Origin of the sequence: Pseudomonas lini, assembly GCF_001042905.1 — a bacterium.
In the GTDB taxonomy this organism is placed as follows: Bacteria; Pseudomonadota; Gammaproteobacteria; order Pseudomonadales; family Pseudomonadaceae; genus Aquipseudomonas; species Aquipseudomonas lini.
Genome location: NZ_JYLB01000009.1, coordinates 115,343 through 294,614 on the forward strand (window position 1 = coordinate 115,343; position 179,272 = coordinate 294,614).

The following is a 179,272-nucleotide window of genomic DNA, read 5'->3' on the forward strand; positions in this document are numbered from 1 at the left end:
CCGACGTCACCGGTTTTGGCCTGCTCGGGCACTTGGTGGAGATGGCTGACGGCAGCAACGTGACCGCCCGCATCGAATATGACCGGGTGCCGCGCCTGCCGGGTGTCGAGTATTACCTCGATCAGGGCTGTGTGCCGGGCGGCACGCTGCGCAATTTCGACAGCTACGCCAGCAAGGTCGGCCGGCTCCAGGAGTTGCACAAACGTGTGCTCTGCGATCCGCAGACCAGCGGCGGCCTGCTGATTGCGGTCACGCCTGAGGGCAATGAACAGTTTCTGGTGGTGGCGGCCGAACTCGGCCTGACCCTTGAACCGATCGGCGAACTGGTTGAGCGACAGACTAACGCGGTAGAGGTGTTTTGATGTCCATCGACTTCACCGATTACCGCGACATTTTTCTCAACGACCGGCCGATGATGGATACCCGCGCGCCGGTCGAATTCCTCAAGGGCTCATTCCCCGGCGTGGTCAATTTGCCGTTGATGAATGACAACGAGCGGCAACGGATCGGCACTTGCTACAAGCAGCAAGGTCAGCAAGCGGCCATCACGCTGGGACATCAATTGGTGTCCGGCGAGATCAAGGCCGAGCGCATCCAGGCCTGGGCCGATTTTGCCCGGGCTCATCCGGATGGTTATTTGTATTGTTTTCGCGGCGGCTTGCGTTCCCAGATCGTTCAGCAATGGCTCAAGGACGAAGCGGGTATCGACTATCCGCGGGTCGGTGGCGGCTACAAGGCCATGCGCACCTTTTTGCTCGATACGCTCGATCAGGCCATTACCCAGTGCGATTTCGTTTTGCTGGGCGGCATGACCGGCACTGGCAAGACCGAGGTGCTCACGCAATTGAGCAACGGGCTGGACCTCGAAGGCCACGCCCATCATCGCGGCTCCAGTTTCGGCAAGCGCGCAACCGGCCAACCCTCCAACATCGACTTTGAAAACCGCGTGGCGGTGGACGTGCTGAAGAAGCGCGCCCGCGGCATCGAACAGTTCGTGCTGGAAGACGAGAGCCGCGCGATTGGCAGTTGTGCCTTGCCGCTGCCGCTGTATCAGGGCATGCAGCAGTTTCCGATGGTTTGGCTGGAAGACAGCCTGGAAGGTCGGGTCGAGCGGATCCTGCGCGATTACGTGGTGGATTTGTGCGCCGAATTCATCGAGGTGCATGGTGATGAAGGGTTCGTGCTGTTTTCCGAGCGTTTGCTGGCGAGCCTGAACAATGTCCAGAAACGTTTGGGCGGCGAACGTCATCAGCGGATGTTGACCTTGATGGAAGACGCGCTGGCAGAACAGGCGAGCAGCGGTGCGGTGGATTTGCACCGGGGCTGGATCGAAGGGTTATTGCGCGAGTATTACGACCCGATGTATGCGTTTCAGCGGGAGAAAAAGGGCGCGCGGATCGAGTTTGTCGGGGAGCGGGGGGCTGTCATTGAGTATCTGCGGGAGCGTGGCAAACAGCTGCTTTGATGCTGTTTTTGCCGGCCTCATCGCGGGCAAGCCCGCTCCCACAGTGATCTGTGGTGAAACACAGATTTGTGATCGACACTACCCCTTGTGGGAGCGGGCTTGCCCGCGATGGGGCCGTGACAGGCACTATAAAACTCGAAGCCACCACGATCACCGCTTACGTCGGACAGCTCTCCTGACCGTTATCCAGCCCCTGCTTGTAGCTGTGGCTCTGCAGGCTGGCCTTGCCGTTGTGCCAGGTCAGCGTGAGCACGTACAGCGAGTCGTAGTCGTTCGATTCCCAGTCATCGGTAATGTTCTGTTTTTTGCCGACGGCTTCCCCGGCGACTTTGTTGATCAGCTCGGGCAGGTAGCCGTGGGACCAGGCCGTATAAATGACCGAGTTGTGATACTTGTCGTGCAGCAGTTCATCCGCCAGGTCGCTGGTGTCGTTGGCCGAGAAGTTGATGTTCACCGGCAAGCCGAGCTTGATCGCGCTGGGGCTGATGGTCATCAGGGGCCGGATGTAACTGTAGGAATTATCCAGTTCGCCTTCCTCGACATTGCGTGTCGGGTTGGCGGCAAACACGTAATTGGCCTTGCCGAATTTTTCCGGCAACAAGGTGGCCAGGTCGATGGCGCGGTTCAGCCCCTGACAATTGAGCTGACCCAAGCCGCCGGCGGGTTTCTCCGCGTGGCGCAGAAACACCAGCGTCTGAGTGCCATCCGCCGGTTGGGCACGGCTTTCACTGGACTCAAGCGACAAGAACAGCGCGCTGACCGCCAGCAGGGAGGGCAGGAAGATATAGGCGCGATGCTTGAAGCGTTTGGCGAATTTCAATGGATTCATCATCGAATTGGTCATCTTCAGCGCATTCGTTTAAGGCTGACAAACCTTGACACCGCGAGCTCCCAGCATCGGGTGTATTCCATGTCGTTGACCCGGTCTGTTTCCTACAGGGCAATCCTCAGAGTCCTCTGAAGCCCTTTGGTTCGATCCGAGCGAGGTGCCTGGCACTTTAGCGGCAACCTTTTATGGATTGGGGGAAAGGTTATCGACAGGATGTTGCGGATTTAAGTAAACCCGGAGTGGCCGTGAAAAGATTGCAACCGTCGGTCGGCGATCCTGGATTATGCTCAACCCTTTCTTTGTACCGGATGCTCCTTATGACCGATTTGTCTGCATTCCCCATCACTCAAAAATGGCCGGCCCAGTACCCGGAGTGGATCCAGCTCTATTCCTTGCCAACGCCCAATGGTGTCAAGGTTTCGATCATGCTCGAGGAAATCGGGCTGCCCTACGAGCCGCATCGTGTGGGCTTCGACACCAACGATCAGTTGTCCCCGGAATTTCTGTCGCTGAATCCCAACAACAAGATCCCGGCAATCCTCGACCCCCACGGTCCAGGGGATCAACCGCTGGCGTTGTTCGAGTCCGGGGCGATTCTGATTTACCTCGCCGACAAGAGCGGGCAGCTGCTGGCGCAGGAATCGGCGGCGCGTTACGAGACCATTCAGTGGCTGATGTTTCAGATGGGCGGTATAGGGCCGATGTTCGGCCAACTCGGTTTTTTCAACAAATTCGCCGGCAAGGACTACGAAGACAAGCGTCCCCGTGATCGCTACGTCGAGGAAAGCAAGCGCTTGCTCCAAGTCCTTGAAGGCCGTCTGCAAGGGCGCGACTGGATCATGGGCGAACGCTATACCATTGCCGACATCGCGACCTTTCCGTGGGTGCGCAACCTGATCGGCTTCTATGAGGCCGGCGACCTGGTTGGTATCCAGAATTTCCCCAACGTCACCCGCGTGCTGGAACGTTTCCTGACAAGGCCGGCGGTGATTCGCGGGCTGGAAATCCCTAGGCAACCCCTTTGATTTATCGGCTGAACCTGTGGGAGCGGGCTTGCTCGCGAAAGCGGTGGTGAGTCAGTCGATATCAATGTTGAATGATAGGCCGCCTTCGCGAGCAAGCCCGCTCCCACAAGGTTCTGTGCTGGATGCGGCGATTGTTATCGAACCGGTAATGCTTTGTTCCGTGTCTGAGGTTTGTGCCTCGCGCCTTGCAGGGCATAAGCTTCGCTCCCTACGATTTTTGTCTCATCCGCCGTTTTTCAGGAAGCCCCATGCCCAGTCAGTTCCCCGAAGCACGTCCACGCCGTCTGCGCCGCAATGCGAGCCTGCGCAGCCTGTTCCAGGAAACCGAGTTCAGCTTGAGCGACCTGGTGCTGCCGATTTTTGTCGAGGAAGAAATCGACGATTTCGTGCCGATCAAGAGCATGCCTGGGGTGATGCGTATTCCCGAGTCGAAGCTGGCCGGCGAGATTGAGCGTTACGCTCGGGCCGGGATCAAGTCGGTGATGACGTTTGGCGTGTCCCATCATCTGGACAGCAGCGGCAGCGACACCTGGAGCGACAACGGCCTGGTGTCGCGCATGTCGCGCATCGCCAAGGACGCCGTGCCGGAAATGATCGTGATGTCCGACACCTGTTTCTGCGAGTACACCGACCACGGCCATTGCGGCGTGCTGCACCACCACGAAGTCGACAACGATCAGACCCTGATCAACCTCGGCAAACAAGCCGTGGCGGCCGCTCGCGCCGGCGCTGATGTGATCGCACCGTCGGCGGCCATGGACGGGCAGGTCCAGGCCATTCGCCGGGCGCTCGATGAGGCGGGTTTCAGCCAGACCGCGATCATGGCCTATTCGACCAAATTCGCTTCGGCGCTTTATGGCCCGTTCCGCGAGGCCGGTGGCAGTGCACTGAAGGGCGACCGCAAAAGCTATCAGATGAACCCGATGAACCGCCGCGAAGCCGTGCGGGAATCACTGATGGACGAGCAGGAAGGTGCCGACGCGCTGATGGTCAAACCGGCCGGCGCGTACCTGGATGTCATCCGCGACATCCGCGAAGCCTCGCGTTTGCCGCTGTCGGCGTATCAGGTGAGCGGTGAGTACGCGATGATCAAATTCGCCGCCCAGGCCGGGGCCATCGATGAAGACCGAGTGGTGCGTGAGAGCCTGGGGGCGATCAAACGGGCCGGGGCGGATTTGATCTTCACCTACTTCGCGATGGATCTGGCCCTGGCCGGGATCTAAAAAATCAAAAGATCGCAGCCTGCGGCAGCTCCTACAGGTGCACTCAATTTCATGTAGGAGCTGCCGAAGGCTGCGATCTTTTGATCTTCAGCCGAAGAAAGACCGAATTTCACGGTCCCGGAAATACCGCTCGATCACCTTCGGATCGGCGCTGTAGTCGGCAATCGCCACATACGTATCCGGTCGCAGCAGGTAAAACCCGTTGCGCGCCAGCCCCGCCGTTTCAAACGCCGGCCGCCAGTCGAACACCTGCAACGGTAAGTGATGCTCGGCGCACCAGGCGATCATCTCGTCGCTGGTGTCGCCATACACATGCACCTGCCAGCTCGGATTTTTTAGTGACTCGAAATTGTCCCCTTCACCGTCGTGGGCCCAGGGCAGGCGATCACCGCCGTGAACATGGCCAGCAACGCCTTCGCTCAACGACATGCCGCGATAGTTGAGGGTGGTCTGCGACACCGTGCGAAACAGGAATTCCCGAGCAGCTTCCAGCGATGTCATTTTCGGGATCAAGAAGGGGGCCACGCGGGTGCGCAGCAAGTCGGCAATTCGCCCTTCGGCCGTGACGAAACTGAAAACCCGGTCAGTAGTTGCCACCAATCGCCGGGCAAAGGCGATGCGTTCGGTTTCATAACTGTCGAGCAGTTTGGTCGTGGCGCCACCGCTCAACACCGCCGCGAGTTTCCAGGCCAGATTGATCGCGTCGCCAATCCCGGTATTCATGCCCTGGCCACCCGCCGGGCTGTGGACATGGGCGGCATCACCCAACAGAAACGCGCGCCCGGTGCGAAAGTGATCCGCAACCCGGTGATGCACACGGTAGGTCGAGAACCAGTTCACCTGATCGATCTGCACCTTTAGATGCTCGATGGCCCGGCTGCTGACGTCTTCAAACTGGAGGGTTTCGGCGCGGTCAGCACGCTCGTCGCGAACCGTGCCGATCAGGCGGGCGCGACCTTCGCCAGCCAAGGGAAATACGGCGAGGAAGTCGGCTTCATCAAGGTCCACATGCAGTTCACCGTTGAACGTGGGGCCGCGAGCTTGCACATCAGCCACGTAGAAAATCTGCTGGTAAGTGCCGCCCGGAAAACCAGTGTCCAGCGTCTTGCGCACAATCGACCGGGCGCCGTCGCAGCCGGCGAGATAACAGGCCTGGCAGGTTTCTTGCTGACCATCGGGCAAGCGCAGCCGGGCGGTGATGCCGTCGCCGGTTTCCTCGAAGCTTTGCAGTTCAGTGTTGCGCTCCACCGTAATACCGAAGGCCTCCAGGCGTTCGATCAGCAGGCGTTCGTGCTCGTCTTGCGGATACATTTCCAGAAACGCGTAGGGCGTCAGACCTTCGCCGATGGTGCTCAGCGGCAGGCGCGCAACCGGTTCGCCCTTGACCCAGAAATTCGCCGCGGCCACTTTATGGCCGTTTTGCACAACGGTGTCGCTGAGGTCGAGCTGGCGATACAGTTCAAGCGTTCGCGCCTGTACTGCCAGCGCACGTGAAGTGGTGCCGGGTTCCGACGTCTTGTCGATAATGCGCACCCGAATTCCCAGTTTGCTCAGCCACAGCGCCAGTACCAGCCCGGTCGGGCCGGCGCCGATGATCAGCACGTCGCTACGGTTCATGAGCTGTCCTCCTCGGTATGTGGATCAAGTATGGTTCAGCCCGGATGCACTGGCCTCCCGGCTGCCCAACGGAAAACCACCGCTACGGAGCGGGGGGCAGGGGAACAGTCCGCGACTGTCACAGTCATAGCCTGCGCCATGCCATTGATCGTATGGTTAACCCGGCTCAACGGATTTTGATGGAGCATCATGCAAGCCAATCGATTGATCATGAGCGTCGCGGCACTGTTGGTCCTGGCCGGTTGCGGTAGCCAACGCACGCAGGAACCGCCGGCCCGCAAGCCTGCCGAGGTCAAGGCCGAGATCATGCGCCTGCTGCCGGCCAAGACGGTCGACCGCCAAGGCTGGGCCACGGACATCTATGCAGCATTTGCCGCGCAAAAGATTCCACCGACCACGCAAAACCTGTGTTCGGTACTCGCGGTCACTGAGCAGGAATCAACGTTTCAGGCTGATCCGCGGGTACCGGGCCTGGGCAAGATCGCCCGGGACGAGATCGACCGTCGCGCCGCGAAGGCCCACATTCCCGGCCTGCTGGTGAGCGGTGCCTTGCAGGTAAGCTCACCCAATGGCAAAAGTTACAGTGACCGGCTGAATGCCGCGCGCAGCGAAAAAGAACTCAGCGCGATTTTCGATGACTTCATCGGCATGGTGCCCATGGGGCGGACGCTGTTCGATGGTTTCAACCCGGTGCACACCGGTGGGCCGATGCAGGTCAGCATCGATTTTGCGGAGCAGCAGGCGCGGGATTATCCCTACCCGGTGGACGGCTCGATTCGCCGCGAAGTGTTCACACGTCGCGGCGGTATGTATTTCGGTATCGCCCATTTGCTCGGTTATCCAGTGAGCTACAAGCAGCCGCTGTATCGCTTCGCCGATTTCAACGCCGGTTGGTACGCCAGCCGCAATGCGGCGTTTCAGAACGCGGTAAGTCGTGCGACCGGTATCCCGCTGGCGCTGGATGGCGATCTGGTGCGCTACGGTTCGATCATGCCGGGTACCACGGAATTGGCGGTGCGCACCCTCGGCAAGCAATTGGACATGCGCAACCTGACCATTCGGGATCAATTGGAGGAGGGGAAAGGTCTCGAATTCGAGGACACCAAGCTTTATCGGCGGGTTTTCGCCCTGGCCGAACAGGCTGAAGGCCGACCATTACCCCGGGCGGTGTTGCCGGGGATCCTCCTGCAAAGCCCGAAAATCACCCGCAAACTCACCACAGCGTGGTTTGCCAAGCGAGTCGATGAGCGTTATCAGCGCTGCATGAAGCGCGCAGGGATGTGACTGAACCAAAAATGGTCAAAAAAACCAACGCTTAACTGACAATTCGAACGCAATCTTCGGCAACTGCTACAAAGAGAGAGTCGCAGAGGAGATTTAGTCATGTACCAGCTCTACGGGCACCAGAACTCGGGTGCGGCCGCCATCGAAGCCGCGTTGGAACTGTGCGAGGTTCCTTATCGCTTCATCGATGTTTCATCGTCCCCGGAGGCGGTTCAGGCATTGGAGAAGCTCAACCCGCTCAAGCAGATTCCCACCCTGCAATTGCCCGATGGCGGTGTTCTGACCGAGAGTGCGGCCATCCTGATCCATCTGGGCCTGACGTTCCCGGAGTCGAACCTGCTGCCGGAAAACCCGCTCAAGCGTGATCAGGTTATTCGGGGGCTGGTGTACATCGTCAGCAATTGCTATGCCGCCATCGGCATCATCGATTATCCCGAACGCTGGCTGGCCGAGGCGGACGAATCATCCAGGGAAAACCTTATAGCCGGTGCCCGCCAGCGCCTGCACTGGAGTTGGGAGGTGTTTGCCGATCAGTTCGCCGGCAAGTTGTACCTGGGCGAGGGCGCGCCGGGCGCGCTGGATATTCTGGCGGCGGTGGTGACACGGTGGGCGGGTACCCGAGAGCACTTGCGCACCGCGCGGCCGGGGTTCTCTGCCTGGCTTGAACGCTTCGACCGGCACCCTGCATTGGCACCGGTTTTCGCGCGGCATTGGCCATAGGAACACCGCCAAACAAATGTGGGGGGCTTTTGTGGCGAGGGGGCTTGCCCCCGTTCGGCTGCGAAGCAGTCGCAAAGCTTTTGGGGCCGCTTCGCGACCCAACGGGGGCAAGCCCCCTCGCCACAGGATCACTCGCCGCGAATGTACTGCTCCAACTGCCGAATCAGTTCAGCCTGTTCGGCAATGGCTTCCTTGACCAGGTCGCCGATGGACAGCAAGCCTATCAACTCGCCGTTTTCCACCACCGGCAAGTGCCGCAGGCGTTTTTCGGACATGATGCCCATGCAGGTTTCGACGGTTTGATGGGTGTCCACGGTGATCACCGGCGCCACCATGATGTCACTGACCGGTGTGCCGACGGAGGAGCGCCCCTTGAGCACCAGTTTGCGCGCATAGTCACGCTCGCTGATGATGCCGACGACCGCGCCATCTTTCAGCACCGGTAACGCGCCGACGTTTTTTGCGGCCATCACCATCAGCGCTTCCAGCACCATTTGATGAGGCGCAATGGTGTGGACTTCCTGATTCTGTTGGGCCTTTAACTTGAGCAGTTGGGCGACGGTTTTCATGGCGGTTTCTCGGGTGTTGTCGTTGTTCTTGAAGAATCGTAGAGACGCGCTCACAGAGCAAGGCAGAAAGCGGCAGATACCGCGCAAAAAGCGTCATTCAGCGATTTTTCTTTGTAAAAGTCCGCCCCTGAGCGACGAAAATCCCGTGGGAGCGTGGCTTGCCCGCGAAGAATGCACCGCGGTTTTTCAGGTACTACGCGTTATCGTTCTTCGCGGGCAAGCCACGCTCCCACAGGTTCTGCGTCTTAACTTACCGGCATTAGGGCAAGCCCCCTCACCACACCGTCGATCACGCGTAGAATTACCCCTTGAATCAGATCGTTGAGGTTGCAGTGGTGGATTTACAGCAGGGCTTCGTCCTGACCCGGCATTGGCGCGATACCCCGGCCGGCACGGAAGTCGAGTTCTGGCTGGCGACCGATGCCGGTCCCCGACGCATCCGCCTTCCGCATCAACCGTCGGTAGCGTTCATTCCGGCAGTCCAACGCGAGCAAGCCGAAACACTGCTGCGCGGCGAGAAAAATGTCGAGCTGAAGCCCTTGGCACTTCTGGACTTCGAACACCGCCCGGTGCTTGGCCTGTATTGCCAGCAGCACGGTCAATTGATGCGCCTGGAAACCACGCTGCGCAGATCAGGTATCGATGTATTCGAAGCCGACATCCGCCCGCCGGAACGCTACATGATGGAGCGTTTCATCACCGCGCCCGTTTTGTTCGGTGGCACACCCAGTGCCGAAGGCCTGCTGCTCGACGCGCAAATGAAACCCGACCCCGGCTACCGACCGAACCTCAGGCTGGTCTCGCTGGACATCGAAACCACCGCCCAAGGCGAGTTGTATTCCATCGCCCTGGAAGGCTGCGGCGAGCGTCAGGTGTACATGCTCGGGCCGCCCAATGGCGATGACAGCGCGGTGGATTTCCAGCTCGAATACTGCGACTCGCGAACCCTGCTGCTGAAAAAACTCAATGAATGGTTCGCCCGGCATGACCCCGACGCCATCATCGGCTGGAACGTCGTGCAGTTCGATCTGCGCGTACTGCACGAACATGCTCGCCGCTTGGCGGTACCGCTGAAACTGGGGCGTGGCGGTGAAGAAATGCAGTGGCGCGAGCACGGCAGCCGCAATCATTACTTCGCTTCGGCCGCCGGCCGGTTGATCATCGACGGCATCGAGTCGCTGCGTTCGGCGACCTGGAGCTTCCCCTCGTTCAGCCTGGAAAACGTCGCGCAAACCCTGTTGGGCGAGGGCAAGTCGATCGACAACCCGTACCAGCGCATGGACGAAATCAATCGCATGTTCGCCGAGGACAAACCGGCCCTGGCGAAATACAACCTCAAGGACTGCGAACTGGTGACGCGGATCTTCGCCAAGACCGAGTTGCTGACCTTCCTGCTCGAGCGCGCCAGCGTTACCGGTTTGCCGGCGGACCGCAGCGGTGGCTCGGTGGCGGCGTTCACTCACCTGTATATGCCGTTGATGCACCGTCAGGGCTTCGTTGCACCGAACCTGGGCAACAAACCACCGGAGGCCAGCCCCGGCGGTTTTGTCATGGATTCGCAACCGGGGCTGTACGAATCGGTGCTGGTGCTCGACTACAAAAGTCTCTATCCGTCGATCATCCGCACCTTCCTGATCGACCCGGTGGGCTTGATCGAAGGGCTCAAGCATCCCGACGACAGCGAGTCGGTGCCGGGCTTTCGCGGTGCACGTTTTTCAAGAACCCGGCATTGCCTGCCGGCGATCATCACCCGGGTCGCCGAAGGCCGTGAAACCGCCAAGCGCGAACACAACGCGCCGCTGTCGCAGGCGCTGAAGATCATCATGAATGCCTTCTACGGCGTCCTCGGTTCCAGCGGTTGCCGCTTCTTCGATACACGGCTGGCCTCCTCCATCACCTTGCGTGGGCACGAGATCATGCTGCGCACCCGCCAGTTGATCGAAGCCCAAGGCCACGCGGTGATCTATGGCGATACCGACTCGACGTTCGTCTGGCTGCGCCGCGCTCACGGGCAGACCGAAGCTGCGCAGATCGGCCACGCGCTGGTGGACCACGTCAACCAGTGGTGGCGCGAGCATGTGAAACAGGAATACGGGCTGGAAAGTGCCTTGGAATTGCAGTTCGAAACTCACTACAAACGCTTTCTGATGCCGACCATTCGCGGCGCCGAGGAGGGCAGCAAGAAGCGCTATGCCGGGTTGGTTACCCGCGCCGATGGCACCGATGAAATGGTCTACAAGGGCCTGGAAACCGTGCGCACCGACTGGTCGCCGCTGGCCCGGCAATTCCAGCAGGAGTTGTACCTGCGCATCTTCAATCGCAAGCCCTATCAGGATTACGTACGTGACTATGTGCGCAAGACATTGGCCCGTGAGTTCGACGAGCGCCTGATCTATCGCAAACGCCTGCGCCGTACCCTCGATGATTATCAGCGCAACGTGCCACCGCATGTGCGGGCTGCGCGAATCGCCGATGACTACAACGACCAGCAGGGACGTCCACGGCAATACCAGAATGGCGGCTGGATCAGTTATGTAATCACCGTCGCCGGCCCCGAGCCGCTGGAAATCCGCAGCGCGCCTATCGACTACGACCATTACGTCACCCGGCAGCTGCAACCGGTGGCGGATGCGATCCTGCCGTTCGTGGATGATGATTTCTCAACGCTGATTGGGGGGCAACTGGGCCTGTTTTGAGTCCAGCAGCGACAACGTCCAGCCATCCGGTATGCCATGAAAATACTGATCCAGCGCCTGATGGAACAGGCTGCCTTTTGGCGAAACCTGGGCGAACAGCGTCATCGATGAGTGAAACTTGAGGTTGTCGGGATGACCGAAAATCTTGGCGATCGACTGATGAGGAACGTCCAGGACCAATTGCGTGCAGGCACGCAAGCGTGGACCCAGTAACGGATGCTCCAGGTACGCCGTGGCTTCTTCGCTGGAGCGAATGGCAAAGTAGCGGGACATCTCGCTGTCGCCCAACCCGGAAAACTGCGGAAAGATAAACCACATCCAGTGCCGGCGCTTCTGGCCGGCGCGCAGTTCCTCCTGCACCCACTCGAACACAGGGTCCTGCGCCTGGACGAAGCGTGGCAAATTGAACGAGTCGAGCTGATCGGTACTTCTCATGCCGATGCCCTCTGACAGAACCGCGATGGCTCAGACCATGGCCAACCGCTGCTTGCGTTGTGGCGCGCGAAAAGCTTGGTCCAGCGCCTCCAGATCCCCGATCTCAAGCCGCAATTGCGCCGCTTGCGCATTGAGCTGCACGTGCTCGGGACGGACCGCCTTGGGGATGGCGATCACGCCGTTCTGACGCAGAATCCATGCCAGCGCTACCTGCGCAGGTGTCGCTTCGTGACGGGCGGCAATCTGCTTGAGCGTCGAATTGGCCAGCATGCTCCCGCCCTGGCCGATCGGACAATAGGCCATCACCGGCATCCTTTGGTGTTGGCTCCAGGGGAGCAGATCGAATTCGATGCCGCGCTCTTCCAGGTTATACAGCACCTGATTGGTGGTGCAGGTCGGCGAGGCCAGTTCTTCCATGTCGTCCAGATCGAAGTTGGACACGCCCCAACGGTCGATCTTGCCGCTTTCACGCAGGCGTTCGAAGGCTTCGACGGTTTCCTCAAGGGGATACTCGCCGCGCCAGTGCAACAGGTAAAGATCGATGTAATCGGTATTCAAACGCCGCAGGCTACGTTCGCAGGCCTGGGGGATGCCCAGGCAGCTGGCGTTGTGAGGGTAGACCTTGCTGACCAGAAAAACCTGGTCGCGCCTGCCTGCGATGGCTTCACCCACCACCTCTTCAGCGCCTCCTTCGGCGTACATTTCAGCGGTGTCGATCAGGGTCATGCCCAACTCGATGCCCAAACGCAACGCTGCAACTTCCTTTGTGTGTCGGGAGCGTTCCTCTCCCATGCGCCAGGTTCCTTGGCCGATGACCGGCACATGGATGCCGGCCAGCTCAAGAGTACGCATGAATTCTCCTCACCGAAGCCCGATCGATACTTCAGTTGGCAGCAAAATAGTCCAGTGGTTCCGTCCGGTCAAAAGATCGCAGCCTTCGGCAGCTCCTACGCCAAGTCGGTCCATCCGCAACATCACGGGTATACCCACCCCCCCGTAGGAGCTGCCGAAGGCTGCGATCTTTTGATCTATAGGGTAGAAAACTTATACACCGTAGTCTGGCTATAGCGCTTGCCCGGATCCAGCCTTGTGGACGGGAAGTTCGGCTGGTTCGGCGAATCAGGATAATGCTGAGTCTCCAGAGTAAACGCCCCCCAATGCGGATAGATCTTGCCCGCCTTGCCCTTGACCGTGCCATCGAGGAAGTTGCTGGTATAGAACTGCACGCCGGGCTCGGTAGTGTAGAGCTGCAAGCGGCGCCCGGATTGCGGATCGCTGACATCGGCGGCGAGTTTGCCCAGATCCCCCTTGGCATCCAGCACCCAGTTGAAATCGAAACCACCTTGTTTGGGTTCGGCGAATTTCAATTGAGGATGATCAGCCTTGATATGTTGACCGATGGCGGTCGGTTGAGTGAAGTCCATGGGCGTGCCGGCGACCGGGGCCAGTTCACCGGTGGGGATCAGTTTGCCGGTGACCGGCGTGTAGCGGGCGGCATGCAAGGTCGCAAGCTGCTTCAGTACGTCGCCATTGCCCGCGCCGGCCAGGTTGAAATAGCTGTGGTTGGTCAGGTTCAGCACTGTGGGTTTGTCAGTGCTGGCCTTGTACTCGATGCGCAGCTCATTGTTCTCGGTGAGGCTGTAGGTGACTTCGGTTTTAAGGTTGCCCGGGAACCCCATTTCACCGCTCGCCGACAGATACGTCAGGGTCACGCCCACCGAATCCTTGCCTTTGCTCGGTTCGGCTTTCCACACGCGCTTGTCGAAACCCTGGGCCCCGCCGTGCAGTGAATTGCTGCCGTCGTTGAGTGGCACTTGATAGTGCTTGCCGTCCAGCTCGAAGGCACCGTTGGCCAGGCGATTGCCGAAGCGGCCGATGGTCGCGCCGAAGTACGCGGTGCCGCTTTGATAACCCTGCACGTCGTCGAAGCCCAGCACCACATCGTCGAGCTTGCCGTTTTTGTCCGGCACTTTCAGCGACTGCAGAATCCCGCCGTAGGTAATGACCGTGGCTTGCAGGCCATGGCTGTTGCGCAAGATGTATTGCTCGACGGGCGTGCCGTCATTGGTTTTGCCGAAGGTTTTGTGTTCGCTGGACAAGCCGGCGGCATGAGCGGGGAGGGTGGCGATCATCAGGGACAGTCCGAGGCCGGAGAGCAGGTATCGAGATTGAAGCATGGTTGACCTTCCTTTTTGTTGTTTTGTGAGAAGTAGTCATACTAATAGTCGAGTTTTAACGCGATCAAAGAAGGATTTATAGCTTATTTATGCGGTGTTGCAATTATAAAGTATGACTAATTTAGGGGCGCTTTCACGGTGATCCGCGTTTACGGACCACCGGCACTGCACTTTTTCGGCTTTCGCGGTTCTATCCTTGGCCAGCCCGCGGCGATCCCCACCGCCGGCCCATGCCCAAGTTCAAGAACCCATGGCTCGAGTTTTACCCCGCTTTACCCCGCACATTCGCCGTCATAGCTGGCTGCTGATTGGCCTGTCGATGCTCTTCGCCAGTGGCTGCAGCCATCAGCCGGGCAACGATATCGTCAGCCAGTTTCGCAACGGCACACCCCAGGAGTTTCTTCAGACCAGCGTCGACCGCATGGCGACTCTGGCGATGCGCGACAACCTCGAAAGCCTCTACCTGCTGATGAACAAGCTCTACCTGCGCAACCCGGAAGAGCTGAAGAAATCCGGCTTCCTTGATGTCGGCACCGCGGAAAAACAAGTGCGCAAGGCCATCGAACAGCAACAGCCGCTACCCACTCTCGGTGGCAAAAAAGACCTCGCCGCGCTGAGCTACGCCATGAGCCCGGAATTCCTCGGCGACCGGGTCGGTGCTTTCATCTATGCCATCGGCAGCATGCTGGTCACCGCCCACGGCAATCGGCTGGAGTTCTACATGACGGATGCGATCAACCCGACCTTCGTCAGCAATGCCGCGCGCAACATTGAGAAAGCCACCTGGATCTTGAGTCAGCGGCAAAACAAGCAAGGCGAGCCGTTGCTGTTTTCCAACGAAATCTCGGAGGAGGGCAGCAACCTGAGTTTTGCCGTGGAGTTCGGCAAAATCGTCGCGCGGCTGGACCTGCTGACCCAGATGCTCGACGAACGCTACCGACGGATCGGCCTCAACTACGCCCAGAGTTTGCTGTTTCTGAATTTTTTGCCAGTGCAGTGATTTGAGTAGTGAACCCAAATCCCCTGTGGGAGCGAGATTTTGTGGGAGCTGGCTTGCCTGCGATGGCATCAACTCGGTTCGACGTTAAACCGAGCCGTCTGCATCGCAGGCAAGCCAGCTCCCACAAAAAGCCGGCCTCACAGGGGGCTTGAAAGAAAGAAGATTGTGTTCCGCCTCAATGAGTTGGCATAACGATAGACCGCATCGATATAACTGGTTATAAGAAAAATCGCTATGCTGCGAGCCGGTTATTTCCCTGCGATTTTCTGGGCGTATTAATGGAATTCGGTAGTTTCGGGTTGGTCGTTGCAGGTCTGGTGGTCGGCTTTATTGTCGGCATGACCGGCGTCGGGGGCGGTTCGTTGATGACCCCCATTCTGTTGTGGTTCGGCGTCAACCCGGCTACGGCGGTGGGCACGGACTTGCTGTACGCGGCCATTACCAAATCCAGTGGTGTGCTGGTTCATCGCAAGAACAAGAACATCGACTGGGCAATCACCGGTTGGCTGACGCTCGGCAGTGTGCCGGCGGTGGCGCTGACGCTGTGGTTCCTGAGCAGTTTGCAGACCTCGCCCGACGCGATGAACGCCGTTATCAAACAAGCCTTGGGCTTCGTATTGTTCGCCACGGCACTGGCGATTTTCTTCAAGAAACGCTTGCTCGATTTCGCCCACAAACGGGCGGGCGGCCACTACAACCCTAGCGGTCCCCGCTTGAATGCACTGACCGTCATCACCGGTCTGATCCTGGGCACCATGGTGGCCCTGACCTCCATCGGCGCCGGCGCCCTGGGCACCGTCGCACTGTTCATTCTGTATCCCATGCTGCCTACTCGCCGCCTGGTCGGCACCGAAATCGCTCACGCGGTGCCCCTGACCCTGGTCGCCGGCCTGGGCCATGCGAGCATGGGCAACATGGATTGGCACATTTTGGGCTACTTGCTGGTCGGTTCGCTGCCGGGGATTTACCTGGGCAGCCATTTGACCGGGCGTATCTCCGACGAACTGCTGCGTCCGTGCCTGGCGACGATGCTGGTGCTGATCGGCTACAAACTGGCGTTCTGATCCGGCACCGTATGGATCACTGAATTTGGCGGAATCATGCTCTCGCTGACGTAGTCAAAACTATGACCACGTTCAGATGAGGTCATGACGTCCATGAACAGCCCCGTAAACGATCTTCTGCGACGGTTCCGCCGCCCCCGTGGCGAGCCTCCCGGCAATGCAGCCGAAGTGCTACGCCGACATGCCGAGCCGTTGCCTGCACTCGACTCACCTGAATTCGGCGAACTGTTCGACCGCTTTGGCGATGCCAGCGTGGTGCTGATCGGTGAATCCAGCCACGGCACCCAGGACTTCTACCAGACCCGAGCGGCGATCACCCGCCGCCTGATCGAGCAGCATGGCTTCGGCATCGTCGCGGTCGAAGCCGACTGGCCCGATGCTGGGCAGATCGATCGATGTGTCCGCGACCTGGGGCGCTCCGCCTGGAAAAAACAGGCCTTCGCCCGATTCCCCACCTGGATGTGGCGCAACACCGCCGTGCAGACTTTTACCCGCTGGCTGCACCACCATAATCGCGGGCTGACGCTGGAGCAGCGAGTGGAGTTTCGCGGGCTGGATGTTTACAGCATGCGTCACTCCATCGACGAAGTGCTGGGCTATCTCGATAAGACCGACCCGCAGCTGGCAAAAGAAGCTCGACATCGCTACAGCTGCCTGACGCCGTGGCATGACGACCCGGCGCTGTACGGTCATTTCGCCGAGCGTGGCAACATGGCCACATGCGAGGACGCCGTGGTCGAGCAATTGAATGTGCTGCTGGGCGAACGGCTTGATCCGATGGCTGCCGATGACGAGGCGTTTTTCAGCGCCACCCAGAACGCCCGGGTGGTGCGGGCCGCCGAGCAGTATTACCGCGCCATGTACCGCGGCTCGACTTCCTCGTGGAACCTGCGTGACCTGCACATGTTCGACACCTTGCAAACCCTGATGGAGCATCGCGGGGCAGGCGCCAAAGCGGTGGTGTGGGCGCATAACTCACACATCGGCAACGCTGCCGCTACGCAAATGGGTTGGGAGGGGCAGTTCAACATCGGTCAGTTGTGCCGCACGGCCTACGGCTCACAAGCGGTGCTGATCGGCATGGGCACCGACCACGGCACCGTCGCCGCCGCCGATGACTGGGACGAACCGATGCAGGTCAAACAAGTGAACCCGGCATTGGCCGACAGCTGGGAGCAACTGTTTCTCCAGGCCGGCGTCCCCGCAGCATTGCTTGACTGGCGGACGTCACCGAGCGAGGAGTTGCTGGACGTACTGGCCGAGCCATTACTTGAACGCGCCATCGGCGTCATCTATCGACCCAGGACCGAGCGCCAGAGCCATTACTTTCAAGCAGTGCTGGCGGAGCAGTTCGACGCTTTCGTCTGGATCGAAAAAACCCATGCGGTCTCGCCATTGCCGGCGCCTGAGTTCATGGAGCACGAGGAAGACACCTTTCCGTTCGGTATATGACCCGCAAATGACGGGTATCTATGCCAGTCAGTTAATAGAAATCCCTGTGGGAGCTGGCTTCTGTGGCGAGGGGGCTTGCCCCCGTTCGGCTGCGAAGCAGTCGCAAAGCTTTTAGGGCCGCTTCGCGCCCCAACGGGGGCAAGCCCCCTCGCCACAGAAGCCCGCAGGTTCTGCCTATTCCCGGGTAAAAATCTCCAGCAGATGCCCGTCCGGGTCATCGAAATACACCCGTCGGCCACCGCCGTAATCATTGATCTCGTTCGGCCGTTGCTTGCCAGGATCGGCCCACCAGGGCTGCTTGCGTGCTTGCAGGCGAGCAAAGGCCGCGTCGAAGTCTTCGTCGCCAATCAGGAACGCATAGTGTTGTGACGCGATGGGCGGGTCGTTGTTGTAGAAATCCAGCGACACTCCGTTATCGAATTTGACCACCAGCATCGGCCCGAACGGCTCGGCATCGGGCAGGCCGAGGAGGTCGGTCAGGTAGCAGGCCGACACCTGTTTGTCACGGCACCAGACGATGGTGTGGTTCAACTGAGCGCTCATGGAAAATCCTCACGGCGAATCAGGTCGTTCATGTCGTGCCATGAGATTAGCTCAGGCTGTTGCGCAATGACTGCCCTGACCTAAGCTTGGGGCAAGGCGAACACAAATACGTTGCCTCACCCGGAACGTTCGCCGCGATGCGCAATCATTAGAGCGTGGATATCAAAAGGAGATGCGCATGCTCATCAGGTCTTTGACCCTGGCTACTCTGCTGGCTTTCGTCGGCCCCTTGTTCGCCGCCGATGACGATTCCCCTCTGGTTAAAGACGTGGGCAGGGCCCGTCCCCTGATTGTCATCGCGCCCAGTTCGGTCGACCCCACCTGGGTCAGCCTGAAAAAATCCCTGGATGAACCCGCCAGCCGCAAGGGCTTCACCGAGCGAAACATGGTGCTGTACACCGTGATCAATACGATGGGTCAGCGCGACGGCAAAGACCTTGACCCGCAAACGACGATGGCGTTGATCCGCTCGCTGAAACTGGGCGCCGGGGCGAAGAGCAAAATCATCCTGGTTGGCAAGGACGGCGAAAAGAAGCTTGAAAAAGATGTGGTCGAGCTGAAAGAGATTTTCAGCACCATCGACGCGCTGCCAGCCGCTGAAAAGGAAGCGACAGTACCGGTGCCAGCGCCGGTGGCTGACGTTGCACCGGCCAAAGGTGCAAAGGGCAAACCGGCGAAACCCGCCAAACCGCCTGAGCAGCCGGATGACTGAATTTTCGCTGGTAAGTTAAGAAAATTGAGCGACGAAAATCCTGTGGGAGCGTGGCTTGCCCGCGAAGAATGCACCGCAGTTTTTCAGGTGTTGCGCATCATCGTTCTTCGCGGGCAAGCCACGCTCCCACAGGTTCTGCGTCTTGACCCTTTTTCGTTTATCCCCCGAACATCCGTAGCAGCTGCGAGCCTGCGAGGCTGCGTTCGGCTGCGAAGCAGTCGCAAAACCTGCCACCGCATTCTTTCAGGCAAACCGCATTCGCTGGATGGCGACCGCTTCGCGGCCGAACGCAGCCTCGCAGGCTCGGCAGTTGCTACGGGACCGAGTCATTCGGCTATTCAGTCAGCGCACTCAAAATTTTGTGAGCGATTTTGATTCGTTCCGGGTTCGGGTAGTTTTTATTGGCCAGGATCACGATGCCGATGTCCTTCGTCGGAATACAGGCAACGTAGGCGCCGAAGCCGCCGGTTGAGCCGGTTTTGTTGATCAGCACATTATCGTGTGGCGGTTGCGGCGGGTTCAGCGGTTGGACGGCATGAGCCTCCATCGCCATCTGCGACGAGTTGCCGACGAGCAATGTGTCGAGCGTCACCGGATAGTTGTAGAACTCCCATCCCAACCCTTGAGTCATCTCGCCGACGGTGTAATAACCGGTGTGAGTGATGGCGATGGCTTGCTGCAAGGGCTTTTCCAGCGAAGTCGGATTCATGTTCGCTTCAACATAGCGAAGCAGGTCCGAGGCACTGGTTTTCACGCCATACGCTTCAGAATCCAGTGCGCCCGGTTCGACCCGCACAGGTTTGTTGTCCTTGTTGTAACCCCAAGCGTAAAGCCCCATCTGATCCTGCGGCACCTTGAGGTAGCTGTGTTTCAGACCCAGTTTCGGCAGCAAGGTTTTTTCCATCAGCTCATCGAACGGCGCCCCCATGCTTTGCGCTGCCAGATAGCCGAATAACCCAATGCTGGGGTTTGAATACTGGCGATGAGTGCCGGCGGTGTAGGTCGGTTTCCACTGCTTGAAATAACCGAGCATTTTGTCCTGATGGTCTGCATCGCTGGGGAATTGCAGGGGCAAACCACCGGCGGTGTAGGTGCCGAGTTGCAGCAGGCTGATCCTGTCAAACGCGCTGCCACGCAATGTCGGTAGAACCTGACTGGCGTTGTCCGACAGGGTCAGTTTGCCTGTCGCCTGCGCGTAGGCGGCGAGGGTGGCGGTGAAGGTTTTACTCACCGAACCGATCTCGAACAGGGTGTTTTCGGTGACGGCTTTGCCGTTTTCTTTCGAGGCCACGCCGTAGTTAAAGTAATGCGCTTTACCATTGACGGTAATCGCGACCGCGACACCGGGGATCTGCTGTTGCTGCATCACCGGTTCAATGGTTGCCTTGACGATGGCTTCGATGCGCTCGTCAGCAAAGCTGTGGCTAACGCCGAGCAGAAGTGCGAAAGCGCTGTAAGACGCGAGTTTTCTCTGATTCTTTTTAGGCATGATTGAATGACTTTCCATGAGTTTCTGTGGTGTTAACCGCTACACTCCGAGCGGTTTTTAAGCCGGTCCGTTGCTGGGCGAGCCAAATCTATGCAGTTTGGCGAAGACCGACAAACGACGATATTTCGGATGAGCCATTAGAAAATTTTGGGGGTGGGCATGATTCGACCACATCTGCCGTTGAATGCGCTGCGCGCTTTCGAGGCTTCGGCACGTCATCTGAGTTTCACACGGGCGGCGGTGGAGTTGTGTGTCACGCAGGCGGCGGTGAGTCATCAGGTCAAAAGCCTTGAAGCCCAGCTTAACGTGACTTTGTTCAAACGCCTGCCCCGAGGCCTGATGCTGACCAGCGAAGGTGAAACCCTGCTGCCGGTGTTGCGCGAATCCTTCGACCGGATCGCCGAGACCCTGGAGCGTTTCGAGGGCGGGCATTTTCGCGAGGTGTTGACGGTGGGGGCGGTGGGGACGTTTGCGGTCGGCTGGCTGTTGCCGCGGCTGGCGGATTTTCAGACGAAACATCCGTTTATCGATTTGCGCCTGTCGACCAACAACAACCGGGTGGACGTGGCCGCTGAAGGCCTGGATTACGCCATTCGCTTTGGCGCGGGGGCGTGGCATGGGATCGAAGCGGTACGGTTGATCGAGGCGCCGCTGTCGGTGCTTTGCGTCCCCGAGATTGCGCGGCAATTGCACACACCGGCCGATCTGTTGCAGCAAACGCTGTTGCGCTCCTATCGCACGGATGAGTGGCCGGAGTGGTTTCAGGCAACCGGGCTCTCAATCCATGCGGCACCGCCGAGAAGCATCGTCTTCGATTCCTCGCTGGCGATGATGGAAGCGGCGTTACAAGGGGCGGGCGTAGCATTGGCGCCGCCCTTGATGTTCTCCCGGCAACTGGCCGCAGGCGTAATCGAGCAACCGTTCGCCATCGGGATCACCACGGGCAGCTACTGGTTGACCCGCTTGCAGTCGCGCCCTGAAACGTCGGCGATGGCAGCGTTCAAGGACTGGTTGCTGCAAGCTTCGCTTTAATACAAAACCCTGTGGGAGCGGGCTTGCTCGCGAAGGGGCCATCACATTCAACATTGATGTTGACTGACACACCGCCTTCGCGAGCAAGCCCGCTCCCACAGGGATTGCATGTGTTTCAGGGTTACCGCACGAGACACGGCCGCTTGTTATCGAACGTCCACCCCGGAATCAGAAACTGCATCGCCACGCTGTCATCCCGCGCGCCCAGCCCCATGCCTTTGTACAACTCATGGGCCTTGGCCAGTTGATCGATGTCCAGCTCAACCCCCAGGCCAGGTTTTTTCGGCACCTGCACGCAGCCGTCGACAATTTGCAGCGGCGCTTTGGTCAGGCGTTGGCCGTCCTGCCAGATCCAGTGGGTGTCGATGGCGGTGATCTCACCCGGCGCAGCCGCCGCGACGTGGGTGAACATCGCCAGGGAAATATCGAAGTGGTTGTTGGAATGCGAGCCCCAGGTCAGGCCCCATTCGTGGCACATCTGCGCGACTCGAACCGAGCCCTGCAGGGTCCAGAAGTGCGGGTCGGCCAAGGGAATATCCACCGATTGCAACTGGATCGCATGGCCCATTTCCCGCCAGTCGGTGGCGATCATGTTGGTCGCGGTTTTCAGGCCCGTGGCACGACGGAACTCGGCCATGACTTCGCGGCCGGAGTAACCGTTTTCCGCACCGCAAGGGTCTTCGGCGTAAGCGAGAACGTGATGTTGATCCCGGCACAGGCGGACCGCTTCTTTCAGCGACCAGGCGCCATTCGGATCTAGGGTGATGCGCGCATCGGGAAAACGCTCGGCGAGGGCGGTGACCGCTTCGATTTCCTCGTCGCCGCTCAACACGCCACCCTTGAGTTTGAAGTCCTTGAAACCATAACGAGCGTGGGCGGCCTCGGCCAGGCGCACCACGGCGTCGGCGCTCATGGCTTTTTCGTGACGCACACGGAACCAGTCGTTGTCGGCGTCCGGTTCGCTGCGGTAGGCCAGATCGGTTTCGTTGCGATCACCGACATAAAACAGGTAACCGAGCATCTTCACTTCATCGCGTTGCTGACCTTCGCCGAGCAGGGCCGCGACCGGTACGTCCAGGTGCTGACCGAGCAAGTCGAGCAGGGCGGCTTCCAGGCCGGTGACCGCGTGAATGGTGATGCGCAGGTCGAAGGTCTGCAGGCCGCGACCACCGGCATCGCGATCGGCAAAGGTCTGGCGCACTTGATTGAGGATCTTCTGGTATGTGCCGATGGTGCTGCCGACCACCAGTGCGCGCGCATCTTCCAGCGTCTGACGAATACGCTCGCCACCCGGCACTTCGCCGACGCCAGTGTGGCCGGCGTTGTCCTTGAGGATCACGATGTTGCGGGTGAAAAACGGGCCATGGGCGCCGCTCAGGTTGAGCAGCATGCCATCGTGACCAGCCACGGGAACAACCTGCATGCTGGTGATGATTGGGGCTTTTGCGGTTTCTTGTGTGTTCATTTTTATGTCCTTGAAAAGCAGGTATTCAGGCGTGACGGGGCGAAGGTTTGCCCAAGGCAACGGCCGGTGCGGGTTTCGGTTTATTGCGCGCGGCGAAGACGATGATCGCGGCGATGATCGACGTGGCGGCCAGGCCGTACAGCCCGCCCTGAATCGACCCGGTGTGTTCTTCCAGCAGACCGAAGGTGGTCGGCGCAACGAAGCCACCGAGGTTGCCCACCGAGTTGATCAGCGCGATCACACCAGCAGCAATCCGTGCATCCAGGTACGCCTGGGGAATCGGCCAGAACAGCGAGGATGCCGATTTGAAACCCAGCGCGGCGAAGCAGATGGCGACGAAGGCGAAGATCGGCCCGCCGGTGGTGGACATGAACATCCCGGCGGCAGCGATCAGCAGCGCAGCGGCGACCCAGGCTTGCTGATGTTTCCATTTGGCCGACAACGTGGCGAAGGCATACATGCCGACGATCGACAGCAACCACGGAATCGAGTTGAACAGCCCGACCTGAATGTCGCTCAGGTCGCCCATCTTCTTGATGATGCTCGGCAGCCAGAAGGTCGCGGCGTAGATGGTCAACTGAATGAAGAAGTAGATCACGCAGAACAGGATGATCTGGCGATCCTTGAGCAGCGTGCCCAGCGACGGTTTGATCGGCGTCGCGGCTTCGCGGGCCAGTTGTTCGTCATCGATAGCTTTGACCAGTGCGTCCTGCTCAGGAAGGGTCAGCCATTTGGCGTCGTGGGGTTTGGAGTCCAGCCAGAACCAGACAAACACGCACAGTCCGACCGAGAACATGCCTTCAATGAAGTACATCCACTGCCAGCCGTGCATGCCCAAACCGCTGATTTGCAGCAGCAACCCGGACAGCGGGCCGGAGATCAGCGACGCAATGGCCGAGCCGCTGAGGAAGATCGCAATCGCCTTGCCGCGTTCGACGCCGGGCAACCAGCGGGTGAAGTAATAAATCACCCCGGGGAAGAAACCGGCTTCGGCCACGCCGAGCAGAAACCGCAGGATGTAGAAGTGGGTTTCGTTCTGGATGAATGCCATGCAGGAGGCCACCAGGCCCCAGGTCAGCATGATGCGGGTCAGCCAGATTCGTGCGCCGACTTTTTGCAGGAGGATGTTGGAGGGGACTTCGAACAGCGCGTAACCGATGAAGAACAGACCGGCACCGAGGCCGTAGGCGGCAGCGCCAATTCCTAAGTCATGTTCCATATGGGCGCGGACGAAGCCGATGTTCACGCGGTCGATGTAGTTAACGATGAACATGATCACGAACAGCGGCAGGACGTGGCGTTTCACTTTTGAGATGGCGGACTTCAGGACCGAATCGGCGCCCTCGTTCATCCCGGATATGGATGTATTCACTGCTTTTCTCCCACTCGTTATTTTTATGCGGGGTGTGGCTGGGTGCTGCGTTGTTGATAGACATCATACAACTAGATTTTTTTAGTCGGCAAGTGTCGTCTCTCAACGAAATGGTGCTAGGTGGCAGGGTTTTTATTCGTTTTGCGGGTTTGTGTGGAGTATTTGTTGGGCTATGCCGTGGTCTGTTCAGTCGCCAATTTTTTATTTATCGGGACGGAGCGCCTGGATTCGATAGTTAAAATCGTCTGTTTTAGTGTGTTTGTTGAGTGTTGTCATACAAGTTTGGCGGCATTTTGTTGAAATTCCGATCACCGGGAGGCGAGCGCAGTGCTACGATCCGGATACCTGCTTTACGGATAAATCACCATGCAAGAAGACATCGACGCACCCGCGCGCAAGCGTGCCCATAACCTTGCCCATGATCTGGTGAGCAAACTGACCCAGAGCATCCTGCTCGGCCAGATGGTTCCGGGGGACAAGCTGCCATCGGAGAACTCGATTGTTCAGGAACACGGCGTCAGTCGCACGGTGGTGCGCGAGGCAATCTCGAAGTTGCAGGCTTCGGGGCTGGTGGAAACCCGTCACGGCATCGGTACTTTTGTCCTCGAGCGTGCACCGGATCAGGGGCTGCGACTGAACGTCGATACCGCGCTGGGCGTGCGCAGTATTCTGGAGTTGCGCATGGGCCTGGAAACCCAGGCCGCCGCGCTGGCAGCGGTGCGTCGCACAGACCAGCAATTGGCGCAGATGCGTGAAGCGCTGGATGACTATCAAAGCCTGTTGGCCAACAACGACAGCTGCGTCGAGGCGGACAAACGCTTCCATCTGCTGATCGCCGAAGCCACCGGCAACGTGTGCTTCACCGAGATCATGCAGCACCTGGGCAGCGCCATGATCCCCCGGACCCGCGTCAATGCCGCCGAGCGTGGGTCGGCGGATTTGAGCAAGCTCGGGCAACTCGCCAACCTCGAACACGAGGCGATTCTCAACGCCATCAAGCGCCAGGACCCGGACGCGGCGCGGGCGGCGATGTGGTTGCACCTGACTAACAGTCGCGACCGCTTTTCGGCTGATCGGTAGCCGCCGTTTGTCTCCTCGATAGCACCCCTTTTACAGGCTCGTTTCCAACCTGTACGGCCCAGATTCGCTGGACCTCATCAGTGAGGTGCGTCATGGCTTACGAGCAAATTCTTCAGGGTGGAACTTCCGATAACGACCCTGACAGACCCATTCCCGATAGGGACGATCCGTCGATGGATCACGATGCACCACCCGGCATGGATCCTTCGCGAGACCCGACCGATACGGACGTTGATCGTCCAGAAGACTGGAGGGACCCTGCTCTGGACCCGGATCTGGATGACGACATTCCGGCGCCGGATGAAGAAACGCCATTGTCCGACGACAGGCGATAAACGAAACCCGGCCGATGTGCCTAATGCCGGTAAGTTAAGCGCAATCCATGTGGGAGCGGGCTTGCTCGCGAAGACGGCGGCACAATCAACATTGATGTCGCCTGATACATCGCCTTCGCGAGCAAGCCCGCTCCCACAGTGACCTCATGAACATCGGAGATCACCTGTAGGAGCGAGGCTTGCCCGCGAAGGCGCCAGACGCATCAACACCAATCAGCGATCAAACACTGGCCACTTGAATCCCAAAAAACCGCCGCTCCAGATTCAACGCCAACACACTGACCAGCACCACCACCGCACCCACCACCACCATCAACGTCGGCTGCTCGCCCAAGCCAACAGACGCAATGGCCATCGCAGTAGGTGGAATCAGATACATCGTCATCGTCGCCCGGCTCAAGTCCACATGAGTCAACACAAACGCCCAGCCCAGGTAGGCGAGGGCGCTGGGAAACACGCCCAATGCAACCACTGCCCATTGCACATGAAGCGGCGCGCTGACGATTTCGCTCGCCAGTCCCGGCAGATAAATCAGCAACAATGCCGTCCCCGACCAGACGGTGTAGCAGACCAGCGTCAACCCGTCATAGCGCCCGGACTGATGCTTCTGCAACGCAAAGTAGAAACTCCAAGACACTGCCGCCAGCAAAATAAGCAAGCCGCGAGCGTCGATGCTCCCCACTCCATGATCACCGGCCACCACAATTACCACGCCGGTCAAACCCAGCAACACGCAGCCCCAGCGCCACACGCTCACTCGGTCCTTGAATACGAAACGCGCCAGCAGCGTGCTGAACAACGGCGTGGTTTGCGCCAGCACACTGGACGCCCCGGCGCTGACCCCTTGCTGGCCGAAATTCAGTGCGACGTGATGCAGGCTCACGGCAAAGAAACCGAGCACGATCAGCAGCGGCCAGTCGCGCAGGTTAGGCAGGCGGATGCCTCGGAACACGGCGAGCACCGCCATGAACACCGATGCCACCAAAAACCGCAGCAGCGCCAGATGCCCCGGGTCATAGGCCTGCAAACCGATATGAATACCGGTCGGGGAATACCCCCAGCAGGCGACGACAAACGCCATCGCCAGAATGATTTTGACGGAGAGATGAGAGGAGGGTGTGAGTGGCTTCATGGTCGGGCACCTGTGGGCGTATGCACCGAGTATCGGAAGCCTGACCGTTCGCCACAACTGACTTATACTGCGCCAACTATTCACTTTGGGTGATGTATGGAGCTGGCGCAGATTCGCATGTTCAAGACCGTCGCCGACGTCGGCAGCATCGCCCGGGCGGCTGAGTTGCTGCACTGTGTGCCGTCGAACATCACAGCGCGCATCAAGTCGCTGGAAACCGAGCTGGGTGTCGCGTTGTTTCTGCGCGAAGGCCGAGGGTTACGAATCAGCCCGGCGGGGCAGACCTTTCTGGCTTACGCCTCGAAAATTCTCGCGCTGACGGCTGAAGCCAAACGCGCACTGGATCCCTCAGCCGAGCCATCCGGGCCGCTGCGCATCGGCGCTATCGAATCGTCGGCGACCGGTCGATTGCCGCGTTTACTGGCCAAGTTTCACAAGCGCTATCCCGGCGTTGCGCTGGAACTGACCACCGGCAGTTGGGGGCAATTGCTCGATGACACGCTCAATCACCGGCTCGACGGCGCGATCGTCGCGGTGGATGTCGAGCGTTCACATCTCAAGCGCACGCCGATGTACCGCGAAGAGCTGCTGCTGATTGCGTCGACGTCGTTGGGGCCGGTGCGCGATATCGCCGATTTGCAGGACAAGACCGTCTTCATGTGGCCTCAGGGTTGTCCTTATCGGGCGGCGCTGGAACATTGGTTGTTGCGTCAAGGGCAGGCGTTGCCGATTGTCAGTCTGGCCAGTTATGGCGCGATTGTCGGCTGCGTCAGCGCCGGGGCCGGCGTCGCGCTGGTGCCTAAAGGGATCTTCGATCAGTACGCCAAAGGGGCGGGGTGCGCGGGGTATGAGTTCCCCGAGCTGACGGCTATCGACAACCTGTTTTACTGGCATGAAAACGCCGGGGTTCACCCGGCGCGAGAGGCGTTTGTGGCGATGTTGCGCGAGGAGTTTGCCTGACCATTTGTGGTGAAGCAGCTTGCTGTGGTGAGGGGGCTTGCCCTAATAGCGGTAAGTTAAGACGCAGAATCTGTGGGAGCGTGGCTTGCCCGCGAAGAACGATGACACGTAATACCTGAAAAACCGCGGTGCATTCTTCGCGGGCAAGCCACGCTCCCACAAGGTTCTCGGCGCTCAAATTATCTAACTCACGCTGACATCCCGCATCAACAACCCAAAACGCAAATCCACCGCATCCGGAATCGGCAAATACACCGTGTGCCCATCCCCCGGCGCCACTTCAATCGCCTCGCCTTTGACGTTCTGCAGCTGATGCAAATCGAAGTGGAAGTTGCCTTGGGGCGTCATCAGTTCCAGGTGATCACCCAGACCAAAGCGATTCTTCACCCGCACCTCGGCCAGTCGATCCCGGCGTTCACCGGTCAACTCGCCCACGAACTGTTGGCGCTCTGAAACCGAGCTGCCGTTCTGATAATTTTGATATTCGTCATGCACATGCCTGCGCAGAAAGCCTTCTGTGTAGCCGCGCTGCGCCAGGGATTCCAGATCGGTCATCAAGCTGCGATCAAACGCCCGGCCAGCCACCGCATCATCGATCGCGCGGCGATACACCTGGGTGGTGCGCGCGCAATAGAAGTGCGATTTGGTCCGGCCTTCGATCTTCAATGAATGCACGCCCATCTGCGTCAGGCGCTCGACGTGCTGGACGGCACGCAGGTCTTTGGCGTTCATGATGTAGGTGCCGTGTTCATCCTCGAATGCCGGCATCAATTCGTCAGGGCGATTGGCTTCTTGCAACAGGAATACTTGATCGGTCGGCGCGCCGATGCCCAGGGTCGGTTCGGGTCGGAACTGCTGAACGATTTCGCCGAGCTGATTTTCGCTGGCCGGGGTCGCCGAGTATTTCCAGCGACAGGCGTTGGTGCAACTGCCCTGATTGGCGTCGCGCTTGTTCATGTAGCCCGACAACAGACAGCGCCCGGAATAGGCCATGCACAACGCGCCGTGCACAAACACTTCCAGCTCCATCGCCGGGACGTGCTTGCGGATTTCGGCGATTTCTTCCAGCGACAGTTCGCGGGACAGGATGATCCGGCTCAAGCCCTGTTGCTGCCAGAACTCGACGCTGGCCCAGTTCACCGTGTTGGCCTGCACTGAGAGGTGGATCGGCATCTGCGGGAAGTGCCGGCGCACCAGCATGATCAGGCCCGGGTCGGACATGATCAGCGCGTCCGGCGCCATGGCGATCACCGGTTCCAGATCCTTCAAGAACGTTTTGAGCTTGGCGTTGTGCGGGGCGATGTTCACCACCACATAGAAGCGCTTGCCCTGAGCCTGGGCCTCGGCGATGCCAAGCGCGAGGTTGGCGTGATCGAATTCATTGTTGCGCACCCGCAGGCTGTAGCGCGGCTGGCCGGCGTACACCGCGTCGGCGCCGTAGGCGAAGGCATAACGCATGTTTTTCAGGGTGCCGGCAGGGGCGAGCAGTTCCGGGGGCGTGAGCGTCATGGCGCTGGTCATGGCAGTGTCGATCGCAAAAGCCGGCAAGGGTAAGCGGCTTGCCCGCGGGGTTTATTGATCTGGATCTATGCTTGATGAATAAACGGATGGCACTCGCGCGAGCCGTGGCGGACTAAATATCAGGACGCGCAAACGGCGCCCCTGCGCACTGACATGGATCGGACATGAACGAAACGAAACTGCAAAACACATCGTTGATGGTCTTGCTGACGCTGGTGAGCATCGCCTTTATCTGGATTCTGCTGCCGTTCTATGGCGCGGTGTTCTGGGCGGTCATCCTTGGCATTCTGTTTGCGCCCTTGCAGCATCAGTTGCAGTTGAGGTTCGGCTGGCCACGCGACCTGACGGCCTTGTGCACCTTGATTCTCTGTGTGCTGATCGCCATCTTGCCGGTGATCACCATCAGTACCTTGCTGGTTCAGGAAGGCGCGTCGCTGTACAGCAGAATCGAAAGCGGCGAACTGGACATTGCCGGGTATGTGTCACAGTTCAAGCAAAGCCTGCCGCCGTACGTTCAAAACTTGCTCGATCGTTTCGGCATGGGCGAGCTGGCCGGGCTACGGGAAAAAATCATCAAGAGCACTATGCAAGGCAGCCAGTTTGTCGCGACCAAGGCGTTCAGTTTTGGTCAGGGAACGTTCGAATTCGTGGTGGGCTTCTTCGTCATGCTGTATCTGTTGTTTTTCTTCCTGCGGGACGGCTCCGAACTGGCGCGCAAAGTACGTGCGGCCATACCGCTGGAAGATAACCAGAAGCGCCGCTTGCAGCTCAAGTTCAATCGTGTGGTGCGGGCCACGGTGAAGGGCAATGTGGTGGTGGCGATCACACAAGGTGCGTTGGGCGGTTTTATCTTCTGGTATCTGGGTATCCCGAGCGTTTTGCTCTGGGCGGTGTTGATGGCGTTTCTGTCGCTGTTACCGTTGGTGGGAGCGGGGATTGTCTGGATACCAGTGGCGGCATACTTCCTGCTCAGCGGGGCGATCTGGCAGGGCACGGTGCTGGTGTTGTTCGGGATATTTGTGATCGGCCTGGTGGACAATGTCTTGCGGCCGATGCTGGTGGGCAAGGACACCAAAATGCCCGACTACTTGATCCTCATCTCGACCCTGGGTGGCCTGGCGATTTTCGGCCTGAACGGTTTTGTCATCGGGCCGTTGATTGCTGCGTTGTTCGTGTCGAGCTGGGCAATTTTCGTCGATGCCAAGCCGCGGGTTCAGTTGCCTTAAGCACTGAGCTGGCCTGAACCGATACGTTGCGACAGGGCTTGGGCGGCGGGAAGCGAAGTGAGCGGACCGCTGATCGGTTCGCCGTCCTGCACCAGATACCAACAGGCAAGCAATCCTCGCGCTCTGAGCTGTGCGGGAACGGCGCTGCCGATGACGGACATGATCTGAACCTGAGCCATAAGTACCTCCATTAATCTATGGAGCTACCTTACGGATTGGACGCTTGAACGGACAATCAACGCTTTCGATAGTCGTCATTGATGCCAATGAGTTCTGCGGTCAATCCACCACTTGATCGAGCATATGCACCACTTCCTGCTCATTGAGCAGGCCTTTGCGCACCAGGTTTTCTGCCAGCAGCGAGAGGAATTTTGCGCTGCGATGGCCTTCCAGGTGTTTGAGTTCGGTCAGTGCGTTGTACACCTTGCCGGAAGTGCACAAGCCGACAATGCGATGCGGGTTTTGTGTGGGCATGAAGGTCGTCCTTGTTTTTATCAACCTGTTGTTTACGGACAGATCCAAGCTTGCGGACCTGACATGACATAAATATGACCAACTTTACCGGTCGGTACTGTCTCGACAGCGACCTTGGCGAGATTTATTCAGACCTCCTCCTGCCAATGGTCACAAAAAAGGCCCCGCTTTTAAGCGGGGCCTGATGAGCGTGTTACCAGCGGTCGCCACGATAATAACCATGGGGAGGGCCGTAATAGCCGCGTGGTGGGCCGTAACCGCGTGGCGGCCCGTAGTAAACCGGTGCAGGGCGGTAATAGATGGGTTGTTGCACGTACACCGGGGCTGGTTGGTAGTAGACCGGTGGCGGTTGCTGTATGTACACCGGCTGTGGCTGCACGTAAACCGGCTGCTCCACATACACTGGACGGTCGCGGCCGATTATTGCTGAGCCAATGATTGCCGAGCCGACGATCGCACCAAACACAGCCGGACCTTCCCAGCCGCCATGACCACGACCACCTGCTTCTGCCTGCCCTGCGATAGCGAGAGCACCGATCAGCAAGGCTACTGTGGGGATTTTACGGATCATGATAAGTCCTCGGTTCTTCGACCCGGCGCTCGCGTCTGCAATAGACACAAGTTGTCGCGGGGATACTTCTAAGACAGCATTTTTTTGAAAATCAGCACAGCCGTTGGGTAAATTTTGTGTAAGGTCTGTACCGGCTTCTTTACGGCTGTGTGCCAGGTGCAGACTGGCTTTTATGATCAATCAGAACCGGTGGAGTGGCTAATCCCGTCCATCCGAAAGTGCTATTGAAGGAGATTCCAATGCAGATGAACCCCAACAGAGACACTCAGCTGTGCATGTCACTCTCGGGGCGCCCCGGCAATTTTGGCCTGCGGTTTCATAACCATCTGTACGAACAACTGGGCTTGAATTTCTACTACAAAGCCTTCAGCAGCCAGGACTTGCCGGGCGCCGTTGGCGGCATCCGCGCCTTGGGAATCCGGGGTTGCGGGGTGTCAATGCCGTTCAAGGAAGCTTGTATCGCATTGGTCGATGAGCTGGATGCATCGGCTGAGGCTATTCAATCGATCAACACTATCGTCAACACCAACGGTCACCTCAAGGCTTACAACACCGATTACATCGCCATTGCCCAGTTGCTTGAAACCCATCAGGTTCCCAAGGATTCGACTTTTGCCCTGCGCGGCAGTGGCGGCATGGCCAAGGCTGTGGCCAGTGCCTTGCGTGATGGTGGCTACAAAAACGGCGTGATCGTGGCCCGTAACGAGCGTGCCGGGCGTGCTTTGGCTGAATCGTTGGGTTATCACTGGCAGGCGGAGTTGGGCACTCAACGCCCGCAAATGCTGATCAACGTCACGCCCATCGGCATGACCGGCGGGCCCGAAGCGGATCAACTGGCGTTCGAGCCTGACGCTATTGCTGCCGCTGAAACTGTCTTCGATGTGGTGGCGATCCCCTCGGAAACACCGTTGATCGTGCGCGGTCGTGCCGAAGGCAAACGGGTGATCACCGGGCTGGAAGTGATTGCGATCCAGGCGCTGGAACAGTTCGTGCTGTACACCGGCGTGCGGCCGACCGATGAACAGTTCCAGAAAGCTGTGGCGTTTGCCCGGAGCTGATCGTCCCGATTTTTATTGAATGTACTGGCCCCTTCGCGGGCCAGCCACCGTGACCGAGGTTTTCATGCATCCCGCCATTCTCAACCTGGATCAGGCCGAACTTTTACCGCTGCCCGAAGAATTTGCTCCCACCGGAGACGCTGCCGGCCGCTACCAACAACGCTTTGCCCGCATCGGCCAGCAATTGGGCGCGCAAAAGCTGGGTTATCGGTTGTACGCCCTGGAGCCAGGCATGCGCGGCAGTCCTTTTCATAGCCATCGGGTTAATGAAGAGATGTTCTACATCGTGGCCGGGGAAGGGGAGGTTCGCCTTGGCGCCGAACGCTTTCCGATCCGCGCCGGCGACGTGATCGCCTGCCCGGCGGGCGGTCCTGAAGCTGCGCACCAGATCATCAACACCAGCAACGGCGAATTGCGCTATCTGGCGGTCAGTAGCCAGCAATCACCGGACATTTGCGAATACCCGGATTCCGGCAAATACGTGGTGATGGACGACTTCAAGGTCGATGCCGAGGGCAATGCTTCGGGCTTCGTCGCCGTCGCCAGGCAGGCTGATGGCGTGGATTATTGGGATGGCGAGTAGCAACTTGGAGTGAACACGGACCTGTGGCGAGGGGGCTTGCCCCCGTTGGAGCGCGAAGCGCTCCCAAAACCACTCAGTGTATTACTTCAGAAAAAAACACAGTCATCGATTGACGACTGCTTCGCAGCCGAACGGGGGCAAGCCCCCTCGCCACAGAGGTCCGCCCTCTGGCTATTTATTCGAGACGTGCCAGTCGCTCTTCCAGTGCCGCAATCCGCGCTTCAAGCTCTTCGATTCGCTCAACCGACACACCGCCACTGGTGCCACGCTCCACCGGATTCTGCCGGGCAGCCAGGATCGCTTCGATATCCGCCGGATCGCCCAGCGCATGCATGTAACGGTCTTCGCGTTGACCAGCCTGGCGCGGGATCAACAGCGCCAGACCTCTGGCGATCAGGCGTTCCAGCTGATGCACCACCTGCTCGGCATCTTCGAAGTCATGCATGCGGCCGCTGCGGGTCAGCAGTTCGTTGACCGTCTGCGGGCCGCGCAGGAACAACAGCCCCGTCAAAATCACCTGCGCCGGCACCAGTTCCAGCGCTTTGTCGACCCGATGCTCCCAGCGGTCGGCACGGCTGCCCATCACCAGTCTGGTAAAACCACGACCTTCCAGAACGCGCAAGCTCTGGCCGACCTGGCCCTGGCTCAGGTTCATCACCGGTTCGCGGCTGGTTTTCTGGTTGCAGGCAATCACCAGCGCATTGAGCGTCAGCGGATAGGTTTCCGGGCTGGTGGCCTGTTTCTCGATCAACGAGCCCAGAATGCGAATTTCCGTACTGTTGAGCCGCGGTTCGTCGCAGGTCGTTTCTTGTTCAGTGCTCATCGCGCTTTTCCCTATGCAGTCGAAGCATGCAGTCGAAGCCGCCTAGCCTAATCCTTGCAGGATAAAAGACAAGCCGCAGGGCGGTCGGGCATGGCTATAATCGCTCCACGTTTTTACTCCTGTCACCACACGAGACCACCATGACTATTTCCCTGTACGCCGCTTCCGTTCCGGTTTTCCAGCAAATGCTCAATGCCCTGAGCAATAACCTGAGCAAGGCCGAAGCCCACGCTACCGCGAAAAACATTGATCCGAACGCGTTCCTGCAAGCCCGTCTGTACCCGGACATGTTCCCGCTGGTACGTCAGGTGCAGATCGCCGTTGATTTCGCCAAAGGCGTTTCGGCGCGTCTGGCTGAAGTCGAACTGCCGAAATATGACGACACCGAAACCACCTTCGCCGAACTGCAAGCGTTGATCGCCAAGGTCCTGGCCTTCATCGGCGAGATCAAGCCCGAGCAGATCGACGGCAAGGAAGGCATCGAGATCGTTACCCGTCCAGGCACGCCTAAAGAGAAACGCTTCACTGGCCAGGCTTACCTGCTGAGCTATGGTTTGCCGCAGTTCTTCTTCCACGTCACCACCGCTTACGCACTGCTGCGTCACAACGGTGTGGAAGTGGGCAAGCGCGATTACATGGGCGCGTTCTAAACCGCCCAGGCGCAAAAAAGCCCGCCAAGGTGTAAGCCTTGGCGGGCTTTTTCGTTTTGTCTTCTGTAGGAGCCAGGCTTGCCGACGAAATGTGGGAGCGGGCTTGCTCGCGAAGGCGGTGTATCAGGCAACGATGATGTCGACTGACACTCCGTCTTCGCGAGCAAGCCCGCTCCCACAGGTTCCGCGCCAGCTTGGCTCCTACAGGGGCGTTGTTACGCCAAGCGCTGAGCTTCCCGGGCTTTCTGGGTCTTCAGTTCTTCACCCTGACACGCGGCCGCGGTGAACAGCACGTCGGTGGAGGAGTTCAGCGCGGTTTCCGCCGAGTCCTGCAACACACCGATGATGAAACCGACCGCCACCACCTGCATGGCGATTTCACTCGGGATGCCGAACAGGCTGCACGCCAGCGGAATCAGCAACAGCGAACCGCCGGCCACGCCCGAGGCGCCACAGGCACAGATCGCCGCGACGATGCTGAGCAGGATGGCTGTCGGAATATCCACGGCGATGCCCAACGTGTGCACGGCAGCCAGGGTCAGCACGGTGATGGTGATCGCGGCACCGGCCATGTTGATGGTGGCGCCGAGCGGGATCGACACAGAATAGGTATCTTCGTGCAGGCCCAGGCGCTTGCTCAACTCCAGATTGACTGGAATGTTCGCCGCCGAACTGCGGGTGAAGAAGGCAGTAATACCGCTCTCGCGCAGGCAGGTGAGTACCAGCGGATACGGGTTGCGACGCAGCTTCCAGAACACGATGGCCGGGTTCATCACCAGTGCCACGAACAGCATGCAGCCCAGCAACACGGCCAGCAGATGCATGTAGCCGATCAAGGCGCCGAAACCGGAGGTGGCGAGGGTCGAGGCCACCAGGCCGAAGATCCCCAGCGGCGCAAAGCGAATCACCAGACGCACGATCAAGGTCACGCCATTGGATAGATCGCCCAGTACTTCGCGCGTCGTCTCGCCGGCATGGCGAATCGCAACACCCATGCCGATCGCCCAAGCGAGAATGCCGATGAAGTTGGCGTTCATCAGTGCGCTGACCGGGTTGTCGACCACGCTGAGCAACAGACTTTGCAGTACTTCGCTGATGCCGCCCGGTGCGGTTATCGCAACATCCTGAGTAGATAGCACCAGACTCGACGGGAACAGTGTACTGGCGATCACCGCCACCACGGCCGCCCCGAAAGTGCCCAGCAAATACAGAAACAGAATCGGCCGGATATGAGTTTCCTGGCCGTGCTTGTGGTTGGCAATCGAGGCCATGACCAGCACGAACACCAGAATCGGCGCGACAGCCTTGAGCGCCGACACGAACACTTTGCCAATGAAGGCGGTGGACTTGGCCAGCTCAGGCGCGAACAGCGCCAAGGCAATCCCGGCGATCAGGCCGATGATGATTTGCGTGACCAGGCTGCTGCGTTTCAGGCGTTGCAAGAGAGAAGGGGATGAAGCGGTCATAACGGCATCTCTGATTTTATTAGGGTGCAGGGTTCTGCTCATGCAGCAAAAAGCCGGGCAGGCCACATGGAGGGAACCGAAGGGTCGCTACATCAATGCCAATCAATGGCCGATGAGCAAAGTATAAGTACCGCGGGCCGCGGACTTTATCACAGCGTAGCCGTGATCCTTCAGACCTGTGACGATCTGCCACCCGATTGCTCAACGCGATTTGCAGGTTCGTGCAACCTCGTCCGGAAACACTCTGTTAAGCTTCGCCATCCTCATTTTCAAGTTCTGCCAGTGAGCCTTCGGGCTGTCGCTGGTGTCGTCGTTTTCCTGGAGTTTCTGCATGCTGTTGCCCATTCTTCTGTTGTCCGCCGCCGGTTTTACGGTGTTGACCACGGAATTCATCATCGTCGGCCTGTTGCCGGCAATCGCGCGTGATCTGGACGTCAGCATCCCTCAAGCGGGTTTGCTGGTGACCCTGTTCGCTTTTACCGTGGCCGCTTTCGGACCGTTCCTGACCGCCTACTTCGCCAGATTTGAACGCCGCAAACTGTTTATCAGTGTGCTGATCATGTTCGGCCTGGCCAACACGCTGGCGGCGCTGGCGCCGAACATCGGGGTGATGGCCATCGCCCGGTTGATTCCGGCGCTGGGGTTGCCGGTGTTCTGGGCGTTGGCCAGTGAAACCGCAGTGGACATCGTCGGGCCGGACTACGCCGGGCGGGCCATCTCCAAGATCGGTTTCGGCATTGTCTGCGCCACGGTGTTCGGCATTCCGGTGGGTACGCTGATTTCCGATGCGTTCGGCTGGCGCAGTGCTTTCGGCATTCTGGCGGTCATCGCGTTTGCCAAGGCGTTGCTGCTGTTTATCTACCTGCCGAAAACCAACCTGCACCAGCATCAAGTGAGCTTCCGTTCGCAGTTCAGAATCCTGCGTAGCCCGTTGATGCTGGGGCATGTGCTGTTATCGATCCTGGTGTTCAGCGGCATGTTCACCGCTTACACCTACCTGGCGGACATTCTTGAGCGGCTGGCCGGTTTCAACGGCACGGTGGTCGGTTGGTGCCTGATGGGCTTCGGTGCGGTCGGCTTGATCGGCAATTCATTGGGCGGTCGCGCGGTGGATCGGCATCCGCTAATCGCTTCAGTGACGTTCTGTGCCTTCATGATCGCCGGCATGGTGGCGTTGGTGCCGAACATTCATTCGCCCCTCGGTCTGGCGGCAGCGATGGGGATTTGGGGCGTGACTCAGGCCGCGCTGTTCCTGGTCAGCCACGTGCGCCTGATGAAGGCTGCGCCTGAGGCTCCGGCCTTTGCTGCATCGCTGAACATCGCCGGGGCCAACCTCGGAATCGGTCTGGGCGCGATGGTCGGTGGGCGGGTGATCGACAGTGTGGGCCTGGGCGGACTGGGTTTCGCGGCGGCTGGTTTTATCCTGGTCTCGATCCTGTTGGCGATGGCGCTGATGACCTTCAAACCTCGCGAAATCTACGCCTGACGCCTCACATCTCGACGAACAACTCGCGTCGGGCACCTTCGGTAATGGCGACAATGCCGGGGTGCTTGACCTTGCGTTCCACCGAGATGGCGTAGAACGACTCGCGCACCGCGTCGGTCTGACCGATCAGCTCCACGTCGCATTGGCGTTTCACTTCGTCGGCAATCACGCTCGGGCCGATGAATATCCCGCTGCCGGATTGGCCGAAGGCCTGCATCAAGGCGCTGTCGTCGAACTCGCCGACGATCCGCGGCTGGATCTGCTGTTCGGCAAACCAGCGTTGCAAGCGACTACGCACCACGGTTTCCGGTCCGGGAATCAGCAACGGGGCGCCGTGCAAGCTGCGGGGGAAGTCCTGGCCATATCGCGCGGCCAGATCAAAGGTGGCGAAGAAGCTGATGCCGCATTCACCGAGTTTCTGGCTGTAGCCCTTGATGTCCAGATTAGAGGGCATCGGGCTGTCGGAGATCACCAGATCAAGGCGTTGAATCGCCAGGTCGGCAAGCAAGCGTTCCAGTTTGTCTTCGCGACAGGTGATACGCAGGGGCTCGCTCAACTCCATGGTCGGAGCGATCAGGCGATAGACGATGGATTTGGGCACTACGTCGGCGACTCCTACCCGAAACAGGATTTGTTGTTCATTGGGCTGCGCCCGCAGCATCAACTCCAGTTCGCCCCCGAGCTGAAACATCTGCTCGGCGTAGGGCAGGGTCTGACGCCCGGCTTCGGTGAGTTCCAGCTGCCGGCCGACCCGACGAAACAACTCGATGCCATAGGTTTGCTCGAGCAGGGAAATCTGCCCGCTGATGGTCTGTGGCGTCAGGTTCAGTTGCTCGCAGGCGCGCACGATGCTGCCCGTCTTGGCCACCACCCAGAAGTAATGCAGCTGTCGATAATTAAGCATCTATTTATATTCCGGGGCAGGAGCTGCAGATGAAGATATGGATTCGTTAAAACCGAAGTATAGCCGCTAAAAATACGAATTTTCCTGAAGTGTTTGCTTCCTTAGAATGCCTCGCTATCGACGGATCGCCTTTCCGGTTCTGTCTGTTCTATTTGAGGGAAGCATCATGAAGCTTAAAACCACGGCACTGCTGATCACGTCTTTACTGGTGTTGGCCGGTTGCGACCAGGCCGAGAAAAGCGCTCAGCAATTGATGGGCAAGGCCGCCGAAACCGCCAAACAGGCGATTGACGATACCCATAAAGCGGCCGAGCAAGCGCTTAGCGATGCCACGAGCGGTTTGATCAGCAAGAAAGAACAACCGGCCAAAGAGACGGACAAACCCGAATCTTCGTCCCAGGAAATCTAAACCGTCTACAACGAGTCAGGACTGACCCATGGAATACCTTTTAGAACTTGCTGCAAGCCCCACTGCGTGGGTCGCCCTGGCCACGCTGGTGGTGATGGAAATCGTGCTCGGCATCGATAACCTGATCTTCATCTCGATCCTCACCAACAAGCTGCCCGAACAGCATCGCCAGAAGGCGCGGCGCATCGGTATCGGCATGGCGTTGATCCTGCGCCTGGCACTGTTGAGCACCATCGCGTTCATCGTCCAGTTGACGGAGCCTGTGATCGAGATTCTCGGCCACGCGTTCTCCTGGAAGGACATGATCCTGATTGCCGGTGGCCTGTTCCTGTTGTGGAAGGCGACCACCGAGATCCATCACAGCATGGACCCGGCGCCAGATGATCCGAAGTCGGCTACCTCGACCGTGACCCTGGGCTTTGCCGCTGCGATTGGTCAGATCCTGCTGCTGGACATGGTGTTCTCCATCGACAGCATCATTACCGCTGTCGGCATGACCGAGCATTTGCCGATCATGATCATCGCGGTGGTGGTGTCGGTACTGGTGATGTTGCTGGCGGCCGACCCTCTGGCCAAGTTCATCAACGACAACCCGACGGTAGTGATGCTGGCGCTGGGCTTCCTGATCATGATCGGCATGACGCTGATCGCCGAAGGTTTTGGCGCCCACGTACCGAAAGGCTACGTCTACGCGGCCATGGCGTTCTCGGCCACGATCGAAGGCTTGAACATGCTGTCGCGTCGGGCCAGGCAGAAGCGCATCGCCGCTGAAGCTTAACCATCGTTAAACGAAACGGCCGCCTGAACTCGAAAGAGTCCAGGCGGCCAATGAACCGCTTTTCGTAGGAGCCAGGCTTGCCGGCGAAGGCGTTCTTGAGGACGCCTTCGCCGGCAAGCCTGGCTCCTACATGTCCAATCAGTGCGCAGTGGCGGGGTGGGCAGCCGGCTGACCGGTTTTCGCCACAGGCGCCGATTGAACCGGGTGGCGATGGTGTCGGCGGGTAATACGCAAAACGCCCCACAGCATGGCGGTGGCCACGGCCAGCCAGCCGGAAATCAACATTACAATGGTCATTGTCAGGCTCATCAGTGCCTCCTCTTTGCCCTGCATCGGGCACACACTCATCCTTGGTAAAGGACAGTTTAGCCGCTGCTGTATTTCAGACAATTGACCAAAGGTCGCCTGTCACCAACCAGTTCGCTCTATCGAATGCAATCAACTGCCGGTTAAGGCTATACCGCTGCAGCGCGGCATCCTATGATCGACGGCAAAGCCAGGCGTGCGATTGCCTGGCGTCTGAACAAGAGAGTGATGATGGTGCGGGTATTTTCTCGAATTCGATCTTTGATGCTGATCGTTGGCTGCATCGCCGGCCTGGCTGGTTGTGCGGGGAGCGTGGCGCCTGAGATCAAGCGTCTGCCAGAGCGGGTCGAACTCAGCGGTACGTTTTACCGAGGGCAAAGTTATCAAAGCGGGCCCCAAGTGCTGGCCAGCCTGCTGTCCCGGCAGGGCATCGTGATAACCCCGGGGTTGCTCGACAAACCTCTGCATTTGCCGGGTGCCGAAGATCGCTTGCAGCAGAACATGCAGAACCTCGCGCGCGAGTACGGGATGGTGGTCTATCCCCTCGACAGCCATTTGCCGGCGCTGCTGACCCAGGTTGCGGCCGGTTATCCGGTAATGGTGCGCTTCACCGAAGGCTCGGCATTCTGGGCGGAGCCCCGGTACGCCATTCTCGCCGGTTACAACCGTCAGAAGCAGACCGTGCTGCTGCGCGCCGGGATGGATCGTCGGTTGCTGATGGGGTTCAGTTCCTTTGAATCAGCATTCGAGAATGCCGGCGGTTGGGCCATATTGATCCAGAAGCCGGACCAGATTCCGGCCAATGTCGATCAGCAGCGCTGGCTGAAAGCGGCGAGCGATCTTGCCCAGTCAGGTCAGGAGCAGGCGGCAGCCCGGGCGAAGAAGGCGCTGACCACGAAGTAAGTTTCCGCTCGTCATCGGCATGGCACCGCCACGCTATGCTGAAGTCTCAAGTAGAGGGCCCGGATTTTTCCGGGACCCTGAACAGGAGGCGCCATGGCACATTCCAATACCCCCACCGGCCCGCACTCGTCTGAGCATTCGTCCGATACTGAGTTGGGGTTCGACCCCGATTCTCCGGACGTTGCCGATCCTCAGGTCGATCCCATCGGGCCCGCCAAGGCGCCCAGGGATATAAAGCCGGGTGAGGAGGGCAAGAAGGCCCCGGCGAAGCCTTACGATCCACTTGGCGATCTGAAACCCAAGTCCTAATGTGAGGTGCATATGTCTACCGATTCGAGCTTCGACGACAAGCGTCCAGATCCTCCAGACAGTGTTCCAACAACCCCCGAAGCAGATGTGGATCCGGTGATGGATCCGGACAGCCCGTTAAGGGACCCGTTGGCCAGGCCGACAGTGGTGCCGACGAAGCATCCGCAGGGTTGGAAAGACCCGAGTGCCGGGGATGGCATTCCGGATGACGATCAGATGCCGTTGCCCAATGATTAATCCGGACAAAAAAGCCCCGAATATTCGGGGCTTTTGTTTGTGGACCGTTTGGAGGCGTTTCGACCTTATTTCGATGCTTCAACCACGCCGCTCTGGCGATGCTTGAGATTCTTGTCGGACTTGTACTGCAAGGCGACGGACGGCACGTTGGCGCTCTTGCCGGTTTCCATCCAGCTGCGAATCCGGTTCGCATCGGCAAAGTGCGTGTACTTGCCGAAGGCATCGAGGATCACCAGTGCAACCGGACGGTCGCCCATGTGGGTGACCAGTACCAGGCAATGCCCCGCTGCGTTGGTGAAACCGGTCTTGGTCAGCCTGATGTCCCAGTTGGGCTTGTTGACCAAATGATCGGTATTGCGGAAGCCCAGGCTGTAGTTGGGTTTACGGAATCTGACGGTTTTTTCCTTGGTGGTGCTCAGCTGAGTCAATAGCGGGTACTTGTGTGCGGCGATCAGCAATTTGCTCAGGTCGCGGGCGGTGGACACATTGCGCGGAGAGAGGCCCGTCGGTTCGACAAAGTGGGTGCTGGTCATGCCCAGCGCTTTGGCTTTGGCGTTCATGGCGGCAATGAACGCGACATAACCGCCCGGATAGTGATGGGCCAGCGTCGCGGCAGCCCGGTTTTCCGATGACATCAGCGCAATCAGTAGCATCTCTCGGCGCGGCAATTCGCTTTTGAGTTTGACTCGGGAAAACACGCCTTTCATTTCCGGGGTGTCGCTGATGTTGACGGAAAGGTATTCGTCCATGTTTTGCCGGGCTTCTACCACCACCAGGCCGGTCATCAGTTTGCTGACGGACGCGATTGGCACTACGACGTCAGGGTTGCTGGCATAGATGACTTTGTTGGTTTGCATGTCCATCAGCAAAGCGCTGCCGGAAGCGATCTTCAGTTGTGAAATGTCTCGGGGTGCTGCGGTGGTTTCTGCTGCGTTAACCGTTGGCGTGGTGAAAGTCCCTGTAAATGCAAAAAATAGGCTCAGGATAGAAAGACGGATTTTCACGCTGGCGGACTCATAAAGGGTGGATATACCGTTTTGTAACGGGCTGTTCCTTGAAAAACGACGCATTTTAGGAGTATGGCTGAAGAACTGTCGATGGTTGTTCGATGTTCAGGTGAAAGTGCCTCGGAACCTGAGAAAAACAGGCTTTTCCGGCGGATGGTCGAGCTTTTTATGCGTGCAAAAAGAACCCCGCGATGGGCGGGGTTCTTTTATGCGGCGTTGCAAGCCAGCGTGAACTCAGCCGTGCAGTGTTTCCGCGGCGTACAGCGTGTTTTCCAGCAGGCAGGCGCGGGTCATCGGGCCAACGCCACCCGGTACCGGAGTGATCCAGCCAGCGCGGGGCAGGGCGGCTTCGTAGGTCACGTCGCCGACCAGCTTGCCGTCTTCCTGACGATTGATGCCGACGTCGATCACGATCGCGCCTTCCTTGATCCATTCACCTTTGACCAGGCCCGGCTTGCCGGCGGCAACCACCACCAGGTCGGCGCGACCGACATGGCCCGCCAGATCCTTGGTGAAACGGTGGGTAACGGTCACGGTGCAACCGGCCAACAGCAGTTCCATCGCCATCGGACGGCCAACAATGTTGGAAGCCCCGACAATGACCGCGTCCATTCCGTACAGATCGGTGCCGGTGCTTTCCAGCAACGTCATGATGCCTTTAGGAGTGCACGGACGCAGCAGCGGAATACGCTGGGCCAGACGGCCGACGTTATAAGGGTGGAAACCGTCGACATCCTTGTCAGGACGAATGCGCTCCAGCAATTTGGAGGCGTCCAGGTGTTCAGGTAAAGGCAGCTGAAGCAGAACGCCGTCAATCGCCGGGTCGTCGTTAAGACGATCGATCAGATCGGTCAGTGCTTCTTGAGTGGTTTCGGCAGGCAGGTCATAGGCTTGGGAAAGGAAGCCGACCTCTTCACAGTCTTTACGCTTGTGCGAGACATAAACCTGAGAGGCAGGATCGCTGCCGACCAGGATCACCGCGAGGCCGGGTGTGCGCAAGCCTTGCTGGCGACGCTCGGCGACTCGTTTGGCGATCTGCTGGCGCAGGCTGGCGGCGATCGATTTGCCGTCGATTAGTTGTGCAGTCATTGCGCGTGATTAACCATCGAGAGGGGAAAAAAAGAGAACGCATTCTCGCATGTCATGAGGTGAGGGCAAAGGCGCTTGGTCTGCAAATTCCTCTAAGCCCTTTAATTAAATGAATTTTTTTTAAAAAGGATTTGACGACCTTCGGGGCGCTCTATACTATTCGTCGCACTTGTCGGGCACAGCCTAGCACTGGTTGAGAAGGTCTAGCAGAATCGAAGTTCTGCAAGGCTGAAAAGCACTTAGTTTGTAGTCCTTCAAGGTTACAGCTAACAAGGCGCCCGTAGCTCAGCTGGATAGAGCATCCGCCTTCTAAGCGGATGGTCGCAGGTTCGAGTCCTGCCGGGTGCGCCATTAGGCAGCTTTGGCACAAGTAACGCGATATGGTGGGCGTAGCTCAGTTGGTAGAGCACGGGATTGTGACTCCCGTTGTCGTGGGTTCGATCCCCATCGTCCACCCCATATTTCGAAAGGCGCCAGATTTAACGGTCTGGCGCCTTTGCTTTAACAGCTTCAATCCGCGGATGTGGTGGAATTGGTAGACACACTGGATTTAGGTTCCAGCGCCGCGAGGCGTAAGAGTTCGAGTCTCTTCATCCGCACCAAATAAAGCTTCTCTCATGCCGATGGCATAGTTGGGGCTCAGCAAAGAAGTTGTTCATTCTTTGTAACGCAATATGGTGGGCGTAGCTCAGTTGGTAGAGCACGGGATTGTGACTCCCGTTGTCGTGGGTTCGATCCCCATCGTCCACCCCATATTTCGAAAGGCGCCAGATTTAACAGTCTGGCGCCTTTTTTGTTTCAGTGGCCGCAGGTTCCGGGTCGCAGCGGCGGGGCGTTTCGTCGTATTTATGTTTCTCGATGATGCCGCGCTGTCCGCCGGCCTTGCTCGCAAGATCGGCTGTCAGGGAGAATGTTGGCAGTCTCTTCTATATATAGAAGGGTTGGCGCAGAGCCCTGGCGTGACTGGCTGTAATTGCCATCGGGGCGAAGTGCATTCGTGCCTTCGCACCTATAAATTGCCTGCTGCTTTTTTACCCGTTTTCAGTAGGGTGACTTCTTGAGTTTGACCCACTAGAATGCATGCCCTTGATTCTGGGGTCGGAAACGGCCGGCTAACGTCTGTGCAACGAGGAATATCCATGCAAGTTTCTGTTGAAAATACTACTGCTCTTGAGCGCCGCATGAGCGTCACCGTGCCGGCTGAGCGCATCGAGACTCAGGTCAACAAGCGTCTGCAGCAGACTGCCCAAAAGGCCAAGATTGCTGGCTTCCGTCCAGGCAAAGTGCCAATGAGCGAAATCAAGCGCCGTTTCGGTGCTGACGCTCGCCAGGAAGCGGTAGGCGACGTGATCCAGTCTTCCTTCTACGAAGCTGTGGTTGAGCAGAAGCTGAACCCGGCCGGTTCGCCGTCGATCGAACCAAAATCCCTGGAAGCTGGCAAGGACCTGGAATACGTTGCCGTGTTCGAAGTGTTCCCTGAATTCACCGTTGCCGGTTTCGAAGGTATCACCGTTGAGCGCCTGAGCGCTGACGTGGCTGATGCCGATCTGGACAAGATGCTGGAAGTCCTGCGCAAGCAGAACACCCGTTTCGAAGTGGCCGATCGCGCTGCTCAGAACGAAGACCAACTGAACATCGATTTCGTCGGCAAAGTCGACGGTGAAGTGTTCGCTGGCGGTTCCGCCAAGGGCACCCAGCTGGTGCTGGGTTCCGGCCGCATGATCCCTGGCTTCGAAGACGGTCTGGTCGGCGCTAAAGCCGGCGAAGAGCGCGTTCTGAACCTGACCTTCCCTGAGGACTATCAGAACCTCGACCTGGCAGGCAAAACCGCTGAGTTCACCGTGACCGTGAACACCGTTTCCGAGCCTAAACTGCCAGAACTGACCGAAGAATTCTTCGCTCAATTCGGCATCAAGGAAACTGGTCTGGAAGGCTTCCGCACCGAAGTTCGCAAGAACATGGAGCGCGAACTGCGTCAGGCGATCAAATCCAAGGTCAAGAATCAGGTTATGGACGGTCTGCTGGCCACCAACCCGATCGAAGTGCCAAAGGCTCTGCTGTCCAACGAAGTCGACCGTCTGCGCGTGCAGGCTGTTCAGCAGTTCGGCGGCAACATCAAGCCTGACCAACTGCCGGCCGAGCTGTTCGAAGAGCAAGCCAAGCGCCGCGTTGTGCTGGGTCTGATCGTGGCCGAAGTGGTCAAGCAATTCGACCTCAAGCCTGACGAAGCCCGCGTTCGCGAGATGATTCAGGAAATGGCTTCGGCTTACCAGGAGCCTGAGCAGGTTGTGTCTTGGTACTACAAGAACGACCAGCAACTGAACGAAGTCCGTTCGGTTGTGCTGGAAGAACAAGTTGTGGATACTGTTCTGCAGAAAGCTAGCGTGACCGACAAATCGGTCTCTTACGAAGAAGCGGTCAAGCCGGTAGAAGCTCCACAAGCCGACTGATTGTTCTTGCGGTAAGAAGTACACACCATAAGCCAGCCTTCGTGCTGGCTTATGCGTATTCAAGACATAACTATTTGGGAGTGACTGCAGAGCATGTTCCGTAATTCGTATATTCAGCAGAACTCTGATATCCAGGCCGCAGGCGGCCTGGTCCCGATGGTTGTCGAGCAGTCTGCTCGTGGCGAACGCGCTTATGACATCTACTCGCGCCTTCTCAAGGAGCGAGTGATCTTTCTGGTTGGTCCGGTAGAGGACTACATGGCCAACCTGATCTGTGCGCAACTGCTGTTCCTTGAAGCGGAAAATCCGGACAAGGACATCCATCTCTATATCAACTCGCCGGGCGGTTCGGTGACGGCAGGCATGTCGATCTATGACACCATGCAGTTCATCAAGCCAAACGTGTCGACCACCTGTATCGGTCAAGCGTGCAGCATGGGCGCGTTTCTACTGACGGCCGGTGCCCAAGGCAAGCGTTACTGCCTGCCGAACTCGCGTGTGATGATTCACCAGCCACTGGGCGGTTTCCAGGGCCAGGCCTCGGATATCGAAATCCATGCCAAGGAAATCCTCTTCATTCGTGAGCGTCTCAACACGCTGATGGCCAAGCATAGCGGGCGCACTCTTGAAGAAATCGAGCGCGATACCAACCGCGATAATTTCATGAGTGCAGATGCGGCGCGTGAGTACGGGTTGATCGATGAAGTGATCAACCAGCGGCCCGCTTAAAATAAGCAACTCAAAATAAGGTTGGTCGGCAGGTCCGATCACCAGCGGGCTTGAAAAAGCCCGCAATAGCCTTCATCTTGTGTTGCAAGCCTATCGGATTTGGATCGAACGAATGACTGACACCCGCAACGGCGAGGACAACGGCAAGCTGCTCTATTGCTCCTTCTGTGGCAAAAGCCAGCATGAAGTACGCAAATTGATTGCCGGCCCCTCGGTCTTTATCTGCGACGAGTGCGTCGACCTGTGCAATGACATCATCCGTGAGGAGGTGCAGGAAGCCCAGGCCGAAAGCAGCGCGCATAAATTGCCTTCGCCTAAAGAAATCAGCGGCATCCTTGATCAGTACGTGATTGGTCAGGAACGTGCGAAAAAGGTTCTGGCCGTAGCGGTGTACAACCACTACAAGCGTTTGAACCAGCGTGACAAAAAGAATGACGACGTCGAACTCGGCAAAAGCAACATCTTGCTGATCGGCCCGACAGGCTCGGGTAAAACCCTGCTTGCCGAAACACTGGCCCGCTTGCTGAACGTTCCGTTCACCATCGCCGACGCAACCACCCTCACCGAGGCGGGTTATGTAGGGGAAGATGTCGAGAACATCATTCAGAAGCTGCTGCAGAAGTGCGATTACGACGTAGAAAAAGCCCAGATGGGCATCGTCTACATCGATGAGATCGACAAGATCTCGCGCAAGTCTGACAACCCGTCGATCACCCGGGACGTTTCCGGTGAAGGCGTGCAGCAGGCCCTGCTCAAGTTGATCGAAGGCACGGTCGCTTCCGTTCCACCTCAAGGTGGTCGCAAGCATCCGCAGCAGGAATTCCTTCAGGTCGACACCCGTAACATCCTGTTCATCTGCGGTGGTGCGTTCTCCGGTCTGGAAAAGGTTATTCAAAACCGTTCCACCAAGGGCGGCATTGGTTTCAACGCGGAAGTTCGCAGCAAGGAAGAAGGCAAGAAAGTCGGTGAATCCCTGCGTGAAGTCGAACCTGACGATTTGGTCAAGTTCGGTCTGATCCCGGAATTCGTCGGTCGTCTGCCGGTACTTGCCACGCTGGACGAGCTTGATGAGGCTGCGTTGATGCAGATTCTCACCGAGCCGAAAAATGCTCTGACCAAGCAGTATGCCAAGCTGTTCGAGATGGAAGGCGTGGACCTGGAATTCCGGGCCGACGCGCTGAAATCGGTCGCCAAACGTGCTCTGGAACGCAAAACCGGTGCCCGTGGACTGCGCTCGATCCTCGAAGGTGTATTGCTCGACACTATGTATGAAATCCCCTCGCAGTCCGAGGTGAGTAAAGTAGTGATCGATGAAAGCGTTATAGAAGGTAAGTCCAAGCCACTGTATATCTACGAAAACAGTGAGCCGGCTGCCAAGGCAGCGCCAGACGCCTAAGCGTCACACTGCTGGAATAAAGAAGGGGCCTTCGGGCCCCTTTGCTTTTAACGCGTTTTAACATTTTATTTGCGCTTGTTTTTTTTGAAAACAGCCCCCATCTTGGTTTCAAGCTTACATCCATCTGTTTACGGCCTTATGGCCGCCGTAGAGGCGAAATCATGAAGACAACCATCGAATTGCCTCTCCTGCCATTGCGTGATGTCGTGGTTTATCCGCACATGGTTATCCCGCTGTTCGTGGGGCGCGAGAAATCCATCGAAGCCCTCGAGGCAGCGATGACGGGCGACAAGCAGATCCTTCTGCTGGCTCAGCGAAATCCTGCTGACGACGATCCCGGTGAAGAAGCACTTTATCGCGTAGGCACCATCGCTACCGTTCTGCAGCTGCTCAAGCTGCCTGACGGCACAGTCAAGGTTCTTGTCGAGGGCGAGCAGCGGGGCGCCGTGGAGCGCTTCAGCGAAGTCGACGGCCACTGCCGTGCCGAAGTTTCGCTGATCGACGAAGTCGACGCGCCTGAGCGCGAGTCGGAAGTGTTTGTCCGTAGCCTGCTGGCTCAGTTCGAACAATATGTGCAGTTGGGCAAGAAAGTCCCCGCTGAAGTCCTGTCGTCGCTTAACAGCATCGATGAGCCAGGCCGCCTGGTCGACACCATGGCCGCGCACATGGCCCTGAAAATCGAGCAGAAGCAGGAAATCCTCGAAATTATCGATTTGTCGGCCCGGGTCGAGCACGTTCTGGCGTTGCTGGATGCCGAGATCGATCTGCTGCAAGTCGAAAAACGCATTCGCGGCCGCGTTAAAAAGCAAATGGAACGCAGCCAGCGCGAGTACTACCTGAATGAGCAGATGAAGGCCATTCAGAAAGAACTGGGCGACAGCGACGAAGGCCACAACGAAATCGAAGAGCTGAAAAAGCGTATCGATGCCGCCGGTCTGCCGAAAGACGCGTTGGCCAAGGCTCAGGCCGAACTGAACAAGCTCAAGCAAATGTCGCCAATGTCCGCGGAAGCGACGGTGGTGCGTTCGTACATCGACTGGCTGGTTCAAGTGCCGTGGAAGGCCCAGAGCAAGGTGCGTCTGGACCTCGCTCGTGCCGAAGACATTCTCGACGCCGACCACTATGGTCTGGAAGAAGTCAAAGAGCGGATCCTCGAATATCTCGCCGTGCAGAAGCGCGTGAAGAAGATTCGTGGTCCGGTGCTGTGCCTGGTTGGGCCTCCAGGGGTGGGTAAAACTTCTCTGGCGGAGTCGATCGCTCACGCCACCAACCGCAAATTCGTCCGCATGGCCCTCGGTGGTGTGCGCGATGAGGCGGAAATTCGTGGCCATCGCCGGACTTATATCGGTTCGATGCCAGGAAGATTGATTCAAAAGATGACAAAGGTGGGCGTCCGCAACCCGCTGTTCCTGCTCGATGAAATCGACAAAATGGGCAGCGATATGCGTGGCGATCCGGCGTCGGCGTTGCTGGAAGTGCTCGATCCCGAGCAGAACCACAACTTCAACGATCACTATCTGGAAGTCGATTACGACCTGTCCGATGTGATGTTCCTTTGCACCTCCAACTCCATGAACATTCCGCCGGCGCTGCTGGACCGGATGGAAGTGATTCGTCTGCCGGGTTACACCGAAGACGAGAAGATCAACATCGCCGTCAAATACCTTTCGCCGAAGCAGATTACGGCCAACGGTCTGAAGAAGGGCGAGCTGGAATTCGATGCCGAAGCGATCCGCGACATCATCCGCTACTACACCCGCGAAGCCGGTGTACGTGGGCTGGAGCGCCAGATTGCCAAGGTTTGCCGCAAGGCAGTCAAAGAGCATGCGATGGAAAAACGCTTCTCGGTGAAGGTCACTGCCGATATGCTCGAGCACTTCCTGGGCGTGCGTAAGTTCCGTTACGGTCTGGCTGAATCGCAGGATCAGATTGGCCAGGTAACGGGCCTGGCGTGGACTCAGGTGGGCGGCGAATTGCTGACCATCGAAGCCGCGGTCGTACCGGGTAAAGGCCAGTTGATCAAGACGGGTTCCCTGGGTGACGTGATGGTCGAATCGATCACCGCAGCCCTGACCGTTGTCCGCAGTCGTGCGAAGAGCCTGGGGATTCCCCTGGACTTCCACGAGAAGCGCGACACCCATATCCATATGCCTGAAGGGGCAACGCCGAAAGATGGCCCTAGCGCCGGTGTAGGCATGTGCACGGCACTGGTGTCAGCATTGACTGGCATTCCTGTACGCGCTGATGTTGCCATGACCGGCGAAATCACCTTGCGTGGTCAGGTGTTGGCGATTGGTGGTTTGAAGGAAAAACTGCTGGCTGCTCACCGCGGTGGAATCAAGACGGTGATCATTCCTGAAGAGAACGTACGCGATCTGAAGGAAATTCCTGACAATATCAAGCAAGATCTACAGATTAAACCAGTTAAATGGATTGACGAGGTCCTGCAAATTGCGCTGCAATACGCGCCGGAGCCCTTGCCGGATGTGGTTCCGGAGATTGTTGCAAAGGATGAAAAACGCGAGTCTGACTCTAAGGAAAGAATTAGCACGCATTAGTACGCATTTGCCTGGGGGGCTTGTTGACAGTTTTTTAGAGCCCTTGTTATAAAGCGGCTCTTAAGTGTCTGTAGGCCATTCAGCACTCGTTTTTTTGCTTTCACCAAAAAACTTAGAATCAAACTCAAATAGATATAAGGGGACTTAGAGTGAACAAGTCGGAACTGATTGATGCTATCGCTGCATCCGCTGATATCCCGAAAGCTGCTGCTGGCCGTGCGCTGGACGCTGTAATCGAATCCGTCACTGGCGCTCTCAAGGCTGGCGACTCTGTTGTTCTGGTTGGTTTCGGTACCTTCTCCGTGACCGATCGTCCAGCTCGCATCGGTCGTAACCCACAGACCGGTAAGACGCTGGAAATCGCCGCCGCCAAAAAACCAGGTTTCAAAGCCGGTAAAGCCCTGAAAGAAGCTGTCAACTAAGTTCGATTCAGGTTTTTGCCTATCCGGGTCGGGGTCATTCCTGACTTGGCAGCGGAGCGGTAGTTCAGTCGGTTAGAATACCGGCCTGTCACGCCGGGGGTCGCGGGTTCGAGTCCCGTCCGCTCCGCCAGTTACGAGAAGGCGCATCCTCGGATGCGCCTTTCTTCTATCCGGATTCTACCCACGCTCCACGGTTGCCTAATTTTGAAGTTCAACCGTTTCTGGGGGACGCATGCTGCAGAATATCAGGGACAATTCACAAGGCTGGATTGCCAAGACCATTATCGGGATCATCGTTGTACTGATGGCTTTCACCGGTATCGAGGCCATTTTCCAGGCGACGACCAACAGCCAGGATGCGGCCAAGGTCAACGGTGAAGAAATCAGTCAAAACGAGCTGAACCAGGCGGTTGATATGCAACGCCGTCAGCTCATGCAACAGCTTGGCAAGGATTTCGATGCTTCCTTGCTCGACGAAAAAATGCTTCGCGAATCGGCCCTCAAAGGCCTGATCGATCGCAAACTGCTGCTGCAAGGCGCAGAAAAATCGAAATTCGCTTTCTCCGAAGCAGCTTTGGATCAGGTGATCCTGCAAACGCCTGAATTCCAGGTGGATGGCAAGTTCAACGCCGAGCGCTTCGACCAGGTGATCCGTCAACTCGGCTATAGCCGTCTGCAATTCCGCCAGATGCTGGCTCAGGAAATGCTGATCGGTCAGTTGCGCGCTGGCTTGGCCGGTAGCGGCTTTGTCACCGATGCACAGGTTCTGGCCTTCGCCCGTCTGGAAAAACAGACCCGCGATTTCGCCACCCTGAACGTCAAGGCAGATCCTGCGGCGGTGAAACTGACTGACGACGAAGTCAAAGCCTACTACGACGAACACGCCAAGGAATTCATGACGCCGGATCAGGTGGTCATCGACTACCTCGAATTGAAGAAGGCGTCCTTCTTTGATCAGGTCAGCGTCAAGGACGAAGACCTGCAAGCGGCGTATCAGAAAGAAACCGCGAACCTGTCCGAGCAACGCCGGGCGGCGCATATTCTGATCGAAGTGAACGATAAGATGACCGAGGCGCAAGCCAAGGCCAAAATCGAAGAAGTGCAGGCGCGTCTGGCCAAAGGCGAGACATTCGAGGCCCTGGCCAAGGAATTCTCCCAGGACCCAGGCTCGGCGAACAATGGCGGTGACCTCGGTTATGCAGGTCCAGGCGTCTACGATCCAGCGTTTGAAAAAGCCCTGTATTCGTTGGCCAAGGATCAGGTTTCGGAGCCGGTTCGCACTGACTTCGGTTTCCACCTGATCAAGCTGCTGGGCGTTGAAGCCCCTGAAGTGCCGACGTTTGCCAGTCTGAAAGACAAGCTGACCCGCGAGCTGAAAACCCAGCAGGTCGAGCAGCGTTTCGTCGAGGCGACCAAGCAATTGGAAGACTCGTCGTTCGAAGCCTCCGATCTGGCCCAGCCGGCACAAGACCTGAAGCTGACCGTTCATACCTCCGCGCCATTCGGCCGTGAAGGTGGCGAAGGTGTGGCGGCCAACCGTGCTGTAGTGACCGCTGCGTTCAGTCCTGAAGTGCTGGATGAGGGTGCCAACAGCACCGCCATCGAGCTGGACCCGGAAACCGTGATCGTGCTGCGCGCCAAGGAACACCGCAAGCCTGAGCAACTGCCGCTGGAAAGCGTGGCTGCCAGCATCCGTGCGCAACTGACCAAGGAGCATGCCAGTGCTGCCGCCAAGACCAAGGCTGATCAACTGATCGTCAGCCTGCGCGATGGCAAGACTACTCTGGACAAGGCGATCGATGGCCAGAACTGGAAAGTGACTCAAGCGGCGAATCGCGCTCAGGAAGGGGTCGACCCAACTGTGCTGCAAGCGCTGTTCCGCATGCCGAAACCGGTTGCCAAAGACAAGCCGACCTTCAGCAGCGTGACCCTGGCCGATGGTAGCCTGGTGATCGTGCGTCTGAACGGCGTGAACGAAGCCGCGGCGCCGACCGAAGAAGAGAAGGTTCAATACCGTCGCTTCCTCGCCTCGCGCATTGGCCAGCAAGACTTTGCGGCTTACCGCAAGCTGTTGGAAAGCGAGGCTGAGATCAAGCGTTTCTGATGCTTGGTTGAGCTATGCGCGACACAAAGACCCCGGCCGAAAGGCTGGGGTTTTTTGTGGGTGAAACGAAAAGATCGCAGCCTTCGGCAGCTCCTACAGAGGCACGCGATGCCATGTAGGAGCTGCCGAAGGCTGCGATCTTTTGATCTTCGCTCCAGATGGGACTTTCTCCTTAGAACCCGGCTCAACAAACCTGTAACCGTTTTAAGACACAATCGATGCTCCGCTAAGCATCGATCTGTTGCACAATACGCCCCGAACCGTTTTCCTCAGGATGTTCAATGTTTAGATCAATTCCCATGCGTGTTGTCGGGCTGGCCTTGGTGCTGGCCGCCGCTGCCGGTTGTTCATCGAAGAAAGCCGCCATCTACGAGCATGAGAACTTCGACGATTCCGGAACGTTTTCGCGCAATTACCCGGTGACCGATAAGCAGTCCTGCGAGGCTGCCCGTCGGGCTTTGCTCAGCCAGGGTTACATCATCACCAGCGCCGATCCGAAGCTGGTCAGTGGTCACAAGAGCTTCCAGCAGACTGGCGAGACCCACATGGAGATCAGCTTCAGCGTGGTTTGTGCCGATGATGGCAGCGAAGGGCACCACGCGACCGTGTTCGCCAATGCTCTGCAGGACCGTTATGCGCTGAAGAAGACCAACAACTCCGCCAGTCTCGGTGTTGGTGTGTTGGGCTCGGTGTCGATGCCGATCGGCTCGTCCGACGACTCGATGGTCAAGGTCGCCAGTGAAACCGTGTCCTCGGCCAAGTTCTACGAGCGTTTCTTTGCCTTGGTCGAGTTATTCCTGCCGCCGGAAGCGAAGAAGGCCGCGCACATTACCGAGAAGCCGAAGACTGATCTGGGTGTGCCTGAAGTCAAGGCTGCGCCGGCTCAGTTGGCGCCAACCCCGACCCCGACGGCAGAACCAGCGCCTGCTCCAGCGCCGGCAGCCGAACCTGCACCTGCCGAAACCGCTCCAGCCAGTTCGGAGCCTGTTGCACCGCCTGCTGAAACGGCGCCGATCAGTCCAGAGCAGGGCAGCGAGCCGGCTTCGTCCACAGAATCAGGGTCGCCGCCGGCAGACTCAAGCACCATGCCCCCTCCGAGCGAGCCGATTTCGGCCATGCCTGTCTCCGGGCAGTAATCGGTTAATGTTACGGATCGGGTCAGACGACTCCGATCCCGTAACACCTTCCAAGATTGATCCACATCAAATCGAGCCGAATTCCCACAGCTCGTATCGAAAAAATCCTGTGATAAATTCCTGACCACCTGCTACGTTTTATTTAGTAGCGAAGTAGTGTCGTGCCAGTGTCATTTTTCTTTCATGCAGGCACTTTATGCTCAGGGCGCTAGTCATTTATTCAGACGTTTTTTTCTACAAGCGATGGGGGTTTAATAATGGACGATTATCAAGAAGAACTGCTCGAGTATCAGGCGTTTGAACTGGACCCGCTGGAACCGGCCGAAGACGCTACCGAGTTGTAAGTCTTACGCGGATTGGCGATGACTGCGGCGAAACTCGCCGGGGGTCTGGCCGTTCCAGCGTTTGAAGGCCCGTTGAAAGGCTTCGGCTGAGGCAAAACCCAGCAGGTAGGCGATTTCCCCGAACGCCAGTTCGGTGTCGCGGATGTAGGTCATGGCCAGGTCGCGACGTGTGTCATTGAGGATCGCGCGAAATTGCGTGCCTTCCTCGGCGAGTTTGCGGCGCAAGGTCCAGGTTGGCAGCTTCAGGCGTGCCGCCACTTCTTCCAGGTCGGGTTCCCGACCACCATTGAGCAACGGCCCCAGTAACTGAGTGATACGTTCACGCAGGCTGCGGGTGCGTGTCAGTTGCTCCAGTTCCCGTTCACACAGTTGCAGCAGGTGCCGCCAGGTGCTCGGGCAGTGCTGCGGGTTGCGCTGGGCGAGGCTGTCCAGGCTCAGCCGCAGTTGATTCTGTTCGGCGCCAAACTGAATCGGACAATCCCCCAGCACGGCGTACGCCTCGCGGTAATCCGGCGCTTCAAATTCGATCTCGATCCGTTCGGCGCGTAGCGGGGCAGGGCTTACGCTGGATAATTGCTGTAACCAGCCGGCGATGATCGAATCCACCACGAAGCGGTTGTAGGCGTTATAGGGGCTGATGGAATAGAACCGCAGCCAAGCGCCTTGGGCGTCTTCGTGAAAGCTCGACTGGCCGCGATAGTTGGAGCCGTACAGCGCTTCGAAGCGAATCAGGCAACGCGCCGCTTCCCGCACGGTGGGGGCCTGGGCGGCGGTGACTCCGGCCAGGCCGGCCTGGCTCAGGCGACTGAGCCGGCCCATGCGCAAGCCCAGTGCCGGGTCGTCGGTCAGTTGAATGGCGCCGTGACCCAGGCGCATGTAGCGCGGGATCGAGAGACGGGCGCCGGCCTCGGCCAGTCGCGCGGCGTCGAGACCGTACTGTTCAAGCAGCGGTTGTGGGTCCAGGCCATGGCTGCGCACGGCATCGGCCAGGCTATGGACGAAGCCCACCGATAGATCCCCGAGACGCATCGGTTGCGGTTTCATCGTTTACAGCCAGAGGTTCAGCAAACGCGCGCCCCGGGCATCGCCGTCGGCAAAATGCTGCCCGTTGCTGCTGAGGAAGCTTTGACCGGCGCTGCCCTTGTCCCAGAACTGACCGCGCAGGAACACGCTCATGCCGGCGATGGCCCGGCTGCCGGGCGGTTGGGCGATCAGCGTCAGCCGATGCCAGGCCTGACCTTCACTGAGTTCGCCAGCCTTGAGGCTGACAGAATTCGGCGTGGACTGGCCTTTGTAGCCGGGCCACGGTTGATCCCAGGACCCGCGCCCGACGACGAACGCCGGGACCGCCACCAGCTGCGCGCCTTGATCGTCGAGTTTGCGATAGTTGTCGGGATACCAACTGTCGCTGCCGATCAGCACGCCCAGGCGTCCGGCCGGTGTATCGACGACATTGATTGTGTGTTCGGAATTGGCTTGGACAGTGTCGTGCCCAGCGAAAGTCGAGTGCATTTGGCGCTGAGGCTGGCCGATCGGCAAACCGTCGCGACCGAACACGACGCTGCTGTTGTACAGGGCACCGCGGCCAATCTTCAGGGTGCCATCGCTGACACTCGGCTCGGGCAACACGATGGAACCGGCCACCAGAGTGATGCGGAACTCTTTTGCCAAGCCGCCAAACAGCGCCTGGTAATTCGTGGCCATTTTCTTGGCTTTCATGCGCAAGTGCGCGTCGTCGAGGCGGCTGCTGCCTTCGGCACTGATCAGGGCGCGGATGAACTGCAACGGGTTGCTCACCGCCAGCCAGTTCATGGCTTCCTTGAGAGAAGTGGCCTGGTACAACTCGTCCTTTTCGCCGCTGATCATCAGCCAGGTGCCGACATGTTCGGGCAGTACGACGATGGTTTTTTCATTCAGCAGGCCCTGATCCTGAGCCTTCTGCAAGTAGGCCGCGAGCTTGCGGTGCAGGCGTTCGGGGCTTTGGTAGTCGGTGGGGAACAGCTCGGGTTGGATACCCAGCAGATTGCCGCGATCGGCGGGGGTGCCCTGATCGACCGCGAGACTGATGCGCAGGTCCGACAGGTAATGACCCACCGGACGGTCCGCGGCCCACATCGCGTAGGTCGTGAGGGCGGCGATCAACGCCATGGAGAAGGTCAGGTACAAAAGTTTGCGCATGGGGAAACAGTCAGCGGCCGTGTGCAGGGTTCGCGACTAGGGTAGGGCCCATGCCCGCGCTTGCCAAGGGGCGCTGCACATTTGGATCAATAAGTTGTCAGTTACGGTCATTGAGTGACAGCAGTGCGACTCTTAGTCTGTCGAACATGACTGACGGGGGCCGAAGAGCTCCTGCACTTTTTCCGTGATCGCTCGTTGTGGAGTTACCGATGGCCGCCGCTCATTACCCGCACCTGTTGGCCCCGCTGGACCTGGGTTTTACCACGTTGCGCAACCGCACCCTGATGGGCTCGATGCACACGGGCCTCGAGGAAAAGCCTGGCGGTTTCGAGCGCATGGCTGCGTATTTCGCCGAGCGTGCCCGTGGCGGTGTAGGCCTGATGGTTACCGGCGGTATCGGCCCGAACGATGAGGGCGGGGTTTACTCCGGCGCGGCCAAGCTGACCACCGAGGAAGAGGCGCTCAAGCACCTGATCGTCACCCGAGCGGTGCATGAGGCGGGTGGCAAGATCTGTATGCAGATTCTTCATGCCGGGCGTTATGCCTACAGCCCGAAACAGGTGGCACCGAGCGCTATCCAGGCGCCGATCAACCCGTTCAAGCCTAAAGAGCTGGACGAGGAAGGCATCGAGAAACAAATCAGCGATTTCGTCACTTGCTCGACCCTGGCGCAAAAAGCCGAGTACGACGGCGTCGAGATCATGGGCTCCGAAGGTTATTTCATTAACCAGTTCCTTGCGGCCCACACCAACCATCGCACTGACCGCTGGGGCGGCGCCTACGAAAACCGCATGCGCCTGCCGGTAGAGATCGTCCGCCGGGTGCGCGAAGCGGTCGGCCCGAACTTCATCATTATCTTCCGCCTGTCGATGCTCGATCTGGTGGAAGGCGGCAGCAGCTGGGAAGAGATCGTGCAATTGGCCAAGGCCATCGAGCAGGCCGGTGCGACGATCATCAACACCGGCATCGGCTGGCACGAAGCGCGGATTCCGACCATCGCCACCAAGGTGCCGCGTGCGGCGTTCAGCAAGGTCACGGCCAAGCTGCGTGGGGAGGTAGGAATTCCGCTGATCACCACTAACCGCATCAATACCCCGGAAGTCGCCGAGCAGATTCTGGCCGAAGGCGATGCCGACATGGTGTCCATGGCGCGCCCGTTCCTCGCCGACCCGGATTTCGTCAATAAAGCTGCTGCTGGTCGTGGCGATGAAATCAACACCTGCATCGGCTGCAACCAGGCATGCCTGGATCACACCTTTGGCGGCAAGTTGACCAGTTGCCTGGTGAACCCACGGGCCTGCCATGAAACCGAACTCAACTACCTGCCGGTGCAGCAGATCAAGAAAATCGCTGTGGTCGGTGCCGGTCCTGCGGGCTTGTCCGCTGCAACCGTGGCCGCCGAACGTGGTCATCAGGTGACCTTGTTCGATTCGGCCAGCGAAATCGGCGGCCAGTTCAACATCGCCAAGCGTGTGCCGGGCAAGGAGGAGTTCTTCGAAACCCTGCGCTACTTCAACCGCAAATTGCAGACCACCAACGTCGAGCTGTGCCTGAACACCCGTGTGGATGTGGTGAAGCTGGTCGAGGGCGGTTACGACGAAATCATTCTCGCCACTGGCATCGCCCCAAGAACCCCGGCGATTCCGGGCGTCGAGCACGCCAAGGTGCTGAGCTACCTGGACGTGATCCTCGAACGCAAACCGGTGGGCAAGCGCGTCGCGGTGATCGGTGCCGGTGGTATCGGTTTCGACGTGTCGGAATTCCTCGTCCATCAGGGCGTGGCCACCAGTCAGGACCGCGAAGCATTCTGGAAGGAGTGGGGCATCGATACACACCTCGAAGCGCGCGGCGGTGTTGCGGGGATCAAGGCTGAACCGCATGCGCCGGCCCGTGAAGTGTTCCTGCTGCAGCGCAAGAAATCCAAGGTCGGCGACGGTCTGGGCAAGACCACCGGCTGGATTCACCGCACGGGACTTAAGAACAAGCAGGTGCAGATGCTCAGCAGCGTCGAGTACCTGAAAATCGACGACGAAGGCCTGCACATCCGCATCGGCGAAAGCGGCGAACCGCAGGTGCTGCCGGTGGACAACATCGTGATCTGCGCCGGGCAGGATCCGTTGCGTGAGTTGCAGGACGGTCTGATCGCGGCGGGGCAGAACGTGCATTTGATCGGTGGCGCGGACGTGGCGGCGGAGCTGGATGCCAAACGCGCGATCAACCAGGGTTCGCGGTTGGCGGCTGAGTTGTAGTGGCGTAAGCAGGCTTATCTTGGCAATGGCCTTCGCGGGCAAGCCTCGCTCCTACAGGTTTCAGGTTGTTCACCCAATGGTGCTTTAACTCGAAACCCTGTAGGAGCGAGGCTTGCCCGCGAAGGCGTCCTGTCTGCTGCTAAGATACCGGCTCTTTACCCCGAGCCGGCATCAATGCTTTCCCCATCAACAGACTGGCTACCCCAAGCCCCCCTCGACCCCCTTCACCTCGACTGGCTCACCACCGCCGGAATCGAAGTAGCAATCCTGCGTCTGGACCAGATTGACCCGCTGATCAGTGGCAACAAGTGGTTCAAACTCATCGAACACCTGAAAGCCGCCGACCAGAGCGGCGCCCAAGGCATCATCAGCCTGGGTGGTGCTCATTCCAACCATCTCCATGCATTGGCCGCAGCGGGCAAACGCTTCGGTTTCACCACGGTCGGCCTGCTGCGCGGGCATCCGCAAGAAACGCCGACGGTGAAGGACTTGCAGGCGTTCGGCATGCACTTGCATTGGTTGGGTTATGGTGGTTATCGAGCGCGGCACGAACCAGGCTTCTGGGCACCATGGCGGGAGCAATATCCCGAGCTACATCCAGTACCGGAAGGTGGTGGCGGCTTGCTTGGGGCGAAGGGTTGCGGGCAATTGGTGACTCTGGCCCGCGAGCAATTGAGCGGTCTGGGCTGGAGCAATTACGACGGCTGGTGGCTGGCCTGCGGAACGGGTACGACCCTGGCCGGTCTGGTTCTGGCCGAGGCGGGTGAGCATCCGGTGTATGGCGCGTTGGCGGTGCCTGACGACCATGGCGTGGCGCAACAGGTCGAGATGATTGTGCAGGAAGCCGGCCTGATCGATCCCGGCTATGAACTGCTGGCCGCCAGCCGTGGCGGTTTTGCCAAAGTCGACCCGCCGTTGCTGGCGTTCATCGAGCAGACCGAACAGGCCAGTGGCATTCCCCTCGAACCGCTGTACACCGGCAAAGCGTTGCTGGCGCTCAAGCAGCAAGTCGAGGCGGGTAAATTTGCCCGGGGAACGCGGCTGGTCTTCATCCACACCGGCGGCTTGCAGGGCCGCCGGGGGTTCAGTTCACGGTGAGGGGACTAAGAAATTCGAGCGACGAATATCCTGTAGGAGCGAGGCTTGCCCGCGAAGAATGCACCGCGGTTTTTCAGGTATTACGCGTCATCGTTCTTCGCGGGCAAGTCGGATCGCCGCACCGCTCGCTCCTACAGGTTTTGTGTCTTGATTGAGTAGCCGCTCAACCACGCTTGGGCATCATCCGCAGCAAGGTGTTATCGCGCACCACATAGTGGTGATAAAGCCCGGCCACGGCGTGCAGTCCGATCAGCCAATAGCCGATCGTCCCGCCAAGCACATGCCAGCCCTCAAGCTGCTTGGCCAGCGGTTTGTTTTCTTCGATCAGCAACGGCAGATCGATGCCATAGAACATCACCTGATGCCCCTCGGCGCTGGTAATCAGCCAGCCCAGAATCGGCATGGTGATCATGAAAATATACAACGCCCAATGCATCAGTTTGGCGAGCAGGGTTTGCCAGCGTGGCGAGGCGGGGAAGATCTGCGGTGCCGGCCCCAGGCTGCGGGCGAACAGCCGCAGCCAGACCAGCACGAACACCGTCAAGCCGAGCATGAAGTGGGCTTCCTTGATCAGCGTCCGGCCGCCACTGCCTTTGGGGAATATCCCGCGCAATTCGATGCAGGCGTAAACCACTATTAGCAGAACCAGCATCAACCAGTGCAGCGCGATCGATACGGTGCTGTAGCGTGATTCGGAATTCTTCCAGGGCATACAGTGTTTCCTCACAGGTCTGGTCTGAAGTCACCGTTCTTGTTCGACGGCGTGGGTTAACTGTAATCCTGTTTGGGGGATTTGCCTGAGACCAATCGGCTGTTCAATGCTCTGAATCAAGTAATCGGCCACAAAAAAGCGCCAGTTCCGTTAAAGGAACTGGCGCTTTTTTGTGAGGCGAGGGATGCAATCAGTTGGTTTGAGGCATCTCGCCCTTGGCCAAGCGCTTGTTGATGTCGGCAATCACCTCGGGCAGGTCGGTGATGGTGTCGATCATGTAGTGCGGCCGCGAGCCTTCGAACATCGCGTGAATGCGCTTGCGTTCGCTGGCCAGTTTATCGCTGCTCAGGGCGCGATAGCCTTCGTAGTCCAGACCCAGCGCGTTGCCGGAACAGATCAACGCCACGGTCCACATGCCAGCGCGGCGACCTTCGAGAATGCCCGGCACCGTGTCGTCGATCTTCACGCAGGCCGCGACGTCGTCGATGCCCAGGGCAATCACGTTGGCCAGTGCCTGAGCCGGCCATGGGCGGCCGTTGGGCACTTCGTCGGTGGCGACCACGTGATCGGCGATGTAGCCATTGGTGGCGGCCAGTTCGACGACTTTGTCCATGACCTGTTTCGGGTAGCCGGAGCACGAGCCGATCTTGATCCCTTGCTGGCGCAGGTTGGCGATGGTGTCCAGGGCGCCCGGAATCAGTGCCGAGTGTTCGGCGATTTTTTCGATTTGCAGTGGCATGAAGCGCTTGTAAATGGCGGTGACGTCATCGTCGGTCGGGGTGCGACCGAACACGTTGCGGTAACGCTCGGCGACTTGCGGCTGATCGCACAGGGTACGAATGTGGTCCCACTTGCCCATGCCCATCGGTCCGCGGGCTTCTTCGATGGAAACCTGGACGTCGAACTCGGCGAAGGCTTCGACGAAAATCTGCGTCGGGGCGAAGGAGCCGAAGTCGACCACGGTGCCTGCCCAGTCGAGGATGGCGGCTTGGAGTTTGGTTGGGTTGCTGTAGTTCATGGTGATTAAATCCTGTGGCAACTGGCTAATAGGGAGTTGCTTTTGGTGGGAGCGGGCTTGCTCGCGAAGGCGGTGTGTCAGTCGACATCAATGTTGAATGTCAGTCCGCTTTCGCGAGCAAGCCCGCTCCCACAGGGATTGGGGGTGAATCAGATTTCGAGGACTTCCATCTCGCGCAGCACATCGGCGACTGCCGCCACCGCCGCGTGCATTTCGCCCTGGTTGACGTGGCCGATGCAGCCGACGCGGAAGGTTTCGACCTGGGTCAGTTTGCCGGGGTAGAGGATGAAACCCTTGGCCTTGACCCGCTCGTAGAATTCCTTGAACTGATAGCGCGGGTCTTTCGGCGCGTGGAAGGTGACGATGATCGGCGCCTGGATCGCGGCGGGCAGGAAGCTGCGCAGCCCCAGTTTGGCCATGTCATCGAGCAGCACCTGGCAGTTATTGGCGTAGCGCTGATACCGTGCGGGCAAGCCGCCTTCTTCGTTGTATTGCAGCAGCGCTTCGTGCAGCGCCGCGACCACGTGGGTCGGCGGGGTGAAGCGCCATTGGCCGGTCTTGGCCATGTAGGTGTGCTGATCGAACAAGTCCATCGCCAGTGAGTGCGAGTTACCGGCGGCATTGGCCAGCGCTTCTTTGCGTGCAAAGACGAAACCCATTCCCGGCACACCTTCCAGGCATTTGCCCGAGGCGGCGATCAGTGCGTCGAATGGCACGTCTTGGGCGTCGATCGGCAAGGCGCCAAACGAACTCATGGCGTCGATGATCAGGCGTTTGCCGTGTTGCTCGATGACATGAGCGATTTCCGCCAGCGGGTTGAGGATGCCGGTGCTGGTTTCGCAATGAATCAACGCGACGTGGGTGATGCTGGCATCAGCCCGCAGCAGGCGGTCGACGTCGGCGGCGGTGGTTGGTTCGTCTTCGGCGGTTTCGAAGGTGCTGAACGAGCGACCGAGCACTTCGCAGATTTTCGCCAGGCGTTTGCCGTAGGCGCCGTTGATCAGTACCAGCACTTTACCGTCGCGAGGCACCAGCGTGCCGATGGCCGCTTCGACCGCGAACGTGCCGCTGCCTTGCAACGGCACGCAGTGATGGCTGTCGCCGCCGTTGATGATCGTCAGCAGTTGTTCGCAGAGGCTGGCGGTCAGTTGGTTGAAGCGGTCATCCCATGAGCCCCAGTCGACCATCATTGCCTGACGGGTGCGGCTCGATGTGGTCAATGGGCCGGGGGTGAGCAGGATGGGCTCGGCAGTACTCATTCTTGTGTCCTCGCAAAAGCTCAGTGGGATGAAGCTACGGGACATAAATTGCAATTCGGTGAGCTATCAATCAAATTGTTTGTTGTTATGCCAGCCATCAGTGAGGGTTATTCATGAATCTGTTTCAGCTGCGCGCCTTCGACGCTGTGGCTCGGGAAGGCAGCTTCACCCGCGCCGCCGAGCGCCTGTTTATCAGTCAACCGGCGGTCACCGGGCACATCAAGGCGTTGGAGGAGCACTACCAGATCACCTTGTTGCGACGCACCGCGCGGCGCGTCGAGCTGACGGAAGAGGGCACCAAACTGGCAGCGATCACTCGGGCGATGTTTGGCCTGGCCGAAGAGGCGCAGGTGATGTTGGAGGCCAACCGGCAGTTGCTGACCGGGCGCCTGGAAGTCGCGGCGGACGGGCCGCACATGGTCATGCCGATGCTCGCCAGTTTGCGTGCGCGTTATCCGGGGATCACCGTGAACCTGCGGTTGGGCAATGCTCAGGAAACGTTGGCGGCGTTGTTGTCGGAGCATGCCGACGTGGCGGTGCTGACCGAGGTCGAGCCGCGCAAGGGGCTGCACCTGCAAGCGTTGAGCGAGTCGAGGATTTGCGCGTTGGTGCCTGCTGGACATCCGTGGGCGCAGAAGTCGAAAGGGGTACAACTCAAGGAGCTGGACCAGGTGATCATGGTCTTGCGCGAGCCGAGTTCGATTACCCGACGCACCTTCGACGAAGCGTGCGCTCAGGCCAAGGTCAATCCACGGGTGTTGCTGGAGCTGGACAGTCGCGAGGCAGTGACCGAGGCCGTGGCCGCAGAATTGGGCGTGGGCGTGGTGTCGTCGGTGGAAGTCAGCCACGACCCGCGAGTGGCTGCGGTGCCGATTATTGGCGAGGGGTTGGTCAATCGGCACATGATCGGGTGCATGGAACGGCGGCGGGATTTGCGCTTGATACAGGCGTTTTTTGGGTTGGCGCCCGCCGGATAGACCGAGGCGCGGCTATCGCGGGCAAGCCACGCTCCCACAGGTTTTGTGTCGTACACAAGATTTGCAGCCAGCATAAATCCTGTGGGAGCGTGGCTTGCCCGCGATGGGGCCGGACCTGCCTACACCAGACTCTCGCGAACCATCTCCAGAAACGTCGCCACCACTCGCCGCGAACTCTGTTCGCGCAAGCACACCAGCGTCTCCGTCAGCCGCCGTGTGCAATCGGTAATCGGCAACGCGCACACCCGCGAATCCGCGCCAAATTCAGCGGCCGACACCACTCCCACGCCAATCCCGACCACCACTGCCTCGCGCGCCGCTTCCCGGCCTTCGACTTCAATCGCCGGGCGGATGCGAAATCCGGCCCGGGCCATTTCTTCTTCCAGGGTTTGCCGCGTCACCGAGCCGATTTCCCGCAGCACCAACGGCGTGTCGTCCAGATCCGCCAGGCAGATGGACTCGCGATCGGCCCATGGATGATGGCGTGAAACGAAGGCCACCATCGGGTCATTGCGCAGCGGCAACGAGAGCAAACGATCGTCGCTGACATCGCGCCCCAACAGGGCCAGATCGGCCTGGTAGTTGAACAGCCGAAACAGCGATTCGTCAGTGTTGCCGGTTTCTATCTTCACGCTGATGCCGGGGTAGCGCTCGCAGAATCGAGCAATCTGCGGCAGCACATGCACCGGCGCATCCACCGCCAGAATCAGGCTGCCGGTTTGCAACGCTTGAGACGCGTGAAGCAACTCCTGCGCCTCGGCTTCGATGACGAACAGTCGCTGGGTGATGCTCAACAGGCGTTCACCCAGATCGGTCAGGCGCACGGAGCGTTTGTTGCGGTGGAACAGCAACACACCGAAACGCTCTTCGAGCTTGCGCACTTGGTCGGAAATCGCCGGTTGCGTCAGAAACAGCCGCTCGGCGGCCCTGGTAAAGCTTCCATGGACCGCGACGGCGTGGAAGGCTTTGAGCTGGGCGTGGGATACCGACATCGAACTCTCCAGTGACGAGCTTAGCCAGTAACAAGCTGAGCTTATATTGGAAATACGATAAATCGATTTCACTTATTAATCAGTAATTGTTTTTATCCGCTTCAGCCCCGGTGACTGTTCAGTCGAACAGCACGGTGGCCATGAGCCCATGCGTGCAATCAGCAGGACTCATCTGACCGGTATCGCCTCAGGGAACAGGCGATACCGCAGTGCTCAACAATAAAAACACAGGCGTTTTCTTCCAATTCTGCCGGCACACTCACACCCTGAGGTCAGAACCACAATGAACAGTCCCATCGGTACCATCAAGCGTTGGCGTGTGCAGATCTTCGCCATCACCTGGCTCGCCTATGCCGCGTTCTACTTCACCCGCAAAGCCTTTTCCGTAGCCAAACTGGGGATCGCCGAAGACCCCGACTTCACCCTCGACAAAATGGCCATGGCCAACCTCGACGCCATCTACCTGACGGCTTACGCCATCGGGCAATTCACCTGGGGCATCCTGGCCGATCGCTTCGGGCCACGGGTCGTGGTGCTCGGCGGATTGCTGATTTCCGCGGTGGCCGCGCTGGTGATGGGCAGCTTTGCCACGTTGCCGATTTTCGCCACTTGCATGCTGATTCAAGGTTTGGCGCAGTCCACCGGATGGTCGGGGCTGTGCAAGAACATAGGCAGTTTCTTTCCTGCTGAGCAGCGTGGGCGGGTGTTGGGTTTATGGAGCTCCTGCTACGCCTTTGGCGGGTTGGTAGCCTCGCCATTTGCAGGTTGGTGGGCGTATACGCTGATCGGCACTTGGCACGCAGCGTTCATTTCCAGTGCAGCGGTGGTTGGGCTGGTCGCCGTGCTGTTTTTTATTTTCCAACGTAACAAACCCGAAGACGTTGGCTTGCCGGCGGTGGAGCCGGAACCTGCGTTAACCGCCGAAGAGGCGCACGCTCAAAGCAAGATCAGCATCCTGGAGCCGCTGCGGGAAATCCTGCGCAACCGTACGGTGTTGGTGCTGGGGCTGGCGTACTTTCTGTTGAAACCGGCGCGCTACGCGATTCTGCTGTGGGGGCCGGTGATCGTCTTCGAGCAAATGCCCACGGTGGGCAAGGTTGGCGCGGCGATCATTCCCACCGCGTTCGAACTGGCCGGGTTGCTCGGGCCGATCCTGCTGGGGCTGGCCTCGGACAAATTGTTCGGCGCCCGACGCATGCCGGCCTGTGTGCTGAGCTTGTTGGCACTCACCGTTTCCCTGGCGCTGTTCATGGGCGCCCTGCATACCGGCAGCGTCTTGCTGGTGGTGGCGCTGCTGTTCGTCATGGGCCTGACCCTATACGGGCCGGACTCGATGATCAGCGGCGCGGCGGCGATCGATTTCGGCACCGCCAAGGCCGGTGCCACGGCGGCGGGCTTCGTCAACGGTTGCGGCTCGATCGGGGCGATTCTCGGCGGGCTGCTGCCGGGTTACTTCGACTCGGTCACGGTGTTCATTGTCTTTGCCGGCTGCGCATTGTTCTCCGCTCTGGTGTTGATTCCTTACTGGAACAGCCGCCCGGCTGGCCTGCGTCCCGAAAGTGCATTTGTGCCTAACCAATCGATGACCGTAAAACCCCTGCGTACATAAGGATTACCCCATGAGACCTTACTGGCTGGAACAGGCGCTGGCGGCCGAGTCCTGCGCGCCGTGCGAACCTTTATCCGGGGATACCCGCGCCGACGTCTGCATTGTCGGTGGCGGCTACACCGGGTTGTGGACCGCAATCATGCTCAAGCAGCAGAACCCCGAACTGGACGTGCTGCTGATCGAAGCGGACATCTGCGGTGCCGGTGCCAGTGGGCGCAACGGTGGTTGTGCGCTGTCGTGGTCGGCCAAGTATTTCACCCTGGAACGGTTGTTCGGCATCGAAGAAGCCGTGCGCTTGGTCAAGGAGTCCGAGCGCAGCATCCACGCCATCGGCGCCTTTTGCGAACAGTACGCGGTGGACGCCGATTACCGCCTCGATGGCACGCTCTACACCGCTACCAATCGCGCCCAATGCGGCTCGACCGACGCGGTGATTGCGGCGCTGGAGCGCAACGGCATCAATTCTTTCACCCAGCGGCCACTGGCGGATGTACAGCGCATGGCCGGTTCCAGCAAACACCTGGAGGGCTGGTTTTCCCCGGCTGCTGCGAGTGTTCAGCCGGGCAAACTGGTGCGCGGCCTGCGTCGGGTGGCCTTGCAGCTGGGGGTGAAGATTCATGAAAACACCGCGATGACCGGCCTGGTAGAGGGCAAGCCTGCGGGGATTAAAACCCCCAATGGCACGGTCCGCGCCGACCGGGTGGTGCTGGCGATGAATGCCTGGATGGCCCGGGCGTTTCCACAGTTCGAACGCAGTGTGGCGATTGTTTCCAGCGACATGCTGATCACCGAACCGCGGCCGGATTTGCTCAACGAGATCGGTTTGACCAGCGGCGTGACGGTGCTCGATTCGCGGATTTTCGTGCACTACTACCACAACACCCCGGACGGTCGAATCATGCTCGGCAAGGGCGGCAATACCTTCACCTACGGTGGGCGAATGTTGCCGGTGTTCGATCAGCCATCGCCCTATGCCGGCTTGTTGCAGCACAGCCTGAGCGAGTTCTTCCCGGCGTTCGCCAAGGTCAAGGTCGAGGCCACCTGGAACGGGCCTTCGGATCGCTCCGTCACCGGTTTACCGTTCTTCGGCCAGATGAGCGCCAGCGACAATGTGTTTTACGGTTTCGGTTACTCCGGCAGCGGTGTCGGGCCTTGCCATATGGGCGGGCAGATTCTCGCCTCGATGGTGCTGGGATTGGACAACGCCTGGACCCGCTCGCCCTTGGTGAACGGCCCGTTGGGTTTTTTTCCGCCGGAGCCGATCCGCTACCTCGGCTCATTGATGGTGCGCAATGCCATTCGCCGCAAGGAGCGCGCCGAGGATTATGGGCATCGGCCACGGCACCTCGACGTGCGCCTGGCCAAGTTTGCCGCAGCGGCGGGCAAGGCCGACAAAGGATGAAACTCAAGGTGCGAGATCCGAGCGGTTGACCAGCCAATCGAGCAACAGACGGCCATCGCGACGTGGCTCGGGAGCGGGGCGGGAAGGCTGGGGATGGCCCATGCCAGCACACAAAACCGGCCGATCCGGGTCGCTGTCGAGGAAGCTGACCAACACCTCAATGCCGACCATGGGCAGCCTGGCCGGATCGATCCGACCGTCCGGCGTTGCGAGGGCGACCGGTAGCCAGAGACCGTCGGATTCATCCGCGTCGAACGCTGGCGTCGGCCATAGTTTGACCTGTATCCGGCCCTGGTCATCGAGCACCGCCGGTTGCCCGTCGGAGCCCAGTACCCGGGCGGTCTGATAGCCCGGGATGCTCGGCCTGGCCTGTTTGAGCGCCGGCCTGAACACCGTTGACCAGGGAATGGCAGTGAACTGATTGCTGTAGCGCCGGGCACTGCCGGGCTTGTCTTCAGTGAGAATTGACGACTGCTGTCCGTGGTGCCGGATATCGGTGAGCAGCCACTGATCGTTGAAACTCGAGAGCGGATGCTGCGCCACTTGCAGGATCCGTCCACTGCGCAGTTCGTTGTAGTTGCTTTGGCCGTGGATCTGCCGTTGCTGGCAGCGCAGGCGTTCCAGTCGTCGGCGGCTGAGCTGATCGTGATGAAGCTGTTCGGGCGCGGGGCGTGCCGTCATCGGGCCGGTTCTGGCGAGCGGGTGGTTGGCCGCTCCATCGCCGACCACCTGCGCACCGCGGTTTTTGGCCTCCCATCGTGCCGGGGCGAGGTCCGGGTCATGGCGCTGGAACAGTTCGCTGATCACCGGCAAGCCGGAGTCGTTGAATGTGTCGTCATGGAACGGCATCAGCAGCGGCTCCTGAGGGAAACTCAGGCTGTCATCGGCCAGCACCAGCACGTGCCCGTCGTGCTGATGTTCGAAGTGATAGTGGATGCCTTCTTCCTCACACAGCCGCTGCAGGAAGGCCAGATCGCTCTCATCGTACTGAATGCAAAAAGGCCGGGGCGGGTAGCAGCCGTTTGCCAGTTCGAAGCGGTAGCTGTGCTCGGGTAATTGATGCTCTTCCAGCAACTGGCGCACGATCGCGGGCACGCTGAGACGATGAAACACCCGACGCGAACTGTGTATGTGAAGTTGTTGAAGATGGGGCGCCAACACCAGGGAGTAGCCGACCCGGTGCGGGCCGCGATGTTCGCGACTGACGCTGTGGATCACGCCGTGAATGCCTTGGTCACCCGCCAACCGCAAAAACGCCGGTTGTTGCAGCCATTGGTCGGGATGCATCGCCGGTGCGAGGCCAATCACGTCGATGTCGAATCGATAGGGCTGGTTGAGACCTTCACGGCCACTGAACTGCAACACCTGCAGACTCAAACCGCCGTCGAAGAGTGTCAGGGTGAAGGGGCTTTCCTTGTCGTTGTGCATCGAGCGCGCTTCTGCCAGGGAGGATGGGCGCAGAGGGTACGAAACCACAGCCCTGAAGCGTCACCGCAAATCGACTTTTCAGAATCGCCCTACAAACATTGGTGAAGATGTCGATTCAACACAGGGTGAAGATCTTGGAGTTTTTGGTCGATTGGCATCTTTAGGCCGTATAAACTTGCGCAACGCGTCGGCCAATAGATGTCTCGGCGCCACAGATCAAGAGAGTGAGTAATGGGCGCACAGTGGAAGGTTAAACACAAAGAAGCGGCATCTAACGCCAAGGGCAAGATCTTCGGCAAACTGGTGAAAGAAATCACCATCGCTGCCCGCAACGGTGCCGATACCGCCACCAACGCACACCTGCGTCTGGTGGTCGAACAGGCGAAAAAAGCCTCGATGCCCCGTGAAACCCTGGAACGCGCGATCAAGAAAGGCTCCGGCCAGCTCGGCGAAACCGTGCAATACCATCGCGTGACCTATGAAGGGTTCGCACCGCATCAGGTGCCGCTGATCGTTGAATGCGTGACTGACAACATCAACCGCACCGTCGCTGAAATCCGCGTCGCGTTCCGTAAGGGCCAATTGGGCGCTTCCGGTTCGGTGGCCTGGGACTTCAACCACGTCGGCATGATCGAGGCGTCCCCGGACAGCCCTGACGCCGATCCGGAAATGGCTGCGATCGAAGCCGGTGCCCAGGATTTCGAACCAGGTGAAGACGGCGCGACGCTGTTCCTGACCGAACCAGCGGACCTGGATGCGGTCCAGAAAGCGCTGCCGGAGCAGGGTTTCACCGTGTTGTCGGCCAAGTTGGGCTATCAGCCGAAAAACCCGGTCAGTGGTTTGAGCGATGAGCAGATGGCAGAAGTCGAAGCATTCCTCGAAGGCCTCGATAACCACGATGACGTGCAGGACATGTTTGTCGGGTTGGCGGGTTAAGCGGTTCCGACAGTTTGTGATCTGACTTGTGGCGAGGGAGCTTGCCTGTGGCGAGGGGGCTTGCCCCCGTTCGGTTGCGCAGCAGCCGTCGCTTTTGGGGTCGCTTCGCAACCCAACGGGGGCGAGCCCCCTCGCCACAGGTTCTGTCTTTGCGGTCAGAAACCCTTCAATTCCCGCACAACCTCGCTGAACCCCGGCCGCGCCAGCACATCCGGCTGACAGCAGCGCTGCTGCAACGCCCCTAACGACTCACGCCCTTCATCGCTCAACCCCGAGTCGATCCGATCCAGCAATTCCCCCAGCAGCACCCCGAATGCCCGCACCTCGATCCGTTGCAGTGCGCGGCTTTCAAGGCTGTCCGAAGTGGCATGGAAAGACGCCGCGCCAAAGTCGCCCAACAGGCAATCACCGTCCTCGTTCCACATGATGTTGTGACCATAGAGATCACCGTGAGTGATGCCTTGGCGGTGCAAATGTTCAGCCACTGAAGCAATGCCACTGGCGATGCGCAGCGCCACGCCGGCGCTGAACCAGGTGTCATCGGCGTAGACGTCGCGGGTGCAGGACGCCAGGCTAGGCAGCCCGGCCAGGTTGCGGTAACTCGGATCGATCAGTTGCATCACCAGCCCGGCCTGCGCTTGCGGATGACCGACAATCCGCCCTTCGACCCGGATCAGATTGGGATGGATGCCGGCGGTGATGCAGGCGTTCATTTCGTGCAGCGGCGAGCCATCGCTGGTCATTTCGCCTTTATAGAGTTTTACCGCGACCTGTTTCGTCTGCTCCCACAAACCCTGATGAATAACCCCCGACGCGCCTTCGCCGAGTTTTTTCTCCAGGCTCAGTTGGGGCCAGGGAATACTCGCGGTGGCTTCGAGTGCGGCGGCATCGGCTTCGGTTTCCAGCGGGTTACCGGCGTACGCCAGCCAGGTCAGGCTCGGCAGGGTCAGCAGCCACTCGGGAAGCTCGGTGAGCTGATTGGCGGCGATGCGGATCAGTTCGAGTCGATGGCAGTGCTCCAGGCTTTCGGGCAAATGCTGTAACTGGTTGCCGGCGAGCATGAGCTTTTGCAGATGCGGGCGTTCACCCAGTTCGGTCGGCAGTTCCGTGAGGCGGTTGTCGGTCAGGATCAGCCAACGCAACAGCGGTGGCAGGGCGCCGCCCGGCACGTTTTCGATGGCGTTGGCCTTGAAGCCGATCATCGTCAGCGCGGTGCACTGGCCAAGGCAAGCGGGCAGTTCGGTGAACTGATTGTCCGAGCAGAACAGCACGCGCAAACGGGTCAGGCGGTGCAGGTCGTCCGGCAGGCTGCGCAAGGCGTTGCCGCTGAGGTTGAGCACTTCCAGCGAGTCGGCCAGGTCGAAGATTTCCCGGGGGAACTCGGTCAGGCCGCAGGACAGATCCAGGCGGGTGATGCCCGACAGTTGGCCGGCGCGCAGTTGTGCGAGGGTATCCATGGGCAGGTTTCGCTATTGATCAGGAGGAGGGCGTGAGGGCCAGGAAATGGGCGACATGATAGCGGGAAAGTCGGGCTTGCCCTAAAGGCCTGTAAGTCAAGACGCAGAACCTGTGGGAGCGTGGCTTGCCCGCGAAGAATGCACCTCGGTTTTTCAGGTATTACGCGTCGTCGTTCTTCGCGGGCAAGCCACGCTCCCACAGGATTATCGTCGCTCAAATTTCTAGCTGCGATCTTTTGATCTTCAAGGTTAGCGCTCGATACTGCGATTCCACCGGGCATTCCACGCCGGGCGCTGTTCGTTGACCTGATCCCAGTCGATGGCGATCGCGGTCGTCAGGTACTGCTTCATCGCCTCGACCTGACCGCGGGTCTTGTCGGTGGTTGGCGTATTCGGGTTGGATGGAATCTGATCGCCGTCTTCCAGCGCGGCGGCTTGCGCTTCGGGCGTCAGCAGGAAGGCGGCGAGTTTCTGCGCCAGTTCCGGTTGGGTGTTGTTGGCGATGGCGCATTCGGCGACGTTGAGCACCACGGAGCCTTCCTTCGGCTGCGCATATTCCACCGGCATGCCCTTGAGTTTCAGCGCGGTGACCTGGGTCGGCGTCAGCGGGAACAGCGCCGCTTCGTCGGTCTGGAGCATTTCGGAAATCTTCGCTGAACTTGGAATGTACTCCAGCACGTTACGCCCGACGGTGTTCGGCCAAGCCTTGAACCCTGGTTCGACATCGGTTTCGCTGCCGCCCTGAATCCGGTTGAACATCAGGAAACCATGGAGGCCGAAGGTCGAGGAGGCCATCGACTGGAACACCAGTTTGTCCTTGAAACGCGGGTCGGCCATGTCCATCCATGAGGTCGGTGCGTTCCAGCCTTTTTCCTTGAACAGCCGCGTGTTGTACGCCAGCCCCGTGACCCCGAGGCTGACCGCCACGGCTTGATCCTTGATGCGGCCCTTGGCCGGAATCTGCGCCAGGGGCGTGCTGTCTTCGAGTTTGTCGCACAAGCCCATGGCGATGGCGCGGTACATGATGCCGTCGTCGAGGAACATCACGTGCATCTGCGGGTTGCCTTTGCTGGCCTGGACCTTGGCCAGAATATCGGCGGAGGTTCCCGGCACGATCACCACTTTGACGTTATTGGCTTTCTCGAAAGCCGGCAGCACCTTGTCGGCGTAGAGCCGCTCCATGGTTCCGCCGTTCATGCCCAGGTAAAGCGTCGGTTCTGCCTGGGCCTGAGTGACCGTGAGCAGGGCGCTCATGCAGGACAAACCGAGCAGTGCAGTGCGTTTGAGGTTATTCATTGGCGCGACCTTCCTCTATCAAGCAACGGAGATGGAGTGAAACCGGGTGATGGAAAACGCATCCAGCGGCGTCTTTGACGCGCCGCTACAGATGATTTCGGTGAGCGCCTGGCCCACCGCAGGCCCGATCTGAAAACCCGCGCCGGCAAAGCCGAACGCGTGCAACAGACCGGGTTGAGTGCTGCTATGGCCGATCACCGGTTGGCGATCGGGCAGATAACCTTCGGTGCCGCTCCAGGTGCGAATCGCCTGGGCGCCCTCAAGAAACGGGTAGAGTTCGACGGCCTGGCGCAGGATCTCGATGACGGCGTTCTGACCAGGTCGGGCGCGGGCGTTATCGAGGGCAAAGCCCTGGCCGCCGCCCAACACACAATTGCCGCGAGCGACCTGACGGGCATAGATGCCACCGCCCTCGACGCCGGTGCTGGCGTTCATCACCAGCGGCAACGGTTCGGTGACCAGCATTGCCGGGTGACCGGCGTGCATTGGCACCGCTTCGCCGAATTGCGCAGCGAGCTTTCCGGCCCAGGCGCCAGCGCAATTCAGCAGCCAGGGAGAGTGCAGATCGAGACCGGTTTGAGTGCTGACGCGAAAGCGCTGACCGTCATGCTCCACTGCGGTCACTGCGCATTGTTCATGGATCTGCGCACCGTGCCGACGCGCCGCTTGGGCGAAGGCTGGGGACACCAGTCGCGGGTTGGCGTGACCATCGTCCGGGCACAACGAGGCGCCGACTGCGACCTCACCGACCCACGGAAAACGTGCGCGCAACTCATTGCGGTCGAGTACCTGCAAATCGAGGCCGAACCCCAGGCTGCTGGCGGCGTAATCCTGCAAGGCGTGCAGGTCGTTGAGGCTGCGGGCGAGTTTCAGGTGACCGCTGCGCTGGTATTCGCCGTTGATGCCGATCAACTGCGGCAGTTGCCCCCAGATCTCGTGAGCCCGTTGCGACAGTGGCAATTGCGACAGCGGCCGGCCCTGACGGCGCACGCCACCGTAGTTCACGCCGCTGGAGTGCGAACCGCAAAAGTCCCGCTCCAGCAACGCGACGCGACGACCGGCTTTGCTCAGAAACAGGGCGGCGGAAGCCCCGACAATGCCGCCGCCAATGATGACTGCATCGACTTCGATCATGGCTCGACCTCCAGACCGAACGGCAGGGGTTTGATCGGCGCCTGCGCCCGCAACCGGCCGATGTCGGACACCGCGCGCTGGCTTTCGCAGGCAATGATTTCCGCTGCGGCGGCACCACACATCCGTCCCTGGCAGCGACCCATGCCGACCCGGCAATGGGCCTTGACCCGGTTGATCTCCCAATGGCCTTCGCGCACCACCTGACGGATGTCGCCGACGCGCACCTCTTCGCAGCGGCAGATCATCAGGTCATCCGCGGCGTCGGCGGCCCAGCTTTCGGGAAAGATAAAGGCGCGCTCCAGGCCTTGGCGGAATCTGCCGATAGTGTTCAGCGACTGTTCCAGCTGAGTGGCTCGCTGTGGCGGGATCAGGTAACCGATGTCTTCGAGTAGCGCCAGGGCTGCCCGTTCACCGGCCATTTCAGCCGCGTCGGCACCCATGATGCCGGCGCCGTCACCGACCAGGTACACCTCGGCGATGCTGGTGCGCCCGGCGCGGTCGCGCTGCGGCAGCCAGGCACGGTTGAGCGGGTTCCAGGTGAATTCGCAACCCAGCAGGTCGGCGAGTTGGGTTTCACTGCGCAGGCCATGGGCGAAGGCTACGGCGTCGCATTCGATTTGATGTTCGCTTGCTGCGTTGTGCCAGTTCAGCGATTGCACGCGGTGTTCGCCATCGATGCGTTTCAAGGTGGCGCCCTGATGTACCGGGATGCCGTGGGCGGTTAGCCAGGTGCGGTAATAAATGCCTTTGGCGAGCGTGGAGGGTTGCGACAGCAGGCCGGGCAGGGCGCGGGCCTGAGCACTGAAGGGCGAGCTGTCGAGCACGGCGATCACGTTGGCGCCGGCCTTGGCGTATTGGTTCGCCACCAGATACAGCAACGGCCCGCTGCCAGCGAACACCACGCGTTCACCGATGGCACAGCCTTGAAACTTCAAGGCAATCTGCGCCGCGCCGAGGCTGTATGCCCCCGGCAACGTCCAGCCTGGCACGGGCAAAATCCGGTCGGTGGCACCCGTGGCGACAATCACCCGGGAGAATTCCAGTCGTGCGGCGCGGCCCTCATGCAAGGTGTCGAGCGCGCCAGCCTCCGCGTTCCACACCAGCGTGTCGGGGCGGTAATCGAGTTGCTCGCGCAGTTCGTCGATTGTCTGATGCAGTGCCTTGGCCTTGCGTGCTTCGAAGCCATACAGCTTGACTGCCGAACGTTTGAAATTCGCCGGTTGACGCCGATAAATCTGCCCGCCACCGCGTGCGGCTTCGTCCAGCAGGACAGGGCGCACGCCATGAGCCACCAGCGTCTGCGCGGCACGAATCCCGGCGGGGCCTGCGCCAATGATGACTACGGACTTCATACCCACCCCCTATGTGATCGACGCCCCAATCCTGTGGGAGCGGGCTTGCCCGCGATGACGGCGGCACATTCAACATCGGTGGTGGCTGACAGTCCGCTATCGCGGGCAAGCCCGCTCCCACAGGGGATCGGGTTTCTGCAGGGAGAATTCGTGTTCATACCGATCGCCCCGGTTCGCGGCTGATGTGTTGTCCGGCTTCAAGCAGCGTTGAGCAGGCGCGCACCCGGCGGCCATCACCCAGGCGTACCCAGCAATCCTGGCAGGCGCCCATCATGCAGAAACCGGCGCGGGGTTCGGCGCTGAAATCGCTGCCGCGCAGGTGTTCGCTGCAGGTCAGTACGGCCGTCAGCAAGGTATCGCCGAGCAAGCCACTGGCCGGCTTGCCGTCGAGGGTAAAGTCCAGGGCCGGGCGGTCGCCTTCGGCCAGTCGTTTCAGCAGAGCCATGGCGCCCTCATTGTTTACCCACCAGAACCCGATCCAGGCCGTAGACCCGATCGAGCAGAATCATCGTCAGCGCGGTCAGCGCAATCACCAGGGCCGACACTGCCGCCATCATTGGATCGATGGATTCGGTGGCGTACACGTACATACGCACCGGCAGCGTTTGCGTGGCTGGCGAGGTGACGAAGATCGACAACGTGACCTCATCGAAACTGTTGATGAACGCCAGCAGCCAGCCACCGGCGACCCCTGGCAAAATCATCGGCAAGGTGATTTGCCGGAACAGCGTGAAGCGTCCGGCGCCCAGGGATTGCGCGGCGTGTTCGGCGCTGCGGTCCAGACCGATGGCCGAGGCCAACACCAGGCGCAACACATACGGCGTGATCACCAGCACATGGGCGAAGATCAGCCAGGCGAAGCTGCCGTTGACGCCCATCAGTGCAAACAATCGCAGCAACGCGACGCCCAGCACTAGGTGCGGAATGATGATCGGCGACAGGAACAGCCCATTGAAAAAGTCCCGTCCGGGGAATTCGAAGCGCGTGATCGCCAGGGCTGCCGGCACCGCGATCAGGGTCGCCAGGGTGGCGGCGCAGAACGCCAGGATCAGGCTGTTGTAGAACGCATCGACAAAGTCCGCGCGCTCGAACACTGCGCGGAACCAGCGCAGGGAAAACTCCGTGGTCGGCAGGCTCAGGGTGTTTTCCGGGGTGAAGGCGACAAGGCACACCACCACCAGCGGCGCGAGCATGAACAGCACCACCAGGGTATGGAACAGCAGGGCGAAAGGACCGTTTCTGGACATGACGAGTTATCCCAATGACTTCTTGTAGCGGCCTTCGATCATCCGGTTCCACGACAGCATGATCAGCAGGTTGAGCAACAGCAGCGCGACGGCGATGGCCGCGCCCATCGGCCAGTTGAGCTCCGACAGGTACTGGTCGTAGATCAGCGTGGCGACCATCTTTATCCGGCGTCCGCCGAGCAGTCCGGGAATGGCAAATGAACTGGCCGCGAGGCCGAACACGATCAAGGTGCCGGAGAGCACGCCGGGCATGATTTGCGGCAGTACCACTTTGCGCATCACGGTGAGGTGGCTGGCGCCCAGTGACAGCGCGGCCTGTTCGGCAGCCGGGTCGAGTTTTTGCAGCGAGGTCCAGACCGGAATGATCATGAACGGCAGCATCACGTGAACCAGCGCAATCACCACCGCGAACGGCGTGTAGAGCAATTTCATCGGCGAACCACCGAAGGCTTGCAGCGTCTGGTTGACCAGGCCGTCGGCACCGAGCAACAGGCTCCAGCCGAAGGCGCGCACCACCACCGAAATCAGCAACGGCGTGAGGATCAGAATCAGGAAGATCGAGCGCCACGGCGCGCCCATGCGGCTGAGGATGTAGGCCTCGGGCACACCGATCACCACGCAAAGCAGGGTGGTCAGGGCGCTGATCCAGAACGTGCGTAAAAAGATTTCGTAGAAGTACGGATCGCCCAGCAGGCTGCTGTAGTGATCGAGGGTGTAGGCGTCGCTGTTGATCCCCGAGCTGTAGTCGAAGACGTTGAACGACAGCACCACCGTCAGCAGCAACGGGATCACCAGCAGACCAAAGTACAACGCCAGGGCCGGTGCGGATAACCAGTAGCCCTGACGTCCCTGGCGGATGACGGCAAGCGTACTCATGCCGATACCTCGTCGACACTCAGCACCCGCAGCAATGTTGCATCCCAATCGAGACCGACCGCCGTGCCTTCGATCAAGGGCGCCGAACCGTCGTTGCGGCGCACCACGCTGAGTTCGCCCAACGATGTCGATACGCCGTACAGCCATTGGCTGCCCAGGAAAAAGCGGCTGACGATCTTGCCTGGCAGACGGCCCAGGCCTTTATCCAGCAAGTCGATTTTTTCCGGACGCAGGCTCAGGGTCAGTTCGCCGTCGCCACGGTTGCAGACCTGCACAACACCAGCGCTGTCTCGCTCACCGGGCAGCAGATTGGCCTTGCCGACGAAGCCGGAAATGAACTCGGTGCGCGGGTGTTCGTAGAGGGTGTAAGGCGCGTCGATCTGAGTGATGCGTCCGGCCTGCATCACCACCACCCGGTCGCTGATCGACAGCGCTTCGGACTGATCATGGGTGACCATCAGTGTGGTGATGCCGACTTCACGCTGGATGCGGCGGATTTCGAACTGCATCTCTTCGCGCAGATTGGCGTCGAGGTTGGACAGCGGTTCGTCGAGCAGCAACACCGGCGGCTCGATCACCAACGCCCGGGCCAGCGCAACCCGTTGGCGCTGGCCGCCGGAAAGCTCCCGTGGATAACGCTCGGCGTGTTGGTTCAGACGTACCAGTTTCAGCACCCGATCCGCCCGTTGCTGCAACTCGCCGTTGGGCACTTTGCGCATGCGCAGGCCGAAGGCGACGTTGTCTTGCACGGTCATGTGCGGGAACAGCGCGTAACTCTGGAACACCACGCCCAGACCACGACTGGCGGGTTTGGCGTGGGTGATGTCGCGACCGTCCAGCACAATGCGCCCGCTGCTGACTTCGACGAAGCCGGCAATCATTTGCAGGGTGGTGGTTTTGCCGCAACCGGAGGGGCCGAGCAAGGAGACGAACTCGCCTTTTTCCACCGAAAGGTTGGTGGCGACGACCGCGTCGATTTCGCCGTAACGTTTGCCGAGGTTTTCAAGTTGCACGAAGGCCATGACTGCGCTCCACCTGAGATTGTTATGCGTCGCCAAAGGCGAGCTTTTTTGTATGGGCAGATACGAAAAGGATGTTGCCGGGGTGCGTTGGCGCTCGACTTCTGTCGGCTGCCGCTGTTGTTCGAATCGCCCCTGATGGACGCAGAGTAGGACGAAGAATAGGATGGGCTCAATGGCCTATTTCACTGAAGCGATGACTATTTTCAGTTTCATTCAGTGAGTAAATTTATTGTCGAGAAATCACATGCCTGATTCCATTGAGCGGAATGAAAACAAAAATGAAGTCGGCGTCGGTGCTGTCTCAAGGCTATTTGCGGTGCTACGCAGCCTGGGGGACACTGTCGAGGGCGGAGAGCGCGTGACGCAACTGGCACAACGCATTGGTTTGTCGCAACCGACCACCCACCGCTTGCTGCGCAGCCTGATGGACGAGGGCATGGTCGAGCAGGACGCGCGCAGCAAACGCTATCGCCTGAGCCTGGAGTTTTTTGCCTTGGCGGCCCGTGCCGGCAACACCGGCAACTTGCGCGAACTGGCGCGGCCGGCGTTGCTGCGGCTGTCGGCATCGTTGGGGGATTCGTTGTTTTTACTGGCGCGTAGCGGCTTCGATGCGATCTGTCTGGACCGCAGTGAAGGGCCGTTTCCGATCCGCACGTTCACCGGTGATATCGGCGGGCGGGTGGCGCTGGGTGTGGGGCAGGGCAGCCTGGCGATTCTGGCATTTCTGCCAGAAGAGGAACGCGACACGGTGATTCATTACAACTTGCCACGGCTCAAGGATTTTCATCTGTACGACGAAGTGTTCCTGCGCTCGGAAGTCGAGAATGTGCGCACCCTCGGTTACGCCGGGCGCAATACCGGCGTATTGCAAGGCATGGCCGGGGTGGCGGTGCCGATCCTCGACCGCGAAGGTCGGGCGGTGGCGGCGCTGAGTGTGGCCACGGTCAGCGATCGCCTGGGGCCGGATCGCTTGCCGACGGTGGTGGAGATGCTCAAGCGTGAAGCCGCGCTGATCGGGCCGCGGATCAATCCGTTCGACCCGCTGTTGCGAAGGCCTTCGCAAGTGTTTGGGCAGGGGTGACCACAATCTCAGGCCTCCACAAATCCCCTGTGGGAGCGGGCTTGCTCGCGAAAACGGTGTGTCAGTCGACATAAACGTTGAATGTTAAACGGTCTTCGCGAGCAAGCCCGCTCCCACATTCGGTTGGTGTTGTCTCCGCTTCCTGAGATCAAAATTTCAGCGTCTGTTTGAGCATCTGCGCCGCCGGTGTATCACTCGGGCTGACCATCGCATAGTTGTACCCGGCCCCCGACCAGTACTCGGCCTGCAATTCACCATCGCTACGACTACCGCGAGGCAGCAGGGTGTTTTTCGGCCCGGGCGGACGGACGTAGAAGCTGACTTTATGGCCGCTCTGATCCTCGTACACCACCATCGCCGCTGGCCCTTGTTCGGTGCTGAGCAACCGCCCGCTGATGGGTGTGTATCCGGCAGCGGTCAGGTTCGGCAGACGATGGGCCTGGCTGAAATACCGATCGAGCCAGCCCTGCATATCGCCGTCATCGCTGACTGTGTAATCCGCCGGCAGGATGCCTTGCTGGGCAATCAGCCGGTAGGCCTGCATCGCATCGGTCATCGGCAATGGGGCGCGGACCAGGGTCATTTCCCGTGCCTGCCAACCGCTCAAACCGCCGACGCTGACCGCGATCAGCAACACCGCCGCGCTGGCCAGATGACGGCGCGACTGGCGTTTGACTCGCTGGCGAATCATTGCCGGGTCGAGTTCCGGGTTGGCCGGTTGTTGCAAGGCGCCGCTCAGGGCCGCGCGCAATTGTTGGGCATCGTGTTGCCAGGCGCGTACTTGCGCGGCCACTTCGGTGTTGTTGGCCAGATAAGTCTCCACCCGATGTCGGTCGGTATCGCTGAGTTGGTGATCGACGTAGGCGTGCAGGTCACGTTCGCTGGGAGGCATGCTGATCATTTGAGTCTCCGCAGAGAAGGGTGGGTGATTTCGCCGTCGCTGAGCTGGCGCAAGGCCTGGCGTGCGCGGGACAGGCGCGACATCACGGTGCCGATGGGGACGTCGAGAATCTCGGCGACCTCCTTATAGCTCAAGCCTTCCACCGACACCCAGAGCAACAGTGCGCGCTGTTCGGTGCTGAGTTGATCGAAGGCTTGCAGGGTCGATTGGGCGATCACCGTGCGTTCTGCCGAAGGTTGCGCATCATCACGGCCGGTAAAGAATTCGAGCATCCGCGCATAACGCCGGGAACGGCGATGAGCGTCGAGAAACTGCCGATAAAGGATCGAAAACAGCCAGGCACGCAAGTCGCCCTCGGGACGTTTGTCGCCCCAACTCGACAGCGCGCGCTCAAGGCAGGCCTGCACCAGATCATCGGCGCTGCTGGGGTTGCGCGTGAGCGATACGGCGAAACGCCGCAGCCTGGGAATGACTTCCCTGAGTTGTTCGTCGATATCGTTCATGAAGTTCTGACCAGTCACTACGCTGTGGTGAGTGTTCAGGAAGACGCCCGGCATTTGAGGTTATTCCACGCCTGGAAAAATAAACACCGGGCGATGGAATAAATCTTGGCGCGGTTCGTCTGCCTGATTCTTCTCACTTGTGGCCGATGGCCCTGGAGTCATTCATGGTAGATCGCTCATCACCACCAACGGGGCCTGGCCGGCCACCGCTGAGTGCCGCGAGCCTGACGTTGCGCCTGACCGGCATTGCCGTGGTGGTCGCCGCGCTGGCCGGGGCTTTTGCCTATGTCAACGGCACACTCGACCCACAGCGCCTGACGCCGAAAGACTTGGTCAATGTGCTGGAGAAAAACAACGGCGTGCACCCGGGATTCCGTCGTAACCACGCCAAAGGCGTGTGCGTGATCGGGCATTTCGAGAGCAGTAGTCAGGCGCGCGAGTATTCCAGCGCCCAAGTGTTCAGCGAAGCGCGGACCCCGGTGGTCGGGCGTTTCGCGCTGCCTGCCGGCAATCCTTACGCGCCGGACAACAGCGTGCCGATCCGCAGCCTGGCGTTGCGTTTTACCCAGGCAAACGGTCAGCAGTGGCGCACCGGGATGAACAGTATGCCGGTATTCCCGGTGGGCACGCCCGAGGCGTTCTATCAGTTGCAACAAGCACAGTCACCGGATCCGGCTACCGGAAAACCGAACCCGGCGGCTGTGCCAGCGTTCTTTGCGGCGCACCCCGAAGCCGTGCCGTTTCTGACGTGGGTCAAGACCGCCAAACCGTCGGCCAGCTACGCGACGGAAACCTATAACAGCGTCAACGCGTTTTACCTGGTGAACGCAGTCGGTCAGCGGCAAGCGGTGCGTTGGAGCATGACGCCAGTGGCTCAGGACGCGGCAGGTGCAACGGCCCCCGAGGGCGGTGATTTCCTCGAGAAAGATCTGGTACAGCGCTTGTCCGCCGGCCCGTTGCGTTGGCAGTTGAACATCACCCTGGCGAACCCCGGGGATTCGGTCAACGACGCGAGCAAGGCCTGGCCCGTCGATCGAAAAGTGCTGAACGCCGGCACGTTGGTGCTCGAAAGTACTCAGCCGCAACTCAATGGCGAGTGCCGTGACATCAACTACGACCCACTGATATTGCCCAGCGGTATCGAAGGCTCCGACGACCCGCTGCTTGCCGCTCGCTCAGCGGGTTACGCCCGTTCCTACCTGCGTCGCACCAGCGAAGTGAAGCAGTTGCCCAACGACAAACAGGAGTCTCGACAATGAGCGCTCAACCGAACCATTTCGCGCCATTGGCGCGGCTGCTGCACTGGCTGATGGCGCTGATGATCATCTCTATGCTGTTTATCGGCGCGGGCATGGCGGCCTCGGTGTCCGAGCGTCATGAGTGGCTGATCCATCTGCATAAACCTTTGGGCGTTGCGATTCTGTTGCTGGTGATCGTGCGCCTGGCCGTGCGTTTTTCGACCCGACAACCACCGCTGCCGGCGGACCTGTCGGGTTGGCAAGCGCTCGCGGCCAAGGCTTCGCATATCTTGTTGTACGCCTTGATGCTGATTTTGCCGCTGCTGGGCTGGGCGATGATTTCGGCGGCTGGCGACCCGGTGATGCTCAGTAGTTCATTGCAGTTGCCTTCGATCTTGCCGGCGAATGCGCAGGTGTTTGCGTTCCTGCGCAAGGCGCATGGGTATCTGGCGTATCTGCTGTTTCTGACTGTGCTGCTGCATTTGGCGGCGGCGTTGTTTCATGGCTGGGTGCGTCGGGATAATGTGCTGAACAGCATGCTGCGGGGTAAGGATCGCGGGTGATCCCAACAGCTGCAGCCAAATTCTGCGGATGTACACGGTCAATGTAGGAGCTGCCGCAGGCTGCGATCTTTTGATCTTGGCGCCGTAAGACCGCGAAGATCAAGATCAAAAGATCGCAGCCTGTGGCAGCTCCTACGCGTCAGTGTGAAGCTGCTTCCACAGATCGGTCCTTCGTGGCCAACGTCATCCACCAATAAATCAGCGCCACGGCATTGATCCCCGCACCCAGCCAACACACTCCAATCCATCCCGCCCAGGCGTACATCGCCGTCGAACCGATGGAACCCAAGGCGCTGCCGATCGAATAGAACAGCATGTAGCCGGCGGTGAGTCGGCTTTGCGCTTCGGGGCGCACGCTGTAGATCATGCTCTGGCTGGTAACGTGAACGGCTTGCAAACCCAGATCCAGCGTAATCACCCCGAGCAGCAGCGCCCATAACGAGGATTGGGTGAGTGCGATGGGTAACCATGAGGCGAGCATCAGCAGCAACGACAGTCCACTGGTCCATTGCCCCAGACCGCGATCGGCCAGATGCCCGGCGCGAGCGGCGGCCAGCGCACCGGCGGCTCCGGCCAGGCCGAACAGTCCGATTTCGGTGTGGGAAAGTGAAAGCGGCGGGGCACTCAGCGGCAGTACCAAGGGTGTCCACAGCACCATGGCGCTGGCGAAGGTTAGCAGGGCGAGCATGGCCCGTTGACGCAATACCGGTTCTTCCTTGATCAACGTGAATACCGAACCGATCAACGCGGCGTAAGCGCTTTCCGGTCGCGCCTCTTCGTGCTTGGGCAGCACACGAAACAACAGCAGCGCCATTAGCAGGGTCAACCCGGCGGACAACAGATAAATCGAACGCCAACCGGCCAGATCGGCCATACCGCCCGCCACCGTTCGTGCCAACAGAATGCCGACGACAATGCCGCTGGTGATCACGCCCACCACACGCCCGCGTTGCGCCGGGATGGCCAGGGTCGCGGCGTAGGCCACCAGGACTTGCGTCACGACCGCCAGTAATCCGGTCAGCGCCATGCCGAGCAACAGCCAGATGCTGTTCGAGGCAAACGTGATCATCAATAAAGCCAGCGCCGACAGCAGGGTTTGCACGACGATCAGCCGGCGGCGGTTGAGCAGATCCCCTAGCGGAACCAGCAACAACAGACCCACGCCATAACCGATCTGGGTAAGGGTGACGACGATACCGATGGTTGCCGGATCCATGGCGAAGGCTTCGGCCATGGCATCGAGCAGCGGTTGTGCGTAATACACATTGCCGACGGCCAGGCCGCAGGCGACGGCAAATAGCAGCACCACTGCGCCGCTTAACGGGTGGTCAGGTTTCATCACAGGCTTCCTTGTGTGGTTTCAAAATAAAACCAGTTGTACGGTAGGGAGTCTGGTTTTATATTGCAACCACATTTGTTGCCGGCGGACGCGGTCATGGTTAAACGTACAAGCATGGAAGGCGCCGAATGCCCGGTTGCCCGTTCACTGGATGCGATTGGTGATTGGTGGTCGTTATTGATCGTGCGCGACGCGTTCGATGGCCTGCGGCGATTCGGTGAGTTCCAGCGCAATCTGGGTATGGCCAAAAACATTCTCTCGGCACGTCTGCGTACGTTGGTGGCTCACGGTATTTTCGATTTGGTGCCTGCGTCGGACGGCAGCGCGTATCAGGAATACGTGCTGACGGAGAAGGGCAAGGGTCTGTTCCCGTTGATCATCGGATTGCGGCAGTGGGGCGAGGCGTTTTTCTATGAGGCGGGGGAGGCGCATTCGCGGGTTGTCGATCGTGAGAACGGTCGACCGGTGCGGGCTCTGGAATTGCGTGCCGAGGATGGGCGCTTGTTGGGGCCGGAGGATTGTGTGCGGATTGCTGCCGAGTGAAACGTCAAAAGATCGCAGCCTTCGGCAGCTCCTACAGGCGTACTCAAAACCCTGTAGGAGCTGGCGAAGCCTGCGATCTTTTGATCTTAAATAATCAACGCAAGGTATCGACCATGTCGGCGATGGTTGTCAGCACGTCCTTGCCCAACTGCTTCGAGCGTTTGCCGGACCAGCCGGTCAGCGGGTTCGGTGCGTCGTTGTGGTCTTTGAAGGGCATCTCCAGGGTCAGCGACAGGCAGTCGAACTTCTGACCGACGCTGTTGCAGGCCAGGGTCATGTTCGCTTTGCCAGGCTCGTCGCGGGTGTAGCCGTGTTTGGTCTGGAAGTCTTTGGTTTGATGTTTCAGATGACTGCGGAAATGTTCTTCGAGTTTTTCGATCCGCGACGTATAGCCCGGGTTACCTTCGCAACCGGCGGTGAACACGTGGGGGATTTCTTCATCGCCATGGATGTCGAGGAACAGGTCGACGCCATACTTTTCCATCTGCTGCTGAACGAACAGCACTTCCGGGCTGACTTCCTGGCTGGCGCTCTGCCACGCACGATTCAGGTCCTGGCCCATGGCGTTGGTGCGCAAATGACCGTGGAAGGCGCCGTCCGGGTTCATGTTCGGCACCAGGTACAGGTCGGCACTGGCCAGGAGTTTTTTCAGCACCGGGTCGTCGTGTTTTTCCAGGCGCTCGATCACGCCTTCCATGAACCATTCAGCCATGTGTTCGCCGGGGTGTTGCTGGGCGATGATCCAGACCTTGCGCTGACCTTCGGCACCCGTACCTTTGCGCAGTAACTGGATGTCGCGACCTTCAACGCTCTTGCCGGTGGCCAGCAGTTCTGTACCGGCTTTGGTCAGTGCCTGTTCGATCAGCCAGTCATGCCGGCCTCGGCTGTAGGGTTCGAAGTAGGCGAACCAGGCATGAGTGGCAGTGGCTTCGAGGCTGAAACGCAGGCAGTCGCCTTCGAAAATGGTCGGTACCCGGAACCAGTTGACGTGGTCATAGGACGCCACCGCCTGATAGCCATCCCAGGCTTTGTTGTACGAGGATTTACTGGCGTTGTTCAGGCGAAACCAATGCTCCTGTCCGACGTGCAGACCGCTGGCCTTGAAGTGGAACCACTGGAAATGCTGGCTGCGAGTGTCTGGCTTGATCGCCAGCAGCGCTTGCAAAGGATTGCTGATGTCCAGCACTTCGATGTTGCCACTGTCGAAGTTCGCGTTGATGTCGAAAGAAGATCTAGCCACGGCCATAATCAATTCCTGAATATGATTTTTATGGCTGCTACTTTACACGCAAGGAAGGGAGAAACCGGGGGAAATTGCGAGGGTGAGAATGGGGGGCGTCCTCCTTGACGCCGACGCAGCTTAGAGACTGTGCGAGTGATTCTCAAGTGCTATTTTGCGTTAGTTTGGCCCAATGCTACCGGGCCTCTCTTGCCAACAGACATTCTTTTGATATCATCCGCGCCAATCGAATTTGCAGCACCGACAGACTTCATTAGCCTGAAGCCAAAGCCAGAATAACTGGCAAAAAAAGACCCGGCAAAAAGCCGGGTCAAAAACCGTGATTAGCCTGATGAGGAGATAGTCCAGGAGACCGACCTAAGGTCCCTTGGGCCATCGACTGATCTCGCGATCAGTTGATGCAATAATAATCATTATCATTTGCAAGTCAAATGTTTTTATCTGCGCGATTGGAAAATTTTTCCTGTCTTCCTCCAAAGCGCTTCCTCGTCAATCGTTCTGATTGCCCTCCAGGGACCTGTCGACCATCGCCTTGGCCATGTCGATCATATGCACCGTCGAAAACGCCAGATCCCGGCTTGCACCCTGCAGCTGGTTGGCTGACTCATGCGCGGTGGCGGCAGCACAGCGCAACAGATCCGAAGCATGGACCAGTGCCTCTTCGCTGCTGATGTTACGGTTCACATCGAAGAAACGTTCTTCGCTGGCCTCTTCTGACACAGCTGGTTTCAAGTAATAGTCCAGCGCCCGCTGCGCGGCGGCAGAGCCTTTTGGCGAGTTGAGCGTAGTGTCGAATTGGGTGTCGGGCAGGGTAATGCTGGGGATGGTCATGACGATGGCAAGCTCCGTGATAGATTCAAATCCGTGAGCCCAGCTTAGTACTTACTGTATTTGTATCTTGGATTTAAATACTACAATTTGTGTTTTGTTGGTCGGAGTACCCCACGTATCGTGCCGCACATGGATAAATGGATTGAATTGGTCAAGGCCAAAATGAGTGAACTCAAAGTCACTCAAGAGATACTCGCCGAGCGCATCGGAATGTCCCAGGGCGGCGTCGGCCATTGGCTGAATAAACGTCGTCAGCCCCGCATCCAAGAGATGAACCGTGTCTTGCAGGCGCTGGGGATGGACTATCTGGAAGTCGCGATGGTGATCAGGGAACCGCAGATCTCACAGGATGAAGAGATCTCTCTGGCGCAAAAGTACAACCCGTACTTTCGCTACCCGGTCAGTGACTGGCGGGAAACCGGGGAGGTGCGCGACGGGGAGTTATTGACCTACGGAGCTTCATCGGCTGTCAGCAAACCGCGCTTCGAGCTGTCCGATTACCACGCACAGGGCGCGGCGTTCTGGCTGGTGGTGGTCGGCGATGCGATGACCGCGCCCACGGGTGTGAGCATTGCCGCGGACATGTTGATTCTGGTGGACCCGGCCATCGTGCCGGAGCCTGGCAAACTGGTGATCGCCCAATGGCCCGGCAGCGCCGAGGCGGTTTTTCGCAAACTGATCGAAGAGGGCGGGCAGCGTTATCTGGTCCCGCTCAATCCGACCTATCCGAAAGCCCTTTACACCGAAGAATGCCGAATCATCGGCGTGGTGGTTCAGGCGACTGCCAAATTCTAATCAGATCGGTCCTCGCAAAGCGTAGGACCGATCTTCATTTCACGCGTGTTCCAACTCCACCAAGGCACTGCCTTCGCTGACCATCTCGCCTTCCTGGCAATACAACGCCTTGATAATCCCCGCGTGGGGCGCGCGAATGCTGTGCTCCATTTTCATCGCTTCCAGCACCACCAATTGCGCCCCGGCGTCGACCGTTTGCCCGGCCTCCACCAGCACTCGCACGATGCTGCCGTTCATGGGGGCGGTGAGGCCGCCTTGATGGCTGTGACTGGCTTCGACAGCGCTGATCGGGTCGTAGGCCTCGATGCGGCGCAGCTCACCGTCCCATTGCAGATACAGCGTATCGCCACGGCGGATGGCCCGATGCTGGCGGCGCAAGCCGTTGTGTTCGGTCAGCAGGTATTCACCCTTGAGCTGGGCGGTATGAGCGTCGGCATCGCCCAGGGTCAGCGCCCGGTCTTGCCCTTCGCAACTCAAATGCAGGGTGATTTCTGTCGGCAGTCCGGCACGGAATCCGTTGCTGATACCCCAAGGCGAACTCAGGTCATCAGCGCGGGTCGTGCTCGGCTGGCTCTGGGCAAATGCCTGCGCGGCCGCTTGCCAGAATTCATCGCTGAGGTCTGAAGGTGCTGGCAGCAGTTGTTCCTGATAACGCGGAATAAAACCGGTATCCAGCTCCGCCGCGGCAAATGCAGGGTGGCCGATGATCCGGCGCAGGAAGTTGATGTTGGTTTTCAGGCCGCCAATGGCAAACTCATCAAGCATACTCAGCAACCGCAGCCGCGCCTGCTCACGGTCTTCGCCCCAGGCAATCAGCTTGCCGAGCATCGGGTCGTAGAACGGCGAAATCTCGTCGCCTTCTTCGACGCCACTGTCCACGCGACGCCCCGGTCCTTCGGCGGATTCGCGGTACAACGCCAGACGCCCGGTGGCCGGCAGGAAATCATGGCCCGGGTCTTCGGCGTACAGCCGCACTTCGATCGCATGGCCGATCAGCGGCACCTGGTCTTGAGTCATTGGCAGCGCTTCACCGCGAGCCACGCGAATCTGCCAGGCCACCAGGTCGAGGCCGGTGATGGCTTCGGTGACCGGGTGTTCAACTTGCAAGCGCGTGTTCATCTCCATGAAGAAGAACTCACCGCGCGCATCCAGCAGAAACTCCACGGTGCCGGCACCGACGTAACCGATGGCCTGGGCCGAGCGCACAGCGGCTTCACCCATGGCCCGACGCAATTCCGGGCTCAGGCCCGGAGCCGGCGCTTCTTCGACGACTTTCTGATGCCGGCGCTGAATCGAGCAATCACGTTCGTTGAGGTACAGGCAGTTGCCATGCTGGTCGGCGAATACCTGGATTTCCACGTGGCGTGGTTTGAGCAGGTATTTTTCCACCAACATTCGCGAATCGCCGAACGAGGACAGCGCTTCACGTTGTGCCGAGGCCAGGGCTTCGGCCAGTTGGCTGACATCCTCGACCACTTTCATGCCTTTACCGCCACCGCCCGCCGTGGCTTTGAGCAGCACCGGATAACCGATGCGTTCGCAGGCGTCGCGGAAGGTGTCGAGGTCCTGAGCTTCGCCGTGATAGCCGGGCACCAGTGGCACGCCGGCGGTTTCCATCAAGGCTTTGGCCGCGGACTTGCTGCCCATGGCGTCAATGGCCGAGGCAGGCGGGCCGAGAAAGATCAGGCCGGCCGCTTCGATCGCTCGGGCGAACCCGGCGTTTTCCGAGAGAAAACCATAACCGGGATGAATCGCCTGAGCGCCGCTGGCTTTCGCGGCAGCGATTAGTTTGTCGATTTGTAGGTAACTGTCGGCGGCTTTGCTGCCGCCCAGGTCGACGCGGATATCGGCTTCGCGGCTGTGCCGGGCGTCACGGTCGGTGGCGCTGTGCACGGCCACGGTGGTCAGGCCCAGAGCCTTGGCGGTGCGCATCACTCGGCAAGCGATTTCGCCGCGGTTGGCCACCAGCAAGGTGGTGAGAACAGGTGCGCTCATCAACGCGGCTCCTTGAGGGTGGTTTCGGCTTGCCAGGTTGGCGAGCGTTTTTGCAGGAAGGCGCGCAGGCCTTCCTGGCCTTCGGGACTGACGCGGATTCGGGCGATGGCATTCTCGGTGTAGCGCCGCAGCGCTGGGGTCAGCGCGCCGTGGCCGACCTCACGCAGCAAATCCTTGCTGGCGCGCATGGCCGCCGGGCTGTTGAGCAGCAGGTTGTCGATCCACTGATCGACTTTCTGCTCCAGTTCAGCCATCGGGTAGCTTTCCGACAACAAGCCGATTTCCCGAGCCCGTTGCCCGCCGAAACGTTCGGCGGTCAAGGCATAGCGCCGTGCCGCGCGTTCGCCGATGGCTTGCACCACGAACGGGCTGATGACCGCCGGCGCCAGGCCGATGCGCACTTCCGACAGGCAGAACTGTGCGTCGTCGGCGCCGATGGCCATGTCGCAGCAGCTGATCAGGCCCAGCGCGCCACCATAGGCCGCGCCTTGCACCACCGCCACGGTCGGGATTTTCAGCTTGGCGAGGTTGTACATCAACTCCGCCAGTTCCCGGGCGTCGTCGAGGTTGGTGTGGTAATCGAGTTCGGCCGATTGCTGCATCCAGGCCAGATCGGCACCGGCGCTGAAATGCTTGCCGCGACCGCGGATCAACAGAAAACGCAGACTGGCATCGCTCGACACTTTGTCCAGCGCGAGGATCAGTTCGCGGATCATTTCGGCGTTGAAGGCGTTGTTCTTTTCTTCACGGCTGAGCCACAAGGTCGCAAAACCCCTTGGATCGGTCAGCAGTTCGAGGGTATTGAAGTCGCTCATATTCATCCGTCTCCACAACTCTATTCTGTAGGAGCGAGGCTTGCCCGCGAAGGAAGCGCCGCGGTGTACCTGTTGCACCGCGTCATGCCTGTTCGCGGGCAAGCCTCGCTCCTACAAGGTCGGATTACATCCGGAACACGCCGAAGCGGCTCGGTTCGATTGGCGCATTCAGCGACGCCGACAAGGCCAGGGCCAACACGTCGCGGGTCTGCGCCGGGTCGATAACGCCGTCGTCCCACAGTCGAGCGCTGGAATAATAGGGATGCCCCTGTTCTTCGTATTGATCGAGGATCGGTTGCTTGATCTCGGCTTCCTGCTCGGCGCTGAAACCATGACCACCGCGCTCGGCTTGCTCACGCTTGACCTGCACCAGCACGCCCGCCGCCTGTTCGGCCCCCATCACGCCAATCCGTGCGTTCGGCCACATCCACAGGAAGCGTGGATCGTAGGCCCGACCGCACATGCCGTAGTTACCGGCGCCGAAGCTGCCGCCGATGATCACGGTGAATTTCGGCACCTTGGCACAGGCCACGGCGGTCACCAGTTTCGCACCGTGTTTGGCAATGCCGCCGGCTTCGTATTTCTGGCCGACCATGAAGCCGGTAATGTTTTGCAGAAATAGCAATGGAATGCCGCGCTGGCAGGCCAGTTCGATAAAGTGCGCGCCTTTCTGCGCGGCTTCGGCGAAGAGGATGCCATTGTTGGCGAGGATCGCGATCGGGTAACCGTGCAGGTGGGCAAAGCCGCACACCAATGTCGTGCCGAACAATGCCTTGAATTCATCGAACACCGAGCCGTCCACCAGGCGCGCGATCACTTCGCGCACGTCGAATGGTTGCTTGGCGTCCGCCGACACCACGCCGTACAACTCGTCGCTGCTGTACAGCGGCGCGATCGGCGTGCGTTGTTGCAGTTCACCGAGCTTGCGCCAATTGAGGTTGGCGACGCTGCGCCGGGCCAATGCGAGGGCGTGTTCATCGCTCTCGGCGTAATGGTCGGCGACACCGGAAATCTTGCAGTGCACATCGGCCCCGCCGAGGTCTTCGGCGCTGACCACTTCACCCGTCGCGGCTTTCACCAGCGGTGGGCCGGCGAGGAAAATCGTTGCCTGCTGACGGACCATGATCGCTTCATCGGCCATCGCGGGTACGTAAGCGCCCCCGGCGGTGCACGAGCCCATGACCACCGCAATCTGCGGAATGCCCATGGCGCTCATGTTGGCCTGGTTGAAGAAGATCCGCCCGAAGTGTTCGCGGTCCGGGAATACTTCGTCCTGACGCGGCAAGTTGGCGCCGCCGGAGTCCACCAGATAAATGCAGGGCAGGCGATTTTGCTGGGCGATGGTTTGCGCGCGCAGGTGTTTTTTTACGGTCAGCGGATAGTACGAGCCGCCTTTCACGGTGGCATCGTTGGCGACGATCATGCATTCGACGCCTTCCACCCGGCCGATTCCGGCAATCACACCAGCGGCGGGAACGTCTTCGCCGTACACCGCGTAGGCCGCCAGTTGGCTGATTTCGAGAAATGGCGAACCCGGATCGAGCAGACGATTGATCCGTTCACGCGGCAGCAGTTTGCCCCGCGATGTATGCCGTTCTTGAGCCTTCGGGCCGCCACCTTGCTGCACTTGCGCGAGCAGGGTGTGCAGGGCGTCGACCTGTTTGAGCATCGCCGCGCTGTTGGCCGCGAACTCCGCCGAACGGGGATTGAGCTGGGTATGCAGGATAGCCATGTGCAGCTCCGTTTAGCGGGTTTCGTTGAACAGTTCGCGACCGATGAGCATGCGACGGATCTCACTGGTGCCGGCGCCGATTTCGTACAGCTTGGCATCACGCAGCAGACGACCAGCCGGGAATTCGTTGATGTAGCCGTTACCGCCGAGAATCTGGATCGCGTCGAGGGCCATTCGGGTCGCGCATTCGGCGCTATAGAGGATGACTCCGGCGGCGTCCTTGCGCGCGGTTTCGCCGCGCTCGCAGGCTTGGGCCACCGCATAGAGGTAGGCGCGGCTGGCATTGAGTTGGGTGTACATGTCGGCGACTTTGCCCTGGATCAGCTGGAATTCGCCGATGCTCTGGCCGAACTGTTTGCGGTCGTGGATGTACGGAACGATCAGGTCCATGCAGGCCTGCATGATCCCGGTCGGGCCGCCGGAAAGCACCACGCGCTCGTAGTCGAGGCCACTCATCAGCACTTTCACACCGCCGTTAAGTACGCCGAGGATGTTTTCTTCCGGGACTTCGACGTCATCGAAGAACAGCTCGCAGGTGTTCGAACCGCGCATGCCGAGCTTGTCAAACTTGCTGCTGCGGCTGAAGCCTTTCCAGTCGCGTTCGACGATGAACGCGGTGATGCCATGCGGGCCTTTTTCCAGGTCGGTCTTGGCGTAGATCACGTAGGTGTTGGCGTCGGGGCCGTTGGTGATCCAGGTCTTGCTGCCGTTGAGCACGTAGTGATCGCCGCGTTTGTCGGCGCGCAGTTTCATCGAGACCACGTCGGAGCCGGCATTCGGTTCGCTCATGGCTAAGGCACCGATGTGCTCGCCGCTGATCAGCTTCGGCAGGTATTTGCTTTTCTGTTCGTGAGTGCCGTTGCGATTGATCTGGTTGACGCACAGGTTGGAGTGAGCGCCGTAAGACAAAGCGACCGAGGCCGAACCACGGCTGATTTCTTCCATGATGACCACGTGGGCCAGGTAACCCAGGCCAGCACCGCCGTACTCTTCCGGCACGGTAACGCCCAGCAGGCCCATGTCGCCGAATTTGCGCCACAGATCAGCCGGGAACAGGTTGTCGATGTCGATCTGAGCGGCGCGCGGGGCGATCTCTTTGGCGACGAAGGACTGAACCTGATCGCGCAGCATGTCGATGGTTTCACCGAGGGCAAAGTTCAGGGATGGGTAGCTCATGGGACACCTTTTGGCTTTTTTGTAGGGTGGGGAGGGCAGTGATTCGGCTCTCACCTTTACGTTAACGTAAGCCTGTGATGAATGGCTGTCAATCACCCTTTACGTTAACGTCAACTTGAGCGAGAGTAGAGCCAGTTCAAGATTGAAAAGCGGACCAACCCTGTGGGAGCGACCCGTGGCGAGGGGGCTTGCCCCCGTTGGGCTGCGAAGCGGCCCCAAAATTTCCGATGTACCGAAGATCTTGTGAGTGCTACGCACTCAAACGGGGGCAAGCCCCCTCGCCACGGGTCGCTCCCACAGGTGACCGTCGGCAGCCCATTAAAAAAGACAATAGGGGTCGTCATGGATCAACCCAGTGCAAGCCCGCAGCGCAGCTATACCCGTGGTTCCCAGGACAAAGCCTTGCTGGCGATGACCATCGGTCAGGCGTTCGATAACACGGTCGCGCAATACCCGAACGGGGAGGCGCTGGTCGTGCGCCATCAACAGATGCGCTACACCTGGAAGCAGCTGTCAGAGGCCGTCGACCTGCACGCCAGAGCGTTGTTGGCGTTGGGTTTGCAAACTGGTGACCGGCTCGGCATCTGGGCACCGAATTGTGCCCAGTGGTGCATCAGCCAGTTCGCCAGCGCGAAAATCGGCGTGATCCTGGTCAACATCAATCCGGCTTACCGTAGTTCCGAACTCGAATACGTGTTGAAGCAGTCCGGTTGCCAATGGCTGGTCTGTGCCGGGGCTTTCAAGACCTCCGACTATCATGGCATGTTGCAAGGTCTGGCACCGGAACTGGCGGAGCAATCCATCGGCCAGTTGCAGAGCGAACGCCTGCCGGAACTGCGCGGGGTGATCAGCCTGGATGCGCAGCCGCCATCGGGGTTCCTGCCGTGGTCGCAGCTGACCGATCTGGCGGCCAGCGTGTCGGTCGAGCAATTGCGCGAGCGTCAGGACAGCCTGCATTTCGACCAAGCGGTAAACATCCAGTACACCTCCGGCACCACCGGTTTCCCCAAGGGCGCGACCCTCAGCCACTACAACATTCTCAACAACGGTTACATGGTCGGCGAAAGCCTCGGGCTGACCCCCGATGATCGGCTGGTGATTCCGGTGCCGCTGTATCACTGCTTCGGCATGGTCATGGGCAATCTTGGCTGCGTCACCCACGGCAGCACCATGATTTACCCCAATGACGCCTTCGATCCATTGCTGACGCTGAGCACCGTCGCCGAAGAAAAAGCCACCGCGCTTTACGGCGTGCCGACCATGTTCATCGCCATGCTCGATCAGCCCAAGCGCGCCGAGTTTGATTTGTCGAGCCTGCGCACCGGGATCATGGCCGGGGCGACCTGTCCGATCGAGGTGATGCGCCGGGTTATCAGCGAAATGCATATGAGCGAAGTGCAGATTGCCTACGGCATGACGGAAACCAGCCCCGTGTCTTTGCAGACCGGTCCGTCAGACGAACTGGAATTGCGTGTCACCACCGTTGGCCGTACTCAGCCGCAACTGGAAAGCAAAATCATCGACGAGGCGGGCAATCTGGTACCGCGCGGCACCATCGGCGAGCTGTGTACTCGAGGCTACAGCGTGATGCTCGGCTACTGGAATAACCCGCAAGGCACCGCCGAGGCTATCGATGAGGCGGGCTGGATGCATACCGGTGATCTGGCGAGCATGAACGACGAAGGCTACGTGTGCATCGCCGGGCGTAACAAGGACATGATCATCCGCGGCGGAGAGAATGTTTACCCAAGGGAGCTGGAAGAGTTCTTCTTCACCCACCCGGCGGTAGCCGACGTGCAGGTGATCGGCATTCCTTGCTCCCGCTACGGCGAAGAGATCGTTGCCTGGATCAAATTCCACCCCGGCCACAGCGCCACCGAGCAGGAACTGCAAGCCTGGTGCAAGGAGCGCATCGCGCACTTCAAGACGCCGCGTTACTTCAAGTTCGTCGAGGAGTTTCCGATGACGGTGACGGGGAAGATTCAGAAGTTTCGGATGCGTGAGATCAGCATCGAGGAGCTCAAAGCGATACTGTAGGAGCGAGGCTTGCCCGCGAAGGCGTCGGGTCAGTCGACTCAATGTTGAATGACAAATCGCTTTCGCGGGCAAGCCTCGCTCCTACAGGTACAGGTTTCGTGAAACACGAGAAAGCACAAAGGGGAGCCGAAGCTCCCCTTTAATTTTGTCGTACGTGCTCTTTTTTTATTATTGAGGGGCGGTCTGTTGTTGTTTTTGGCAACCGTGGCCCTTTACCGCTGTTTTTGTCGATCCCCATCCGGGATCAAGAGCAAACGTATTTTTTTGAGCGCTGATCTACTTTTTCGCTAAGCGATCCAACCAGTTCGGGAGCTACCTGAAGGTAGTTTTATTGTTCTCTGCCCGGTTGCGGGTTACTTCGAAAAGCACCCTGTAAAGCACATCTTCTCCAAAAAAATCTGTTAGCTGCGTCTCTGCCGTGTTGTTCTTGTTATGTCAGAGTCGTTACGTCTTATTTTTATTGGTTTGCAGTTTTTATTCTTGTTATGCCATAGAGATAGCAGAAGCCGTGCCAACTTTTAAAAACCCTTTAAAATCAATTGTTTGAGTTTTAAGTAGGATTTTTCATCCGATCCAAACCCGATAATTTGTTTCCGTGTTACTCGTTTCCGCCCACGTTTCAGAACACGCGGTAACACCCGGACACATCCACGCTGTCACTGTGCGCTGCGGGCCTTGGCCACGCGCGAACCGGTAGGACGCCCCAGCACTGCGCAAATCTGTTGGCCGGCCCGAATCAAGGCGTCCAGGTCGATTCCGGTCTCGATGCCCAGGCCGTTGAGCAGGTAAACCACGTCTTCGGTCGCGACATTACCGCTGGCGCCCTTGGCGTACGGGCAACCGCCAAGGCCGGCGATGGAGCTGTCGAACACCGCAATGCCTTCCAGCAGGCTGGCGTAGATGTTGGCCATGGCCTGGCCATAGGTGTCGTGAAAGTGCCCGGCCAGTTTTTCCCGTGGCACATCGGCTGACACCACTTCGAACATCTTGCGGGTCGCGCCAGCGGTGCCGGTGCCGATAGTGTCTCCCAGCGAAACCTCGTAGCAGCCCATCGCATAGAGCTCGCGAGCGACCCGGGCGACTTGTTCAGGTGCGATGTCACCTTCATAAGGGCAGCCCAGCACGCAGGACACGTAACCGCGCACGCTGACACCGTGTTGTTTGGCGGCATCCATGATCGGCACGAAGCGCTCCAGGCTCTCGCTGATCGAGCAATTGATGTTGCGCTGGGAAAACGATTCGGACGCTGCGGCGAACACGGCGACTTCCTTGACCCCGGCGGCGATGGCGTCTTCAAAGCCCCGCAGGTTGGGGGCGAGGGCGCCGTAGGTTACGCCCGGCTTGCGCTGGATCTGTGCGAAGACCTCGGCGGAACCGGCCATTTGCGGCACCCATTTGGGCGAGACGAAACTGCCGACTTCTATATAACCCAGGCCTGCGGCGGTCAGCGCGTCGACCAGTTGCACCTTGTCCGCAACGCTGATGGGCTGGGCTTCGTTTTGCAAACCGTCGCGGGGGCCGACTTCGACCAGGCGTACGTGGGTGGGTAGGGACATGGGAATCGACCTGTTGAAATTGTATGAATGTTCACAGAACCCTGTAGGAGCTGAGCTTGCTCGCGAAAGCGTCAGGTCAGTCGACATCAATGTTGAAGGACATACCGCTTTCGCGAGCAAGCTCAGCTCCTACACGAGCTGCTGGCTCTTGATCGTCTGCTCCAGCGCCTGAGTACAGCGCTCTTCAGCCGTGTCGAGCTCCAGTTTCATCTGTTCGATGTCCAGCAGTTGCTGTTCGAGTTGTTCCCGACGTTCGGCGATTTTCGCCAGCATGCTGTGCAGTTGCTTGGTGTTACCGCTGGAGGGGTCATAGAGTTCGATCAGCTCGCGGCATTCGGCCAGGGAAAAACCAATGCGCTTGCCCCGCAGGATCAGCTTCAGGCTGACCTTGTCACGGGGCGAATAAATGCGTTCCTGGCCACGACGCTCGGGGCTGAGCAGGCCTTGCTCCTCATAGAAGCGAATGGCCCGGGTGGTGATGTCGAGCTCGCGGGCGAGGTCGGAAATGCTATAGGTCTGGCTGCTCATGGAAGCGCTCGAAAAAGGTCATGGCGCTAAGCTAATGGCAGGTTGACGTTTACGTCAAGGGGCATGGATCTTCGTGGGTATCACTGACCTCTTCGCGGGCAAGCCCGCTCCCACAGGTGACCGCGTTCTCTCAGGGGAATGCGATCAAATGCGGGAGCGGGCTTGCCCGCGAAGAACGATGACGCGGTCCAAAGCCTTACACCTTATCGAGCTTCTTCTCATGTGCCGTAACCTGCTGGCACAACTCGATCATCTGCTCGCGCATCCAGCGGTTGGCCGGGTCCTGGTCAGTGCTTTCATGCCAATAAAGGTGAGTTTCCACCGGCGGGACCTCTTTAACCGGCAGGTTCACCGCGTACAAGTCATGGCGACGGGCGAAGCGTTCCGGCACGGTCATGACCATGTCGGTCTGCTGCAACACCTGGGACGCCATCAGGTAGTGCTGGGAGCGCAGGGCGATCTTGCGCTGGATGCCCATTTTGCCCAGGGCCAGGTCGACATAACCCAGACCGCTGCGGCGGCTGGAAATATGGATGTGGGTCAGGGACAGATAATCGTCGAGGGTGAATTTTTCTTTGCCCGCCAACGGATGCCCCTTGCGCATGGCGCACACGTAACGGTCCTCCATCAACTTGACGTGACGTACCTGCGGGTCAGTGTTGAGCGGCGCATCCACCGCGAAATCGAGACGACCGGCGGCCAATTCCTTGGTGGTCTCGCGACGTTTGGACAAGAAGCTTTCGATGATCACCGTCGGCGCCAGGCGTCGCAGGCGCTGGAACAGCGGCGGCAGGATCACCGCTTCAGTGAGGTCGGTCATGCTAATGCGGTAGGTCTTGACCGCCTGCAACGGGTTGAAGATGCGGCTTTCCTGCACCGACACCCGCAGCAAGGAGAGGGCGTTGCGCACAGGGCCGATGATGTTCTGCGCCATCGGCGTCGGCACCATGCCTTGGGCAGTACGCACGAAAAGCGGATCGTTGAATGTCTCGCGCAGGCGGGCCAGAGCGTTCGAGACTGCCGGTTGAGTAATGCCGACAATCTGCCCGGCGCGAGTCAGGTTGGCTTCGGTGTAGATCGCGTCGAAGACGATGAAAAGGTTGAGGTCGACCTTGCTCAGATTCATTGCGCTGCGCTCTCTGCTTCTTGTTTTAGGAAGGTGGCTCGATCAGTCGATCATATATCGGTGATGAATGTTAATACACGCCGAGAATAGGCTAGGTAAATTATCAACGCTGTTCTAGCATCGAATGCATGCCCTGAACAACCTCCCTTAAGTAAGAAGGTAGCTGCCCATGGATTTCGCTTATTCGCCCAAAGTGCAAGAACTGCGTGAGCGCGTGACCGCGTTCATGGACACCTACGTTTATCCCGCTGAAGCGGTGTTCGAACGCCAGGTCGCCGAGGGCGATCGCTGGCAGCCGACAGCGATCATGGAAGAACTCAAACTCAAGGCTAAAGCTGAAGGCCTGTGGAATTTGTTTCTGCCTGAATCCGAACTCGGCGCTGGTCTGACCAACCTCGAATATGCGCCATTGGCGGAAATCATGGGCCGCTCGCTGCTGGGCCCTGAGCCGTTCAACTGCTCCGCACCAGACACCGGCAACATGGAAGTGCTGGTGCGCTACGCCAATGAAGAACAGAAGCAGCGCTGGCTCGAACCGCTGTTGCGCGGCGAGATCCGCTCGGCGTTCGCCATGACCGAACCGGATGTGGCCTCGTCCGACGCCACCAACATGGCCGCCCGCGCTGTGCGTGATGGCAACGAATGGGTGATCAACGGCAAGAAATGGTGGACCTCAGGGGCCTGCGATCCGCGCTGCAAGATCCTGATCTTCATGGGTCTGAGCAACCCGGATGCACCGCGCCATGCGCAGCACTCGATGATTCTGGTGCCGGTGGATACCCCAGGCGTGAAGATTGTGCGTCCGCTGCCGGTGTTCGGTTATGACGACGCGCCTCACGGCCACGCCGAAGTGCTGTTCGAAAACGTCCGGGTGCCGTACGAAAACGTTCTGTTGGGTGAAGGACGCGGCTTCGAAATTGCTCAAGGTCGCCTAGGCCCAGGCCGGATTCACCACTGCATGCGTTCGATCGGCATGGCCGAGCGTGCGTTGGAGCTGATGTGCAAACGCGCGGTCAACCGCACCGCGTTCGGCAAACCCTTGGCGCGGCTGGGCGGCAACATCGACAAAATCGCCGACTCACGGATGGAGATCGACATGGCGCGCCTGCTGACGTTGAAAGCGGCGTACATGATGGACACCGTCGGCAACAAGGTGGCGAAGAGCGAAATCGCGCAGATCAAAGTCGTCGCGCCGAACGTGGCATTGCGGGTGATCGATCGGGCGATCCAGATCCATGGCGGGGCAGGGGTTTCCAACGATTTCCCGCTGGCCTACATGTATGCGATGCAACGCACCCTGCGCCTGGCCGATGGCCCGGACGAAGTGCACCGCGCGGCGATCGGCAAGTTCGAGATCGGCAAGTATGTCCCGAAAGAGATGATGCGTAGCGGGCAGTAAGACTGGTGGGCTTTTGTGGCGATGGAGCTTGCTCCCGCTGGGGCGCGAAGCGGCCCTGAAATACGGCAACCCGGTTGTTTCAGATGTACCGGGTTGTCTGGTTTCGCGCAGCGGGCACTGACAGGCACCGCGTCATCGTTCATCGCGGGCTTGCCCGCGATGGCGTCGGCCCATTCAACCCATAAACATCAGATTCAATACACCCAAACCTCAACCCGCCGATTCTTGATCCGTCCCTCATCCCCGCTGTTGGTCGCCACCGGCATCTCGGCGCCGAAACCGCGAATCTCACGAAACACCACGCCGCTTTTCACCAGCTCTCGCCGCACCGCCATGGCCCGCAGTTTCGACAGCAAGTCGGCCCGCGCCGGGTCGCTCTTGGCGTCGCCAAACCCTACCAGCGTCACCTGTCGATTGGTTTTGTCGTGCTGCTTTATATAGTCGAGCACCCGCGACAGGTCCTGTCGGGCCTTGTTGTCCAGTGTCGCGCTGCCTTCTTCGAAACGAAAATTCACCGTCAGGCGCTGGGCATGACGGCTGAGCGCCTGATAACCCTCGGGCATCAGCGCATTGGGCGTGACCGCCATGGCCTGAACCGTCTGCGCGATAAAACCATTGTCCGCGACGATCGCCTGGCCTTTGCTGCTTTGGGCAAACTTCACCAAGGCCTTGGCCCAAGGATTTTTCCCATTCGGCGGTAAGTAAAAGAACAGCCGACGGGACAGTGGGTAATCTTCCGTCGCGATCAGGCTATTGAGCGGCAGCATGGCCTGGGAGTCGCCATCGACAATGGCCACGGCTTTGGCCTGGCGCACATAAGGCAAACCGATGAAGCCAATGCCTTGCGGGTCCAGACTGACGGCGTCGGACAATTGCTCGCTGGATTCGAACCGTTTCGCGTTGCCGCTCAGCATTTTCCCACGCGGGCTGAGGACCAATTCCTTGAACGTGTCATAGGTACCCGATTGATCATCCCGCGCATAGAGATGAATCGTCCCACCGGTGCCGCCGAGTTCTTCCCAGGTTTTCGCTTCGCCGCTGAAGATTCGCGCCAGTTGTACGGTGTTGAGTTGCTTCAGCGAATTGTTCGGATGAAGGATGATTGCCAGCCCGTCGATGGCGATGACTTGCTCGGCAATCGGGCTTTTCAGGTCGCCCAGCGGTTCGAGATCCAGCCGTTCGCTGTCCTTGATCGGGCGCGACGAGGCCGCGAGATCGGCGGATGCGATTTTCAGGGCTTTGAACCCGGTGCTGGAACCGTGGGCCGCGACCTCCACTTCAACTCGGCGTCCCTGAACGGTTTCGCCGACGATGCGTTGTTCGTTGGCTTTGTCCGGGGCTTCGCGATGAACCTTGAGCAGGCCCTGTTCGCGCATCAAGCCCTCGACCAGCGCCGGGCCCAATGCCGCACCAATGGTGTTGGAGCCCTGGATGTGCAACACCGGACCACGTTCGGGCGTCGGCAAGTCGCCAGCCGACACCGGCAGCACAGCGCCGAACAGCAACAGGAACAACACGCGCAGCGTCATGCCGACACCTTATAAGCCTGGGAAAGTGCCGGGAGAATAAGTCAGTAAGGTTTCTGAACGATGACAGTTACCAATGTGGGAGCGGGCTTGCTCGCGAAGGCGGTGTGTCAGCCAACATCAATATTGGATGACACACCGCCTTCGCGAGCAAGCCCGCTCCCACATTAACCTTGTGTAGATTTTGTAGGATCAGCTCAACTCAAGCCAGATCGGCGCGTGGTCGGAAGGTTTTTCCATCCCGCGCAAGTCGTAATCCACGCCGGCATCCTTCACTCGCGGCAACAATCCATGGGACGCCATGATCAGGTCAATCCGCAGCCCGCGCTTGGGCTCATCCTCAAAACCACGGCTACGGTAGTCGAACCAGCTGAAACGGTCGGCAACGTCCGGGTTCAGGTGACGGAAACTGTCGACCAGGCCCCAGTTCTTCAGGCGGGCCATCCATTCCCGTTCTTCGGGCAGGAAGCTGCATTTGCCGGTTTTCAGCCAGCGTTTCATGTTGTCCGGGCCGATGCCGATGTCGCAGTCTTCCGGGGAAATATTCACATCGCCCATCACCACAATCGGCTGGTCGTTGCTGAACTGGCTTTCCAGCAACTGCTGTAAATCGCTGTAGAAACGTTCCTTGGCCGGGAATTTGGTGGGGTGATCGCGGCTTTCACCCTGTGGGAAATAGCCGTTCATGATGGTTACCGGCACGCCATTGGCGTCGGAGAAAGTGCCCCAGATGAAGCGTCGCTGAGCGTCTTCTTCGTCAGTGGTGAAACCTTTGTACAAGGCAATCGGTTCCTGGCGCGAGAGCAGGGCCACGCCGTAGTGGCCTTTTTGCCCGTGGAAATGTACGTGATAACCCAGTGCCTGAACCTCGGCCAGGGGAAACTGGTCGTCGTGGACCTTGGTTTCCTGCAATCCGATCACGTCTGGTTGATGTTTCTCAATCAGCGCCGCCAGCTGATGCGGGCGAGCGCGCAGCCCGTTGATGTTGAAGGAGACGATCTTCATGGTCGGCAGTCCTGGCAAAAGTGCGATGCTAGCTGACATGTAGGAATGGGGCCAGCCTTGGGGTGAGGGGATTCGTTTTGTTCTGTCAGAGATGTATTGGCAGATCGGGACTCTTCGCGGGCAAGCCTCGCTCCCACAGGATTCGTGTCGTGCACAAAATCTGTGAACGCCACGGAAACTGTGGAAGAGATGTGCTGGCAGATCGGGACTCTTCGCGGGCAAGCCTCGCTCCCACAGGATTCGTGTCGTGCACAAAATCTGTGAACGCCACTGAAACTGTGGAAGAGATGTGCTGGCAGATCGGGCCTCTTCGCGGGCAAGCCTCGCTCCCACAGGATTCGTGTCGTACACAAAATCTGTGAACGCCACGGACACTGTGGGAGCGTGGCTTGCCCGCGAAGGCGTCAGCCCAGTCGATGAAGATCCCGGCTTGGTCTATACCTGTGTGGGGAACTGTGAAGCCACCCAAAGGCTCGTACCAATAAGAGCGCGGCCTTCTGAGCCGCGCCCAGGGGAGATCTACCGTATGCCCGAAAACTCGACCGTCATCGCCGATATCCACATGCTCGACAGCGGCTATTCCCGCGAAGCACGTTCCCTGTTGTATCAGGCGTACCGGCACGAGCCGACGTTCGGCTACCTGTTCGAAGCTGAACGCCCCGGTTATGAACAACGAGTGAGGGCGACGGTGCGCGAACTGGTCAAACAACACTTTCTTCAGGATTTGCCGGCCATCGGCCTGTTGGTGAATGACCGCTTGATCGGCATCGCCCTGATCGCGCCGCCGCAACGCCGCCTGGGCATCACCGAAAGCTGGGCCTGGCGCCTGCGGATGGTGCTCAGCACCGGGTTTCGCTGTACCCGACGCTACCTCGATTACCACGCTGCCGTGATGGCGTGTGTGCCGTCTGACTCGGTGCATGTTTTGCCATTACTGGGGGTTCATCCGCAATTCCAGGGCAAGCACTTCGGCGAACAATTGCTGCAAGCGGTCCATAACTGGTGCGCGGTCGATGAGCACTCACAGGGCGTGATCCTCGACACCGGGAATCCTCGTTATCTGGAGTTCTATAAACGTCAGGGCTATGAGGAAATCGGCGAAGTGGCGGTAGGGCCGATTCTTGAACACGTGTTTTTCCACGCGAATCCGCAGGTGTTACAAACGGCAACGGCATAGCAGTAGAACTTTCGCAGCAGGTCAGGCTCTATCAGGCCCCCAGGCTCGTGATAGCATCCGCGCTATGAAGTTTTCCGGAAGATTTACCAGTGGCGTGCTGATGCTGATCTCCAGCTGCGCGGCGCTGGCGCAAAGTGAATTGGATGTGCGGATCAAACCGTCCAACGATGAACTGAAGGCCAATATAGAAGGCTATATCGGTAGCCTCGGCGATCGCGATGAAGAAGCCTTGCTGCGCTTCAGTCGTGGCGCCGAAGAACAGGCGCGCAAGGCCGCACAGGCCTTGGGCTATTACCAGCCGCAAATCGAAAGTGACGTAAAGGGCGGCAAGACGCCGCGCCTGGTGCTGAACATCGACCCCGGTGAGCCGATCCATTTGCGCAACGTCACGGTGCGCATCGACGGCCCGGCAGCCTCGTTCAAATCCTTTCGTGTACCGAAAAGCGACCTGCTGAAACCCGGCGCGGTTCTGAACCATGGCCGTTACGAAGACGCCAAGCGGCTGATCCAGAACCAGGCCTCGCGCTACGGCTTCTTCAGTGGGCGTTTCACCCGTCAGAAACTGTTGGTGGATCCGCGTGCCGGCGTCGCCGACATCGAGTTGATCTACGACAGCGGCCCGCGCTATGCGCTGGGCAAGGTCAGTTTTGAAGGCGACACGCCGTTCGACGAAGACTTGCTGCAACGCATGGTGCCGTTCAAGGCCGGTACGCCCTATGACTCCGAACTGATCGCCGAACTCAATCAGGCGCTGCAATCGAGCGGCTATTTCGAGGGCGTGCGCGTGGACGCAGCGCCGACCGCGTCCAAGGACGACGTGATCCCGGTGGCGGTCAAACTGGAAACCCGCAAACCACGGACCATGGGTCTCGGGCTGGGCTTTTCCACCGACGTCGGTCCACGGGTCAAAGCCAACTGGACCCGCCATTGGGTTAATCCTCAGGGGCACAGCTATGGCTGGGAGGCCGAGATTTCGGCGCCACGGCAGAACGTCGGGCTGTTTTACGACGTTCCGCTGGACCCGCCATTGACCGACAAACTGCGCTTTGCCGGTGGTTATCAATATGAAGAAATCGCTGGCACCGATACCCTCAGCAAGCTGCTGACCCTCGGCCCCGAGTGGCACAGCAAACTGCCCAGCGGCTGGCAGCGGGTGGTGTCGCTCAAGTGGCAACGCGAGGAATACCAGCTCGGTGACGATTCGGGGCTCAGCACCTTGCTGATGCCCGGCGTGAGTTATTCGTACCTGAAAAGCGACAACCGCATCGATCCGCACAACGGTTATCGCCTGCAATTCGAAACCAAAGTCGCCAAGGAAGGATTGGGTTCGGACACCAACTTGCTCTACGGCACGGCGCTGGTCAAAGGCCTGACCACGGTCTTCGACAAACACCGCTTGCTCGGTCGGGTGCAGGTCGGCGGTAGCGCCACTAATGGCTACAAATCGGTGCCGCCGTCTCTGCGCTTCTTTGCCGGTGGCGATCAGAGCGTGCGCGGTTACGATTACCAGAGCCTGTCCCCGGAAAACTCCGATGGCGACCGTATCGGTGGCCGCTACATGGTGGCCGGCAGCGTCGAGTATCAATACTCCGTCGCCGAAAAATGGCGGGTCGCAACCTTCATCGACCAGGGCAACTCCTTCAACACACTCGAACTGCCGAACCTGAAGACCGGTGTCGGTATCGGCGTACGCTGGGTTTCGCCGGTGGGGCCGATTCGCCTCGACCTGGCCCACGCGATGGACGACGACGGCGGCATTCGATTGCACTTTTCCATGGGGCCTGAGCTGTGAAGCGTGGTTTGAAAATAACGCTGCTGGCGATCCCGGCGCTGCTGATGCTGATCGTGCTGACACTGGTCACCGTGCTGGGCACTCCGACGGGCAGTCGCTGGGCGCTCGGCTTTGTGCCGGGTTTGACCGTGGAGAATTTCCAGGGCCGTTTGGGTGGGCAGTGGAGCGCCGATCATCTGGTGTGGCAGCAGGACAGCAGCCGGGTTGAGCTGAACAAAGCAATTTTTGCCTGGTCGCCGCTGTGCCTGATGCGCATGACGTTGTGCATCGAGCAATTGCAGGCCGAGCAGGTCAGCCTGCAATTCCCGCCGGGCGTGGAAGAGCAAAGCAGCGGCCCGATCAATCTGCCGGACTTGAAATTGCCGCTGGCCATCGAATTGGGCGACGTCAAAATTGGCCGTCTGCTGTTCAACGGCAGTGAAGAGCTCAAGGGGCTGCAACTGGCAGCACACTGGACCGAGAAGGGTTTGCAGATCGACTCGGTGCATTTGCAGCGTGATGAGCTGAGCCTGAACCTGTCGGGCCTGTTGCAGCCGAGCGGCAACTGGCCGCTGACCGCTGAGGGCAAACTGACCTTGCCTTCGCCGGGTACCGAACCATGGTCGCTGGCCCTGAAAGTCGACGGCGACCTGCTGAAAACCCTGAACCTGAAAGCCGACAGCAGCGGCTACCTGAACGGCCAACTCACCGGGGAGCTGCAACCGCTGGTGGAAAACCTGCCGGCCAAAGTGCGCATCACCGCCGACGGCTTCAAGGCTAGCGCTGATCTACCGGATACCCTGCAACTCAATCAACTGGAACTCACCGGCGACGGCGACCTGAAAAACGGTTACCAGTTGCTCGGCAAAGCCACGTTACCCGCAGAACAAGGCCCGGTCGCGTTATCGCTGCAAGGCAAGGTCGACGCCAAGGGCGCGCAGATCGCCGGCCTTGATCTGACGGCGAACGACAAACAAAGCCTCAAGCTCACAGGGCTGGTGGATTGGAGCAAAGGCCTGAGTGCTGAAGCGAAAATCGATTGGCTGGATTTCCCGTGGCACCGTCTCTATCCGCTGATCGACGAGCCGCAAGTGGCGCTGCGCAGCTTCAACGGTGAAGTCTCCTACACCGACGGCAACTACATCGGTAACTTCAAAGCCGCACTGGATGGCCCGGCCGGGGCATTCAGCCTGAACAGCCCGTTCAGCGGCGATCTGACCAAAATCCATCTGCCACAATTCAAACTCGAAGCCGGGCAGGGCAAGGCTGAAGGGCACTTGAACCTGCAGTTTGCCGACGGTATCGCTTGGGATACGGCGCTGGACCTCTCGGCGATCAACCCGGCGTACTGGCTCGCGGAGTTGCCAGGCACGTTGGCCGGTCCCTTGCGCAGCAAAGGCGAGATGAAAAATGAAAGGCTCAGCCTGACCGCCGACCTGGACCTGAAAGGCAAGCTGCGCGGGCAACCGGCCGTGTTGCAAGCCAAGGCCGATGGCGGCGGCGAGCAATGGAACCTCAGCGCATTGCAGATTCGACTCGGTGACAACAGCATCAATGGCCAGGGCAGCCTGCAACAGAAACTCGCCGGCCGGATCGACATCAAGATGCCGCGTCTGGCCCAGTTCTGGCCGCAACTGCGCGGTCAGCTCAATGGCCGGGTCGATGTCGCCGGCACGCTCAAAGCGCCTCAAGGCAAGCTCGGCCTGCAAGGCACGCAACTGGCCTTCGAAGACAATCGCCTGCAAAGCCTCAATCTGGACGCCACCCTCGACAACGCCCAGCGGGCGAAGATCGACCTCAAGGGCAGCGGCATTCGGACCGGCGACACGTCACTGGGCACGTTGACCGCCAGCGGTCAGGGCGACATCAAAAACCAGAAACTCGCCCTCGACCTGCAAGGACCGAAGCTGAAACTGGCGCTCGGTCTCGACGGCACGCTGGATAAGGGCAATTGGCGCGGGCGTCTGGCCAGTGGCGATATCCAGGCTGGCGGGCAGGACTGGAAGCTGCAAAATCCGGCGAAGCTTGAGCGACTGGCGGACGGCAAAATCAACTTCGGCGCCCATTGCTGGATGTCCGGCCCGGCCAGCCTGTGCGGCGAAGACCAGCGCTTGATGCCCGAGCCGAAGCTGCGTTATCACCTCAAGCAGTTCCCCATCGACAGCCTCGCGCAATGGTTGCCGAAGGATTTTGCCTGGAAGGGCAAGCTCAATGCCGACCTGCAACTGGACCTGCCGGCCAGCGGCCCGAACGGCCAGGTCAGCATTGACGCCAGTGGCGGCACCTTGCGTATGCGTGAGAAGGAGCAATGGCTGGATTTCCCGTACCAGACCCTGAAACTCACCAGCAAACTCACGCCAAAACGCATCGACACCGACCTCAATTTTGTCGGCGGCAAACTCGGTGAACTGATGGTTCAGGCGCAGATCAACCCGCTGCCGAAGAACAAACCGCTGACCGGTTCATTCCGCCTCAGTGGTCTGGACTTGTCGGTGGCGCGGCCGTTTGTGCCGATGGTCGAGAAACTCACCGGGCATTTGAGCGGCAGCGGCACATTGTCTGGCGGACTGCTGGCGCCGCTGGTCAATGGCAACCTTGAGCTGCGCGACGGTGAAATCTCCGGGCCTGAACTGCCGATGGCGCTCGAAGCCTTGCAACTTCAAGCCGTGATTGCCGGCGAAACCGTGCAACTGAACGGCGGCTGGAAAAGCGGCAAGACCGGGCAGGGCAGCCTCAATGGCAACATCGCCTGGGGCCAGGCGCTGGTGGTGGATCTGGCGCTCAAGGGCTCGCAATTGCCGGTCACCGTCGAACCCTACGCCGAGTTGGAAGTCGCGCCGGACCTGAAGATCTCCATGAAGGACGACAAACTGGCAATCGTCGGCAAGGTGCTGGTGCCCAAGGGCGAGATCACCGTGCGAGAACTGCCGCCATCGACGGTCAAGGTCTCCGATGACACGGTGATCGTCGGTCAGCAAACCGAAGAAGGCAAACCTCCGATGGCCATGGCGATGGATATCGATGTAGTGGTCGGGCAGGACAAACTCAGCTTTGCCGGATTCGGCCTGACCGCCAACCTGCAAGGCCAGGTGCACATCGGCGACAACATGGACACCCGTGGCGAGTTGTGGCTCAACGACGGGCGTTATCGCGCCTACGGTCAGCGGTTGACGGTGCGCCGGGCGCGTCTGTTGTTTGCCGGCCCCATCGATCAGCCGTACCTCGACATCGAAGCGATTCGCCAGACCGACGATGTGATCGCCGGCATCCGCCTGAGTGGCAGCGCCGAGCAGCCGACCACGCAGATCTTTTCCGAACCAGCGATGAGTCAGGAGCAGGCATTGTCCTATCTGGTGCTGGGGCGTCCGCTGAGCACCACCGGTGAAGACAACAACATGCTCGCCCAGGCCGCCCTCGGGTTGGGTTTGATGGGCAGTTCGGGGGTGACCAGCGGGTTGGCCAAGGATTTGGGCATTCAGGACTTCCAGCTCGATACCCAAGGCAGCGGCGCCAATACCGCCGTGGTAGCCAGCGGCAATATCTCCGAGAAGCTCAGCCTGCGTTATGGGGTCGGCGTGTTCGAGCCGGCCAACACCATCGCCTTGCGCTACAAACTGAGCAAAAAGGTCTACCTCGAAGCCGCCAGCGGCGTGGCCAGTTCGCTGGACATCTTCTACAAGCGGGATTTCTAACCCCCTCCAATCTGGCGCGGTCCCTGTGGCGAGGGGGCTTGCCCCCGTTGGGGCGCGTAGCGGCCCCCAAAACCTGCAACTTCATTCCTTCTGAAACTCTGCAAATCAAAAAGCGACGACTGCTTCGCAGCCGAACGGGGGCAAGCCCCCTCGCCACAGGGATTTGTGTGGCCGCTCGGGCGCCATTTATCAATCAAATACAAAGCAACCTAACTATTACGTTGACATTCGCTGCCTAGGCAGTAACATCTCGACATACATTCTCTGCCTAGGCAGCTAATTGGTGGTCAGATGAAACATTTCTCCTCATACGATTTCCATAATTGCCATCTCGGCCTTTTGCTCGGGCGCGCTGCGCTGCTCAAGGACCGGATCATCGATACGCACATGGAACCCCATGGCATCACCGCCGCGCAATTCAAAGTGCTGATCATCATGGCCCAGTTCGGCGTCGATACGCCGGCCGAGCTGTGCCGTCACCTGTCGCTGGACAGCGGTTCGATGACCCGCATGCTCGATCGTCTGGAACAGAAAGGTTTCCTCGCCCGCCAACGCTCCGAGGCAGACCGGCGTCAAGTTCAGCTGGTGCTGACCGAGCAGGGCCAGCAGCTGACCGATCAGTTGCCGCAGATCGGCGCCGATGCCATGAATGAGCTGGCCGGCGCCATTACCCCGGAAGAATTGAAAACCCTGGAACAGATCCTGAAGAAAATTCTGGTAGCCGCGGGTGACTCGATCACCCTGCTGCGGGTAGGTGGCAATGAACAGTAAAAGCCTGCGTAGCGGATTGAGCCTGGTGCTGTTGGCCATGAGCCTCGCCGGCTGCGCCAGTTACAGCGGCCTGACCACCGAAGGCGTCAGCCTCGATGCGAAAAATCTCAAGGCCGGACAATCCCTCAACGGCGTGACCCTGTCGCCCGCGGCATGGCCGAAAAGCGACTGGTGGAAAAGCCTTGGCGATCCGCAGCTCGACGGTCTGGTCCGCGAAGCCCTGCACGACAGCCCCGACATGCAAATCGCCGACGCCCGCGCCCATCAGGCCAGCGCCGCTGCCTATGCCGCCGACGCCGCGCGGATGCCGACTCTGGATGCCAGCGCCGGCGTCAGCCGTTCGCGTCTGGCTCGCGATCAGGACCCGAGCGGGCAGGGTGGCACCTATTCCACCGTGCGCAACGTTGACGCGAGTTTCAATTACAACTTCGACCTTTGGGGCGGTCAGCGCGATGCCTGGGAAGCCGCATTGGGCCAGGCCCGTGCCGCCGAAGTCGATCAGCAAGCCGCGCAGCTGACCTTGTCCGCCGATGTCGCCCGCGCCTACAGCGATCTGGGGCAGGCGCACATCATCCATGACCTGGCCAGCGAAGACCTCAAGCGCACCCAACAAATGCTCGACCTCAGCCAGCGTCGCCTGAGCTCGGGGATCGACAGTCAGTACCAGTTCCAGCAGACCGAAAGCCTGGAAGCCAGCGCCGAAGCCAGCCTGATCGACGCCGAAAAACGCCTGCAAAGCGCGAAAATCGCCTTGGCCGTGCTGCTGGGCAAAGGTCCGGATCGCGGCAACGAAATCGCACGACCGAAGGTTCTTCAGGCCAGTGCCGTGGCGTTGCCGTCGGTGCTGCCGGCGGAATTGCTTGGTCGTCGCCCGGACCTGGTGGCGGCGCGCTGGCGGGTTGAAGCCGCGAGCAAAAACATCGCGGCGGGCAAGACCCGGTTCTACCCCAACCTCAACCTGAGCGCGGCGGCGGGTGTCGAGTCGTTGCTGGGCGATGCGATGTTCGGTTCGGCGAGTCGCTTCTTCAACGTCGCGCCGACGATCTCGGTGCCAATTTTCGACGGTGGCCGTTTGCGGGCCGACCTCGATTCCCGCGACGCCGATTACGACCTCGCGGTGGCGCAGTACAACAAAAGCCTAGTGAAAGCCCTGGGCGATGTCAGCGACACCATCAACCAGTTGCGCGATATCGGCCGGCAAATCGGCGCCCAGCAACATGCGACCGACATTGCTCAGGACTCTTACAACACCGTGGTCCAGCGTTACGGTTCCGGCATCGGTAACTATCTGGACGTGCTCAGCATCGAGCAGCAATTGCTCCAGGCCCAGCGTCAGCTGGCCAACCTGAATGCCGAGCAGATCGACCTGTCGATTCAACTGATGCAAGCGCTGGGCGGCGGCTTCCAGGGCGAAACCCTGACCGCAGCCAACGCAACCCCAGCCACGCAGCACAACTAATTCAAGGTACTCGTCATGGCCACTGTCGATGCAACTCAAGCTCCTGACAACTCTCAAGACGCCAGCAACTCGCGCAAACGCAAAGTCATGCTGTTTGTGCTGACAATCATGGTGATCCTCGCCGGGCTCGGCGTCTGGGGTTATCACGAATTCTTCGGTCGCTGGAATGAAAGCACCGACGACGCCTATGTGAACGGCAACGTGGTGGAAATCACCCCGTTGGTTACCGGCACCGTGGTCAGCATCGGTGCCGACGATGGCGATCTGGTCCACGAAGGCCAGGTGCTGGTCAACTTCGACCCGAACGACGCCGAAGTCGGTCTGCAAAGTGCCCAGGCCAATCTGGCTCGCACCGTGCGCCAAGTGCGCGGCTTGTACAGCAATGTCGACGGCATGAAAGCCCAGGTCAACGCGCAGCAGGCCGAAGTGCAAAAGGCTCAGGACAACTTCAATCGCCGGAAAAACCTCGCCGCTGGCGGGGCGATTTCCCAGGAAGAACTGTCCCACGCTCGCGACGACCTGACCTCGGCGCAAAACGCCTTGGCCAACGCCAAACAACAGCTCATGACCACCAGCGCGCTGGTGGATGACACCGTGGTGTCGTCGCACCCGGACGTGATGTCCGCCGCCGCGCAATTGCGTCAGGCGTACCTCACCCATGCCCGCAGCACTTTGATCGCGCCGGTCACCGGTTACGTTGCCAAACGCAGTGTGCAACTGGGCCAGCGGGTCCAACCGGGCACCGCGTTGATGGCGGTGATTCCACTGGATCAGCTGTGGATCGACGCCAATTTCAAGGAAACCCAACTGCGTGACATGCGCATCGGTCAGCCGGTGGACATCGAGGCCGACCTCTACGGCAGCGACGTCAAATACAGCGGCACCATCGACAGCCTCGGCGCCGGGACCGGCAGTGCGTTTGCCTTGCTGCCGGCGCAGAACGCTACCGGTAACTGGATCAAGATCGTCCAGCGGGTGCCGGTACGCATTCACATCAATGCCGAAGAGCTGGCCAAGCACCCATTGCGGGTCGGCCTGTCGACTCAGGTCGATGTGAACCTGCGTGACCAGAGCGGCCCGGTGCTGGCGCAACAGCCGCCGCAAAAGGCGTCGTTCAGCACCAGCGTCTACGACCGTCAGTTGGCTGAGGCCGACGCGATGATCACCCAGTTGATCCACGACAACAGCGCCGCGGTCATTAAAACCGCGCACCGCTGATTGGTCATCACACCGACCCTGTGGGAGCGAGCTTTTGTGGCGAGGGGGCTTGCCCCCGTTGGGTCGCGAAGCGGCCCTAGAAGATGGGACTGCTGCGCAGTCCAACGGGGGCAAGCCCCCTCGCCACAGGTCGCTCCCACAAGGTCAGCTGCGTCTGTAACAGACGCAGCGCCAATCAGGTTTCAAAGGATTCGCGATGAGCAATAACGCGTCTTTCACGCCTCCCAGCCTGCTGCTCAGCACCATCGGCCTGTCGCTGGCGACCTTCATGCAGGTGCTCGACACCACCATCGCCAACGTGGCCTTGCCGACGATTTCCGGCAACCTGGGTGTGAGTTCGGAGCAGGGCACCTGGGTCATCACCTCGTTTGCCGTGAGCAATGCCATCGCGCTGCCGCTGACCGGTTGGCTCAGCCGGCGTTTCGGTGAGGTGAAGCTGTTTCTCTGGGCAACGATGCTGTTCGTGCTGGCCTCGTTTCTGTGCGGTATCTCGACTTCGATGCCGGAGCTGATCGGCTTTCGGGTGCTTCAAGGTCTGGTAGCCGGGCCGTTGTATCCGATGACCCAGACGCTGTTGATCGCGGTCTATCCGCCCGCCAGGCGAGGCATGGCCCTGGCGTTGCTGGCGATGGTCACGGTGGTGGCGCCGATTGCAGGGCCGATCCTCGGCGGCTGGATTACTGACAGTTACAGCTGGCCGTGGATTTTCTTTATCAACGTACCAATCGGGATTTTTGCGGTGATGGTAGTGCGCCAGCAACTGAAGGCGCGGCCGGTGGTGACCAGTTACCAGCCGATGGATTACGTGGGACTGATCACTTTGATTATTGGCGTCGGCGCGTTGCAGGTGATCCTCGACAAGGGCAATGACCTGGATTGGTTCGAATCGAATTTCATCATCATTGGCGCGGCTATTTCAGTGATTGCGCTGGCGGTGTTCGTGATCTGGGAAATGACCGACAAGCATCCGGTGGTCAACCTGCGGCTGTTCGCCCACCGCAACTTCCGCATCGGCACCATCGTGCTGGTGGGCGGTTACGCCGGGTTCTTCGGGATCAACCTGATTCTGCCGCAATGGCTGCAAACCCAAATGGGCTACACCGCCACCTGGGCCGGGCTGGCGGTGGCACCGATCGGTATTTTGCCGGTGCTGCTGTCGCCGTTTGTCGGCAAGTACGCGCACAAGTTCGACCTGCGACTGTTGGCCGGTGGCGCGTTCCTCTGCATCGGTTTGAGTTGCTTCATGCGCGCCGGGTTTACCAACGAAGTGGACTTCCAGCACATCGCGCTGGTGCAGCTGTTCATGGGCATTGGCGTGGCGCTGTTCTTCATGCCGACCTTGAGCATTTTGATGTCGGATTTGCCGCCGAGCCAGATTGCCGACGGCGCGGGCCTTGCGACGTTCCTGCGGACCCTGGGCGGTAGTTTTGCGGCGTCGTTGACCACCTGGATCTGGATTCGCCGCGCCGATCAGCACCATGCGTATTTGAGTGAAAGCATCACCACCTATGAACCGGCGACCCGGGAGGCGTTGAACTCACTGGGCGGGGCGGGTAACCCGGCTTACGCGCAGCTGGATCATGTGCTGACCAGCCAGGCATACATGCTCTCCACCGTGGATTACTTCACGTTGCTGGGGTGGGCGTTCATGGGGTTGATTCTGCTGGTGTGGCTGGCGAAACCGCCGTTTGCGGCGAAGGCGGGACCGGCCTCGGTAGGCCATTGAGACAAAACGCGGTCAATGTGGGAGCGGGCTTGCTCGCGAAAGCGGTGTGACAGTCAACAGAGATGCTGAATGTGAACCCGCCTTCGCGAGCAAGCCCGCTCCCACAAGGGTTTTGTGTTTGGCCGTTAGTTTGCGGGTGCTGCCAGTTGCGGCGGCGGGGTGAAGTCGAAAGGCGCCAACGCAAACCCATTCTCATCCACCTGCAACGCCCAACCCTGACGATCCCAATCCCCCAACACAATGCGTTTGGCCGACTGCTCGCCAATCTGCAATTTGTGGATGGCGGGGCGATGGGTGTGCCCGTGGATCAAGGTTTTCACGCCATAGTGCTGCATGATCCGCGGCACTTCTTCCGGCGTGACATCAACAATGTCATTGGCCTTCATCCGCGTCTGCGCACGACTTTCGCTGCGCAGCTTGCGCCCCAGTTTGTGGCGAGTGCTCAAGGGCAGGTGCCGCAGGATGAACAGGGTAATCGGGTTGCGCAGGTAGCGCCGCAGCTTCATATACGCTTCGTCGCGGGTGCAGAGGCTGTCGCCATGCATCAACAGCACCGGCTCGCCGTAAAACTGCACGACACTCGGGTCTTTCAACAACGTGCAGCCGGCCTGTTTGCAGAAGGCCTGGCCGAGCATGAAGTCGCGATTGCCGTGCATCAGAAAAATGGCCGTGCCGCTGTCACTAAGTTCGCGCAGGGCCTGGCAGATGGAACGCTGGAACGGCGTCATGGCATCGTCGCCAATCCACGCCTCGAAAAAGTCGCCCAGAATGTACAACGCACTCGCTGAGCGGGCACGTCCAGCGAGCAAATCCAGAAACGCCCGGGTTATGTCCGGGCGCTCCTCTTCCAGATGCAAGTCTGAAATCAGCAGTATCACTCAATGATCTCGGCTTTCTCGATGATCACGTCTTCTGCTGGTACGTCCTGGTGGCCGGCTTTGGAAGTCGTGGCCACGCCTTTGATCTTGTCGACCACGTCGGTGCCTTCGACTACTTTGGCGAATACGGCGTAGCCCCAACCCTGAGCGGTTTTGCCGCTGTGGTTCAGGAAGCTGTTGTCAGCCACGTTGATGAAGAACTGGGCGGAAGCCGAATGCGGCTCCATGGTGCGGGCCATGGCTACGCTGTACTTCACGTTCGGCAGGCCGTTGTCGGCTTCGTTCTGGATGCTTGGGCGCTTGTCTTTCTTTTCTTTCATGCCTGGCTCGAAACCGCCGCCCTGGATCATGAAGTTGCCGATGACGCGGTGGAAAACAGTGTTTTCGTAGTGACCGGCTTTGACGTACTCGACGAAGTTGGCCACGGTGATCGGGGCTTTCTCAGCGTTCAGCTCCAGGACGATGTCGCCATGGTTGGTGGTCAGTTTGACTTGGGTCATGATCGGTACTCTTTATAAGGAGAAGCGTTTTCAAGAAATTCGTGGGTTTCGGGGCGTTCAGGCCCTCAACCAGTCCGGCCAGTGTCGGCCAAGGCACGCAGTTTAGCGTGCCGGGCGCGAATTTCGAGGCTGTTTTTCATTGGCAACCGATTAAATGCAACCGATTGCCGGCCTGCTCTGTCAGCCACTTGACAGCATCGGCTATGATAAGCCCCTTTGATTTATAACAGCCGCTTTGATTTGGCCAACTGGCCGCGCACTTGTACGTTCAAGGATCCTATGAGCAAGCCCACTGTCGACCCTACCTCGAATTCCAAGACTGGCCCTGCCGTGCCGGTCAATTTCCTGCGCCCGATCATCCAGGCGGACCTGGACTCGGGTAAGCACACGCAGATCGTCACCCGTTTCCCGCCTGAGCCCAACGGCTACCTGCACATCGGTCACGCCAAGTCGATCTGTGTGAACTTCGGTCTGGCTCAGGAATTCGGCGGCGTCACGCACCTGCGTTTCGACGACACCAACCCGGCCAAGGAAGACCAGGAATACATCGACGCGATCGAAAGCGACGTCAAATGGCTGGGCTTCGAATGGTCCGGTGAAGTGCGCTATGCCTCGCAGTATTTCGACCAGTTGCACGACTGGGCGGTAGAGCTGATCAAGGCCGGCAAGGCCTACGTCGACGATCTGAGCCCTGAGCAAGCCAAGGAATACCGTGGCAGCCTGACCGAACCGGGCAAGAACAGCCCGTTCCGTGACCGCTCCGTGGAAGAAAACCTCGACTGGTTCGCCCGCATGCGCGCCGGCGAATTCCCGGACGGCGCACGCGTGCTGCGGGCCAAGATCGACATGGCCTCGCCGAACATGAACCTGCGCGACCCGATCATGTATCGCATCCGTCACGCGCATCACCACCAGACCGGTGACAAGTGGTGCATCTACCCGAACTACGACTTCACCCACGGTCAGTCGGACGCCATCGAAGGCATCACCCACTCGATCTGCACCCTGGAATTCGAAAGCCACCGTCCGCTGTACGAGTGGTTCCTCGAGAACCTGCCCGTGCCGGCGAAGCCGCGTCAATACGAGTTCAGCCGCCTGAACCTGAACTACACCATCACCAGCAAGCGCAAGCTCAAGCAACTGGTCGATGAAAAGCACGTTCATGGCTGGGACGATCCGCGCATGTCCACGCTGTCGGGCTTCCGCCGCCGTGGCTACACGCCGAAATCGATCCGCAACTTCTGCGAAATGATCGGCACCAACCGTTCCGACGGCGTGGTCGACTTTGGCATGCTCGAATTCAGCATCCGTGACGACCTCGACCACAGCGCCCCACGCGCCATGTGCGTGTTGCGTCCGCTGAAAGTCGTGATCACCAACTACCCGGAAGGCCAGGTCGAAAACCTCGAATTGGCGTGCCACCCGAAAGAAGACATGGGCGTGCGCGTCCTGCCGTTCGCCCGTGAGCTCTACATCGACCGTGAAGACTTCATGGAAGAGCCGCCGAAAGGCTACAAGCGCCTGGAGCCGAACGGCGAAGTGCGTCTGCGCGGCAGCTACGTGATCCGTGCCGACGAAGCGATCAAGGACGCCGATGGCAACATCGTCGAACTGCGTTGCTCGTACGATCCGGAAACGTTGGGCAAAAATCCGGAAGGCCGCAAGGTCAAAGGCGTGGTGCACTGGGTGCCGGCCGCGGCCAGCGTCGAATGCGAAGTGCGTCTGTACGATCGCCTGTTCCGTTCGGCCAACCCTGAAAAGGCCGAAGACAGCGCCAGTTTCCTGGACAACATCAACCCTGACTCGCTGCAAGTTCTCACTGGTTGTCGTGCCGAGCCTTCGCTTGGCAATGCACAGCCGGAAGACCGTTTCCAGTTCGAGCGCGAAGGTTACTTCGTCGCGGATATCAAGGACTCGAAGCCAGGTGTTCCGGTGTTCAACCGTACCGTGACCCTGCGCGATTCGTGGGGCCAGTGATTCAGCGTTAAGGAAGGAGCATTCGTGCTTACGATCTACAACACGCTCACCAAGAGCAAAGAAGTCTTCAAGCCTCTGGATGGCAACAATGTGCGCATGTACGTCTGCGGGATGACCGTGTACGACTACTGCCACATTGGCCATGGCCGCAGCATGGTCGCGTTCGACCTGGTGACTCGCTGGTTGCGGTTCAGCGGTTATAACCTGACCTATGTGCGCAACATCACCGACATCGAAGACAAGATCATCAATCGGGCGAAGGAGAACGGCGAGCCGTTCGACGCGCTGACCGAACGCATGATCACCGCGATGCACGAGGATGAGGCGCGCCTCAACATCCTCAAGCCGGACATGGAACCGCGGGCCACCGATCATATCCCTGGCATGCTGAACATGATCCAGACCTTGATCGACAAGGGTTACGCCTACGCCCCAGGCAATGGCGACGTGTACTACCGCGTCGCCAAGTTCATGGGTTACGGCAAGCTGTCGCGCAAGAAGATCGAAGACCTGCGCATCGGCGCGCGGATCGAAGTCGACGAGTCCAAGCAGGACCCGCTGGACTTCGTGCTGTGGAAAGCTACCAAGCCGGGCGAACCGAGCTGGGAATCTCCATGGGGCGCCGGGCGTCCGGGCTGGCACATCGAGTGCTCGGTGATGTCCACCTGCTGCCTCGGCGAGACCTTCGACATTCATGGCGGCGGCAGCGACCTCGAGTTCCCGCACCATGAAAACGAAATCGCCCAGAGCGAAGCGGCCACCGGCAAGACCTACGCCAACGCGTGGATGCATTGCGGCATGATTCGCATCAATGGCGAGAAGATGTCCAAGTCCTTGAACAACTTCTTCACCATTCGCGACGTGCTGGAAAAGTACCACCCGGAAGTCGTGCGTTACCTGCTGGTATCGAGCCACTACCGCAGCGCGATCAACTATTCGGAAGACAACCTCAAGGACGCCAAAGGCGCACTCGAGCGTTTCTACCATGCGTTGAAAGGCCTGCCGAACGTGGCACCGGCGGGTGGCGAAGCGTTCGTCGAGCGTTTCACTCAGGTGATGAACGACGACTTTGGCACGCCGGAAGCCTGTGCGGTGTTGTTCGAGATGGTTCGTGAGATCAATCGTCTGCGCGAGAGCGATCTCGATGCGGCGGCGGGTTTGGCGGCTCGTTTGAAAGAGTTGGCCAGCGTGCTGGGTGTGTTGCAGCTTGAAGCCGATGACTTCCTGCAGGCCGGTGCCGAAGGGCGCGTGGACGCAGCCGAAGTCGAGGCGCTAATTGCTGCACGTCTGGCAGCTCGTGCCGGTAAAGACTGGGCCGAATCCGACCGTATCCGCGACCAGCTCACCGCCATGGGCGTGGTGCTGGAAGACGGGAAGGGTGGGACGACCTGGCGATTGGCTGACTGATTGCAGCGTTTGCTACGCCTTTCACAAAAACGAAAACCCGCCTTGTGCGGGTTTTTGTTTGTTTGGTTGAAGATCAAAAGATCGCAGGCTTCGCCAGCTCCTACAGGGTTTTGTTCGCTCACAATGACGCGGATGGACGCGGACCGGTGTAGGAGCTGCCGAAGGCTGCGATCTTTTGATCTTCGCCTTTAACCTTCCAACTGACGCAATCGCTTGTAAAGGGTATTCCGGCTAACCCCCAACCGCCGGGCCAAGTGCGAAATATTCCCCCCAGCCGCCTGCAACTGCCGATTCAATTCCTCGGCATCATTCAAATCAACCGCTACCGGCTCCGGCGAATCCACCGGCTCCATTTCCAGGTCGACAAAAAAATCATCCGGCAAATGCTCCGGCCGCACGGGTTGTTCCTCGGCCATGGCCAGCGCCACCTGCATCACACTGCTGACCTGGCGCAAATTCCCCGGCCACGGATGACGACTGAACAGCTCCATCACTTCGGAACTCAACCCGGCCCACTGCGACGGTTCGCGATGCTGTTCCCACAAACGCTTGAACAGTGCTTGTTTATCGCTGCGTTCCCGTAGCGGCGGCAGTTCCAGGGTCAAACCACCAATGCGGTAATACAAATCCTCACGAAACCGCCCCAGCTGAACCTGTTCGCGCAACGAGCGGTTAGTTGCCGAAATGATCCGAATGTCCACCGGGAACAACTCGCTGCTGCCCACCGGTTGCACGCAACGCTCCTGCAGTACCCGCAGCAACCGGGCTTGGGTCGGCAGCGGCATGTCGCCGATTTCATCGAGGAACAGGGTGCCTTTGTCGGCCTTGCGGATTAGCCCGATGCTGCCTTTCTGATTGGCGCCGGTGAACGCACCTTTCTCGTAGCCAAACAATTCGGATTCCACCAGTTCGGCGGGGATCGCTGCACAGTTGACGGCAATGAACGGCTGTTTGCTGCGTGAACTGGCCTGGTGCAGGGCTTTGACGAAGACTTCCTTGCCGACTCCGGTTTCCCCGTGGATTAACAGCGGAATGTCCTTTTCCAGCAAGCGCTCGGCCTGGCGCACGGCTTTTTCCACGCGGCTGTCGCCAAAATGCAGGGTATTAAGGCTGATCGCTGTGGGCGCCGACACCGTGGGTTCAGCAAACACTCGGGCTTGAATCGGCGCTAGTTTCGGTCGCTTCAACAGGCATTGAAAACGGTTGCGCCCCGAGGCTTGCAGGGCAAACGGCAGGCCGTCCGGCTGGTTCAGCAGTTCCAGCAAAGAGACTTTGAACAGGCTTTCGACGCTGACCCGCGACAGGCTGATACCCAGCAGATTGTCGGCCCGGCGATTGGCCGACAGCACCTGACCGGTTTCGTCGAAGATCAGCAACCCGGCCCATTGGCTGTCGAGGTTATTCAGCCCGGTGTTGAAGGTCAGCTGGAAATGCTGGCCATGGAACAGGTTGAGGATCAGCCGGTTCTCCACGGTCTGACTCATCATCTTGACCATGCCCAAGGTGTGCGACGGCGGCAGGTAGCTGTCGCTGGATACATCCAGTACCGCGATCACCTTGCGCTCGGCATCGAAAATCGGCGCGGCGGAACCGGTCATGAAGCGGTTGGCCTTGAGGAAATGTTCATCGTGCTCGATATGTACGGCCTGTTCGCAAGCTAGCGCGGTGCCGATCGCATTGGTCCCGCTGCAACGCTCCATCCAGCTGGCGCCGGCGCTGAAACCTCGGGTCAGGCTCGGCTCGATGAAGCGCTGGGTGCCCCAGGACGTCAGCACCTGGCCCTGATTGTCGGCGAGCATGATCAGGCAGTTGGAGTTGCTGAGGATGTTCTCGTAATACGGCAGGACTTCCTGATGGGTGGTCTGCACCAGTGAATGCTGGCTCTCCAGCAATTGGGCGATGCCATCGGCCGGCAGCTGATCGAACGCCGGAGCGCTCTGATGATCGAGCCCGAACGCGCGGCAGCGAGACCAGGAGTCCTGGATGATGGCGTCGTGGGAGAGCGGCGAGGCAGGTGCGGCCATGGCAGTCGATCTCTGAGCAAGCTTTTATTGTTTTTATGGGTTTTGCATACGTTGGGCTGTCGCGATATCGCGCCGAAAACAATACCCGTAGGAGCTGCCGAAGGCTGCGATCTTTTGATCTTGGCGCCCGTAAGACCGCGAAGTTCAAGATCAAAAGATCGCAGCCTTCGGCAGCTCCTACCGGGGGACCGCGTACATTTCAGATGAATGTGGGTGACCGCGTAGATCATGGGGTGAATGTGGCGGCCCACGCAAAAGCATCCATAGAGTGTTGTTCACATTTGTTCATTGTCAACCTTTGAACTGTTCAATTGTTCAGTCACGGTTGTTCATTTCTGTTCAGCAACGAACGCGGTTTTCCCTTCTTTTTCGTATTTTCCAAGCCAGATCAACCGCTTGGGATTTCTGGCACGAATGTCGCTGTAGTGCTCCGGTCGCTTGACTCCAATAATAAAAAGGCCGAGCCATGTCACTAATCCTGGAGCACGTCAGCCGTACCGTCGAGGGTCAAACCTGGATCGATGATGCGTGCCTTAACTTCGAACCCGGATCGTTCAATGTTTTGCTCGGTCGCACGCTGTCCGGCAAAACCAGCCTCATGCGCCTGATGGCTGGTCTGGACAAGCCCGACAGCGGTCGCATTCTGATGAACGGCGTCGACGTCACCCAGCGCCCGGTGCGTCTGCGCAATGTGTCGATGGTCTATCAGCAGTTCATCAATTACCCGACCATGACAGTGTTCGAGAACATCGCCTCGCCGCTGCGTCAGTCCGGCGTTTCCAGTGAGCTGATCCAGAGCAAAGTGCTGGAAACCGCGAAGATGCTGCGCATCGAGAAATTCCTCCAGCGTTATCCTTTGGAGCTCTCCGGCGGCCAGCAACAACGCACGGCGATGGCCCGGGCGCTGGTCAAGGACGCCGAGCTGATTCTGTTCGACGAGCCGCTGGTCAACCTCGACTACAAGCTGCGCGAAGAGCTGCGCCAGGAGATGCGCGAGCTGTTCAAGGCCCGGCACACCATCGCGATTTACGCCACCACGGAACCCAACGAAGCCTTGGCGTTGGGCGGCACCACCACGATTCTTCACGAAGGTCGGGTGATTCAGAACGGCAAGTCCTCCGAGGTGTATCACCAGCCGCAAACCGTGCTGGCGGCGGAGTTGTTCTCCGAGCCGCCGATCAACCTGATGCCGGGGCGAATTGCCGGCAACGAAGTCAGTTTCGCCAATTTTGTGCACTTCCCGTTGAACGTCGATCTGCGACCGGTGGGCGAGGGCGAGTTCCGTTTCGGCGTGCGCCCCAGCCACATTTCGCTGGTGCCGAGCAACGACGACGATCTGGAACTGGCGGTGACCGTCGAGGTGGCCGAGATCAGCGGTTCGGAAACCTTCCTGCACGTGCGCAATGAGTATTTCCTGCTGGTGCTGCACTTGCCGGGTGTTCACGAATACGACGTCGATGCGCCGATTCGCATCTATATCCCGACCCATAAACTGTTTGTGTTCGATATGCAGGGGCAGCTGGTTCAGGCGCCCGGTCGCCGTATTGCGAGGGTAGCCTGATGGCCGAAATCCGTTTGCAGAACCTTGCTCATAGCTACACCCCAACGCCGACCGGCCCTGAGGATTACGCGATCCGCGAGATGGACCACGTGTGGGAGCAGGGCGGTGCTTATGCGCTGCTCGGGCCTTCGGGGTGCGGCAAGTCGACCTTGCTCAACATCATTTCCGGGTTGCTCAGCCCGTCTCAGGGCCAAGTGCTGTTCGACAGCAAAGTGGTGAATGAACTGACCCCGGAAAAGCGCAACATCGCCCAGGTTTTCCAGTTTCCGGTGGTCTACGACACCATGACGGTGTTCGATAACCTGGCCTTTCCATTACGCAATCAGGGCATGGACGAGGCGAAAATTCACACCAAGGTGCACGAAATCGCTGAAGTCCTCGACCTCCAGGCATTGCTGTCCAAGAAAGCGCGCAACCTCACTGCCGATGAAAAACAGAAAGTATCCATGGGTCGTGGGCTGGTGCGCGATGACGTGTCGGCGATCCTCTTCGATGAACCGCTGACGGTGATCGACCCGCACCTGAAGTGGAAGCTGCGGCGCAAGCTCAAGCAGATCCACGAGCAGTTCAACATCACCATGGTCTACGTCACCCACGATCAGCTCGAAGCCTCGACTTTCGCTGACAAGATCGCGGTGATGTATGGCGGGCAGATCGTGCAGTTCGGTACACCGCGGGAGTTGTTCGAGCGGCCGAGCCACACGTTTGTCGGTTATTTCATCGGCAGCCCGGGGATGAACCTGATCGAGGTCCAGCCGCAAGCCGGCGGTGTTGGTTTCTCCGGCACCCACTTGCCGTTGTCCGACGCGATGCAGAAACGAATCGCCGAGTCCGAATGGAAAACCCTGAAGGTCGGCATCCGTCCAGAGTTCGTTCATGTGTGGGACGAACCTTGTGATGACGCGATGCAGGCACAGGTCGTACACGTCGAAGACTTGGGCACCTACAAGATCATGACCCTGAACCTCGATGGCGCTCCGCTGAAAGTACGCCTGGCCGAAGACAAACCGGTACCCGAAGGCACGGCGTACATCAGTTTTCCGGCGCAATGGTTGATGGTCTACGCCGATGATTACCTGCTGGAGGTGCTGCCATGAACAAGGTGCAGAACAACAAAGCCTGGTGGCTGGTATTGCCGGTATTTCTGCTGGTGGCATTCAGTGCGGTGATCCCGATGATGACCGTGGTCAACTACTCGGTGCAGGACATCTTCGACCAGTCCAGCCGCTACTTCGTCGGTGCCGACTGGTACAGGCAGGTGCTGCTCGACCCACGGTTGCATGACTCGCTGCTGCGCCAGTTCATCTACTCCGGCTGCGTGTTGCTGATTGAAATCCCGTTGGGCATCGCCATCGCCCTGACCATGCCAATCAAGGGCCGCTGGTCGTCGCTGGTACTGATCATTCTGGCGATACCGCTGCTGATCCCGTGGAACGTGGTCGGCACCATCTGGCAGATTTTCGGCCGGGCTGACATCGGTTTGCTCGGTTCGAGCCTCAACGCCATGGGCATCAACTACAACTATGCGGCCAACACCATGGACGCCTGGGTGACGGTGTTGGTGATGGACGTGTGGCACTGGACGTCGCTGGTGGCGCTGTTGTGTTTCTCCGGTTTGCGGGCGATTCCGGACGTGTATTACCAGGCGGCGCGGATTGATCGGGCATCGGCCTGGGCGGTTTTCCGACACATCCAGTTGCCCAAGCTCAAGAGCGTGCTGTTGATCGCGGTAATGCTGCGGTTCATGGACAGTTTTATGATCTACACCGAGCCATTTGTGCTGACCGGCGGCGGTCCGGGGAATGCCACGACCTTCTTGAGTCAGACGCTGACCCAAATGGCCATCGGGCAATTCGACCTTGGCCCGGCGGCAGCTTTCTCGCTGGTGTACTTCCTGATCATCCTGTTGGTGTCGTGGCTGTTCTACACCGCCATGACTCACTCTGACGCCAATCGGTGAGGCCCGCCATGAGCAAGAGAAAGCTAATCCCACTGCTGATCTACATCCTGTTCCTGCTGGTGCCGATCTACTGGCTGCTGAACATGTCCTTCAAGAGCAACACCGAAATCCTCGGCGGTTTGACGCTGTTTCCCCAGGATTTCACCTTCGCCAACTACAAGGTGATCTTCACTGACCCGAGCTGGTACACCGGTTATCTCAACTCGCTGTACTACGTGAGCCTGAACACGGTGATTTCCCTGAGCGTGGCGCTGCCGGCGGCGTATGCGTTTTCACGCTATCGTTTCCTCGGTGACAAGCACCTGTTCTTCTGGCTGTTGACCAACCGCATGGCGCCACCGGCAGTGTTCCTGCTGCCGTTTTTTCAGCTGTATTCCTCGATCGGGCTGTTCGACACCCATATCGCGGTGGCGTTGGCTCACTGTCTGTTTAACGTGCCGTTGGCGGTATGGATTCTTGAAGGCTTCATGTCCGGCGTTCCTAAGGAAATTGACGAAACCGCCTACATCGACGGCTACAGTTTCCCCAAGTTCTTCGTGAAGATATTCGTCCCGTTGATTGGCTCCGGGATCGGCGTTACGGCGTTTTTCTGCTTCATGTTTTCCTGGGTCGAGCTGCTGCTGGCGCGAACTTTGACCTCGGTGAACGCCAAACCCATCGCGGCGGTGATGACCCGCACGGTCTCGGCGTCTGGCATCGACTGGGGTGTGCTGGCGGCTGCGGGAGTGTTGACCATCCTGCCGGGCATGTTGGTGATCTGGTTTGTTCGCAACCACGTGGCCAAGGGCTTTGCTCTGGGCCGGGTATGAGGAACTGATGATGGAATGGATGAGTTGGACTGGTCCCACGGCGGCGTTCTTCAGCGTCATTGCCTTGACTCTGGCAGGCATGACGACCTGGGAGTTGCGTTCGCCGAGTATCCCTCGGCGTGGCTTTTTGCCGATTGCCACCACCCGTGGCGATCGGCTGTTTATCGGTCTTCTCGGCAGCGCCTACCTGCATTTGCTGGTAATCGGCGTCACCGACTGGAGCATCTGGGTGGCGTTCGCGTTGTCCCTGGTGTGGCTGTTGGCTGTGATGCGTTGGGGCTAGTCGAATCGCTCGGCAATCGTGCTCCGCCACTTAAACAGGAGGTCTTATGTTCGATAAAAACAATAAGCTGCGACATAGCATTTCATTGGCAGCCATGCTGGCACTCAGCGGTTTGAGCGCATCTGCCTGGGCTGATGCCTATGAAGACGCCGCCAAGAAATGGATTGGCAGCGAGTTCAAACCGTCTACCCTCACCCCGGAACAGCAGCTCGAAGAGTTGAAGTGGTTCATCAAGGCGTCCGAGCCGTTTCGCGGAATGAGCATCAAGGTGGTCTCGGAGACCATCGCGACCCACGAATATGAATCCAAAACGCTGGCCAAGGCCTTCACCGAAATCACCGGGATCAAGCTGACCCACGACTTGCTGCAGGAAGGCGACGTGGTGGAAAAGCTGCAGACCCAGATGCAATCGGACAAGAACATCTATGACGGTTGGGTCAACGACTCGGACCTGATCGGTACGCACTTTCGCTATGGCAAGACCGAATCGATCACCGACCTGATGGCCAACGAAGGCAAGGCCTACACCTCGCCGACCCTGGACATTAAAGACTTCATTGGCATCTCGTTCACTACCGCGCCAGATGGCAAGGTCTATCAACTGCCCGACCAGCAGTTCGCCAACCTCTACTGGTTCCGCGCCGACTGGTTCGAGCGGGCGGATCTGAAAGCGAAATTCAAAGAAAAATACGGTTATGAACTGGGCGTACCAGTGAACTGGTCGGCCTATGAAGACATCGCCAAATTCTTCAGCGAAGACGTCAAGGAAATCGACGGCAAGCGCGTCTACGGCCACATGGACTACGGCAAGAAAGACCCATCCCTCGGCTGGCGCTTCACTGATGCCTGGTTCTCCATGGCCGGCGCTGGCGATAAAGGCATACCCAACGGTCTGCCAGTGGACGAGTGGGGCATTCGCGTCGAGGATTGTCATCCGGTCGGTTCCAGCGTAACCCGCGGCGGCGACACCAACGGCCCGGCGGCGGTCTATGCAACCACCAAATACGTCGACTGGATGAAAAAATACGCGCCACCGGAAGCGGCGGGCATGACCTTCTCCGAATCCGGCCCTGTGCCGTCCCAAGGCAACATCGCCCAGCAGATCTTCTGGTACACCGCGTTTACCGCCGACATGACCAAACCGGGCCTGCCGGTGATGAACGCCGACGGCACGCCGAAATGGCGCATGGCACCCTCGCCAAAAGGCCCGTACTGGGAGGAGGGGATGAAGCTCGGTTATCAGGACGCCGGTTCCTGGACCTTCCTCAAATCCACGCCTGAAAAGCAAAAGCTCGCGGCCTGGCTGTACGCGCAGTTCGTAACGTCGAAAACCGTATCCCTGAAAAAAACCATCGTCGGCCTGACCCCGATCCGCGAATCGGATATCAACTCGCAAGCCATGACCGACCTGGCACCGAAACTCGGTGGTCTGGTGGAGTTCTATCGCAGCCCGGCCCGCGTGCAATGGACCCCGACCGGGACCAACGTGCCGGACTATCCTCGTTTGGCGCAACTGTGGTGGAGCCACATCGCGGAAGCCGCCAGTGGCGAGAAAACGCCACAACAGGCACTGGACGGTCTGGCCAAGGATCAGGATGCGATCATGACCCGTCTGGAACGCTCCAAGGTACAACCGACCTGCGGGCCGAAAATGAATCCGGAGCGGGATGCGCAGTACTGGTTCGATCAGCCGGGTGCGCCGAAAGCGAAACTGGCGAACGAGAAGCCTAAAGGCGAAACCGTGAGCTATGCCGAGCTGCTGAAATCGTGGGAGGCGGCGCGTAAATAGTCGTCTGTAATGTGAAACGCAAACGGCACCGTAAGGTGCCGTTTTGCTTTGTGCCTGTTCCACCGCCTTCGCGAGCAAGCCCGCTCCCACATTGAACTGCATTCTTTCTGACAGAACGTGGCCCCCTGTGGGAGCGGGCTTGCTCGCGAAGGCGTCATTGAAAACGCCGCAAACACTTCAGGTCAACGCCGCCAGTTGTTCAACCGTCTCCGGAAAGCGCTCCACCAGCCGGATCAGCGTGGTGGCCTGAGCATTAGGTTTCGCCCGTCCTTGTTCCCAGTTCTCCAGCGTCCGGGTGTTGGTGCGCAAGTACATCGCGAATACCGAACGGGAAAGGTTGAGCTGTTGGCGTATGGCTACCACTTCCTCGGCAGTGATTGGCACCAGTTTTGGCAGTTTGACCTTGTGGGTTCGCAGCGTGACCTTGCCTTGGCGCTCGTCGGCCAAGGCTTCAAGGCCTTCCATCAGTTCGGCAAAAATGTCACGTTTCATGGTGGGATCTCGTGTTGATTTCGCTATCTAGAGTTTGTCTGAAAAGTTTCTTCTGGGAAGGCGACAAGTCGTCTTGCTCGTTTTTGCTATATACGGTGAACAGCCAGAATTGATCAAAACCCGACCACCAGTAATAAATCACCCTTAGTCCACTGCGCTTGCCTTTGCCTCGTCGCTGGTCGGAGAAACGGACCTTTCGCAACCCGCCCATACCTTCCACCAGGTCGCCAGTTTCCGGGTTTTTCAGCAGCTCCAGTTGAAAGCTGCGAAACAGTTCGTCGTCCAGGTAGTCATTTCTGTGCTTTTGAAATACGGGTAATTCGATAAAAAGAGCGTCCATGTTCTGTACGTTAACTGCGTATATTTCTATCACAAGAATCGAATAGGTCAAGGCTTCTGTTCCTGCCCAATTCGGTCAAGTCATTACGTTAAAGTCGCAGGCAGGATCTGGATGTAGGACGCGGCTGATTCACCCGCGAGGCGATTCTGGATATCGCGGGGAAGAGGAGCAGAGGTCGGTCGGTTAAACATTTAGAGTCATCACTGAGCGTGAGGAAACCCCAACCGAAACACCGTCATCGCCCCCGGCAAGCTCTTAACCTCGGCCACCCCCTGATGCAAACTCATGCGCACGATGGCCAAGCCCAGTCCGGTGCTGCCTTGCGAGCGCGAACGGCTGCTGTCGACCCGGTAAAAACGGTCGAACAGGTGCGGCAGATGCTGTGCTTCGATGAGGCATTGGACAGCAGGTTCGAGATCGCCCGTTGAATCCGTTTGCATTGACTGGTGGCGTCATGGCGTTGTGGCTGCGGGACATTCCGCTGTCGATCTCGGCGGGCGTCGGTTTTTTAACTTCCACCCCCTAAACCAACTCTGTGAATACGACCCCTGTGGCGAGGGAGCTTGCTCCCGCTGGACTGCGCAGCAGACCCCGCTTTTCAGATCAAGAGCAAGGGCCGCTTCGCGCCCCAGCGGGAGCAAGCACCCTCGCCACAGGTATTTCTCAGTATGCAGATTTTCTGAGTGATCAATACTCTGCAATGACTGCCCCTCCACATAACGGATATGTAATCTCCACGCCACCGTCACGAAAGGTTCGGATTGTTACCTTGATCCCGTCAGTTAATTAAACGAGGAATCAAACATGAAACTTGCACAACTGAGTGCGTTTGCAGCGGCATTGGTGATGTCTTCCGTGGTCTTGGCTGAAGGTGGTGGCGACCGGGCATTTGAAAAAATGATGGTGGCCAATGACCGGTCGGTAGAGAAGTTTGTCGCCAAAGAGCAGGCGCGCGACCCCATCGTTGTGAATGAAAAGAAAGACGACAAGACCAAAGACCTGTAAGGGTGCCCGACATCCAATCCCCGCGCGCAACGTGGCGACCGTCCCCGTAGGAGCTGCCGAAGGCAGTGCGTATTTCAATCGGAGTTCCGGTTTGTCCGCGCACCACACAGATCGTATTTCAATTCGGGATGTTTAAAGGTTGTGGAGAAAACGCAGAACCTTCCCACAATGTTTTCAGGTTGTCCGTCGGACGTCCGGTCTCTAGCCTGTGTACGTCGCTGCCAATTCAGCGACCGGGATTGGAACCCCGCGGCTCCACTGAAAGCAAAAGCGCCTTTCATGACGTATGCTTGCGCACCTTGATGGTGTGCACTCCGTTATGGCGGCTGTGCGCGGGAGACTTCGAGTCTGTCGGGTTTTGCTCAGTGGCCCGGGTTCCAACCTGCGTACAGCTGCCTCCCTTCGATTGGAACCGAATGGGTCAGCTCTAACCATCACGCTGAGTACCAAAATCATGAAAAAACCAACACCAAACCCTCCCGAAACAGAAGCCGACACAACGTCCCCCTACGCCGCCCTCGACTCCAAAAAACTCCACGAAGCTGCCGAACGAGCGCTCGATTACTACCTGAACCCTACCGCCCACGTCATGGCCACGCCCTACACCCCCAACCAGATGTATTTCGCCAATCCCAAAGCCGACACCGAATCCCTGCTGGCCAATGCCAGCGAGTCATTATCCTCGGCCACAGTCATGCTCGGGGACTTCGCCGCGCTGCTGGAAGGCAGCCACCGCAAGACTTTGCTGGGTATTGCGCAAGTGGTGATGCTGGGAGAGTTGGCGGTGAATCAGGCGTTGGATAACGTCGAGCCGGGTGAGTAACTCTCCCGCAACGCAATCCCTGTAGGCACTGCCGAAGGCTGCGATCTTTGGTTAACGCCAAGGTGATGGGGGAATTACAATTTCGTCATGTGGGACGAGCCCCAAGTACAGTGAGTCTGCTCGCGATGGCGGAGTGTCAGGCAATGAAGATGTTGATTGTGCCGACGCCATCGCGAGCAGGCTCGCTCCCACATTGGTTTGGGTGAGTCTGATGAATCACATGTGCGCAGATGTGGCTTCTACTTTTCGAAGGTATCTAGCAGACCGTCTGACAGAGGGGCATCGAGGTCATCGGGAAGTGTGAGTTTGCCCTTCATGGCGCCGATCCGTTGTACGCGCGTTTTTTTCAAAGTGACTCTGCTTTGGCGTTCTTCGGCTAACGCCTCGAGGCCGTCCATCAACTCTGAAAAAACATCTCGCTTCATGGTTCGCGATCTCCACTTGATAGTTGAGCTTCGAATTTAACGACAAATGGCTCCTGTCGAATGTCAGCCATTGCTCACCGCTTTGCAGGCAAACTCCGAAAAAGGGGGAGGGCGTTGAAGATCAAAAGATCGCAGCCTTCGGCAGTTCCTACAGGGTGCACGCCATCCCAATGTAGGAGCTGCCGAAGGCTGCGATCTTTTGATCTTGTCCCCAAAACGCAAAAACGGCACCCTGAAGGTGCCGTTTCTGTTTTCTGCCGAGTATCGATTAAGCGATCAACCCGTCAACCCCGTTTGCTGAACCAGGTTCAGCAGCGGCTGTGGATACAGGCCGAGGAAGAATGCCAGTACGGCAATTGCCAGCAGCATCACGCCGCCTGCACGTTGTTCCCAGTGCAGTTGCGCATCGTGGCGGCGCAGGTTCGGTTCCATCAGGTACAGGGTGACCATCACACGCAGGTAGTAGAAAACGCCGATGGCGCTGCCCAGTACCAGGGAGCCGACCAGCCACCATTGCTGCGACTCGACACCGGTGGCGATGATGTAGAACTTGCCGATGAAGCCCGCGGTCAGCGGGATACCGGCCAGCGACAGCATCATCACGGTCAGGACAGCGGTCAGGTACGGACGGCGCCAGAACAGGCCGCGGTATTCGTACAGGGCATCCGCGTCACGGCCGTTGTACGGCGAGGACATCAGGGTGATCACGCCGAATGCGCCGAGGCTGGTGATCACGTAAGTGACCAGGTACACGCCGATGGCTTCCAGGGCCAGACCCTTGCTCGCCACCAAGGCGATCAGCAGGTAGCCGAAGTGAGCGATGGACGAGTAACCCAGCAGACGCTTGAGGTTGCTTTGGGTCAGTGCCAGCAGGTTACCGAACAGGATCGACGCGATGGCGATGATGGTCAGCACGTCGCTCAGCACGCCACTGCTCGCCGCTGGCGAGATCTGGAACAGACGCACCATCACCGCGAATACAGCGACTTTCGACGCGGTGGCCAGGAACGCTGCCACCGGTGCCGGGGCACCTTCGTAAACGTCCGGGGTCCAGAGGTGGAACGGTACCAGCGACAACTTGAACGCCAGGCCGATCAGCATCATGCCCAGGCCCAGTTGAGCCAGAGAGCTTGGCAGACCGGTGGCCGCCAGGGCCTGACCGATGCCGTTGAAGCTCAGGCTGCCAGCGTCGGCGTAGAGCAGGGCCATGCCGAACAACAGGAACGCGGAACCGGCGGCCGACAGCACCATGTACTTGATACCGGCTTCCAGCGAGCGCTTGTTGAAGAAGGCATACGCCACCAGACCGTAAACCGGTACCGAGAGCAGTTCCAGACCGATGAACAAGCCGGCCAGGTGCTGCGCGCTGACCAGTACCAGGCCACCGGCGGCGGCCATCAGGATCAGCAGGTAAAGTTCTTCACGGTTGCCCGGGTAACCCGAACCGCCATCGCCGAGGTAGGCGTGGGCGAGAGTCACACAAGCGAGGGTGGCGACCAGGATCAGCGCCATGTACAAGCAAGCGAACGTGTCGATCTGCAGCAGTGGAGTCACGGCCAGCGGCGCGACTTTCAGGGCTGGCAGGATCGACAGCAGAGCCAGGTTCAGACCTGCCACCGACAGCAGGAAGGTCTGTGAGTGGTTGCGGCGCCATGCGATAGCCAGCATCACCACGATGATCGTGGCGCTGGTGATCAACAACGGCGCAAGCGCGATAAAGTGTTGAGTCGTGAATTCCATAGCGCTCTTACCGGGCCGAAGCGAGTTGAGTGAAGGCGGTGCCGAGCCACTGCTGCACGCCATGCATCGTCGCGGCAGAGGTATCGAGGAACGGTTGCGGGTACACGCCGATGTAGATCAGCAGCGCCGCAAGCCCGACCACCATGATCATTTCGCGACCGTCCATGCCATGCAGTACCGCGTCCGATTTGGCCGGGCCGAAGTACGCACGGTGGATCATGATCAGCGAGTAGACCGAACCGAACACCAGGCCCGACGTCGCGATGATGGTAACCACAGGCGCCGCGGGGAACGTGCCGAGCAGGATCAGGAACTCACCGACGAAGTTACCGGTACCCGGCAAGCCCAAGGAAGCTGCTGCGAAGAACAGGCTGAGGGCCGGCAGGTAAGCGATCTTCGACCACAGGCCACCCATTTCCCGCATGTCGCGGGTGTGGGTGCGTTCGTACAGCTGACCGGAGAGGATAAAGAGTGCTGCCGCCGACAGACCGTGCGCCAGCATCTGCATCACTGCGCCCTGCAGCGCCAGTTGGCTGCCGGAGTAGATGCCGATCAGCACGAAGCCCATGTGGGAAACGGACGAGAAGGCAATCAGACGCTTGATGTCGGTTTGCGCGAAGGCCAGGAACGCACCGTAGAAGATCCCGATCAGACCCAGGGTCATGGCGATCGGCGCGAACTCGGCCGAGGCGTTCGGGAACAGCGGCAGGGCGAAACGCAGCAGACCGTAAGCCGCTGTCTTCAGCAAGATACCGGCCAGGTCGACCGAACCCGCGGTTGGTGCCTGGGCGTGAGCGTCAGGCAACCAGGAGTGGAACGGTACGACCGGCAGCTTGACCGCGAAGGCGATGAAGAAACCGAGCATCAGGATGTACTCGGTGGTGAGCGACATCTTGGTCTTCAACAGGTCGGCGTAGTTGAAGGTAATCACGCCGGTGTCGTTGAAGTTGACCAGTACCAGCCCCAGGATCGCCACCAACATGATCAGGCCGGAAGCCTGGGTGAAGATGAAGAACTTGGTCGCCGCGTAGATCCGGGTTTTCTTGCCGTCCGAAGAACTGTGACCCCAGAGCGCGATGAGGAAGTACATCGGCACCAGCATCATTTCCCAGAAGAAGAAAAACATGAACAGGTCGAGGGCGAGGAACACGCCGACGACACCGCCCAGGATCCACATCAGGTTCAGGTGGAAGAAGCCAACGTGACGTTGAATCTCTTTCCACGAGCAGAGGACCGAGAGCACGCCCAACAGACCGGTCAGCATGATCATCAGCAGCGACAGGCCATCGAGGGCCAAGTGCACGCTGATGCCGAAGCGCTCGATCCAGATGTGCTTGAACTCACGCACCCAGGTCGGGTCGGCGCCAGGCGCCGGGGCAAATGAATAGTCACCGTTCGCCCACAGCCAGAGGCCGAGAGAGAGCAATAGGGACATGGTGATCAGCGCAATCCAGCGCGGGAGGGTAGCGCCGAAGCGCTCACCCATCCAGCACAGCAGGCCGCCGATGAAGGGGATCAGGATTAGCCAAGGCAGAATCATGACGGGCTCGTTTCCTTTCGCAAGTTCGCAAGGTTCATATCAGACCGCTACCAGCACGACGGCGCCGATTACCAGCACGGCACCAGCAGCCATCGAGGCGGCATACCAACGCAATTGACCGGTCTCGGTGCGGCTCAGGGCGGTGTGACCGCCTTTGGCCATACGCGGGATCAGACCGATAGTCTGGTCGAGCGGGTCTTTGCGCAGAATGTGGCTGATCGCAAGGTAAGGCTTGACGAACAGTTTGTCGTAGATCCAGTCGAAGCCCCAGGCAGCGAACCACCAGGCCGAAAGGAAGCGGCCGACGCCGCTGTTGGCGACGGCGGTGACGAAGCGACGCTTGCCGAGGAACAGCAGCGCGGCCAGCAGGATACCGGCCAGGGCGATGGCGCCCGAGGCGATTTCCAGACTGTGCTTGGCGTCGCCGCCGGCATGGCCGACGCTTTGTGGCAGTACACCGTGCAGCGGCGGAACGATCATCGCGCCAACGAACGTCGACAGTACGATCAGCACCGACAGTGGCAGCCAGTGAGCGATACCGTGACCGGCGTGCGCTTCGGTCTTCGCTTCACCGTGGAACGCGATGAAGATCAGGCGGAAGGTGTACAGCGAGGTCATGAAGGCACCGACCAGACCTGCATAAAGCAGACCCTGGTTACCGCTGGCGAACGCTTCCCAGAGGATTTCATCCTTGGAGTAGAAGCCCGCGGTCACCAGAGGCAAGGCCGCCAAGGCCGCGCCGCCGACGATGAAGCTGGCGTAGGCCAGTGGCAGTTTCTTCCACAGGCCGCCCATCTTGAAGATGTTCTGCTCGTGGTGGCAGGCAACGATCACCGCACCGGAGGCAAGGAACAACAGCGCCTTGAAGAAGGCGTGAGTCATCAGGTGGAAGATCGCGCCGTCCCACGCACCTACGCCCAAAGCCAGGAACATGTAGCCGATCTGACTCATGGTCGAGTAGGCGAGGATACGTTTGATGTCGGTCTGGACCAGTGCGGCAAAACCTGCCAGCACCAGCGTCACGCCACCCACAACGCCCACCAGGTGCAGGATGTCCGGCGCCAGGGCGAACAAGCCGTGAGTACGGGCTATCAGGTAGACACCGGCGGTTACCATGGTCGCGGCGTGGATCAGTGCCGAAACCGGAGTCGGGCCGGCCATCGCATCCGCCAGCCAGGTTTGCAGCGGCAGTTGCGCGGATTTACCGACAGCCCCGCCCAGCAGCATCAGGGTGGCCATGACCATCCAGAAGTCGCCAGCCTGGAATTTCTGCGGCGCCAGCACCAGCAGTTCCTGGATGTTCAGCGTGCCCAGTTGCGCGAACAGGATGAACAGGCCGATGGCCATGAACACGTCGCCGACGCGGGTCACGATGAAGGCTTTGAGTGCCGCGTTACCGTTGTTGCGGTTGCTGTAGTAGAAACCGATCAACAGGTACGAGCACAGGCCCACGCCTTCCCAGCCGAAGTACACGAACAGCAGGTTATCGGCCAGGACCAGGAACAGCATGCTGGCGATAAACAGGTTGGTGTAGGCGAAAAAGCGCGAGTAACCGGCTTCACCGCGCATGTACCAGGACGCGAACAGGTGGATCAGGAAGCCGACGCCGACGACCACACCGAGCATGGTCAGGGACAGACCATCCAGGTACAGCGCGAAGTTAGGCGTGAAGCCTTCCACCGCCATCCACTGCCACAACACCTGGGTGTAGTGACCGCCTTCAGGGGGCGCAACGTTGAACTGCCAGATGATGTAAGCAGTGACGATTGCCGACAGGCCAATGGAGCCGACGCCGATCAGCGCCGAAAGGTTTTCCGACCAGCGACCGCGTGAGAACGACAGCAGCAGGAAACCTATGAGAGGGAATACGAAAGTCAGATAGAGAAGGTTCATCCGCGCATCTCGCTGGCAGCGTCGATATCGAGAGTGTGGAAGCGGCGATACAGCTGCAACAGAATCGCCAGGCCAATACTGGCCTCGGCGGCTGCCAGGCTGATCACCAGGATGAACATGATCTGTCCATCCGGCTGCGCCCAGCGGCTACCGGCAACGATGAACGCCAAAGCGGAGGCATTCATCATGACCTCCAGGCTCATCAGCACGAAAAGAATGTTGCGCCGGACCATCAGGCCGACCAGACCGAGGCAGAACAGGATGCCGGCGACCGCCAGACCATGCTCCAAAGGGATAGCAGGCATCGTCATTGCTCCTTGGCTTCGTTGCGGCCCAAGTGGAACGCCGTGACGGCTGCGGCGAGCAGCAGCATCGAGGCAAGTTCGACCACCAGCAGATAAGGACCGAACAGGCTGATGCCCACGGCCTTGGCGTCTACGGTGGTGTGGCCGATGGCCTGACCGCTGGCGTCGCTGAACAGCACATACAGCAGTTCAGCCAGCAGCAGGGCGCCGAGTGCGACCGGGCCCAGCCAGATACCGGGTTTGAGCCAGACGCGCTCTTGCTGAACCGAGGCCGGGCCCAGGTTCAGCATCATCACCACGAACACGAACAGCACCATGATGGCGCCGGCGTAGGCGATCACTTCCAGTACACCGGCAAACGGTGCGCCGAGGGCGAAAAAGGTCATGGCCACGGCGATCAGCGAAATGATCAGGTAGAGCAGGGCGTGCACGGGGTTGGTGTTGGTGATCACGCGAAGCGTGGACACAACAGCGATACCCGATGCGAAATAGAAAGCGAATTCCATCTTTCTTCCTTAAGGCAGCAAGCTCTTCACGTTGATCGGCTGGGCTTCATTCTGCGCGGCGCCTTTTGGCTTACCGGCAATCGCCATACCTGCAACACGATAGAAGTTGTAATCAGGGTTTTTGCCGGGGCCGGAGATCAGCAGATCTTCTTTCTCGTACACCAGGTCCTGACGTTTGAACTCGGCCATCTCGAAATCCGGTGTCAGCTGGATCGCGGTGGTCGGGCAGGCTTCCTCGCAGAGGCCGCAGAAAATGCAGCGCGAGAAGTTGATACGGAAAAACTCCGGGTACCAGCGACCGTCGTCGGTTTCAGCTTTCTGCAGCGAGATGCAACCGACCGGGCACGCCACGGCGCACAGGTTGCAGGCTACACAGCGCTCTTCGCCGTCAGGGTCGCGGGTCAGCACGATACGTCCACGGAAGCGCGGCGGCAGGTACACGGCTTCTTCCGGATACTGCAGCGTGTCGCGCTTGCGGAAGGCGTGGCCGAAAATCATCACCAGGCTGCGAAGCTGGGTGAAGAAGCCATGCACGATGTCAAATATGTACTTCATGATTCTCTATCCTCACTGAGCCGCGACGGCGGGCGTGTTGAGCAACACGATCGCAGCGGTCACCAGCATGTTGACGAGGGTCAGCGGCAGGCAGAACTTCCAGCTGAAATCCATCACTTGGTCATACCGTGGGCGCGGAATCGAGGCGCGCAACAGGATGAAGAACATGATGAAGAACGCGGTTTTCAGTGCAAACCAGATGAACGGGATCTGCGGCAGAATGCCGAACGGGCCGTGCCAGCCACCGAAGAACAGGGTCACCAGCAGCGCCGAAATCAGCACGATGCCGATGTATTCACCGACGAAGAACATGCCCCACTTCATGCCGGCATATTCAATGTGGTAACCGTCGGCCAGTTCCTGTTCCGCTTCCGGCTGGTCGAACGGGTGACGGTGAGTCACCGCGACGCCAGCGATGAAGAAGGTCAGGAAACCAAAGATCTGCGGAATGACGAACCACAGGTTCTGCGCCTGGTATTCAACGATGTCGCGCATGTTGAACGAGCCAACCTGGATCACAATGCCCATCAGCGACAGGCCCATGAACACTTCGTACGACACGGTTTGTGCCGAGGCCCGCAAGCTGCCCAACAGGGCGAACTTGTTGTTACTCGACCAGCCGGCGAACAGCACCGCGTAGACCGACAGACCCGCCATGGCGAAGAAGAACAGGATGCCGATGTTGATGTCCGCCACGCCCCAGGTCGGGGTGATCGGGATGATCGCGAAGGCAATCAGCAAGGCGCTCATGGCCACGACCGGTGCCAACGTGAAGATCACTTTGTCGGCGAACGGCGGGGTCCAGTCTTCCTTGAAGAACATCTTGATCATGTCGGCAGCGATCTGGAACGCACCGAACGGGCCGACGCGGTTCGGACCGTAACGGTCCTGCCAGAGGGCGAGCAGACGACGCTCGACCCAGCTCAGCAGCGCGCCGCACACCACAACGGCGAGCAGAATCACGATGGCCTTGAGGACCGCGATGATTACGTCGATCACTTCAGGAGTGAACAAGGTCATAGCGCTGCCTCCTGCAGACCGTCAACGGATTTGCCAAAGATCGCGGGCGGAATGCCGGCGATACCGGCCGGCAATGCGATCAGACCGGCACCCAGCTCTTCGTTGATGCGCAGCGGCAGACGCAAGGTCTGGCCGGCCACGTTCAGGCTCAGCAGGGCACCGTCATTGACGCCCAGACGATCGGCTTCGGACTTGGCCAGCGACAGGTACGCAGCTGGAATGCGTTCTTGAACCGGCGCGGCTTTGGAAGAGTTCTCTTCGCTGCCGAACAGGTGGAAGAACGGCACGACCTGCCAGGTGCCCGGAGCCGGGTTGAACGCGCGCGGAACACTGGCGAACCAGTTCAGCGAATCACCGGTGCTTTCGATCAGGCGAGTGCCCGGGTCGCCAGCGCGGATGTGACCACCGACTTCGTCCTGGAACTTGTTCCAGGCTTGCGGCGAGTTCCAGCCCGGAGACCAGGCGAATGGCACTTGCTGACGCGGTTCGACCGAGCCTGAGTAACCTTCCATGGAGAACGAGAACGCGGTGTCGTTGTCCTGGGAAGTACGCGGTTCGTGCACGCTGATGTCGGCGCGCATGGCAGTCCGGCCGCTGTAACGCAGCGGTTCGCGAGCCAGTTTCAGGCCTTTGATGCGGAATGCGGCGGACGGTGCGGCGTCGACGATGCGCGCCAGTTGCGGTTTGCTCGCAGCAACGGCAGCGGTGACGTGGTCCAGTTGGGTCCAGTCGATCGGCTGGTTCAGCAGGGTCGAGCGCAGGGCATGCAGCCAGCGCCAGCCTTCGTGAACCAGAATGCTTGCGTCGAGGTAAGTCGGGTCGAAGACCTGGAAGAAACGCTGGGCGCGGGCTTCCTGGCTGACCAGCGTACCGTCGCCTTCAGCGAAGCTGGCAGCTGGCAGAACCAGGTGCGCGCGATCGCTGGTGGCGGTCTTCTGATGGTCTGCCACGATCACCACTTTCGCAGCGTTCAGGGCAGCATCGACCTTAGCTTTGTCGGTACGGGTGTAGAGATCGTTTTCCAGCACGACGATGGCGTCAGCCTTGCCGTCGATCACCGCTTGCAGGGCTGCATCGACCGAGTCACCACCAAGCATGGCCAGGCCGAGGCTGTTGGCCTCTGGCACGATCAGGCTGATGGAACCGTTCTTCTCGCGCAGCTTCAGGGCCTTCGCAATGTTTGCAGCAGCCTCAATCAGTGCCTTGGAACCCAGCGAGGTACCGGCAATGATCAATGGACGCTTGGCAGCGAGCAGGGCGTTGGCGATGCGCTGAGCCAGTTCGAGGGCTTCAGCGTCCAGGCCTTCAACGGCCGGCGCGCTGGCATCGAGGGCGTGAGCCACGGCGAAACCGATGCGGGCCAGGTCGTCGGGCGCTGCGTGAACGCATTCTTCAGCCACGTCGTCGAGCTTGGTTTCAGCCAGGCTGGCGATGAACAGCGGGTTCAGTGCGTCCTGACCGATGTTCTTCACCGCGGCATCGAGCCACGGCTGAACGCGCATGGCGTCGGCCATGTCTTCGGCTTTGCCCTTGACCGATTGACGCAGGGCCAAGGCCATGCGCGCAGCAGTCTGGGTCAGGTCTTCGCCGAGGACGAAAATCGCATCGTGATCTTCGATGTCGCGCATGTTCGGGATTGGCAGCGGGCTGTCTTTGAGCACCTGCATGACCAGACGAATGCGTTCCAGCTCCGAAGCTTCGATACCGGAGTAGAAATGCTCGGCGCCGACCAGTTCAAGCAACGCGTAGTTGCTTTCGAGGCTGGCGCGCGGCGAACCGATACCGACGATGTTGCGACCGCGCAGCAGGTCAGCGGCTTTATCCAGTGCTTCGTCGAGGCTCAGCTTGGCGCCATTGGCCAGCAGTGGCTGACGCGGGCGGTCTTCGCGGTTGACGTAGCCATAGCCGAAACGGCCACGGTCGCACAGGAAGTACTGGTTCACCGAACCGTTGAAACGGTTTTCGATGCGACGCAGTTCGCCGTAACGCTCGCCCGGGGAAATGTTGCAACCGCTGGAGCAGCCATGGCAGATGCTCGGCGAGAACTGCATGTCCCACTTACGGTTGTAGCGCTCGGAGTGAGTCTTGTCGGTGAACACACCGGTCGGGCAGACCTCGGTGAGGTTGCCGGAGAACTCGCTTTCGAGGGTGCCGTCTTCAACGCGACCGAAGTACACGTTGTCGTGGGCGCCGAATACGCCGAGGTCGGTGCCGCCGGCGTAGTCTTTATAGAAGCGCACGCAGCGATAGCAAGCGATGCAGCGGTTCATTTCGTGGGAAATGAACGGGCCCAGTTGCTGGTTCTGGTGGGTGCGCTTGGTGAAGCGGTAACGGCGCTCGTTGTGGCCGGTCATTACCGTCATGTCTTGCAGGTGGCAGTGACCGCCTTCTTCACAGACCGGGCAGTCGTGAGGGTGGTTGGTCATCAACCATTCAACAACACTGGCGCGGAAGGCCTTGGATTCTTCATCTTCGATGGAGATCCAGGTGCCGTCGGTGGCAGGGGTCATGCAGGACATGACGATACGACCACGGGTGTCGTTCTCGTCGGTGTACTGCTTGACCGCGCACTGGCGGCACGCGCCAACGCTGCCTAGGGCAGGGTGCCAGCAGAAATAAGGGATATCGAGGCCTAGCGACAGACATGCCTGTAACAGGTTGTCTGCCCCATCGACTTCGAGCTCTTTGCCGTCTACGTGGATAGTGGCCATGGTTCAAAGTTCTTCGTTGGCCCGGTGTCAGCGGGCGTGGCTAATGGAATCTTGTTATCCGTCCGAATCCAAACAGCCTCGAAAGGCGTCATCGGACGAAAAGCGAAGGGCACGGACCCTTCGCTTTTTTAAGCGTTTACGCGCCGACTACGATCGGCCTTGCCAGAGGCGGGACGACGGCGCTGGTAGGCGCGATGCCGGCTTCGAACTCATGGCGGAAGTATTTGATTGCGCTGCCCAACGGCTCCACGGCGCCCGGTGCGTGAGCACAGAAGGTCTTGCCTGGGCCGAGGAAACCGACCAGACCCAGCAGGGTCTCGATATCGCCGGCTTGCCCTTCACCGTTCTCGATCGCGCGCAGCAGCTTGACGCTCCACGGCAAACCGTCACGGCACGGGGTGCAGAAGCCGCAGGATTCGCGGGAGAAGAACTCTTCCATGTTGCGCAGCAAGGACACCATGTTGACGCTGTCGTCCACCGCCATGGCCAGGCCGGTACCCATACGGGTGCCCACTTTGGCGATGCCGCCGGCATACATTTGTGCGTCCAGGTGTTCCGGCAACAGGAAGCCGGTACCGGCGCCGCCTGGCTGCCAGCACTTGAGCTTGTAACCGTCGCGCATGCCGCCGGCGTAGTCTTCGAACAGCTCGCGACCGGTGACGCCGAACGGCAATTCCCACAGGCCAGGGTTCTTGACCTTGCCGGAGAAGCCCATGAGCTTGGTGCCCATGTCTTCGCTGCCTTCGCGGGCCAACGATTTGTACCAGTCCACGCCGTCGGCAATGATTGCCGGGACGTTGCACAGGGTTTCAACGTTGTTCACGCAAGTCGGCTTGCCCCACACGCCCACGGCGGCAGGGAAGGGCGGCTTGGAGCGCGGGTTGGCGCGGCGGCCTTCGAGGGAGTTGATCAGTGCGGTTTCTTCACCGCAGATGTAACGCCCGGCGCCCGTGTGGACGAACAGCTCGAAATCAAAACCCGAACCCAGGATGTTTTTACCCAGCAGGCCCGCTGCCTTGGCTTCTTCCACGGCACGGTTGAGGTGCTTGGCGGCGGTGGTGTATTCACCACGCAGGAAGATGTAGCCACGGTAGGTTTTCAGCGCGCGAGCACTGATCAGCATGCCTTCGATCAGCAGATGGGGCAGTTGCTCCATCAGCATGCGGTCTTTCCAGGTGTTCGGCTCCATTTCATCCGCGTTGCACAGCAGGTAGCGGATGTTGATGGATTCGTCCTTGGGCATCAGGCCCCACTTCACGCCCGTGGGGAAGCCTGCACCGCCGCGGCCCTTGAGGCCGGAGTCTTTCACGGTCTGGACGATGTCGTCCTGGGCCATGTCGGCGAAGGCCTTGCGCGCAGCCGCGTAACCGTTCTTGGCCTGGTACTCGTCGAGCCATACGGCTTCGCCGTCGTCACGCAGACGCCAGGTCAGCGGGTGAGTCTCGGCCGAACGCTTGATGCGGTTGGCAGGACCGAAGGAAGTCAGGCTCATACGTAGCCCTCGAGCAATTTGGCAACGCCGGCAGGCTGCACATCACCGAATGTATCGTCGTCGATCATCAACGCCGGCGCCTTGTCGCAGTTGCCGAGGCAGCAGACCGGCAGCAGGGTAAAACGACCGTCGGCGGTGGTCTGACCCAGGCCGATGCCCAGATTGCTCTGGATTTCGCTGACTACCGATTCATGGCCGCCGATGTAGCAGACCATGCTGTCGCAGACGCGAATGATGTGACGGCCGACCGGCTGACGGAAGATCTGGCTATAGAACGTCGCCACCCCTTCAACGTCGCTGGCCGGGATGCCGAGGATCTCGCCGATGGCGTAGAGCGCGCCGTCAGGCACCCAGCCACGTTCCTTCTGGACGATCTTCAGGGCTTCGATCGACGCCGCGCGCGGGTCTTCGTAGTGATGCAGCTCGTGCTCGATGGCCGAGCGCTCGGTTTCGCTCAGGGCGAAACGGTCTGTCTGGATAAGCGGGCTGTTCATGCTTAGCGGTCCACGTCGGCCATAACGAAATCGATACTACCCAGGTACGCGATCAAGTCCGCGACCATGCTGCCTTTGATCACCGAAGGGATCTGCTGCAGGTGCGGGAAGCTTGGAGTACGAATCCGGGTGCGGTAGCTCATGGTGCCGCCATCGCTCGTCAGGTAATAACTGTTGATGCCCTTGGTCGCTTCGATCATCTGGAAGGATTCGTTGGCCGGCATGACCGGGCCCCACGAAACTTGCAGGAAGTGCGTGATCAGGGTCTCGATGTGTTGCAGCGTGCGCTCTTTTGGTGGCGGCGTGGTCAGCGGGTGATCCGCCTTGTACGGGCCTTCCGGCATGTTGCGCATGCACTGCTCGATGATCTTGAGGCTCTGGCGCATTTCTTCGACGCGAACGATGCAACGGTCGTAGGCATCGCCATTGGCCGCCAGCGGCACTTCGAATTCGAAGTTCTCGTAACCGGAGTACGGGCGAGCTTTACGCAGGTCGAAATCGCAACCGGTCGAACGCAGGCCGGCACCGGTGACGCCCCATTCCAGGGCTTCTTTGGTGTTGTAGGCGGCGACGCCGATGGTCCGGCCACGCAGGATGCTGTTGTCCAGTGCGGCTTTCTGGTATTCGTCCAGACGCTTTGGCATCCACTCGACGAAATCCTTGACCAGTTTTTCCCAGCCGCGCGGCAGGTCGTGAGCGACGCCACCGATGCGGTACCAGGCCGGGTGCAGACGGAAACCGGTGATGGCTTCGATCACCGTGTACGCCTTCTGGCGGTCGGTGAAGGTGAAGAACACCGGGGTCATGGCGCCGACGTCCTGGATGTAAGTACCCAGGAACAGCAGGTGGCTGGTGATCCGGAAGAACTCGGCCATCATGATGCGGATGACGTCGACCTTCTCGGGCACCTTGATGCCGGCCAGTTTCTCGACCGAGAGCACGTACGGCAGGTTGTTCATCACGCCGCCGAGGTAGTCGATACGGTCGGTGTACGGAATGAAGCTGTGCCAGGACTGACGCTCGGCCATCTTCTCGGCACCACGGTGGTGGTAACCGACGTCCGGTACGCAGTCGACGATCTCTTCACCGTCCAGCTGCAGGATGATGCGGAACGCACCGTGCGCCGAAGGGTGGTTAGGGCCGAGGTTGAGGAACATGTAGTCCTCGTTCGCACCGGAGCGCTTCATGCCCCAGTCTTCAGGCTTGAAGCGCGCGGCTTCTTCCTCAAGTTGTTGCTTGGCCAGGGTCAGGCTGAACGGGTCGAACTCGGTGGCACGGGCGGGGAAGTCCTTGCGCAGCGGGTGACCTTCCCAGGTCGGCGGCATCATGATGCGGGTCAGGTGCGGGTGACCGGCAAAGTTGATGCCGTACATGTCCCACACTTCACGCTCGTACCAGTTGGCGTTGGGCCAGAGACCGGTAACGGTCGGCACGCTGAGGTCGCTCTCGGACAAGGCGACCTTGATCATTACGTCACTATTACGCTCGATCGACATCAAGTGATAAAACACAGTGAAGTCGGCGCCGCTTGGCAGCCCTTGACGCTTGGTGCGCAGACGCTCGTCCACGCCGTGCAGGTCATAGAGCATGACGTACGGCTTGGGCAGGTTGCGCAGGAAGGTCAGGACTTCGACGAGTTTGGCGCGGGCAACCCAAAGCACCGGCATGCCGGTGCGGGTCGGCTGGGCGGTGAACGCCTCCGGGCCAAAACGATTGTTCAGTTCGACGACCACATCCTGGTCGTCTGCCTTATAAGGCGGGATGTACAGAGCACTGCCTGTAGTCATGGTTATTTATCGCTTTCGGTCAACGTAAAGAATGAAGCCAGTTTCTCGTTTCTTTGTAAGAACAGATCTGGATCAGACTTCGTCGGGGCTGCGCAGGTTGGTGACTGCGATTCGCTGTTCGCGGCGCTGTTCCTTTTGCGAAGGCATCTCGGCGCGGTACACGCCTTGATCGCCGACGACCCAGGAAAGTGGGCGACGCTCCTGTCCAATCGACTCTTGCAAGAGCATCAAGCCTTGCAGAAAAGCTTCAGGGCGGGGCGGGCAGCCAGGCACGTAGACGTCCACGGGCAGGAACTTGTCCACCCCTTGAACGACGGAGTAGATGTCGTACATGCCACCGGAGTTGGCGCACGAACCCATGGAGATGACCCATTTAGGCTCGAGCATTTGCTCGTAGAGACGCTGAATGATCGGCGCCATCTTGATGAAGCAGGTACCGGCGATAACCATGAAATCCGCCTGACGCGGCGATGCCCGGATGACCTCGGCGCCAAAGCGCGCGATGTCGTGGGGCGCCGTGAAGGCGGTGGTCATTTCCACGTAGCAGCACGAAAGACCGAAGTTATACGGCCACAGGGAGTTCTTGCGCCCCCAGTTGATCGTGCCGTTGAGCACGTCTTCGAGCTTGCCCATGAAAATGTTTTTGTGGACTTGATCTTCTAACGGATCGGAAACGGTTTCCCGTTTGCCAATCGGATACTGCTCGTTAGGAGCATCGGGGTCGATCCTGGTGAGATTGTATTGCATTGCCAAAGCCTCATTGTTTCAGCTTCGCTTGCCGCTTACGACGAGCTTCCGGAGCCCAGTCAAGGGCGCCCACTCGGAATAGGTAGACAAGGCCTGCCAACAGAATTGCTATGAAAACGAGAGCTTCGACGAATCCGGTCCAGCCGCTTTCGCGGACGGACACAGACCAGGCAAAGAGAAAAAGGGCTTCGATATCGAAGATCACGAAGAGCATCGCGACCAGATAGAATTTGGCTGAGAGCCGCAAGCGGGCGCCACCGGTAGGTAGCATGCCGGACTCGAACGGTTCGTTTTTGCTGCGACCCCAGGCTTTTGACCCGAGGAGGCTGGATACGCCGAGCATGAAGGCGCAAAGGCCGCCGACACCCAGAAGGAAAATGGCAAAGCCCCAGTTGTGGGCCATGAGTCCGGTCGCTTCGGGCATGCTGGTAATCCTTAACAGAGAGCAAAGGTCTCTGAGCTTGAAAAGAAACAAAGCAGTGACGATATGTCGCAGCAATCAATCGCGGTGATTTTATGGCTAAACACCGAGCAAGTAAAATTCAGATAGCGAAATTATTTACAAGAATAAGGACATAGCGTGCCTCCAAAGCCCTGTAGCCCATGCCGCTCGGGCATTAGCGGGGGTTTCGTCAAATATGTTTTGTAGGGAATGTAACGAACATAGTTGCCGCTAAATGATAATCAATATTATTTGACGCGATTTTCAAACTGTTTAACGGGGGAGTGGCTGGGAAGTTGTCTTATATGCGCGTTACTGCAAGTAGCGAGCACGGTCGTTTTACCTGATTTTCCGGGCCGTGAAACTGCTCTGGATCAATGTTTTTGCCCGAGCTGCCGCTGACCCTGTAGGAGCTGACGAGTGAAGCGAGGCTGCGATCTTTTGACTTTGTTGCTTGGAGGCAAGATCAAAAGATCGCAGTCTGCGGCAGCTCCTACAGGGGATTGCGATGGCCGAAAAATCGCAGGCAAAAAAAACGCCCCGAACCAGTCGGGGCGTCAGATGAGCGGCTTTGCGGTTAGCTTTTTATTCGGTCCGCAAGGGCCGTTTGCTTAAGCGAAGCAGATCAGTGGAACTGTTCTTCTTCGGTCGAACCGGTCAGCGCGGTCACCGAGGACGTGCCACCTTGAATCACGGTGGTCATGTCGTCGAAGTAGCCGGTGCCCACTTCCTGCTGGTGAGCCACGAAGGTGTAACCCTTGGCAGCGTCAGCGAACTCTTGCTCTTGCAGCTTCACGTAGGCAGTCATGTCGTTGCGGGCGTAGTCGTGCGCCAGGTTGAACATGCTGTGCCACATGTTGTGAATGCCGGCCAGGGTGATGAACTGGTGCTTGTAACCCATGGCGGACAGTTCGCGCTGGAACTTGGCGATGGTCGCATCGTCCAGGTTTTTCTTCCAGTTGAAGGAAGGCGAGCAGTTGTACGACAGCAGTTGGTCCGGGTATTCCTTTTTGATCGCTTCAGCGAAGCGACGAGCCTCGTCCAGATCCGGCTTGGCGGTTTCGCACCAGATCAGGTCGGCGAACGGTGCGTAGGCCAGGCCACGAGCGATGGCCTGGTCGAGACCGGCGCGCACTTTGTAGAAGCCTTCCTGGGTACGTTCGCCAGTCACGAATGGCTGGTCGTACGGGTCGCAATCGGACGTCAGCAAGTCGGCTGCGTTAGCGTCGGTACGGGCCAGGATGATGGTCGGTGTACCGGCAACGTCAGCTGCCAGACGAGCAGCGGTCAGCTTCTGCACTGCTTCCTGGGTAGGAACCAGTACCTTGCCGCCCATGTGGCCGCATTTTTTCACGGAAGCCAGTTGGTCTTCGAAGTGAACGCCGGCGGCGCCTGCTTCGATCATGCTCTTCATCAGCTCGTAGGCGTTCAGTACGCCACCGAAACCGGCTTCAGCGTCAGCCACGATCGGAGCGAAGTAGTCGATGTAACCTTCGTCGCCCGGGTTCTTGCCGGCTTTCCACTGGATCTGGTCAGCGCGACGGAACGAGTTGTTGATGCGCTTGACCACGGTCGGAACCGAATCCACCGGGTACAGCGACTGATCCGGGTACATCGATTCGGCGGAGTTGTTGTCCGCAGCCACTTGCCAGCCCGACAGGTAGATCGCCTGGATACCGGCTTTGACTTGTTGCACAGCCTGGCCGCCGGTCAGGGCGCCCATGCAGTTGACGAAATCTTTCTCAGGGCGGAAGGACGGCTTGGCACCCTGGGTTACCAGGTTCCAAAGCTTGTCGGCGCCCATTTTTGCAAAGGTGTGCTCAGGTTGAACCGAGCCACGCAGACGGACGACGTCAGCAGCGGAGTAATTGCGTGTCACGCCTTTCCAGCGCGGGTTTTCAGCCCAATCTTTTTCGAGGGCTGCAATTTGCTGTTCGCGTGTCAGTGCCATGGGGATAAACCTCGTCGCGTCTTTAATCGAAAGTGGTTCTGGGTGGACAATTCCTGCGTGCCAAATACGCATTTCAAAGGGGCGTAAAAGGCTGCTCGCTGACCAGAAGCTTAGGCGGTCAAGTCGGGTTCGGCGGGGATGGCGACGGGATGAACGATGGGCTCGAGGGGAAGTGAGCAGGTAAGGGCGAACTGGCGAGCGCATTCAGGCGTCGTGGGCCTTGGTGCGAACTTCAGTGTGGAGCCGGGTTACCTAATTACGCTTCCGTCCCTCGGGACAACTTCGTTCCAGTCGGCAACCTCGTCAAACACACCTTGTGGGCGGTACAGACACGAATCGGCTCGCGGGGTAGGTGCGAACAGCGACTCGAAAGCCCTTGCCAGGGCCTCTGATTAGCGGGAGCGAGGCCATCATGCCTTTGCTTTTTTGGCTCGTCAAACGTTTTGTAGTGCTTTTTTTCAAGCACTACATCTTTGGTCTAATACGACTAATCAGTCAGTTTTTGGTGCTTTAGTCCAACGTATCGACTTTCACTCGCAGAGTCATGTCATCCCGGCCCTGAGTCGAGTAGCTGCGGTTCAGGCCCTGTTTGTCGGCCTGAGTCTGGCGATTTACGCCGGCCAGGGTGATCCACTCGCCCAGTCGGCCGCTGACAGTTGTGTCGGTACTTTGCACGTTCACTACATCGGGACGTTCCTGGCTCATCCGGTCACGGTTGGTACTGATTGCCAGATGAACGATGTCGCCGGTGACGCTCGCGGTGACGTAGAAGCCTTGGGTGACGTTGCGGTATTCAGTTTGGCTGCGCAGGTCGCCATAGCTGTCGGTCTGGGTGCTGGTCAGCGGCACGCTCTGGCCGACCAGGATCAGCGCCGGTGTGCCTTCGCTGGCCTGAACCTGCTGGATACCACCTTCACGGCTGTCGGTGCTGCGGTTGATGATACGAGTCTGGCTCGGCTTGGCACCGTTCACCGAGTAACCCTGATCGCCCTGGAAGTTGTTTTCGTTGGTGTCGACGGTGATCAGCAAGCGCTTGGCGGCCACGTCGAGTTGGCTGATCAAGGCCTTGAGTTCGTCGATCTTGCGCTGTTCTGCGTTGACGATCAGCTGATTGCCATAGGCGCTGACCTGACCGTCCTTGCCGATGAAATTCTGCGCCACCGGCAGCAGATCAGCGCTGGTGCGATAGTTCAGGGGCACGATCTCGGTGGCGGCCATGACCGAAAAACTGCAGGTCAGCAGCAGCGTGGTGAGCAGGGTGCGTAGGGACATATCCGTTATCTCCGGCCTTTAAAGTCTTGATATTGCCAGTTTGTCGGCCCGCAGTGGGGCAAGTTGAATCGTAGACAGCAAAACGCCCCGGCATCGAGGATGGCGGGGCGTTTTGTGGTGTTCTTGAGATTGCTATCGCGGGCAAGCCCGCTCCCACAGGGATCACGCTGAGCCTGTGGGAGCCGGGCTTGCCCGCGATGGCTGCACCTCGGTATCAAGCGGAGTGACGCACCATGTCCACATGCGGAATCCCGGCTTCCAGGAATTCCTCACTGACCATGCTGAAACCCAAGCGCTCATAGAACGCCGTGGCCTGCACTTGCGCGCTCAGCATCTGCTGCTTCAGTCCGCGTTCCTCGGCTTCACCGATCACCGCTTGCATCAGCGCATCGCCGACTTTCAAGCCGCGCCAGTCCTTCAGTACCGACACCCGGCCAATGTGGCCATCTGGCAACAGTCGAGCGGTGCCGATCGGAAAGTCGCCTTCAAAGGCCAGAAAGTGGACTGCCGTTGCGTCATCAGCATCCCATTCCAGCTCAGGCGGAACGGATTGCTCGGCGATGAACACCGTCTCACGAATGCGCCGGATCTCGGCGTTGTCCTTTTGCCAGTCTGCGACACGTACGTGAATTTTATTCATCAGCAAACCCCAGGCTGCCTTGCTTGACCAGCTCGCACAGCAGGCCGCGACCGTCTTCGTCGTTCAGCCAGTCACCGAGGTTGTCGGTGTGCAGGGCGTCGGCGGCGCAGATCAGTTTCAGCAGCTCGCGCAGTTTGCCCGGCAGGTAACGGCTCTGGCCGCTGGCGAACAGCAGCAGGTCGTCATCGACTTCGGACCAGGCCATGCGCGCGCTCGGGTTGCGGATCAGCACGGCGCCTTGTTCAAGGCTGGCGAGGAAGTCTTCTTCTTCGACTTCTTCCGGGCCGACGACCAGCTCCGGGTAGCGCGGCTCGGTCATGTACTGGCCGAACCAGGTCAGCAGCAGGCGCTCATCGCTCATGTGCTCGGCCAGCAACGCTTTCAGGCGATCAAGGGCGTCGTGCTGAATCTGGTGCGGATCGACCGCCGGCAATGCGTCGGCATCGGTGTAGCGCTCTTCATCGGTCAGGAACTGGCTGAGGAAGTCGGTGAAGTGAGTCAGCACTTCAGAGGCGCTCGGGGCGCGGAAGCCGACCGAGTAGGTCATGCAGTCATCCACCGCAACGCCGCAATGGGCCAGGCGTGGCGGCAGATACAGCATGTCGCCCGGTTCCAGAACCCACTCATCGGTGGCTTCGAAATCAGCGAGGATGCGCAGGTCCGCGTGCGGCAGCAGCTTGCTCTCGGCATCGCACATCTGGCCGATTTTCCAGTTGCGCTTGCCGTGGCCTTGCAGCAGGAACACGTCGTAGTTATCGAAGTGCGGACCCACGCTGCCACCCGGGGCGGCAAAGCTGATCATCACGTCGTCGACGCGCCAGCTCGGCAGGAAGCGGAAGTTTTCCAGCAGTTCGCTGACTTCCGGCACGAATTGGTCGACCGCTTGCACCAGCAGCGTCCAGTCGCGTTCCGGCAGTTTGCTGAATTCGTCTTCGGCGAACGGGCCGCGGCGCAATTCCCAAGGGCGCTCGCCGTGCTCGATCACCAGGCGCGACTCGACTTCTTCTTCCAGCGCCAGGCCGGCCAGTTCGTCGGCGTCGATCGGGCTTTCGAAATCAGGAATCGCCTGGCGGATCAGCAGGGGTTTTTTCTGCCAGTAGTCGCGCAGGAATTCGCGCGCCGTGATGCCGCCCAGAAGTTGAAGAGGAATGTCAGGATTCATGTGTAACCTATTGAAAAAAAGCACTTTTCAGACGGGAATAAAAACGCCCGGCGCTGCCGGGCGTCTCAAACGGGTAGAGCGGTCGATCAGATGCGTTTGGCTTGCGCTACAGCGTTACCGATGTAGTTTGCCGGGGTGAGCAGTTCCAGCTCAGCCTTGGCGGCGGCTGGCATGTCCAGGCCGTCGATGAAAGTCTGCAGCGCTTCAGGGCTGATGCCCTTGCCACGAGTCAGTTCTTTCAGCTTTTCGTACGGGTTTTCGATGTTGTAGCGACGCATCACGGTCTGGATTGGCTCGGCCAATACTTCCCAGCACGCGTCCAGGTCGGCAGCAATCTTCTGAGCATTGAGCTCCAGCTTGCTGATGCCTTTGAGGCTGGCTTCGTACGCGATCACGCTGTGGGCGAAGCCGACACCGAGGTTGCGCAGTACGGTGGAGTCGGTCAGGTCGCGCTGCCAGCGGGAGATCGGCAGCTTGCTCGCCAGGTGCTGGAACAGTGCGTTGGCGATACCCAGATTGCCTTCGGAGTTTTCGAAGTCGATCGGGTTGACCTTGTGCGGCATGGTCGACGAACCGATTTCACCAGCGATGGTGCGCTGTTTGAAATAACCCAGGGAGATGTAGCCCCAGATGTCGCGGTCGAAGTCGATCAGGATGGTGTTGAAGCGCGCGATCGCGTCGAACAGCTCGGCGATGTAGTCGTGCGGTTCGATCTGCGTGGTGTACGGGTTGAAGCCCAGGCCCAACTCGTCTTCGATGAAGGCGCGGGCGTTGGCTTCCCAGTCGATCTCAGGGTAGGCCGACAGGTGAGCGTTGTAGTTGCCGACAGCGCCGTTGATCTTGCCCAGCAGCGGAACAGCGGCGACTTGAGCGATTTGACGCTCCAGACGGTAAACCACGTTCGCCAGCTCTTTGCCCAGGGTGGTCGGCGAGGCCGGTTGACCGTGGGTGCGCGACAGCATCGGCACGTCAGCGAAACGGATGGCCAGTTCGCGAATGGCTTCGGCAGTCTGGCGCATCAGCGGCAGCATCACATCATCACGGCCTTCGCGCAGCATCAGGGCGTGGGACAGGTTGTTGATGTCCTCGCTGGTGCAGGCAAAGTGGATGAATTCGCTGACGGCAGCCAGTTCTGGCAGCTTGGCCGCTTGCTCTTTGAGCAGGTACTCAATGGCTTTTACGTCGTGGTTGGTGGTGCGCTCGATCTCTTTGACACGTTCGGCGTGCTCCAGAGAGAAGTTTTCCGCCAGGGTGTTCAATACAGCGTTGGCTTCGGCGGAGAACGCCGGCACTTCACTGATGGCGGGGTGAGCGGCCAGGCGCTGGAGCCAGCGCACTTCAACCAGAACGCGAGCACGGATCAGACCGTATTCGCTGAAAATTGGGCGCAGGGCCTGGGTTTTGCCGGCGTAGCGGCCGTCAACAGGGGAAACCGCAGTGAGCGAAGAGAGCTGCATGGGGTGTTCTCGGACAGTCGGGCAACGAAATGGGGCGCGTATCATACATGAAAAAATCCGCCGGTCCGTTGCCAACTGACCGGCGTATTACGCGTTACTGACTACAAAGCGGTATTGCGGGCGCGGTTCAGCTGCTGCGCATCAGCGGGTAAAGCTCTTTAAGCAACTTGCGCCGGCTGATCACCAACTGCCAGCGATGACCGCCCAACTGCCGCCACAGGCGTGCCGAACGGATCCCGGCCAGCAACAGAGCGCGAATCTTCGAAGCATTGCTCGGTTGCTGCAGGTTGCGCATATCGCCATGCACCTGAATCCGTTGGCGCAGGGTGCTCAGGGTGTCCTGATACAGCGCACCGCAGGCGGCGATTACGTTTTCATGAGCCGGGCCGAAGTGTTCGACCTGAGACTGGATCTGTGGCAAACGCTTGCCGATCACTTCCAGCATGTCTTCGCGCTTGGCCAATTGACGCTCCAGCCCCAGCATTGACAGGGCATAGCGCAGCGGTTCGCGCTGAAGGGTGCTGGGGTCGCGCTCCAGAGCGCCGATCAAGGCGCGGTAGCCTTCACGCAGGTTGATGTCGTCACCGCCATAGACTTCCAGCGTGTCCTTGGGGTCGCGAATCAGCAGGCTGCCGAGCATGCAGGTCAGGCCGGCTTCGTTGGTCTGGCCGCTCTTGGCGATTTTGTCGACCAGTACGGCGGCGAGAAACACGCCGCCCAGGGCTGTCAATTGCTCCTGAGTCGGGCTCATGAACGCTGACCCTTGCTGGTCCAGGGTTCGGCCACTTCGATCACGCCACCGCCGAGGCAGATTTCACCGTCGTAGAACACCACGGATTGGCCTGGGGTGACCGCGCGTTGCGGGTCATCGAAGGTCGCGCGGTAGCCGGTGGCAGTCTTTTCCAGTGTGCAAGGCTGGTCGCTCTGGCGATAACGCACTTTGGCGGTCAGCTTGCGCGGCTCGCTCAAGTCGATCGGGTTGACCCAATAGATGTCCGAGGCGAGCAGGGCGCGGGAGAACAAATAAGGGTGATCGTTGCCCTGGCCAACGATCAGTTCGTTGTGTTCCAGGTCCTTGATCAGCACGTACCACGGCTCGTCACTGGCGTCTTTCAAGCCGCCGATGCCCAAGCCCTGGCGTTGGCCGATGGTGTGATACATCAAGCCATGGTGACGGCCGATGACTTCGCCTTCGGTGGTCTTGATCTCGCCTGGCTGGGCCGGCAGGTATTGCTTGAGGAAGTCGCTGAAGCGGCGTTCGCCGATAAAGCAGATCCCGGTGGAATCCTTTTTCTTCGCGGTGGCCAGGTCATGTTTCTCGGCAATCGCGCGCACTTCGGGTTTTTCCAGCTCGCCGACCGGGAACAGAGTCTTGGCGATCTGTTCGCCGCCGACGGCGTGCAGGAAGTAGCTCTGGTCCTTGTTCGGATCCAGGCCCTTGAGCAATTCGGTGCGGCCATCGATGTCGCGGCGGCGCACGTAGTGGCCGGTGGCGATCAGGTCGGCGCCGAGCATCATGGCGTAGTCGAGGAACGCCTTGAACTTGATTTCGCGGTTGCAGAGGATGTCCGGGTTCGGCGTGCGACCGGCCTTGTATTCGGCCAGGAAATGCTCGAACACGTTGTCCCAGTACTCGGCGGCGAAGTTGGCGGTGTGCAGCTTGATGCCAATCTTGTCGCACACGGCCTGAGCATCCGCCAGGTCATCCATGGCGGTGCAGTATTCCGTTCCATCGTCTTCTTCCCAGTTCTTCATGAACAGGCCTTCCACCTCATAACCCTGCTCAATCAGCAGGAGAGCGGAAACGGAAGAGTCCACGCCGCCGGACATGCCGACAATGACGCGCTTCTTTTGTGTGTCAGAAGGGGCTGGATCACGCATAGGGATTCAATGAGTGTCTTTAAAAAGGACGCGATTCTAGCAGGCCGAAGCCCGCAAGGCTAAAGAGAAGGGCGGATCAGTTCGAGACCGAAGTGTTTGCCGTCCAGATAATCATCGATACAACGGATGATCAGCTCACTGCGCCAGTTTGCGCGCTGTTGCAGCAGTTCGTCACGCGTCAGCCATTTTGCGCCGACGATACCGTCATCCAGCTGATAGTCCGGGTGGTGTTTGAGCGGTTTTGCGGTGAAGCAGACCCGCTGGTAAGTCACGCCGTTGCTCGGGGCGGTGTAGAGATAAATGCCCACCACGCCTGTCGGCTTGACGTCCCAGCCGGTTTCCTCGAGGGTTTCACGCACGGCGGCTTCGATCAGGGTTTCGTCCGGGTCCAGATGGCCGGCCGGTTGATTGAGCACCGTTTGTCCGTGCTTGAGTTCTTCGACCATCAGGAAGCGACCATTGTCTTCGACGATGGTGGCGACGGTGATGTGGGGTAGCCAATCCATGAAGCTTCCTCGTTTTGAATGTTGAAGTCCGATCCTGTGGGAGCTGGCTTGCCTGCGATGGCGGTGGGTCAGTCGACATCAATGTTGAATGATAAACCGCTATCGCAGGCAAGCCAGCTCCCACAGGGTTTTGTTTCGGCAGATAGATATGTAGAAACCAGAAACAGAAACCCCGGCACTGGGCCGGGGCTTCTTTGCATCCTTACAACCTTAAACCAACGCAGCGATCGCGGCGTTGAAGGTGTTGCTCGGGCGCATGGCCTTGCTGATCAGCTCGGCATTGGCGTGGTAGTAACCGCCGATGTCCACTGGCTTGCCCTGAACGGCGTTGAGCTCGGCAACGATGGTCGCTTCGTTCTCGGTCAGGGTTTTGGCCAGTTCGCCGAACTGCGCTTGCAGTGCAGTGTCTTCGGTCTGGGCGGCGAGGGCTTGAGCCCAGTACAGCGCCAGGTAGAAGTGGCTGCCGCGGTTGTCGATGTTGCCGACTTTGCGCGATGGCGACTTGTTGTTGTCCAGGAACTGGCCAGTGGCCTGATCCAGGGTCTTGGCCAGCACCAGCGCTTTAGGGTTGTTGTAAGTAACACCCAAGTGCTCGAGGGAAGCAGCCAGGGCCAGGAATTCGCCCAGGGAATCCCAGCGCAGGAAGTTCTCTTCCAGCAGCTGCTGAACGTGCTTCGGTGCCGAACCGCCAGCGCCGGTTTCGAACAGGCCACCGCCGTTCATCAGCGGAACGATCGACAGCATCTTGGCGCTGGTGCCCAGTTCCATGATCGGGAACAGGTCGGTCAGGTAGTCGCGCAATACGTTGCCGGTCACCGAAATGGTGTCCTTGCCTTCGCGAGTGCGCTGCAGGGTGAACTTCATCGCATCGACTGGCGCCATGATCTGGATGTCCAGGCCTGCAGTATCGTGATCCTTCAGGTATGCCTGAACTTTCTCGATCACTACGCCATCGTGGGCGCGCATTGGGTCCAGCCAGAAAATGGCCGGAGTTGCGCTTGCACGGGCACGGTTAACGGCCAGTTTGACCCAATCCTGGATCGGCGCGTCTTTGGTCTGGCACATGCGGAAGATGTCGCCGGCTTCAACCGACTGTTCCAGCAGAGTGCGGCCAGCGCCGTCGGAAACCCGAACTACGCCGTTTGCCTTGATCTGGAAAGTCTTGTCGTGGGAGCCGTACTCTTCGGCTTTTTTCGCCATCAGGCCAACGTTTGGCACGCTGCCCATGGTGGTCGGATCGAAAGCACCGTTAGCCTTGCAGTCTTCGATCACCGCCTGGTAGATGGTGGCGTAGCAGCGATCCGGTATCACAGCCTTGGTGTCGTGCAGCTGACCGTCAGTGCCCCACATCTTGCCGGAGTCACGGATCATCGCCGGCATCGAGGCGTCGACGATGACGTCGCTCGGCACGTGCAGGTTGGTGATGCCTTTGTCGGAGTTGACCATGGCCAGCGACGGACGAACGGCGTAGACCGCCTGGATGTCCGCTTCGATCTGCGCTTGTTGCTCGGCAGGCAAAGCCTTGATGCGAGCGTACAGATCGCCGATGCCGTTGTTCAGGTTGAAGCCGATCTGTGCCAGCACGTCAGCGTGCTTGGCCAGTGCGTCTTTATAGAACTCGGCAACGATCTGGCCGAACATGATCGGGTCGGAGACCTTCATCATGGTGGCTTTCAGGTGAACCGACAGCAGCACGCCTTTGGCTTTGGCGTCTTCGATCTCGGCCGCGATGAAGCTGCGCAGCGCTTTTTTGCTCAGAACGGCGCAATCGAGGATCTCACCGGCTTGCACGGTGGTTTTTTCTTTCAGGACGGTGGTGGTGCCGTCTTGAGCGATCAGTTCGATTTTGACGGCGTCAGCGGCGTCGATCAGGGCGGCTTTTTCGCTGCCGTAGAAATCGCCGGTGCTCATGTGAGCGATATGGGACTTGGAGTCTTTGGCCCAGGCGCCCATTTTGTGCGGGTGCTTGCGTGCGTAGTTCTTGACCGACAGTGGCGCACGACGATCAGAGTTGCCTTCGCGCAGAACCGGGTTCACGGCGCTGCCCTTGATTTTGTCGTAACGCGATTTGGCGAGCTTGTCGGCATCGCTGGTCACGGTTTCCGGGTAGTCCGGCAGTGCGAAGCCCTGGGCTTGCAGCTCTTTGATCGCGGCCTGCAGTTGCGGAACCGAAGCGCTGATGTTCGGCAACTTGATGATGTTGGCTTCAGGCGTAACGGCCAGGTCGCCCAGTTCGGCGAGGTGGTCGGCTACGGCTTTGTCACCCAATTGCTCGGGGAAGCTGGCCAGAATGCGCCCTGCAAGAGAGATATCGCGGGTTTCAACGGCGATATCAGCCGAGGCGGTGAAAGCCTCTACGATAGGCAACAGTGAATAGGTGGCGAGGGCTGGGGCTTCGTCGGTGAAGGTATAGATGATCTTCGAGCGGGTGGGCATATTCGGATTAACTCTCTCTTCTTTGCTAAAGCGTGCGCAGAAACTCGAGGGGCGCCGGGTAAGCGCGTTCGTTCAAAGTCATCCATGAGCCGAATGTCGAGGTTTCTTCGCGGTGATGTTGGGTGCATCAGTCGAGCGTCAAGCGGGTGGACTGCGATAACAATCCGGCTTATTCGGGCCCAACGTCTTGTGATAGAGCGGTCGGCCGTCGTGACTCTGTGGTCAGCGGCGGCATTATACATAGGTAGCTGGCAATCTGCCGATGGTTCATAGGCAACGTTTTTCGTCCATTGGTCTAAAGGTCGCAGGGGAGTGCGGCGCGTAGAGTCGTTCGCCGTGCTTGAGTTTGGCGCTTTTCCCTTTGCTTTCAGCCTTGTACGTCGCGAACTGTGCAGCTTTGCGGCAGATGGGCGGAACATAGGGTTTGCGCGCCGATTTAACTGGGGTACGCTCGAACGCAGCCAGATGTTCAATCCAAACAATGGAGTTCAGCATGGGATACAAGAAGATTCAGGTTCCAGCCGTCGGCGACAAAATCACCGTCAATGCGGACCATTCTCTCAATGTTCCTAACAACCCGATCATCCCCTTCATCGAAGGCGATGGTATTGGCGTTGATATCAGCCCGGTCATGATCAAGGTTGTCGATGCTGCTGTTAAGAAGGCTTACGGCGGCGAGCGCAAAATTTCCTGGATGGAAGTCTACGCCGGGGAGAAAGCAACTCAGGTTTACGATCAGGACACCTGGCTGCCTCAGGAAACCCTGGACGCGGTCAAGGATTACGTGGTTTCCATCAAGGGCCCTCTGACCACGCCGGTCGGTGGCGGCATCCGTTCGCTGAACGTAGCCCTGCGCCAGCAGCTCGACCTGTATGTGTGCCTGCGTCCGGTGCGCTGGTTCGAAGGCGTACCTAGCCCGGTCAAGAAGCCAGGCGATGTCGACATGACCATCTTCCGCGAAAACTCGGAAGACATTTATGCCGGTATCGAATGGAAAGCCGGTTCGCCGGAAGCGACCAAGGTCATCAAGTTCCTTAAAGAAGAAATGGGCGTCACCAAGATCCGTTTCGACGAAAACTGCGGTATCGGCGTCAAGCCGGTTTCCCTGGAAGGCACCAAGCGTCTGGCGCGCAAGGCTCTGCAGTATGTGGTCGACAACGACCGCGACTCGCTGACCATCGTGCACAAAGGCAACATCATGAAGTTCACCGAAGGTGCCTTCAAGGAATGGGCCTACGAAGTGGCCGCTGAAGAATTCGGCGCGACCCTGCTCGACGGCGGTCCGTGGATGCAGTTCAAGAACCCGAAAACCGGCAAGAACGTCATCGTCAAGGATGCCATCGCCGACGCCATGCTCCAGCAGATCCTGCTGCGCCCGGCGGAATACGATGTGATCGCGACCCTGAACCTGAACGGCGACTACCTCTCCGACGCCCTGGCGGCCGAAGTGGGCGGTATTGGTATTGCACCGGGTGCCAACCTGTCCGACACCGTGGCCATGTTCGAAGCCACCCACGGTACTGCGCCGAAGTACGCCGGCAAGGACCAGGTCAACCCGGGTTCGTTGATCCTGTCCGCCGAGATGATGCTGCGTCACATGGGCTGGACCGAAGCGGCCGACCTGATCATCAAAGGCACCAACGGCGCGATTTCCGCCAAGACCGTGACCTATGATTTCGAGCGCCTGATGGAAGGCGCCAAACTGGTTTCGTCTTCAGGGTTTGGTGATGCGCTGATTTCACATATGTAAGCGCGTCGGTACAAAAAAACCGCCTTCGGGCGGTTTTTTATGACTGGATGAGAGCTGCGTCAGCTCGACACTGTTTCTTGCCGGATGGCAGGGGCGCTCTGTTCGTTCGGGGAGGTGGCAGACGCAATCTTCACTGCATGCAGCCCTTTGGGGCCCTGAATGATCTCGAAGCTAACGCTTTGCCCAGCCTTGAGGGTTTTGTATCCATCCATCTCAATGGCCGAATAGTGGGCAAAGAAATCGATTTCCTTGCCATCCTCGTCACGACCTTCTCTGGCGTCGGTGTTAATGAAACCGAACCCCTTGGCATTGTTGAACCATTTCACCTTACCGACAGCCATACCCATATCCCTCTGCAACAGACTCCATCACTGGAGTATCATCCAGTTAATCCGCAGTCTAATCTTGTAAATAGATTGACTCCGCGGACCTTTTTTACCCACTGTGGGCTCTATTGGTTGTAACACCGATTTTCCGATAGTCAAGGTGACCGGGCAGTCGGAGTTGAAAACGTTCATAACCGCCCCCATCACTGAATTCGCACAACTGACGAACCTTTCTTTCCATGCATGCAATCAGCCAGATTCGACTAACATTCAATCAGGATCGCCCGGCTCTCCAAAAAGATCACCCGGAGGAACACGACGACGATTCCGCAGGCATTGCTGTTCAGGAGGCTAAGCCTGCTTTACAGGCGCCACCGATGTACAAGGTGGTTTTGTTCAACGATGACTACACACCGATGGATTTCGTCGTCGAAGTGCTCGAGGTGTTTTTTAACCTGAATCGCGAGCTGGCGACCAAGGTCATGCTGGCCGTCCACACAGAAGGACGGGCAGTATGTGGAGTGTTTACCCGCGACATCGCCGAGACCAAGGCCATGCAGGTCAACCAGTACGCCAGGGAAAGCCAGCATCCGCTACTCTGTGAAATCGAGAAGGACGGTTAATCGCCGACCACTTGGGTATGAGGTGAAGCTATGTTAAACCGCGAGCTCGAAGTCACCCTCAATCTTGCCTTCAAGGAGGCTCGTTCGAAGCGTCATGAATTCATGACCGTCGAGCACCTTCTGCTGGCCCTATTGGATAATGAGGCTGCCGCCACCGTTTTGCGTGCCTGCGGCGCAAACCTCGACAAACTCAAGCATGATCTGCAGGAGTTCATCGACTCCACCACGCCATTGATCCCTCTTCATGACGAGGATCGTGAAACCCAGCCAACCTTGGGCTTCCAGCGTGTGCTGCAACGTGCTGTCTTTCACGTACAGAGCTCGGGCAAACGCGAAGTGACTGGCGCTAACGTGCTGGTCGCAATCTTCAGTGAGCAAGAGAGTCAGGCAGTGTTTCTGCTGAAACAGCAGAGCGTTGCGCGCATCGATGTCGTCAACTACATCGCCCATGGCATTTCCAAAGTGCCGGGGCATGGCGATCACTCTGAAGGTGAACAAGATATGCAGGACGACGAGGGCGGTGAGTCTTCTTCTTCAGGCAATCCTCTGGATGCTTATGCCAGCAACCTCAACGAACTCGCGCGCCAGGGTCGTATCGATCCGTTGGTAGGCCGTGAGCTGGAGGTCGAGCGCGTCGCGCAGATCCTCGCGCGTCGTCGCAAAAACAATCCGCTGCTGGTGGGCGAGGCGGGCGTGGGTAAAACCGCGATTGCCGAAGGCCTGGCCAAACGCATTGTCGACAACCAGGTGCCGGATCTGCTGGCCAACAGCGTGGTGTATTCCCTCGATCTGGGGGCTTTGCTGGCCGGGACCAAATACCGCGGCGATTTCGAGAAGCGCTTCAAGGCGCTGCTCAATGAGCTGAAAAAACGTCCGCAGGCGATCCTGTTCATCGACGAGATCCACACCATCATTGGTGCGGGCGCTGCGTCCGGTGGCGTCATGGATGCTTCGAACCTGCTCAAGCCATTGCTGTCTTCGGGCGACATTCGCTGCATCGGTTCGACCACGTTCCAGGAATTCCGTGGGATCTTCGAGAAGGACCGTGCTCTGGCCCGGCGCTTCCAGAAGGTCGATGTGTCGGAACCTTCGGTGGAAGACACCATTGGCATCCTGCGAGGCCTGAAAGGGCGTTTCGAAGCGCACCACAACATCGAATACAGCGATGAAGCCCTGCGCGCCGCTGCTGAACTGGCCTCGCGTTACATCAATGACCGGCACATGCCGGACAAGGCCATCGATGTCATCGACGAGGCGGGCGCCTATCAGCGTCTGCAACCGATCGAGAAGCGCGTGAAACGTATCGAAGTGCCTCAGGTCGAGGACATCGTTGCGAAAATCGCGCGAATTCCGCCAAAACACGTCACCAGCTCCGACAAAGAGCTGCTGCGTAACCTTGAGCGTGACCTGAAGCTCACGGTATTTGGCCAGGATGCGGCGATCGACTCGCTGTCGACTGCGATCAAACTGTCCCGTGCCGGCCTCAAGTCACCTGACAAACCTGTCGGTTCGTTCCTGTTCGCAGGGCCGACCGGTGTTGGTAAAACCGAGGCCGCGCGACAACTGGCCAAGGCGTTGGGTGTCGAACTGGTTCGCTTCGACATGTCCGAGTACATGGAGCGCCACACCGTATCGCGTCTGATCGGTGCGCCTCCAGGCTATGTCGGGTTCGATCAGGGCGGTCTGCTGACCGAAGCCATCACCAAACAGCCTCACTGCGTGCTGCTGCTCGATGAAATCGAGAAGGCGCATCCGGAAGTCTTCAACCTGCTGTTGCAGGTCATGGACCACGGTACGCTGACCGATAACAACGGGCGCAAGGCGGACTTCCGTAACGTGATCGTCATCATGACGACCAACGCCGGTGCCGAGACCGCAGCGCGTGCTTCGATCGGTTTCACCTATCAGGACCACTCGTCCGATGCGATGGAAGTGATCAAGAAGAGCTTCACGCCGGAATTCCGTAACCGTCTGGACACCATTATCCAGTTTGGTCGCCTCAGCCATGAGGTCATCAAAAGCGTGGTGGACAAGTTCCTTACCGAACTTCAGGCGCAGCTGGAAGACAAGCGTGTACTGCTGGAAGTCACCGACGCTGCTCGCAGCTGGCTGGCAGCGGGTGGCTACGACTCGGCAATGGGCGCTCGTCCAATGGCGCGTTTGATTCAGGACAAGATCAAGCGTCCGCTGGCGGAGGAGATTCTCTTTGGCGAACTGGCCGAACATGGCGGTGTGGTACACATCGACATCAAGGACGGCGAGCTGACCTTCGAGTTCGAGACCACGGCTGAAATGGCCTGACGTTAAACCGCAACAAAGCAAAAAGGCGCCGATTGGCGCCTTTTTGCTGTCTGGTCGATTTCAAGCGATAAACACAAAACCCTGTGGGAGCGGGCTTGCCCGCGAAGGCGGCGGCACATTCAGCATCCAGGCAAGCAGACCCACCGCTATCGCGGGCAAGCCCGCTCCCACAGGATCTGTGCAACGGCTCGAAATGTGGCAGCTAATTTCCACACAAACAAAAACGCCCGGCATAGCCGGGCGTTTTGTATTGACTTGATTAGCGAGCGCGGTAGGTGATGCGCCCTTTGCTCAAGTCATAGGGCGTCAGCTCGACGCGCACTTTGTCGCCGGTAAGAATACGGATGTAGTTCTTGCGCATCTTGCCGGAGATATGCGCGGTTACGACGTGCCCATTTTCCAACTCCACACGAAACATGGTGTTGGGCAGGGTGTCGACGACAGTGCCTTCCATTTCGAAGCTGTCTTCTTTCGACATGCAGTAAAGCCCTCGGTGTCCAATGAATGGCCCGGTGCAACTGCGCCAGGCAAAAGCGGCGTGCATTGTGCCCGAAAAATGGGGTTTAAGCCAAGGGGTTCTAGCTCAGGATGACCCAACGCTGATTAATCAGCAGTTCGATAGGGCGATATTGGGTCTTGTAGCTCATTTTTTTGCAGTTTTTGATCCAGTAGCCGAGATAGACCGCTTCCAGCCCCAGGCGCCGGGCTTCGCCGATCTGCCAGAGAATCGCGTAACGCCCCAGGCTGCGACGCTCCTCGCCGGGCTCGTAGAAGGTGTAGACCGCCGACAAACCGTTGGGCAGCAAGTCAGTGACGGCCACTGCCAGCAGTCGGCCTTCGAGACGGAATTCATAGAAGCGGGAGAAAGGCAGGTCACGCACCAGGAAGGTCGAAAACTGGTCGCGGCTCGGCGGATACATGTCGCCATCGGCGTGACGTTGTTCGATGTAGCGCTGATAAAGGTCGAAATACTCTTCGCTGAACTTTGGTCTGGCCGGACGTACCTGTAAGTCGGCATTGCGTTTGACAATGCGTTTCTGCTGACGGTTGGGGGTAAATTGCGCCACAGGAATGCGCGCTGGTACGCACGCATTGCAATGCTGGCAATGGGGCCGGTAGAGATGATCGCCACTACGACGAAAGCCCATTTCCGACAGATCTGCGTAGACATGCACATCCATGGGCTGACTAGGGTCGAGGAACAGCGTCGTGGCCTGCTCCTCGGGCAGATAACTGCAAGAGTGGGGCTGAGTGGCATAGAACTTCAAACGCGCCAACTCGGTCATGATCAACCCTCGGGATAAGCTTTTGATTAGGGGGCGCTCTCAATTCGTTTCCCCGCATTAAGTGTAAGCCACGCGCGCAAAAGTCGCTCAGCAAACCCAGTTGGAGCAGCCCGGTTGATCCAGGTGCCGCGCAAGGTAGCCGGCAAATTCGCGGCGTGGAATCGCGCGGGCACCCAAACTGTGCAGATGATCGGTAGGCATCTGGCAGTCGATCAGCACAAAACCTGAGTCTTTCAGATGTCGCACCAGGGTGGCGAAACCATATTTGGAGGCGTTGTCGGCGCGGCTGAACATCGATTCGCCAAAGAACAACTGCCCCATAGCCAGGCCGTAGAGCCCGCCGACCAGCACGCCATCGTCCCAGACCTCCACCGAATGGGCGTAACCACGCCTGTGCAGTTCGACGTAGGCGTCCTGCATCGCTTGGGTGATCCAGGTGCCGTCAGCGTACTCGCGCGGTGCGGCGCAGGCGCGGATGACCGCGGCAAAATCCCGATCGAAGGTCACTTGGTAGCGCTGTTGACGCAACAGTTTGTTCAAGCTGCGGGAGACATGCAGTTCGTCGGGAAACAGTACCGTGCGCGGATCTGGCGACCACCAGAGAATCGGCTGGCCTTCCGAGAACCACGGAAAGCAGCCATGACGATAGGCTTGAATCAGGCGATCGGCGGACAAATCGCCGCCCGCGGCCAGCAGCCCGTTGGGGTCGCGCATGGCTTTTTCCAGCGGCGGGAAGGTCAGGGTGTTGCGTTGTAACCAAGTCAGCATGGCATCCGGGCTTGCAGAAGGGGAGGGCGGTAGCGGGCCGTTGAGCCCGCCTTGAAGCAGGTTAACCGTCAAACAGTGGGGATGTCATCGAGATACTTCTCGGCATCCAGCGCGGCCATGCAGCCGGCCCCGGCGGACGTCACCGCCTGGCGGTAAATATGATCGGCCACATCGCCGGCAGCGAACACGCCTTCGATGTCGGTGGCAGTGGCGTCACCTTCACTACCGCCCTTGATCAGCAGGTAGCCGTCACGCATTTTCAGCTGGCCCTGGAACAGGTCGGTGTTGGGCTTATGGCCGATGGCGATGAATACACCGGCCAGCGGCAATTCATTGGTTTCGCCCGTATGACTGTGCCGCAGGCGGGCACCGGTCACACCGCTGGCGTCGCCCAGTACTTCATCCAGATTCTGGTTCCAGTGCAGGCGGATATTGCCGTTGGCGGCTTTTTCGAAGAGTTTGTCCTGGAGGATCTTCTCCGAGCGCAGTTTGTCGCGACGGTGAATCAGATGAACTTCCTTGGCGATGTTCGACAGGTACAGCGCTTCTTCAACGGCCGTGTTACCTCCGCCGACCACCGCGACCACCTGGTTGCGGTAGAAGAAGCCATCGCACGTGGCGCAGGCCGAAACCCCTTTGCCGGCAAAGGCTTCTTCCGATGGCAGCCCCAGGTATTGGGCCGAAGCGCCGGTGGCGATAATCAGCGCATCACAGGTGTAGGTGCCACTGTCGCCGATGAGCTCGAGCGGGCGCTGTTGCAACTTGGCCGTGTGGATGTGGTCGTAAACGATCTCTGTGTCGAAGCGTTCGGCGTGTTTTTGCATGCGTTCCATCAGTACCGGGCCGGTCAGGCCTTCGACGTCGCCGGGCCAGTTGTCGACTTCGACGGTGGTGGTCAGCTGGCCACCTGCCTGTATGCCGGTAATGACAACGGGTTTGAGGTTGGCGCGAGCGGCATAAACGGCTGCGCTGTAACCGGCAGGGCCGGAACCCAGAATGATCAGGCGGGAATGCTTCGCTTCAGTCATAAAAACACCTCATAAGCCTTTGTCACAAAAGAGAATGCATGCTCAAATTGGACTGCGCGTACTGTGCTGTTGGCTATGCTTGCACCCAAGGGTCTCAAGCATGGCATCGGGTGAACAAACCCGTACAATGCTCGCTTGTAACAGTGTTTGTATCAAAAAAGCGGTGCGTGCCGTATTTCGAAAAACCGGGGCGCAGTGTTAAAAGTAGTCCCAGTTGCGCCTGTTAACTTTTTTACCTGCCTGGATTGGGCAGTTTTTATAGTCATTCAACAGATGGACGCGCCATGGGCGCAGGAAAAGAAGCGTTTTGAAGAAATCCACCGCAGCACCTAAAACAGTCGTCCCGCTCTGGCGCCAGCAATTGCACTACCGGCTCAAGGAAGGTGCATTGATCGCCATCGGCGCCTTGTGCCTGTTCCTGATGATGGCTTTGTTGACCTACGGCAAAGACGATCCGGGCTGGAGCCATAACAGCAAGATCGACGATGTGCAGAACTTCGGCGGGCCGGCCGGCTCGTACAGCGCCGACATCCTGTTCATGGTCCTGGGTTACTTCGCCTATATTTTTCCGCTGCTGCTGGCGATCAAGGCGTATCAGATCTTCCGCCAGCGGCACGAGCCGTGGCAGTGGAGCGGCTGGCTGTTCTCCTGGCGCCTGATCGGCCTGGTGTTTCTGGTGCTGTCGGGTGCAGCGCTGGCCCACATCCATTTCCATGCGGCGACCGGTCTGCCGGCCGGCGCAGGTGGCGCTTTGGGCGAAAGCCTCGGCGATCTGGCCCGGAACGCGCTGAACATCCAGGGCAGCACGTTGTTGTTCATCGCGCTGTTCCTGTTCGGCCTGACAGTATTCACCGATCTGTCGTGGTTCAAGGTGATGGACGTCACCGGCAAGATCACCCTAGATCTGTTCGAACTGTTTCAGGGTGCGGCCAATCGCTGGTGGGCGGCCCGTATGGAACGCAAGCAACTGGTCGCCCAACTGCGTGAGGTCGACGATCGCGTGCATGACGTGGTCGCGCCGACTGTCACCGACAAACGCGAGCAGGCCAAGGTCAAGGAGCGCCTGATCGAGCGCGAGCAGGCCCTGAGCAAGCACATGTTCGAGCGCGAGAAACAGGTACCGCCGGTGATTGCCCCGGCTCCGCCCAAACCCGCAGCGCCGAGCAAGCGCGTGGAAAAAGAGAAACAGGCGCCGTTGTTCGTCGACAGCGCCGTGGAAGGCACCTTGCCGCCGATCTCGATTCTCGACCCCGCGGAAAAGAAACAACTCAATTATTCGCCTGAATCCCTGGCGGCCGTCGGCCACTTGCTGGAAATCAAGCTCAAGGAATTCGGCGTCGAAGTCTCGGTGGATTCGATTCACCCGGGCCCGGTCATTACCCGTTACGAAATCCAGCCAGCAGCCGGCGTCAAAGTCAGCCGCATTTCCAACCTGGCGAAAGACCTGGCCCGTTCCCTGGCCGTGACCAGTGTGCGTGTCGTCGAAGTGATTCCGGGCAAGACCACGGTCGGTATCGAGATCCCTAACGAAGACCGGCAGATCGTGCGGTTCTCCGAGGTTTTGTCGACCCCCGAGTACGATAACTTCAAGTCCCCGGTCACCCTGGCCCTGGGTCATGATATCGGCGGCAAACCGGTCATCACCGACCTGGCGAAAATGCCGCACTTGCTGGTGGCCGGTACGACCGGTTCCGGTAAGTCGGTGGGTGTGAACGCGATGATCCTGTCGATTCTGTTCAAGTCTGGTCCTGAAGACGCCAAACTGATAATGATCGACCCGAAAATGCTCGAGCTGTCGATCTACGAAGGCATTCCGCACCTGCTGTGCCCGGTGGTCACTGACATGAAGGACGCCGCCAACGCCTTGCGCTGGAGCGTCGCCGAGATGGAACGGCGCTACAAACTGATGGCGAAGATGGGCGTGCGTAACCTGTCGGGCTTCAACGCCAAGGTCAAGGAAGCCCAGGACGCCGGCGAGCCGTTGAGCGATCCGCTGTACAAGCGCGAAAGCATCCACGACGAAGCGCCGCTGCTGCAAAAACTGCCGACCATTGTCGTGGTCGTCGACGAATTCGCCGACATGATGATGATCGTCGGCAAGAAGGTTGAAGAGCTGATCGCCCGTATCGCCCAGAAGGCCCGTGCGGCCGGTATCCACTTGATCCTCGCGACCCAGCGGCCGTCGGTGGACGTGATCACTGGTCTGATCAAGGCGAACATTCCGACCCGTATGGCGTTCCAGGTATCGAGCAAGATCGATTCGCGAACCATCATCGACCAGGGCGGCGCCGAACAACTGCTGGGCCACGGTGATATGTTGTACATGCCGCCGGGCACCAGCCTGCCGATTCGTGTTCACGGCGCGTTCGTGTCCGATGATGAGGTTCACCGGGTGGTTGAAGCCTGGAAACTGCGCGGCGCGCCTGAATACAACGATGACATCCTCGCCGGTGTCGAAGAGGCCGGTAGCGGCTTTGAAAACGGCGGCGGTGGCGGTGGCGACGATGATGCCGAAACCGATGCGCTCTACGACGAAGCGGTGCAGTTCGTACTGGAAAGCCGTCGCGCGTCCATCTCCGCGGTTCAGCGCAAGCTGAAAATCGGCTACAACCGCGCGGCGCGCATGATCGAAGCCATGGAAATGGCCGGGGTCGTGACGTCCATGAACACCAACGGCTCGCGTGAAGTCCTGGCCCCTGGCCCGGTGCGCGACTGATCCGGTTTTGAAAGGGGCGGTGTCTGAGATGCCGCCCGCACTCCCACGAATGTTTATGAGGACTCCCATGCGTCTTATCCGCATGCTGTTGCTGCCGGTACTGGCTTTGACCACGCTCTCGGCCCACGCCGATGACAAGGACGTGGCGCGTCTGACTCAACTGCTGGAAAAATCCCAGACCCTGACCGCGCGTTTCTCCCAGCTGACCCTCGATGGCAGCGGCACCCAGTTGCAGGAAACCGCCGGTCAAATGTCTTTGCAGCGCCCGGGCCTGTTCTACTGGCACACCGATGCGCCGCAAGAGCAGCTGATGGTGTCCGATGGCAAGAAGGTTTCCCTGTGGGACCCGGACCTGGAGCAGGTCACTATCAAGACCCTCGACCAGCGCCTGACCCAGACTCCGGCCCTGTTGTTGTCCGGTGACGTGTCCAAGATCAGCCAGAGCTTCGACATCAGCGCCAAGGAAGCCGGCGGCGTGATCGACTTCACTCTGAAGCCGAAAACCAAAGACACCCTGTTCGACAGCCTGCGCCTGTCGTTCCGCAACGGTCTGGTTAATGACATGCAGCTGATTGATAGCGTCGGTCAGCGCACCAATATTCTGTTTACTGGCGTGAAGGCCAACGAGCCGATTCCTGCGTCCAAGTTCAAGTTCGACATCCCCAAGGGTGCCGATGTGATCCAGGAATAACGAGCAGAACATAGAACCTGTGGGAGCGGGCTTGCCCGCGATGGCGGCATTGCATTCAATATCAATGTTGACTGACCCGACGCCATCGCGGGCAAGCCCGCTCCCACAGGAACTGCGCTGTTCAATCCTTGACTGATCGGCATCAGGACCCAGTGAGGTTTCATAAGTAGTGATGGACCTGTTTCGCAGCGCCCCGATTGCTCAGCCCTTGGCCGCCCGTTTGCGTGCGGCCAATCTGGATGAGTACGTCGGTCAGGAACACCTGCTCGCTCGCGGCAAGCCTTTGCGCGAAGCGCTGGAGCAGGGTGCTCTGCATTCGATGATTTTCTGGGGCCCGCCGGGGGTGGGTAAAACCACGTTGGCGCGGCTGCTCGCGGAAGTCTCTGATGCGCACTTCGAAACGGTTTCGGCGGTACTGGCCGGCGTAAAGGAAATCCGCCAGGCGGTGGAAGTCGCCAAGCAACAGGCCGGGCAGTACGGTAAACGCACCATCCTGTTTGTCGATGAAGTGCACCGCTTCAACAAGTCCCAGCAGGATGCGTTCCTGCCGTACGTTGAAGACGGCACGCTGATTTTCATCGGCGCGACCACCGAAAACCCCTCGTTCGAACTCAATAACGCGCTCCTGTCCCGGGCGCGTGTCTATGTGCTCAAAAGCCTCGACGAAGCGGCCCTGCGCAAGCTGGTGCATCGCGCATTGACCGAAGAGCGTGGGCTGGGCAAGCGGCAACTGACTCTCAGCGATGAAGGTTTCCAGATGCTGTTGTCCGCCGCCGATGGCGATGGCCGGCGTCTGCTAAATCTGCTGGAAAACGCCTCGGACCTGGCCGAAGACAACAGCGAAATCGGCGTCGACCTGCTGCAAAGTCTGCTCGGCGATACCCGTCGGCGCTTCGACAAGGGCGGCGAAGCCTTCTACGACCAGATCTCCGCGCTGCATAAGTCGGTGCGTGGCTCCAATCCCGATGGCGCGTTGTATTGGTTTGCGCGGATGATCGACGGCGGTTGCGACCCGCTGTACCTGGCCCGACGCGTGGTGCGCATGGCCAGCGAAGACATCGGTAATGCCGACCCTCGCGCTCTCAGCCTGTGCCTGGCGGCGTGGGAGGTGCAGGAGCGCCTCGGCAGCCCCGAAGGGGAATTGGCGGTGGCCCAGGCCATTACCTATCTGGCCTGCGCGCCGAAAAGCAATGCGGTGTACATGGGCTTCAAAGCCGCGATGCGCAGCGCCACGGAACACGGTTCGCTCGAAGTGCCGCTGCACTTGCGCAACGCGCCGACCAAGTTGATGAAGCAATTGGGCTATGGTGACGAATACCGTTATGCCCACGATGAACCGGATGCCTACGCCGCTGGCGAAGACTACTTCCCGGACGAGCTCGAACCACAACGGTTCTATCAACCCGTGCCCCGCGGCCTGGAGCTGAAAATCGGCGAAAAGCTTAACCACCTCGCGCAGCTTGATCGCCTAAGCCCCCGACAGCGGAGAAAATAGTGATTCCATTGATCGTTGCCGTTTCTGTCGGCGGTGTCGCCGGTACGCTATTGCGCTTCGCCACGGGTAACTGGATCAACGCGAATTGGCCGCGGCACTTCTATACCGCGACGCTGGCCGTTAATATCGTGGGCTGTTTGCTGATCGGCGTTCTATACGGTCTGTTTTTGCTGCGCCCGGAAGTACCGATCGAGGTGCGCGCCGGGTTGATGGTCGGCTTCCTCGGGGGCCTGACGACTTTTTCATCCTTTTCACTGGATACGGTGCGCCTGCTGGAAACCGGGCAAGTGCCGCTGGCCCTGGGCTATGCGGCCATCAGCGTATTCGGCGGGCTGCTCGCCACCTGGGCTGGCCTGTCCTTGACCAAACTTTGATAACGAGAAACCGACATGCTCGATTCCAAACTGTTACGTAGCAACCTTCAGGACGTAGCGGACCGCCTGGCATCCCGTGGCTACACGCTGGATGTTGCGCGCATCGAAGCGCTGGAAGAACAGCGCAAGACCGTCCAGACCCGTACCGAGGCACTGCAGGCTGAACGTAACGCGCGCTCCAAGTCCATCGGTCAGGCCAAGCAGCGCGGCGAAGACATCGCGCCGTTGATGGCGGACGTCGAGCGCATGGCGGGTGAGTTGAGCGCCGGTAAAGTCGAGCTGGACGCAATCCAGACCGAGCTGGATTCGATCCTGCTGGGCATCCCGAACCTGCCGCACGAATCGGTGCCGGTCGGCGATGACGAAGTAGGCAACGTTGAAGTGCGCCGCTGGGGCACGCCTAAGGCCTTCGATTTCCCGGTTCAGGACCACGTGGCCCTGGGCGAGAAGTTCGGCTGGCTGGACTTCGAAACCGCCGCCAAGCTGTCCGGCGCCCGTTTCGCCCTGCTGCGCGGCCCGATCGCCCGTCTGCACCGTGCGCTGGCACAGTTCATGATCAATCTGCACATCAACGAACACGGTTACGAAGAGGCTTACACCCCGTACCTGGTGCAGGCGCCTGCATTGCAGGGCACCGGTCAGCTGCCGAAGTTCGAAGAAGACCTGTTCAAGATCAGCCGCGAAGGCGAAGCCGATCTGTACCTGATTCCGACCGCTGAAGTGTCGCTGACCAACATCGTCGCTGGCGAAATCGTCGATTCGAAACTGCTACCGATCAAGTTCGTGGCGCACACGCCGTGCTTCCGCAGCGAGGCCGGTGCATCGGGTCGCGACACTCGCGGCATGATCCGTCAGCACCAGTTCGACAAGGTCGAGATGGTCCAGATCGTTGAGCCATCGACTTCGATGGACGCGCTGGAAGGCCTGACTGCCAACGCCGAGAAAGTCCTGCAACTGCTGGAGCTGCCATACCGCACCCTGGCGCTGTGCACGGGCGACATGGGTTTCAGCGCGGTCAAGACCTACGACCTGGAAGTGTGGATTCCGAGCCAGGACAAATACCGCGAGATTTCGTCGTGCTCCAACTGCGGCGATTTCCAGGCCCGTCGCATGCAAGCGCGTTTCCGCAACCCGGAAACCGGCAAGCCTGAACTGGTTCACACCCTGAACGGTTCCGGCCTGGCGGTCGGTCGTACCCTGGTGGCGGTACTTGAGAACTACCAGCAGGCCGACGGTTCGATCCGTGTGCCTGAGGTGCTCAAGCCGTACATGGGTGGCCTTGAGGTCATCGGCTAAATGGACTATCTGCCGCTGTTTCATAACCTTCGCGGCAGTCGTGTATTGGTCGTCGGCGGAGGGGAGATTGCCTTGCGCAAATCCCGCCTGCTGGCCGAAGCCGGTGCGCTGCTGCGGGTGGTCGCGCCTGAAATCGAACCGCAACTGCGCGAGCTAGTGGTCGGCAGCGGTGGCGAGTGCCTGTTGCGTGGCTACGCCGAAACGGACTTGGACGGTTGCGGGCTGATCATCGCCGCCACCGACGACGAACCGTTGAACGCGCAAGTCTCCGCCGATGCCCATCGGCGTTGCGTGCCGGTCAACGTGGTGGACGCGCCGGCCCTGTGCAGCGTGATTTTTCCGGCGATCGTCGACCGTTCTCCGTTGATCGTCGCGGTGTCCAGCGGCGGCGATGCACCGGTGCTGGCGCGGTTGATCCGCGCCAAACTGGAAACCTGGATTCCCTCCACCTACGGTCAACTGGCCGGCCTGGCGGCGCGTTTCCGCCATCAGGTCAAAGGACTGTTTCCGGATGTGCAGCAGCGTCGGGCGTTCTGGGAAGATGTGTTCCAGGGCCCGATTGCCGACCGGCAATTGGCCGGGCAGGGCGCCGAGGCCGAGCGCTTGATGCTGGCGAAAATCAATGGCGAAGCACCTGTCGCGACCGGCGAAGTTTATCTGGTGGGCGCCGGGCCGGGTGACCCCGACCTGTTGACCTTCCGCGCCTTGCGTCTGATGCAGCAAGCCGACGTGGTGCTGTATGACCGTCTGGTGGCGCCAGCGATTCTGGATTTGTGCCGTCGCGATGCCGAGCGGGTCTACGTTGGCAAGCGCCGCTCTGATCACGCCGTGCCTCAAGAGCAGATCAACCAGCATCTGGTGGATCTGGCCAAGGCCGGCAAGCGCGTGGTGCGCTTGAAGGGCGGCGATCCGTTTATCTTCGGGCGCGGCGGTGAAGAGATCGAAGAACTGGCGGCTCATGGCATTCCGTTCCAGGTGGTGCCGGGCATTACCGCCGCCAGCGGTTGCGCGGCGTATGCCGGGATTCCGCTGACTCACCGCGATTACGCGCAGTCGGTGCGGTTCGTCACCGGGCACCTCAAGGACGGCTCCACCGATTTGCCGTGGGCCGACCTGGTCGCGCCGGCGCAGACCCTGGTGTTTTACATGGGGTTGGTGGGCCTGCCGATCATCTGCGAGCAGTTGATCAAGCACGGTCGCGCGGCCGATACCCCTGCGGCGTTGATCCAGCAGGGCACCACGGTCAATCAGCGGGTGTTTACCGGCACCCTGGCCGACCTTCCACGGCTGGTGGCGGAGCATGAAGTGCATGCGCCGACGCTGGTGATCGTCGGGGAAGTGGTGCAATTGCGCGAGAAATTGGCGTGGTTTGAGGGGGCTCAGGCGCAGGTCTGAGGACCGCATCGCCCCCATTCGCGGGCAAGCCTCGCTCCTACAGGTGATCGCGTAACTCTGTAGGAGCGAGGCTTGCCCGCGAAGGGTCCCTCAAAATCGATACAAGGCTCAAATCAGGCGTTGTTATTGCGCCAAACCCCTTTCCCAATCAACCGCGCCCGATCATGAGCCGCAGTGAAGTCCTGCGCCGGCCCTTTAGGCACGATCCCGGTCGGATTGATGGTCTTGTGGCTGCCGTAGTAGTGGTTCTTGATGTGCTCAAAATCCACCGTCTCGGCTATCCCCGGCCACTGATAAATCTCCCGTAGCCAGTTCGACAGATTCGGATAATCGGCAATCCGTCGCAGGTTGCACTTGAAGTGCCCGAAGTACACCGCATCGAAGCGAATCATCGTAGTGAACAGCCGAATATCCGCTTCCGTCAGGTATTCACCCGTCAGGTACCGGTTCGCGCCCAGCAATTGCTCCAGTCGATCCAGCTCACCAAACAACTCATCGAACGCTTCTTCATAAGCCTGCTGCGACGTAGCAAACCCGGCGCGATAGACGCCGTTATTCACTGCCGGATAAATCCGCTCGTTCAGGGCGTCGATTTCGGCCCGCAATGGCGCCGGGTAGAAATCCAGGTCATTGCCGGTCAAGTCATCGAACGCACTGTTGAACATGCGGATGATCTCCGCCGATTCATTGTTGACGATGCGATTCTGTTGTTTATCCCAAAGCACCGGCACCGTGACACGGCCGGTGTAGTCGGCGGTATCGGTGGTGTAGCGCTGGTGCAAAAATCTCAGATCGCCAAGCTTGTCGCCGGTTGATCCAAGATGTTTATCAAAGGTCCAGCCGTTTTCCAGCATCAACCAACTGACCACCGACACATCGATCAGGTTTTCCAACCCTTTGAGCTTACGCAGGATCAGCGTGCGATGAGCCCACGGGCAGGCGAGGGATACGTAGAGGTGATAGCGACCAGCCTCGGCGGCAAAACCACCGACACCGGTCGGGCCTGGCTTACCGTCGGCGGTCAACCAGTTGCGACGTTGCGCCTGTTCACGCTGGAACGTGCCGTCCTTGCTGCTTTCGTACCACTGATCTTGCCAGCGTCCTTCGACTAACAAACCCATGTTCAAAACTCCTCAACCGATAAGCGTTGGAGAGGAGTCTATGCGCATAGGTTCGAACAAAAAGCGCAAAGGTTGGGCGTTTATGATCGGTTAAATCGATCGGTCCCTTGCATCCCAATACTGCTGGGCGGTTTCGAACGCTTGCTCGCGGGTTCGGCCGAGGCCGCGCAACGCCAGGGCCATGGTCGAGATCAACGCCATTTGCGGGTAGCTGTCGACCACGTCGCCACGCCACACCGCTTTCAAATGCTCTGGATCGAGCGTGGCCGGTTTGACGTGGCGTTGGGTCGACAGCTGTGGCCATTCTTCATCCCAGCTTTCGCCGCCAGTGGTGCCATACAGGTGACTGTCAGCATCGGGATTGATCTCGATTTCGCCGCCATCGCCCTTGATGACGATAGCGGTATCGCCCAGCAAACCGCTGGCATCGCGATGCACGGCCTGATAGCCGGGGTGGAAAATGCTTTGCAGACCGCAGCGAGCGGCCAACGGATTAAGAATTCGCGCCAGGGAATGGATCGGCGAGCGCAGGCCCAAGGTGTTGCGCAGGTCGATCATTCGCTGAAGTTGCGGGGCCCAGTCCACCAATGGCATGAACGCCAGGCCGCCCTGATCGAGCGCCGCGCCGACTTGCTGCCAGTTGCGGCACAGTGGAATGTTCAGCGTCTCGAGCAGTTGTTCGCTGTACAGCCGACCGGCCGTGTGCGCGCCGCCGCCATGCATGAAGATGCGCACGCCGTTCTGCGCCAGGCACTTGGCCGCCAGCAGGTACCACGGCAGGTGACGCTTCTTGCCCGCATACGTGGGCCAATCCAGATCGACCGCCAGCGCCGGTGGATTCAGGCGGTCACGCAAGGCTTCGGTGAACCCGGCCATTTCCTCGGCGCTTTCTTCCTTATGCCGCAACAGCATCAGGAACGCGCCGAGCTGGGTGTCCTCGACCTTGTCGTCGAACACCATGCCCATGGCCTCGCGGGCTTCCTCTCGGGTCAGGTCGCGGGCGCCGCGTTTGCCTTTACCAAGGATCCGCACGAACTGGGCGAACGGGTGCTCGGCGGGCGTTTCGAGGGTCAATGCTGGATAGTCGGTCATAAGCAATTCGTCGGTTTGGGCAGGCCCGCCAGTTTCGCGGCGAGTTTGGCAGGGGTGCCTTTGAACAGTCGGTTCAGGTGCAGGCTGTTGCCCTTGTCGGGGCCGAGTTTCAATGCGGTGTATTTGATCAGCGGGCGGGTCGCCGGGGACAGCTGGAATTCGTCGTAGAAACTGCGCAGCAGTTCGAGGATCTCCCAGTGTTCCGGGCTCAACTCGATGTCTTCGGCAGCGGCGAGGGCGGCGGCCACTTCGGCAGACCAGTCACTCAGTTCGACCAGGAAACCGTCCTTGTCCAGTTCAATGGCGCGGGCGCCGACCGTCAGGGATTTCATAGCCAGCTGTTGACCTTGTCGTAGTGAATCGACAGCTCGACGAAGGCCGGGTAATCGATGGCCTTGGCCCAATCCGGGACTTCCAGAGCCCGTGCTTGAGCATCTTCGGCCAGTACGAACAGTTTCGGCTGGCGGGCGTGCAGCGCGCTGAACGGTGCGGTGCCTGGCTGCAAGGCATAAGCCGCGTCACCACTCAGCAGCAGCGCATCGTCAGGGCCGATCACGCGCAGGCAACTGCTCAGGCGGTCGTCGCCGAAAGGGGAATGAGACAACACATGCAAAGTCGACATCAGAGGGTGATCACCTGGTCGTAACGGTCAATAAGGGCGGTGATTTCCTGGGCGGCCAACACCTGGGCTTCTTCAAGCGACAGACCTTTTGGGTCCAGACCACGGGCCGCGGCGCTTTCAGCGCACACGAACAGGTCTTCGACACCAAACATCGGCAAGGCTTGCAGGTTGGCGCTCAGGTCTTTCTGTTGCAACGCCTTGGCGTCCTGCTTCGCGGCGAGCTGGAACACGCCGTCATCGAGGAACAGCAGGCCGATCGGCAGATCGAAGGCACCGCCGGCCAGCACGATGTCCAGCGCTTCCCGTGCATTCGGCCCGGACCACGGCGCCTGACGGCTGATAATCAGCAAGGATTTAGCCATCTCACGCGCCTCCGAAACAGATCAAGCGGTCAGCGTCCTGCACCGCGTCATGCAACTGGCCGAGGCCGGACAATTCCCACGGCGCACCCACCGCTACCGCTTCACGCTGATAGCGTTGGGCTTCTTCCTCGTTCAATACACCGCGGCGCAGGGCGGCGGCGATGCAGACCACGCCATCGAGTTGATGCTCGGTGACAAAGTTGCGCCATTGCTTGGGCAAATCCTGCTCATCCTGAGGCGTGACCACGCTGCCGGACGCGTTGTAGACGCCATCCTGATAGAAAAACAGCCGGACAATCTCATGCCCGCCGGCCAGCGCTGCTTGAGCAAACAGCAAGGCGCGGCGCGAGGAGGGCGCATGGGCGGCGGAAAACAGCGCAATGGCAAACTTCATGGCGGACTCGATCAGCAAAACTGCGGCCATGATAAAGCTTTATCGACGGGGCGGCGAAGGGCGTTTATTTGTAGACCGCCATCGCGGGCAAGCCCGCTCCCACAGGTTATGTAGCGAAGCTGTAATCTTTGGCATCACACAAGTCCTTGTGGGAGCGGGCTTGCCCGCGATGAGGCCCGAACAGTCAATACAAGATTCAGCGCGGCATATAACCCAACTGCCAACGCCGCGGAATCTTCAACGACAGCAACCCCAGCACGCCGGCCAGCAGCCCGCTGACAAACAGCGCCTTGAGCCCAAGATGATGTTCCAGCAAAGCCCCAATCACCGCACCGGCAAACATCCCGGCCCACGGGATCAGTTGCACCCGCCAGCCGTTGCGCCGCTCGCCAAGCATCCACCGCCCCAGCCCACGACCAAACCGCGACAACGCCCCGGTGACGTAGGTCAGCCCGACCGGCAGGCCGTTCACTTCTTCCACGGCGGCATTGAGCATGCCCATGGCGATGATCGCCGCCAGCAGCGCCGGCAATTGCGTTTCGTAGGGCCAGGCCGCAGCGCCGCAGAGCAGGGTGGCGATGCACAGCAGCAACGGTAACGCCCGTCGGCCACCGAGCCGGCTGACGACGATGCCCAAGGCGTTGCCGGCGACAAATGTGGCCACGAGGATTACCAGGCGCAGGGTCAACCCGAGGTCGCCATCGCTGATCGCCACGGCCAGGCGGGTGGTGTTACCGCTCATGAAGGACACGAAGTCGCCGCTGGCCATGAAGCCGATGGCATCGGTCATGCCGGCGAGCACCGACAAACTGGCGACCAGCGACAGGCCGATGCGCCCGCGCCATTTATGGGTATGCAAATGGCCCGGCGTGGCCCGGGTACTTGAAGGCGAAGGCAGCATCGAAAGCTTCCTTGAGCGGCGATGATTATTTGGTTAACCCATATAACTCGCAATACTCCAGCCAGTCCATGCCGGCCATCTCCGCGACTTCCTTGTGCACCTCCAGGCGTTGGGCCTGGTAATCCTCAGGCGTGGCGGCGGTCAGTTGCAGCGTCAGCTCCCAGGCAAACAAACCCAGACGCTCCGCCTCGGCTTCGAACGCTTCATGCAAGCGCTCGTCGCGGTACTGCGCCACTGTCACGCCCTTGGCCTGGGCCAACAGTGGATTCAGGTTGTCCAGTTCGATGCGCAGTTCAGGACGCTCATCGAGAAATTTTTTCAGCGCCTGCTCGTGTTGCTGTTCGGTTGCCGCCATGGTCACTCCTTAGAAGACTGCTTTTTGCTCGCCTTGGCGGCCGCGGCCAGACACTCCAGAGCAAACTGCTCGGGGTAGGTCATCTGGATCGGCGTGGTTTCGCCTTTGACGGTTCTTTCGCCATCGAGAATGTAGCGAATCCGCTTGTCGGTGACGCCAATTCGCTTGGCGATCCAGGACGGCGTCTGGCCGATCTGGCTGATCAGCTTGTCGGCGTATTCAGCGGTCGGTTTGTAGTATTCGGCGTTGGGTGTCATGACCTTTCCAGAAAAATGCGCCCGGAAAAATGGGCGATGCGGCGTTAATGGCGCGACAGGGTGCGCGAATCGTTGCGCGGTGTCGCGGTATAAATGAAGTAAAGCAGAACGATACGCCGCGCCGCGGTGATACAGTCCGCTTTTTCTTGATGAGCGAACGCAATGCGAATTCTGATGGTGGCGCTGGCCGCAACCTTGCTGGCGGGCTGCGCCGGATCGGCGATGAATGACGCCCGCACCAAAACCCCGTACAAAACCCTGACCTCGGACAAGCCGGAAAAAATCGTCGCCCAGTGCGTGCAATTTGCCTGGCAGGACGAAGCGGTGTTCGGCGTCGATGCGGGCGCGTATTTGCAGCCGGGCAAGAAGGGTGGCTCCACGGTGTATACCCGTTCGGCCGAGTCCTTCGTGGACGTGACCACCGATGCCTCGGGTACAGCGTTGAGCTACTACGCGCAGCATGACGATTTTGTCGCCAAGCGCCGATTGGCAGCGTTGGCTACCTGTTTGTAAGCAAGATCAAAAGATCGCAGCCTGCGGCAGCTCCTACATGGGATTGTGTTCACCCTGTAGGAGCTGCCGTGTTGTGGTCGAATGTTTTTAGACCATGATGTAGGAGCGTCGATCTAAGGAAGCATCATGGGTTATCGGGTTGTAACGTCAGAGGAAAAAGCAGAAGCCATTCGCTTGGTTGTGGAGATGCATTACT

At 59.4% G+C, this 179,272-nt stretch carries 164 protein-coding genes, 5 tRNA genes and 2 pseudogenes (1 of these 171 only partly in view); 78 read left to right on the forward strand and 93 right to left on the reverse strand.

Translation table 11 applies throughout. The annotated features are described in order from the left end of the window. Nucleotides 1-362 carry the end of a selenide, water dikinase SelD gene (gene selD / locus TU81_RS23750; RefSeq protein WP_038982365.1) on the forward strand. Its footprint begins 673 nt before the window's first position, so only the last 362 of its 1,035 coding nucleotides appear in the window; the start codon falls outside the window, past its left edge; it ends in the stop codon at nucleotides 360-362. Continuing rightward, complete coding sequence (gene mnmH, locus TU81_RS23755) at nucleotides 362-1,465, forward strand: tRNA 2-selenouridine(34) synthase MnmH (RefSeq protein WP_048396784.1); 1,104 nt, start codon at nucleotides 362-364, stop codon at nucleotides 1,463-1,465. The genes selD and mnmH overlap by 1 nt, the downstream gene beginning before the upstream one ends. A gap of 157 nt (nucleotides 1,466-1,622) precedes the next feature. On the opposite strand, the gene TU81_RS23760 is transcribed toward mnmH, so the two are convergent. Beyond that, complete coding sequence (locus tag TU81_RS23760) at nucleotides 1,623-2,294, reverse strand: histidine phosphatase family protein (protein ID WP_390176105.1); 672 nt, start codon at nucleotides 2,292-2,294, stop codon at nucleotides 1,623-1,625. 317 nt (nucleotides 2,295-2,611) lie between these two features. On the opposite strand from TU81_RS23760, the gene TU81_RS23765 reads away from it, so the two are divergent. Together TU81_RS23765 and hemB are read left to right on the forward strand one after the other, a co-directional pair. Beyond that, entirely contained in the window at nucleotides 2,612-3,319 is a 708-nt protein-coding gene (locus TU81_RS23765; RefSeq protein ID WP_038982367.1) for a glutathione S-transferase family protein, read from the forward strand. 248 nt (nucleotides 3,320-3,567) lie between these two features. Continuing rightward, entirely contained in the window at nucleotides 3,568-4,542 is a 975-nt protein-coding gene (gene hemB / locus TU81_RS23770; RefSeq protein WP_048396786.1) for a porphobilinogen synthase, read from the forward strand. Nucleotides 4,543-4,629: 87 nt separating this feature from the next. Here hemB and TU81_RS23775 read toward each other — a convergent pair whose 3' ends face one another. Next, complete coding sequence (locus TU81_RS23775) at nucleotides 4,630-6,159, reverse strand: FAD-dependent oxidoreductase (protein WP_048396788.1); 1,530 nt, start codon at nucleotides 6,157-6,159, stop codon at nucleotides 4,630-4,632. Between the two features lie 189 nt (nucleotides 6,160-6,348). Between TU81_RS23775 and TU81_RS23780 the strand changes: the two genes are divergently transcribed. Both TU81_RS23780 and TU81_RS23785 read left to right on the forward strand, forming a co-directional pair. Then, a complete protein-coding gene (locus TU81_RS23780) occupies nucleotides 6,349-7,443 on the forward strand; it encodes a DUF1615 domain-containing protein (protein WP_048396790.1) in 1,095 nt (364 codons plus the stop codon). Nucleotides 7,444-7,542: 99 nt separating this feature from the next. Then, entirely contained in the window at nucleotides 7,543-8,163 is a 621-nt protein-coding gene (locus TU81_RS23785; RefSeq protein WP_048396793.1) for a glutathione S-transferase N-terminal domain-containing protein, read from the forward strand. Between the two features lie 128 nt (nucleotides 8,164-8,291). Here TU81_RS23785 and TU81_RS23790 read toward each other — a convergent pair whose 3' ends face one another. Then, nucleotides 8,292-8,732, reverse strand: a complete 441-nt coding sequence (locus TU81_RS23790) for a CBS domain-containing protein (RefSeq protein ID WP_038982372.1) — start codon at nucleotides 8,730-8,732, stop codon at nucleotides 8,292-8,294. 335 nt (nucleotides 8,733-9,067) lie between these two features. Between TU81_RS23790 and TU81_RS23795 the strand changes: the two genes are divergently transcribed. Continuing rightward, a complete protein-coding gene (locus TU81_RS23795; protein WP_162232632.1) occupies nucleotides 9,068-11,428 on the forward strand; it encodes a DNA polymerase II in 2,361 nt (786 codons plus the stop codon). Here the strand turns inward: TU81_RS23795 and TU81_RS23800 are convergent. The 3 genes from TU81_RS23800 to TU81_RS23810 form a co-directional block, all read right to left on the reverse strand. Further along, a complete protein-coding gene (locus tag TU81_RS23800) occupies nucleotides 11,393-11,863 on the reverse strand; it encodes a DUF1810 domain-containing protein (RefSeq protein ID WP_038982373.1) in 471 nt (156 codons plus the stop codon). The two genes, TU81_RS23795 and TU81_RS23800, sit on opposite strands and share 36 nt — an antisense overlap. Nucleotides 11,864-11,893: 30 nt before the next feature. Next, on the reverse strand, nucleotides 11,894-12,715 hold the full coding sequence (locus tag TU81_RS23805) for an aldo/keto reductase (RefSeq protein ID WP_048396795.1): 822 nt from the start codon (nucleotides 12,713-12,715) through the stop codon (nucleotides 11,894-11,896). A gap of 176 nt (nucleotides 12,716-12,891) precedes the next feature. After that, a complete protein-coding gene (locus TU81_RS23810; protein WP_048396797.1) occupies nucleotides 12,892-14,040 on the reverse strand; it encodes an aldose epimerase family protein in 1,149 nt (382 codons plus the stop codon). A gap of 250 nt (nucleotides 14,041-14,290) precedes the next feature. On the opposite strand from TU81_RS23810, the gene TU81_RS23815 reads away from it, so the two are divergent. The 3 genes from TU81_RS23815 to TU81_RS23825 all read left to right on the forward strand — a co-directional run bounded on the left by TU81_RS23815 (nucleotide 14,291) and on the right by TU81_RS23825 (nucleotide 17,556). Further along, nucleotides 14,291-15,040 (forward strand): hypothetical protein, encoded by a 750-nt coding sequence (locus tag TU81_RS23815; RefSeq protein WP_048396799.1) that lies wholly within the window; start codon nucleotides 14,291-14,293, stop codon nucleotides 15,038-15,040. A gap of 278 nt (nucleotides 15,041-15,318) precedes the next feature. Beyond that, entirely contained in the window at nucleotides 15,319-16,104 is a 786-nt protein-coding gene (locus TU81_RS23820; RefSeq protein WP_048396801.1) for a sulfite exporter TauE/SafE family protein, read from the forward strand. 93 nt (nucleotides 16,105-16,197) lie between these two features. Continuing rightward, nucleotides 16,198-17,556, forward strand: coding sequence for an erythromycin esterase family protein (locus TU81_RS23825; RefSeq protein WP_048396803.1), 1,359 nt, complete (start codon nucleotides 16,198-16,200; stop codon nucleotides 17,554-17,556). Nucleotides 17,557-17,730: 174 nt separating this feature from the next. On the opposite strand, the gene TU81_RS23830 is transcribed toward TU81_RS23825, so the two are convergent. Continuing rightward, the gene (locus TU81_RS23830; protein WP_038982379.1) at nucleotides 17,731-18,099 is read right to left on the reverse strand and encodes a VOC family protein; all 369 of its coding nucleotides are present in this window, start codon (nucleotides 18,097-18,099) and stop codon (nucleotides 17,731-17,733) included. Nucleotides 18,100-18,277: 178 nt separating this feature from the next. Between TU81_RS23830 and TU81_RS23835 the strand changes: the two genes are divergently transcribed. Next, the gene (locus TU81_RS23835; protein ID WP_048396805.1) at nucleotides 18,278-18,811 is read left to right on the forward strand and encodes a DUF4174 domain-containing protein; all 534 of its coding nucleotides are present in this window, start codon (nucleotides 18,278-18,280) and stop codon (nucleotides 18,809-18,811) included. Nucleotides 18,812-19,145: 334 nt separating this feature from the next. Here the strand turns inward: TU81_RS23835 and ampC are convergent, their stop codons facing one another. Beyond that, nucleotides 19,146-20,300 carry a class C beta-lactamase gene (gene ampC, locus TU81_RS23840; RefSeq protein WP_313848421.1) on the reverse strand — a complete coding sequence of 385 codons (1,155 nt, stop codon included), beginning with the start codon at nucleotides 20,298-20,300 and terminating at the stop codon, nucleotides 19,146-19,148. Nucleotides 20,301-20,459: 159 nt separating this feature from the next. Between ampC and TU81_RS23845 the strand changes: the two genes are divergently transcribed. Further along, entirely contained in the window at nucleotides 20,460-21,332 is an 873-nt protein-coding gene (locus TU81_RS23845; protein ID WP_038982382.1) for a LysR family transcriptional regulator, read from the forward strand. A 121-nt stretch (nucleotides 21,333-21,453) separates the two neighbouring features. Here the strand turns inward: TU81_RS23845 and gudD are convergent, their stop codons facing one another. Both gudD and TU81_RS23855 read right to left on the reverse strand, forming a co-directional pair. Continuing rightward, entirely contained in the window at nucleotides 21,454-22,797 is a 1,344-nt protein-coding gene (gene gudD, locus TU81_RS23850) for a glucarate dehydratase (RefSeq protein ID WP_038982383.1), read from the reverse strand. 25 nt (nucleotides 22,798-22,822) lie between these two features. After that, on the reverse strand, nucleotides 22,823-24,169 hold the full coding sequence (locus TU81_RS23855; RefSeq protein ID WP_038982384.1) for an MFS transporter: 1,347 nt from the start codon (nucleotides 24,167-24,169) through the stop codon (nucleotides 22,823-22,825). A 366-nt stretch (nucleotides 24,170-24,535) separates the two neighbouring features. Here TU81_RS23855 and TU81_RS23860 point away from each other — a divergent pair, with 366 nt between their 5' ends. Together TU81_RS23860 and TU81_RS23865 are read left to right on the forward strand one after the other, a co-directional pair. After that, nucleotides 24,536-25,249 carry a FadR/GntR family transcriptional regulator gene (locus TU81_RS23860; RefSeq protein WP_038982385.1) on the forward strand — a complete coding sequence of 238 codons (714 nt, stop codon included), beginning with the start codon at nucleotides 24,536-24,538 and terminating at the stop codon, nucleotides 25,247-25,249. Between the two features lie 92 nt (nucleotides 25,250-25,341). Continuing rightward, nucleotides 25,342-25,584 carry a hypothetical protein gene (locus tag TU81_RS23865; protein ID WP_038982386.1) on the forward strand — a complete coding sequence of 81 codons (243 nt, stop codon included), beginning with the start codon at nucleotides 25,342-25,344 and terminating at the stop codon, nucleotides 25,582-25,584. 220 nt (nucleotides 25,585-25,804) lie between these two features. Here TU81_RS23865 and TU81_RS23870 read toward each other — a convergent pair whose 3' ends face one another. Further along, a complete protein-coding gene (locus TU81_RS23870; protein WP_048396809.1) occupies nucleotides 25,805-26,716 on the reverse strand; it encodes a DMT family transporter in 912 nt (303 codons plus the stop codon). Between the two features lie 96 nt (nucleotides 26,717-26,812). Between TU81_RS23870 and TU81_RS23875 the strand changes: the two genes are divergently transcribed. Further along, a complete protein-coding gene (locus tag TU81_RS23875; protein WP_038982388.1) occupies nucleotides 26,813-27,676 on the forward strand; it encodes a LysR family transcriptional regulator in 864 nt (287 codons plus the stop codon). Nucleotides 27,677-27,859: 183 nt separating this feature from the next. Here the strand turns inward: TU81_RS23875 and trhP are convergent, their stop codons facing one another. Beyond that, nucleotides 27,860-29,185 (reverse strand): prephenate-dependent tRNA uridine(34) hydroxylase TrhP, encoded by a 1,326-nt coding sequence (gene trhP, locus TU81_RS23880; protein ID WP_048396951.1) that lies wholly within the window; start codon nucleotides 29,183-29,185, stop codon nucleotides 27,860-27,862. Nucleotides 29,186-29,361: 176 nt separating this feature from the next. On the opposite strand from trhP, the gene TU81_RS23885 reads away from it, so the two are divergent. Next, nucleotides 29,362-30,423 (forward strand): AI-2E family transporter, encoded by a 1,062-nt coding sequence (locus TU81_RS23885; protein ID WP_038982389.1) that lies wholly within the window; start codon nucleotides 29,362-29,364, stop codon nucleotides 30,421-30,423. Here TU81_RS23885 and TU81_RS23890 read toward each other — a convergent pair. The 3 genes from TU81_RS23890 to TU81_RS23900 form a co-directional block, all read right to left on the reverse strand. Further along, nucleotides 30,420-30,602, reverse strand: a complete 183-nt coding sequence (locus TU81_RS23890) for a hypothetical protein (protein WP_038982390.1) — start codon at nucleotides 30,600-30,602, stop codon at nucleotides 30,420-30,422. The two genes, TU81_RS23885 and TU81_RS23890, sit on opposite strands and share 4 nt — an antisense overlap. A 100-nt stretch (nucleotides 30,603-30,702) precedes the next feature. Further along, nucleotides 30,703-30,897, reverse strand: coding sequence for a hypothetical protein (locus tag TU81_RS23895; protein ID WP_030131554.1), 195 nt, complete (start codon nucleotides 30,895-30,897; stop codon nucleotides 30,703-30,705). A 193-nt stretch (nucleotides 30,898-31,090) separates the two neighbouring features. Then, nucleotides 31,091-31,468: a hypothetical protein gene (locus TU81_RS23900; RefSeq protein ID WP_038982391.1), complete on the reverse strand. Its 378-nt coding sequence runs from the start codon at nucleotides 31,466-31,468 to the stop codon at nucleotides 31,091-31,093. A gap of 239 nt (nucleotides 31,469-31,707) precedes the next feature. Between TU81_RS23900 and TU81_RS23905 the strand changes: the two genes are divergently transcribed. After that, a complete protein-coding gene (locus TU81_RS23905; protein WP_048396813.1) occupies nucleotides 31,708-32,526 on the forward strand; it encodes a shikimate 5-dehydrogenase in 819 nt (272 codons plus the stop codon). 64 nt (nucleotides 32,527-32,590) lie between these two features. Further along, nucleotides 32,591-33,109 (forward strand): cupin domain-containing protein, encoded by a 519-nt coding sequence (locus tag TU81_RS23910; RefSeq protein WP_038982393.1) that lies wholly within the window; start codon nucleotides 32,591-32,593, stop codon nucleotides 33,107-33,109. Nucleotides 33,110-33,284: 175 nt separating this feature from the next. Here the strand turns inward: TU81_RS23910 and TU81_RS23915 are convergent, their stop codons facing one another. Next, nucleotides 33,285-33,932 (reverse strand): YceH family protein, encoded by a 648-nt coding sequence (locus TU81_RS23915; protein ID WP_048396815.1) that lies wholly within the window; start codon nucleotides 33,930-33,932, stop codon nucleotides 33,285-33,287. Nucleotides 33,933-34,072: 140 nt separating this feature from the next. Between TU81_RS23915 and TU81_RS23920 the strand changes: the two genes are divergently transcribed. Beyond that, nucleotides 34,073-34,582, forward strand: coding sequence for a DUF1993 domain-containing protein (locus tag TU81_RS23920; RefSeq protein ID WP_007901777.1), 510 nt, complete (start codon nucleotides 34,073-34,075; stop codon nucleotides 34,580-34,582). 215 nt (nucleotides 34,583-34,797) lie between these two features. Here the strand turns inward: TU81_RS23920 and sstT are convergent, their stop codons facing one another. Then, a complete protein-coding gene (gene sstT / locus TU81_RS23925; RefSeq protein WP_038982396.1) occupies nucleotides 34,798-36,048 on the reverse strand; it encodes a serine/threonine transporter SstT in 1,251 nt (416 codons plus the stop codon). 331 nt (nucleotides 36,049-36,379) lie between these two features. On the opposite strand from sstT, the gene TU81_RS23930 reads away from it, so the two are divergent. Next, nucleotides 36,380-37,534: an MFS transporter gene (locus TU81_RS23930; RefSeq protein WP_038982397.1), complete on the forward strand. Its 1,155-nt coding sequence runs from the start codon at nucleotides 36,380-36,382 to the stop codon at nucleotides 37,532-37,534. Nucleotides 37,535-37,538: 4 nt separating this feature from the next. Here the strand turns inward: TU81_RS23930 and nhaR are convergent, their stop codons facing one another. Next, nucleotides 37,539-38,438, reverse strand: a complete 900-nt coding sequence (gene nhaR, locus TU81_RS23935; protein ID WP_038982398.1) for a transcriptional activator NhaR — start codon at nucleotides 38,436-38,438, stop codon at nucleotides 37,539-37,541. A gap of 166 nt (nucleotides 38,439-38,604) precedes the next feature. Between nhaR and TU81_RS23940 the strand changes: the two genes are divergently transcribed. After that, complete coding sequence (locus TU81_RS23940; RefSeq protein ID WP_048396818.1) at nucleotides 38,605-38,847, forward strand: hypothetical protein; 243 nt, start codon at nucleotides 38,605-38,607, stop codon at nucleotides 38,845-38,847. Between the two features lie 28 nt (nucleotides 38,848-38,875). Beyond that, nucleotides 38,876-39,625, forward strand: coding sequence for a TerC family protein (locus TU81_RS23945; protein WP_048396819.1), 750 nt, complete (start codon nucleotides 38,876-38,878; stop codon nucleotides 39,623-39,625). 138 nt (nucleotides 39,626-39,763) lie between these two features. On the opposite strand, the gene TU81_RS23950 is transcribed toward TU81_RS23945, so the two are convergent. After that, nucleotides 39,764-39,934 (reverse strand): hypothetical protein, encoded by a 171-nt coding sequence (locus tag TU81_RS23950; protein WP_173667522.1) that lies wholly within the window; start codon nucleotides 39,932-39,934, stop codon nucleotides 39,764-39,766. 171 nt (nucleotides 39,935-40,105) lie between these two features. On the opposite strand from TU81_RS23950, the gene TU81_RS23955 reads away from it, so the two are divergent. The 3 genes from TU81_RS23955 to TU81_RS29830 all read left to right on the forward strand — a co-directional run bounded on the left by TU81_RS23955 (nucleotide 40,106) and on the right by TU81_RS29830 (nucleotide 41,380). Beyond that, nucleotides 40,106-40,834, forward strand: a complete 729-nt coding sequence (locus TU81_RS23955; RefSeq protein WP_048396823.1) for a cysteine peptidase family C39 domain-containing protein — start codon at nucleotides 40,106-40,108, stop codon at nucleotides 40,832-40,834. A 93-nt stretch (nucleotides 40,835-40,927) separates the two neighbouring features. Beyond that, entirely contained in the window at nucleotides 40,928-41,143 is a 216-nt protein-coding gene (locus TU81_RS23960) for a DUF6021 family protein (protein WP_038982402.1), read from the forward strand. Between the two features lie 12 nt (nucleotides 41,144-41,155). Further along, complete coding sequence (locus TU81_RS29830; protein WP_080772108.1) at nucleotides 41,156-41,380, forward strand: hypothetical protein; 225 nt, start codon at nucleotides 41,156-41,158, stop codon at nucleotides 41,378-41,380. Nucleotides 41,381-41,445: 65 nt separating this feature from the next. Here TU81_RS29830 and pbpG read toward each other — a convergent pair whose 3' ends face one another. After that, on the reverse strand, nucleotides 41,446-42,384 hold the full coding sequence (gene pbpG, locus TU81_RS23965; protein ID WP_030130814.1) for a D-alanyl-D-alanine endopeptidase: 939 nt from the start codon (nucleotides 42,382-42,384) through the stop codon (nucleotides 41,446-41,448). A 237-nt stretch (nucleotides 42,385-42,621) separates the two neighbouring features. Continuing rightward, nucleotides 42,622-43,476 (reverse strand): bifunctional methylenetetrahydrofolate dehydrogenase/methenyltetrahydrofolate cyclohydrolase FolD, encoded by an 855-nt coding sequence (gene folD / locus TU81_RS23970; RefSeq protein WP_048396825.1) that lies wholly within the window; start codon nucleotides 43,474-43,476, stop codon nucleotides 42,622-42,624. 274 nt (nucleotides 43,477-43,750) lie between these two features. Here folD and TU81_RS23975 point away from each other — a divergent pair. From TU81_RS23975 to TU81_RS24030, 12 genes are all read left to right on the forward strand, one after another. Continuing rightward, nucleotides 43,751-43,827 (forward strand) — tRNA-Arg (locus TU81_RS23975). Between the two features lie 32 nt (nucleotides 43,828-43,859). Next, nucleotides 43,860-43,935 (forward strand) — tRNA-His (locus TU81_RS23980). A 58-nt stretch (nucleotides 43,936-43,993) separates the two neighbouring features. Continuing rightward, nucleotides 43,994-44,078: transfer RNA gene (locus tag TU81_RS23985), tRNA-Leu, on the forward strand. 75 nt (nucleotides 44,079-44,153) lie between these two features. After that, nucleotides 44,154-44,229, forward strand: a tRNA-His gene (locus TU81_RS23990). 386 nt (nucleotides 44,230-44,615) lie between these two features. Continuing rightward, nucleotides 44,616-45,926: a trigger factor gene (tig, locus tag TU81_RS23995; protein WP_038982404.1), complete on the forward strand. Its 1,311-nt coding sequence runs from the start codon at nucleotides 44,616-44,618 to the stop codon at nucleotides 45,924-45,926. A 93-nt stretch (nucleotides 45,927-46,019) separates the two neighbouring features. Next, nucleotides 46,020-46,655, forward strand: a complete 636-nt coding sequence (gene clpP, locus TU81_RS24000) for an ATP-dependent Clp endopeptidase proteolytic subunit ClpP (protein WP_038982405.1) — start codon at nucleotides 46,020-46,022, stop codon at nucleotides 46,653-46,655. Nucleotides 46,656-46,767: 112 nt separating this feature from the next. Then, nucleotides 46,768-48,051, forward strand: coding sequence for an ATP-dependent Clp protease ATP-binding subunit ClpX (gene clpX / locus TU81_RS24005; protein WP_007946893.1), 1,284 nt, complete (start codon nucleotides 46,768-46,770; stop codon nucleotides 48,049-48,051). Between the two features lie 161 nt (nucleotides 48,052-48,212). After that, on the forward strand, nucleotides 48,213-50,609 hold the full coding sequence (gene lon, locus TU81_RS24010) for an endopeptidase La (RefSeq protein WP_007901802.1): 2,397 nt from the start codon (nucleotides 48,213-48,215) through the stop codon (nucleotides 50,607-50,609). Between the two features lie 149 nt (nucleotides 50,610-50,758). Further along, a complete protein-coding gene (locus tag TU81_RS24015) occupies nucleotides 50,759-51,031 on the forward strand; it encodes an HU family DNA-binding protein (protein ID WP_002552737.1) in 273 nt (90 codons plus the stop codon). A 53-nt stretch (nucleotides 51,032-51,084) separates the two neighbouring features. Continuing rightward, a tRNA-Asp gene (locus tag TU81_RS24020) sits at nucleotides 51,085-51,161 on the forward strand. Between the two features lie 102 nt (nucleotides 51,162-51,263). Beyond that, nucleotides 51,264-53,135 carry a SurA N-terminal domain-containing protein gene (locus tag TU81_RS24025; RefSeq protein WP_048396827.1) on the forward strand — a complete coding sequence of 624 codons (1,872 nt, stop codon included), beginning with the start codon at nucleotides 51,264-51,266 and terminating at the stop codon, nucleotides 53,133-53,135. A gap of 281 nt (nucleotides 53,136-53,416) precedes the next feature. Beyond that, nucleotides 53,417-54,271, forward strand: a complete 855-nt coding sequence (locus tag TU81_RS24030; protein WP_038982407.1) for a DUF2242 domain-containing protein — start codon at nucleotides 53,417-53,419, stop codon at nucleotides 54,269-54,271. A 347-nt stretch (nucleotides 54,272-54,618) separates the two neighbouring features. Here the strand turns inward: TU81_RS24030 and TU81_RS24035 are convergent, their stop codons facing one another. Then, complete coding sequence (locus tag TU81_RS24035; protein WP_048396829.1) at nucleotides 54,619-55,659, reverse strand: AraC family transcriptional regulator; 1,041 nt, start codon at nucleotides 55,657-55,659, stop codon at nucleotides 54,619-54,621. 3 nt (nucleotides 55,660-55,662) lie between these two features. Then, nucleotides 55,663-56,793, reverse strand: coding sequence for a carbon-nitrogen hydrolase family protein (locus TU81_RS24040; RefSeq protein WP_048396831.1), 1,131 nt, complete (start codon nucleotides 56,791-56,793; stop codon nucleotides 55,663-55,665). Nucleotides 56,794-57,002: 209 nt separating this feature from the next. On the opposite strand from TU81_RS24040, the gene TU81_RS24045 reads away from it, so the two are divergent. Both TU81_RS24045 and TU81_RS24050 read left to right on the forward strand, forming a co-directional pair. Then, entirely contained in the window at nucleotides 57,003-59,042 is a 2,040-nt protein-coding gene (locus tag TU81_RS24045; protein WP_048396834.1) for an oxidoreductase, read from the forward strand. A 174-nt stretch (nucleotides 59,043-59,216) separates the two neighbouring features. Further along, nucleotides 59,217-60,140 carry a 1-aminocyclopropane-1-carboxylate deaminase/D-cysteine desulfhydrase gene (locus TU81_RS24050; RefSeq protein WP_048396836.1) on the forward strand — a complete coding sequence of 308 codons (924 nt, stop codon included), beginning with the start codon at nucleotides 59,217-59,219 and terminating at the stop codon, nucleotides 60,138-60,140. Between the two features lie 163 nt (nucleotides 60,141-60,303). Here TU81_RS24050 and TU81_RS24055 read toward each other — a convergent pair whose 3' ends face one another. From TU81_RS24055 to TU81_RS24065, 3 genes are all read right to left on the reverse strand, one after another. Further along, on the reverse strand, nucleotides 60,304-60,852 hold the full coding sequence (locus TU81_RS24055) for a cytochrome b (protein WP_038982411.1): 549 nt from the start codon (nucleotides 60,850-60,852) through the stop codon (nucleotides 60,304-60,306). Nucleotides 60,853-61,042: 190 nt separating this feature from the next. Then, the gene (gene phnX, locus TU81_RS24060) at nucleotides 61,043-61,870 is read right to left on the reverse strand and encodes a phosphonoacetaldehyde hydrolase (protein ID WP_038982412.1); all 828 of its coding nucleotides are present in this window, start codon (nucleotides 61,868-61,870) and stop codon (nucleotides 61,043-61,045) included. A gap of 149 nt (nucleotides 61,871-62,019) precedes the next feature. Next, complete coding sequence (locus TU81_RS24065; protein ID WP_048396837.1) at nucleotides 62,020-63,129, reverse strand: 2-aminoethylphosphonate--pyruvate transaminase; 1,110 nt, start codon at nucleotides 63,127-63,129, stop codon at nucleotides 62,020-62,022. A 113-nt stretch (nucleotides 63,130-63,242) separates the two neighbouring features. Here TU81_RS24065 and TU81_RS24070 point away from each other — a divergent pair, with 113 nt between their 5' ends. Further along, entirely contained in the window at nucleotides 63,243-64,106 is an 864-nt protein-coding gene (locus tag TU81_RS24070) for a LysR substrate-binding domain-containing protein (RefSeq protein WP_038982414.1), read from the forward strand. A gap of 119 nt (nucleotides 64,107-64,225) precedes the next feature. Here TU81_RS24070 and TU81_RS24075 read toward each other — a convergent pair whose 3' ends face one another. Continuing rightward, nucleotides 64,226-65,098: a LysR family transcriptional regulator gene (locus tag TU81_RS24075; protein ID WP_048396838.1), complete on the reverse strand. Its 873-nt coding sequence runs from the start codon at nucleotides 65,096-65,098 to the stop codon at nucleotides 64,226-64,228. A 283-nt stretch (nucleotides 65,099-65,381) separates the two neighbouring features. On the opposite strand from TU81_RS24075, the gene TU81_RS24080 reads away from it, so the two are divergent. Together TU81_RS24080 and TU81_RS24085 are read left to right on the forward strand one after the other, a co-directional pair. After that, nucleotides 65,382-66,707, forward strand: coding sequence for an MFS transporter (locus tag TU81_RS24080; protein ID WP_038982417.1), 1,326 nt, complete (start codon nucleotides 65,382-65,384; stop codon nucleotides 66,705-66,707). A 10-nt stretch (nucleotides 66,708-66,717) separates the two neighbouring features. Further along, on the forward strand, nucleotides 66,718-68,109 hold the full coding sequence (locus TU81_RS24085; protein ID WP_048396840.1) for an FAD-dependent oxidoreductase: 1,392 nt from the start codon (nucleotides 66,718-66,720) through the stop codon (nucleotides 68,107-68,109). Nucleotides 68,110-68,112: 3 nt separating this feature from the next. Here TU81_RS24085 and TU81_RS24090 read toward each other — a convergent pair whose 3' ends face one another. Beyond that, a complete protein-coding gene (locus TU81_RS24090; protein WP_048396842.1) occupies nucleotides 68,113-69,537 on the reverse strand; it encodes a type VI secretion system Vgr family protein in 1,425 nt (474 codons plus the stop codon). 231 nt (nucleotides 69,538-69,768) lie between these two features. On the opposite strand from TU81_RS24090, the gene TU81_RS24095 reads away from it, so the two are divergent. Next, the gene (locus TU81_RS24095; RefSeq protein ID WP_038982422.1) at nucleotides 69,769-70,473 is read left to right on the forward strand and encodes a YebC/PmpR family DNA-binding transcriptional regulator; all 705 of its coding nucleotides are present in this window, start codon (nucleotides 69,769-69,771) and stop codon (nucleotides 70,471-70,473) included. Nucleotides 70,474-70,628: 155 nt separating this feature from the next. On the opposite strand, the gene TU81_RS24100 is transcribed toward TU81_RS24095, so the two are convergent. The 8 genes from TU81_RS24100 to TU81_RS24135 form a co-directional block, all read right to left on the reverse strand. Continuing rightward, nucleotides 70,629-71,930, reverse strand: a complete 1,302-nt coding sequence (locus TU81_RS24100) for a leucine-rich repeat-containing protein kinase family protein (protein WP_048396845.1) — start codon at nucleotides 71,928-71,930, stop codon at nucleotides 70,629-70,631. Between the two features lie 249 nt (nucleotides 71,931-72,179). Further along, a complete protein-coding gene (locus tag TU81_RS24105) occupies nucleotides 72,180-73,226 on the reverse strand; it encodes an ABC transporter substrate-binding protein (RefSeq protein ID WP_048396847.1) in 1,047 nt (348 codons plus the stop codon). Nucleotides 73,227-73,244: 18 nt separating this feature from the next. Beyond that, a complete protein-coding gene (locus tag TU81_RS24110) occupies nucleotides 73,245-74,360 on the reverse strand; it encodes an NAD(P)/FAD-dependent oxidoreductase (RefSeq protein WP_048396849.1) in 1,116 nt (371 codons plus the stop codon). After that, nucleotides 74,357-75,712: an FAD/NAD(P)-dependent oxidoreductase gene (locus TU81_RS24115; protein WP_048396851.1), complete on the reverse strand. Its 1,356-nt coding sequence runs from the start codon at nucleotides 75,710-75,712 to the stop codon at nucleotides 74,357-74,359. The genes TU81_RS24110 and TU81_RS24115 overlap by 4 nt, the downstream gene beginning before the upstream one ends. Nucleotides 75,713-75,866: 154 nt before the next feature. Next, entirely contained in the window at nucleotides 75,867-76,157 is a 291-nt protein-coding gene (locus TU81_RS24120) for a (2Fe-2S)-binding protein (protein WP_048396853.1), read from the reverse strand. A 7-nt stretch (nucleotides 76,158-76,164) separates the two neighbouring features. After that, nucleotides 76,165-76,959 carry an ABC transporter permease gene (locus TU81_RS24125; RefSeq protein WP_007896923.1) on the reverse strand — a complete coding sequence of 265 codons (795 nt, stop codon included), beginning with the start codon at nucleotides 76,957-76,959 and terminating at the stop codon, nucleotides 76,165-76,167. 6 nt (nucleotides 76,960-76,965) lie between these two features. Then, a complete protein-coding gene (locus TU81_RS24130; RefSeq protein ID WP_048396855.1) occupies nucleotides 76,966-77,835 on the reverse strand; it encodes an ABC transporter permease in 870 nt (289 codons plus the stop codon). Then, the gene (locus TU81_RS24135; protein WP_048396864.1) at nucleotides 77,832-78,857 is read right to left on the reverse strand and encodes an ABC transporter ATP-binding protein; all 1,026 of its coding nucleotides are present in this window, start codon (nucleotides 78,855-78,857) and stop codon (nucleotides 77,832-77,834) included. Before TU81_RS24135 ends, TU81_RS24130 begins: the two co-directional genes overlap by 4 nt. 244 nt (nucleotides 78,858-79,101) lie before the next feature. Here TU81_RS24135 and TU81_RS24140 point away from each other — a divergent pair, with 244 nt between their 5' ends. Beyond that, nucleotides 79,102-79,938 carry an IclR family transcriptional regulator gene (locus TU81_RS24140; protein ID WP_007896916.1) on the forward strand — a complete coding sequence of 279 codons (837 nt, stop codon included), beginning with the start codon at nucleotides 79,102-79,104 and terminating at the stop codon, nucleotides 79,936-79,938. 148 nt (nucleotides 79,939-80,086) lie between these two features. On the opposite strand, the gene TU81_RS24145 is transcribed toward TU81_RS24140, so the two are convergent. Both TU81_RS24145 and TU81_RS24150 read right to left on the reverse strand, forming a co-directional pair. After that, nucleotides 80,087-80,839: an anti-sigma factor family protein gene (locus tag TU81_RS24145; protein ID WP_038982432.1), complete on the reverse strand. Its 753-nt coding sequence runs from the start codon at nucleotides 80,837-80,839 to the stop codon at nucleotides 80,087-80,089. Continuing rightward, the gene (locus TU81_RS24150) at nucleotides 80,836-81,342 is read right to left on the reverse strand and encodes an RNA polymerase sigma factor (protein WP_048396953.1); all 507 of its coding nucleotides are present in this window, start codon (nucleotides 81,340-81,342) and stop codon (nucleotides 80,836-80,838) included. The genes TU81_RS24145 and TU81_RS24150 overlap by 4 nt, the downstream gene beginning before the upstream one ends. A 164-nt stretch (nucleotides 81,343-81,506) precedes the next feature. Between TU81_RS24150 and TU81_RS24155 the strand changes: the two genes are divergently transcribed. After that, on the forward strand, nucleotides 81,507-82,601 hold the full coding sequence (locus TU81_RS24155) for a catalase family peroxidase (protein ID WP_048396866.1): 1,095 nt from the start codon (nucleotides 81,507-81,509) through the stop codon (nucleotides 82,599-82,601). Then, nucleotides 82,598-83,143, forward strand: a complete 546-nt coding sequence (locus TU81_RS24160) for a cytochrome b (RefSeq protein WP_048396867.1) — start codon at nucleotides 82,598-82,600, stop codon at nucleotides 83,141-83,143. The genes TU81_RS24155 and TU81_RS24160 overlap by 4 nt, the downstream gene beginning before the upstream one ends. 139 nt (nucleotides 83,144-83,282) lie before the next feature. Here the strand turns inward: TU81_RS24160 and TU81_RS24165 are convergent, their stop codons facing one another. After that, a complete protein-coding gene (locus TU81_RS24165) occupies nucleotides 83,283-84,482 on the reverse strand; it encodes an MFS transporter (RefSeq protein ID WP_048396869.1) in 1,200 nt (399 codons plus the stop codon). Nucleotides 84,483-84,578: 96 nt separating this feature from the next. On the opposite strand from TU81_RS24165, the gene TU81_RS24170 reads away from it, so the two are divergent. Continuing rightward, complete coding sequence (locus TU81_RS24170) at nucleotides 84,579-85,025, forward strand: winged helix-turn-helix transcriptional regulator (RefSeq protein WP_048396955.1); 447 nt, start codon at nucleotides 84,579-84,581, stop codon at nucleotides 85,023-85,025. A 94-nt stretch (nucleotides 85,026-85,119) separates the two neighbouring features. On the opposite strand, the gene TU81_RS24175 is transcribed toward TU81_RS24170, so the two are convergent. Together TU81_RS24175 and TU81_RS24180 are read right to left on the reverse strand one after the other, a co-directional pair. Further along, complete coding sequence (locus tag TU81_RS24175; RefSeq protein ID WP_038982442.1) at nucleotides 85,120-86,271, reverse strand: M14 family metallopeptidase; 1,152 nt, start codon at nucleotides 86,269-86,271, stop codon at nucleotides 85,120-85,122. Between the two features lie 483 nt (nucleotides 86,272-86,754). Beyond that, nucleotides 86,755-87,096: a DUF6124 family protein gene (locus tag TU81_RS24180; protein WP_038982443.1), complete on the reverse strand. Its 342-nt coding sequence runs from the start codon at nucleotides 87,094-87,096 to the stop codon at nucleotides 86,755-86,757. A gap of 129 nt (nucleotides 87,097-87,225) precedes the next feature. On the opposite strand from TU81_RS24180, the gene TU81_RS24185 reads away from it, so the two are divergent. Further along, nucleotides 87,226-87,891, forward strand: a complete 666-nt coding sequence (locus tag TU81_RS24185; protein WP_030130884.1) for a LexA family protein — start codon at nucleotides 87,226-87,228, stop codon at nucleotides 87,889-87,891. Nucleotides 87,892-87,930: 39 nt separating this feature from the next. On the opposite strand, the gene TU81_RS24190 is transcribed toward TU81_RS24185, so the two are convergent. The 4 genes from TU81_RS24190 to TU81_RS24205 form a co-directional block, all read right to left on the reverse strand. Further along, nucleotides 87,931-89,886 (reverse strand): acetyl/propionyl/methylcrotonyl-CoA carboxylase subunit alpha, encoded by a 1,956-nt coding sequence (locus tag TU81_RS24190; RefSeq protein ID WP_038982444.1) that lies wholly within the window; start codon nucleotides 89,884-89,886, stop codon nucleotides 87,931-87,933. Next, nucleotides 89,886-90,701: a gamma-carboxygeranoyl-CoA hydratase gene (locus tag TU81_RS24195; RefSeq protein ID WP_048396871.1), complete on the reverse strand. Its 816-nt coding sequence runs from the start codon at nucleotides 90,699-90,701 to the stop codon at nucleotides 89,886-89,888. Before TU81_RS24195 ends, TU81_RS24190 begins: the two co-directional genes overlap by 1 nt. 124 nt (nucleotides 90,702-90,825) lie before the next feature. Continuing rightward, a complete protein-coding gene (locus TU81_RS24200; protein ID WP_048396873.1) occupies nucleotides 90,826-92,433 on the reverse strand; it encodes a carboxyl transferase domain-containing protein in 1,608 nt (535 codons plus the stop codon). A gap of 12 nt (nucleotides 92,434-92,445) precedes the next feature. Continuing rightward, nucleotides 92,446-93,609: an isovaleryl-CoA dehydrogenase gene (locus tag TU81_RS24205; RefSeq protein WP_048396880.1), complete on the reverse strand. Its 1,164-nt coding sequence runs from the start codon at nucleotides 93,607-93,609 to the stop codon at nucleotides 92,446-92,448. 342 nt (nucleotides 93,610-93,951) lie between these two features. Between TU81_RS24205 and TU81_RS24210 the strand changes: the two genes are divergently transcribed. Beyond that, nucleotides 93,952-95,646 (forward strand): AMP-binding protein, encoded by a 1,695-nt coding sequence (locus TU81_RS24210; RefSeq protein WP_038982451.1) that lies wholly within the window; start codon nucleotides 93,952-93,954, stop codon nucleotides 95,644-95,646. A 656-nt stretch (nucleotides 95,647-96,302) separates the two neighbouring features. Here the strand turns inward: TU81_RS24210 and TU81_RS24215 are convergent. From TU81_RS24215 to TU81_RS24225, 3 genes are all read right to left on the reverse strand, one after another. Continuing rightward, a complete protein-coding gene (locus TU81_RS24215) occupies nucleotides 96,303-97,202 on the reverse strand; it encodes a hydroxymethylglutaryl-CoA lyase (protein WP_048396882.1) in 900 nt (299 codons plus the stop codon). Between the two features lie 129 nt (nucleotides 97,203-97,331). Then, nucleotides 97,332-97,730: a MerR family transcriptional regulator gene (locus TU81_RS24220; protein WP_007904077.1), complete on the reverse strand. Its 399-nt coding sequence runs from the start codon at nucleotides 97,728-97,730 to the stop codon at nucleotides 97,332-97,334. A 196-nt stretch (nucleotides 97,731-97,926) separates the two neighbouring features. After that, a complete protein-coding gene (locus TU81_RS24225; protein ID WP_007904083.1) occupies nucleotides 97,927-98,856 on the reverse strand; it encodes a LysR family transcriptional regulator in 930 nt (309 codons plus the stop codon). Between the two features lie 169 nt (nucleotides 98,857-99,025). On the opposite strand from TU81_RS24225, the gene TU81_RS24230 reads away from it, so the two are divergent. Next, the gene (locus TU81_RS24230; protein ID WP_048396884.1) at nucleotides 99,026-100,255 is read left to right on the forward strand and encodes an acyl-CoA dehydrogenase; all 1,230 of its coding nucleotides are present in this window, start codon (nucleotides 99,026-99,028) and stop codon (nucleotides 100,253-100,255) included. Between the two features lie 194 nt (nucleotides 100,256-100,449). Here TU81_RS24230 and TU81_RS24235 read toward each other — a convergent pair whose 3' ends face one another. Both TU81_RS24235 and xthA read right to left on the reverse strand, forming a co-directional pair. After that, entirely contained in the window at nucleotides 100,450-101,784 is a 1,335-nt protein-coding gene (locus TU81_RS24235) for a substrate-binding domain-containing protein (protein ID WP_038982459.1), read from the reverse strand. A 189-nt stretch (nucleotides 101,785-101,973) separates the two neighbouring features. Next, entirely contained in the window at nucleotides 101,974-102,786 is an 813-nt protein-coding gene (gene xthA, locus TU81_RS24240) for an exodeoxyribonuclease III (RefSeq protein ID WP_038982462.1), read from the reverse strand. Between the two features lie 526 nt (nucleotides 102,787-103,312). Here xthA and TU81_RS24245 point away from each other — a divergent pair. The 7 genes from TU81_RS24245 to TU81_RS24275 all read left to right on the forward strand — a co-directional run bounded on the left by TU81_RS24245 (nucleotide 103,313) and on the right by TU81_RS24275 (nucleotide 114,600). After that, nucleotides 103,313-103,963 carry a GNAT family N-acetyltransferase gene (locus TU81_RS24245; protein WP_038982463.1) on the forward strand — a complete coding sequence of 217 codons (651 nt, stop codon included), beginning with the start codon at nucleotides 103,313-103,315 and terminating at the stop codon, nucleotides 103,961-103,963. 64 nt (nucleotides 103,964-104,027) lie between these two features. After that, nucleotides 104,028-105,755: an autotransporter assembly complex protein TamA gene (locus TU81_RS24250; RefSeq protein ID WP_048396887.1), complete on the forward strand. Its 1,728-nt coding sequence runs from the start codon at nucleotides 104,028-104,030 to the stop codon at nucleotides 105,753-105,755. After that, nucleotides 105,752-109,426, forward strand: coding sequence for a translocation/assembly module TamB domain-containing protein (locus tag TU81_RS24255; protein ID WP_048396889.1), 3,675 nt, complete (start codon nucleotides 105,752-105,754; stop codon nucleotides 109,424-109,426). Before TU81_RS24250 ends, TU81_RS24255 begins: the two co-directional genes overlap by 4 nt. Before the next feature lie 291 nt (nucleotides 109,427-109,717). Then, the gene (locus TU81_RS24260; protein ID WP_038982469.1) at nucleotides 109,718-110,197 is read left to right on the forward strand and encodes a MarR family winged helix-turn-helix transcriptional regulator; all 480 of its coding nucleotides are present in this window, start codon (nucleotides 109,718-109,720) and stop codon (nucleotides 110,195-110,197) included. After that, on the forward strand, nucleotides 110,187-111,656 hold the full coding sequence (locus TU81_RS24265) for an efflux transporter outer membrane subunit (protein WP_048396890.1): 1,470 nt from the start codon (nucleotides 110,187-110,189) through the stop codon (nucleotides 111,654-111,656). Before TU81_RS24260 ends, TU81_RS24265 begins: the two co-directional genes overlap by 11 nt. 15 nt (nucleotides 111,657-111,671) lie before the next feature. Continuing rightward, nucleotides 111,672-112,874 (forward strand): HlyD family secretion protein, encoded by a 1,203-nt coding sequence (locus TU81_RS24270; protein WP_048396892.1) that lies wholly within the window; start codon nucleotides 111,672-111,674, stop codon nucleotides 112,872-112,874. A gap of 196 nt (nucleotides 112,875-113,070) precedes the next feature. Beyond that, the gene (locus TU81_RS24275; protein WP_048396895.1) at nucleotides 113,071-114,600 is read left to right on the forward strand and encodes a DHA2 family efflux MFS transporter permease subunit; all 1,530 of its coding nucleotides are present in this window, start codon (nucleotides 113,071-113,073) and stop codon (nucleotides 114,598-114,600) included. Nucleotides 114,601-114,725: 125 nt separating this feature from the next. On the opposite strand, the gene lpxH is transcribed toward TU81_RS24275, so the two are convergent. Both lpxH and TU81_RS24285 read right to left on the reverse strand, forming a co-directional pair. Further along, nucleotides 114,726-115,478 carry a UDP-2,3-diacylglucosamine diphosphatase gene (gene lpxH / locus TU81_RS24280; protein WP_048396897.1) on the reverse strand — a complete coding sequence of 251 codons (753 nt, stop codon included), beginning with the start codon at nucleotides 115,476-115,478 and terminating at the stop codon, nucleotides 114,726-114,728. Beyond that, nucleotides 115,475-115,978: a peptidylprolyl isomerase gene (locus tag TU81_RS24285; RefSeq protein ID WP_038982475.1), complete on the reverse strand. Its 504-nt coding sequence runs from the start codon at nucleotides 115,976-115,978 to the stop codon at nucleotides 115,475-115,477. Before TU81_RS24285 ends, lpxH begins: the two co-directional genes overlap by 4 nt. 279 nt (nucleotides 115,979-116,257) lie before the next feature. Between TU81_RS24285 and TU81_RS24290 the strand changes: the two genes are divergently transcribed. Continuing rightward, a complete protein-coding gene (locus tag TU81_RS24290) occupies nucleotides 116,258-117,955 on the forward strand; it encodes a glutamine--tRNA ligase/YqeY domain fusion protein (protein WP_038982478.1) in 1,698 nt (565 codons plus the stop codon). 24 nt (nucleotides 117,956-117,979) lie between these two features. Beyond that, complete coding sequence (cysS, locus tag TU81_RS24295; RefSeq protein WP_038982480.1) at nucleotides 117,980-119,362, forward strand: cysteine--tRNA ligase; 1,383 nt, start codon at nucleotides 117,980-117,982, stop codon at nucleotides 119,360-119,362. A 188-nt stretch (nucleotides 119,363-119,550) separates the two neighbouring features. Here the strand turns inward: cysS and TU81_RS24300 are convergent, their stop codons facing one another. Continuing rightward, nucleotides 119,551-121,386 carry a sigma-54-dependent Fis family transcriptional regulator gene (locus tag TU81_RS24300; RefSeq protein WP_048396899.1) on the reverse strand — a complete coding sequence of 612 codons (1,836 nt, stop codon included), beginning with the start codon at nucleotides 121,384-121,386 and terminating at the stop codon, nucleotides 119,551-119,553. A 466-nt stretch (nucleotides 121,387-121,852) separates the two neighbouring features. On the opposite strand from TU81_RS24300, the gene TU81_RS24305 reads away from it, so the two are divergent. From TU81_RS24305 to TU81_RS24330, 6 genes are read left to right on the forward strand one after another with little or no spacing between them, the layout of a single operon-like run. Beyond that, a complete protein-coding gene (locus tag TU81_RS24305; RefSeq protein WP_048396901.1) occupies nucleotides 121,853-122,947 on the forward strand; it encodes an ABC transporter ATP-binding protein in 1,095 nt (364 codons plus the stop codon). After that, complete coding sequence (locus TU81_RS24310) at nucleotides 122,947-124,044, forward strand: ABC transporter ATP-binding protein (RefSeq protein WP_048396904.1); 1,098 nt, start codon at nucleotides 122,947-122,949, stop codon at nucleotides 124,042-124,044. The genes TU81_RS24305 and TU81_RS24310 overlap by 1 nt, the downstream gene beginning before the upstream one ends. After that, nucleotides 124,041-124,907, forward strand: coding sequence for a carbohydrate ABC transporter permease (locus TU81_RS24315; protein WP_048396906.1), 867 nt, complete (start codon nucleotides 124,041-124,043; stop codon nucleotides 124,905-124,907). Before TU81_RS24310 ends, TU81_RS24315 begins: the two co-directional genes overlap by 4 nt. A gap of 8 nt (nucleotides 124,908-124,915) precedes the next feature. After that, the gene (locus TU81_RS24320; protein ID WP_007896138.1) at nucleotides 124,916-125,716 is read left to right on the forward strand and encodes a carbohydrate ABC transporter permease; all 801 of its coding nucleotides are present in this window, start codon (nucleotides 124,916-124,918) and stop codon (nucleotides 125,714-125,716) included. Nucleotides 125,717-125,726: 10 nt separating this feature from the next. Then, complete coding sequence (locus TU81_RS24325) at nucleotides 125,727-125,999, forward strand: DUF2160 domain-containing protein (protein ID WP_038983664.1); 273 nt, start codon at nucleotides 125,727-125,729, stop codon at nucleotides 125,997-125,999. Nucleotides 126,000-126,045: 46 nt separating this feature from the next. After that, on the forward strand, nucleotides 126,046-127,788 hold the full coding sequence (locus TU81_RS24330; protein ID WP_048396908.1) for an ABC transporter substrate-binding protein: 1,743 nt from the start codon (nucleotides 126,046-126,048) through the stop codon (nucleotides 127,786-127,788). A gap of 177 nt (nucleotides 127,789-127,965) precedes the next feature. Here the strand turns inward: TU81_RS24330 and TU81_RS24335 are convergent, their stop codons facing one another. The 3 genes and pseudogenes from TU81_RS24335 to TU81_RS24345 all read right to left on the reverse strand — a co-directional run. After that, nucleotides 127,966-128,280 (reverse strand): helix-turn-helix domain-containing protein, encoded by a 315-nt coding sequence (locus tag TU81_RS24335; protein WP_007896134.1) that lies wholly within the window; start codon nucleotides 128,278-128,280, stop codon nucleotides 127,966-127,968. Then, the gene (locus tag TU81_RS24340; RefSeq protein ID WP_038983665.1) at nucleotides 128,270-128,620 is read right to left on the reverse strand and encodes a type II toxin-antitoxin system RelE/ParE family toxin; all 351 of its coding nucleotides are present in this window, start codon (nucleotides 128,618-128,620) and stop codon (nucleotides 128,270-128,272) included. Before TU81_RS24340 ends, TU81_RS24335 begins: the two co-directional genes overlap by 11 nt. 200 nt (nucleotides 128,621-128,820) lie before the next feature. Then, nucleotides 128,821-129,012: pseudogene (locus tag TU81_RS24345) on the reverse strand (ATP-binding protein); the annotation flags it as partial. Nucleotides 129,013-129,050: 38 nt separating this feature from the next. Between TU81_RS24345 and TU81_RS31230 the strand changes: the two are divergent. From TU81_RS31230 to TU81_RS24355, 3 genes and pseudogenes are all read left to right on the forward strand, one after another. Then, nucleotides 129,051-129,131 (forward strand): annotated as a pseudogene (locus tag TU81_RS31230) (hypothetical protein); the annotation flags it as partial. Between the two features lie 293 nt (nucleotides 129,132-129,424). Continuing rightward, nucleotides 129,425-129,625: a co-regulatory protein PtrA N-terminal domain-containing protein gene (locus tag TU81_RS24350; RefSeq protein WP_038982494.1), complete on the forward strand. Its 201-nt coding sequence runs from the start codon at nucleotides 129,425-129,427 to the stop codon at nucleotides 129,623-129,625. A gap of 454 nt (nucleotides 129,626-130,079) precedes the next feature. Then, nucleotides 130,080-130,448 carry a DUF6124 family protein gene (locus tag TU81_RS24355; RefSeq protein WP_038982496.1) on the forward strand — a complete coding sequence of 123 codons (369 nt, stop codon included), beginning with the start codon at nucleotides 130,080-130,082 and terminating at the stop codon, nucleotides 130,446-130,448. 239 nt (nucleotides 130,449-130,687) lie between these two features. On the opposite strand, the gene TU81_RS30850 is transcribed toward TU81_RS24355, so the two are convergent. The 23 genes from TU81_RS30850 to TU81_RS24470 all read right to left on the reverse strand — a co-directional run bounded on the left by TU81_RS30850 (nucleotide 130,688) and on the right by TU81_RS24470 (nucleotide 157,410). Further along, a complete protein-coding gene (locus TU81_RS30850; RefSeq protein WP_038982499.1) occupies nucleotides 130,688-130,873 on the reverse strand; it encodes a DUF2281 domain-containing protein in 186 nt (61 codons plus the stop codon). Nucleotides 130,874-131,149: 276 nt separating this feature from the next. After that, nucleotides 131,150-132,613, reverse strand: a complete 1,464-nt coding sequence (nuoN, locus tag TU81_RS24365; RefSeq protein ID WP_048396911.1) for an NADH-quinone oxidoreductase subunit NuoN — start codon at nucleotides 132,611-132,613, stop codon at nucleotides 131,150-131,152. A 7-nt stretch (nucleotides 132,614-132,620) separates the two neighbouring features. After that, nucleotides 132,621-134,153, reverse strand: coding sequence for an NADH-quinone oxidoreductase subunit M (gene nuoM / locus TU81_RS24370; RefSeq protein WP_038982503.1), 1,533 nt, complete (start codon nucleotides 134,151-134,153; stop codon nucleotides 132,621-132,623). A 39-nt stretch (nucleotides 134,154-134,192) separates the two neighbouring features. Then, the gene (nuoL, locus tag TU81_RS24375; protein ID WP_038982505.1) at nucleotides 134,193-136,046 is read right to left on the reverse strand and encodes an NADH-quinone oxidoreductase subunit L; all 1,854 of its coding nucleotides are present in this window, start codon (nucleotides 136,044-136,046) and stop codon (nucleotides 134,193-134,195) included. Beyond that, nucleotides 136,043-136,351, reverse strand: a complete 309-nt coding sequence (nuoK, locus tag TU81_RS24380; RefSeq protein WP_007940879.1) for an NADH-quinone oxidoreductase subunit NuoK — start codon at nucleotides 136,349-136,351, stop codon at nucleotides 136,043-136,045. The genes nuoL and nuoK overlap by 4 nt, the downstream gene beginning before the upstream one ends. A gap of 2 nt (nucleotides 136,352-136,353) precedes the next feature. Beyond that, on the reverse strand, nucleotides 136,354-136,857 hold the full coding sequence (gene nuoJ / locus TU81_RS24385) for an NADH-quinone oxidoreductase subunit J (RefSeq protein WP_030130915.1): 504 nt from the start codon (nucleotides 136,855-136,857) through the stop codon (nucleotides 136,354-136,356). 9 nt (nucleotides 136,858-136,866) lie between these two features. Beyond that, the gene (gene nuoI, locus TU81_RS24390; RefSeq protein ID WP_197679435.1) at nucleotides 136,867-137,412 is read right to left on the reverse strand and encodes an NADH-quinone oxidoreductase subunit NuoI; all 546 of its coding nucleotides are present in this window, start codon (nucleotides 137,410-137,412) and stop codon (nucleotides 136,867-136,869) included. Nucleotides 137,413-137,424: 12 nt separating this feature from the next. After that, nucleotides 137,425-138,432 (reverse strand): NADH-quinone oxidoreductase subunit NuoH, encoded by a 1,008-nt coding sequence (gene nuoH / locus TU81_RS24395; protein ID WP_038982509.1) that lies wholly within the window; start codon nucleotides 138,430-138,432, stop codon nucleotides 137,425-137,427. Continuing rightward, on the reverse strand, nucleotides 138,429-141,143 hold the full coding sequence (gene nuoG / locus TU81_RS24400; protein WP_048396913.1) for an NADH-quinone oxidoreductase subunit NuoG: 2,715 nt from the start codon (nucleotides 141,141-141,143) through the stop codon (nucleotides 138,429-138,431). The genes nuoH and nuoG overlap by 4 nt, the downstream gene beginning before the upstream one ends. Nucleotides 141,144-141,279: 136 nt before the next feature. Next, complete coding sequence (gene nuoF, locus TU81_RS24405) at nucleotides 141,280-142,635, reverse strand: NADH-quinone oxidoreductase subunit NuoF (protein WP_048396915.1); 1,356 nt, start codon at nucleotides 142,633-142,635, stop codon at nucleotides 141,280-141,282. After that, a complete protein-coding gene (gene nuoE, locus TU81_RS24410) occupies nucleotides 142,632-143,129 on the reverse strand; it encodes an NADH-quinone oxidoreductase subunit NuoE (protein WP_038982511.1) in 498 nt (165 codons plus the stop codon). Before nuoE ends, nuoF begins: the two co-directional genes overlap by 4 nt. Nucleotides 143,130-143,131: 2 nt before the next feature. Continuing rightward, a complete protein-coding gene (gene nuoC / locus TU81_RS24415; protein ID WP_048396917.1) occupies nucleotides 143,132-144,916 on the reverse strand; it encodes an NADH-quinone oxidoreductase subunit C/D in 1,785 nt (594 codons plus the stop codon). A 72-nt stretch (nucleotides 144,917-144,988) separates the two neighbouring features. Beyond that, on the reverse strand, nucleotides 144,989-145,663 hold the full coding sequence (locus tag TU81_RS24420; RefSeq protein WP_048396919.1) for a NuoB/complex I 20 kDa subunit family protein: 675 nt from the start codon (nucleotides 145,661-145,663) through the stop codon (nucleotides 144,989-144,991). A 10-nt stretch (nucleotides 145,664-145,673) separates the two neighbouring features. Beyond that, nucleotides 145,674-146,087 carry an NADH-quinone oxidoreductase subunit A gene (locus TU81_RS24425; protein ID WP_007905050.1) on the reverse strand — a complete coding sequence of 138 codons (414 nt, stop codon included), beginning with the start codon at nucleotides 146,085-146,087 and terminating at the stop codon, nucleotides 145,674-145,676. A gap of 643 nt (nucleotides 146,088-146,730) precedes the next feature. Continuing rightward, nucleotides 146,731-148,056, reverse strand: a complete 1,326-nt coding sequence (gene aceA, locus TU81_RS24430; protein WP_007905048.1) for an isocitrate lyase — start codon at nucleotides 148,054-148,056, stop codon at nucleotides 146,731-146,733. A gap of 510 nt (nucleotides 148,057-148,566) precedes the next feature. Further along, nucleotides 148,567-149,328, reverse strand: a complete 762-nt coding sequence (locus TU81_RS24435) for a secretin N-terminal domain-containing protein (protein ID WP_048396921.1) — start codon at nucleotides 149,326-149,328, stop codon at nucleotides 148,567-148,569. 214 nt (nucleotides 149,329-149,542) lie between these two features. Then, on the reverse strand, nucleotides 149,543-149,968 hold the full coding sequence (locus TU81_RS24440) for a GNAT family N-acetyltransferase (RefSeq protein ID WP_007905044.1): 426 nt from the start codon (nucleotides 149,966-149,968) through the stop codon (nucleotides 149,543-149,545). Continuing rightward, entirely contained in the window at nucleotides 149,961-151,130 is a 1,170-nt protein-coding gene (locus TU81_RS24445; protein WP_048396923.1) for a ribosomal protein uL16 3-hydroxylase, read from the reverse strand. Before TU81_RS24445 ends, TU81_RS24440 begins: the two co-directional genes overlap by 8 nt. Nucleotides 151,131-151,216: 86 nt before the next feature. Beyond that, on the reverse strand, nucleotides 151,217-152,587 hold the full coding sequence (purB, locus tag TU81_RS24450) for an adenylosuccinate lyase (protein ID WP_048396925.1): 1,371 nt from the start codon (nucleotides 152,585-152,587) through the stop codon (nucleotides 151,217-151,219). Between the two features lie 127 nt (nucleotides 152,588-152,714). Further along, on the reverse strand, nucleotides 152,715-153,338 hold the full coding sequence (gene hflD, locus TU81_RS24455) for a high frequency lysogenization protein HflD (RefSeq protein WP_048396927.1): 624 nt from the start codon (nucleotides 153,336-153,338) through the stop codon (nucleotides 152,715-152,717). Further along, the gene (mnmA, locus tag TU81_RS24460; protein ID WP_048396929.1) at nucleotides 153,335-154,468 is read right to left on the reverse strand and encodes a tRNA 2-thiouridine(34) synthase MnmA; all 1,134 of its coding nucleotides are present in this window, start codon (nucleotides 154,466-154,468) and stop codon (nucleotides 153,335-153,337) included. The genes hflD and mnmA overlap by 4 nt, the downstream gene beginning before the upstream one ends. A gap of 59 nt (nucleotides 154,469-154,527) precedes the next feature. Further along, nucleotides 154,528-154,974 (reverse strand): NUDIX hydrolase, encoded by a 447-nt coding sequence (locus tag TU81_RS24465; RefSeq protein ID WP_048396931.1) that lies wholly within the window; start codon nucleotides 154,972-154,974, stop codon nucleotides 154,528-154,530. 210 nt (nucleotides 154,975-155,184) lie between these two features. Beyond that, a complete protein-coding gene (locus tag TU81_RS24470) occupies nucleotides 155,185-157,410 on the reverse strand; it encodes an NADP-dependent isocitrate dehydrogenase (RefSeq protein ID WP_038982520.1) in 2,226 nt (741 codons plus the stop codon). A 493-nt stretch (nucleotides 157,411-157,903) separates the two neighbouring features. Between TU81_RS24470 and icd the strand changes: the two genes are divergently transcribed. Next, nucleotides 157,904-159,160, forward strand: coding sequence for an NADP-dependent isocitrate dehydrogenase (gene icd, locus TU81_RS24480; RefSeq protein WP_038982523.1), 1,257 nt, complete (start codon nucleotides 157,904-157,906; stop codon nucleotides 159,158-159,160). Nucleotides 159,161-159,219: 59 nt separating this feature from the next. On the opposite strand, the gene TU81_RS24485 is transcribed toward icd, so the two are convergent. Further along, on the reverse strand, nucleotides 159,220-159,501 hold the full coding sequence (locus TU81_RS24485) for a cold shock domain-containing protein (protein ID WP_038983666.1): 282 nt from the start codon (nucleotides 159,499-159,501) through the stop codon (nucleotides 159,220-159,222). Between the two features lie 224 nt (nucleotides 159,502-159,725). Between TU81_RS24485 and clpS the strand changes: the two genes are divergently transcribed. Both clpS and clpA read left to right on the forward strand, forming a co-directional pair. Further along, the gene (gene clpS, locus TU81_RS24490) at nucleotides 159,726-160,109 is read left to right on the forward strand and encodes an ATP-dependent Clp protease adapter ClpS (protein ID WP_038982524.1); all 384 of its coding nucleotides are present in this window, start codon (nucleotides 159,726-159,728) and stop codon (nucleotides 160,107-160,109) included. A gap of 30 nt (nucleotides 160,110-160,139) precedes the next feature. Further along, the gene (gene clpA, locus TU81_RS24495) at nucleotides 160,140-162,410 is read left to right on the forward strand and encodes an ATP-dependent Clp protease ATP-binding subunit ClpA (protein ID WP_038982525.1); all 2,271 of its coding nucleotides are present in this window, start codon (nucleotides 160,140-160,142) and stop codon (nucleotides 162,408-162,410) included. A 259-nt stretch (nucleotides 162,411-162,669) separates the two neighbouring features. Here clpA and infA read toward each other — a convergent pair whose 3' ends face one another. The 4 genes from infA to trxB form a co-directional block, all read right to left on the reverse strand. Next, nucleotides 162,670-162,888 (reverse strand): translation initiation factor IF-1, encoded by a 219-nt coding sequence (infA, locus tag TU81_RS24500; protein WP_002553999.1) that lies wholly within the window; start codon nucleotides 162,886-162,888, stop codon nucleotides 162,670-162,672. 100 nt (nucleotides 162,889-162,988) lie between these two features. Then, complete coding sequence (locus TU81_RS24505; protein ID WP_008068329.1) at nucleotides 162,989-163,696, reverse strand: arginyltransferase; 708 nt, start codon at nucleotides 163,694-163,696, stop codon at nucleotides 162,989-162,991. A gap of 87 nt (nucleotides 163,697-163,783) precedes the next feature. After that, nucleotides 163,784-164,464, reverse strand: coding sequence for a leucyl/phenylalanyl-tRNA--protein transferase (gene aat, locus TU81_RS24510; RefSeq protein ID WP_048396933.1), 681 nt, complete (start codon nucleotides 164,462-164,464; stop codon nucleotides 163,784-163,786). 68 nt (nucleotides 164,465-164,532) lie between these two features. Then, a complete protein-coding gene (gene trxB, locus TU81_RS24515) occupies nucleotides 164,533-165,492 on the reverse strand; it encodes a thioredoxin-disulfide reductase (RefSeq protein ID WP_038982562.1) in 960 nt (319 codons plus the stop codon). 307 nt (nucleotides 165,493-165,799) lie between these two features. On the opposite strand from trxB, the gene TU81_RS24520 reads away from it, so the two are divergent. The 6 genes from TU81_RS24520 to cysG all read left to right on the forward strand — a co-directional run bounded on the left by TU81_RS24520 (nucleotide 165,800) and on the right by cysG (nucleotide 173,459). Then, a complete protein-coding gene (locus TU81_RS24520; RefSeq protein ID WP_038982564.1) occupies nucleotides 165,800-168,208 on the forward strand; it encodes a DNA translocase FtsK in 2,409 nt (802 codons plus the stop codon). A gap of 67 nt (nucleotides 168,209-168,275) precedes the next feature. After that, nucleotides 168,276-168,899 (forward strand): outer membrane lipoprotein chaperone LolA, encoded by a 624-nt coding sequence (lolA, locus tag TU81_RS24525; protein WP_007904916.1) that lies wholly within the window; start codon nucleotides 168,276-168,278, stop codon nucleotides 168,897-168,899. 172 nt (nucleotides 168,900-169,071) lie between these two features. Beyond that, nucleotides 169,072-170,394, forward strand: coding sequence for a replication-associated recombination protein A (locus TU81_RS24530; RefSeq protein WP_038982565.1), 1,323 nt, complete (start codon nucleotides 169,072-169,074; stop codon nucleotides 170,392-170,394). After that, nucleotides 170,394-170,768, forward strand: a complete 375-nt coding sequence (gene crcB, locus TU81_RS24535) for a fluoride efflux transporter CrcB (protein WP_038982566.1) — start codon at nucleotides 170,394-170,396, stop codon at nucleotides 170,766-170,768. Before TU81_RS24530 ends, crcB begins: the two co-directional genes overlap by 1 nt. Nucleotides 170,769-170,783: 15 nt before the next feature. Continuing rightward, nucleotides 170,784-172,064 carry a serine--tRNA ligase gene (gene serS, locus TU81_RS24540; protein ID WP_048396935.1) on the forward strand — a complete coding sequence of 427 codons (1,281 nt, stop codon included), beginning with the start codon at nucleotides 170,784-170,786 and terminating at the stop codon, nucleotides 172,062-172,064. Continuing rightward, nucleotides 172,065-173,459, forward strand: a complete 1,395-nt coding sequence (cysG, locus tag TU81_RS24545; protein WP_038982568.1) for a siroheme synthase CysG — start codon at nucleotides 172,065-172,067, stop codon at nucleotides 173,457-173,459. A 113-nt stretch (nucleotides 173,460-173,572) separates the two neighbouring features. On the opposite strand, the gene TU81_RS24550 is transcribed toward cysG, so the two are convergent. The 9 genes from TU81_RS24550 to TU81_RS24590 all read right to left on the reverse strand — a co-directional run bounded on the left by TU81_RS24550 (nucleotide 173,573) and on the right by TU81_RS24590 (nucleotide 178,563). Continuing rightward, entirely contained in the window at nucleotides 173,573-174,580 is a 1,008-nt protein-coding gene (locus TU81_RS24550) for a glutathione S-transferase family protein (RefSeq protein WP_038982569.1), read from the reverse strand. Nucleotides 174,581-174,670: 90 nt separating this feature from the next. Further along, entirely contained in the window at nucleotides 174,671-175,672 is a 1,002-nt protein-coding gene (locus TU81_RS24555; RefSeq protein WP_048396940.1) for a glycosyl transferase family protein, read from the reverse strand. Then, the gene (locus TU81_RS24560; protein ID WP_048396941.1) at nucleotides 175,669-176,004 is read right to left on the reverse strand and encodes a TusE/DsrC/DsvC family sulfur relay protein; all 336 of its coding nucleotides are present in this window, start codon (nucleotides 176,002-176,004) and stop codon (nucleotides 175,669-175,671) included. The genes TU81_RS24555 and TU81_RS24560 overlap by 4 nt, the downstream gene beginning before the upstream one ends. Beyond that, the gene (tusB, locus tag TU81_RS24565) at nucleotides 176,001-176,294 is read right to left on the reverse strand and encodes a sulfurtransferase complex subunit TusB (protein ID WP_048396942.1); all 294 of its coding nucleotides are present in this window, start codon (nucleotides 176,292-176,294) and stop codon (nucleotides 176,001-176,003) included. The genes TU81_RS24560 and tusB overlap by 4 nt, the downstream gene beginning before the upstream one ends. Further along, a complete protein-coding gene (gene tusC / locus TU81_RS24570) occupies nucleotides 176,294-176,656 on the reverse strand; it encodes a sulfurtransferase complex subunit TusC (protein ID WP_038982573.1) in 363 nt (120 codons plus the stop codon). The genes tusB and tusC overlap by 1 nt, the downstream gene beginning before the upstream one ends. A 1-nt stretch (nucleotide 176,657) precedes the next feature. Beyond that, a complete protein-coding gene (gene tusD, locus TU81_RS24575) occupies nucleotides 176,658-177,050 on the reverse strand; it encodes a sulfurtransferase complex subunit TusD (RefSeq protein ID WP_048396957.1) in 393 nt (130 codons plus the stop codon). 196 nt (nucleotides 177,051-177,246) lie between these two features. Continuing rightward, on the reverse strand, nucleotides 177,247-177,951 hold the full coding sequence (locus TU81_RS24580; RefSeq protein WP_048396943.1) for a YoaK family protein: 705 nt from the start codon (nucleotides 177,949-177,951) through the stop codon (nucleotides 177,247-177,249). Between the two features lie 25 nt (nucleotides 177,952-177,976). Continuing rightward, on the reverse strand, nucleotides 177,977-178,306 hold the full coding sequence (locus TU81_RS24585) for a DUF6388 family protein (RefSeq protein ID WP_038982575.1): 330 nt from the start codon (nucleotides 178,304-178,306) through the stop codon (nucleotides 177,977-177,979). 2 nt (nucleotides 178,307-178,308) lie between these two features. Beyond that, nucleotides 178,309-178,563 carry a hypothetical protein gene (locus TU81_RS24590; RefSeq protein WP_008008546.1) on the reverse strand — a complete coding sequence of 85 codons (255 nt, stop codon included), beginning with the start codon at nucleotides 178,561-178,563 and terminating at the stop codon, nucleotides 178,309-178,311. A 162-nt stretch (nucleotides 178,564-178,725) separates the two neighbouring features. Here TU81_RS24590 and TU81_RS24595 point away from each other — a divergent pair, with 162 nt between their 5' ends. Continuing rightward, on the forward strand, nucleotides 178,726-179,076 hold the full coding sequence (locus TU81_RS24595) for a hypothetical protein (RefSeq protein ID WP_038982576.1): 351 nt from the start codon (nucleotides 178,726-178,728) through the stop codon (nucleotides 179,074-179,076). Nucleotides 179,077-179,272: the final 196 nt, after the last annotated feature.

Coding starts and splice junctions, on each gene's coding strand:
- mnmH (WP_048396784.1), top strand. CDS start 362: ATGTCCATCGACTTCACCGATTACCGCGACATTTTTCTCAACGACCGG.
- TU81_RS23760 (WP_390176105.1), bottom strand. CDS start 2,294: ATGAATCCATTGAAATTCGCCAAACGCTTCAAGCATCGCGCCTATATC.
- TU81_RS23765 (WP_038982367.1), top strand. CDS start 2,612: ATGACCGATTTGTCTGCATTCCCCATCACTCAAAAATGGCCGGCCCAG.
- hemB (WP_048396786.1), top strand. CDS start 3,568: ATGCCCAGTCAGTTCCCCGAAGCACGTCCACGCCGTCTGCGCCGCAAT.
- TU81_RS23775 (WP_048396788.1), bottom strand. CDS start 6,159: ATGAACCGTAGCGACGTGCTGATCATCGGCGCCGGCCCGACCGGGCTG.
- TU81_RS23780 (WP_048396790.1), top strand. CDS start 6,349: ATGCAAGCCAATCGATTGATCATGAGCGTCGCGGCACTGTTGGTCCTG.
- TU81_RS23785 (WP_048396793.1), top strand. CDS start 7,543: ATGTACCAGCTCTACGGGCACCAGAACTCGGGTGCGGCCGCCATCGAA.
- TU81_RS23790 (WP_038982372.1), bottom strand. CDS start 8,732: ATGAAAACCGTCGCCCAACTGCTCAAGTTAAAGGCCCAACAGAATCAG.
- TU81_RS23800 (WP_038982373.1), bottom strand. CDS start 11,863: ATGAGAAGTACCGATCAGCTCGACTCGTTCAATTTGCCACGCTTCGTC.
- TU81_RS23805 (WP_048396795.1), bottom strand. CDS start 12,715: ATGCGTACTCTTGAGCTGGCCGGCATCCATGTGCCGGTCATCGGCCAA.
- TU81_RS23810 (WP_048396797.1), bottom strand. CDS start 14,040: ATGCTTCAATCTCGATACCTGCTCTCCGGCCTCGGACTGTCCCTGATG.
- TU81_RS23815 (WP_048396799.1), top strand. CDS start 14,291: ATGGCTCGAGTTTTACCCCGCTTTACCCCGCACATTCGCCGTCATAGC.
- TU81_RS23820 (WP_048396801.1), top strand. CDS start 15,319: ATGGAATTCGGTAGTTTCGGGTTGGTCGTTGCAGGTCTGGTGGTCGGC.
- TU81_RS23825 (WP_048396803.1), top strand. CDS start 16,198: ATGAACAGCCCCGTAAACGATCTTCTGCGACGGTTCCGCCGCCCCCGT.
- TU81_RS23830 (WP_038982379.1), bottom strand. CDS start 18,099: ATGAGCGCTCAGTTGAACCACACCATCGTCTGGTGCCGTGACAAACAG.
- TU81_RS23835 (WP_048396805.1), top strand. CDS start 18,278: ATGCTCATCAGGTCTTTGACCCTGGCTACTCTGCTGGCTTTCGTCGGC.
- ampC (WP_313848421.1), bottom strand. CDS start 20,300: ATGCCTAAAAAGAATCAGAGAAAACTCGCGTCTTACAGCGCTTTCGCA.
- TU81_RS23845 (WP_038982382.1), top strand. CDS start 20,460: ATGATTCGACCACATCTGCCGTTGAATGCGCTGCGCGCTTTCGAGGCT.
- gudD (WP_038982383.1), bottom strand. CDS start 22,797: ATGAACACACAAGAAACCGCAAAAGCCCCAATCATCACCAGCATGCAG.
- TU81_RS23860 (WP_038982385.1), top strand. CDS start 24,536: ATGCAAGAAGACATCGACGCACCCGCGCGCAAGCGTGCCCATAACCTT.
- TU81_RS23865 (WP_038982386.1), top strand. CDS start 25,342: ATGGCTTACGAGCAAATTCTTCAGGGTGGAACTTCCGATAACGACCCT.
- TU81_RS23870 (WP_048396809.1), bottom strand. CDS start 26,716: ATGAAGCCACTCACACCCTCCTCTCATCTCTCCGTCAAAATCATTCTG.
- TU81_RS23875 (WP_038982388.1), top strand. CDS start 26,813: ATGGAGCTGGCGCAGATTCGCATGTTCAAGACCGTCGCCGACGTCGGC.
- trhP (WP_048396951.1), bottom strand. CDS start 29,185: ATGACGCTCACGCCCCCGGAACTGCTCGCCCCTGCCGGCACCCTGAAA.
- TU81_RS23885 (WP_038982389.1), top strand. CDS start 29,362: ATGAACGAAACGAAACTGCAAAACACATCGTTGATGGTCTTGCTGACG.
- TU81_RS23890 (WP_038982390.1), bottom strand. CDS start 30,602: ATGGCTCAGGTTCAGATCATGTCCGTCATCGGCAGCGCCGTTCCCGCA.
- TU81_RS23895 (WP_030131554.1), bottom strand. CDS start 30,897: ATGCCCACACAAAACCCGCATCGCATTGTCGGCTTGTGCACTTCCGGC.
- TU81_RS23900 (WP_038982391.1), bottom strand. CDS start 31,468: ATGATCCGTAAAATCCCCACAGTAGCCTTGCTGATCGGTGCTCTCGCT.
- TU81_RS23905 (WP_048396813.1), top strand. CDS start 31,708: ATGCAGATGAACCCCAACAGAGACACTCAGCTGTGCATGTCACTCTCG.
- TU81_RS23910 (WP_038982393.1), top strand. CDS start 32,591: ATGCATCCCGCCATTCTCAACCTGGATCAGGCCGAACTTTTACCGCTG.
- TU81_RS23915 (WP_048396815.1), bottom strand. CDS start 33,932: ATGAGCACTGAACAAGAAACGACCTGCGACGAACCGCGGCTCAACAGT.
- TU81_RS23920 (WP_007901777.1), top strand. CDS start 34,073: ATGACTATTTCCCTGTACGCCGCTTCCGTTCCGGTTTTCCAGCAAATG.
- sstT (WP_038982396.1), bottom strand. CDS start 36,048: ATGACCGCTTCATCCCCTTCTCTCTTGCAACGCCTGAAACGCAGCAGC.
- TU81_RS23930 (WP_038982397.1), top strand. CDS start 36,380: ATGCTGTTGCCCATTCTTCTGTTGTCCGCCGCCGGTTTTACGGTGTTG.
- nhaR (WP_038982398.1), bottom strand. CDS start 38,438: ATGCTTAATTATCGACAGCTGCATTACTTCTGGGTGGTGGCCAAGACG.
- TU81_RS23940 (WP_048396818.1), top strand. CDS start 38,605: ATGAAGCTTAAAACCACGGCACTGCTGATCACGTCTTTACTGGTGTTG.
- TU81_RS23945 (WP_048396819.1), top strand. CDS start 38,876: ATGGAATACCTTTTAGAACTTGCTGCAAGCCCCACTGCGTGGGTCGCC.
- TU81_RS23950 (WP_173667522.1), bottom strand. CDS start 39,934: ATGAGCCTGACAATGACCATTGTAATGTTGATTTCCGGCTGGCTGGCC.
- TU81_RS23955 (WP_048396823.1), top strand. CDS start 40,106: ATGATCGACGGCAAAGCCAGGCGTGCGATTGCCTGGCGTCTGAACAAG.
- TU81_RS23960 (WP_038982402.1), top strand. CDS start 40,928: ATGGCACATTCCAATACCCCCACCGGCCCGCACTCGTCTGAGCATTCG.
- TU81_RS29830 (WP_080772108.1), top strand. CDS start 41,156: ATGTCTACCGATTCGAGCTTCGACGACAAGCGTCCAGATCCTCCAGAC.
- folD (WP_048396825.1), bottom strand. CDS start 43,476: ATGACTGCACAACTAATCGACGGCAAATCGATCGCCGCCAGCCTGCGC.
- tig (WP_038982404.1), top strand. CDS start 44,616: ATGCAAGTTTCTGTTGAAAATACTACTGCTCTTGAGCGCCGCATGAGC.
- clpP (WP_038982405.1), top strand. CDS start 46,020: ATGTTCCGTAATTCGTATATTCAGCAGAACTCTGATATCCAGGCCGCA.
- clpX (WP_007946893.1), top strand. CDS start 46,768: ATGACTGACACCCGCAACGGCGAGGACAACGGCAAGCTGCTCTATTGC.
- lon (WP_007901802.1), top strand. CDS start 48,213: ATGAAGACAACCATCGAATTGCCTCTCCTGCCATTGCGTGATGTCGTG.
- TU81_RS24025 (WP_048396827.1), top strand. CDS start 51,264: ATGCTGCAGAATATCAGGGACAATTCACAAGGCTGGATTGCCAAGACC.
- TU81_RS24030 (WP_038982407.1), top strand. CDS start 53,417: ATGTTTAGATCAATTCCCATGCGTGTTGTCGGGCTGGCCTTGGTGCTG.
- TU81_RS24035 (WP_048396829.1), bottom strand. CDS start 55,659: ATGAAACCGCAACCGATGCGTCTCGGGGATCTATCGGTGGGCTTCGTC.
- TU81_RS24040 (WP_048396831.1), bottom strand. CDS start 56,793: ATGCGCAAACTTTTGTACCTGACCTTCTCCATGGCGTTGATCGCCGCC.
- TU81_RS24045 (WP_048396834.1), top strand. CDS start 57,003: ATGGCCGCCGCTCATTACCCGCACCTGTTGGCCCCGCTGGACCTGGGT.
- TU81_RS24050 (WP_048396836.1), top strand. CDS start 59,217: ATGCTTTCCCCATCAACAGACTGGCTACCCCAAGCCCCCCTCGACCCC.
- TU81_RS24055 (WP_038982411.1), bottom strand. CDS start 60,852: ATGCCCTGGAAGAATTCCGAATCACGCTACAGCACCGTATCGATCGCG.
- phnX (WP_038982412.1), bottom strand. CDS start 61,870: ATGAACTACAGCAACCCAACCAAACTCCAAGCCGCCATCCTCGACTGG.
- TU81_RS24065 (WP_048396837.1), bottom strand. CDS start 63,129: ATGAGTACTGCCGAGCCCATCCTGCTCACCCCCGGCCCATTGACCACA.
- TU81_RS24070 (WP_038982414.1), top strand. CDS start 63,243: ATGAATCTGTTTCAGCTGCGCGCCTTCGACGCTGTGGCTCGGGAAGGC.
- TU81_RS24075 (WP_048396838.1), bottom strand. CDS start 65,098: ATGTCGGTATCCCACGCCCAGCTCAAAGCCTTCCACGCCGTCGCGGTC.
- TU81_RS24080 (WP_038982417.1), top strand. CDS start 65,382: ATGAACAGTCCCATCGGTACCATCAAGCGTTGGCGTGTGCAGATCTTC.
- TU81_RS24085 (WP_048396840.1), top strand. CDS start 66,718: ATGAGACCTTACTGGCTGGAACAGGCGCTGGCGGCCGAGTCCTGCGCG.
- TU81_RS24090 (WP_048396842.1), bottom strand. CDS start 69,537: ATGCACAACGACAAGGAAAGCCCCTTCACCCTGACACTCTTCGACGGC.
- TU81_RS24095 (WP_038982422.1), top strand. CDS start 69,769: ATGGGCGCACAGTGGAAGGTTAAACACAAAGAAGCGGCATCTAACGCC.
- TU81_RS24100 (WP_048396845.1), bottom strand. CDS start 71,930: ATGGATACCCTCGCACAACTGCGCGCCGGCCAACTGTCGGGCATCACC.
- TU81_RS24105 (WP_048396847.1), bottom strand. CDS start 73,226: ATGAATAACCTCAAACGCACTGCACTGCTCGGTTTGTCCTGCATGAGC.
- TU81_RS24110 (WP_048396849.1), bottom strand. CDS start 74,360: ATGATCGAAGTCGATGCAGTCATCATTGGCGGCGGCATTGTCGGGGCT.
- TU81_RS24115 (WP_048396851.1), bottom strand. CDS start 75,712: ATGAAGTCCGTAGTCATCATTGGCGCAGGCCCCGCCGGGATTCGTGCC.
- TU81_RS24120 (WP_048396853.1), bottom strand. CDS start 76,157: ATGGCTCTGCTGAAACGACTGGCCGAAGGCGACCGCCCGGCCCTGGAC.
- TU81_RS24125 (WP_007896923.1), bottom strand. CDS start 76,959: ATGTCCAGAAACGGTCCTTTCGCCCTGCTGTTCCATACCCTGGTGGTG.
- TU81_RS24130 (WP_048396855.1), bottom strand. CDS start 77,835: ATGAGTACGCTTGCCGTCATCCGCCAGGGACGTCAGGGCTACTGGTTA.
- TU81_RS24135 (WP_048396864.1), bottom strand. CDS start 78,857: ATGGCCTTCGTGCAACTTGAAAACCTCGGCAAACGTTACGGCGAAATC.
- TU81_RS24140 (WP_007896916.1), top strand. CDS start 79,102: ATGCCTGATTCCATTGAGCGGAATGAAAACAAAAATGAAGTCGGCGTC.
- TU81_RS24145 (WP_038982432.1), bottom strand. CDS start 80,839: ATGATCAGCATGCCTCCCAGCGAACGTGACCTGCACGCCTACGTCGAT.
- TU81_RS24150 (WP_048396953.1), bottom strand. CDS start 81,342: ATGAACGATATCGACGAACAACTCAGGGAAGTCATTCCCAGGCTGCGG.
- TU81_RS24155 (WP_048396866.1), top strand. CDS start 81,507: ATGGTAGATCGCTCATCACCACCAACGGGGCCTGGCCGGCCACCGCTG.
- TU81_RS24160 (WP_048396867.1), top strand. CDS start 82,598: ATGAGCGCTCAACCGAACCATTTCGCGCCATTGGCGCGGCTGCTGCAC.
- TU81_RS24165 (WP_048396869.1), bottom strand. CDS start 84,482: ATGAAACCTGACCACCCGTTAAGCGGCGCAGTGGTGCTGCTATTTGCC.
- TU81_RS24170 (WP_048396955.1), top strand. CDS start 84,579: ATGGTTAAACGTACAAGCATGGAAGGCGCCGAATGCCCGGTTGCCCGT.
- TU81_RS24175 (WP_038982442.1), bottom strand. CDS start 86,271: ATGGCCGTGGCTAGATCTTCTTTCGACATCAACGCGAACTTCGACAGT.
- TU81_RS24180 (WP_038982443.1), bottom strand. CDS start 87,096: ATGACCATCCCCAGCATTACCCTGCCCGACACCCAATTCGACACTACG.
- TU81_RS24185 (WP_030130884.1), top strand. CDS start 87,226: ATGGATAAATGGATTGAATTGGTCAAGGCCAAAATGAGTGAACTCAAA.
- TU81_RS24190 (WP_038982444.1), bottom strand. CDS start 89,886: ATGAGCGCACCTGTTCTCACCACCTTGCTGGTGGCCAACCGCGGCGAA.
- TU81_RS24195 (WP_048396871.1), bottom strand. CDS start 90,701: ATGAGCGACTTCAATACCCTCGAACTGCTGACCGATCCAAGGGGTTTT.
- TU81_RS24200 (WP_048396873.1), bottom strand. CDS start 92,433: ATGGCTATCCTGCATACCCAGCTCAATCCCCGTTCGGCGGAGTTCGCG.
- TU81_RS24205 (WP_048396880.1), bottom strand. CDS start 93,609: ATGAGCTACCCATCCCTGAACTTTGCCCTCGGTGAAACCATCGACATG.
- TU81_RS24210 (WP_038982451.1), top strand. CDS start 93,952: ATGGATCAACCCAGTGCAAGCCCGCAGCGCAGCTATACCCGTGGTTCC.
- TU81_RS24215 (WP_048396882.1), bottom strand. CDS start 97,202: ATGTCCCTACCCACCCACGTACGCCTGGTCGAAGTCGGCCCCCGCGAC.
- TU81_RS24220 (WP_007904077.1), bottom strand. CDS start 97,730: ATGAGCAGCCAGACCTATAGCATTTCCGACCTCGCCCGCGAGCTCGAC.
- TU81_RS24225 (WP_007904083.1), bottom strand. CDS start 98,856: ATGAATCTGAGCAAGGTCGACCTCAACCTTTTCATCGTCTTCGACGCG.
- TU81_RS24230 (WP_048396884.1), top strand. CDS start 99,026: ATGGATTTCGCTTATTCGCCCAAAGTGCAAGAACTGCGTGAGCGCGTG.
- TU81_RS24235 (WP_038982459.1), bottom strand. CDS start 101,784: ATGACGCTGCGCGTGTTGTTCCTGTTGCTGTTCGGCGCTGTGCTGCCG.
- xthA (WP_038982462.1), bottom strand. CDS start 102,786: ATGAAGATCGTCTCCTTCAACATCAACGGGCTGCGCGCTCGCCCGCAT.
- TU81_RS24245 (WP_038982463.1), top strand. CDS start 103,313: ATGCCCGAAAACTCGACCGTCATCGCCGATATCCACATGCTCGACAGC.
- TU81_RS24250 (WP_048396887.1), top strand. CDS start 104,028: ATGAAGTTTTCCGGAAGATTTACCAGTGGCGTGCTGATGCTGATCTCC.
- TU81_RS24260 (WP_038982469.1), top strand. CDS start 109,718: ATGAAACATTTCTCCTCATACGATTTCCATAATTGCCATCTCGGCCTT.
- TU81_RS24265 (WP_048396890.1), top strand. CDS start 110,187: ATGAACAGTAAAAGCCTGCGTAGCGGATTGAGCCTGGTGCTGTTGGCC.
- TU81_RS24270 (WP_048396892.1), top strand. CDS start 111,672: ATGGCCACTGTCGATGCAACTCAAGCTCCTGACAACTCTCAAGACGCC.
- TU81_RS24275 (WP_048396895.1), top strand. CDS start 113,071: ATGAGCAATAACGCGTCTTTCACGCCTCCCAGCCTGCTGCTCAGCACC.
- TU81_RS24285 (WP_038982475.1), bottom strand. CDS start 115,978: ATGACCCAAGTCAAACTGACCACCAACCATGGCGACATCGTCCTGGAG.
- TU81_RS24290 (WP_038982478.1), top strand. CDS start 116,258: ATGAGCAAGCCCACTGTCGACCCTACCTCGAATTCCAAGACTGGCCCT.
- TU81_RS24300 (WP_048396899.1), bottom strand. CDS start 121,386: ATGGCCGCACCTGCCTCGCCGCTCTCCCACGACGCCATCATCCAGGAC.
- TU81_RS24305 (WP_048396901.1), top strand. CDS start 121,853: ATGTCACTAATCCTGGAGCACGTCAGCCGTACCGTCGAGGGTCAAACC.
- TU81_RS24310 (WP_048396904.1), top strand. CDS start 122,947: ATGGCCGAAATCCGTTTGCAGAACCTTGCTCATAGCTACACCCCAACG.
- TU81_RS24315 (WP_048396906.1), top strand. CDS start 124,041: ATGAACAAGGTGCAGAACAACAAAGCCTGGTGGCTGGTATTGCCGGTA.
- TU81_RS24320 (WP_007896138.1), top strand. CDS start 124,916: ATGAGCAAGAGAAAGCTAATCCCACTGCTGATCTACATCCTGTTCCTG.
- TU81_RS24325 (WP_038983664.1), top strand. CDS start 125,727: ATGGAATGGATGAGTTGGACTGGTCCCACGGCGGCGTTCTTCAGCGTC.
- TU81_RS24330 (WP_048396908.1), top strand. CDS start 126,046: ATGTTCGATAAAAACAATAAGCTGCGACATAGCATTTCATTGGCAGCC.
- TU81_RS24335 (WP_007896134.1), bottom strand. CDS start 128,280: ATGAAACGTGACATTTTTGCCGAACTGATGGAAGGCCTTGAAGCCTTG.
- TU81_RS24340 (WP_038983665.1), bottom strand. CDS start 128,620: ATGGACGCTCTTTTTATCGAATTACCCGTATTTCAAAAGCACAGAAAT.
- TU81_RS24350 (WP_038982494.1), top strand. CDS start 129,425: ATGAAACTTGCACAACTGAGTGCGTTTGCAGCGGCATTGGTGATGTCT.
- TU81_RS24355 (WP_038982496.1), top strand. CDS start 130,080: ATGAAAAAACCAACACCAAACCCTCCCGAAACAGAAGCCGACACAACG.
- TU81_RS30850 (WP_038982499.1), bottom strand. CDS start 130,873: ATGAAGCGAGATGTTTTTTCAGAGTTGATGGACGGCCTCGAGGCGTTA.
- nuoN (WP_048396911.1), bottom strand. CDS start 132,613: ATGGAATTCACGACTCAACACTTTATCGCGCTTGCGCCGTTGTTGATC.
- nuoM (WP_038982503.1), bottom strand. CDS start 134,153: ATGATTCTGCCTTGGCTAATCCTGATCCCCTTCATCGGCGGCCTGCTG.
- nuoL (WP_038982505.1), bottom strand. CDS start 136,046: ATGAACCTTCTCTATCTGACTTTCGTATTCCCTCTCATAGGTTTCCTG.
- nuoK (WP_007940879.1), bottom strand. CDS start 136,351: ATGCCTGCTATCCCTTTGGAGCATGGTCTGGCGGTCGCCGGCATCCTG.
- nuoJ (WP_030130915.1), bottom strand. CDS start 136,857: ATGGAATTCGCTTTCTATTTCGCATCGGGTATCGCTGTTGTGTCCACG.
- nuoI (WP_197679435.1), bottom strand. CDS start 137,412: ATGAAGTACATATTTGACATCGTGCATGGCTTCTTCACCCAGCTTCGC.
- nuoH (WP_038982509.1), bottom strand. CDS start 138,432: ATGACCTTGTTCACTCCTGAAGTGATCGACGTAATCATCGCGGTCCTC.
- nuoG (WP_048396913.1), bottom strand. CDS start 141,143: ATGGCCACTATCCACGTAGACGGCAAAGAGCTCGAAGTCGATGGGGCA.
- nuoF (WP_048396915.1), bottom strand. CDS start 142,635: ATGAGCCTGACTTCCTTCGGTCCTGCCAACCGCATCAAGCGTTCGGCC.
- nuoE (WP_038982511.1), bottom strand. CDS start 143,129: ATGAACAGCCCGCTTATCCAGACAGACCGTTTCGCCCTGAGCGAAACC.
- nuoC (WP_048396917.1), bottom strand. CDS start 144,916: ATGACTACAGGCAGTGCTCTGTACATCCCGCCTTATAAGGCAGACGAC.
- TU81_RS24420 (WP_048396919.1), bottom strand. CDS start 145,663: ATGCAATACAATCTCACCAGGATCGACCCCGATGCTCCTAACGAGCAG.
- TU81_RS24425 (WP_007905050.1), bottom strand. CDS start 146,087: ATGCCCGAAGCGACCGGACTCATGGCCCACAACTGGGGCTTTGCCATT.
- aceA (WP_007905048.1), bottom strand. CDS start 148,056: ATGGCACTGACACGCGAACAGCAAATTGCAGCCCTCGAAAAAGATTGG.
- TU81_RS24435 (WP_048396921.1), bottom strand. CDS start 149,328: ATGTCCCTACGCACCCTGCTCACCACGCTGCTGCTGACCTGCAGTTTT.
- TU81_RS24440 (WP_007905044.1), bottom strand. CDS start 149,968: ATGAATAAAATTCACGTACGTGTCGCAGACTGGCAAAAGGACAACGCC.
- TU81_RS24445 (WP_048396923.1), bottom strand. CDS start 151,130: ATGAATCCTGACATTCCTCTTCAACTTCTGGGCGGCATCACGGCGCGC.
- purB (WP_048396925.1), bottom strand. CDS start 152,587: ATGCAGCTCTCTTCGCTCACTGCGGTTTCCCCTGTTGACGGCCGCTAC.
- hflD (WP_048396927.1), bottom strand. CDS start 153,338: ATGAGCCCGACTCAGGAGCAATTGACAGCCCTGGGCGGCGTGTTTCTC.
- mnmA (WP_048396929.1), bottom strand. CDS start 154,468: ATGCGTGATCCAGCCCCTTCTGACACACAAAAGAAGCGCGTCATTGTC.
- TU81_RS24465 (WP_048396931.1), bottom strand. CDS start 154,974: ATGGATTGGCTACCCCACATCACCGTCGCCACCATCGTCGAAGACAAT.
- TU81_RS24470 (WP_038982520.1), bottom strand. CDS start 157,410: ATGCCCACCCGCTCGAAGATCATCTATACCTTCACCGACGAAGCCCCA.
- icd (WP_038982523.1), top strand. CDS start 157,904: ATGGGATACAAGAAGATTCAGGTTCCAGCCGTCGGCGACAAAATCACC.
- TU81_RS24485 (WP_038983666.1), bottom strand. CDS start 159,501: ATGGCTGTCGGTAAGGTGAAATGGTTCAACAATGCCAAGGGGTTCGGT.
- clpS (WP_038982524.1), top strand. CDS start 159,726: ATGCATGCAATCAGCCAGATTCGACTAACATTCAATCAGGATCGCCCG.
- clpA (WP_038982525.1), top strand. CDS start 160,140: ATGTTAAACCGCGAGCTCGAAGTCACCCTCAATCTTGCCTTCAAGGAG.
- infA (WP_002553999.1), bottom strand. CDS start 162,888: ATGTCGAAAGAAGACAGCTTCGAAATGGAAGGCACTGTCGTCGACACC.
- TU81_RS24505 (WP_008068329.1), bottom strand. CDS start 163,696: ATGACCGAGTTGGCGCGTTTGAAGTTCTATGCCACTCAGCCCCACTCT.
- aat (WP_048396933.1), bottom strand. CDS start 164,464: ATGCTGACTTGGTTACAACGCAACACCCTGACCTTCCCGCCGCTGGAA.
- trxB (WP_038982562.1), bottom strand. CDS start 165,492: ATGACTGAAGCGAAGCATTCCCGCCTGATCATTCTGGGTTCCGGCCCT.
- lolA (WP_007904916.1), top strand. CDS start 168,276: ATGCGTCTTATCCGCATGCTGTTGCTGCCGGTACTGGCTTTGACCACG.
- TU81_RS24530 (WP_038982565.1), top strand. CDS start 169,072: ATGGACCTGTTTCGCAGCGCCCCGATTGCTCAGCCCTTGGCCGCCCGT.
- serS (WP_048396935.1), top strand. CDS start 170,784: ATGCTCGATTCCAAACTGTTACGTAGCAACCTTCAGGACGTAGCGGAC.
- cysG (WP_038982568.1), top strand. CDS start 172,065: ATGGACTATCTGCCGCTGTTTCATAACCTTCGCGGCAGTCGTGTATTG.
- TU81_RS24550 (WP_038982569.1), bottom strand. CDS start 174,580: ATGGGTTTGTTAGTCGAAGGACGCTGGCAAGATCAGTGGTACGAAAGC.
- TU81_RS24555 (WP_048396940.1), bottom strand. CDS start 175,672: ATGACCGACTATCCAGCATTGACCCTCGAAACGCCCGCCGAGCACCCG.
- TU81_RS24560 (WP_048396941.1), bottom strand. CDS start 176,004: ATGAAATCCCTGACGGTCGGCGCCCGCGCCATTGAACTGGACAAGGAC.
- tusB (WP_048396942.1), bottom strand. CDS start 176,294: ATGTCGACTTTGCATGTGTTGTCTCATTCCCCTTTCGGCGACGACCGC.
- tusC (WP_038982573.1), bottom strand. CDS start 176,656: ATGGCTAAATCCTTGCTGATTATCAGCCGTCAGGCGCCGTGGTCCGGG.
- tusD (WP_048396957.1), bottom strand. CDS start 177,050: ATGAAGTTTGCCATTGCGCTGTTTTCCGCCGCCCATGCGCCCTCCTCG.
- TU81_RS24580 (WP_048396943.1), bottom strand. CDS start 177,951: ATGCTGCCTTCGCCTTCAAGTACCCGGGCCACGCCGGGCCATTTGCAT.
- TU81_RS24585 (WP_038982575.1), bottom strand. CDS start 178,306: ATGGCGGCAACCGAACAGCAACACGAGCAGGCGCTGAAAAAATTTCTC.
- TU81_RS24590 (WP_008008546.1), bottom strand. CDS start 178,563: ATGACACCCAACGCCGAATACTACAAACCGACCGCTGAATACGCCGAC.
- TU81_RS24595 (WP_038982576.1), top strand. CDS start 178,726: ATGCGAATTCTGATGGTGGCGCTGGCCGCAACCTTGCTGGCGGGCTGC.